Source organism: Streptomyces sp. NPDC027672 (assembly GCF_055566335.1).
The window spans coordinates 57,672-263,295 of the sequence record NZ_JBVHSO010000013.1 but is presented as its reverse complement, the minus strand read 5'-3'; the positions used below and the strand labels follow the sequence as shown (position 1 = coordinate 263,295).

155 protein-coding genes (1 of these 155 running past the window's edge) are annotated in these 205,624 nt (G+C 74.4%); 85 read left to right on the top strand and 70 right to left on the bottom strand.

Annotated elements, in window-relative coordinates:
* Positions 1–395: 395 nt before the first annotated feature.
* The gene (locus ACZ4SV_RS28900; RefSeq protein WP_468007666.1) at positions 396–1,184 is read right to left on the bottom strand and encodes an HD domain-containing protein; all 789 of its coding nucleotides are present in this window, start codon (positions 1,182–1,184) and stop codon (positions 396–398) included.
* A gap of 1,535 nt (positions 1,185–2,719) precedes the next feature.
* Between ACZ4SV_RS28900 and ACZ4SV_RS28895 the strand changes: the two genes are divergently transcribed.
* Together ACZ4SV_RS28895 and ACZ4SV_RS28890 are read left to right on the top strand one after the other, a co-directional pair.
* Positions 2,720–6,982, top strand: a complete 4,263-nt coding sequence (locus tag ACZ4SV_RS28895; RefSeq protein WP_468007664.1) for a HAMP domain-containing protein — start codon at positions 2,720–2,722, stop codon at positions 6,980–6,982.
* Positions 6,983–7,031: 49 nt separating this feature from the next.
* Positions 7,032–9,443: a SpoIIE family protein phosphatase gene (locus tag ACZ4SV_RS28890; RefSeq protein WP_468007662.1), complete on the top strand. Its 2,412-nt coding sequence runs from the start codon at positions 7,032–7,034 to the stop codon at positions 9,441–9,443.
* 39 nt (positions 9,444–9,482) lie between these two features.
* Here the strand turns inward: ACZ4SV_RS28890 and ACZ4SV_RS28885 are convergent, their stop codons facing one another.
* Both ACZ4SV_RS28885 and ACZ4SV_RS28880 read right to left on the bottom strand, forming a co-directional pair.
* Positions 9,483–9,923, bottom strand: a complete 441-nt coding sequence (locus tag ACZ4SV_RS28885) for an ATP-binding protein (RefSeq protein ID WP_468007660.1) — start codon at positions 9,921–9,923, stop codon at positions 9,483–9,485.
* Positions 9,924–10,191: 268 nt separating this feature from the next.
* A complete protein-coding gene (locus ACZ4SV_RS28880; protein WP_365883455.1) occupies positions 10,192–10,365 on the bottom strand; it encodes a CsbD family protein in 174 nt (57 codons plus the stop codon).
* Positions 10,366–10,523: 158 nt separating this feature from the next.
* On the opposite strand from ACZ4SV_RS28880, the gene ACZ4SV_RS28875 reads away from it, so the two are divergent.
* Positions 10,524–10,694 (top strand): hydrophobic protein, encoded by a 171-nt coding sequence (locus ACZ4SV_RS28875; protein ID WP_365883454.1) that lies wholly within the window; start codon positions 10,524–10,526, stop codon positions 10,692–10,694.
* 75 nt (positions 10,695–10,769) lie between these two features.
* Here the strand turns inward: ACZ4SV_RS28875 and ACZ4SV_RS28870 are convergent, their stop codons facing one another.
* From ACZ4SV_RS28870 to ACZ4SV_RS28855, 4 genes are all read right to left on the bottom strand, one after another.
* Positions 10,770–11,390 carry a DedA family protein gene (locus ACZ4SV_RS28870; RefSeq protein WP_468007659.1) on the bottom strand — a complete coding sequence of 207 codons (621 nt, stop codon included), beginning with the start codon at positions 11,388–11,390 and terminating at the stop codon, positions 10,770–10,772.
* A 34-nt stretch (positions 11,391–11,424) separates the two neighbouring features.
* Positions 11,425–12,663, bottom strand: a complete 1,239-nt coding sequence (locus ACZ4SV_RS28865; protein ID WP_365883452.1) for a cation:proton antiporter — start codon at positions 12,661–12,663, stop codon at positions 11,425–11,427.
* Positions 12,664–12,668: 5 nt separating this feature from the next.
* Positions 12,669–13,154: a cation:proton antiporter regulatory subunit gene (locus ACZ4SV_RS28860; RefSeq protein WP_365883451.1), complete on the bottom strand. Its 486-nt coding sequence runs from the start codon at positions 13,152–13,154 to the stop codon at positions 12,669–12,671.
* A gap of 103 nt (positions 13,155–13,257) precedes the next feature.
* Positions 13,258–13,440: a hypothetical protein gene (locus ACZ4SV_RS28855; protein WP_468007658.1), complete on the bottom strand. Its 183-nt coding sequence runs from the start codon at positions 13,438–13,440 to the stop codon at positions 13,258–13,260.
* A gap of 174 nt (positions 13,441–13,614) precedes the next feature.
* Here ACZ4SV_RS28855 and ACZ4SV_RS28850 point away from each other — a divergent pair, with 174 nt between their 5' ends.
* The 3 genes from ACZ4SV_RS28850 (at position 13,615) to pgm (ending at position 17,915) form a co-directional block, all read left to right on the top strand.
* The gene (locus tag ACZ4SV_RS28850) at positions 13,615–15,165 is read left to right on the top strand and encodes an MFS transporter (RefSeq protein WP_468007657.1); all 1,551 of its coding nucleotides are present in this window, start codon (positions 13,615–13,617) and stop codon (positions 15,163–15,165) included.
* Positions 15,166–15,321: 156 nt separating this feature from the next.
* Positions 15,322–16,164, top strand: coding sequence for a chitosanase (locus tag ACZ4SV_RS28845; RefSeq protein WP_468007655.1), 843 nt, complete (start codon positions 15,322–15,324; stop codon positions 16,162–16,164).
* A 110-nt stretch (positions 16,165–16,274) separates the two neighbouring features.
* On the top strand, positions 16,275–17,915 hold the full coding sequence (pgm, locus tag ACZ4SV_RS28840) for a phosphoglucomutase (alpha-D-glucose-1,6-bisphosphate-dependent) (protein ID WP_468007653.1): 1,641 nt from the start codon (positions 16,275–16,277) through the stop codon (positions 17,913–17,915).
* A 46-nt stretch (positions 17,916–17,961) separates the two neighbouring features.
* On the opposite strand, the gene ACZ4SV_RS28835 is transcribed toward pgm, so the two are convergent.
* Positions 17,962–18,867 (bottom strand): SGNH/GDSL hydrolase family protein, encoded by a 906-nt coding sequence (locus ACZ4SV_RS28835; protein ID WP_468007651.1) that lies wholly within the window; start codon positions 18,865–18,867, stop codon positions 17,962–17,964.
* A gap of 199 nt (positions 18,868–19,066) precedes the next feature.
* Positions 19,067–19,339 carry a DUF5133 domain-containing protein gene (locus ACZ4SV_RS28830; protein WP_468007649.1) on the bottom strand — a complete coding sequence of 91 codons (273 nt, stop codon included), beginning with the start codon at positions 19,337–19,339 and terminating at the stop codon, positions 19,067–19,069.
* 197 nt (positions 19,340–19,536) lie between these two features.
* Between ACZ4SV_RS28830 and ACZ4SV_RS28825 the strand changes: the two genes are divergently transcribed.
* From ACZ4SV_RS28825 to ACZ4SV_RS28775, 11 genes are all read left to right on the top strand, one after another.
* Entirely contained in the window at positions 19,537–21,138 is a 1,602-nt protein-coding gene (locus ACZ4SV_RS28825; RefSeq protein WP_468007647.1) for an adenosine deaminase family protein, read from the top strand.
* Positions 21,139–21,535: 397 nt separating this feature from the next.
* On the top strand, positions 21,536–22,060 hold the full coding sequence (locus tag ACZ4SV_RS28820; RefSeq protein WP_468007645.1) for a hypothetical protein: 525 nt from the start codon (positions 21,536–21,538) through the stop codon (positions 22,058–22,060).
* Positions 22,061–22,455: 395 nt separating this feature from the next.
* Positions 22,456–24,585, top strand: a complete 2,130-nt coding sequence (locus tag ACZ4SV_RS28815) for a hypothetical protein (RefSeq protein WP_468007643.1) — start codon at positions 22,456–22,458, stop codon at positions 24,583–24,585.
* 127 nt (positions 24,586–24,712) lie between these two features.
* Positions 24,713–26,224 (top strand): GT4 family glycosyltransferase PelF, encoded by a 1,512-nt coding sequence (gene pelF / locus ACZ4SV_RS28810; protein WP_468007641.1) that lies wholly within the window; start codon positions 24,713–24,715, stop codon positions 26,222–26,224.
* Entirely contained in the window at positions 26,221–27,615 is a 1,395-nt protein-coding gene (locus tag ACZ4SV_RS28805; protein WP_468007639.1) for a hypothetical protein, read from the top strand. Before pelF ends, ACZ4SV_RS28805 begins: the two co-directional genes overlap by 4 nt.
* A gap of 43 nt (positions 27,616–27,658) precedes the next feature.
* Positions 27,659–28,660 (top strand): GDP-mannose 4,6-dehydratase, encoded by a 1,002-nt coding sequence (locus ACZ4SV_RS28800; protein WP_468007637.1) that lies wholly within the window; start codon positions 27,659–27,661, stop codon positions 28,658–28,660.
* A gap of 55 nt (positions 28,661–28,715) precedes the next feature.
* The gene (locus ACZ4SV_RS28795) at positions 28,716–29,429 is read left to right on the top strand and encodes a sugar phosphate nucleotidyltransferase (protein WP_365878403.1); all 714 of its coding nucleotides are present in this window, start codon (positions 28,716–28,718) and stop codon (positions 29,427–29,429) included.
* A gap of 7 nt (positions 29,430–29,436) precedes the next feature.
* Positions 29,437–30,345 (top strand): NAD-dependent epimerase/dehydratase family protein, encoded by a 909-nt coding sequence (locus tag ACZ4SV_RS28790; protein WP_468007634.1) that lies wholly within the window; start codon positions 29,437–29,439, stop codon positions 30,343–30,345.
* Entirely contained in the window at positions 30,342–31,013 is a 672-nt protein-coding gene (locus ACZ4SV_RS28785) for a spherulation-specific family 4 protein (RefSeq protein ID WP_397942127.1), read from the top strand. Before ACZ4SV_RS28790 ends, ACZ4SV_RS28785 begins: the two co-directional genes overlap by 4 nt.
* Positions 31,014–31,051: 38 nt before the next feature.
* Positions 31,052–31,705 carry a maltokinase N-terminal cap-like domain-containing protein gene (locus ACZ4SV_RS28780; RefSeq protein WP_468007632.1) on the top strand — a complete coding sequence of 218 codons (654 nt, stop codon included), beginning with the start codon at positions 31,052–31,054 and terminating at the stop codon, positions 31,703–31,705.
* Between the two features lie 188 nt (positions 31,706–31,893).
* On the top strand, positions 31,894–32,721 hold the full coding sequence (locus ACZ4SV_RS28775) for a lysozyme (protein WP_468007630.1): 828 nt from the start codon (positions 31,894–31,896) through the stop codon (positions 32,719–32,721).
* Positions 32,722–32,736: 15 nt separating this feature from the next.
* Here the strand turns inward: ACZ4SV_RS28775 and ACZ4SV_RS28770 are convergent, their stop codons facing one another.
* The gene (locus ACZ4SV_RS28770; protein WP_397942122.1) at positions 32,737–33,216 is read right to left on the bottom strand and encodes a MarR family winged helix-turn-helix transcriptional regulator; all 480 of its coding nucleotides are present in this window, start codon (positions 33,214–33,216) and stop codon (positions 32,737–32,739) included.
* Positions 33,217–33,273: 57 nt separating this feature from the next.
* On the opposite strand from ACZ4SV_RS28770, the gene ACZ4SV_RS28765 reads away from it, so the two are divergent.
* On the top strand, positions 33,274–34,101 hold the full coding sequence (locus ACZ4SV_RS28765; RefSeq protein WP_468007628.1) for an alpha/beta fold hydrolase: 828 nt from the start codon (positions 33,274–33,276) through the stop codon (positions 34,099–34,101).
* 46 nt (positions 34,102–34,147) lie between these two features.
* Here the strand turns inward: ACZ4SV_RS28765 and ACZ4SV_RS28760 are convergent, their stop codons facing one another.
* Both ACZ4SV_RS28760 and ACZ4SV_RS28755 read right to left on the bottom strand, forming a co-directional pair.
* On the bottom strand, positions 34,148–35,254 hold the full coding sequence (locus tag ACZ4SV_RS28760; RefSeq protein ID WP_468007677.1) for an FUSC family protein: 1,107 nt from the start codon (positions 35,252–35,254) through the stop codon (positions 34,148–34,150).
* Between the two features lie 137 nt (positions 35,255–35,391).
* Positions 35,392–36,549, bottom strand: a complete 1,158-nt coding sequence (locus ACZ4SV_RS28755; protein ID WP_468007626.1) for an FAD-dependent monooxygenase — start codon at positions 36,547–36,549, stop codon at positions 35,392–35,394.
* Between the two features lie 102 nt (positions 36,550–36,651).
* Here ACZ4SV_RS28755 and ACZ4SV_RS28750 point away from each other — a divergent pair, with 102 nt between their 5' ends.
* Positions 36,652–37,209 (top strand): TetR/AcrR family transcriptional regulator, encoded by a 558-nt coding sequence (locus ACZ4SV_RS28750; protein ID WP_468007624.1) that lies wholly within the window; start codon positions 36,652–36,654, stop codon positions 37,207–37,209.
* Positions 37,210–37,266: 57 nt separating this feature from the next.
* Here ACZ4SV_RS28750 and ACZ4SV_RS28745 read toward each other — a convergent pair whose 3' ends face one another.
* From ACZ4SV_RS28745 to ACZ4SV_RS28735, 3 genes are all read right to left on the bottom strand, one after another.
* Positions 37,267–38,487, bottom strand: a complete 1,221-nt coding sequence (locus tag ACZ4SV_RS28745; RefSeq protein WP_468007622.1) for an AI-2E family transporter — start codon at positions 38,485–38,487, stop codon at positions 37,267–37,269.
* A gap of 205 nt (positions 38,488–38,692) precedes the next feature.
* Positions 38,693–39,097 (bottom strand): ANTAR domain-containing protein, encoded by a 405-nt coding sequence (locus tag ACZ4SV_RS28740; protein WP_365884393.1) that lies wholly within the window; start codon positions 39,095–39,097, stop codon positions 38,693–38,695.
* A 293-nt stretch (positions 39,098–39,390) separates the two neighbouring features.
* Complete coding sequence (locus ACZ4SV_RS28735; protein ID WP_468007619.1) at positions 39,391–39,825, bottom strand: DUF2267 domain-containing protein; 435 nt, start codon at positions 39,823–39,825, stop codon at positions 39,391–39,393.
* Between the two features lie 191 nt (positions 39,826–40,016).
* Between ACZ4SV_RS28735 and ACZ4SV_RS28730 the strand changes: the two genes are divergently transcribed.
* Entirely contained in the window at positions 40,017–40,754 is a 738-nt protein-coding gene (locus ACZ4SV_RS28730; RefSeq protein ID WP_365884178.1) for an MgtC/SapB family protein, read from the top strand.
* A 31-nt stretch (positions 40,755–40,785) separates the two neighbouring features.
* On the opposite strand, the gene ACZ4SV_RS28725 is transcribed toward ACZ4SV_RS28730, so the two are convergent.
* Complete coding sequence (locus ACZ4SV_RS28725) at positions 40,786–41,277, bottom strand: DUF1360 domain-containing protein (RefSeq protein WP_397942110.1); 492 nt, start codon at positions 41,275–41,277, stop codon at positions 40,786–40,788.
* Between the two features lie 181 nt (positions 41,278–41,458).
* On the opposite strand from ACZ4SV_RS28725, the gene ACZ4SV_RS28720 reads away from it, so the two are divergent.
* The 4 genes from ACZ4SV_RS28720 (at position 41,459) to ACZ4SV_RS28705 (ending at position 47,540) form a co-directional block, all read left to right on the top strand.
* A complete protein-coding gene (locus ACZ4SV_RS28720; RefSeq protein ID WP_468007617.1) occupies positions 41,459–42,742 on the top strand; it encodes an FAD-dependent oxidoreductase in 1,284 nt (427 codons plus the stop codon).
* A 287-nt stretch (positions 42,743–43,029) separates the two neighbouring features.
* Positions 43,030–45,198 (top strand): hypothetical protein, encoded by a 2,169-nt coding sequence (locus ACZ4SV_RS28715; RefSeq protein ID WP_468007615.1) that lies wholly within the window; start codon positions 43,030–43,032, stop codon positions 45,196–45,198.
* Between the two features lie 5 nt (positions 45,199–45,203).
* Positions 45,204–46,820: a type 1 periplasmic-binding domain-containing protein gene (locus tag ACZ4SV_RS28710; protein WP_468007613.1), complete on the top strand. Its 1,617-nt coding sequence runs from the start codon at positions 45,204–45,206 to the stop codon at positions 46,818–46,820.
* A 192-nt stretch (positions 46,821–47,012) separates the two neighbouring features.
* On the top strand, positions 47,013–47,540 hold the full coding sequence (locus ACZ4SV_RS28705) for a hypothetical protein (RefSeq protein ID WP_365883994.1): 528 nt from the start codon (positions 47,013–47,015) through the stop codon (positions 47,538–47,540).
* 64 nt (positions 47,541–47,604) lie between these two features.
* Here the strand turns inward: ACZ4SV_RS28705 and ACZ4SV_RS28700 are convergent, their stop codons facing one another.
* The 3 genes from ACZ4SV_RS28700 to ACZ4SV_RS28690 form a co-directional block, all read right to left on the bottom strand.
* Positions 47,605–48,183 (bottom strand): hypothetical protein, encoded by a 579-nt coding sequence (locus tag ACZ4SV_RS28700; RefSeq protein WP_468007675.1) that lies wholly within the window; start codon positions 48,181–48,183, stop codon positions 47,605–47,607.
* A 221-nt stretch (positions 48,184–48,404) separates the two neighbouring features.
* Entirely contained in the window at positions 48,405–48,818 is a 414-nt protein-coding gene (locus ACZ4SV_RS28695) for an SRPBCC family protein (RefSeq protein ID WP_365883996.1), read from the bottom strand.
* 189 nt (positions 48,819–49,007) lie between these two features.
* Positions 49,008–49,844 carry a serine hydrolase gene (locus ACZ4SV_RS28690; RefSeq protein ID WP_468007610.1) on the bottom strand — a complete coding sequence of 279 codons (837 nt, stop codon included), beginning with the start codon at positions 49,842–49,844 and terminating at the stop codon, positions 49,008–49,010.
* 269 nt (positions 49,845–50,113) lie between these two features.
* Between ACZ4SV_RS28690 and ACZ4SV_RS28685 the strand changes: the two genes are divergently transcribed.
* From ACZ4SV_RS28685 to ACZ4SV_RS28670, 4 genes are all read left to right on the top strand, one after another.
* Entirely contained in the window at positions 50,114–51,157 is a 1,044-nt protein-coding gene (locus tag ACZ4SV_RS28685) for a permease (protein WP_468007608.1), read from the top strand.
* Positions 51,154–51,972 carry a TIGR03943 family putative permease subunit gene (locus tag ACZ4SV_RS28680; RefSeq protein ID WP_468007606.1) on the top strand — a complete coding sequence of 273 codons (819 nt, stop codon included), beginning with the start codon at positions 51,154–51,156 and terminating at the stop codon, positions 51,970–51,972. The genes ACZ4SV_RS28685 and ACZ4SV_RS28680 overlap by 4 nt, the downstream gene beginning before the upstream one ends.
* Before the next feature lie 220 nt (positions 51,973–52,192).
* Positions 52,193–52,795, top strand: coding sequence for an Rv1733c family protein (locus ACZ4SV_RS28675; RefSeq protein ID WP_468007604.1), 603 nt, complete (start codon positions 52,193–52,195; stop codon positions 52,793–52,795).
* A gap of 169 nt (positions 52,796–52,964) precedes the next feature.
* Positions 52,965–54,029: a YihY/virulence factor BrkB family protein gene (locus ACZ4SV_RS28670; protein ID WP_365883842.1), complete on the top strand. Its 1,065-nt coding sequence runs from the start codon at positions 52,965–52,967 to the stop codon at positions 54,027–54,029.
* 22 nt (positions 54,030–54,051) lie between these two features.
* Here ACZ4SV_RS28670 and ACZ4SV_RS28665 read toward each other — a convergent pair whose 3' ends face one another.
* The 3 genes from ACZ4SV_RS28665 to ACZ4SV_RS28655 all read right to left on the bottom strand — a co-directional run bounded on the left by ACZ4SV_RS28665 (position 54,052) and on the right by ACZ4SV_RS28655 (position 57,901).
* Positions 54,052–54,813, bottom strand: coding sequence for an SDR family oxidoreductase (locus tag ACZ4SV_RS28665; protein ID WP_468007602.1), 762 nt, complete (start codon positions 54,811–54,813; stop codon positions 54,052–54,054).
* Between the two features lie 80 nt (positions 54,814–54,893).
* Positions 54,894–55,553, bottom strand: coding sequence for a response regulator (locus ACZ4SV_RS28660; protein WP_397971550.1), 660 nt, complete (start codon positions 55,551–55,553; stop codon positions 54,894–54,896).
* Positions 55,550–57,901, bottom strand: coding sequence for a histidine kinase (locus tag ACZ4SV_RS28655; RefSeq protein ID WP_468007600.1), 2,352 nt, complete (start codon positions 57,899–57,901; stop codon positions 55,550–55,552). The genes ACZ4SV_RS28660 and ACZ4SV_RS28655 overlap by 4 nt, the downstream gene beginning before the upstream one ends.
* 113 nt (positions 57,902–58,014) lie before the next feature.
* On the opposite strand from ACZ4SV_RS28655, the gene ACZ4SV_RS28650 reads away from it, so the two are divergent.
* Positions 58,015–59,250 (top strand): lysostaphin resistance A-like protein, encoded by a 1,236-nt coding sequence (locus tag ACZ4SV_RS28650; RefSeq protein WP_468007598.1) that lies wholly within the window; start codon positions 58,015–58,017, stop codon positions 59,248–59,250.
* 177 nt (positions 59,251–59,427) lie between these two features.
* A complete protein-coding gene (locus ACZ4SV_RS28645; RefSeq protein WP_468007596.1) occupies positions 59,428–60,321 on the top strand; it encodes an NAD(P)-dependent oxidoreductase in 894 nt (297 codons plus the stop codon).
* Between the two features lie 52 nt (positions 60,322–60,373).
* On the opposite strand, the gene ACZ4SV_RS28640 is transcribed toward ACZ4SV_RS28645, so the two are convergent.
* A complete protein-coding gene (locus tag ACZ4SV_RS28640; RefSeq protein ID WP_468007594.1) occupies positions 60,374–61,102 on the bottom strand; it encodes a hypothetical protein in 729 nt (242 codons plus the stop codon).
* A 218-nt stretch (positions 61,103–61,320) separates the two neighbouring features.
* Between ACZ4SV_RS28640 and ACZ4SV_RS28635 the strand changes: the two genes are divergently transcribed.
* Entirely contained in the window at positions 61,321–62,082 is a 762-nt protein-coding gene (locus tag ACZ4SV_RS28635; protein ID WP_468007592.1) for an FG-GAP repeat domain-containing protein, read from the top strand.
* A gap of 31 nt (positions 62,083–62,113) precedes the next feature.
* On the opposite strand, the gene ACZ4SV_RS28630 is transcribed toward ACZ4SV_RS28635, so the two are convergent.
* Positions 62,114–62,770: a maleylpyruvate isomerase N-terminal domain-containing protein gene (locus ACZ4SV_RS28630; RefSeq protein WP_468007590.1), complete on the bottom strand. Its 657-nt coding sequence runs from the start codon at positions 62,768–62,770 to the stop codon at positions 62,114–62,116.
* A 175-nt stretch (positions 62,771–62,945) separates the two neighbouring features.
* Between ACZ4SV_RS28630 and ACZ4SV_RS28625 the strand changes: the two genes are divergently transcribed.
* Positions 62,946–64,232 (top strand): glycoside hydrolase family 88 protein, encoded by a 1,287-nt coding sequence (locus ACZ4SV_RS28625; RefSeq protein WP_468007588.1) that lies wholly within the window; start codon positions 62,946–62,948, stop codon positions 64,230–64,232.
* Positions 64,233–64,386: 154 nt separating this feature from the next.
* On the opposite strand, the gene ACZ4SV_RS28620 is transcribed toward ACZ4SV_RS28625, so the two are convergent.
* Together ACZ4SV_RS28620 and ACZ4SV_RS28615 are read right to left on the bottom strand one after the other, a co-directional pair.
* The gene (locus ACZ4SV_RS28620; RefSeq protein ID WP_468007586.1) at positions 64,387–64,827 is read right to left on the bottom strand and encodes a hypothetical protein; all 441 of its coding nucleotides are present in this window, start codon (positions 64,825–64,827) and stop codon (positions 64,387–64,389) included.
* A 20-nt stretch (positions 64,828–64,847) separates the two neighbouring features.
* Positions 64,848–65,549: a hypothetical protein gene (locus ACZ4SV_RS28615; protein ID WP_468007584.1), complete on the bottom strand. Its 702-nt coding sequence runs from the start codon at positions 65,547–65,549 to the stop codon at positions 64,848–64,850.
* A gap of 351 nt (positions 65,550–65,900) precedes the next feature.
* On the opposite strand from ACZ4SV_RS28615, the gene ACZ4SV_RS28610 reads away from it, so the two are divergent.
* Entirely contained in the window at positions 65,901–66,260 is a 360-nt protein-coding gene (locus ACZ4SV_RS28610) for a 5-carboxymethyl-2-hydroxymuconate Delta-isomerase (RefSeq protein ID WP_468007582.1), read from the top strand.
* 219 nt (positions 66,261–66,479) lie between these two features.
* On the opposite strand, the gene ACZ4SV_RS28605 is transcribed toward ACZ4SV_RS28610, so the two are convergent.
* From ACZ4SV_RS28605 to ACZ4SV_RS28565, 9 genes are all read right to left on the bottom strand, one after another.
* Positions 66,480–67,208, bottom strand: a complete 729-nt coding sequence (locus ACZ4SV_RS28605) for a DsbA family oxidoreductase (protein WP_468007580.1) — start codon at positions 67,206–67,208, stop codon at positions 66,480–66,482.
* A complete protein-coding gene (locus ACZ4SV_RS28600) occupies positions 67,205–70,975 on the bottom strand; it encodes a multicopper oxidase domain-containing protein (RefSeq protein WP_468007578.1) in 3,771 nt (1,256 codons plus the stop codon). Before ACZ4SV_RS28600 ends, ACZ4SV_RS28605 begins: the two co-directional genes overlap by 4 nt.
* A gap of 30 nt (positions 70,976–71,005) precedes the next feature.
* A complete protein-coding gene (locus ACZ4SV_RS28595; RefSeq protein WP_468007576.1) occupies positions 71,006–72,316 on the bottom strand; it encodes a methyltransferase domain-containing protein in 1,311 nt (436 codons plus the stop codon).
* The gene (locus tag ACZ4SV_RS28590) at positions 72,313–73,200 is read right to left on the bottom strand and encodes an iron-containing redox enzyme family protein (RefSeq protein ID WP_468007574.1); all 888 of its coding nucleotides are present in this window, start codon (positions 73,198–73,200) and stop codon (positions 72,313–72,315) included. Before ACZ4SV_RS28590 ends, ACZ4SV_RS28595 begins: the two co-directional genes overlap by 4 nt.
* Positions 73,197–73,994 carry a dihydrodipicolinate synthase family protein gene (locus ACZ4SV_RS28585; RefSeq protein ID WP_468007572.1) on the bottom strand — a complete coding sequence of 266 codons (798 nt, stop codon included), beginning with the start codon at positions 73,992–73,994 and terminating at the stop codon, positions 73,197–73,199. Before ACZ4SV_RS28585 ends, ACZ4SV_RS28590 begins: the two co-directional genes overlap by 4 nt.
* 1 nt (position 73,995) lies before the next feature.
* The gene (locus tag ACZ4SV_RS28580; RefSeq protein WP_468007570.1) at positions 73,996–74,589 is read right to left on the bottom strand and encodes a DUF6190 family protein; all 594 of its coding nucleotides are present in this window, start codon (positions 74,587–74,589) and stop codon (positions 73,996–73,998) included.
* Positions 74,579–75,772: an aminotransferase class I/II-fold pyridoxal phosphate-dependent enzyme gene (locus ACZ4SV_RS28575; RefSeq protein WP_468007568.1), complete on the bottom strand. Its 1,194-nt coding sequence runs from the start codon at positions 75,770–75,772 to the stop codon at positions 74,579–74,581. Before ACZ4SV_RS28575 ends, ACZ4SV_RS28580 begins: the two co-directional genes overlap by 11 nt.
* Positions 75,773–76,723: 951 nt before the next feature.
* Entirely contained in the window at positions 76,724–77,293 is a 570-nt protein-coding gene (locus ACZ4SV_RS28570; RefSeq protein ID WP_365880299.1) for a YceI family protein, read from the bottom strand.
* 16 nt (positions 77,294–77,309) lie between these two features.
* Positions 77,310–77,639: a rhodanese-like domain-containing protein gene (locus ACZ4SV_RS28565; protein ID WP_365880301.1), complete on the bottom strand. Its 330-nt coding sequence runs from the start codon at positions 77,637–77,639 to the stop codon at positions 77,310–77,312.
* A gap of 94 nt (positions 77,640–77,733) precedes the next feature.
* On the opposite strand from ACZ4SV_RS28565, the gene ACZ4SV_RS28560 reads away from it, so the two are divergent.
* Positions 77,734–78,189: a MarR family winged helix-turn-helix transcriptional regulator gene (locus tag ACZ4SV_RS28560; protein WP_365880303.1), complete on the top strand. Its 456-nt coding sequence runs from the start codon at positions 77,734–77,736 to the stop codon at positions 78,187–78,189.
* A gap of 314 nt (positions 78,190–78,503) precedes the next feature.
* Here ACZ4SV_RS28560 and ACZ4SV_RS28555 read toward each other — a convergent pair whose 3' ends face one another.
* Together ACZ4SV_RS28555 and helR are read right to left on the bottom strand one after the other, a co-directional pair.
* Entirely contained in the window at positions 78,504–79,037 is a 534-nt protein-coding gene (locus ACZ4SV_RS28555; protein WP_468007565.1) for a GNAT family N-acetyltransferase, read from the bottom strand.
* Positions 79,038–79,096: 59 nt separating this feature from the next.
* Positions 79,097–81,268 (bottom strand): RNA polymerase recycling motor ATPase HelR, encoded by a 2,172-nt coding sequence (gene helR, locus ACZ4SV_RS28550; protein WP_468007563.1) that lies wholly within the window; start codon positions 81,266–81,268, stop codon positions 79,097–79,099.
* 567 nt (positions 81,269–81,835) lie between these two features.
* On the opposite strand from helR, the gene ACZ4SV_RS28545 reads away from it, so the two are divergent.
* Positions 81,836–84,274 carry an FUSC family protein gene (locus tag ACZ4SV_RS28545; protein ID WP_468007561.1) on the top strand — a complete coding sequence of 813 codons (2,439 nt, stop codon included), beginning with the start codon at positions 81,836–81,838 and terminating at the stop codon, positions 84,272–84,274.
* A gap of 54 nt (positions 84,275–84,328) precedes the next feature.
* Here ACZ4SV_RS28545 and ACZ4SV_RS28540 read toward each other — a convergent pair whose 3' ends face one another.
* On the bottom strand, positions 84,329–87,124 hold the full coding sequence (locus ACZ4SV_RS28540; RefSeq protein WP_468007559.1) for a SpoIIE family protein phosphatase: 2,796 nt from the start codon (positions 87,122–87,124) through the stop codon (positions 84,329–84,331).
* Between the two features lie 565 nt (positions 87,125–87,689).
* Here ACZ4SV_RS28540 and ACZ4SV_RS28535 point away from each other — a divergent pair.
* The 3 genes from ACZ4SV_RS28535 to ACZ4SV_RS28525 all read left to right on the top strand — a co-directional run bounded on the left by ACZ4SV_RS28535 (position 87,690) and on the right by ACZ4SV_RS28525 (position 91,025).
* Positions 87,690–88,790, top strand: a complete 1,101-nt coding sequence (locus ACZ4SV_RS28535; RefSeq protein ID WP_397942238.1) for a PP2C family protein-serine/threonine phosphatase — start codon at positions 87,690–87,692, stop codon at positions 88,788–88,790.
* A gap of 240 nt (positions 88,791–89,030) precedes the next feature.
* Complete coding sequence (locus ACZ4SV_RS28530; protein WP_468007557.1) at positions 89,031–89,831, top strand: GNAT family N-acetyltransferase; 801 nt, start codon at positions 89,031–89,033, stop codon at positions 89,829–89,831.
* A gap of 183 nt (positions 89,832–90,014) precedes the next feature.
* Complete coding sequence (locus ACZ4SV_RS28525; protein WP_468007555.1) at positions 90,015–91,025, top strand: RimK family alpha-L-glutamate ligase; 1,011 nt, start codon at positions 90,015–90,017, stop codon at positions 91,023–91,025.
* 94 nt (positions 91,026–91,119) lie between these two features.
* Here the strand turns inward: ACZ4SV_RS28525 and ACZ4SV_RS28520 are convergent, their stop codons facing one another.
* A complete protein-coding gene (locus ACZ4SV_RS28520) occupies positions 91,120–91,584 on the bottom strand; it encodes a winged helix-turn-helix transcriptional regulator (RefSeq protein WP_397942053.1) in 465 nt (154 codons plus the stop codon).
* A gap of 192 nt (positions 91,585–91,776) precedes the next feature.
* On the opposite strand from ACZ4SV_RS28520, the gene ACZ4SV_RS28515 reads away from it, so the two are divergent.
* The gene (locus ACZ4SV_RS28515) at positions 91,777–93,177 is read left to right on the top strand and encodes an MFS transporter (RefSeq protein ID WP_468007553.1); all 1,401 of its coding nucleotides are present in this window, start codon (positions 91,777–91,779) and stop codon (positions 93,175–93,177) included.
* Between the two features lie 19 nt (positions 93,178–93,196).
* On the opposite strand, the gene ACZ4SV_RS28510 is transcribed toward ACZ4SV_RS28515, so the two are convergent.
* Together ACZ4SV_RS28510 and ACZ4SV_RS28505 are read right to left on the bottom strand one after the other, a co-directional pair.
* Positions 93,197–93,613, bottom strand: a complete 417-nt coding sequence (locus ACZ4SV_RS28510; RefSeq protein WP_468007551.1) for a MerR family transcriptional regulator — start codon at positions 93,611–93,613, stop codon at positions 93,197–93,199.
* Between the two features lie 34 nt (positions 93,614–93,647).
* Positions 93,648–94,727, bottom strand: coding sequence for an MDR family NADP-dependent oxidoreductase (locus ACZ4SV_RS28505; protein WP_468007549.1), 1,080 nt, complete (start codon positions 94,725–94,727; stop codon positions 93,648–93,650).
* 902 nt (positions 94,728–95,629) lie between these two features.
* Between ACZ4SV_RS28505 and ACZ4SV_RS28500 the strand changes: the two genes are divergently transcribed.
* The 3 genes from ACZ4SV_RS28500 to ACZ4SV_RS28490 all read left to right on the top strand — a co-directional run bounded on the left by ACZ4SV_RS28500 (position 95,630) and on the right by ACZ4SV_RS28490 (position 98,771).
* Positions 95,630–96,526: a phenylalanine 4-monooxygenase gene (locus ACZ4SV_RS28500; RefSeq protein WP_468007547.1), complete on the top strand. Its 897-nt coding sequence runs from the start codon at positions 95,630–95,632 to the stop codon at positions 96,524–96,526.
* A 143-nt stretch (positions 96,527–96,669) separates the two neighbouring features.
* Positions 96,670–97,332: a TetR/AcrR family transcriptional regulator gene (locus ACZ4SV_RS28495; protein WP_468007545.1), complete on the top strand. Its 663-nt coding sequence runs from the start codon at positions 96,670–96,672 to the stop codon at positions 97,330–97,332.
* Positions 97,333–97,463: 131 nt separating this feature from the next.
* Positions 97,464–98,771, top strand: a complete 1,308-nt coding sequence (locus ACZ4SV_RS28490) for a hypothetical protein (protein WP_468007543.1) — start codon at positions 97,464–97,466, stop codon at positions 98,769–98,771.
* A 179-nt stretch (positions 98,772–98,950) separates the two neighbouring features.
* Here the strand turns inward: ACZ4SV_RS28490 and ACZ4SV_RS28485 are convergent, their stop codons facing one another.
* Positions 98,951–99,541 (bottom strand): TetR/AcrR family transcriptional regulator, encoded by a 591-nt coding sequence (locus ACZ4SV_RS28485; protein ID WP_397941074.1) that lies wholly within the window; start codon positions 99,539–99,541, stop codon positions 98,951–98,953.
* Positions 99,542–99,719: 178 nt separating this feature from the next.
* On the opposite strand from ACZ4SV_RS28485, the gene ACZ4SV_RS28480 reads away from it, so the two are divergent.
* Entirely contained in the window at positions 99,720–100,739 is a 1,020-nt protein-coding gene (locus ACZ4SV_RS28480) for an aldo/keto reductase (protein ID WP_468007541.1), read from the top strand.
* A 194-nt stretch (positions 100,740–100,933) separates the two neighbouring features.
* Entirely contained in the window at positions 100,934–101,851 is a 918-nt protein-coding gene (locus ACZ4SV_RS28475) for a LysR family transcriptional regulator (protein ID WP_365883671.1), read from the top strand.
* Between the two features lie 74 nt (positions 101,852–101,925).
* Here the strand turns inward: ACZ4SV_RS28475 and ACZ4SV_RS28470 are convergent, their stop codons facing one another.
* From ACZ4SV_RS28470 to fabD, 5 genes are all read right to left on the bottom strand, one after another.
* Positions 101,926–103,026 (bottom strand): 4Fe-4S binding protein, encoded by a 1,101-nt coding sequence (locus ACZ4SV_RS28470; RefSeq protein ID WP_468007539.1) that lies wholly within the window; start codon positions 103,024–103,026, stop codon positions 101,926–101,928.
* Positions 103,027–103,343: 317 nt separating this feature from the next.
* Positions 103,344–104,741: a hypothetical protein gene (locus ACZ4SV_RS28465; protein ID WP_468007537.1), complete on the bottom strand. Its 1,398-nt coding sequence runs from the start codon at positions 104,739–104,741 to the stop codon at positions 103,344–103,346.
* 143 nt (positions 104,742–104,884) lie between these two features.
* Positions 104,885–106,387 carry an MFS transporter gene (locus ACZ4SV_RS28460; RefSeq protein ID WP_468007535.1) on the bottom strand — a complete coding sequence of 501 codons (1,503 nt, stop codon included), beginning with the start codon at positions 106,385–106,387 and terminating at the stop codon, positions 104,885–104,887.
* A 155-nt stretch (positions 106,388–106,542) separates the two neighbouring features.
* Positions 106,543–111,966, bottom strand: a complete 5,424-nt coding sequence (locus tag ACZ4SV_RS28455; protein ID WP_468007533.1) for a beta-ketoacyl synthase N-terminal-like domain-containing protein — start codon at positions 111,964–111,966, stop codon at positions 106,543–106,545.
* Positions 111,963–121,337, bottom strand: coding sequence for an ACP S-malonyltransferase (gene fabD / locus ACZ4SV_RS28450; protein ID WP_468007531.1), 9,375 nt, complete (start codon positions 121,335–121,337; stop codon positions 111,963–111,965). The genes ACZ4SV_RS28455 and fabD overlap by 4 nt, the downstream gene beginning before the upstream one ends.
* A gap of 521 nt (positions 121,338–121,858) precedes the next feature.
* Between fabD and ACZ4SV_RS28445 the strand changes: the two genes are divergently transcribed.
* From ACZ4SV_RS28445 to ACZ4SV_RS28430, 4 genes are all read left to right on the top strand, one after another.
* Entirely contained in the window at positions 121,859–123,325 is a 1,467-nt protein-coding gene (locus tag ACZ4SV_RS28445) for a PfaD family polyunsaturated fatty acid/polyketide biosynthesis protein (RefSeq protein ID WP_468007673.1), read from the top strand.
* A gap of 36 nt (positions 123,326–123,361) precedes the next feature.
* Entirely contained in the window at positions 123,362–129,595 is a 6,234-nt protein-coding gene (locus tag ACZ4SV_RS28440) for a type I polyketide synthase (RefSeq protein ID WP_468007529.1), read from the top strand.
* A 16-nt stretch (positions 129,596–129,611) separates the two neighbouring features.
* Complete coding sequence (locus ACZ4SV_RS28435) at positions 129,612–133,088, top strand: hotdog family protein (RefSeq protein WP_468007527.1); 3,477 nt, start codon at positions 129,612–129,614, stop codon at positions 133,086–133,088.
* A 209-nt stretch (positions 133,089–133,297) separates the two neighbouring features.
* Positions 133,298–133,852, top strand: coding sequence for a DoxX family membrane protein (locus tag ACZ4SV_RS28430; RefSeq protein ID WP_468007525.1), 555 nt, complete (start codon positions 133,298–133,300; stop codon positions 133,850–133,852).
* Between the two features lie 106 nt (positions 133,853–133,958).
* Here the strand turns inward: ACZ4SV_RS28430 and ACZ4SV_RS28425 are convergent, their stop codons facing one another.
* On the bottom strand, positions 133,959–134,384 hold the full coding sequence (locus ACZ4SV_RS28425; protein ID WP_468007523.1) for a glutaredoxin domain-containing protein: 426 nt from the start codon (positions 134,382–134,384) through the stop codon (positions 133,959–133,961).
* A 384-nt stretch (positions 134,385–134,768) separates the two neighbouring features.
* Between ACZ4SV_RS28425 and ACZ4SV_RS28420 the strand changes: the two genes are divergently transcribed.
* The 3 genes from ACZ4SV_RS28420 to ACZ4SV_RS28410 all read left to right on the top strand — a co-directional run bounded on the left by ACZ4SV_RS28420 (position 134,769) and on the right by ACZ4SV_RS28410 (position 138,987).
* A complete protein-coding gene (locus tag ACZ4SV_RS28420) occupies positions 134,769–136,400 on the top strand; it encodes a phosphodiester glycosidase family protein (RefSeq protein ID WP_468007521.1) in 1,632 nt (543 codons plus the stop codon).
* 365 nt (positions 136,401–136,765) lie between these two features.
* Positions 136,766–137,398, top strand: coding sequence for a DUF1345 domain-containing protein (locus ACZ4SV_RS28415; RefSeq protein ID WP_397971470.1), 633 nt, complete (start codon positions 136,766–136,768; stop codon positions 137,396–137,398).
* A gap of 290 nt (positions 137,399–137,688) precedes the next feature.
* On the top strand, positions 137,689–138,987 hold the full coding sequence (locus tag ACZ4SV_RS28410; RefSeq protein WP_468007519.1) for a phosphatase PAP2 family protein: 1,299 nt from the start codon (positions 137,689–137,691) through the stop codon (positions 138,985–138,987).
* A 142-nt stretch (positions 138,988–139,129) separates the two neighbouring features.
* Here ACZ4SV_RS28410 and ACZ4SV_RS28405 read toward each other — a convergent pair whose 3' ends face one another.
* From ACZ4SV_RS28405 to yicI, 4 genes are all read right to left on the bottom strand, one after another.
* Complete coding sequence (locus ACZ4SV_RS28405) at positions 139,130–139,600, bottom strand: DUF3592 domain-containing protein (RefSeq protein ID WP_468007517.1); 471 nt, start codon at positions 139,598–139,600, stop codon at positions 139,130–139,132.
* Between the two features lie 80 nt (positions 139,601–139,680).
* Positions 139,681–140,559, bottom strand: coding sequence for a restriction endonuclease (locus ACZ4SV_RS28400; RefSeq protein ID WP_468007515.1), 879 nt, complete (start codon positions 140,557–140,559; stop codon positions 139,681–139,683).
* A gap of 95 nt (positions 140,560–140,654) precedes the next feature.
* Positions 140,655–141,248: a GNAT family N-acetyltransferase gene (locus ACZ4SV_RS28395; protein WP_468007513.1), complete on the bottom strand. Its 594-nt coding sequence runs from the start codon at positions 141,246–141,248 to the stop codon at positions 140,655–140,657.
* A 66-nt stretch (positions 141,249–141,314) separates the two neighbouring features.
* The gene (yicI, locus tag ACZ4SV_RS28390; protein WP_468007511.1) at positions 141,315–143,582 is read right to left on the bottom strand and encodes an alpha-xylosidase; all 2,268 of its coding nucleotides are present in this window, start codon (positions 143,580–143,582) and stop codon (positions 141,315–141,317) included.
* 281 nt (positions 143,583–143,863) lie between these two features.
* Here yicI and ACZ4SV_RS28385 point away from each other — a divergent pair, with 281 nt between their 5' ends.
* From ACZ4SV_RS28385 to ACZ4SV_RS28370, 4 genes are all read left to right on the top strand, one after another.
* Positions 143,864–145,102, top strand: a complete 1,239-nt coding sequence (locus tag ACZ4SV_RS28385; protein WP_468007509.1) for an ABC transporter substrate-binding protein — start codon at positions 143,864–143,866, stop codon at positions 145,100–145,102.
* 11 nt (positions 145,103–145,113) lie between these two features.
* A complete protein-coding gene (locus ACZ4SV_RS28380) occupies positions 145,114–146,058 on the top strand; it encodes a carbohydrate ABC transporter permease (RefSeq protein ID WP_397941019.1) in 945 nt (314 codons plus the stop codon).
* A gap of 7 nt (positions 146,059–146,065) precedes the next feature.
* On the top strand, positions 146,066–146,899 hold the full coding sequence (locus ACZ4SV_RS28375) for a carbohydrate ABC transporter permease (RefSeq protein ID WP_468007506.1): 834 nt from the start codon (positions 146,066–146,068) through the stop codon (positions 146,897–146,899).
* Positions 146,900–147,151: 252 nt separating this feature from the next.
* Positions 147,152–148,510: a hypothetical protein gene (locus ACZ4SV_RS28370; protein WP_468007504.1), complete on the top strand. Its 1,359-nt coding sequence runs from the start codon at positions 147,152–147,154 to the stop codon at positions 148,508–148,510.
* 169 nt (positions 148,511–148,679) lie between these two features.
* Here the strand turns inward: ACZ4SV_RS28370 and ACZ4SV_RS28365 are convergent, their stop codons facing one another.
* Positions 148,680–148,862 (bottom strand): hypothetical protein, encoded by a 183-nt coding sequence (locus ACZ4SV_RS28365; protein ID WP_468007502.1) that lies wholly within the window; start codon positions 148,860–148,862, stop codon positions 148,680–148,682.
* Positions 148,863–149,151: 289 nt separating this feature from the next.
* On the opposite strand from ACZ4SV_RS28365, the gene ACZ4SV_RS28360 reads away from it, so the two are divergent.
* The 6 genes from ACZ4SV_RS28360 (at position 149,152) to ACZ4SV_RS28335 (ending at position 158,323) form a co-directional block, all read left to right on the top strand.
* A complete protein-coding gene (locus ACZ4SV_RS28360) occupies positions 149,152–149,805 on the top strand; it encodes a hypothetical protein (protein WP_468007500.1) in 654 nt (217 codons plus the stop codon).
* A gap of 53 nt (positions 149,806–149,858) precedes the next feature.
* Positions 149,859–151,514, top strand: coding sequence for a glutamate--cysteine ligase (locus ACZ4SV_RS28355; protein ID WP_468007498.1), 1,656 nt, complete (start codon positions 149,859–149,861; stop codon positions 151,512–151,514).
* The gene (locus ACZ4SV_RS28350) at positions 151,511–153,247 is read left to right on the top strand and encodes a flavin monoamine oxidase family protein (protein ID WP_468007496.1); all 1,737 of its coding nucleotides are present in this window, start codon (positions 151,511–151,513) and stop codon (positions 153,245–153,247) included. The genes ACZ4SV_RS28355 and ACZ4SV_RS28350 overlap by 4 nt, the downstream gene beginning before the upstream one ends.
* Before the next feature lie 89 nt (positions 153,248–153,336).
* Positions 153,337–155,280, top strand: a complete 1,944-nt coding sequence (locus ACZ4SV_RS28345) for a metal-dependent hydrolase family protein (RefSeq protein WP_468007494.1) — start codon at positions 153,337–153,339, stop codon at positions 155,278–155,280.
* Between the two features lie 54 nt (positions 155,281–155,334).
* Positions 155,335–156,414: a threonine aldolase family protein gene (locus ACZ4SV_RS28340; RefSeq protein ID WP_468007492.1), complete on the top strand. Its 1,080-nt coding sequence runs from the start codon at positions 155,335–155,337 to the stop codon at positions 156,412–156,414.
* A 247-nt stretch (positions 156,415–156,661) separates the two neighbouring features.
* Positions 156,662–158,323, top strand: coding sequence for a cellulase family glycosylhydrolase (locus ACZ4SV_RS28335; protein ID WP_468007490.1), 1,662 nt, complete (start codon positions 156,662–156,664; stop codon positions 158,321–158,323).
* Positions 158,324–158,463: 140 nt separating this feature from the next.
* Here ACZ4SV_RS28335 and ACZ4SV_RS28330 read toward each other — a convergent pair whose 3' ends face one another.
* Positions 158,464–159,000 carry a winged helix-turn-helix transcriptional regulator gene (locus ACZ4SV_RS28330; protein WP_365880680.1) on the bottom strand — a complete coding sequence of 179 codons (537 nt, stop codon included), beginning with the start codon at positions 158,998–159,000 and terminating at the stop codon, positions 158,464–158,466.
* A 98-nt stretch (positions 159,001–159,098) separates the two neighbouring features.
* Here ACZ4SV_RS28330 and ACZ4SV_RS28325 point away from each other — a divergent pair, with 98 nt between their 5' ends.
* From ACZ4SV_RS28325 to ACZ4SV_RS28305, 5 genes are all read left to right on the top strand, one after another.
* On the top strand, positions 159,099–159,896 hold the full coding sequence (locus tag ACZ4SV_RS28325; protein ID WP_468007488.1) for a crotonase/enoyl-CoA hydratase family protein: 798 nt from the start codon (positions 159,099–159,101) through the stop codon (positions 159,894–159,896).
* 287 nt (positions 159,897–160,183) lie between these two features.
* Positions 160,184–160,426: a hypothetical protein gene (locus tag ACZ4SV_RS28320; RefSeq protein WP_365880676.1), complete on the top strand. Its 243-nt coding sequence runs from the start codon at positions 160,184–160,186 to the stop codon at positions 160,424–160,426.
* Positions 160,419–161,513, top strand: coding sequence for a response regulator (locus ACZ4SV_RS28315; RefSeq protein ID WP_365880674.1), 1,095 nt, complete (start codon positions 160,419–160,421; stop codon positions 161,511–161,513). Before ACZ4SV_RS28320 ends, ACZ4SV_RS28315 begins: the two co-directional genes overlap by 8 nt.
* A gap of 365 nt (positions 161,514–161,878) precedes the next feature.
* The gene (locus ACZ4SV_RS28310) at positions 161,879–162,877 is read left to right on the top strand and encodes a LysR family transcriptional regulator (protein ID WP_468007486.1); all 999 of its coding nucleotides are present in this window, start codon (positions 161,879–161,881) and stop codon (positions 162,875–162,877) included.
* Positions 162,878–163,295: 418 nt separating this feature from the next.
* On the top strand, positions 163,296–164,312 hold the full coding sequence (locus ACZ4SV_RS28305) for a YihY/virulence factor BrkB family protein (protein ID WP_468007484.1): 1,017 nt from the start codon (positions 163,296–163,298) through the stop codon (positions 164,310–164,312).
* Between the two features lie 116 nt (positions 164,313–164,428).
* On the opposite strand, the gene ACZ4SV_RS28300 is transcribed toward ACZ4SV_RS28305, so the two are convergent.
* Positions 164,429–164,851: an SPW repeat protein gene (locus ACZ4SV_RS28300; RefSeq protein ID WP_365883968.1), complete on the bottom strand. Its 423-nt coding sequence runs from the start codon at positions 164,849–164,851 to the stop codon at positions 164,429–164,431.
* Positions 164,852–165,096: 245 nt separating this feature from the next.
* Between ACZ4SV_RS28300 and ACZ4SV_RS28295 the strand changes: the two genes are divergently transcribed.
* From ACZ4SV_RS28295 to ACZ4SV_RS28270, 6 genes are all read left to right on the top strand, one after another.
* Entirely contained in the window at positions 165,097–165,633 is a 537-nt protein-coding gene (locus ACZ4SV_RS28295; protein WP_468007482.1) for a MarR family winged helix-turn-helix transcriptional regulator, read from the top strand.
* Between the two features lie 442 nt (positions 165,634–166,075).
* Complete coding sequence (locus tag ACZ4SV_RS28290) at positions 166,076–169,738, top strand: nitrate reductase subunit alpha (protein WP_468007480.1); 3,663 nt, start codon at positions 166,076–166,078, stop codon at positions 169,736–169,738.
* Between the two features lies 1 nt (position 169,739).
* Positions 169,740–171,341 (top strand): nitrate reductase subunit beta, encoded by a 1,602-nt coding sequence (gene narH, locus ACZ4SV_RS28285; protein ID WP_468007478.1) that lies wholly within the window; start codon positions 169,740–169,742, stop codon positions 171,339–171,341.
* Positions 171,338–171,964, top strand: coding sequence for a nitrate reductase molybdenum cofactor assembly chaperone (narJ, locus tag ACZ4SV_RS28280; RefSeq protein WP_365882681.1), 627 nt, complete (start codon positions 171,338–171,340; stop codon positions 171,962–171,964). Before narH ends, narJ begins: the two co-directional genes overlap by 4 nt.
* Positions 171,961–172,719, top strand: coding sequence for a respiratory nitrate reductase subunit gamma (gene narI, locus ACZ4SV_RS28275; RefSeq protein WP_468007476.1), 759 nt, complete (start codon positions 171,961–171,963; stop codon positions 172,717–172,719). Before narJ ends, narI begins: the two co-directional genes overlap by 4 nt.
* Entirely contained in the window at positions 172,719–173,789 is a 1,071-nt protein-coding gene (locus ACZ4SV_RS28270) for a tellurite resistance/C4-dicarboxylate transporter family protein (protein ID WP_468007474.1), read from the top strand. Before narI ends, ACZ4SV_RS28270 begins: the two co-directional genes overlap by 1 nt.
* A gap of 85 nt (positions 173,790–173,874) precedes the next feature.
* Here the strand turns inward: ACZ4SV_RS28270 and ACZ4SV_RS28265 are convergent, their stop codons facing one another.
* The 4 genes from ACZ4SV_RS28265 to ACZ4SV_RS28250 all read right to left on the bottom strand — a co-directional run bounded on the left by ACZ4SV_RS28265 (position 173,875) and on the right by ACZ4SV_RS28250 (position 178,637).
* Complete coding sequence (locus ACZ4SV_RS28265; protein WP_468007472.1) at positions 173,875–174,480, bottom strand: lytic polysaccharide monooxygenase auxiliary activity family 9 protein; 606 nt, start codon at positions 174,478–174,480, stop codon at positions 173,875–173,877.
* 108 nt (positions 174,481–174,588) lie between these two features.
* A complete protein-coding gene (locus ACZ4SV_RS28260; RefSeq protein WP_468007470.1) occupies positions 174,589–175,347 on the bottom strand; it encodes a methyltransferase domain-containing protein in 759 nt (252 codons plus the stop codon).
* Positions 175,344–177,299, bottom strand: coding sequence for a prenyltransferase/squalene oxidase repeat-containing protein (locus tag ACZ4SV_RS28255; protein ID WP_468007468.1), 1,956 nt, complete (start codon positions 177,297–177,299; stop codon positions 175,344–175,346). The genes ACZ4SV_RS28260 and ACZ4SV_RS28255 overlap by 4 nt, the downstream gene beginning before the upstream one ends.
* A gap of 195 nt (positions 177,300–177,494) precedes the next feature.
* A complete protein-coding gene (locus ACZ4SV_RS28250) occupies positions 177,495–178,637 on the bottom strand; it encodes a cytochrome P450 (RefSeq protein WP_468007466.1) in 1,143 nt (380 codons plus the stop codon).
* 426 nt (positions 178,638–179,063) lie between these two features.
* Here ACZ4SV_RS28250 and ACZ4SV_RS28245 point away from each other — a divergent pair, with 426 nt between their 5' ends.
* The 8 genes from ACZ4SV_RS28245 (at position 179,064) to ACZ4SV_RS28210 (ending at position 186,553) form a co-directional block, all read left to right on the top strand.
* On the top strand, positions 179,064–179,993 hold the full coding sequence (locus ACZ4SV_RS28245; RefSeq protein ID WP_468007464.1) for a UbiA family prenyltransferase: 930 nt from the start codon (positions 179,064–179,066) through the stop codon (positions 179,991–179,993).
* Between the two features lie 45 nt (positions 179,994–180,038).
* Positions 180,039–181,082 carry a type III polyketide synthase gene (locus tag ACZ4SV_RS28240; protein WP_365880424.1) on the top strand — a complete coding sequence of 348 codons (1,044 nt, stop codon included), beginning with the start codon at positions 180,039–180,041 and terminating at the stop codon, positions 181,080–181,082.
* Positions 181,079–181,990 (top strand): SDR family NAD(P)-dependent oxidoreductase, encoded by a 912-nt coding sequence (locus ACZ4SV_RS28235; RefSeq protein WP_468007461.1) that lies wholly within the window; start codon positions 181,079–181,081, stop codon positions 181,988–181,990. The genes ACZ4SV_RS28240 and ACZ4SV_RS28235 overlap by 4 nt, the downstream gene beginning before the upstream one ends.
* Positions 181,987–183,261 (top strand): nitroreductase/quinone reductase family protein, encoded by a 1,275-nt coding sequence (locus ACZ4SV_RS28230; RefSeq protein WP_468007460.1) that lies wholly within the window; start codon positions 181,987–181,989, stop codon positions 183,259–183,261. The genes ACZ4SV_RS28235 and ACZ4SV_RS28230 overlap by 4 nt, the downstream gene beginning before the upstream one ends.
* Before the next feature lies 1 nt (position 183,262).
* Complete coding sequence (locus ACZ4SV_RS28225) at positions 183,263–183,931, top strand: class I SAM-dependent methyltransferase (protein ID WP_468007458.1); 669 nt, start codon at positions 183,263–183,265, stop codon at positions 183,929–183,931.
* Between the two features lie 433 nt (positions 183,932–184,364).
* A complete protein-coding gene (locus ACZ4SV_RS28220) occupies positions 184,365–184,766 on the top strand; it encodes a winged helix-turn-helix transcriptional regulator (protein WP_468007456.1) in 402 nt (133 codons plus the stop codon).
* A 119-nt stretch (positions 184,767–184,885) separates the two neighbouring features.
* The gene (locus ACZ4SV_RS28215) at positions 184,886–185,962 is read left to right on the top strand and encodes a DNA polymerase III subunit beta family protein (RefSeq protein ID WP_468007454.1); all 1,077 of its coding nucleotides are present in this window, start codon (positions 184,886–184,888) and stop codon (positions 185,960–185,962) included.
* An 18-nt stretch (positions 185,963–185,980) separates the two neighbouring features.
* On the top strand, positions 185,981–186,553 hold the full coding sequence (locus ACZ4SV_RS28210; protein ID WP_468007452.1) for a hypothetical protein: 573 nt from the start codon (positions 185,981–185,983) through the stop codon (positions 186,551–186,553).
* A 23-nt stretch (positions 186,554–186,576) separates the two neighbouring features.
* Here the strand turns inward: ACZ4SV_RS28210 and ACZ4SV_RS28205 are convergent, their stop codons facing one another.
* Complete coding sequence (locus tag ACZ4SV_RS28205; RefSeq protein WP_468007450.1) at positions 186,577–187,326, bottom strand: dienelactone hydrolase family protein; 750 nt, start codon at positions 187,324–187,326, stop codon at positions 186,577–186,579.
* Positions 187,327–187,702: 376 nt separating this feature from the next.
* Here ACZ4SV_RS28205 and ACZ4SV_RS28200 point away from each other — a divergent pair, with 376 nt between their 5' ends.
* The gene (locus ACZ4SV_RS28200; RefSeq protein ID WP_397972258.1) at positions 187,703–188,941 is read left to right on the top strand and encodes a PP2C family protein-serine/threonine phosphatase; all 1,239 of its coding nucleotides are present in this window, start codon (positions 187,703–187,705) and stop codon (positions 188,939–188,941) included.
* A gap of 159 nt (positions 188,942–189,100) precedes the next feature.
* Positions 189,101–189,931, top strand: a complete 831-nt coding sequence (locus tag ACZ4SV_RS28195) for a PaaX family transcriptional regulator (protein ID WP_468007447.1) — start codon at positions 189,101–189,103, stop codon at positions 189,929–189,931.
* Here the strand turns inward: ACZ4SV_RS28195 and ACZ4SV_RS28190 are convergent.
* From ACZ4SV_RS28190 to ACZ4SV_RS28175, 4 genes are read right to left on the bottom strand one after another with little or no spacing between them, the layout of a single operon-like run.
* On the bottom strand, positions 189,922–190,377 hold the full coding sequence (locus tag ACZ4SV_RS28190; RefSeq protein WP_468007445.1) for a MaoC family dehydratase: 456 nt from the start codon (positions 190,375–190,377) through the stop codon (positions 189,922–189,924). The two genes, ACZ4SV_RS28195 and ACZ4SV_RS28190, sit on opposite strands and share 10 nt — an antisense overlap.
* On the bottom strand, positions 190,374–191,897 hold the full coding sequence (locus tag ACZ4SV_RS28185) for an acyl-CoA synthetase (protein WP_468007443.1): 1,524 nt from the start codon (positions 191,895–191,897) through the stop codon (positions 190,374–190,376). The genes ACZ4SV_RS28190 and ACZ4SV_RS28185 overlap by 4 nt, the downstream gene beginning before the upstream one ends.
* 12 nt (positions 191,898–191,909) lie before the next feature.
* Positions 191,910–192,785 (bottom strand): amidohydrolase family protein, encoded by an 876-nt coding sequence (locus ACZ4SV_RS28180; protein ID WP_365879716.1) that lies wholly within the window; start codon positions 192,783–192,785, stop codon positions 191,910–191,912.
* 11 nt (positions 192,786–192,796) lie between these two features.
* A complete protein-coding gene (locus ACZ4SV_RS28175; RefSeq protein ID WP_468007442.1) occupies positions 192,797–193,714 on the bottom strand; it encodes an SDR family NAD(P)-dependent oxidoreductase in 918 nt (305 codons plus the stop codon).
* 229 nt (positions 193,715–193,943) lie between these two features.
* On the opposite strand from ACZ4SV_RS28175, the gene ACZ4SV_RS28170 reads away from it, so the two are divergent.
* From ACZ4SV_RS28170 to ACZ4SV_RS28160, 3 genes are all read left to right on the top strand, one after another.
* Entirely contained in the window at positions 193,944–194,369 is a 426-nt protein-coding gene (locus ACZ4SV_RS28170) for a MarR family winged helix-turn-helix transcriptional regulator (RefSeq protein WP_468007670.1), read from the top strand.
* A 199-nt stretch (positions 194,370–194,568) separates the two neighbouring features.
* On the top strand, positions 194,569–195,879 hold the full coding sequence (locus ACZ4SV_RS28165) for an MFS transporter (RefSeq protein WP_468007440.1): 1,311 nt from the start codon (positions 194,569–194,571) through the stop codon (positions 195,877–195,879).
* Complete coding sequence (locus ACZ4SV_RS28160) at positions 195,876–197,264, top strand: alpha/beta hydrolase family protein (RefSeq protein ID WP_468007438.1); 1,389 nt, start codon at positions 195,876–195,878, stop codon at positions 197,262–197,264. Before ACZ4SV_RS28165 ends, ACZ4SV_RS28160 begins: the two co-directional genes overlap by 4 nt.
* Positions 197,265–197,336: 72 nt before the next feature.
* Here ACZ4SV_RS28160 and ACZ4SV_RS28155 read toward each other — a convergent pair whose 3' ends face one another.
* From ACZ4SV_RS28155 to ACZ4SV_RS28130, 6 genes are all read right to left on the bottom strand, one after another.
* Positions 197,337–197,936: a DUF1203 domain-containing protein gene (locus ACZ4SV_RS28155; protein ID WP_468007436.1), complete on the bottom strand. Its 600-nt coding sequence runs from the start codon at positions 197,934–197,936 to the stop codon at positions 197,337–197,339.
* Between the two features lie 99 nt (positions 197,937–198,035).
* Positions 198,036–199,751 carry a thiopeptide-type bacteriocin biosynthesis protein gene (locus tag ACZ4SV_RS28150; protein WP_468007434.1) on the bottom strand — a complete coding sequence of 572 codons (1,716 nt, stop codon included), beginning with the start codon at positions 199,749–199,751 and terminating at the stop codon, positions 198,036–198,038.
* Between the two features lie 7 nt (positions 199,752–199,758).
* Positions 199,759–202,197, bottom strand: coding sequence for a TOMM precursor leader peptide-binding protein (locus ACZ4SV_RS28145; RefSeq protein WP_468007432.1), 2,439 nt, complete (start codon positions 202,195–202,197; stop codon positions 199,759–199,761).
* The gene (locus ACZ4SV_RS28140) at positions 202,194–204,320 is read right to left on the bottom strand and encodes a hypothetical protein (RefSeq protein WP_468007430.1); all 2,127 of its coding nucleotides are present in this window, start codon (positions 204,318–204,320) and stop codon (positions 202,194–202,196) included. Before ACZ4SV_RS28140 ends, ACZ4SV_RS28145 begins: the two co-directional genes overlap by 4 nt.
* On the bottom strand, positions 204,317–205,504 hold the full coding sequence (locus ACZ4SV_RS28135; RefSeq protein ID WP_468007428.1) for a hypothetical protein: 1,188 nt from the start codon (positions 205,502–205,504) through the stop codon (positions 204,317–204,319). Before ACZ4SV_RS28135 ends, ACZ4SV_RS28140 begins: the two co-directional genes overlap by 4 nt.
* Positions 205,501–205,624, bottom strand: the end of a protein-coding gene (locus tag ACZ4SV_RS28130) for a lantibiotic dehydratase (RefSeq protein ID WP_468007426.1). The gene runs 2,900 nt beyond the window's last position; only the last 124 of its 3,024 coding nucleotides appear in the window; its start codon lies beyond the right edge, outside the window; the stop codon is at positions 205,501–205,503. Before ACZ4SV_RS28130 ends, ACZ4SV_RS28135 begins: the two co-directional genes overlap by 4 nt.

Here is a 205,624-nt window from a genome sequence, read left to right as displayed (position 1 = left end):
GCTACGAGAAGACCGCCACCATCTACCTGGCCGGACTTCACATCGCGGGCATCTTCCTCTGGTCCGCCCGATGATCCAAACGAGACTGCCTAGCCAGTTTCCCGGGATTTCCCGAACGTGGCCGCACGGGATGAATGGCGCGCGCAGTTCGGTCCCTTCCTGGAAGTGTCAGGCGCGCTGGAGTCGTATCTCCCACTGACCTTCACGGGTCGCACCGTCCCGGATGAGTACGCCGCAACCCTGACCGCCCATTCTGGACCTTCGAGCGGTAGACGTGGCGGCCACGCTTAACGGTACCGTTGCCGATCGCGGTCACCGCGACGCGCTCGCCTGATCCGGGAATCGAGAGGGGCGCGAGGCGCGGGCATCAGATGCGGTTGCGGACCTGGGTCCGCTCACTCCGTGAAGGGTGCGGTCAGCAGCAGGTCCTCCACGGTGGGTACCGGGAAGCCGGGGAGGTGACGGCGGCCGACCTCGGCGAAGGGATGCATGAGTTCCCCCATGGGCTTGGTGCGGCACAGCGACAGCATCGTGTCCACCGCCACCTGCTTGAACTGCCGCCGCGGGAACGCGTCGAGCACCTCGGTCACGGCGTCGGACGGGATCCGCTCCAGGCCGTGTCCGGTGAAGTCGACTCCGGAACCGGCGCAGACCAGGGCGATCTCCGGCCTCTTGCGGGCCGCGATCCCGGCGCTGGTGTGCAGCGCGATCGCGTCCCACACCACCTCCACCCGCTCGGCCGGCACCCGCAGCCGCTCCAGGAAACGGCGTGCGGCATCGGCGCCGTCGGCCTCGAACCGTTCGGACGGCGTCCGGAACGCCTCCACCAGACCGAGGTCGTGCAGGACGGCGGCCACGAAGCCCAGTTCCCGGTCGTAGCGCACCTCCGGGCGGTCGACCAGCAGCGCGCCGAAGACATAGCTGCGCAGCACATGGTTGAAGAGCGTCTCCGAGCTGACCCGGCGCGCGAACGCCACGGCCCGCCGGGCCACCTCGCCGTCGGGCAGCGGGACCCCGGCCACCTCCGTGGGCAGTCCGGCCGGGCGCCGGCCCGGCCGGGTGCGGGCGGCGGCGGGCGGAGCGGACAGCGCGGTCGTCGCGCCGGCCGCGGCGACCCCGGCTCCGCTGCGGAGCACCGCGCGCCGGGTGACCTCCTGCTGTCCGTCGGTCGTCCTGTCGGTCATCTGCACGTTCCTCTCGCCTGCGGCTTGACACCGCGAGCCTAGGAACGGCGGCACCGCGCCGACAGCGGCGAAAATGACAGACAGTCACCGATTCCCGCCAGCGGGCCCGGCCTGGTCCAGACGGGAGGGCTCACCGGCCCTGTGCCGTCAGGAGTTCCCGGCACGCGGGTTACCCGGCGGACGCCAGCCCGGCGTGGAACACACCGAAGCACGGGACCACAGAGCGGCGAGCAGCGCGGCCCCGGCCGCCACGCCCAGCCGCCGGTCCCGTCCCGCGTAGACGGCGAGGCCCGCGCCGCCCGCCCTCGGCAAGAGCGCCGGGCCGCTGTCGGCGCTCTGCTCATACCGCCCTCCGCCGGGGCGCCGCGCTGCCGCACGCCGAGTGCGCGCGGCCCCGCCGGGCTGCCCGTGGGCCGCAGGGGCCGGCTCCGGTACGCCAATCCCCGCCCGGACCGGTGCGTCCGCCGGGCCGCCCACCTCCCGCCGCGACCGGCCCCGGTACGGCGTCTCCACCCAGGCCGGTGCGCTGGCCGGGCTGCCCAGCCGGTCGCCGCATCTGGCCCCGCCCTGCCGTACGCCGAATGGTCACACCCCGCCGGGCCGCTCGCCGGTCGCCGCGACCGGGCCGCCCTGCCGTACGCCGAGTGGGCACGGCCCGCCGGGCCGTCCGCCGACCGCCGGGACCGGGCCTGGTACGACCTCTCCGCCCTGGCCGGTACACCCGTCTCCACCCGAGCAGGTGCGCTCGCCGGCCGCCGCGACCGGCCCCGGTAAGTCCGTCTCCGCCCGGACCGGTGTGCTGACCGGGCTGCCCGGCCGGTTGCCGCAGTCGGCCCCGCTCTGTCGAATATCGAATGGGCGCTGCCCGCCGCGCCGCCCGCCAACCGCCACGACCGGCCCCGGTACGCCCCGTCTCCGCCCGGACCGGTGTGCTGACCGGGCTGCCCGCCGGTCACCGCAGCCGGCCCCGCGCTGCCGGACGTCGAGTGAGCCCGGCCAGCCGCACCGCCCGCCAGCCGCCGCGACCGGCCCCGGTACGGCGCCTCCTCCCCAGGCCGGTGCCCCGCCAGCCGCCACAGCCAGCCCCGATACGCCCGTCTCCGCCCGAGCCGATGCGCCCGCCGAGCCCGAGCCGGTCCGCCGGACCCGGACCGGTGCACCCGCCGCCGCAACCCGCTGCCGCCGCAGTTCCCGGTGGACCTCGACGCACCCTCGGACCCGGTGGCCGCCGGGCGGTCGCGGGCGTGGGGACTATCGGCGCCGCCCCGCTGCCCGGGATACTGGCAAAACTCCATCGGCTACCCCGGTAGGGCTGTCTCACACCTGTCATCCGGCAATAATTGTCATGCTCGTACGGGTTGGCCGACGGCTTTGTCCGAGCCTGCGGAGGTGGGTTAACCTGCGGCGTATTTTCTCATCATGCAAATCCGTGAACTGCGGAAATGCACACACCAACGGCTGGGCGGCGGCCCGCTCCCGGCCGCGGTTCCGAGTCCTCGCTGGGAGGGCTCCTGGGGAGTGGATCGAGGGTGCGCATGGCCGGCAAGGCGACCGGGACGACCGAGGCTGTCCCGGGTGACCACGAACTCAGAAGACTGCTCGCGGGCCTGACCGCGGTGCGGGACGGTGATTTCGGCACGCGGTTGCCGGACGACTCCACCGGGCTCATGGGCGACATCGCCACCGTCTTCAACGGCATGGTCGACCAGTTGTCCGTCTTCACCAGCGAGGTCACCCGGGTGGCCCGCGAGGTGGGCACGGAGGGCACCCTCGGCGGGCAGGCGCAGGTGCCGGGCGTCTCCGGGACCTGGGCCGACCTGACCGACTCCGTCAACGCGATGGCGGGCAACCTCACCACGCAGGTCCGGGACATCGCGCAGGTCGCCACCGCCGTGGCCAAGGGCGACCTGTCCCAGAAGATCGACGTGCCCGCGCGCGGCGAGATCCTCCAGCTGAAGGAAACCGTCAACACGATGGTGGACCAGCTCTCGGCCTTCGCCGACGAGGTGACGCGCGTAGCGCGGGAGGTGGGCACCGAGGGCCGGCTGGGGGGTCAGGCGCAGGTGCCCGGGGTCGCCGGGGTCTGGCGGGACCTGACGGACTCGGTCAATTTCATGGCCGGGAATCTGACGGCGCAGGTGCGCAACGTGGCGCAGGTGACGACCGCGGTGGCGCAGGGTGATCTGTCGCAGAAGATCACGGTGGACGCGCGGGGCGAGATCCTGGAGCTGAAGAGCACCATCAACACGATGGTGGACCAGCTCTCCGCGTTCGCCGACGAGGTGACCCGGGTGGCCCGGGAGGTGGGCACCGAGGGCCGGCTCGGCGGGCAGGCGGACGTCAAGGGGGTCAAGGGCACCTGGCGGGACCTGACGGACTCGGTCAATTTCATGGGCGGGAACCTGACGGCGCAGGTGCGCAACGTGGCGCAGGTGGCCACCGCGGTGGCGCAGGGTGATCTGTCGCAGAAGATCACGGTGGACGCGCGGGGCGAGATCCTGGAGCTGAAGAACACCATCAACACGATGGTCGACCAGCTCTCCGCGTTCGCCGACGAGGTGACGCGCGTGGCCCGCGAGGTCGGCACCGAGGGCCGGCTCGGCGGCCAGGCCCAGGTCCGCGGCGTCGCGGGCACCTGGAAGGACCTCACCGACAACGTCAACGTGATGGCCTCCAACCTCACCGGCCAGGTCCGCTCCATCGCCCAGGTCGCGACCGCCGTCGCCAAGGGCGACCTCTCGCAGAAGATCACCGTGGAGGCCAAGGGCGAGGTCGCGGCCCTCGCCGACGTCATCAACACCATGGTCGACACCCTGTCGGCGTTCGCCGACGAGGTGACCCGGGTGGCCCGCGAGGTGGGCACCGAGGGCCGGCTCGGCGGCCAGGCGCACGTGCCCAACGTGGCCGGCACCTGGAAGGACCTCACCGACAACGTCAACTCCATGGCCAACAACCTCACCGGCCAGGTCCGCAACATCGCGCTGGTGACCACCGCCGTGGCCAAGGGCGACCTGTCGAAGAAGATCGACGTGGACGCCCGCGGCGAGATCCTGGAGCTGAAGACGACCATCAACACGATGGTCGACCAGCTCTCCGCGTTCGCCGACGAGGTGACCCGGGTGGCCCGGGAGGTGGGCACCGAGGGCCGGCTCGGCGGGCAGGCCGAGGTCGAGGGCGTCTCCGGCACCTGGAAGCGGCTCACCGAGAACGTCAACGAACTCGCCGGCAACCTCACCCGGCAGGTCCGCGCCATCGCCGACGTCGCCAGCGCGGTCGCCGAGGGCGACCTCACCCGGTCCATCACCGTCGACGCCTCCGGCGAGGTCGCCGACCTCAAGGACAACATCAACTCCATGGTGGAGTCGCTGCGCGAGACCACCCGGGCCAACCAGGAACAGGACTGGCTCAAGACCAACCTGGCCCGGATCTCCGGCCTGATGCAGGGCCACCGCGACCTGCCCGTGGTCGCCGAACTCATCATGGACGAGCTGGCGCCGCAGGTCTCCGCCCAGTACGGCGCCTTCTACCTCGCCGAGGAGGGCGAGGCCGGGCCCGAACTGCGGCTCGTCGGCTCCTACGGCCGGCCCGAGGCGGACACCCGGCCCGTCCGCATCCCGTTCGGCCGCTCCCTGGTCGGCCAGGCCGCCCGCAGCCGCCGTACCATCGCCGTGGACAAGCTGCCGCCCGGGTACGTCACCATCTCCTCCGGTCTCGGACAGATCGAGCCCACCGCGCTGCTGCTGCTCCCCATCGTCTTCGAGGAGCAGGTCCTCGGCGTGATCGAGCTGGCCTCCGTCACCCAGTTCAACCCGGTGCAGCGGGACTTCCTCCAGCAGCTGGTGGACACCATCGGTGTGAACGTCAACACCATCGTCGCCAACGCGCGCACCGACGAACTGCTGGAGGAGTCGCAGCGGCTGACCAGCGAACTCCAGTCGCGCTCCGCCGAGTTGCAGGCCCGGCAGGAAGAACTCCAGAGCTCCAACGCCGAACTGGAGGAGAAGGCCTCGCTGCTGGCCGACCAGAACCGGGACATCGAGGCGAAGAACCTCCAGATCGAGCAGGCCCGGCAGGAACTGGAGGCGCGCGCCCAGCAGTTGTCGCTCGCCTCCAAGTACAAGTCCGAGTTCCTCGCCAACATGAGCCACGAGCTGCGCACCCCGCTCAACAGCCTGCTCATCCTCGCCCAGCTGCTGGCCCAGAACCCCTCGCGCAACCTCACCCCGAAGCAGGTCGAGTACGCGGGCATCATCCACTCGGCCGGCTCCGACCTGCTCCAGCTCATCAACGACATCCTGGACCTGTCCAAGGTCGAGGCCGGCAAGATGGACGTGACACCCGAACGCGTCCCGCTGCGCCAGCTGATCGAGTACGTCGAAGCCACCTTCCGGCCCATGACCTCGCAGAAGAGCCTGGACTTCACCGTCACCACGGCCCCCGGCGCCCCCGCCGACCTGCTCACCGACGACTCCCGGCTCCGCCAGATCCTGCGCAACCTGCTGTCCAACGCGGTGAAGTTCACCGAGCAGGGCGGCGTCGAACTGCGCGTCGAACCCGCCCCGGACGACCAGGTGCCCCGTGGCCTGGTGCGCGGCGGCACCGTCGTCGCCTTCCGGGTCAAGGACACCGGCATCGGCATCCCCGAGCAGCAGCTGGAGACCATCTTCGGCGCGTTCCAGCAGGCCGACGGCACCACCAGCCGCAAGTACGGCGGCACCGGACTCGGCCTGTCCATCACCCGGGAGATCGCCCATCTGCTCGGCGGCGCCGTCACCGTGGACAGCACGCCCGGCAAGGGCAGCACCTTCACCCTCTTCCTGCCGGTGGCCCGGCGGGACTTCGAGGAGGCCCTGAGCGCGCGTCCGGTGCCGAAGCCGGCCGAGCAGGAGCGCCCGGACGGCGCAGCCGGGACCATCGTCGTCCAGGACGGGCCGGCGGCCGTCGCGCGGCGGGAGCGTCCGCGCCGCCTCCTCGTCGTGGAGGAACGCCCGCGCGGGCTGCTGACGCTGGTCGCCGAGAGCGTGGTCCGGGACCTGGAGCACAGCCGCCCGGACGGCGGCGGCACGCCCGTGGACATCATCACCGCGGTCGGCGCCCAGGAGGCGGCCGGTGCCCTGGCCGCCGAGCCCTGCCACTGCGTCGTGGTCGAACTCGGCATGCCCGACGGCGAGTCGGCCCGCTTCCTCGAAGCCCTGCGCGGCGACTCGGCGCTCATCAGCGTGCCGGTGCTGGTGCACGGCTCGCACCGCACCGAGCCCCTCGCCGAGGACGCCCCGGGCGGTTCGCCGGAGTACCTGTACAGCCTGGACGAGCTGCGCGAGCGGATCGCGCTGCACCTGTCGGCCGAGGAGCCCGGCGAGGTGCTCACCCTGGTCCGCGGCGAGGAGCCCCAGCGCACCGCGCCCCATCTGGTCGACGAGCACACCCACGGCCGTACCGTCCTCGTGGTCGACGACGACGCCCGGAACCTGTTCGCGCTCAGCGGCATCCTCGAACTGCACGGCTTCCGGGTCCTGCACGCCGAGAACGGCCGCAAGGGCATCGAGACGCTGCTGAACAACCCGGACGTCGAACTCGTCCTGATGGACGTGATGATGCCCGAGATGGACGGCTACACGGCCACGGCCGAGATCCGCAGGATGCCGCAGTACGCCGACCTGCCGGTGATCGCCGTGACCGCCAAGGCCATGCAGGGCGACCGGGAGAAGAGCCTCGCCTCCGGAGCCAGCGACTACGTCACGAAACCGGTGGACACCCATGACCTCATCGCCTGTGTCCGGCGCTGGCTCCCCGCATGAGCACGGCACAGCCCGTCCGCCCGTCGTCAGGCCGAGGAGCACGGATCCGGTGAACAATCATGAACCGGGCACGCCGGCCGGTGTGCCCGCCCGGCTTCCCGCCGCCGACCAGGTGCCGGCCGACACGTCCGCCGCCACCTCGGTGGGCCGGCTCGCCGCCACCGTGGAACGGCTGCGCCGGGAGGTACGGGCGGCGCAGGCCGAGGCGGAGGGCCGGGCGCTGATCGAAGTCGCCAAGGGCATCCTGGTCGAACGCCTGGGCTGCGGTCCCGCCCAGGCGGCCCGGCAGCTCGCCGAACTCGCCGAGCAGGCGCAGGTGACGCCGCTGGAGTTCGCGGTGGACGTCATCAACCAGGCGGCCCGGGACCGCGTCGCGGAGGTCACCGAGGCGTTCCTGTCCGTCGCCGCGGACCCGTCCGGGCCGGTCGAGGAGTCCGCCGCCGTCCGGCTGCGCGCCGCCGAGAGCAGTGTGCTGGCCGCGCCCGACACCCAGGCGATGGCGGACTCGCTGCTGGAACACGCCCTGCGCCCGCTGGGCGCGGTCGCCGTGGCCATCTGGTCGGCCGGCCCCGACGGCTCGCTGACCCTCGCGGGCAGCGGCGGCTTCCCGCCGGGCGAGGCCGCCCGCTGGCGCTATGTCCCGCCGGACGTGGTGACCGTGGCCCGGCGCGGCCTGACCGAACCCGACGGCCAGTGGCTGACCTCGCTCGCGGACTCCGGGCTGCCCACGATCGGCCGGCGCGAGTACGGCGACGGCGCGCGGATCGCCGTACCCGCCGGGACGGGCGGCCGTATCCACGGCGTCCTGGAGATCGCCTGGCCCAAGCCGGAGGCCCCGCTGCCCCGCCCGGTCCTGCGGCAGGTGGAGGCCCTCGCCGAGCTGTGCGCGCACACGCTGGAGACCCTGGCGCCACCGCCCGGCACCGGCCCCGAACCGGCGCTCCTGCCCGACGTGGTGGAGCTGATGGACCTGGCCGACGGGCTGCACGATCCGGCCCTGGTGCTCGTGCCGCACCTGGACGACGACGGTCGGCTGGTCGACTTCCGCATCGAGCACGTCAACAGCCGCTTCCTGGACCCGGCGGGCCGGCCGCGGGCCGTCGTGGGCGGCGCGCTGCTGCTGGAGGCCTACCCCATGGCCGCGGGCACCGGCGAACTGTTCCAGCGGGTGGAGCGGGTCTACGCCACCGGCGAGCCGTTCCGCGCCCGCCGGATGCGGCTGACCGCGCTGGTCGACGAGGTGCCGCTGTCCGCCGTGGCCGACATCAGCGTCAGCCGGCACGGCTCCGCCGTCCTGCTGATCTGGCGGATCGAGGACGAGACGGCACGCCTGGCCAGTCTGCTCCAGCACGCCCAGCGGCTCGGCCGGATCGGCGGCTTCGAGGAGAACCTGCTCACCGGCGAGATCACCTGGAACGGCCAGCTCTTCAGTCTCTACGGCCACGCGCCCACCAGCCCTCCGGTGGCGCTCCAGGACCTGCCGGCCCACGCCCACCCGGACGACGCCGTCACCCTGCGCCGCTTCCTGCGCACCGTGCTGCACCAGCGCCGGCCCGGCTCCGCCGCGTTCCGGCTCCAGCGCCCGGACGGGGTGACCCGGCACATCCGGGTGGTCGCCGAACCCGTCCTCGACACCGACGGCCAGCTCCTGGGCGTCCGCGGCGCCTACCAGGACATCTCCGCCCAGCACTGGACCGAGGTCGCGCTCGCCGCCACCCGCGACCAGCTCGCGCACACCGAGCAGCAGGCCCTGGAGCGCAACCGGCTGACCCTCCAGCTCCAGCACGCGATCATGCCTCCGGCGCAGGCTCCGCTGCGGATGCCCGGTCTCCAGGTGGCGGTGCGCTACCGGCCCGCCGAGACCGAGCACCTGGTCGGCGGCGACTGGTACGACGCCGTCGTGCTGCCGTCCGGGCTGGTGCTGCTGTGCGTCGGGGATGTCGCCGGGCACGGCATCGAGGCGGCGACCAGCATGGTCGTCCTGCGTAACGCGCTGCGCGGCCTCGCCGTGACCGGAGCCGGGCCGGCCCAACTGCTGTCCTGGCTGAACATCGTCGCCCACCATCTGACGGGCGCCGTCACCGCCACCGCCGTGTGCGGCCTGTACGACAGCGAGCGGCGGACCCTGCGCTGGGCGCGGGCGGGCCATCTGCCGCCGGTGCTGGTGCGGGAGGCGGACGCCACCGCGCTGCCCACGGTGCGGGGACTGCTGCTGGGCGCCGTGCCGGAGGCGGGCTACGAGGAGACCGAGATGCAGCTCGCCGAAGGCGACACGCTGCTGATGTACACGGACGGTCTGATCGAGCGCCGGGACCGTTCCGTGGAGGAGTCGCTGACCCATCTGCTGGACACGGCGAGCGTGGCGCCGAGCACGCTGGACCAGCAACTGGACCGGCTGCTCACCTACAGCAGGTCGGACACCGACGACGACACCTGCATCGTCGGCATCAGGGTCGTCTGAGCGGCCGGTCCCGGCTTGCCGGGGCCGGCGGTGCGGGGGTCAGCCGGCGGTGAGCGGCACGGTCGCCGTGACCCGCTTGCCGCCGGACAGCCAGGTCACCTCCAGGTCACCGGCCAGCATCGCCACGAGATGCAGGCCGTGACCGCCGACCCGCCGGGGATCGGGAGGACGCCGGTGCGGCGGCTGCCGCGAGGTGTCCGTGACGGTGACGCGCAGCGCCCTCGCGTCCGGCAGCAGCTCCAGCCGCAGCGCGCACGGCCCGGGGGCGTGCTTGGCCGCGTTGGTGACGAGTTCGCTGACGACGAGCTGGGCATCCTGCACCGCGCGCCGTCCGGGCGCCGGCCGCGCCCGCGCCAGCAGGGCGGCGACGGCGTCTCTCGCCTCGCCGATACTGGTGACGCCGGTGTCCCAGGTGCGGCTGTAGCGCAGGTCCGCAGGGCGGTCCTGCGTCGTCGCGTGGGTCCTGAGCGGGATGTCCATACCTCGTTGCCCTTTTCCTCTGGGGTCAGGGGCCCTTCCTGTGCACAGGGGGGTGCCGTCCCTGCCCGGTTACCCACTGGCGGCCGGGTCAAGGGGAGCCGGGCCGGGAATCCTCCGGATGCGCGCGAAATGCCTGCCGGGGAAGGGCGCGGTCCGGGCCGGGGGAGGGGGCCGACGGCGCCGGGACGGCCGGGCGGACATGCCGGCGGGCCCGGGAAATCCGGTGTACCGGATTTCCCGGGCCCGCCGCAGGGCCGAATCGGCGCGCTCAGTGCTTGAACGCGTCCTTCGCCTTCTCCTTGCTCTGCCGCGCGTCTCCCTCGGCGCCCTTCATGCGGCCTTCGGCCTCCAGGCGCTCGTTTCCGACGGCACGGCCCGCGGCTTCCTTGACCTTGCCCTTGACCTGCTCCGTCTTGGCCTTTGCCTTCTGGTTGCCGGCCATCGCGCGTCACTTCCCCACATGTACGGGATCTTCGGTCCCCTTCCGGATTGCCGTTCGTCCGCCATCCAAACCCGAACGACCCGTTCCGCTATCGACCGGGAATTCGGAGGGGTGATCGCGGAATTGGCGGGCACACGCCGCTGCGGAGGTAGATAAACATGGTTCCTTTGCTTCTGGTTCTTCTGCTGGCCCTGGTTCTTTTCGGCGCGGGCTTCGCCCTGAAGGCGCTGTGGTGGCTCGCGGTGATCGTGCTCGTGGTGTGGGTGATCGGCTTCGTCGTCCGTCCGGCCGGGTCCGGGGGGCGGCGCGGACGCTGGTACCGCTGGTAGGCCGCCGGCCCTGACAGTGGCGGCACTCCCAGGGCGAGCGGGCCCCGGCTTCGGCCGGGGCCCGCTCGGCGTGTGTCAGCGTTCGCGGCGCCGGCGCGCGAGGTGCCGTACGACGCATCCCGCGACCACCACGGCGGCGGCCGCGAGGACGTAGGGCTGGTAGCGCCGGATGTCGGCGTAGACCGTGGTGATGTGGCTGCCGGCGAGGTAGGCCAGCGTCGTCCACAGGCCGACCCACAGGGCCGCGCCCAGGGCGTTGAAGACGAGGAAGCGGCGCCAGCGCATGCCGGTGGTGCCCGCGATGATGCCGTTGGCCTGGCGCAGGCCCTCCACGAACCGGGCCACCGTCACGATCTTGCCGCCGTGCCGGGCGAAGAATCCCTCGGCGGCCTCGAAGCGCTTCGGGGTCAGCAGGACGTACCGGCCCCAGCGGTGCACGAGGGCGCGCCCGCCGGCCCGGCCGATCAGATAGCCGAGGTTGTCCCCGGCGACGGCCGCGGCGAACGCGATCAGCGCCACGGCGGCGATGTCCAGCCGTCCCGCGCCCGCGTACACGCCGGCGGCGAGCAGGATCGTCTCGCCGGGCGCCGGGACCCCGAAGTCCTCCACGAAGACCACGGCACCCACGGCCCAGTAGCCGTAGTGCCCGAGCAGCGGCTCCAGAGGGGCCAGCGGTCCCGGCAGCGGAGGCGACATGCCTCCACGGTACGACGGCGCTGCCGCGGCCCGGTCAGGAGCGGGTGGCCGGGGCCTGCCGGTCCGGTGCGACGGCGTCCGGACCGCTCTCGGGCGCCGCCGGGGCGGGCCGGCCCGGGCGGCCGGTCAGCAGCCGGGCGAGCGGCTCGGTGTACCGGGCGGTGAGCGGGCCGGCCACGACCAGGATCAGGACGTAGGCGGTGGCCAGCGGGCCGAGGTCGGAGTCGATGCCGGAGGTGACGGCCAGCCCCGCGATGACGATGGAGAACTCGCCGCGGGCCACCAGGGTGCCGCCGGCCCGCCACCGGCCGCCCGCGGAGATGCCCGCGCGGCGGGCCGCCCACCAGCCGGTGGCGATCTTCGTGAGGGTGGTGACGGCGGCCAGGGCGAGCGCGGGCAGCAGCACGGGCGGGATGCTCGCGGGATCGGTGTGCAGGCCGAAGAAGACGAAGAACACCGCCGCGAACAGGTCCCGCAGCGGCGCCAGCAGGTTGTGGGCGCCCTCGGCGACCTCCCCGGACAGGGCGATGCCCACCAGGAACGCGCCGACCGCCGCCGAGACCTGGAGCTGCTGGGCGACCCCGGCCACCACCAGCGTCAGGCCGAGCACCACGAGCAGCAGCTTCTCCGGGTCGTCGGTGGAGACGAAACGGGAGATGTGCCGGCCGTAGCGCACCGCCACCACCAGCACCAGGCCCGCCACCCCGAGCGCGATGGCCAGCGTGACGCTGCCGGCGGCGAACCCGGTGCCGGCCAGCAGGGCCGTGACGACGGGCAGGTAGACCGCCATCGACAGGTCCTCCAGCACCAGGATGCTGAGGATCACCGGTGTCTCCCGGTTGCCGATCCGGCCCAGGTCGCCGAGGACCTTGGCGATGACGCCGGAGGAGGAGATCCAGGTGATGCCGGCCAGCGCGACGGCGGCGATCGGGCCCCAGCCCAGCAGCAGGGCCATGGCGGCGCCGGGCAGGGCGTTGAGGGTGGCGTCGACGATCCCGGCCCGGTACTGGGTCTTGAGGTTGGAGACCAGATCGCCGGCCGTGTACTCGAGGCCCAGCATGAGCAGCAGCAGGACCACGCCTATCTCGGCGCCGATGGCCACGAACTCCTCGCTGGTGCCGAGCGGCAGCAGCCCGCCCTCGCCGAAGGCCAGCCCGGCCAGCAGGTACAGCGGGATGGGCGAGAACCGCAGGCGGGCGGCGAGCCTGCCGAGCAGCCCGAGGCCCAGGATGATCGCGCCGAACTCGATCAGGAAGACCGCGGAGGAGTGCATCCGCCTCACTCCCGCCCGAGGACGGCGGCGGCGGCGTCCACGCCCTCGCGGGTGCCGATGACGATGAGCGTGTCCCCGCCGGCCAGCCGGAAGCCGGGACCGGGGGAGGGGATCGCCTCGGCGCGGCGCAGGACGGCCACGATCGACACGCCGGTCTCGGTGCGCATCCGGGTCTCGCCGAGCAGCCGTCCGTTCCAGTACGAGGTCCCGGACAGCGCGATGCGCTCGGCCACCAGGCCCAGCTCCGTCGTGGACAGCAGGGTGGGGCTGTGGTGGGTCGGCTTCAGGGCGTCCACCAGCGCCTCCGCCTCCTGCCCGGTGAGGCGGACCGACAGCCCGCAGGCGTCGGGATCGTCCTGCCGGTAGGCGCTGAGCGTGCGGGAGCCGTCCCGGTGGGCGACCACCGACAGCCGGCCCTGCTCGCGGGTCGTCAGGTCGTACCGGACACCGATGCCCGGCAACGGCGTCCTGCTGGTGCGTGCGCTGCTCATGTCTGCCCCCCTGCCCGGCTTGAACAATCCTTGGTGAAAGCGTTACCAGCAGCTTACCCGAGGTCTGATCACGTCCGGGGAGGGGTCCGTGCGGGCGGGTGGGCTAGGAGGCGGCGTCCTCGCTCTCCGTGGTGCCGCGGGATTCCGGCTGGCACGCGGGGCACAGCTCGTGGTGGCCGTCGTGGGTGACGACCGTGCCCCAGCCGAGGCACTGCTCACAGTCGCGGGCGGGATCCAGATCGGGGCGGGGCGGCAGCCGAGGGCTGCGGTGGGCTCCGTACACCATGCGGTGAGCGGCTCCTTGACGTCGCGGGCTCGCAAGGGAAGAGGTGACAACGCTGTCCCCACGGCCTCCATTATGTCCTACTTTTCGCTTATGTCTGTGATGCAAGTCACATTCGTTTCCTTCCGGGTCACCCGGGCACGCGGTGATCAACGGAGCGAGAGGAAGGAGCGCCCGGTGAGTGGTGCGACGTCGGACGGACAGCAGCGGGCGCCGGGCGGGCCGCGGGTGTCGGCGGCCGTGGCGCGGCTGCCGCGCCAGGTCCGCGAGGAGCTGACCCGCAGGCTCCGCCGCAACCGGGGGGCCTTCCAGGCGGAGGACGTCCAGGTCGTCGAGCCCCCGCTGCTGCGCCGCGCCGTCGGCGCCTCGGCGCTCGGCAACTGCATGGAGTGGTTCGACTTCGGTGTCTACAGCTACCTCGCCGCCACCATCGGCAAGGTGTTCTTCCCGGGCGCCTCGCCGGCCGCCCAGGTCATCTCCTCGTTCGCGACCTTCGCCGCCGCCTTCGTCGTACGGCCCCTGGGCGGGCTTGTCTTCGGGCCGCTGGGCGACCGGATCGGCCGGCAGAAGGTGCTCGCCACCACCATGATCATGATGGCCGCCGGCACCTTCGCCATCGGGCTCATCCCCGGCTACGCCACCCTCGGCATCGCCGCGCCCGTGCTGCTCCTGCTGGCCCGCATGGTCCAGGGCTTCTCCACCGGCGGCGAGTACGGCGGCGCCACCACCTTCGTCGCCGAGTACTCCCCGGACCGCCGGCGCGGCTTCCTGTCCAGCTGGCTCGACTTCGGCACCTTCACCGGCTACGCCCTCGGCTCGGCCCTGGTCACCGCGCTGAACCTGGCGCTGACGGACGAGCAGATGCTCTCCTGGGGCTGGCGCGTGCCGTTCCTGATCGCCGGGCCGCTCGGCGTGATCGGCCTCTACATGCGGATGAAGCTGGAGGAGTCCCCGGCCTTCCAGCAGCAGCTGGACGACCACGAGAAGGCCCTGGCGCAGGAGTCGGCGGGCAGCGAGTTCAAGGACATCGTGCTCGGCCACTGGCGGGGCCTGCTCGTCTGCATGGGCCTGGTGCTGCTCTACAACGTCACCAATTACATGGTCACCGGCTACCTGCCGACCTACCAGACCGAGACCCTGCACCGCTCCAGCGGCTCCGCCGACCTCCTGGTGCTCGTCGGCATGGTGTGGATCGTCCTCCTGATCACCTTCCTCGGCCGGCTCAGCGACCGGGTGGGCCGGCGGCCGCTCTACGCCGTCGGGGCCACCGCGATGATCGTGCTCGCCGTGCCGGCCTTCCTGCTGATCAAGGCGGACGGCACCTGGCCGCCGATCCTCGGGGTGCTGCTCCTGTCCACGCTGCTGGCCTGCTTCGCCGCGCCCAGCGCGGCCACCCTGCCCGCGCTCTTCCCGACCGCCGTGCGCTACGCGGCGATGGGCATCGGCTTCAACATCGCGGTCGCCGCGTTCGGCGGCACCACCCCGCTGGTCACCGCCGCCCTGGTCGGCCTGAGCGGCGACGACCTCATGCCCGCCTATTACCTGATGCTGGCCGGCGCCATCGGCCTGCTCACCGTGCGGTTCCTGCCCGAGAGCGCCCAGGTGCCGCTCAAGGGCTCGCAGCCCATGGTCGGCTCGCGCGAGGAGCGCCGCGAACTCATCGTCGCGTCGAAGGAGCTGTACGCCTTCGACCGGGAGCGGGAGCACGACGGCGCGCGGCACGGCTGAGGCACCGGGAAGCGGGGCGGGAAGCGCGAGGTTGTCCGATCGTACGAACTTCTCGCGGGCCGGGTTACCGGGCCGCCCTGGGCTTGATAGGAAACTTTCCTACCAGTGCCGGTCCCGGACCGGCACCCCGCCCCCCACACCCCTCTTGGAGCCACCGTGGCGCATCCGTCCCGCGCAGCAGCATCCGCCGCCCGTCTCTCCCGCCGCGCCGTCGTCACCGGGCTCGGCGCCGCCGCCCTCGGCGGCGCCCTGCTCGCGGTCACCCGGCCCGGCACCGCCTCGGCCGCGGCGCCGGGCCTGGACGACCCGGCGAAGAAGGAGATCGCCATGAAGCTGGTGTCCAGCGCGGAGAACTCCTCCCTCGACTGGAAGGCGCAGTACCGGTACATCGAGGACATCGGCGACGGCCGCGGCTACACCGCCGGCATCATCGGCTTCTGCTCCGGCACCGGCGACATGCTCGACCTCGTCCGTCTCTACACCGACCGCAAGCCTGGCAACGTGCTCGCGCCGTACCTGCCCGCCCTGCGGAAGGTGAACGGCACCGACTCGCACGCCGGTCTCGACCCCGACTACCCGCGCACCTGGCGCAAGGCCGCCCAGGACACCGCCTTCCAGCGGGCCCAGGACGACGAACGCGACCGCGTCTACTTCAACCCGGCCGTCGCCCGGGGCAAGGCCGACGGACTGCGCGCCCTCGGCCAGTTCGTCTACTACGACGCCCTCGTCATGCACGGCGACGGCGACGACCCGACCGGCTTCCGCGCCCTGCGGACCCGCGCCCTGCGCACCGCCAAGCCGCCGGCCCAGGGCGGTGACGAGACGGCGTACCTCGACGCCTTCCTGGACGCCCGGGTGTGGGCGATGCGGCAGGAGGAGGCGCACAGCGACACCAGCCGGGTCGACACCGCGCAGCGGGTCTTCCTGCGCGCGGGCAACCTCGACCTGGACACCCCGCTGGACTGGAAGGTGTACGGGGACGGCTACCACATCGGCTGAACCGCGGCGGGCGGCGTCCCACCAGGTGGGGCGCACTCGCATGGTATGCCCCTGACGAGGAAAGATGGGCGGTGAGCGATCGACCCCACCGATGCGGAGGAATGGAACTCATGCCGCACGAGCGCGCCGGCCGGCCGGCCGGTCCCGAGGACCTCGTCGACGTGGCCCGACTGGTCACGGCGTACTACACGCTGCACCCCGACCCGGCTGACCCGGGACAGCGGGTGGCGTTCGGCACCTCGGGACACCGCGGTTCGTCCCTGGCGAGCGCCTTCAACGAGGACCACATCGCCGCCACCAGCCAGGCCATCTGCGAATACCGTGCCGCCCAGGGCACGGACGGCCCGCTCTTCCTGGGCGTCGACACCCACGCCCTGTCGGAACCGGCGAAGGCCACCGCGCTGGAGGTCTTCGCCGCCAACGAGGTGACCGTGCTCATCGACAGCGCGGACGGCTACACGCCCACTCCCGCCGTCTCGCACGCGATCCTGACGTACAACCGGGGCCGTGCCTCCGGACTCGCCGACGGCGTGGTGGTCACGCCCTCGCACAACCCGCCCGCCGACGGCGGCTTCAAGTACAACCCGCCGAGCGGCGGCCCGGCCGCCTCCGGCGCCACCTCCTGGATCCAGGACCGCGCCAACCAGCTCATCGCGGGCGGCCTGAAGGACGTACGCCGGCTGCCCTACGCCCGCGCGCTCGCCGCGGACACCACGCGGCGTTACGACTTCCTCGGCGCCTACGCCGGCGATCTGCCCAGCGTGCTCGACCTGGACGCGATCCGCGTGGCCGGCGTGCGCATCGGCGCCGACCCGCTCGGCGGCGCCTCCGTCGCCTACTGGGGCCGGATCGCCGAGCAGCACGGCCTCGACCTGACGGTGGTCAACCCGCACACCGACCCCACCTGGCGGTTCATGACGCTGGACTGGGACGGCCAGATCCGCATGGACTGCTCCTCGCCGTACGCGATGGCCTCCCTCATCGAGCAGCGCGACCGCTTCGACATCGCCACCGGCAACGACGCCGACGCCGACCGGCACGGCATCGTCACCCCGGACGCCGGCCTGATGAACCCCAACCACTACCTCGCGGTCGCCATCTCCTACCTCTACCGGCACCGCGAGCAGTGGCCGGCCGCCGCCGGCATCGGCAAGACCCTGGTCTCCTCCACCATGATCGACCGGGTCGCCGCCGACCTCGGCCGCCGGCTGGTCGAAGTGCCGGTCGGGTTCAAGTGGTTCGTGGACGGACTGGTCGGCGGCGACCTCGGGTTCGGCGGCGAGGAGTCGGCCGGCGCCTCCTTCCTGCGCCGGGACGGCTCGGTGTGGACCACCGACAAGGACGGCATCATCCTGGCCCTGCTCGCCTCGGAGATCACCGCCGTCACCGGCAAGACGCCCTCGCAGCACTACGCCGAACTGACCGACCGCTTCGGCGCGCCCGCCTACGCCCGCATCGACGCGCCCGCCACCCGCGAACAGAAGGCGCTGCTCGGCAAGTTGTCCCCGGCCCAGGTCACCGCGGACACGTTGGCCGGGGAGGCGGTCACGGCCGTCCTCACCGAGGCGCCCGGCAACGGCGCGGCGATCGGCGGCATCAAGGTGACCACCGAGAACGCCTGGTTCGCCGCCCGGCCCTCGGGCACCGAGGACGTCTACAAGGTGTACGCCGAGTCCTTCCTCGGCGCCGACCACCTCGCCCGGGTGCAGGAGGAGGCCCAGGCGGTGGTGCTGGGCGCGCTCGGCGGCTGACGCGCAGCGCGCGGGCGGTCCTCCGCGCGGAGGACCGCCCGCGGGTTCAGCGGCCGTGGGGCAGCCGGTCGAGGACGGCCCGGGCCATGGCCGCCTCGCCCAGGGCGTTGGGGTGCGCGGGCGCCGCGGGCGAGTCGGGCCGCAGCGGCTCGATCCAGCGGACCTCGGGGGACCGGCACATGTCGTGGCCGGCCGTGGGCCGGTAGGTGTCGACGTACTCGGCCCGGTTCACGGCCGCGACCAGCCGCAGCATCAGGTTCAGCCGCTTCTCGGTGTCCCGCAGATAGGCGAAGTCCCGCTGGGCGAAGGGGACCTGGGGGAAGCAGCCGCTGCCGTCCTCGGGCAGCAGATCGGGGTAGCCGACGACGAGGACCCGGGCGTGCGGCGCGCGGGCGCGGACGGCGCGCAGCACCCGGTCGACCTTCGGCGCGGTCTGTGCGACGGCGAGGGCCAGCCGGTCCCGGCCGCCGGCCGTGTAGGAGCGTTGACAGGGGTTGCCCGCGGGGTCCTGGGCGGCGAGCCGGGCGCAGGTGACGATGATGGGACCGAACCCGACGTCGTTGCCGCCGATCTGCACCGTCACCAGTCCGGTGCGCCGGCCGAGCGCGTCGAGCTGGGGCGGGTTGGCGCCCTGGGCCCGCCACATCTCGGCGGTGGTGGCGCCGCCGCAGCTCACGTCCGTGAACGCGGCCGGCTTCAGCCGGGCCGCCACGAGCGAGGGGTAGTTGTGGTCCGAGCGGGCGCAGCCGGGGTCCACCTGCGCCGGGATGCCGGGTCCGGAGGTGTAGGAGTCGCCGAGCGCGGCGTAGCCGGTGCCGCCGGGCCCGGCGGGGTGCGCCGCGGCCGGCGGGGTGGCGGCGGCGACGAGCGCGCAGCCGCCCAGCACCGTGCCGAGCACCGCGCGCCGGCGCCGGACCCTCGTCCCGCCCGCCGTCCGCGTGCCGTAGCCCATGCGTCCTCCCGGAAGACCGCCACCGCGCGCGGTGGCGGCACCTCGCGGCGACCCTCGCGCGTTCGTCCGCCTTGTATACCGTCCGGTCCGTCCCGTCGGCCAGAAGCGGGAGACGGCGAGTTGCGGGGCGGAGGCGGGAGGTTCGCGCGGTCGCGGCGGCGGGTCCCGGGGCGGAGGCGGTGCGGCGGGCGGGCCGGGCTCACACGGCGGAGGCCTGCTCCACCGGTACGGCCTGGTGCGGCACGGCCGCCTGGAGCAGGGAGTCGTCCTCCGGACGGGCCCCCGAGAGACGGTGGCGGGCGGCGATCAGGGCCATGTCGACATCCCGGGTGCCGGTGGCCACGCAGAGCGTGTAGGAGATGTCCGCGAGCCGCTGCCGGGCCTCGGGAGTGCTCTCCTCGGCCCCGAGCAGGGTGAGGGCCTCGTACTGGGCGATGAGGTCCTGCAGTACGGCGGGGTGGGCCATGAGCATGGGGTCTGCCTCCGTGGGTGATCGCCGATGTGCGAATTCGCAGCGCGAATACCCCCGTGACGGCCGCGCATGCCCGCCCGGCCCGGACCGGTGCGTCACCCGGTCGGGTGCTTCCCGGGCGGTATCCGCCGGATCGGAGCGTGTCGCCGTGGTCCTTCCCCGATCATGCCTCTGTGACTGTGCAACGTCGAAGTGCCGTGAGCCGCCGGGTCGTTCCGGCCGTGCTCGGTGCCCTCAGTGTCCTCAGCGTCCTCAGCGTCGTGTCCGTGCTCCCCGCCCCGCCCGCCGCCGCGCGGCCGGCCCGCCTGGACGGCCGTCCCGCGGCGCCCCCGCCCCGCGAGGTCACGGCGGCGGAGGCGCGCACGGACGCCCACCTCCGCGGCCTGCGGAACCGGCCCGCCGCCCTGCGCGACTTCTTCCGGGACCTGCCCAAGGGCGGCGACCTGCACAACCACCTCTCCGGGGCGGTCTCCACGGAGTACCTGATCGAGCTGGCCGCCGAGGACGGGCTGTGCATCGACACCGCGACGCTGACCGCCGTCGTCCCGCCCTGCGGACCCGGCACCCGCCCCGCCGCCGACGCCCGCACCGACCGGGCCTTCCGGAACGCGGTGATCCGGGCCTGGTCCATGCAGGACTTCCCGTCCGGCGGGAACGGACACGACCACTTCTTCGACGCCTTCGGCAAGTTCGGCGAGGTGACCTGGCGGCACCGGGGCAAGCTGCTCGCCGACGTCGCCGACACGGCCGTGCGCGCCAACCAGTTCTACCTGGAGACGATGGTCACACCCGCCTCCGAGGGCGCGAGGAAGCTGGCCGCCGAGGTCGGCTGGGACGACGACCTGGCCGTCCTGCACCGCCGGCTCACCGCCGGCGGCGGGCTGGACAAGCTGGTCGCCGAGGCCCGCGCGGAAGCCGACGACGGGGACGCCGAGTTCCGCGCCGCCGAACACTGCGACACTCCGCGGGCCCGGCCCGCCTGCGCCCTCACCGTCCGCTGGATCTCGCAGGCGTCCCGGGGCGGCGCGCCGGAGCGGGTCTTCACCCAGCTCGCCCTCGGCATGCGGCTGGCCGAGGCGGACCTGCGGTTCGTCGCCGTCAACCTCGTCCAGCCCGAGGACGGCGAGCGCTCCCTGCGGGACTACGCCCTGCAGATGCGCATGGTCGGCTATCTGCGCACCCGGTACCCGAAGGCCCATGTCACCCTGCACGCGGGCGAGCTGTGGCCCGGACTGGTCAAGCCGGAGGACTTGAGGTCCCACATCCGCCAGGCCGTGGACGTGGCCCGCGCCGAGCGGATCGGACACGGCGTCGACCTCGTCCACGAGGACGACTGGCGGCGCACCGCCCGCACGATGGCGGACCGCGAAGTGGCCGTGGAGGTGCCCTTCACCAGCAACGCCCAGATCCTCGGCGTCAAGGGCGCGGACCATCCCTTCGCCACCTACCGCCGCTACGGCGTCCCGGTCGTCCTCGCCACCGACGACCCCGGCGTGTCCCGGACCGGCATCAGCCACGAGTACCAGTACGCCGCCGCCACCTACGGCCTGGGCTATCCCGAGCTGAAGGACCTGGCCCGCGCCTCCCTGGAGTACGGCTTCCTGCCCGGCGCGAGCCTGTGGCAGGACAGGCCCGCCGCCGGCGGCTACCACCCGGTCCGGGCGTGCCGCGCCGAACACCCCGGTCTGCCGGTGCGCGGTGCCACGTGCCGGCACCTGCTCGCGCAGAGCGCCAAGGCCCGTCTGGAGTGGCGCCAGGAGGCGGCCTTCGCCGCCTTCGAACGGACCCACAGGGGCTGACGCCCTCCGGCCGGCGCCCCGCCCCGCCGGGGCGCCGGCTCCGTCCCGGCCCGCGCACACCGGTGCCCCGGCGGGGCGGTGCCGTGGCCCCGGACGGCCGGCCCGGGCCGGAAAGCGTTTTTTGGCCGGGAACAGCCCTGCCACACAAGCGGCGTTCCGCGTTCCGCCGTGGCGCGTACGTCGTGTCCACGCCAATACCGTCCCGTGCGCCACGGTTCTGCCGCACCCGGCGGCCCTCCGCCGTCCACCCCGCCCGGCGTGCGCGTATACGACGCGTGACCCTTCGTCACGACATCCCCGCGGGTTCTTCACACGGCGACCACTTCAAGCCGATCCGGATACGGCCCCGTGCACGGGTGCAGACGCCGCACCCGGCGCGTACCTAGCCTCCCGGGCCATGCGATCACCTCTGCCGAGACGCCTCGGTCTCACCGCCGTCCTCGCCCTCCTCCTCGCCCTCTTCGGCCTGGCCCCGAGCGCGAGCGCCGACCCCGCGCCCGCCACCCTCACCTTCGCCACCAGCGCCGCCACCGCCAAGCCCGGCGACACCGTGAACCTGTCGATGACGATCACCAACAACAAGACCTACGACATCTGGTTCGTGTACCAGACCATCGACCCGACCTGGCTGACCACCCAGCGCCCGGACCTGAAGTACAGCTTCAGCGGGTGCAGCCTGGCCACGGCGAGCGGCAGCACGCCCTGTTCCGGGACCGGCCCGAGCAACCTCGGCGGCAACTACGGCGCCACCATCCCGCCCGGCCAGAGCCGCACCGTCACGCTGACCCTCCAGGTCGCCGCCGACTCCGGCTGCAACGGCAACATCGGCTTCTACTCGTACTTCTACGCCGAGTTCAGCGACAGCACCAACGTCAACGGCGGACCCGTCTACACGCCCGAGACCCGGGTGCTCTGCGCCTGAGGGACGCCTCGCTCCCGGTGGCCCCGATGACCGGAAACGGCCTGCGGACGCGGGCCCGCACCGCAGGGGCCACGACACCTCGCCGGCGGGCCGCCACGGCCCGCCGGCGCGTCACGGAACCGCCGGACCAGCCAGCCGGACCCCGCCCCGCACCGGACCCTCACGCGGCGGCGACGGGAAAACAGTCCGACAGGTTGTCTCCACAAGTCGATCAGTAACCGCACTTTTCCGTCAGGTTTCGTAACTCGACCACAAAAACTCCACAGAGACATCACCATGTGACGCGACGGATGCGTCGACGACCGGCTTCTGAGGGGGCGCCGGGGTCACGCGAGGGGGTGCGTCCGCTCCATGGGAGCCGTGCTCGCCCCTGCCCGGGGAGGGAACAACACCGCATGAAGCGGACCATACGCACCACCGCGCTGACGGTGGGCGCGCTCATCGCCGCGCTCGGCCTGCCGGCCGGTCCGGCCCAAGCCGGCACCACCGCGCCACGCGTCGACCTCAGAGTCCTGGTGGTGAGCGACGGTGGTCCGGCCACCGACGCCATCGCCGCCGAACTCGACGCCGCCGGAACGCCCTACACGAAGGTCGACCTCACCCGCACCGGCCGGCCCGTCATCGACGCGGGATTCCTCGCCGACACGGTCGACGGCCGGCCGCGCGCCAAGTTCCAGGCCGTCGTCCTGCCCAACGACAACCCGTTCCCGGCCGGCAGCACCGAGATGAGCGCGCTCGCCTCCTACGAACAGACCTACGCCGTCCCGCAGGTCGACGCCTACACCTACGCCCGGCCCCAGGTCGGCCTCCAGGTTCCCACCCCCGGCGGCTACTCGGGCAGCGTCGACGGCATCCGCGCCCAGGTCACCGCCGCCGGGAAGGCCGGCCCCTTCGGCTACCTCGACGGCACGGTGCCCTTCGAGGACAACGCCCCGGACGTCGGCGAGAGTTACGCCTACCTCTCCGCGCCCGCCGCCGGCGCCGACTTCACCCCGTACGTCCAGGCGCCCGTGCCCGGCACCACCCGACAGGGCTCCCTGGTCGGCGAGTACCGGCACGACGGCCGGCGCGAACTGGTCGTCACCTTCGTCTACAACCAGTACCAGCAGCAGTTCCGGCTGCTCGCCCGCGGGATCGTGGAGTGGATGACCGGCGGCGTGCACCTGGGCGCCTCCCGCAACTACTTCGCGGTGCACGTGGACGACGTCTTCGCCGCCGACGACCGCTGGGACACCCAGCTCAACTGCACCCCCGGCGACGTCGACTGCGCGAACGGCGCGGGCACCCCCCACCCGATCCGCATGGAGCCGGCCGACGTCGACTACGCCGCCGCCTGGCAGAACAGCCACCACATCACCCTCGACATGGTCTACAACGGCGCCGGCAGCGTCGACCAGCGCGAGGACAACGACGGCGTCGACCAGCTCGCCGACAAGCTGATCGCCGACCGCGGCACGTTCCGCTGGGTCAACCACACCTACACGCACGCCTTCCTCGGCTGCGAGCAGAACGTCACCGTCGTGCCGTGGACCTGCGCCACCAACTTCGACGGCAGCACCAAGTGGGTCGGCCTCACCACGATCGACTCCGAGATCGCCACCAACCGCGTCTGGGGCCAGACCGCCGGACTCCCGCTGGAGAACGACGAACTCGTCACCGGCGAGCACTCCGGACTGCGGATCCTGCCGCAGCAGCCCCAGGACAACCCCAACCTGGCTCTCGCGCTCACCGTCGAGGGCGTCAAGTGGCTCGCCTCCGACAACTCCCGCGACCCCGAACAGCGCCAGGTCGGACCGGCCACCACCGTCTCCCGCTACCCGATGAACGTCTTCTACAACGCGGGCCGGGCCGCCGAGCAGGTCGACGAGTACAACTGGCTCTACACCAGCCGCGCCCAGGGCGGCAGCGGCATCTGCGAGGACAACCCGGCCACCACCACCTGCCTGCCGGCCCCGCTGGACACCACCACCGGCTACACCGGGTACATCGTCCCGCTGGAGACCCGGATCGCCCTCGGACACGTGCTGTCCAACGACCCCAAGCCGCACTTCATCCACCAGTCCAACCTCGCCGAGGACCGCATCGCCTACCCCGTCCTGAACGGCGTACTCGACGGCTACGACGCGCTGTTCGCGGACAACACCCCGGTGGTCAACCTGCGGATGAAGGCCATCGGAAGCGAACTCCAGCGCCGCGCCGCCTGGAAGAGCGCCGTCCAGGCCGGCCGCGTCACCGCCTACCGCATCGGCACCGCCGTCACCGTGCAGGCGCCCGGCGGCACCGCCGTCCCGGCCACCCTCCCCACCGGCACCACCGTGAACGGCGCCGCCTTCGGCACCGCCTACGCGGGCGCGGTCTCCGGCTGGACGAACTCGTCCGGCACCGCGCTCGGTTACACCCTGCCGTCCACCCCCGCGGCGCCCGCCGCGCGCCCGGACGGCACCACCGCCGCCACCGCCCCGGCCCCGCGCACCAGGGTCCCGGCAGGCGTGCGCGAACAGGTCGCGTCCCACCCGGACAGCTAAACGGCGCACCGGTCCGCGGGCCCGTCCGGCGCTCCCCACCGGGGCGGGACGGGCCCCGGTCCCGGCCGTCCACCGACGCCCCGGGACCCGCACGTCCACCCCACACCTCGGCCGTGGAGCGCCATCGATGCACGTTCAGCACGGCGCGCGCCGCCCCGGCGCGGCGCACGTCACCCTGCTCACCGAAGGCACCTACCCGCACAGTCACGGCGGCGTCAGTGTCTGGTGCGACCAACTCGTCCAGGGCATGCCCGACCTGGACTTCGACGTCATCGCCGTCACCGGCACCGGACGCGAGCCCGTCGTGTGGGACCTGCCCGCGCACGTCCGCAGCGTGCTGTCGGTGCCCATGTGGGGAGCGCCGCCCGAGGGCCGCCCGCCCCGGGGCCGGGCCCTGGCCCGGCTCGCCGACGCCTACGAACGCCTCCTGACCGCACTGCTCGACCCGCACGCCGAGGACCGGTTCCCGGCCGCCCTGTACAGCCTGGCGCGGGCCGCCGCCGAGGGCACGCTCAGCCCGTTCCTGCGCGGCGACCGGGCCGTCGCGGTCCTGGCCGCGGTGTGGAACCGCCCGGGACTGGCCGTCCGGGAGGCCCGGCCCACCCTGCACGACGCGGTCACCGCCACCGCCCTGCTGGAGCACGCCCTCCGCCCGCTCGCCGCGCCCCCGCCCCGGCACGGCGTGGCCCACGCGGTCAGCGGCGGCGTCGCCGTGCTGCCCGGCCTGGCCGGCCTGGAGCGGTACGAGGTGCCGCTGCTGCTCACCGAACACGGTGTCTACCTGCGCGAGCGCTACCTCGGCTACCGGACCGCCCCCTACCGCTGGCCGGTGAAGGCCGTCGTCCTCGGCTTCTTCCGGCTGCTGGCCGAGGAGAGCTACCGCCGGGCCGCCCTGATCACCCCCGGCAACCGCTACAACCGGCTGTGGGAGGAAGAGGGCGGCGCCGACCCGCGGTCCATCCGCACCGTCTACAACGGCGTGGACCCGGAGGCCTTCCCGCCCGCCGGCCCCGAACCCGCCGTCCCCACGCTCAGCTGGGCCGGCCGCGTCGACCCCATCAAGGACCTGGAGACCCTGATCCGCGCCTTCGCCCTGGTCCGCGACGAGATACCCGGCGCCCGGCTGCGGCTCTTCGGCGGGACACCCCGCGGCGGAGAGGCGTACCGGGAACGCTGCGAGGCGCTGGCCGCCACCCTGGGGCACGCGGACGCCGTCACCTTCGAGGGCCGGGTCGACGACATCAAGGACGCCTACGCGGCCGGGAACATCGTGATGCTCTCCAGCATCAGCGAGGGCTTCCCGTTCACCCTCATCGAGGCCATGTCCTGCGGCCGGGCCACCGTCTCCACCGACGTCGGCGGCGTCCGCGAGGCCGTCGGCGACACCGGCCTCGTGGTGCCGCCCCGCGACCCGGCCCGGATGGCGGCGGCCGCCCTCGAACTGCTCGCCGACGCCGAACGGCGCCGGACGATGGGGGAGGCCGCCCGGCTCCGCGTGATCGAACAGTTCACGCTGCGCCAGACCATCGACACCTTCCGCTCCGTCTACCTCGAACTTCCCGCCCCCGAGCGGGAGTTCGCCGCCCCGGCCGCGCCCGGGCGGGACCTGCGCGTCGCCGCGGGGAGCCTGGCCGGATGAGCGGGCCCATGGCGCTCGAACCGGGCGGCGCCGAACAGGACACCCTCGCCCTGCGGCTCGCCGGCACACCCGCACGGGGCGACGACCACACCCTCACCCTGCGGCTGCCCGGCCACGGACCCGACCCGGAGGCGGTGAGCCGGCTCGCCGCCGCCCTCGCCGACCGCGTCGGCCCCGCCGTCCACCCCTACGAGGTGGCGGCCCTGCTGGAGGCCGAGGGCCTGACCGCCGAGCAGATCAAGCAGCGGTACGGCCACCCGAACCTCTTCTCCCTCGCCACCGCGCTCTACGAACAGGTGCCCCGCACCTACCCGGAACCCGCGCCGGCGGCCGACCCCTGGCGCCCGGACACCGTCCGCTGCCTGCTGCGCGGCGTGCTGTTCGCCCTGCCCGGCCTCGCCTATCCGCTGACCGCGCCCCTGTGGCACCCGGGCCGGCACGCCGCCGCGCCGATCGTCGCCGGACTGGTCTCCTGGGCCTGGGGCCAGGCCCTCGGCCACCGCGCCCACCTGCGGATGGTCACCGGCCGCCGCGAGGCCGCCCGCACCCTGCTGGCCGGCGCCCCGGCCGGCGCGGCCCTCGCCACGGCCGCCGCCGCCCCGCTCGCCGGCGGCGGCCCGGTCCTGGCCGCGGCGGCGGCCCAGTCGCTGTACCTGGCCGCGGCCGGCGTCCTGCTCGTCCTGGCCCGCGAGCGGCTGCTGCTGGCCGCGCTCACCCCGCTGATCGCGGGCGCCGCCGTACTGCCCTGGTGGGAGCCCGGCCCGGCGGTGCGCGCCGCGCTGCCGCTGCTCGCCCTGCTGGCCACCCTCGCCGGCACCGGCCACGTCCTGCGCGGCGCCCTCGCCGCGCCGGCCGCCCCCGCCGGCAGCAGCCCCCGCCCGCTGTGGTCCCTGCCGTACGGGCTGTTCGGGCTGGCCGCCGGGATGCTGGTGCTCCTGGAAGGGCGGCACGAGCCGTACGCGGTGATCGTGCTGACGGTCAGCATGGGCCCCGCCGAGTGGCTGCTGTACCGCTACCGGGGACTGTCCGTGGCCGCGCTGCGCGCCACCGCCACACCCGCCGGCTTCCTGCTGCGCTCCGCCGCCGTCCTCGCCGGCTGCCTCGGCGTCTACCTGCTGCCGCTGCTGCCCGCCGCCTACCTCACCGGCGCCGCGCCGGCCACCCTGCTGCTCCTGGCCGCCACCTTGTGGACCGCGCTGCTCCTCCAGGCGTTCGGCGCCGCCTGGCCGCCGGCGGTCATCTGTCTGGCCGCCGCCGCGGTGGCCGGCGCGCTGCCCCGGCTCGGCCTGCCGGCCGGTCCCGCCGCCCTGCCGCTGTGCTGCGGCGCCGCCGTCCTCGGCCTGGTGGCGTACGCGCTGCTGCTGCTCGGCCGGCCCGCCCGGCACGCCTGACCGCTCGTCCCCGCCCCAGCAGACCCACCGGAAGGACACTGAGTTGACCGCAGCACCGCTCGCCGCCGTCACCGGAGCCGAGGGCTTCATCGGCTCCCACCTCACCGAGGCACTGGTCGCCTCCGGACACCGGGTCAGAGCCATGGCCCAGTACAACTCCTTCTCCTCCTACGGCTGGCTGGAGACCCTCGCCCCGGACGTCCTGGACGAGGTGGAGATCGTCCTCGGCGACGTCCGCGACCCCGGCTCCGTGCGCGCCCTGCTCGACGGCGCCGACACCGCCTACCACCTGGCCGCCCTCATCGCGATCCCGTACTCCTACCAGGCGCCGCACAGTTACGTGGAGACCAACGTCACCGGCACCCTCAACGTGCTGGAGGCGGTGCGCGCCCTCGGCACGCCCCGGCTGGTGCACACCTCCACCAGCGAGACCTACGGCACCGCGCAGACCGTGCCCATCACCGAGGACCACCCCATCAACACCCAGTCCCCGTACGCCGCTTCGAAGGCCGGCGGGGACCGGCTCGCCGAGAGCTACCACGCCAGCTTCGGCACGCCCGTCGTCACCCTGCGGCCGTTCAACACCTTCGGTCCGCGCCAGTCCATGCGCGCGGTCATCCCCACCGTCATCGGCCAGGTCGCGGCGGGGGAGCGGACCATCACCCTCGGCGATCTGCGGCCCACCCGGGACTTCACCTTCGCCAAGGACACCGCGCGGGCGTTCCTCGCCGTCGGCACCGCGCCCGCCGAGAACATCGTCGGGCGCACCTTCAACGCCGGCACCGGCGGCGAGATCTCGGTCGGCGACCTGGTCGCGCTGATCGGCAAGGTCATGGACACCGCCCTCGACGTGCGCGCCGACCCGGCCCGCGTCCGGCCCGCCAACTCCGAGGTCATGCGGCTCGTCGCCGACGCCGGCCGGCTCACCGCGGCCACCGGCTGGAGCCCCGCCCACAGCCTGGAGCAGGGCCTCGTCCAGACCGTGGAGTTCTTCCGCGACCCGGCCAACCTGGCCCGCTACAAGACCGGCATCTACAACATCTGACCCGGCCCGCCACACCCCGGGCCCATACGGCACGACTCAACGAAGGAGGAGCCCCATGCACGCAGTGATCCTGGCGGGAGGCAAGGGCGTAAGGCTGCGGCCCTACACCACCGCACTGCCCAAGCCGCTCGTCCCGATCGGCGACCAGCACGCGATCCTGGAGATCGTGCTGCGTCAGCTGTCGGCCGCGGGCTTCACCCGCTGCACCCTCGCGATCGGCCACCTCGGCGAGATCATCCGCGCCTATGTCGGCGACGGCTCCCAGTGGGGCATGACCGTCGACTACGCCACCGAGGAGAGCCCCCTCGGCACCATGGGCCCGCTGCTGGGCTTCAAGGACCGGCTGCCGGAGACGTTCCTGGTGATGAACGGGGACATCCTCACCGACCTCGACTACGCCGACGTGCTGTGCCGCCACCGGGAGTCGGGGGCGCCGCTCACCATCGCCACCTACGCCCGGAAGGTGCACATCGACTTCGGCGTGCTCACCACCGACGCGAGCAGGGTCGTCGCCTTCACCGAGAAACCCAGCATGGACTACCGCGTCTCCATGGGCGTCTACGGCCTCAGCCGTGCCACCCTGGACGGCTACACCCCGGGCCTGCCGCTGGGCTTCGACGAACTCGTCCTCGACCTGCTGAAGACCGGGAACCCGCCGCACGCCTACGCGTTCGACGGCTACTGGCTGGACATCGGCCGCCCGGACGACTACGACCGGGCCAACGCCGAGTTCACCAGCCGCAAGTCCCTGCTGCTCAAGGGAGCCTGAGGAGCACATGCGCATTCTCGTCCTGGGCGGCACCGGATATCTGGGCCGCCATGTGGCGGAGCGGCTGCGCGCCCTGCCGGGCGCGCACCTGCTCGCCGCCGGCCGCGACGGCGCCGCGGAGTTCGGCGCCGACCTCGCCCGCGACCGGCCGGAGCGGCTCGCCGAGACCCTGGCGGCGGCGGCTCCGGACGCCGTGGTGAACTGCGCGGGCGCCACCGGCGGCGACGCCGTGACGCTGGCCGAGACCAACGCCCGCGGGCCCGCGGCGCTCTGCGCGGCACTGCGCGCGGCGGCGCCCACGGCCCGGCTGGTGCACCTCGGTTCGGCCGCCGAGTACGGGCCGGGCACGCCGGGCGAGCCGGTCGCCGAGTCCTCGCCCGCCTGCCCGGTCACGCCGTACGGCGCGACCAAGCTGGCGGGCACGCTCGCGGTGACAGCCGCCGCGCTGGACGCGGTGGTGCTGCGGGTCGGCAACCCGGTCGGCCCGGGCGCGCCACCGGCCAGCCTGCCGGGCCGGCTGGCCGCCCTGCTGGGCCCGGCCGCCCGGGATCCGGACGCGGTGCTGCGGCTGGGGGACCTGTCCGCCCACCGCGACTTCGTCGACGTACGCGATGTGGCCCGGGCCGTCGAGTCCGCCGTCACGGCGCCCGCCCCGCTGCCGCCGGTGCTCAACATCGGCGGCGGTCAGGCCCTGCCGGTACGGCGGGTGGCGCACGGTCTGGCCCGGCTCGCGGGGTTCCGGGGCAGACTGGAGGAGGGCGCCGGGGGCGCGGCAGGCTCGGCCCGGTCGGCCGCGGTGTCCTGGCAGTGCTCGGACATCTCCGCCGCGGCGGACGCCCTCGGCTGGCGGCCGGTGCACAGTCTCGACGACTCCCTCGCCGCGCTGTGGGCGGCCACCCTGGAGCGGGTGCCGTGAGCCTGCTGGTGCCGCTGTACGTGCATCCCGCCGACGATCCCGCCGCCTGGCACCGGCTCATCGCCTCGGCGGACCGCACCTGGGCGGTGATCCTCAACCCGGCGAGCGGGCCCGGCGCCGCTCCCGACCCGGCGTTCCTGGCGGCCGCCCGGGCCCTGCGCGCGGCCGGGGCCCGTCTGCTCGGCTACGTCGACACCGACTACGGCGTCCGCGACCCGGCCCGGATCACCGAGGAGGCACGCCGGCACCGGGACTGGTACGGGGCCGACGGCTGCTTCCTGGACCGGGTGACCGCCGGCCCGGACGGCGTCCCGGCCTGCCGCCGGCTGGTGCGGGACCTGCGGCGGTCCGGCACCGGGACCGTCGTCCTCAACCCGGGCGTCCATCCGGCTCCGGGCTACGTCCGGCTCGCCGATCTGACCGTCACCTTCGAGGGGCACTGGAGCACCTACGTCTCCGCGTTCACCCGGCCCGCCTGGACCGTCCGGCAGCCGCCCGGCCGGCTGTGCCACCTCGTCTACGGCGTGCCCGAGGTCCTGGTGCCGCTCGCGGTCCGCACCGCGCACGAGCGGGGCGCGGCGGTGTGCGGGCCGGTGACGGGCGAACCGCCCAATCCCTGGGCCGTGTTGACCCCGGCGCTGACCGGTGGCGAGGGTGTGGCAGGCTGACCGGACCAGCATCCGCACCAGGGGAGGCAGCGACCGTCATGGCCGTCATCCACCACACCACCCTCCGGCCGGCCAAGACCGAACTGCTCGCCGGCTGGCTGCCCACCCGCCCGTGGTACCGCGGCGGCCCGGCCCCGGTGCTGGAGCGGTCCGGCGGCTTCCGGCTGGACGACCCGGAGGGCGAGGTCGGCATCGAGTTCATCGTGGCCACCGACACCACGAGCCCCGGCCGGACGGCGTACCTGGTGCCGCTCACCTACCGCGGGGCGCCCCTGGACGGCGCCGGACACGCCCTCGTCGGCACCATGGAGCACGGCGTGCTCGGCACCCGCTGGGCCTACGACGGCTGCCACGACCCGGTGCTGGTCGGCGAACTGCTCGCCCTGATCGAGGGCCGGGCCCCGGCGATGGCCCAGAGCATCAGCGACACACCGGACCACGAGGTGACCCGCTCCTACACCGGTGCCCCTCTCGGCCGGGCCGGGTCCACGCCCGAGCCGGCCGACGACGAGGACGGCACCCGGCTGCCCGCGCCGCACGGCACGGTCCTGCACGTCCACCGGGTCCTCGCACCGGTCGAGGAGAACCCGCCGCTGCCGCCGCGGGGCGCGCTCGGCCATGTGGCCACCGGCTGGGCGGGCCCGGACGACAGCCGGCTGCGGGCCGTCCTCATGACCCTGCGCCCCGCCTGACCCCGCCACCGTCCCGCGCCCGGTGTGCGCCGACCGCCGCCGCGGTGCCGGACGGGACCGGTCTCCTTCCGGCCCGGCACCGCGGCGGCGGACGATGGCCACCCGCATGGGCTAGACACCGGCCGCGGACGGCTTCGTTGGGCGGAACCCGGGGTGCGCGCGGAGCCGGCCCCGGGTCAGATGGACTCGTGCGAACCCCCATACACCGCTTCCGCGGCCGGTCCCGCCTGTGCCTCACCGGCGCCCTCACCGGCCTGGCCCTGTTCCTCTCCAGCACCCCGGCCCTGCCCGGGCCGGCCGACCCGCTCGCGCGCGGCAGCGCCTACATGGGCATCGGCGTCCCCGCCCACGACGGCGTCACCGGCACTCCTCCCCCGGACTCCCGCGCCTCCCAGACCGAGGGCGTGGACGTCTCCAGCCACCAGGGCGACGTCGCCTGGCAGTCGCTGTGGGACAGCGGCGTCCGGTGGGCGTACACCAAGGCCACGGAGGGGACGTACTACACGAACCCCTACTTCACCCAGCAGTACGACGGCTCCTACGGCGTCGGCATGGTACGCGGCGCCTACCACTTCGCCACCCCGGACACCGCCGGCGGCGCGACCCAGGCCGACTACTTCGTGGACCACGGCGGCGGCTGGTCGAAGGACGGCAAGACCCTCCCGGGCGTCCTCGACATCGAGTGGAACCCGTACGGCGACGCCTGCTACGGCAAGTCCGCCTCCGGCATGGTGAGCTGGATCCGCGACTTCCTCGACCGCTACAAAGCCCGCACCGGCCGCGCCGCGGTCCTCTACACGGCCACCAGTTGGTGGTCGGAGTGCACCGGCGGCTACGCCGGCTTCGGCGCGGTCAACCCGCTGTGGGTCGCGCGCTACGCCTCCACGGTGGGCTCGCTGCCGGCCGGCTGGTCGTCGTACACCATGTGGCAGTACACCTCCACGGGGCCGACGGTCGGCGACCACGACCGGTTCAACGGTTCCCAGGACGCGCTGCGGGAGTTCGCCACCGGCTGAGCGCCGCGCCCGGGCTCAGTCCACGTCCACGTCGTCGAACAGGGCGTGCATCGCGCCGAGCACCCGCAGGCAGGCGTCCACGTCCGCCGTGGTCAGCTCGCCGTCCACCCGGCGCAGCAGTGCGTGCTCGCGGGCCCGGACGGCACCGATCGCCGCCCGGCCCGGCCCGGTCAGCCGGATCAGCGGCGAACGGCGGTGCGCGGGGTTCGGCACGCTCTCCACCAGTTCCTGGCGTGCCGCGTCGTTCACCATGCGCTGCACGAACTGCCGGCTGAGCGCCTGGGCCCGGCCCATCTGCGGCACCGTCATGGGCCCCCGGGCGCGCAGCAGATCGAGTACCGCGCGGACGCCGACCGACAGGCCTTCGACCGGTGCCGCCTCCTCCACCTTGCGGTGCACCCGCCGGTAGAGCGGGCCGACCAGGTCGAACACTTCCGTGAGGCGTTCCGCCAACCGGTCCTGCGCGGCGGAAGAGGGGATGCGGTCGTCGTTCATACGACCAGGATGACACCTTGGTTGCCAACCCGCGAGAAGAATGACACCTTGGTTGTCATGACTGTGGAGCTGACATCTCTGCCCGTCCACTTCCTGCCGACCGCCGACGGCCGTCTCGCCTACCGCGAGGCCGGCTCCGGCACCCCTCTCGTCCTCCTGCACGGCGGTTTCGTCGACCACCGCATGTGGCAGGAGCAGATCCGGGCCTTCGCGCCGAGCCACCGGGTCATCGCCTGGGACACCCGCGGGCACGGCGCCTCCGACAACGCGACCGGCCCGTTCCGGCAGGTCGACGATCTCGCCGCGCTGCTCCGGGGGCTCGACGCCGCCCCCGCCGTCCTGGTCGGACTGTCGATGGGCGGAGGCATTGCGGTGGACTGCGCACTGGAGTACCCCGGGCTGGTGCGTGCCGTCGTCGTCAGCGGGTCCGGCACCAGCGAGGCCGCCTTCGCGCATCCCTGGGTGCTGGAGACCCTCGCCGCGCAGAACGGGTGCCTGGCCGCCGGCGACCTGGAGGGCTGGGCCGACGCGTTCGCGCTGTGGGCGGTCGGCCCCTACCGCGAGCCGGCCGACACCGATCCCGAGCTGCTGCGCCGGATACGGCGGATGGGCCTGGACACACTCGGCAAGCACACGCCCGGCGAACCCGACCACCGCGTTCCCGTCACCCGCACCTGGGAGCGTGTGCCGGACATCAAGGTGCCCTTGATCGCGATCAACGGCGCCCTGGAATCCCCGGACCACCAGGCCCTGGCCGCCCGTCTCACGGACCTCGTCCCGGGCGGTCGTACCGTCACCGTCCCGGGCGCCGCCCACTACCCGAACATGGAGAACCCGGCCGGCTTCAACGCCGAACTGGCCGCCTTCCTGGAGCGGTTGCCGTGACCGGGGCCCGCTCGGCCCTCCCCGGGCGGGCGTACCGGGACCGCGGTCAGGTGCCCGAGGCGAGCAACTGGCCGGCCAGCCGCTGGGCCTGGGCGAGCAGCGCGCCGTAGGTGGCGACCTCGTCGGGATCGTCCGTCGCGGAGCGGGCCAGGTCCCGGCGCAGGTCAGCGAGCGTGCCGCGCAGGCCGGCCACGGACTCGCGCAGCTCCTCCTCGCACGCGTCGCCGAACCGGCTGTGGCTGTAGAGCCGCAGCGCGCGGGCGGTCCGGCACAGGAACTCCGCGTACCGCCGGGCGGCCCCGGGACGCGGCCGGGCCGCCGGGCGGTCCCCGGCGGCGGCCTCCAGCACCGTGCGGGTCACCTCCGCGGTGTGCACGGCCGCGTAGTCCAGCACCACCACCGCGTCGTCGTACCCCTTGCCCGGCGACGCCGGCACACCGCCGCGGCGGCGGCGCAGATTGACCCGCAGGCTCTCCCGGCTCCACTCGGCCGTCGACCGGGCCTGCTCCACCTGCCGGTGCAGCCGCAGCGCCCGCTGGTGCCAGCCGTCGGCCTCCTCCGGGTCCCAGCGTCCCGCGGCCAGCCCGTCCGCCACGTCCCGGAGGATGTCGTGCGCCTCCTCGGTCGCGTCCCGCAGCACCGCCTGGGTGTCGCGCAGATACAGCGGCGGCCGGACCAGCGCGTTGACCGTGATCCCGACCACCGCGCCGAACAGGGCCTCGGTGAGCCGGGCCGTCGAGGTGGCGACGCTGACCGAGCCGTTGGTCAGCACGAACAGGGCGCCGGTGGCCGCGTAGATGCCCTGGCTGCCCAGGCGCCGCCACTGGCCCAGCAGCATCGCGAGGGGCAGCACCACCGCCATCGCGCCCACCGTGCTGTGCAGCAGCAGCCCGACGGCGGTGGCGGCGACCGTGCCGGCCGCGATCGCCCCGAGCTGCTGGAGGCCGCGGGTGATCGACCGGTACACGGTCGACTCGACCAGCACCACCGCCACCCACGGCGCGACGAACGCCACCGGCGCCTTCAGCCACCAGCCCGCCACCGCCCAGGCCAGCCACGCGGCCAGCGCCGCCTTCCCGGCCTGGACGGCCAGGTCCCGTTCCCGGCCGGGTCCGGCCAGGGCCCGCCGCGCCGCGTCCACCGCGGCGGACAGATCACGCCGTACGGCCTGCCAGGTCACTCGTAGTCCACGCACACCTCCCCGGGTGCCACCTTGGGCACCGGTCATGCCCGTGCCCGTGGGTGTTCCGGGTGCTCCCGGGTGTGTCGTGCCGCGTCCCGCCGCCCGGCTCAGCCCAGGCTCGGCGGTGTCCAGTCGGCGTGCCGCAGGATGGCGCGGATCGACGTCCGGGACGGGGCGAGCCGCAGGCCGGTGTCGCGCAGGGCGACGGCCAGGGGGTGGGACAGCCGCTGGCCCAGCCGGCCCGCCTGCCGGGCGGCGCGGGCGACCGACTGGGCCCGGGGGCGGCGCTCGGCGTCGTACCGGGCCAGCGCCGCGCCGACCGAGGGCTCCGCGGCGAGCGCGGCGGCCAGCGTCGCCGCGTCCTCCAGGGCCTGGCAGGCGCCCTGGCCGAGATGCGGGCTCATGGCGTGCGCCGCGTCGCCCAGCAGCGCCACCCGTCCCGCCGTGAAGGACGGCAGCGGGGTGACGAGTTCGTCTAGGTCGTGGTGCAGCACGGCCTCGGGCCGGGTCGCGGCCAGCAGCGCCGGGACCGGCTGGTGCCAGTCGCGGAAGCGGTCGCGCAGCATGCCGAGCGGGTCGGTGTGGCGCACCCCGGCCGGCGCGGTGAGCACCGCGTGCCACTCGGCGCGGCCGTCGGCGAAGGCGATGTGCCCGAACTCCGCGCCCCGGCCCCAGGTCAGCTCGAAGTCGGTCGCGAGGTCCACCGGGCCCTCGGTGACGGCGCGCAGCACCGTGGAGCCGGCGTAGACCGGGCCGGGATGGTCCGGGAAGAGCAGTCCGCGCAGCCTGCTGTGCACCCCGTCCGCCGCGACAACCAGGTCCGCGTCCAGGAAGTCGTTCCCGGCGGGCACCCGCACCCGGCCGGGAGCCGACAGGTCGAGCGTCCGCGCGGTGACGCCGGTGAGCAGGCACTCGGCGGGCAGCGCCGCGCGCAGCAGCCGGTGCAGGGCGGCGCGCGGGATGCCGACGATGGGCGCGCCGAGCTCGCGTTCCAGCACGGTGCCGTCCATGCGGGCCAGCCACCGGCCGGTGGGCGTGCGGGTGCCGCCGGTGTACTGCGGCCGGGCCGCCGCCCGGACCGCCGCGCCGGCGCCCACCGCGTCCAGCGCGCGCAGCCCGTTGGCGTGCAGGGAGATGCCCGCGCCGGCGTCGGCGAGGACCGCGGCCCGCTCCACCACCCGGACGTCCCAGCCGACGCGCCGCAGCCCGAGGGCCGCCGCCAGTCCGCCGATGCCGCCGCCGACCACCACCGCCGTACCGCCCATGCCGACCCCTCCGTACCTGAAACTTCTACACCTGTAGAAGCACCTTAACGCGGCCTTCTACAGATGTAGAAGCGGGTTCGGAAACCGGTGTAGAAAGGGGAGGTGGCCTCAGACCGACGAACCCTGCTCGCCGACACGGCGATCACCGTGCTCGCCGACACCGGCATGCGCGGGCTGACGCACCGTGCCGTGGACCGGACGGCCGGCCTGCCGCCCGGCACCACGTCCGCCTACTTCCGCACCCGGCAGGCCCTGCTCACCGCCCTGGTCCGCCGGCTGGTCGCGCTCGACCAGGCGGAGCTGGAGGAGACCGGCGCCCGCACACCCGTGCCGCGCACGGTGGGTGACCTGACGGCGGGCATCGCCGCGCTCGTCGAGGCACGGCTCACCGGGGACGGCCGGCGCCGGTCGCTCGCCCGCTACGCCTGCGCCGTCGAGAGCGCGCACCATCCCGAGCTGCGCGAGATCCTCGTGCCGCGCGAGAACCTGGGCCGGCGGATCGTGCGCGACTTCCTCGCCGCGCACGGGGTGACGGACCCCGAGGACCGCACGGTGACCCTGCTGACCTGCGTGGACGGTCTCGTCTTCGACCGCCTGGTGCACGGCGGGAGCGTCCGGGCGCAGGAGATCCACGGACTCGTCACCGCCGCGCTGCGCTGAGCCGCCACGACGCCTGCCGGAGCGGCGGGACCGGTCCACCATGGGCCGGGGCGTGGGTCATGGGGGTACGGCGCGGAGCGCGGTCAGAACCGCCCAGACGACCGAGACCAGCGGCACCGCCACGACCGCGCCGATCACCCCGGCGACGATGCTGCCCGCGATCACCGACACGGCCACGACCAGCGGGTGCAGCCGCACCGCCCAGCTCATCACCAGCGGATGCAGCACATGTCCCTCCAACTGGCCGATCACCACGATCAGCACCAGCACGGCCAGCGCCGTCAGCGGACCCCGCCCGGCCAGCGCGACGACGGTGGCCACGCCCAGCGCCACCGGCGAGCCCACCAGCGGCACGAACGCGGCGAAGAACTCCAGCAGGGTCAGCGGCAGCGCGAGCGGCACCCGCAGCACGAACAGGGCCACGCCCACGAGCACCGCGTTGGTGGCCGCGATGATGATGATGCCGCGGGTGTACCCGGAGAACGTCCGCCAGGCCGCCCGCCCCGCCCGGTCCCACGCCGGGCGGGCCCCGCCCGGCACCAGCCGGTCCCGCGCCCAGCCCCACAGGCGCTCGCCGGAATGCAGGAAGAACACCGAGGCGAACAGCGCCAGCGCCCCGCCCGTGATCAGCTCCACCACCCGGCCCAGCTCGTCCACCGCGCTGCTGAGCAGCGCCGACCGGTGCGCGGTGACGTACTGGGTCACCTGCCGTTGCAGCGTGGACAGCGCGCCGGGACCGAGCCGGAACGGCGGCCGGCGCAGCCAGCCCTCGATACGGTCGACCCCGCCGCGGAACTCGTCCGTCAGCCGGCCCGACTCGCCCGCCACCGAGCTGCCCACCAGCGCGAACAGCCCGAGCACCAGCACCACACTGCCCATCAGCGCCACGGCCACGCCCAGCGGCCTCGGCAGGAACCGGCTGAGCAGATCGGTCGGCGGGCGCAGCACGGACGTCACGACCAGGGCGAGGAACAGCGCGACGGCCACGAGCTGGAAGCTGCCGAGGAGGCTGAACACGCCGTAGACGACCGCACCGACGAGGATCAGCCGCCAGGCGTAGGAGGCGGCCACCCACAGCCAGGGCACCGTCCGGCCGTCCGCCGCCGGGGCGGACTCCGGGCGGGGTGGGGCGGGCAGCCGCACGGAGTACGCGGGCCGGCTGCCCAGCACCGCGCCCCGGGCCCGGCGCCGCCCGGCCCGTCCGGCCGTCCGCCGGCGCGCATCGCCCACCACCGCTCCCGTCCGCTCGCCCCGCCGGCCCGGCTGACGGCCGGTCACCTGCACGACACGGTAAGCGCGTCCCGGGCCGGCGGCGCGCGGAGAACACCCGGGTGGCGGTGGGGCCCCGGGGCGGCCCGGGGGAGACGACGGTCCGTGCGGCGGCGGGGAGCGCGGCGGCCACGGCGGGGGGAGGCGTCGCTCCACCGGCCGGGACCGAAGGGGTGACGGCCGGCGGGGGAGGGCTGCCGCGCGGCCGGGTCCGCTACGGCTCCGTGGTGCCCGTGTCACCGGCGGGCGCGGGCAGGCCCTCGGTGAGCCCCGTGGGCCGCTCGTCGCACCGGCGGTAGCGGGCGACCGCCCGGCCGAGTTCGCGCCGCTCGGACTCGGGCAGGCTGCCGCCCTGGACGTAGGCCAGCACGTGCTCGGCGACCGTGCGCAACTTGACGTTGGTGCGCTGGGAGACGTCCCGCAGGGCCCGCCAGGCCTCTTCCGGAGCGAGCTGCCCGAGGACGACGACGGCGCCGATGGCCTGGTCGATCACGGCGTGCGAGGTCACGGCGCGGCGCAGTTGCCGGTTCTCCTCCTGCAACCGGTCGTACTCCGACGCCAGGTCGGTGGCCGAGAGCAGGGTGAGGGGCTGGTTCCGGGAGAGGGCGAAGAAGGCCATCGAGCACCTTTTCGGGGTGGAGGGGGCGTCCACGCTACGCCTGCCCTCAGCGGGCGCATGCACACGAATCGAACCGGACCGCGACCGCCCACGGACCCCCGCCCGTCTCCCGCCCCGACCACCCGTCTCCGCCTGGCACCCCGTCTCCCGAGCACGGCCGGGCGGATCACCCCTGTCCCGGCTATGACCATCGCATCGCCCGTCTCCCGGCCACGACCGCCGGATCGCCCGCCTCCCGGCTACGACCGTCAGGTCACCGTCTCCCGTCGTCGGCCCCGGCTTACGGCCGGCCGTCAGCCGGACAGCCCGGTGTCCTGGACCGCGCGCTCCACCGGCAGCAGCTCCCGGATGTCCGCGGGCAGCGCCCCGGCCATCCGCTCGGTCAGCTCCGGCGCGAGAGCGGCGTCCAGCACCTCCAGCACGGCGGCGGCGTCCCGCAGCGCCTTGTTCTCGTCGGTGCCGGCCCGGGCGGCGACCCGCCCGGCGAAGGCGGTCAGCCCGAACCGTTCGCCCGCGGAGCCGGAGTCCCGCCCGGCCGAGGCGTCGGCCGCCTCCCGCATGGCCGCCGCCAGGTCCGGCGGGAGCTGCGCGGCCACATGCCGGGCGAGCCCGGACGGCAACCGTTCCGCCAGTGTGCTGACGACCGCGTGCGCGGCCCGCTCGGCCGTTCCCCGGTCGGGCAACTGGGCCAGCGCCTGCACTTTCCCGATCATCTCGTCGTGCCGCATGAGACCGGTCCCTTCCGCGCGATGCGCCCCCGGCGCGCCCGCCCGGCGGACGTGGCGCCGCCCGCCGGGTACCCCGGCCGGCCCCGGATCACCGGCGCCGGGGCCGCCGTCCGGGTTGCGTCGGTCCCCGGTGGCGGGGTACGTGTCGGCAGCGGGACACCGGCGGAGCGACGTGCGAGTGCGAGGTGCGCATGGCAGGCACGATGCTGACGGCCCCGTTGTGGGACCTCCACAACGGGCAGGGACCACGGCAGCTGGCCGAACTCGGGCTCGCGCTGCTGCTGTCGAGCCTGATCGGCTGGGAGCGCGCGGCCCAGCAGAAGAGCGCGGGCATGCGCACCCACAGCCTGGTCGGCATCGCGAGCGCCCTGATGATGGAGGTCTCCCAGCACGGGTTCAGCGCGGTGCTCGGCCTGGACCACGTGTCCTTCGACCCCTCCCGGGTCGCGGCGCAGATCGTCTCCGGCATCGGCTTCATCGGCGGCGGGCTGATCTTCGTACGACGGGACGCCGTGCGCGGTCTGACCACGGCCGCCACCATATGGCTGACCTGCGCGGTCGGCATGGCCTGCGGCGGCGGGCTGCCCGTGCTCGCGCTGGTGGTGACGGCGCTGCACTTCCTGGTGGTCCGGGGGTACCCACGGCTGTCGTCCCGGCTGGTCTCCGGCACGGCCGCCACCACGTTCGAGGCGCGCCTGACCTACCGGACCGGGACCGCGCTGCTGCCGCGCCTGATGCAGATCTGCACCGGGCGCGGCTTCCGGATCGTGCAGGTCAAGGTGGAACGGCTGCCCGGCCGCACCGACGAGGCGGCACGGGTGCTGCTGCATCTGGAGGGCACCGCGGACCCCTCCGCGCTGGCCTCGGAACTGTTCGTGGACGAGGGTGTATTGGACGTCGAACTGTCCACCACGGCGGACGAGGAATAGCCCCGGCGGCCGGACCGGGGCCGTCGCCGGGTCAGCCCTCGGCCTTCGCCTGCGTCGCCGTCCAGGCGTACTGGAGCCAGTCCGACACGGTCACCGCGCCGAGGCCGCCGCAGACCAGCCGGGTGAGCCGGGGCGCCGCCGCGTAGGAGCACACCAGGGCACCGGCCGTCCAGGCCGCGGTGCAGAACGGGCAGGACACCAGGTCGCCGACGGCCCGCCGCAGCCCGGTGCCGCGCGGTTCGTCCAGCACCTCGGCGGCCTCGCCGTCGTCCCCGCGCCGGGTGAACGGCGCCCGGACGAAACTGGTGATCTTGTCCCTGGTCAGCAGCCGCGAGGTCTTGTAGGTCGCCACGCCCAGCAGCGCCACGTCCCAGGGCGGCACCTCCTGCGGCAGCCGTACTCCCCGGCGCCGGGCCACCAGCGCGAAGGTGCCGACGCTCGCCGCGAACACGGAGGCGAGGACGGCGTACCCGCCCAGTGGCGTCTCGCCCCGCTCGTCGTAGCGTGCGGCGTCCGTCGTCATGAGACCTCCCAGAAGTCCACCGGTGTGCACCGTTTCCCCTGTGCCGGGCGCCGGACGAGTGCCCTCCCGGCCGGACGCGACACGTGACCTTGTGGGCCCGGGCCGGGCGGAGTAAATTATTCATCGTCCGATGAATTACATCGTGCGGTGCGTCACTGCTCCCGGGAAGGGCGGAACGGTCATGGAGAAGACCACCTGCTGTGTCGTGGGCGGCGGACCCGCGGGCATGGTGCTCGGCCTGCTGCTGGCACGCGCCGGGGTTGCGGTGACGGTGCTGGAGAAGCACGCCGACTTCCTGCGCGACTTCCGCGGCGACACGGTCCACCCGTCCACCCTGGCGCTCCTGGACGAACTGGGCCTGGCCGAGCGCTTCGCCCGGCTCCCGCAGCGCCGGGTCCGCACCGTCCAACTGCCGGTCGGCGCCGGCCGCGCGCCGGTCACCGTCGCCGACCTCTCGGTCCTGCGCGGTCCCTACGACTACGTGGCGATGGTGCCCCAGTGGGACCTGCTGGACCTGCTCGCCGCGGAGGCCCGCCGCGAACCCTGCTTCGACCTGCGGATGAACACCGAGGCGACCTCCTTCCTGACCGAGTCCGGACGGATCACCGGAGTGCGCTACCGCACCGCCGACGGCCGCACCGGAGAACTGCGCGCCGTGCTCACCGTCGCCTGCGACGGCCGGGGCTCGCTCGCCCGCTCCCGGCCGGAGCTGCGGCTGCGCCGCTTCGCCTGCCCGATGGACGCCTGGTGGTTCCGGCTGCCCCGGCGGGAGGGCGATCCGTCCGGGCTCGTCGGCGCCGCCGGCGACGGCCTGCTGACCGCGATGATCGACCGCGGTGACTACTGGCAGTGCGCCGCGCTCATCGCCAAGGGCACCGACCCCGAGCGCCGCGCCGCCGGCCTGGACCGCTTCCTGGCCGGCTACGCCGCCGCCGTCCCCTGGATCGCCGACCGCACACACACCCTGCGGTCGTGGGACGACGTCAAACTCCTCGACGTGCGGCTGGACCGGCTGCGCCGCTGGCACCGGCCCGGTCTGCTGTGCATCGGCGACGCGGCGCACGCCATGTCCCCGGTCTTCGGCATCGGCATCAACCTCGCCGTGCAGGACGCCGTGGCGACCGCGCGCCACCTGGCCGGACCCCTGCGCCGTGGCAGGGTGCGCCTGCGTGACGTACGGGCCGTGCAGCGCCGCCGCCATCCCACCACGGTCGTCACCCAGACGCTCCAGCGGGCGGCCCACGCCCGTGTCGTCGCCCCGGTGCTCAGCGGCCGGCCGCCGCTGGGCGGCGCGCGGCGGGCCCGGCGCGTCGCGGGCCTGGTCGCGGGCTCGCCCTGGCTGCGCCGGCTGCCCGCGTACTTCGTCGCCTACGGCGCCCGCCGGGAACGGCCCCCCGCGGCGGCGGTCCGCCCGCCGGCACCGGACACGGAAAGCCCCGCCCCCACCCCCGCACCCGGCCCGTGACCGGGAGCCGCCGCAGCCGATGACCGGGGCTTCCTCAGCCCGTGAACCGGGCCGTCCGGCCCAGCGCCTGGCCGCCCTGCCAGAACGCCGGCGTCCGGCCCGGCGCTGGTGAGACCCCGGACGAGGACTGCGGGGAACTGCCTTTGGCCATAAGCATTCTGATACGGCATCAGTCCGCATTCTTTCGCGTAACCACCGTTGTCCGAACAGAAGGCTCTATGTTCCACTGATCTCCTCCGCCACATCGATCACCCGCTCCCGGGCGGGGAGAGCAGCCAGAGGGATCCGTGTGTGATGACCTGGGGTTCGAAAGACTCCTCAGCGAGGACGGTTTCTTCGCCCGTATGCTCGGGCGGTCGCCGTCGGGGGCCACTCGTGAACCCCTGTATGGTCCGGACCTGCCCGTCGTACTGCTCACCGGCGGCCCGGGCATGGGCAAGGGCCGGCTGCTGCGCGCCGCCCGGGACCGGTTCGCCACCAAGGTGCCGGTGATCTACCTGGACTGCGGCTCACCGGTCCACGCGGAACGGGCCGAGCCGGAGCCGGGCGCCCGCTCGGCCGCCACCGAGGTGCTGGTCGAGGCCGCCCGGCGGCTGTGCACCTGGCAGGGAACAGGCGGTTCGTTCACCTTCCCGCGGCTCTTCGCGGGCCTCGCGGTGATCGCGACCGGAGTGGCGGAGGGCACGCCCGACGCAGTCGCGGCGGAGGTCGAACGGTACGCGGAGTTACCCCAGCGCCAGCGTTTCCGCGGCGTCGCGGCAGGCGACTTCTGGCGCGGCGCGCTCCTCGGCGCCATCCGGAACCTGCTGAACACCCTGTCCGCGCAGGCGCTCGGCCCCTACTCGGCCGCGGTCAGCGGCGCACTGGTGGACGCCCTCATCTCCAGCCTGGCGCCCCGCGGCCGGACGGAGATGGCCCGGCTCTACGGCGCGTACCCCGGCGCGGCCGGCCAGCCCGAGCACGGACTGCGCGACCTCGCCGCCGACTTCCGGGCCGGCGGCGAGGGGCGCGAGGTGGCGGAGCGCTTCCTCTTCCGGGCCCTGCGCGAGGACTTGGAGGCGGCCTACGGGGGAGCGGTGGGCTGGCTGCGCCGGGTCGGCCGCCCGGCGATGCTGCTGGACCACGCCGAGACACCGCTCGGAGAACAACTGCTGCGCGCCGTGCTCACCGACCGCCGCGGCGGCCAGCGCGACCGCGTGGTGATCGTGGGCACCGCGCGCCGGGCGGACGGCGGCGCCTTCCTGTACGAGGGACTGCCCGCGCGGGAGGTGCCGTCCCCGGCGGAGTTCCGGCCGGCCGACGGCGCACCGCCCGCCTGGACCCGGCGCACCGCCTCGGGCGAGGGCCGGGCACCACTGGCCGACGGGGTGCTCCTGCTGCGGATGCCGCTGCTGACCGGCGACCAGCTCCGCGAGGAGACGGTCCGCAGACAGCGGCGCGCCGGACAACTGGGCGGCACCAACCGCCGCCGTATCGACGCCGCCGTGGCCCGGCTGAGCGGCGGACGGCCGCACACGGTGATCCGGCTGGCCGCCGCCGCCGCGACCTACCACATGCCGGAGGACGCCAACGACCGGGACATCCTCGCCGCCACGCTGCCGCTCCCGGCCGACGGCACCACCACCGAGCGGCCCGTGGCGGACGTCCTGCTGGAGGAACTGGTCCTGGCCCAACTGCCGGTACGGCTGCCGGCCGAACACCACGACCAGTGGCTCGACCTGCTCACCCATCTGTCGGTGGCCCACGACACGGAGTGCGCGGACGTCCTGCTCCGCCACCACCAGCGCCGTCGCGTCCACCGGCTGACGGCCCATCACGTCTCCCAGTTCCTCGCCGACACCGGATGGCCCGGCTGCGAACGGCACTTCATCGGGGACTTCGGTCTGCGCCAGCTACTGGTGCACCGGCTGTACGGGCTGGAGCCCGACGGCGCCGCCTGGTACGCCGACCACCACCTGCTGCGCGACCACTACACCGGACGCGTGGCGGAGGACGCGGCGCCGGGCGGCGCGTTCCGGTCGGTCATGACGCACCGGATGAACCACCACCTGGTCTCCGGCGGGGTCGACGACGTCGTCCGCCATCTGGCCGCCACGCTGCCGGGCCGGCCAGAGGAGTGGTGCGCCGAGCTGCTGGAGATCGCGCAGGCGCCGTATCCGGGCGGCGCGGACACCCGCCGGCGGCGCGCCCAGGGCCTGGTCGCGGTGGACGGACCGGCGCTGCGCCGCACCGTCGACCAACTGCTGCACGCGGTGTGGCTGTGCGAGGAGCGGACCAGGCCGACCGGACCGGAGACGGCCCGCACACTGGCCAAGCTGCTGGACCTGCTCTCGATCATGGAGTTCGAAGGGGCCGGGCAGCTCGGCAGGACGGCCACCGAATGGAGCGGCCTCGCGGAGAACGACCAGCCGCTGCTGCGCTGCGCGTGCACCGATCAGCTCGGGCGAAGGAGATAACCGCGATGCCCAGGTGGAAGAAGATCCTCTACACGCTGCTGGCCACGGTGGTGGTCGTGGCGGGCGGCGTGTTCGGCTGGTCCTTCCTGCACCGGCCGGACACCTGCGCCGAGGGTGTCGAGCGGATCGGCGGCGAGTGCGTCGGCGTCAACGGCTCGGGCTACGACTTCGGCACCGAGGAGATCAGCGCCGTGGCCAAGGCCATCGCCCGGGAGAACGACCGGATCGACAAGGAGCCCCATGTCACGGTGGCCATGATGCTGCCGCTGCACTCCGACAAGCCGGCGCTGCGACGGCAGATCCGCAGCGACCTCCAGGGCGCGTACCTGGGACAGCTCGCGGCCAACGCGGGCACGGGCGAACCGCCGAAGATCCGGCTGGTGCTGGCCGACCCCGGACGGGACTACAGGCACCAGTCGACGGTCGTGGACACCCTGCTGCGCATGGCCGACTCCTCCGCGGACCGGCTGCGCGCCGTCACCGGGTTCAACCTGAGCCTCGGTGCCACCGAGGCGGCCGTCCGGCGGCTGACCGCCCACCACGTCCCGGTGCTCGCCTCCCGGATCACCGGAAACGGGATAGCCAACAAGGAGGGCCTCGCGGCGGTGGCCAAGCCGGACTTCCCCGGCCTGGCCCGGATCATCCCCACCAACGACGACGTGGCCCGGGCCCTGGCCGGCTTCAACGGTGACTGGAACCGGGAGAACAGCAGGACGGTGCTGGTCCACGACACGCGCCCGGACAGCTACAACGAGTCGCTGGCGAAGGCGTTCGACGGGATCGAGGAGAAGGGCCCGGCCGGCCCCGCCGCGATGTCCTTCACGTCCCCGGAGATCGACGAGGCGGGCTCCACCGGCAACCAGTTCACCTCGATAGCCAACAACATCTGCGGCTCGCAGGCCGACACCGTCTACTTCGCCGGCCGCACGCTGCACCTGCGGCTCTTCGCACTGAAACTGGCCGAGGTGGGCTGCGCCAACCGGCACTACACGATCATCAGCGGCTCCGACGCCGCCTCGCTGCGGCAGAACATGAGCGCGCAGGACTGGGAGCGGCTGCGCGGCACGGCCGGCCGGCCCAAGGTGACCGTGCAGTACGCCGCCCCCGCCCATCCCGAGGCCTGGAGCACCGAGCTGGCCGCGTGGAAGAAGGACTGGGCCAGGACCCACGGCCGCGAGCCCGCCGAGCGGGACCTGCCCCAGTACCTCACCGAGCCCCAGGCGGCCCTGGCCGGCCTGGAGAAGCTCATCGAGACCACCCCCGCGACGGACTTCGGCGCCCCACCGGACCTGGAGGACTCCCGGACGATGCTCGTGTACGACGGCCTGGTGACCATCGGCACGGCACTGCACCAGGCGCAGAGCGGCGCCGCCGAGAACACGCCCGGCCTGGAGGACGTCGGCAGGGAGTGGGCGCAGCTCCAGTCCCAGCACCGGGTGCGCGGCACCAGCGGTCTGATCTGCCTGACCGGCGGCGGCAACCCGTACGACAAACCGGTCGCGGTGGTCGAACTCGATCCGGGCCGGAAGGGCGGGGGCAAGCTGAAGTTCGTCGGCCTCGGCTGGCCCGCCGACGGCCGGCCGCAGCCGCACAACTGCGTCATCCCCGACCACACCTCGTGACGGCCGTCCCGGGCCGGCGCCCCGGACGGCCCGCCCGCCCGGCCCGGGAGTCCCGGGCCACGGGAGCGTCCTCGTGCGGCGGGCGTGGGTCAGGTCACATATGAGCTGGTTCGCACTCCCTCCCGGGTGCGCCGGGCGCCGGGCTACCGTGGCGTGGAGCCCTCACCCCCTCGCCCCTCGGACGGTCCGGCCGTGCCCACTGATCTGTCTCCCCTGATAGCCGCGACGGCGCGCTGGCTGACGGTCGCCTACCCGCCCTGCGGCGGCGCGCTCGCCGCCGCGCTGTGCGAGGCGCAGGCCCGGCAGGCGGTCACGGTGGCCGCCCGGCTGCGGTATCCCACCGAGATCGACGCGGGCCTGGTCACCCTGGCGGGCCCGGGCGGCGCGGCCCGCCTGGACTGGATCGCCGGCGCCGACGGCTCCGGCGAGCAGCCGGCCGAGGAGTGGGCGTGGCGCACCTGGGTGGACGAGGTCGTGGCCAGCTGGGCCGCCGCGCTGCTCACCGATCCCGCACTGGCCGGCCTCGCCGTCGCCGCGCTGGCCGGTGCCGAGCACGCCGCGGACGCGCCGGCCGCCTTCCGCCGGCTGCTGGACCCCGACGACGTCGACCGCCGCGCCGCCGCCCTGCTCCGCCACCCCGACCTGCTGGCCCCCGTGACCGGCCTCCACCACGCCCAGCTCCGCGACCGCCTCACCCCGGGCCCCACCCTGGCGGCCTGAGCGATCTGACGGACGCGGAGGGCCCGACCCGGACGCCGGGGTGCGGCCCTGGGACGGGACGGGGTCAGCGCAGCAGCAGGTAGCGGGTGACGAGCGAGTGGGCGCGGTCCGCGCCGATGCCCAGCGCGCGCCCCAGGTCCTCCCAGCGTCCGTCGCCGTCCTCGTCGAACGCGCGGGCCGCCTCCCGGCCGGCCTGGCCGGTCAGCCGGTCCAGCGCGGCGACGGCCCGCAGCGCGGCGGCCGGCGCGTCCTCGGCCAGCGCGGCCAGCCTGTCCTCCAGGACGGTGAGCAACTGGGCCAGGTCGTCCGGCAGCGGCACGGTCCGCCGCTCCACCGCGCGGATGTGCTCGCTCCAGTCCCGGCGCGGCCCGGAGACGTCCATGTCCTCCAGACCCTCCTCGTCCAGCTCGCCCCACGGCACGGGACTGCTCGGCCCGCGCCAGCCGCAACTGCACGCGGCCCGCACGGCGGCGGCCCTCGGTCTGCTCGCCCCGCCGTCGTACGCCCACCACTCGCTGGTCCGGTACATCGTCGCGCCGCTGCCGATGTCGAAGTACGCGGGCTTCGGCTCACTGCCGTCGTCCAGGACGGCTCCCACGATGCCCTCATGGGAGTCCCCGAACTCCTCCGTCGTCCAGCCCACGTCCGCCTCCCGCCCCGTGCCGGCCACGTCCCGCCCATCATCGGCGACGGCGGGCCCGGCCGGGCCGCGGAGCTGGAAATGCGTCCGAAAGCGGGCCGGTGCCGGACCGACAGCCCCACCGGCCACGGTGACACCGGCCGCTCGGACACCAGGGGCGCGGCCCGGGAACGTACCGGCGGCGCGGTCGTGAACCGCTTCCTGAGCAGCAGCGCGCCGGGGCGTCAGCCGGCCGCGTTCTCCGTCCGCATGCGCACCTGTTCCTCCAGCCGCCGCAGACTGCCGTCCAGCGCGTCGTACACCGCCTGCTCGCCCGGGTCGTGGCCGGCTTCGAAGAAGGACAGGTGCACGGTCACCTCGCTGGCGCCGCTGCCGATGCCCGCCACCTGGAGCCAGCCGGTGTAGCTGCCCTGCTCGCGGGTGCCCCACTCCAGGCGCATCTGGTCCGGCTCGGACCGCAGCAGGGCGGGCAGGTCCTGACCGGAGTGGTCCTCGTGCACGGTCACGGCCGGCGGGTCCTGGACCGCCACGTGCAGGGCGTCCGGGAGCCACGCGTCGAGCTGCGCGACATTGGCGGCCTGGTCGAAGACGTGCTCGGGCTGCGCGGGCATCGTGCGGGAACGTTCGTACTCGGCCATCGTGGTAGCGCTCCTTCCGGTCGGACGACGTACCCCGACCGCGTGCCCTTTCCACGGCGGCCGAAAAGCCCCCGCCCCGGCTTCCTCACGGCCGACCGGCACGGGACGCCGACCGGCACGGGACGCCGACCGCGCCGGCCCGCCGATCGGCACCTGGGCGCCGCAGACACCTTCACGCAGCGGAGACCGTCACGCAGCCGCAGGCTGTGCCGTCATCGCCGCGCGTGCCGTCCGTTCCACCAGGGACACACCGTCGCTCATGGAGGCGTTCCCGTCGGACAGCACCGCGACGAGGTACCGGTGTCCCCGCACGGTGACCTCGCCGACGCTGTTGACGTCCCACAGGCCCGTGGTGCTCCGCTGGAGCCAGCCGTTCTTCAGCGCCCGCGGGGAGTCCGGATCGCCGGCCGCCGGGACACCCCACGCCTGCTCCGGTACGACCTGGCCCATCAGCGTGCGGACATAGGCGCGGGACCGCCCGTCGAGCCCGCCGGAGCCCCGGCGTGCGGAGCCCCCGGGACCGAACACCTCCCGCAGCAGCCGCACCTGGTCGCCCGCGGTCGTCCGGGTCAGCCCCCACTTGCCGCCGGGGCCGCCCGTGGTCGCGGTCAGCCCCAGCCGCTCGTTGGCCGCCGCCAGCCCGGGGGCGCGGCCGATCCGCCGCCACAGGGCGTTGGCGGCCGCGTTGTCGCTGCGCCGGATCATCGGCTCGGCGAGGCCGCGCTCGGCGGCGGTCAGCTCCCGTCCCGCGTCCTGCGCGCGGAGCAGCAGCGCGGCGAGGATGTCGACCTTGACGATGCTGGCGGTGTCGTACGCCCGGTCCCCGCCGCTCACCACGGCGGTGCCGCCGGTGCCGCCGGTGCCGTCCAGGTCGAGGACGGCCGCCGTGGCGTGCGCCGAGGCCTTCGCGGGCGGCGCGGCCACCGCGGGCGACGGGTGCAGGAGGCCGGCGGAGAACAGGGCGGCGGCCGAGGCCGCGAGCGCGGCGGTCTTGGTCCGAGCGGTGCGGGAGAGGCGGGAGGACATGAGGAACGAACGTAGACAAGATGCGCCCGCGCTGACATGGCGGCCGTCACGTTCCGCCCGTCTTCACCCCGATTGTGAGAAGAGCCACCGAAGGGGAGCGCCACCGAAGGGGAGCGGAGCCGTCGATGGGGGAGTGGGGCCGACGAGGGGGAGCGGGTCCGCCGACGGGGCGCATCGTGCCGTCCGGCCGTCCCAGGCGGCGGCGTGTACGCGCGGTCCGGCCGGCCTCCTCGCCTATCGTCGCCGGGACACCGACATCCGGAGCGACGATGGAAAAAACGGATGAACTGGTCGGTACGGCGCCGCGCGCGGTCGCGGTGCCTCCCGGGCGCCCGCGCCCCGCGCGCCGCCCCGGGCCGTGGCTGCTCGGCATCGCCCTCGCGCTCGGCGCCGGTGCCGCCGCCGTGCTCCTGCCGGCCGGCGTCCCGTGGCCGCGACCGCCGGCCGTCCAGGCCTGGCGGACCGTCTGCCTGGCCATCACCGTGCAGGCGCTGCCCTTCCTGCTCCTGGGCACCGCCCTGTCCGGCGCCATCAACGCCTTCGTGCCGGCCGACCTGTTCACCCGGGTGCTGCCGAAGCGGCCCGCCCTCGCCGTCCCGGTCGCCGGCGCGGCCGGCGCGGTCCTGCCGGGCTGCGAGTGCGCCTCCGTCCCCGTCGCGAGCAGCCTGATCCGCCGGGGCGTGCCGCCGGCCGCCGCCTTCGCCTTCCTGCTCTCCGCGCCGGCGATCAACCCGGTGGTCCTCGTGGCCACCGCCGTCGCCTTCCCCGGCAGCCCCGCGATGGTCGCCGCCCGGCTGCTCGCCTCCCTCGCCACGGCGGCCGTGATGGGCTGGCTGTGGCTCTGGCGCGGCAAGGAGGAGTGGCTGCGCCCTCTGCTGCGCCAGAGGCACACCGGCCACCGGCCCGGCCACGGCCGCTGGCGGGAGTTCCGGCTCGGCTTCCAGCACGACTTCCTGCACGCCGGCGGCTTCCTCGTGTTCGGTGCCATGGCCGCCGCCACCTTCAACGTCGGCGTGCCGGGCTCCGTCCTGGACGCCTTCTCCGGCTCACCGTGGCTGTCGGTGCTCTTCCTGGCGGGCCTCGCCGTGCTGCTGGCCGTCTGCTCGGAGGCCGACGCGTTCGTCGCGGCCTCCCTCACCGGCTTCTCGCCGACCGCCCGGCTCGCCTTCCTGGTGGTCGGTCCGATGGTCGACCTCAAGCTGATCGCGCTCCAGGCCGGCACCTTCGGCCGGGCCTTCGCCTGGCGGTTCTGCACGGCGACCACGGTCGTCGCGGTCGCCGCCAGCGTCCTGACCGCGGGGGCGCTGCTGTGAGACGGCACGTCCAGACCCTGCTGCTGGCCCTGACCGGGGCCGGCCTGCTGCACGCGGCCCTCTTCACCGACCTCTACCTGCGCTACGTCAAGGCCGGACTGCGCCCGCCGCTGATCGCGTCCGGGGCGGTCCTGCTGCTGCTCGCGCTGGCGTCGGCGGCCACCCGCGCCGACCGGCGCCCCGCGCCCCGCACAGACACCGCCGCCACTCACGCGCCCGGCCCCGCAGACACGCACGGGCACGACCCCGCCCACACTCACGGGCACGACCCCGCCGAGGCCCACGGGCACGGGCACGACCACGCCGGCACCCCGCGCGCCGCCTGGCTGCTGTTCCTGCCCGCGCTCAGCCTGCTCTTCCACGCGCCGCCCGCGCTCGGCGCGTACACCGCGGCCCGGGCGAACGACAAGCCGGTCACCGTGCAGCGGGGCTTTCCCGCCCTGCCCGCGACCTCGCCTCTGCCGCTCACCCTCACCGACTTCACCCGGCGGGTCCAGCAGGACCGCAGCGGGGCGGTGCGGGGCCGCGCCGTACGGCTGACCGGCTTCGTCACCCCGGCCGGGCAGGGCGGCGGCTGGTACCTGACCCGCATCGTCTTCTCCTGCTGCGCGGCGGACTCCCAGACGGTCCGGGTGCGCGTGTACGGCGGGCAGGCGCCACCGGCCGACACCTGGCTCGCGGTGACCGGCACCTGGCACCCGCGGGGCACCCTGGGCACGCGGACCGCCGAGGCGGCGCTCGACGTCAGGGACGCCAGGCCCGTCGCACCGCCGGTGAACGCCTACACCGACGACCTGCCGCTGACCCCTTCCTGACACCCCTTCCCGACTTCTCTCCGACCTCTTCCCGAGCCCTTGACGAGGGCTCCCCGGCGCCCTTCCCCGGGTCTTCCCGAGGTCTTTCCCCGGCCCGCGCGGACGACCGGCGAGGAGAGGTGCACGATGGTGTGGTGACGCTCTTCCGGGACCGGGTCCGGGCCACCGTGCCGGGCGGTCCCGGTCGCGGGCCGCCGGCGTGCGGAAGGAGGCGGTGGCGATGACGCGGACACCTGCCACGACGGTCACCCGGGTGTGGTGGTGGCGCTGGCGGCGCAATCCGCTCAGGCGGCACAGCGATGTCGTGGAGGCGTGGATCGTGCTCGCCGGCTGGCTGCTGGCCCTCCTCGCCGGGGTCGTCGCGGGCCTGGCGGCGGCCCGGACCTCCGAGTCGGCGTTCGCGGCACGGCTGGTCCGGACGCACTCCGTCTCCGCCGTGGTCACCGACGGCGCCGCGCGCAGACCGTCCGCGGGCAGCGGCTACGACGACGGGCGGGTGTGGGCGACCGTGCGGTGGACCGGCCCGGACGGAGCGGTGCGCACGGACCGGGCCAAGGTCGTCCCGGGCGTCCCCGCCGGAAGCCGGGTGACCGTGTGGACGAACCCGGCCGGCCGGGTCGTGCCCGCTCCCGTCGTCGGCGCGGCGGCCGACCTCCAGGCGGCCCTCACCGGCGCCCTCGTCGCCCCGACCGCCGGCGCGCTGGTCTGGGGCGGGGTGTGGCTGGTCCGCGACCGGCTCATCCGGCGCCGTATGGCCGAATGGGACGAGGAGTGGAAGCGGATAGGGCCCCGGTGGGGCAACCTCAGCGGCGGCAGGGGCTGACCGGGCCCCGCCCGGCGCACCTCGGCGGCCGGTCTCCCGCCGCGCGACCGGTCCCGGCCGCGGGGGCGCGAGGGACGCGTGACCGGTCCCGGCCATGGGGACGTGAGGGACGCGAGACCGGTCCCGGCCGCGGGGGCGTGAGGACGCCGGGCCGGGTTACCCGGCGGGTATGGCGAAGCTGCACCTTTCACGACGGCACCACCGGCAGGCCGCCGACGAGTCACCGGAGCCGCGCATCCCGGCGCCGGAGGAAGCCGGACCCGGCCCGGAGGTCGAGCGACGGGCCCCGGACACGCCGGTCCGGCTGCCCCGGCGGGCCTGGCGCGCGGTCTTCCGGGGCGCCCTGCGCGAGTTCCGGGACGACGAGCTGACCGACCGGGCCGCGGCGCTCACGTACTACAGCGTCCTGTCCCTGTTCCCGGCGCTGCTGGTGCTGGTCTCCCTGCTGGCCGTCGCCGGCCGGTCGGCCACCGACCGGGTGCTGGCCAACCTGCGGAATTTGGCCCCGGGTCCCGCCCGCGACATCATCACCCGGGCCGTGCAGCAACTCCGCGACGGCGCCGGCATCGGCTCGGTCGTGGCCCTGGTCGGCATCGTGCTGGCCGTGTGGTCGGCGTCCGGCTATGTGGCGGCCTTCATCCGCGCCGCCAACGCCGTCTACGACATGCCCGAGGGCCGGCCGGTGTGGAAGATCCTCCCGGTGCGGATCGGCGTCACGGTGGCGCTGATGGTGCTCGCCGTGGCCGGCTCGCTCATCGTGGTGTTCACCGGCAGCCTGGCCCGGCGAGCCGGACAGGCGATCGGCATCGGCGACACCGCGCTGACGGTCTGGTCGATCGCCAAGTGGCCGGTGCTCGTCGTCCTCGTCACCCTCATGATCGCGCTGCTGTACTGGGCGACCCCGAACGCCAAGGTCAAGGGCTTCCGCTGGATCACACCCGGCAGCCTCCTCGCCCTGCTGATCTGGATGGCCGCCTCCGCCGGGTTCGCGTTCTACGTCGCCAACTTCGGCTCGTACAACAAGACCTACGGCACCATGGCCGGCGTCATCGTCTTCCTGGTCTGGCTGTGGATCACCAATCTGGCGATCCTGCTGGGCCTGGAGTTCGACGCGGAGACCGTACGGCAGCGGGCCATCGCCGGCGGCCATCCGCCGCAGGCCGAGCCCTACACCCAGCCCCGCGACACCAGGAAGTGGGACGAGGAGGACGTGCGCCGCCTGGACGAGACCTGACGCGTACGCCCTCCCCGCCGCCTCACGCCGCGTGTCCGCCGTCCACCGAGAACTCCGCGCCCGTCACATAGGCCGCGTCCGGTCCGGCGAGGAACGCCACCATGGACGCCACCTCGTCGGCCGTGCCGTAGCGGCCCAGGGCGGTCATGGCGGCCTGGCCGGAGGCGTACGGGCCGTCCGCGGGGTTCATGTCGGTGTCGGTCGGGCCCGGGTGCACGACGTTCGCGGTGATGCCGCGTCCGGCCAGCTCCCGGGCCAGCGCCTTGGTCAGCCCGACCACGGCCGACTTGCTCATCGCGTACAGCGTGGCCCCGGGTCCCGGCACGCGTGCGGCGACGCAGCTTCCCACGGTGATGATCCGTCCGCCGGGCCGCAGGAGTCCGGCGGCGGACTGGGCGGCCAGGAACACGCCGCGCACGTTCACCGCGAGCAGGCGGTCGACGTCGGCGAGCGACAGGTCCGCCAGCGGCCCCATCACCCCGACGCCCGCGTTGCCCACCAGGATGTCCAGCCCGTCCAGCGCCCCGGCCGCCTGCCGCACGGCGTCCGCCGCCTCGGCCGCGTCCGCCGCGTCGGCGCGCAGGGCCACGGCCCGTCGCCCCAGCGCCTCGATGTCCCGTACGACGGCCTCCGCCGCGTCCTTGCCGTGCACATAGGTGACGGCCACGTCCGCGCCCTCCCGGGCCAGCCGCCGTGCCGTCGCCGCGCCGATGCCCCGGCTGCCGCCGGTGACCAGTGCCGTCTTGCCGTCGAGTCGTGTGGTCGATGTCGATGTCGATGTCATGGCTCCATCCCACCGGAGCGGCGCGGGCCGCACCGGCGGCCGGCGGACATCGACCTCACCCGGGCCCGGCCCCCGGGCGGTCAGCCCCGCAGGGTGCCGCGCGGGCTGATCAGACCACTCTCGTAGGCGAGGATCGTGGCCTGGACCCGGTCGCGCAGTCCCAGCTTGGACAGCAGGGCGTTCACATGGCTCTTGACCGTGCCGGTGGTGACGCCGAGTTCGGCGCCGATCTCCGCGTTGGTCAGACCGGAGGCGATCTTCAGCAGGACTTCCCGTTCCCGCTGGGTGAGCCGGCCCAGCGGCCCGTCGGCCGGGGGCAGGGCGGGGCCGCCGCGGGCGAAGGTGTCGATCAGCCGGCGGGTCACGGCGGGCGCCAGGATGCCGTCGCCGGCCGCGACCACCCGGATCGCGGACAGCAGTTCCTCGGGCTGGGCGTCCTTCAGCAGGAACCCGGACGCCCCGGCACGCAGCGCCTCGTACACGTACTCGTCCAGGTCGAACGTGGTGAGCACGAGCACCCGTGGCGCACCGGCCGGCGCGGTGATCAGCCGGGTGGCGGTGAGCCCGTCCATGCCCGGCATCCGGATGTCCATCAGGACGACGTCGGCGTCCCCGGCCGTGGCGAGCGACACCGCCGTCGCCCCGTCACCGGCCTCGGCCACCACCGTCAGACCGGGTTCCGCGTCCACGATGGCGGCGAATCCGGCACGGACCACGGCCTGGTCGTCGACGACGATCACGCGTATGTCGACGGGGACACCTCCTGGGCGGGGGCCGGAACGGCTCCGGCCGGCAACGACACCCGTAGCGTACCGGCCGGTTCGCACACGATCCGTCCCTCACCCGCGGCGACCTGCACCCGCAGCCGCTCCGCGACCGGGCCCGCGACGGCGAGCCGGACACCGGTCACCGTGATCCGCAGGGTGCCGCGGCGCCGCCGCAGCGTCACCCGGGCCGGGCCCGGATCGCCGGCGCCGAGCGCGGCCTCCACGATCCGGTACACCGACACCTGCACGGACGGCGGCAGTTCCCGGGCCGCCTCCGGCAGCCCCCGCAGCCGTACGCCACGGCCGGCGGCGCGCAGCGCGCCGCACAGCGTGTCGAGGTCGGCGGCGGACGGCGACGGCGCGAGCGGACCGCCGGGCCCCTCGTCCGCGGCGTCGCCCAGGCCGCGCAGCATCTCCCGCATCGCGGCCAGCGCCGCCCGGGCCGTGCCCGCCACCTCCTCCAGGTCGCCGCGCCGGGCCGCGCCGACCAGCGCCCGGGTGTGGGTCAGCACGGCGTCGCTGAGCGTGGCCGCCAGCCGCCGCCGCTCCGCCTCCGCGGCCCGGTCCGCCTGCCACAGGGAGCTGGCGAACGCGAAGTCGTCGAACGCCAGGGCCCGCAGCCGGCGCCGCCGTACGAGCAGACCGGCGCCCCACACGGCGGCGAACAGCGGGGCCAGCAGGACGGTCAGCGCGAACGGCAGCAGGACCAGGTCGGCCGCGCCCACCGGCTCGCCCGCCGCCACCCCGTCGGCGCACGACACCGCCGCCACGGCACAGGCCGCGCCGAACGACCCGGCGGCCGGCGCGGGCCAAGTGCGCGAGGGCCCCCGGCCGTACGCGGCGACCGCGTACACGGCGAGCACCTCCACCAGCGTCCCGCACGCGAGGAACTGCGCGACCTGCGACGGCAGCGGCACCACGACGACCGCCGCCGGGCCCAGCCAGGCCGTCGCCAGCACCGTGAGGAAGACGGCCCACGGCGCACGCCTGCGCCAGAGCAGCGGCAGCGCGTGCAGCACCAGCAGCCCGCACACGACCAGCAGGCCCGGCAGCGCGGCCCGCCGCGCGGCGGCCGGCCAGTCCTCGCTGAGCGCCAGCGTGCAGGCCACGGGCAGGATCATCGCCGCCAGTGCCAGGGCCGGGTCGGCGAGCCGCTGCTCCCGCAGGACGTCACGCCGCCAGCCGGGAGTATCCGACCGCCGCGGCGCGGCCTCGTCGGGCAGTGTCGCGCGCACCAGCCAGCCGCCCTCCGGCGTGTGCCCCGCGGTCAGTTCGCCGCCGGCCGAGGCCGCCCGCTCCCGCATCCCGGCCACCCCGCGTCCCGCGCCGAGCCCGCCGGTGCCCTGCGGCGCGGTGCGCGGCGGCGCGTTCTCCACGGTCAGTTCCAGCAGGCCGTCCGCCCGCCGGACCACGACCCGGGCGGCGGCGCCGGGCGCGTACCGCAGGGCGTTGGTGAGCGCCTCGCGGACGATGCCGTGGACCGCCTCGGCCGCCGGTCCGGCCAGGTCGTCCGGGATCCGCGCGGTCACCGGACGGCCCAGCCGCCCGAATCCCGCGACGAGTTCCTCGATCCGTCCGCTCATCGGCCGGTGTTCCCGGTGGTCGGTGTCCCGCAACAGGCCCACCAGCCGTTGCAGCGCCGTCAGGGTCTCGGTGCCGGTGCGCTCCGCGAACGACAGTGCCTCGGCGGCCAGGTGGGGCCTGCCGTCCCGGAGCCTGCGCGCCGCGTCCACGGTCACCACGACCGAGGTGAGGTGATGGGCGCTCACGTCGTGCAGCTCGCGGGCCAGCCGCCGGCGCTCCCGGTCGCCCGCCAGCCGGCGGGCCTGCTCGGCCCCGGCCAGCCGCCGGGCCGCCGTCAGCCGGCCGGCGAGCCACTGGCGCCGGCCCTCGCCGAGACCCGCGCACAGCACGTACCCGCCCAGCGAGAGCGCCATGTCGGACAGCAGCGCCGGCCGCGCGCCCTCCTGCACGGCCGCCCCCGCCCACTCCACGCCCACCACGGCGGCCACCGCCCGCACCGTCACCGGCACCGGACAGCGGACGGCGACGGAGTACAGGGCGATCAGGGTGCCGCAGCCCGGATAGCCGTCGGGCCACGCCAGCCCGCCGACCACCAGGGCGGCCAGGGTGCCCGCCAGCGCCCGCACCGGCGCGGCACGGCGCCGGCCCAGCGCGACTGTCTCGACGGCCAGCGCGCACAGCACGGCGAGCAGCGCCGGCGGCCCGGGCGGGTCGCCGGGGCCCACCCCGGGCCACAGCAGGACACCCTGCCCGGCCGCCAGCAGCAGGGGCAGAAGCCAGTTGCGTATCGTCTCCATGTCGCCGACGAGCGTAGACACCCGCCGGGGACGGCGAACACCAACCAGAGATAGAGAACCCGCTCATGCCGGCGGCCGATGGCACGCCCGGTTCTCCTTGGCAGGCTGGCCCTATGACACACCCGCAGTCACCGCCGCGGCCCGCCGGGCAGCCGCTCGCGTACCACCGCCTGGCCCGCCTCTCACCACACCACCGATGGTGGCGACCCCTGCTCGGGACCCTGGTCGCGGCCGTGACCTATGTGGTCGCCGTGATGGTCGTCATGGGTGTCGCCGCGGCGGCGGGCGCGGGCCTCGGCTACCCGGAAGACGCCGACGGCTGGCCCGAGTTCGGTCCCGTCCCGGAGACCGCCGTGGACCTGCTCACGCTCGCGGCGGCCATCCCCGTCCTGCTGCTGACGGTGCGCTGGATCGGCAGGCGCCCGGCCGGCACGCTCTCCTCCGTCACCGGGCGGATGAGATGGCGCTGGCTGCTGCTGTGCGTCCTGACCGCCGTGCCGGTCCTCGCCCTGTCGATGGGCGGCATGTTCCTGCTGCCCGCGGACACCGGTGAGGCGCCGGATCAGTGGGTGGGATGGGCGGCCTTCGGCCGGGCCCTCGCCATGCTGCTGGTCCTGGTGCCGTTGCAGTCGGCCGCCGAGGAGTACGCCTTCCGCGGCTGGCTGACGCAGAGCGCGGGGGCGTTCCTGCGCTCGCCCTGGGCCGCGCTGCTGCCCCAGACCGTCCTGTTCGCCGCCGCCCACGGCTTGGGCACCCCCTGGGGCTTCGCCGACCTGATGGTGTTCGGCGCGTGCGCGGGCTGGCTGACCTGGCGGACGGGCGGGCTGGAGGCGTCCATCGCGCTGCACGCCGTGAACAACCTGTTCGCCTTCGGTGTCTCGGCGGCCGTCGTGGACGGGCTCGCCACCGACGAGACCGCGGCCGACGCCAACTGGCAGACGGTCGTGCTCGACGTGCTGGGCATCGTCCTGTACACGGCGGCCGTGGCCTGGTGGCTGCGCCGCCGCCGGCTGGAGCGCACCGCCCCGCCCCCGCCTCCCGCCGCGCCACCGGTGCCCGTCGTGCCGTACCCGTACGCCGGGGCGCCGGTCCCCGGGCACTGGACGGGCCATGCGGCCTCCGGTGCCCCGCTACCGCCGCCGTGGACCGGGCATCCGCCTTCGGGTGTCCCGGCACCTCCGCCGTGGACGGGTCACCCGGCCTCCGGCGCGCCGGCACCATGGACGGCCGCTCCGGGGCAGGAGCATGTGCAAGGTCAGGGGCATGGGGGTGGGCATGGGTCTGTGCAGGGGCCGGCCGGTGCACCGCCGTGGGCGGGAGAGCCGGGCCGGCCCGGACCGGCCGGGTAGGCGCCGCCCGCCGCGCTTCGGTTGTGTGTCGGCGGGGCGGCGCGCCCGGGGAGCGGTTCGCCGTGCCGGGCGGCCGGCTGGTGGAAGATCGGTCCGGCGGCCGGAACCGTGTCCCCACCCGGGACACGGGATCCACTCCGACCGTCAACTACCGTTCTCATCAAGGAAGTTGAAGTCATGACCGACCAACTCACCGTGAGCGTCCTGGGCACCGGCATCATGGGTGCCGCGATGGCCCGCAACCTCGTGCGCGCCGGACACACCGTCCGCGCCTGGAACCGCACCCGCGTCAAGGCCGAACCGCTCGCCGCCGACGGGGCGCACGTCGCCGGCACGCCCGCCGAGGCCGTGGAAGGCGCCGACGTCGTCCTGACCATGCTCTACGACGGTCCCGCCGCCCTGGAGGTCATGCGCGAGGCCGCGCCCGCGCTGCGGTCCGGCGCCGCCTGGGTGCAGTCCACCACCGCCGGTGTCGAGGCCGTCGGCGACCTCGCCGCCTTCGCCCGCGACCAGGGCCTGGTCTTCTTCGACGCGCCGGTGCTGGGCACCCGCCAGCCGGCCGAGGCCGGTCAGCTCCTCGTGCTCGCGGCGGGCCCGGCCGGGCACCGCGCCGCCGTGACACCGGTCTTCGACGCCGTCGGGGCCCGTACCGTGTGGACCGGCGAGGACGGCGCGGCCGGCAGCGCGACCCGGCTGAAACTCGTCGCCAACAGCTGGGTCATCGCGGCCACCGCCGCGACCGGCGAGGTGCTGGCGCTCGCCAAGGCACTCGACGTGGACCCGCACGACTTCTTCGACGCCATCGCCGGCGGCCCGCTGGACATGGGATACCTGCGGGCCAAGGCGAAGCTCCTCCTCGACGGCCCGCTGACCCCCGCCCAGTTCGCGGTGGCCACGGCCGCCAAGGACGCCCGGCTCATCGTCCGGGCGGGCGAGGAACACGGGGTACGGCTCGACGTGGCCGCCGCGAGCGCGGAGCGCCTGGAGCGCGCCGCCGCGCAGGGCCACGCCGAGGAGGACATGGTCGCCGCCTACTTCGCCAGCTTCGACCCCGGCCGGCCGGCCGGCTGAGAAGCCCCGGCCGGCTGGGAAGCCCCGGCCGTCTGAGGAGTCCCGACAGGGATCACTCGGCGGTGCCGGTGGCCTCCGCCGGCTGCGGCGCCGGCTCCTCGGGAACCGTGTAGAAGACGGACGTGCCCTGCTTGCTGCGGTGCGCGCCGTTGCGGGCCACGAGGTGTTCCAGAGTGGTGCGTACGACCTTGGTCTGGACGCCGCGGTCCGGGTGGGCCCGGCCCAGCGCCTCGGCGACCTCCGCCGCGGACCGGGGTTCGTTCTGCTCGGCCAGGTACCGGCGGACGAGTTCGACCAGCGTGGGCTGGGCCGGCTGCGAAGTCGCCTTCGCGGGTGCCGCCTTCGCGGGTGCCGCCTTGACGGCCGCCGGCTGGTCGGCAACCGCCTTGCCGGCCGCCGGCTTGGCGGCTTCCGGCTTGGTGGCCGCCGTCTTCCCGGCCGCCGGCTTCTTGGCGGCCGTCTTGCCGGTCGCCGTCTTCCTGGCAGCCGTCTTCTCGGTCGCCGGCTTGGCGGCACTCGTCTGCCCGGCAGCGGTCTTGGCGGTCCGCGGCTTCTTCGCGGTCTTAGCGGTCTTGGCGTCGGACCGTCGCGCGCCACCACTCCTGGTCCGTGGGGCGGGTACGACCGCGCCGCCGGCCGATGCGGCGATGCCGAGCGCCTGCTGCATGTTCAGCAGCGTGGCGTGGTCGTGTTGGAGAGTGGCCAACTGCTCTTGCAGAGCGGCGATTTCGTCGGTGATGCGGTCCTGTTCCCTGAGATTCTGTTCGAGATCCTTGGTCACTTGGCTGACATACTGAGAAGCCAGTTCGGTGACGGACCCAGTGCTTTCCGGCATTCTTACCTCCGCGCTCCGGACGGTGCGTCACCTGGATGATACGGGTGGGTTAACCCGTTTCACCGCTGCCTGCCCCAGGCGCGGCGGCCTCCGGCCACCGGGAAGGCCCGGCACCCGGTCCCGACTCCCGCGCCCCGCGCGCCCGATGACTACCCTCCCTCACTATGGCAGCACGTGCGCACGGCGGTCGTCCGCGGCCGGGACACCTAGCCCGGACCGCCCTGGTCCTGGCCGGGCTGCTGCTCTTCGCCGGCTGCGAGGACTCCCTGGGCGCGCCTCCGCCGCGCCCGGCCGCGCCGCCCGCCGTGGCCGCGTGCCGCACGGACTCCGGTGACCTGATCGCCGACGTGGACAACGACGGCCGCCCGGACCGGATCACCGATCCCTCCGGGCGTGGCGCCCGGTTGACCGTCACCTTCGGCACCGGCTCCCGCCATGGAAGGGCCGTTGCGGCGCGGGGACTGGCCGACCGCACCGGAAGCCGGCAGCGGTATGTGCGCGCCGCCGTGGCGGACTTCGACCGTGACGGCTGGAGCGACCTGGCTGTGGTCGCGGGCGCGGAACAGGGCGGCGACGACCCGGTGCCGCCCCGCGTCGCCGAGTTGCGGTTCGGGCCCTTCTCGAACACCGGCCGGGCCCGGCGCACCGCCCGGCTCGACCTGGGCGCCACGCGGGACGTCGCCGTGGCCGACTACAACCACGACCGGTACCCGGACCTGGTGGCGTACACCTACGCCGGCGACGGTTCCTACGAGTTCCAGGTCCGTCTCGGCGACGCGCGCACGGGACTGGCGGCCGGCACGGGTGCGTACACCACGGACGCGGGGGCCGCCGGCTATCACCCTCCGGTTCGCCTTCCCCACGCCGGGCTGGGCCCCTTCTACCCGGTCTGCGGCACGACCGGCCGGGCCGGGACCGGCCGTTGATCCGCGCCGCCTGCCCGCGCGGCAGCGGACCTCACCCGAGCACGAGTGGCAACCTGCCGGTACGCACGCCGAGTTGGGCGGACTCCGCGGCGGTCGGGGTGCGGCGGCCCGTGCCGATGCGCAGCGCCTCCTGGTCGGACCAGGAGGCGGGGAAGGCGGCCCCGGCGATCTCCTCCAGCAGGGCGCGCGCCCGGGTGAGGCTCTCGGCGGGCGGTCCCGGTGTGTGCGGCAGGTGTGCGATCAGGTCCAGGTGGTGCAAGGTCCACTCCAGGACGTACGCGGTGAGGTAGTCGGCCACGGTCAGGACCATGTCCTGGGTGCGCACACACTGCCCGGGACCGGCCAACCCGGCCGCGCGTCCCGCGGCGGAACCGACGTCGTCCAGGTGGAACTTCAGCAGCCCCGGGTCCTCGTACGCGGCGGCCAGCCGCACGGTCAGCGCGTCCAGCGGGTCGTCGCAGGCCGGTGGTGTGTCCGTGACGTTCCAGTAGGTCACCGCGTCGTGTGTCGGCTTCCCGGTGGCGGGCGTCGCCAGGGTGATCAGCACGTCCTGGGCGTCGATGACCAGATGGCACACCAGGTCCCGGACGAGCCAGCCGGAACAGCCGGAGGGCCGCGCGAAGTCCTCGTCGGCGAGACCGGCGACCGCCGCGCGCAGCGCCGCCCACGAACGCGAGAAGAGTTCCACGCCCGCAAGTTAGCAGCGGCCGGGAGGAGCCGCCGGACGCCGTCCGCCGCCGTACCGCCCGCTACAAGCAATCGGTTCACCCACATGAACTTCGCATACATGGGTGTACTTGTCCGGGAGCGGTGTGCGAAGCTCGGTCGACTTCTCCCGCGGACTTCGGAGTCGGAGGGCGAACATGAGTGTTTCCCGGCGCGCGCTGCTGGCCACGGCGGCCGGTGCGACGGTCACGGGCGCGACCGCGGTCCCGGCCGCGAGCGCGTCCACGGCACCTTCCGCGGCAGCCGCCGCCCGGCCGGCCGCGGTCCCTCCCGGGGCGCCCGGACGGCAGGACCCGGCGGCGACCCTGCGGACGCTCGCCGCGGCGGCGGACTACGCCGTCGCGAAGGTCCGCGACGTCGCGCCCCGCGTCACCGGCTTCCCGGTCGGCACCAGGTCCGAGAAATGGACGTACTCGCACACCGGCGACTGGGTGGGGGGCTTCTGGCCCGGCACGCTGTGGATGGCCTGGCTGCACAGCGGGGACGACTATTTCCGCGCCCGGGCGGTCGAGTGGGCCCGGAAACTGGCGCCCCGGCAGGACGACACCAGCACACACGACCTCGGTTTCCTGTTCTCCCCGTCCTGGGTCACCGCCTGGCGCCTGACCGGCGACGAGGAGTGGCGCACGGGTGCGCTACGCGCGGCGGACTCCCTCAGCCGGCGGTACAACCCGCGCGGCGGGTTCATCCGGGCCTGGGGCGCGCTCACGGACACCGCCAACGCGGGCCGGGTCATCATGGACACGATGATGAACCTCGACCTGCTGGTGTTCGCGAGCCGGCAGACCGGCGACGACAGGTACCTGGACATCGCCGTGACCCACGCCCGGACCGCCCAGCGCGTCTTCCCCCGCGCCGACGGATCGACGCCGCACGTGTACGACTTCGACCCGGACACCGGCGCACCCCTCGGCCCCGGTACGGTGCAGGGCTACAGCCCCGCCTCCTGCTGGTCGCGCGGACAGGCGTGGGGCATCTACGGGTTCACCACCATGTACCGCAGGACCGGCGACACCCGGTTCCGGGACACCGCGCGCAGACTCGCCGACTTCGCCATCGGCGCGCTGACCCCGGACCACGTCCCGGTCTGGGACTACCGCGCGCCGCAGCAGCCGTACGACGTCAAGGACGCGTCCGCCGGGGCCGTCATGGCGTGCGGACTGCTGGACCTGCACGCGGCCACCGGCCGGCCCGGCTACCGCGACGTGGCGCTGCGCATGCTCACCGCGCTGGCGGAGACCTGCCTGACCCGCGACTCCGCGCGCGCCGAGGCGGTCGTGGCCCGCTGCACCCGCAACCGCCCGGCGGAGGACGGCATCGAGATCTCGCTGCCCTACGCCGACTACTACCTGCTCGAAGGCATCCTGCGCGTACTCAGCCCCGACCGGATCGACCGCGCGATAGACCTCTCCCAGCCCGGGTGAGGCGCGCGGACCCGGCGGCCGGCCGGGTCGGTGTGTGACCGGGTGGGGTGGTTCCAGCGAAGGCCGGGCAGTCGCCGCAGTTCCTCGACACCCAGCAGACGGGCCGTCCCGGCGGTCAGGGTCATTGTGCCCGCGGTCAGGGCGGCCGCCGTCGTCATTGTCTTGGCACGCCTGTCTGGTCGGCCCTGTCGGCGGCAGGACTCGGGTGATCGCCGAGCCACTGCTGAAGTTCGCGGTGGCGGAACTGGTAGGCGGTTCCCGACAGACGCATCATCCCGGCGGCACAGCACCAGTCGAGGAACGCGCCAAGACGCCACGGCAGCTTGCCGCGGGCGCACATCAGGAAGACCAGGTACCGGCGGATGAGGCCGATCCTGATCAACCCGGCAGCGAGCGCGGCGGTCAGCCCCAGCACCAAGCCGCTGGTGAATTGGAGGCCCTCGTTCACGTACAGTCCGTTGATCTTCGGGTGCGCCCCGCCCAGTGCCGTCGCGACATCAGCCCATTCACCGGTCAGAAAGAGCCTGAGGGCTGACCCCAACGGGAGGTCAGTGCCTGCTCCGTCACCGCTTGCGTCGGCGTCGACCGACATCATGAGGCTCGCCAGGAGAAAACCTACGAGTCCGCCGGTGAAGCCACTTGCCAGGCCGGCCGTCCGGCCAGCGGCCAGAGTTGGTGGAGTACCAGGTCGGTGCCCGGGCGTGAGCCGGCAGGCGAGTTCAGCCCCGGCCCGGGAGACGGGGCGTCGAGGTGAGCGGCGAGGCGCGCGAGCCACCGGTGTGTCCTGGCGGCGTCGTATCGGCCGGGGTACAGGGCGGTGGCGGCGGGGATGGACCGGGCCAGCAAGTGCTCGTCGAGCTCGTCGGGTGTGCTGTGCCGGAGGAGGTCGGCGGGGTCGCCGTCGCGGGCGTACACGGTCGCCGCGAGGCACAACCGCCAGGGAGTCGACAGCGTGGCCGCCAGCGGACCGGAAGGGTCCTCGCCCAGTGCCTCCAGGACGAGCTGCCAGCGCGTGGGGTCGTTGGCGCGTTGCAGCAGGTAGGTACGGGCGTCCTGGGCGGGAACAGGGTCGATGTCGATGCGCGCGGCGTCCAGCAGTCGCGTACGCGAGGCAAGGGCGTCGTAGTGGGTGGTGCGGCAAGTCAGGATGAGGGGTCCGGGGCTGCGGCCTTCCTGGTAGGCGTTGAGTGCGCGCAGTGCTGCCAGGGCGCGTGCGGCGCCCGCTGAGGGCATGCCGTCCGGTGGGGTGGGATCCATCTCGTCAAGGCCGTCCAGCACGGGAAGCACGCGGTGGTGGCGGACGAGTTCCGCGGCCATGGCGGCGGGCCAGTCGTAGACGTCGACGAGCTACCTCCAGGGCCAGCACGGTCTTGCCGGCCCCCGCGGCACCGGTGACTACGAGGCGACGCGGGTGCGTCCGGCGGTAGTAGGTGACCACGTCCGGGATGGCCGGGGTGCCATCGAACAGGCGCCCCGCCTCGGCGGGCACCGTCGTCTCCCGGGCGTGGGCCGTGTCCCCGTCTTCGCTTTCTCGATCAGGCGCCCGACCTATGGGGAGGGCCTGCGCCGCCCGTGCGGGGACAGGGGTCCGGGGGTGTGCGCCGGGTTCGGGAGGCCATGAGGGAAAATAGTTGCCTAGAGAAACCAGAGTCGTGTGAAAGGTCCCGCATGCCGCACCTCACCCTCGACTACTCCTCCCGTCTGGCCGGAGTCTTCGACGCGAGCGTCCTTGTGAAGGAGTTGCATCCGCTGGTCCTCGAGGAGTCCGGTTCGGCGGGCGTCTGCAAGACACTGGTCCGTCCGGTGGACACCTATGTCGGGGACATGTCGTCCGAGGAGTCCGGTTTCGTGCACGTGGAGGTGGGCCTCCTGCCCGGCCGGCCCGAGGAACAGCGGGCGCGGCTGGCGGAGAGCGTGCTGGCCCTGCTCGGCGCGCACCTGCGGGCGGCCGGTGCGGAGGCGGTCTGCTCGGTGGAGGTGAGAGAGCTGTCCGGCACCTACCGGCTGTCCTCCTCGTCCGCCCCATAGGGCTCCGCCGCGGATCACGCCGGGCTCTGCGCGCCGGCTCCGGTCCTTTTCGCGGGCGCCGGACCGGGTCACCGCACCGCCGCCCGCTTCACCGCCGCCCCGCCTGGCCGAACGGTATACCGGCCTGCGCGGTCCGAGCCCCGGTCACCTCACGCCGCCGACCGCCTCCCGCCGCCGACCGCCCTCCCGGCGGCCGGCGACGTCCGCGGCGCCCAGGCGCTACAGCAATGCCGCCGCCCGCCTGAGGAGCTGCTCGTAGACCTCCGGGCGGTCCTCGTCGATCACCGGGTAGCCGACGCCGAAACCGCCGTTCACCCAGCGGGCCTTGATGCCCGGGTTGGCGCTGTCCGTGCCGTCGTACAGGAACAGGTGCGGACTGCAGTTGACCCGGCCGTCGCGGGCCGACTCGTACTGGGCCATGATCGCGGGGCGGGCAGTGCCGCTGTCGAGGGCCTCGGCCAGCGCCGCCACGTCCACCACCCCGGTCTCCTCGGCGACGTCGAGGATGACATGGCGCTGGGAGATGCACCGGCTCTCGGCCCAGAAGGCGCGGCGCAGGGCCCGGTCGAGCCGCTCGCTGGCGGCCAGGCCCTGGGACTTGGCCGCGTGCACCGCCTCCAGCGCGGGCAGCGTGGTCACCGGGTAGGTCCAGTCCGGGCCCTGCCACAGCCGCCAGCCGGCCTCGGGCTCCAGCGCGCCGAGGACGGAGATCTCCGAGTCCACCCCAGGGCGTGCGTTGACCTCCCGGTTGAACAGCTCCAGCGGGAAGGCCCGCAGGTCGAACCAGATGCGCCCGTCCAGGCCCAGGCGCCGCCGGGTCTCGTGCAGCCGGTGCACGGCGACGTGGGCGAAGGAGCAGTTCAGGTCGGTGTAGACGGCGATGGTGTCGGGCGCGGCGGGCAGCCGGGGATCGGTGCTGCGGACCGTGCCGGTGGTCGTGTGGGTCATGGTGTCTCCTCGATGCGGATCAGCCCCCACCAACCCTCGCTGAGGCCCCAGTGGAGATTGCCGGTGCGGTACACGTGATCTCCAGGATGCTGGGCGCGGAAACGCACCGTCCGGGTACTGCCGGAGCCCAGCGCGCCGATGGTGGACACATACCAGCCGAGACCGGTCTCGGAGGCGTCCCACACCTGTCCGTGCACGGTGAAGCACTGGTTGCGCATCCGGTGCGAGGCGACGGCCAGATGGACGGCCACCTGGTCGCCGGGCCGGCAGACGAGCAGCGGGGTCGGCGGCGCGGGGTCGGAGAGGACCGGGTCCAGCGGATGCAGGGCCGCGGTGCGGTAGTTGTACGCTTTCTGGCCGGCGTCGTCGGGGCTGTCCGAGAACAGGTCGGTGACCGGCTGGGTGAGGTCGCCGTCGTGGTAGAGCCGCAGGCCGTCCTGGGACAGCAGGACCAGTTCCCGTACCGGTTCGGCGTCCGGACGGCGGACCACGGCCCGCTCGCCGGTCCACCGCTCGCGTCCGGTGTCCGGGTCGTACGGCGTGGCGTCGGCCTCCTCCACCACCAGGACCCCGGCCAGACCGCGCCGCGGGTGCGAGACGGCGTCCGCGTGGGAGCGCAGCAGCACCACGCCGGGCTCGGCGGCGTACCAGCGGTACGTCCGGGAGGCCCCGGGCTTGACCGTGGAGTCCGGGTTGCGGCCCACGTGGGCGCCGTCGTCGGTGCGGACGTCGAAGTCGAGCAGCGTGGGGTGCAGCGAGACCCGGCCGGAGACGGTCCGGGCCCCGGCGTCCGCCTCGCCCATCAGAAGCGGGTCCAGCGGGCTGGCCGGCGGCGGTCCGTCCAGCTCGTTGATCAGGGTGACCTCCACCCACTCGCCGGCCCGGCAGCGCAGCACCAGCGGCCCTTCCTGCGGGCCGCCGTCCCCCTCGGCGGTGAAGACGAGACCGTACGGGTCGACGCGCAGCGGGCTGTACGCGATGACCTCGGCCCGGGCGCGCACGGTGTACCGGCGCACCTGGTGGCGGGCGGGCGGCCGGGGGACACCCGGGGTCCGGCCGGGCAGCGGCGGCAGGTCGTGCTGCGGGCGGTCGTGCAGGCGCAGCAGGCCCCAGCAGCCCAGCCACAGGTCGTTGCCCGCGCTGAAGGACCACAGGTGGTCGCCGGCGCCCAGGGTCGGGGCGAGGGCCAGCTCGGCGACGTTCGAGATGCCCAGCGTCTGCTGGTTGCGCCAGGCGGTGTCGGCGCGGCCCGGCCACTGGCGCCAGCGGGCGCCGGAGACGGTGAAGCTGTGCTGGAGGTCCTGGGAGCCCTGTACGACGTGCAGGCGCACGTCCTCGCCGGGGTAGCCGCGCAGCAACGGGGTGCCGGGGTCGCCGTGGACGGCGCTGGAGAACCAGTGGGCCGGGTCCCCGCCGCGCTCGGACAGCGGCTCGCTGCGGTAGTTCACGCCCATCGCACCCTGGTCGTCCGGGGCGCCGGCGACCGGCGGCGGGTTGACCGGGCCGCCGTGGTCGCCGTGGCCGTGCCTGACCAGCGGCACGAAGTCACCGATCACCAGGACCGATTCGCGGTGTGCCGTGCCGTCGGCCTTCCTGATCACGGCCTGGGAGCCGCGCCGCAGCTCCGTGCCGTGGTCGTGCGGCGAGACCCAGACGGCACCTTCCGGTTCGGCCATGAGGGCACCGAACAGGCCGTGCCGCTGGCGGTAGTTGGCGAGCAGGTGGTCGTGGAAGAGGACGGTGCCGAACTCCTCGTCCACGTACCAGCGGTAGGTCCAGGAGCCGTACTGGCCGTGGGCCTCGGGACCCTGGTCGGCGGTGGTGGTGGCGGACAGGTAGTTCCAGCCCACGGCGGAGCCGTCGGAGATCAGCGGGTCGTACTTGACCAGGTGGGTGTGGAGTCCGCACTCCGGCTGGAACGGCAGCATCGGGTCGAACGCCGACTCCGTCTGCGGGCCGGCCGGCAGGCAGTTGGTCAGGGTGAGTTCCAGCACCTCGCCCTTGTGGGCGCGGATGACCAGCGGCTCCAGGGTCCGTTCGCCCTGGGCGAGCTGCCGCTTGAACTCCTCCAGACCGCCGGCCTCGTCGATCTCCTCGGCCAGGACGTAGAAGTGGGCGTTGTGGTCGTGCCAGGTCGTGGCGTGCTCGTCGGTGGGGTCGCCGTGGTAGTACAGGGTGCCGTTGGTGACCACCAGGTGGTAGCGGCGGACCGGGGCGTCCGGCGGGCCGATCCTGGTGAAGGCCTCGCCGGGCTGCGGGTCGGCCACGAACGCGGCGGCCTCCAGCGCGGTGGGCTCGCGGCCCATGCCGGGCGGCTGCAGCGGGGTCCGCGGCGGCCGCGGGTTCTTCTGCGGAAAGGTGGCCGACTGGGCGAGGAAGCCGGGGAAACCGGGCCGCTCGGGCGTCGGCGCCGGCGGGGCCGGGCGGTGCGGCAGCGGGACGAGGGGCTGGACGGTCCGCCCGTCGGGATAGCTGCCGGTGCCGTCCTGGAGGGTGTCGAAGATCCGGAACAGCCCCCACATGCCCATGTGGAAGTGGACGTACATGTGGCAGTGCCAGATCGAGTCGCCGACCGCGCCCTGCCGGGAGCCCAGGCCGCCGATCAGCTCCAGGGTCATGGCCTCCTGCGGGCCGATGCTGACGGAGTCGACGACCGGCGCGTTCTCGTCCTCCGGCCGCAGCCGCCACTGGTGCAGGTGCGTGTGGAAGACATGGGTGTCCCGCATGCCGCCGTGGACCAGCCGGATGACGGTGGGGTCACCGGAGTAGCCGCGCAGGACCGGGGTGGCGGGGTCGCCGAACAGCCAGGAGCTGTGGTGCACCTCCTCGCCGATGACCGCGTCGCGCACCGGGTCGATCCGGCCCTCCGCGAGGAGCTGCTGGTAGCGGTACATCCGCCATTCCATGGGCTCGATACGGTGGTTGACCGGCAGCATCGCGTTGTTGACCGGGGTGAGGTCGTCCACCGTGTCCCAGCCGTCCGGACCCGGGGCGGGGGAGCCGGCGGCCGGGGTCCGGTGGAGCGCGCCGGCCACGCCGTGTCCGCCGTGGTCCCCGCCGCCCCCGCCGTGGCCGTGGCCCGGCATCGGCGGCGGCACCGCCGGGTTGTCGTTGCTCGGGTACTCCATCATGAAGACCACGAACTCGCGGAAGCTGCGGTCGGGCAGATGGACGTCCGCGTACAGCCCGCCGGCCAGCGGCGCTCCGGTTTCCGGGTCGGTCCAGGTCGCCCCCGGCGGCTCGACCACCACCGCGCCGACCATGCCGTGGCTCTGCGTGCCCTCGCCCCGGGCGTCCGACAGATCCCCGAAGTGGAACACCCCCTCGTGCTCGCAGACCCACTCGTAGACGCGGGTGCCGCCCGGCGGCACGCTGCTGTCCGGGTTGGCGCCGGCGGCGAGACCGTCCATGGCGCGCACGTCGTACCGCACGCCCTGGAGGGTGATGCCGGCGGGGCGCGGCAGCTCGTTGGCCAGCCGGACCCGCAGCCGCTCGCCGCGCCGCACCCGCAGGACCAGCGGGCGGGCGAGCGGGTGCGGGCCGGGCACCAGCTCCGGCTGGTCCAGGTAGCTGGGGAACGGCTGCGGCCAGGACGCCGCCAGCTCCCGCAGCTCCGGGGCGTCGGAGGCGAGCGTGTACAGCGCGCCCTTGCGGTCGTGGTCGCCGAACTCGTTGTACGCGATGGGCACATGGAGCGCGACGACGTCGTACGTCCGCACGGGACGCCCGTCGCCGTGCCGCTCGGCCGGTGACACTGTGCTGCTCATGTTCGCTGTGGACTCCCCCGTGTGATGTGGTTATACGGCCGGGCCGGTGGCGGGACCGGTGCTGTGGGCGAACCGGTCCAGCACCCGCGCACCGGAGAGGACCCGCCCCTCCCAGGCGTAGGTCTGGCCGAAGGGGCTGCCGGCCCGGCCGCCGCGCCGGCTGAAGGTCATCGCGATCCGGTCGCCGCGCCGCACCCGCACCGGCCGTTCGACGGGCAGGTAGCAGTGCTTCCAACTGTCGGACGTGGTGCGCCCCCCGATATCGTCACCGGAGATGTCGAGCGCCACCGTCTCGGACAGCAGGGCGGTGAAGTAGCCCTTGAACCCGGTGAACACGCCGTCCCGCTGCACGGTGAACACCAGCGGCACGTCGTACGAGTCCGGGGTGCGGCCCGGTCCGGCCGGCGCGGTGCCCGGTTCGTAGCGCCGCACCAGGCCCGGTGCGGCCAGGTGACCGGAGACCGGCAGGATCACGTCGTAGTACAGCGAGAACGCGTCCCGGGCGCCGCGGGCGGCCAGCAGGGCGGCGAACCGCCGCGGACCGCCCGCGTCCTCGGGCGCCGAGCCGGTGAGCTGCGCGTGCGCGTCCTCGGCGGCCACCGGCACCAGGAAGCTGTCCACCAGGCGGGGCAGCATGGCGCCGCCGGGGCGCAGGAAGCGGTCCCGGGCGTCGTCGAGGATCACGGACAGGTTCTCGTTGTCGGCGAGGTTGCCGATGATCTCGGAGACGACGACGTCGACCCGCTCGGGCAGCTCCACGTCGAAGGAGAGACCCGCGAGCGGGACGAAGCGGTCGGCGAACCCGGCCCCGGCCAGCCGTTCCGCGGCGATGGCCAGCACCCGTTCGTTGAGGTCGATGCCGTACACCCGGGCCGCCCCGGCCTCCAGCGCCCAGCGGGCCAGGATGCCGGTGCCGGTGCCCAGGTCGAGGACGGTGTCCCCGGGCCGCACCGCCTCGGCGACGGCGGCCTGGTAAGCCGTCATGCGCAGCTCGTCGCCGAGCATCAGCTCGTGGAACTCCTCGCCCCAGTCGAGCAGTTGCTCCGACGCGGGCAGCCACACCTGCTCGGTGCGGTAGTAGCCGGGCCAGACACCGGCCCGGTGCACGGTCAGCGGGTCCCCGGCGGGGCCGCCGGCCGGGCAGCCGGTGGCCAGGTCGAAGGCGCTGTGGTGCAGCGGGCAACTGATGCGCAGCGTACGGGCGTTGACATAGCCGTGCACCAGCCTGCCCTTGCGGTGCGGACAGGCGGCGTCGGTCACGAACTCCCGGCCGGCCACACGGACCCGCAGCCGGTCGCCGGGCAGCTCCGTCAGCGACGGCTCCCCGGCGCCGCCCGTCATGCCGCCACCCCGCCGGCCGACTCCCGCGCGCGGGCCACGGCCGCGTCGAAGGCGCCGCCGATCAGCCGCGACAGCAGCCGGGCACCGGTCCACAACCGGGCCGGATCGAGGCCGCACGCCGCCTCGTACTCCTTGATGGCCACCTGCATCTCCTGCATGTGGAAGGTGTCGATGTGCAGGTGCTCGGTGTAGTAGCGGCCGTGCCGGATGCCGAGCCGCTCACAGGCCCGCGCCTGGTAGGTGAAGGCGTCCGGTATGGAGGCCTCCAGATAGGCCAGCGCGCCGAGGAAGTACTCGACGTGCCCGGCGCGCTGGGTGAGCCAGTAGAAGACGTTGAGGAACTGGAACGTCTCGTCCCCGGTGGTGTCCACGAAGTCCTCGGGCTCCTGCGGGAGTCCGAGTTCGGCGAGGAGCAGCCGGTAGAGCTGGGAGTGCGCCTGCTGGAGGTTGCCGCAGCCGAACTCGTCGATGAGCACCCGCATCACGGCCATCTGCGCCCTGATCGGCAGCCGGGGCACGGCGGGGAAGAAGTTCTGCGCCTCGGTCAGCCCGTCGAGCGCGAACTCCCGGACGACCAGCGTGAATTCCTCCCGACTCGCCCGCTCGGCCAGGTACGCGCCGGCCGGGTTGCCCGCGCGCTCCTCGGCCAGCAGCCCGGCCAGCAGACGCTGCCAGTCGGCCCGGCCGGTCACCGGGACGCCGTCGGAGTCCAGGGACTCGACGAGCGGGACGATCCAGTCGCGTTCGATCTCCTCGACCCGGGCCAGCAGCCGGGAGTCCAGCCGCGCCCGGTTGAGCCGGAACAGTTCGCGGTGGACCGACCCGGCACCGGAACCCGGCGCGGCCGCGGAGGTTGCCGGTGCGCTGTGCGCCGTGGTGTTCACCCCTCCACCTCCGCCATCCGCACGGCCTTGTCCGTCTCCAGCACGCCGCGGTGGTACAGCGCGGTCTTGAGCCGGCGGTACCAGTCGTCCTCCGCCAGGCCGTAACGGGCGCAGGCTTCGGCGAGGCGGGCGGCCGGATCCTCGAGCCGTCCGGCGAACAGGTCGGCGCAGAGCTCCGGTTCGGTGTTGGCGAGCGCCACCACGTACCCGTCGACGGGCCCGGACTCCAGCAACAGGTGTTCGAGCCCGGCCAGGACACGGGCCCCGGGCCGGGCCCCGACCAGCCGTCGGGTGAAGGCCGCGCTGCCCGAGGAGTCCTTGACGGCCACCACCGAGGGCAGCTCGCAGATCCGCAGCAGCGTGTCGAACTCGGCCGCGTTCCCGGCGACTTCGGTGCCGTGGTAGACGACCACCGGCAGGCCGCCGCGCTCGCTCAGCTCGGTGAAGTGCCGGAGGATCTCGTCCTGGGTGACCCCCGTGCCGTACGGCGTGGTGGCGACCAGCGCCTGGGCGCCGAGGTCCGCCGCGACCCGGGCCCGCTCCAGGACCCGGCCGGTGGTGGGCCGCAGGACGCCGGCGAGGACGGGCAGACCGCCGGCGTGCTTGACGGTGGCCGTGAGCATGTCCTCCCACTGCCGGTCGCTGAGCCGGCGCCCCTCGCCGGTGCTGAGGTTGGGCAGCAGGGCGTCGACATGGGGGCGGACGGTGTCCAGCAGCCGGGCGACCCCGCTCTCGGAGACCCCGTCGGTCTCCGAGAGCGGCGTCACCAGGGCCGCGATCACTCCCTGGAACATCTCAGACTCCCTCGGGTACGGCCCCGCGCCCGGCCCGGCCCGCCGCCGGTGTGCCCAGCCGGTCGGCGGGCAGGCGCAGGGCGAGCGACGCGCGGTACAGCCGCTCCAGCGGTTCGGGGAAGGAGGGCTCCGGCACGCCGGCGGGCCGGGCGGTCTCGGCATGCACGGGAAGACCCGCGAAGGCCGCCGACCGGGGGCCGGTGGTGTGCAGCAGCCCCCTGCGGTTGACGACCATCGCCAGCAGCAGCCGGTCGGTGAACGGAAGCCGGCGCGGGACGGCCGAGCCGGACAGGGCCAGGCGGACGTCCGCCGCGTCATAGGCCACGCGGCTGATGTCCATGACCGTGTGGAGCTGGTCCATGAACGGGTAGTACAGGTCCTGGAGTTCCCGCGAGTGGCTCCAGATCACGTCGTCGCAGTGGCCCACCTGCTCCAGGTTCATGACCACGCGCCCGGCGAGCCGTTCCACGAAGAACGCCTTGCAGGCCACGCGCAGGCCGTCGTCCGCGCTGTGCATGCCGAGGAACAGCGCCGCGTCGATGAACACCTGGCGGCCCGGCACGTCGGTTCCCGTCAGGGAGGTGTCAGCGGGCATAGCGGTCCAGCACCTTCCGCAGCCGCGTCATCGCGCCGGCGAACATCTCCGGCTCACGGGCCAGGGCCAGGCGCACATACGGCTCGCCGCGGCCGGGCTGGCTCCAGTAGAAGTACCGCCCCGGCAGCACGTACACGCCCTCCGTCCGCAGGTCCCGCTGGAGTTCGGTCGCGGTCAGCTCGGGGTGGGCGATCCGCGCCCAGGCCACGCTGGTCCTGGCGACCGGCTCCTGGTACTCCAGGACCGTCCCCCGCAGCGCCTCCCGCACGGCGGCCCGGTTGGTCTCCAGCACCTCGCGGACCGAGGCCAGGCCGTCCGCCCGGGCGTTCTCCACGTACTGGGTCAGCATGTTCAGGACGAACGGCGAGACGTTGAGCAGCACGCTGGTGTGGAGGTTGTAGATGTCCTCCTTGATGTCGTCACTGGCCGTGAGCATGGCGGCCTTGGCGTCCTGCACGGGCCAGGTCTTGCCGGTGTCCTCGATGGCCAGATAGCGCACCCCGGACTCCTCCAGCAGCTCGTACACGTCGAACCGGGCCAGCTCGGGGTCGTAGAGGGTGAACGAGGCGAAGCAGAAGTCGATGATCAGCAGCTTGTCGTGGTCCTTGCAGAACCGGACGACCTCTTCCAGGCCCTTGCGGCCGTGCTGCATCAGGGTGAACCCGGTGGGGTTGTTGGGGTCGACCAGGAAGAGCGCGTCGGTGCGGACCCGGCGCTTGAGTTCGGCGTAGATCCGGTCGGGGTCGTGCAGCGCCGACTCCTCGACGGGGTACAGCGGCACGCCCATGTTCGACAGGACGTCGTGCAGGTTGTCGAAGCACGGCTCGACCAGGGTGACGGCGGACCGCTGCTGCTTGAGGTACATCGCCACGACCATGGTGGATATGGAGGCGGCGTACGACAGCAGCGTCTTGCGCCTGGCCAGGGCGGTGGGCTGCCGGTGGAGACGGAAGAACGCCTCGACGAAGCGCTCCTCGTAGGTGGCCTGGAGACCCTCCTCCGCCTCGTACCACAACTGGGGCAGCCGGCCGACGATCTCGTGCTGGGCGGCGGACTGGCGCTGGTGGGTGTGGGCGTCGGCGAGGTTGAACTCGGTGCGCAGCGCCTGGATCTCATGCTGGGTCAGGTCCAGCAGACGCTTGTCGTGCGCGGTGTGCAAAGTGGTGCCGGCGTGCAAGGTCATGGCTCCTCCAGCCGTACGACGTACGAGTTGGGCACGAGCGGGCCCGTCACGGTGCGCGGGACGGCACGGCTCGTGTGCAGAGGATTTCTTGCGGTGGACCGCGGCCCGGGGCACGCGGAAAACCGTCACTTGAGGACGGTGGGAGAAGTGTGCCTACGGAAGGAGGCGGAAATGCCCGTCGCCGGCTTCGACGCGATCTCGGAAACGAGTTCCAGACATGTATACCCCCGTATACGGACTTCTGTCCGAGTGGTGAGACTGTGCCACACGCTGCGGCGGCGGGACAAGCGGCTCACCGTCATAACCACGCCATGTTCTGGCAATGCGGAGCGGGCTTCGCGCGGCCCTCCGCAGGGGTGCCCGCGGCCGCCGAAACCCAGCGGAAAAACACGCGCGGGTCCCCGTGCGCGGAGCGTCGCATTCCCCTGTCCACCAGGCGAGACGCACCAGGGCAGCGGCGGCGCCGCGCGCGGCCGGCCGCAGGGGCCGGGCGCCCCGGCGCGCGCGCCGGCCGGCTCCCGGAGCGCGTCCCGCACGGCCGGCCGCCGCACGGACCGGCGCTCCGGTGTCCTACGGCGCCTACCCCTGCCAACTGGCCCTGCCGCACAGCGTGGGATGGCTGTAATTCGACCCCGATCGCGGGACTCATCCGCGTCGGGCGTCTCCGGGTTCACAACGACAACACGCCTTCCAACGTGAGGAGTTGGGAGGCGGGTGTGCGCGGGGCGCGCCGCTCGCGCCGCTGTGGCGGCCGAGTGGGCGCGTGGCCGAACAAAAGCGTCGGTGGGCGGGCATGCGGGTGTGCGGGCGGGAGGCGTGAAAGTGCGGTGGGGTGTGTGGACGTGTGGTAGGGCGCGTGGTGGTGCACGGGCGCGCTGTGGGGCGCGTGACGGCATGAGGGACGGGCCCCGGTGCGCAGGCCGGCGCACCGGGGCCCCCTCACCGTGGAGGTCAGGCCTCCTTGATCGCCTCGAGGTCCAGCGACAGCTCGATCTCCTTGGACACGAGGATGCCGCCGGAGTCCAGGACCATGTTCCAGGTCAGGCCCCAGTCCTCGCGGTTGACCTTGCCGTGGGCGGAGAAGACCGTACGGTCGTTGCCCCACGGGTCGCGCGCGTAGCCGAGGTAGTCCACCTCCAGGGTCACCGGGCGGGTGATGTCCTTGATGGTCAGCTCGCCGGCGAGCGTGCCGCGCTTGCCGTCCCAGGTCACCGAGGTGGAGACGAAGGTGGCCTTCGGGTGCTTCTCCGCGTCGAAGAAGTCCGCGGAGCGCAGGTGGTCGTCGCGCGTCTGGTCGCCGCTGTCCACGCTGGCCATGTCGATGACGGCGCTGACCTTGCTGTCCTCGGGCCGCTCGCCGATGACGACGGTGGCGTCCACGCCGGTGAACCGGCCGCGGACCTTGGTGAGCATGAAGTGCCGTCCCACGAAGCCGACTTCGGCGTGGCCGGGGTCGATCTTCCAGGTGCCGGCGGCGGGCAGCTCCACGCCGTCGACGGTACGGGTCGGGGAAGTGGTCATGGGGTCCGTCCTCCGCTCAGGCGCCGGACTCGGTCGGCAGGCCGGCCCCGACCCAGTCGTCCTTGCCGTCGTTGTACTCCCTGACGTTGACGTAGCCCAGCTCGGCCAGCCGCTCGGCCGCGATGCCCGAGTTGGCGCAGGGGCCGTTGGCGCAGTAGACGACGACCTCCGCCTCCTTGTCGGGGAGCAGGCTCGGGGCGAGCTGGTCCACCTGGTCGTGCGGCAGGTTGAGCGCACCCGGCAGGTGCTTGTCGTTGTAGTACTCGGGGGGCAGGGCCTCGACGACCGTCACCAGGCCCTCGTCGATCTTCTTCTTCAGCTCGTCGCGCGTGATCACCTGGACCATGTGCGTGCCTTCCGTTCGAAGCGGCAAATCCGTGCGTCCGCACACATCCTATTCGGTGCGTGCGCACGCACGCAAGTCCCGTTACACTCGTGGTGTGAATGAAGGTGAGCACCGAGTCGAGGCGTGGCGAGCGCTGCTGCTGGCCCACAACGCCGCCGTGCGCGCGATCGAAAGCGACGTGCAGCGCGACGGCCGCATCCCCCTGACCTGGTACGACGTGCTGCTGGAACTGCGCGCCGGGGGCGAGCGCGGCCTGCGCATGCAAGAGGTCGCCGAGCGGGTGGTCCTCAGTCGCACCAGGGTCAGCCGGCTGGTCGACGAGATGGCGCGGCTGGGCCTGGTGAGCAAGCGGCCCGATCCCATGGACAAGCGGGTGACCTGGGCCGTGCTGACCGACGAGGGCCTGGCCGCGCTGCGCGAGACGGCGCCGGTCTATCTGCGCGGCATCTGGGAGCACTTCGCCCGGCACCTGACCGACGACGAGGCCGGCGTGCTCACGGACGCGCTGCTGCGGGTGGCCCACGCGCACACCGACATCAGCCTGTCCTGAAGCCGGGCCCGTCGCTCACGCCCGCCGGCTCCGGTGCCGGCCTTCATTAGAGGCCGGGGCACACCCGACGCCCCTACGCGGCCGGCCTGGTGGCCGCCGCCGTAGGGGTCGGGGTCGTGGACGGGTCGTCGGGGCAGTCCGGCCCGGCTGCCGCCTCCCAGGCCCGGACCGGACCCGACGCCGGACCCGGTGCCGGTGCCGGTGTCGGGGCGTCGCAGGGCGCGTCGCCGGGCGTCGTCACATGGGCACAGGAGTCCACAGCGGAGACCGTCGCCGGCCGCCGCCCGTCGGCGTGCGCGCCGTCCGTGCCGCCGTCACGCCGCCGGGTCCCGCGGTGCCGCCGTCAGCTCCGTGCGCGGGTCGATGGTCCAGTGGTCGGACCGGATCGTCCGGCCCGCGAAGGTTACGTCGAGCCGCTCGCGGAACCGGAAGCCCACGGACCGGCAGATGCCGTTCGACGCCGCGTTGTCCGTCGCCGGAAAGGCGTGCACGAGCCCCCAGCGGTCCGCGTCCCGGGCCTGTTCCAGGACCGCGCGGACGGCGCGCTTGCCCAGACCGCGCCCCTGGAATTCCGGCAGGACCATCCACCCGATCTCGGAGAACGGCCCGTCGTCGGCGTCATGGGACCAGAGGGCCACCGTGCCCGCCACCACCCCGGGGCTGCCCGGGTCCGGGACGATCATCTTGTACCAGGCGAGGCCGGCCGCCGCCTGCTCGGCGTCCCGCGCGACCTTGTCCGCCATCCCCTCGGGCGGCAGCGGCCCGCCGAGCCCGGCCATCATGTCCGGGTCGCACCGCATCCGGACGTAGGCGTCGACATCGTCCGGTGTGACATCACGCAACCGCATCGGCTCCTCCTCGTTCCTCCCCGGATCGTCCCATGTCCCGGCTGTCCGTCCGGCCGGCGTCAGGAGCTGGTGAGCACGACGAGCTGCCGGGTCGCCCGGGTCATCGCGACATAGCGGTCCACCGCTCCCTGGACGCCGTCACCGAACCGCTCCGGGTCCACGAGGACGACCAGGTCGAACTCGAGTCCCTTCGTCAGCTCCGGCGGCAGCGACCGGACGCGGGAGGTGTCCGGGACCTCGGGAGCGCCGATGACGCAGGCGATGCCCTCGGCGTGCGCGGCGAGCCAGCCGTCGAGGAGCGGGCGCAGCTCCGAGACGGAGCCGTGGCGGACGGGGTCGTCACCGTGCCGGATGGAGGTCGGCACGTTGGCGTCCGGGAGCACGGCCCGGATGACCGGCTCGGCCTCCGCCATAATCTCCTGCGGGGTGCGGTAGTTGACGGTCAGCGACGCCATGCCGATCCGGTCGAACCCGACCCGTTCGAGCCGTTCCCGCCACGACTCCGCGAACCCGTGCCGGGCCTGCGCGCGGTCCCCGACGATGGTGAAGCTCCGCGACGGACAGCGCAGCAGCAGCATCTGCCACTCCGCGTCCGTCAGTTCCTGCGCCTCGTCCACGACGACGTGCGCGAACGGCCCGGCGAGCAGATCCGGGTCCGCGGTCGGCAGTTCGGCCTCGTCCACCAGGCTCACCTTGGCGTCCTCGCCGCGCAGCATCGCCACCAGGCCCTCACCGTCGTCACCGTCGGCACCGGAGACGGCCACCGCCTCGACCAGGGTGTCGACGACCCGCGCCATGCGGTCACGCTGCGCGGCGAGGACGGCCTGCTGCCGGCGCCGCAGCAGCGCCGTCCGCGGGTCGCCGAGCCGCTGCCGGGCCGCGTCCAGGAGCGGCAAATCGGACACCGTCCACGCCTGGGCGTCCGCGCGCTGCAACAGCCGGACCTCGTCCCGGCCGAGCCAGGGAGCGCACATCCGCAGATAGGCGGGCACCGACCACAGGTCACCGACGAGGTCGGCCGCTTCCAGCAGCGGCCACGCCCGGTCGAAGGTGTCGATCAGCTCCCTGTTGCCCCGCAGCCACCTGCGCAGCAGCTCGGGCGGCGCGTCACCGTCGTGCTTGTCGACCAGGATGGTGAGCAGTTCCTCCAGGACGTGGTCACGGGCCTCGTTGTGCGGAACGCCGGGTTCCGCCGCCTCGAAGGCCACCGCCCAGTCCTCGGCGCTCAGCCGGACGCCGGACCAGGGCGTGGTGATGGTCATGCCCTCGGTGGGCGGCTCCTCGTAGAACCGGACGGCCGGCTCGATCGCCTCCACCATCCGCGCGGACGACTTCAGCCGGGCCACCTCCGGGTCGGCCTCGGCCACCGCCGCGGCCCCCTCCGTGACGAGGTCCCGCAGCGTGCAGGTCTGCACGCCCTCCTCCCCGAGACTGGGCAGGACGTCCGCGACGTAGGACAGGTACGGCCGGTGCGGACCGACGAACAGCACCCGGCCCCGGCGGTGGCCGAGCCGGGGATCGGCGTGCAGGAGGTAGGCGGTGCGGTGCAGGGCGACGACGGTCTTCCCGGTGCCCGGGCCGCCGTCCACGACGAGGGCGCCGCGCGAGCCCGCCCGGATGATGGCGTCCTGGTCGGCCTGGATGGTGCCGAGCACGTCCCGCATCCGTGCCGAGCGGTTGCCGCCGAGGCCGGCGATGAAGGCGGACTGGTCGTCCAGCGCGGCGTGCCCGACCAGCCCGTCCGGGGTGAACACCTCGTCCCAGTAGTCGGTGATCCGGCCGTCCGTCCAGCGGTACCTGCGACGGCTCGCCAGCCCCATCGGGTTCGCGTGGGTCGCTCCGAAGAAGGGCTCGGCCGCGGGGGAGCGCCAGTCGACCAGCAGCCGCCGGCCCGCGCTGTCCGTGAGGCCGAGCCGGCCGACGTACACCGGCCCGGAGCCGTCCGCGGCGACCATGCGGCCGAGGCACAGGTCCAGCCCGAACCGGCGCAGCGCCCGCAGCCGGGCGGTCAGCCGGTGGATCTCCGCGTCCCGGTCCATCGCCTGCCGGCCGGTGCCGCCGGGCGCCTTGCGCTCGACGGCGAGCCGGCCCGACAACTCCGCGATCGTCTCCTCAAGGCACTCCGCGATGGCCGCGAAGTGCCGCTCGTCGTCCGCGATCAGCGTCGGGTCGGCCTTCGCGGCCAGCCGCTCGGGGAGGTGGAAGGCGCTGGTGGCCAGGGGTGATGACACGTGATCGCTCCGAAGTGATGAGACCGCTGGTGGCTGCGCGGTGTGCGCTGTGGACGCCGGGCCGGGGCGCCCGGAAGGAAGGGCGGCCCTGGTCAAGCGGCCGTACCGGACAGCGGCCACGCGGCCGACGACGTCCGTCGCCGGGCGCCGGCACCCCACCGGTGTGCGCGGGACCCGGGGCGGACCGGGGCCGCGCGGTGCGGCGCCGCGCCCGCCCGCACCCGAGCGGCGCGCCCGCGCGCCCGCGCGACGAGCCCCGACGACGGTACGCCATCTCCGGGCGACCTCTTCACAGACAACAGCACACGCACTCCGCACAACCCCTGTTTCCCTCGGTTCCTGGCCGAGGCCGACGATTCTGCGGTACGACGGGGGCCTTGCCGCAAGCCCCCCGGTGCGCTATAAGTTGAAAGTGGCAAGGAGCGCGTGACCTCCTTGCCTTTGTCGTTTCTCCTCCACCGCGCGGTGCCAGCCTGGCCTGGCGCCCGCCGTGGTGTCTCCGCCGCCCCGCCCGCCGGATGCCGCCCGGAAGGTGCCGGAAGCCCCCGGGTGCGTGATGCTGAAGGGGTGCGGGGTGTTCCGGATGCTCGGCTGCCGGCGGCCTACGCCGCCTCGGGCCGCCGCGCGCTGCGGGTGACCCTGGTCGCGGCCGCCGGCTTCTACGCCTTCCGCTACGGCCTCGGCCGCCCCGTGGCCGGGACCTACGCCCTGTTCGCCGTGGTCGCGCTGGGCGGGCTCGCCAGGATCCCGGGCACCGGAAGACAGCGCGCGGCCGTGGTGGCACGGCTGCTGCCGGTGTGCTGGGTACTGGTGGCCGCGGGCACCTTCCTGTCGGTGCGGACCTGGACCGCGGTCGTCGGCATGCTGGTGGTCGGCTTCGCGCTGGCCTTCGCCGCCGTGGGCGGCCCGCGGCCGGCGGGAGCGGCACCGGGCCTCCAACTCCTCTACATCCTCCCGTCGTTCCCGCCGTACGACCCCGGCTCCCTCGGCGAGCGCCTGACCGGTACGACCCTGGGGACGGTGCTGTTCGCGGTGGCCGAGGCGCTGCTCCTGCGCGAGCCCCGGCCGCTGTCCTACCGGGAGCGGTCCGCCCGGGCGGCCGAGGCCGCCGCGCGGTGCGCGGCGCTCCTCGCCGCGTCCGCGCGCGCCCTGCCGGAACCGCAGGCGCGGGCGGCCCGGCAGGCGGGCCAGGCGCTGCGCCCGCTCAACGTGCCGGAAGCGGAACGTCCGGCGGGACCCGGTGTGCGCGAGCGCGCCCTCGCCCACACCGGGCTGGCCATCCGCACCCTGCTCGGCAGGCTGGTCGGGCTGTCCGCCGGACCGGCCCCCGGTGTGACCGCGGTCCTGCGGGCGGTGGCGGAACTGGCCGGGGCGACCGCCGCCTGCCTGCGCACCGGGACACCGCCCACACCCCAGCAACACGCCCTCACCGCCGCCCGGGCCCACCTCTCCGCACTGTCCGCAGGACCCCGCGCCGGCCCCCCGGCGCCGCCTGGCGGCAGCGGGTCGGCGTCCGGCGGGGACACGCGGGGGGCGGACGGCGCGGGGCCCACGCGGGGTGGGGCCGGGCCCGGGCCCGGTGGGAACGCGTCCGTTCCCGGTAAGGGTGGGCCCGCGCCCGGCGCGCATGTGTCCGTGCCCGGTGGGCCCGCGTCCGATGGGACCGAGTCAGGCGCTCATGTGTCCGTGCCCGATGGGATCGGGTCGGTGTCCGGCGGGGGCGCCTTCGTGACCGGGTTCTCGCCTGCCGTTCTGCGGTGTCACGCCGCCGTGCTGGAAATCGCCGACGCGGCGCTGGCGATGGGTGCGGCGGCCGGGCTGGCGGTGCGCGGGCGGCACGCGGCGGCGGAGGTGGCCGCGCTGTCGTCGCCGGTGGGTCGCTTCTGGTACGCCACGAGCCCGGCACCCTCGCTGTGGTGGCACCGGCTGCGCGGACACGCCGGGCGCCGGTCGGTGTTCTTCCAGAACGCGACGCGGATGGCCCTGGCCCTGACTGCGGTCCGGTTCGTGGCCGGCGTGGACACCCTGCCGCACGGCTTCTGGGCCATGCTGGCGACGCTCACCCTCACCCGTACCACGCTGGGCGAGACCTGGAGCACCGTCCGCCTGGCGCTCGCGGGCACGCTGGCCGGGGCGCTCCTCAGCGCCGGAGTGCTGATCCTGGTGGGCGCCGACACCGCCGTCTACGCCGTCCTGCTGCCGGTGTGGATGCTGTTCGCCTTCACCGTGGGACCGGTCCGGGGCGTGGGCTGGGCGCAGGGACTGTTCACCGTGCTCGTGGCGCTGGTCTTCGCGCAGCTGGCGCTGCCGACGTGGCGGCTGGCGGAGGTCAGGATGCTCGACGTGCTGGTCGGCAGCGCGATCGGTGCTGTCTTCGGTGTGCTGGCCTGGCCCCGGGGCGCCCATGACGAGATGCGGCGCGCGGGCGGCGAACTGCTGCGCCGGGCGGCGGAGATCGTGGTCGCGACCAGTGCCTCGGTGGCGGGCGGCGCGGCGGCCACCGAGGCGGGGAGGACCGGGCACCGGTCACTGCAACGTGCCGTCGTCCTCGCGGAGTCCGCGTACGCGCAGTTGCAGAGCGAGCCGCCGCCGCTCGGCGGCCGGCGGCGCGGAGCCGCGTCGCCGGTGGTGGACTGGCAGGCGACGCTGATCGCCGGGCACCACACCCTGTGGGGCTCGGCCCGGCTGCTCGAACCGCCGCCCACCGCGCTGGGACCGGACGCCGCCGAGTCGGCCGGCACGCTGGGGGAGCGGGTGGCGGGACGGATGCTGCTGGTCTCGGCGGCGCTGGACCCGGGAGAGGACACCCCCGCGGCCGTACCGCTGATCGACCCGGCCCGGACCGGTTTCACCGCCGAGCCGCCCGGCGCCCCGCGCCGCTACTACGCGACCGTGGCCTGGCTCGACTCGCTCATGTCCGACCTCACCCGGCTCGCGCACCCCGGCCCTCCGCTGGGAACCGGCACGGCCGCCGACCGGACGGCCGCCCGGACACCGCCGCCCTGAGCGGCGACGGGAGGCACCGCGGCGACGGCACCGCCCCATGACGTCGAGGCCGCCTCACAGACCCATGACGTCGAGGTCGAAGAGGACGGAAGGGTCCGGTTCCGGGGTGCGGTCCAGGGTCTGTTCGGCCCAGATGACCTTGCCCCGCGGCGCGTAACGGGTCCCCCACAGGTCCGCGAACCGGGAGACGAGGAACAGGCCGCGGCCTCCCTCGTCCGTGCTGGCCGCGTGGCGCAGCCGGGGCGAGGTGTTGCTGCCGTCCGACACCTCGCACACCAGCGTGCGGCCCAGCAGCAGCCGGACCCGTACGGGCGGGGCGCCGTAGCGCAGCGCGTTGGTGAGGAGTTCGCTGAGGATCAGCTCCGTGGCGAACGCCGTCTCCTCCAGTTGCCAGTCGGCGAGCCGCCGGCTCACCTCGCCCCGTACGCGGGGCACCGCCGTCACGTCGAACGGCACGTCCCAGGTCGCCACGCACGACGGTTTCAGCAGCCGGGTCCGGGCCACCAGCAGGGCCACGTCGTCGCTGGGATGCTCCGGCAGCATCCGCTCCACGAGGGCCCGGCAGGTCTCCTCCGGTGACCGGTCCGCCTGGGCGACGGTCGAGGAGAGCAGCGTCAGGCCCTCGTCGACGTCCCGGCCGCGGCTCTCGATCAGGCCGTCGGTGAACAGGACGAGACGGCTGCCCTCGGGCAGCACCAGCTCACCCGACTCGAACGGGTGCCCGCCCACGCCCAGCGGCGGGGACAACGGCAGCTCCGGGAAGGTCACCCGGCCCTCGGGGTCCGCCACGGCGGGCGCGAGATGCCCGGCGCGGGACAGGGTGCAGCGCCCGCCGACCGGGTCGTACACGGCGTACAGGCAGGTGGCGCCGGTGAGCGGGACGTGGTCGTCGTCCTCGGCGGTCGCGGTCTGCGTGTCCAGCCAGGTCACCATCTCGTCCAGGTGCCCCAGCAGCTCGTCGGGGGCGAGGTCCAGGGAGGAGAAGTTCAGCACCGCCGTGCGCAACCGGCCCATGGTCACCGCGGCCTGCATCCCGTGCCCGACGATGTCGCCGACGACCAGGGCCACCCGGAACCCGGGCAGCGGGATGACGTCGAACCAGTCCCCGCCCACCCCGGAGCGCGCCGGCAGATAGCGCGAGGCGATCTCCAGGACGTCCTGTTCCGGCAGGCCCACGGGCAGCAGGCTGCGTTGCAGCGTCACCGCCATGGCGTGCTCGCGGGAGAACCGGCGGGCGTTGTCGATCGCCACGGCGGCCCGGGCCACCAGCTCCTCGGCCACCGCGACGTCCTCCTCGTCGAACCGGGGGGAGCCCGCGCCCCGCCAGAAGTCCGCCATGCCGAGGACCACCCCGCGCGCCCGCAGCGGCACCGTGATCAGCGAGTGGATGCCGTAGTCCAGGGTCCGCCGGCCCCCGCCGGGGTCCTGGGCCCGCCAGTCCCGGGCGGTGCGCAGGTCCGGCACGAGGACGGCCTTGCCGCGGCGCAGGGCTGCCGCCATCGGGGTGTCGGCCATCACGAACCGGATCACCTCGCCCACCGGCTGCAAGGGATGCCCCGGGCGCGAGGCGCGCAGCGCGGTGCGCCGCATCTCGTGCACCGCGCCCGTGGGCTCCTCGCCGCGCAGCACGGCGTCGAGCAGTTCCACGGTGACGAAGTCGGCCATGCGCGGCACCGCCACCTCGGACAGCTCCTCGGCGGTGCGCCGCACATCGAGCGTGGTGCCGATCCGTACACCCGCCTCGTACAGGAACGACAGCCGGCCCCGCGCCACCTCGGCCTGCCCGGACAGCGCCCGCAGCTCCGTGCTGTCCCGGAGGGTGACCACGAACCCCTGCTCGCCGCCGTAGGGGGCGGTGGGCCGGATGTTCACCGCCAGCAGCCGGTCCCCGGCCCGGACGACCTCGTCGGACGCGCTCTCGCCCGCCGCCAGCAACCGGGTCAGGTCCGGTCCGAGCGCCAGCTCCCGCACCTGCCGCCGGTCGGCGTCCGCCGGCAGGTCCAGCAGCCGTCGTGCCTCGTCGTTGGCGAGCAGGACGCGCCCGTCGCCGCCGACGATCAGCACGCCCTCGCGCACCGCGTGCAGCACGGCGTCGTGGTGTTCGTACATCCGGGTCATCTCGGCCGGGCCCAGCCCGTGGGTCTGCCGCAGCAGCCGGCGGCTGACCAGGGCCGCGCCGCCCGTCGCCAGGACGAGGGTGCCCGCCGCGGCGCCGAGCAGCAGGGGCAGCTGCCGTCTCAGCACGTCACCCACATTGGCGTACTCGATCCCCGCGCTGACCATGCCGACCACGCGTCTGCTCGCGTCCAGCACGGGGACCACCGCGCGCACGGCGTCGGCCGGCCGGCCGTGGTAGGTCTCGGTGAACGTCTCTCCCATGGCGGCCCGGCCCACCCCCTGGGCCTTGGTGCCGATCAGGGTGGGGTCGGAGTCGGTGAGCCGGACGCCGTGCCGGTCCAGGACGGTCACGAAGTCGACGCCGGAACCCTTGCGCACCTGCTCCGCCTGGTCTTGCAGCCGGGCCGTCGGATCCGGCGAGCGCAGCGCCGACGTGGTCCCGGGAGCGTGCGCGAAGGACTCGGCCACGGCCAGCGACCGGTCCGCGGCGTCGCGCTCGGCGTCGTACAGCCCTTGCACCGCCAGGGCGGTGGCCCCCACCGCCACCAGCAACAGCATGATCAGCGCCTGGAGCACGAAGACCTGCGCGGCGAGCGTGCGGACGCTCAGGGACGACGGCAGACGGCGCCGGCGGCGCGGCCACGGCCCCCGGCCGCGGGACGGACCGGAGGGCCACCGGGTGCCGGACGGCGGCGCCGATCTCGCCCATGGGCGGCGGAAACGTCCGCTCATCTCCCTTTTCTAGCACTGGAACTCCGTGCCCGGCGACCGCTGCGAGCCCGCCCGCGGCGACCGGGCTCACCCCACGCCCGGCCCGCCCGCGGGAAACCGGGCACGGCTGCCCGGGTGCCGGGCGCCGGGCGCCGGGCACGGTCGCGTCCGGCGGCTGCGCCGTCCGCGCCGGTCACTGCTCACGTCCGGTGGCCTCGCCGTCCGCGCCGGCCACGGTCGGCGTCCGGCACCCGGCACCCGGTCGGACAGCGGCCCGCCCCGCCCTCGCGACGGCCCCGCCCCGCCCCGTGCTCGTTTGACGGCTCTGGACGGCGCTCGGCGAGCGCTGCGGAACGCGGTCCGGCGTCGCCGCCCCGCCCGTCACGCTCCGTCACGGAACATGCCGTGGAGTGGAGCAATGACCGGAGTGCCGGGGCCCGGCGGACCAGGCTGGGGACCTTGTCGAGTTCCCGTGACAGGAGTCCGTGTGCGAGGACCACGTAGGCCGAGGAGGGCTGGACATACCGGTCGGGAGCCGGAGGACGGCGCCGGCGCGCGGACACGGCTGCCGGCGCCTCCCGCGTGGCTGCGGTGGCTGCCGGTCCTGTACGTCGCCGCCGTCCTGCTGTTGGAGCCGCTGACGCCCGTCCAGTGGCCGGTGAGCTTCGTGCTGGTGGTCCTGCCGCTGGTGACCGCGTTCGCCCACGGGCCCGCCGTCGTCGCCGGCGCCACGGTGTTCGCCGTCGCCCTGGAGGGCGTCCTGGCCGGCACCCCGTGCTGCGCGGGCCGGGCCGTCGGCTATCTGTGGGACCGCCACTACGTCGCCGACTACGTCTGCACCACCCTGGTGGGCGCCCTCGGCACCGTCCTGGCCGCGCACCGCGTCCACCGCGAGCGCACGCTGGCCGACGTGCGCTTCGTCGCCGACATCGCCCAGCGGGTCCTGCTGCGGCCCGTGCCGCACCGGATCGGTGATCTCCTCCTGCACAGCCTGTACCTGTCGGCCGCGGCGGAGGCCCGTATCGGCGGCGATCTGTACGAGGCCGTCCCCACCCGGTACGGCGTCCGGCTGGTCATCGGTGATGTCCGGGGCAAGGGCCTGCTCGCGGTGGAGACCGCCGCGGCGCTGCTCGGCGCGTTCCGCGAGGCGGCGCACGACGAACCCGCGCTGCCCGCGCTGGCCGACCGGGTGGAGACGAGCATGAACCGCAGGGCCGCCCTGCTGGGCGGGAGCGAGGTGGGCGAACGGTTCGTCACCGCCGTCTTCGTCGAGATCTCCGCCGGGCGTCCGCTGCTCCGCGTGGTCAACTGCGGCCACCCGCCGCCCGTCCTCATCCGCTCGGGCGAGGTGCGCGAACTGGACAGCGGACGGCCGGCCCCGCCGCTCAACCTGGGGATGCTGGACGGGGAGCCGTACCACATGGACCAGTACTCCTTCCTCCCGGGCGACCAACTGCTGCTGTACACGGACGGCATCACGGAGACCCGCGCCCCGGACGGCGCCTTCTATCCCCTCCTGGAGCGCCTCGGCGCGTGGAGCCGCCTGCCGCCCCGGCGGCTCCTCGAACAGCTCCACCACGACCTGCTGGACTACAGCGGCGACCGCCTCCAGGACGACATCGCGGCGCTCGCCGTCTGCCTGGCCACCGAAGAGCGTCCCGTGCCGTCGGCGGCTGCGGGGCACTGAGCGGCCCGTGTCACCGGCGGATTCAGGGCATCGACGGCCGGTGTGTGGGCAGGGAAAGCCGGGGCACGGCCGCCGGCACCGGAGCGGCACGTGTCCTCGCGGCCTGACCGCCCGTCGGAACGGGCCGGGCACAGGCCGCGGAAACGGCGCCCGCACAGTGTGCCGATCCGGGACATCACCCGGGCCGGTGCCGTATGACTGGGTGGGCCCACCAGACCTCGCCGCCCCCAGGGGGAGCAGATGACGGATCGTACGGAGTCGGTCGAATCGATGGAGCAACTCGCCCTGGTCTGGCGGGCCATGGTGCTCGACCGCGATCCGGACGCCGATGTGCGGGACCTGCCGGGCATCGCCGTCCGCTGGGCCGACTGCCGGTTCGCGTTCTGGAACTGCGTCACCCTGACGGACGTGGACGCGGATCCCGCGCTCCTCCAGGAACGCCTGTGCCAGGCGGCGGACCTCATGCGCGCGAAACGCCACCCCGGGTTCCTGTGGCTCTTCGAAGACCTCCTCGGTGCCGAGGCACGCGCACAGGTGGAGACGGCGGCGGAGAAGGCGGGGCTCGCCTACGCCTTCCCCGGCACCGGCATGGCCGGCGACTTCCTCCCGCTGCCCGAACCGGCCCACCCCGAGCTGACGTTCGTACGCGTCACCACCGACGAACACCTCCGGGCGTACGCGGACCTGAACGCGCGCGCCTACGGGTTCCCACTGGCAGACGGCCGCGACGGACTCCTCGGGTCCCGGCTGTGGAAGGACGGCGTGCACGCCTACCTCGGCCTGCGCGACGGTGTCCCGGTGACCTGCGCCGCGACGGTGGAGGCGGACGGCAGGCTCTTCGTCGCCCTCGTCGCCACGGCGCCGGAAGGGCAGCGCAGGGGCTACGGCGAGGCGGTGACGCGCAAGGCCCTGTACGAGGGCGCCCGGGCGACCGGCCTGACCCGCGCCACACTCCACGCGACGGCGGCCGGGGCCCCGGTGTACCCGCGGATCGGCTTCCGGCCGAACTCGCCGATGCGCTTCTACGGCCTGAAACGCTGAGGCCGCCCACGGCCGGTACCAAGGGCTCCCGCTCCCGAGCGGCACGCCGGTCCCCGCTCCGCCGGACCGGCCCCGGCGCGGAGGTCGGCCGCTCCACACGCCTGACACCGTGACCACCCAACTGCGAGACTGACCCGTCGACGGCCCGCCGGTGGTGGGCGGCGAGGCGGCGGAGGAGCCGGAGTGGTCGATCAGCACCATGCCGTACCAGGTGCGCGGCGCCAGGCCGGGCCGACGCCCGCCGACGTGTGGCTGCTGGTACGGCACCGGCCGACCGCACTGCGCCGGTCCACACGCGAACTGGCGGCCGCGCTCGCCGGCGCCCACGGCTCCCGCTTCGCGGTCTGGCACACCGACGAGCTGCTGTTCGGCGTGCACGGCGGCCGGTTGATTCTGCGCACCCTGGGCGGCATGGAGGTGCCCGCGCCCAGGGTGGTGTGCGTACGGCAGGTGGCGGGCCCCATGCGCGACGACCGCGAGGTGACCCTGTTACGGCACCTCGCACGCATGGGCAGCACCCTCGTCAACCCGCTCGACGCCCAGCTCACCTCCCGCAACAAGGTCTGGCAGCTCCAGGAACTCGCCCTGGCCGGGCTGCCGGTGCCCGACACCCTCTCCTACGCCACGGCCCCCTTGGAAGGCGTCGTCCGCAGCCCGGACCTGGACGCCCCGTGCGTGGTGAAGTCGGTCGGCGGCGCCAAGGGCGGACAGGTCTTCCTCGCCCGGGACCCGCGTCTGCTGCGCGAACTGGCCGGCAGCCTCAGCCAGGAGACGCCGTTCCTGTTCCAGGAGCACGTGGCCGCCTCCCACGGCCGTACCCTGCGCGTGCTCGTGGTCGACGGCGCACCGGTGGGCACGGTCCTGCACACCTCCCACGACGGCGCCCTCACCGCCAACGTCGCCCGGGGCGGCTCCGCCACCGTGTGCACGGGCCGCCATCCGCGGGCGGAGGAACTGGCGGTGCGGGCGGCGCGCGTCCTCGGCCTGGACATCGCCGGGGTGGACCTGCTCTTCACCTCCCCGGACGGCTACACCCTCTGCGAGGTGAACGCCGTACCGGGCTGGCGCCCGGAGATGACCGGGGTCGTCCCGGCTATTACGGCCTGTATCGCCCGCCGGCTGGCCGAGGGCGGCCCGGGCTGCCTGGACGGCCCGGAGCCTCGGGCGGCCGGGTCCAGCCACATCGTCGCGTAGGGCTGGCGCCGGCGCCGGCAACGGCCTGCCCTGGGCAGGCCCCGAGACAGGTCGCGACCACTGTGACGCGCGGCGGTGGCACGGCCGCTCCGGTTCAGTCCGTGTCGTCGGCGAGGGTGATTTTTTCGACCACCGTCTCGTCCGGGCCGACCGGACGCCCGTCACCGGAGCGGATCTCCAGCGGGCTCAGCGGGCGCCCGTCGCGGCGGTCGAGGAGCCGCGAGTGCGCCTCCCCGGGAGCGAAGCAGTGGGCCTCGCCCCACTGGCGCAGCGCGACGACGACGGGGAAGAGGGCGCGGCCCTTCTCGGTGAGGACGTACTCCCGGTAGGGACTGTCGTCGGCGGCGGGCACGGTCTCGATCACACCGGCCTGCTCCAGCGTGCGCAGCCGCGCGGTGAGGATGTTCTTGGCGATCCCCAGGCTGCGCTGGAACTGCCCGAACCGGCGGCTGCCGTCGAAGGCGTCGCGCACGATCAGCAGGGACCACCAGTCGCCGATGGCGTCGATCGAGCGGGCGACGGGGCAGGGGTCGGCGTCGAACCGGGTGCGGGCGACCATCGGGCTCTCCTCCTGCGCGAGACACGCGGAACAGCGGGGCGGGACGTGCGGGACGTGCGGGACAGCGGTGCGGGACATCCGTAGGGGACTTCTGCGGCGGACATCCACGCGAAACGTTCGGTTGCAACATGCTACCAGTGCGCCCTAGAGTCCACCGGTAGCAACTTGCAACCACCGAAAGGAAGGTGCCGTATGCCGAGCCACCGCTCCACGGCCGGCGGCCGGACGGCCGGGACCGCCGCGCCCGCACCGACCGGGCCGCCGCCCGCCCGACTGGTCCTGCTCTTCGCCGTCGCCTGCGGCAGCGCGGTGGCCACCGTCTACTTCGCCCAGCCCCTGCTGGTCACGCTCGGCGAGCGCTTCTCGCTCGGCTCCGGCCTGCTCGGCGCCATCGTCACCGTCACCCAGCTCGGCTACGCGGCGGGCCTGTTCCTGCTCGTGCCGCTCGGCGACCTGGTCGACCGGCGGCGGCTGATCACGCTCCAGCTCGGTCTGCTCGCCGTCGCGCTGCTGGCGGTCGGGCTGGCACCCGCGACCGCCGCGCTGCTCGCCGCGCTCGTCGCGGTCGGCGCGCTGGCCGTCGTGGCCCAGACGATGGTCGCCGCGGCGGCCTCCCTCACCGCCCCGGCCTTCCGGGGGCGGGTCGTCGGATCGGTCACCAGCGGAGTGATCACCGGCATCCTGCTGGCGCGCACGGTGGCGGGCGTCCTGGCCGACCTGGCCGGATGGCGGGCCGTGTACTTCTTCTCGGCCGCGCTGACCGCCACGCTCACCGTGCTCCTGCGCCGGTCCCTGCCGGCCGGGCGGCCACCTACCGCCCCGCTGCCGTACCGGCGGCTGCTGGCGTCGACCGTCCTGCTGTTCGCCCGCCAGCCGCTGCTCCGGGTCCGCGGCGGGCTGGCGTTCTTCGTCTTCGCGGCCTTCAGCACGCTGTGGAGCAGCGTCGTCCAGCCGCTCAGCAGCCCGCCGTGGTCGCTGTCGCACACCGCGATCGGCGCGTTCGGGCTCGCCGGAGCGGCCGGCGCGCTGGCCGCGGGCATCGCCGGCCGCTGGAACGACCGCGGTCTCGCGCAGCGCACCACCGGCATCGCGCTGGTCCTGCTCGCGCTGTCGTGGCTGCCGCTGGCGTTCACCCGGCAGTCACTGTGGGCGCTCGCCGTGGGCGCGGTCCTGCTGGACTTCGCCGTGCAGGCCGTGCACGTCACCAACCAGACCCTCATCCACGCGGTCCGCCCGGACGCAGGAAGCAGGATCATCGGCGGCTACATGATCTTCTACTCGGCCGGCAGCGCCCTCGGCGCCACCGGCTCCTCCTTGGTGTACGCGGCGGCGGGCTGGTCCGGCGTGTCCGTGCTGGGCGCGTCCTTCAGCGGCGCCGCCCTGCTGTTGTGGGCGGTGACCCGGCGCCTCCAGCACCGGGCCGCGGTGCCACCGGCCTCGTCGGACGACCGTCGGGCGGTGGTGTCATCGGCCTCGCCGGACGGCCATCGGGCCGCGGTGCCACCGGCCACACCGGATGATCACCGGGCTGTGGCACCGGCCACGGTGGACGACCACCGGGCGGTGGTGCCGCCGGCCACGCCGGAGGACTGAGTCGCGGCGCGGTCCCGGGCTACGGGATCGGTCCGCAGGGCGGGGCCGTCAGGCCGGCCTTCAGGGCGTCCCGCAGCCGCGTCAGCCGCTCGATGTCCGCGTCCAGGGCGGCGATCCGCCGCTCCACCACCGCCGCGCCGACGCCCTCCGCTTCGCCGTCCGGCGCTGCGGACCCTTCGCGGGCAGGCGACCCGGCGCTGCCCGGCGGGGCCACGGCGAGGAGCGGGAGCCGGTCGGCGACGGCCCGCAGGTCCTCGACCGTGAGTCCGAGCGCGAGCAGCGCCCGGATGACGCGCAGCACGGCGAGTTCCCCGGGCCCGTAATCCCGCTGCCCCGATCCCGTACGGGCCGGCGGGGGCAGAAGTCCGCGCTGCTCGTAGAAACGCAACGCCCGGGGCGTCGCCCCCACGGCCGCCGCCGCGTCACCGATCCGCACGCTGTCCGCCTCCCGCCGTCCGTGGCAGCGGCCGTCACCCATCGCCGGCCACGTCCACGACGACCGCCCCGACATGCTGCCCCTCCATCACTTCCCGCAACGCCTGCGGAGCCCGCCCGATGCCCGCGACCCGCGTCAGCGGGAACCGGATCCGGCCGGACCGCAGCCATGCGGCGAACCGCGCGGTCCACTCCGCCTCCACACCGGGATGGGCGGTGCCGATGTAGCCCGCCAGCGACGCTCCCATCAGGACCAGCCGGTACGCGTCGATCTCCACCGGTGCGGCGGCGCCGGCCCCCTCGGCCGCGAGCTGCCCGGACAACGCCCCGACCAGCGCGAACCGGGCGCCGGGCCGGGCGGCGTCCACCGCGGCGGTGAGCTGCGCGCCGCCCACGGTGTCGAGGAGCACATCGATGCCGTCCGGCGCGGCCTCGGCGAGCTGCCCGGCGAACGCGCGATACGCAGCCCGGGAGTCCCCGGCGTCCCCCGCCGCACGCCAGGAACCCGCCGTCAGGACCGCGTCGTAGCCCAGCTCGGCGACGAGACGCCCGGCCTTCCCGGCGGTACCGGTGGTCCCGATGACCCGGGCGGCACCCAGCAGCCGGGCGATCTGCCCGGCCAGCGAGCCCACGCCGCCGGCGGCGCCGGTGACCAGGACGACATCTCCCTCGCGCACTCCGGTGAGCCGGGTCAGCGCGCCGTAGGCGGCGGAGCCGAAGGAGAGCTGGGCGACCGGGTCGGGCAGCGCCGGGTCGACCCGGCCGCACCACGCCACGGGTACGACGGCGTACTCGCGCCAGCCGAGCGGATGCGTCACCAGATCGCCGGGGTGCAGCCCGCTGCCGTGCGGCGCGCGGACCACCTCGCCGACCGCCGGTCCCATGAGCGTGTCGCCCGGGCGCAGGCCGGGCACCGGAGTGCCCCGCGCGGCTCCGCCGAGCAGGGTGCGCAGGCCCGCGGAGACCAGGAAGTGCCGGTTGCGCACGAGGACATGGTCCGGGCCCGGCCGGCCCACCGGGGCCTCGGCCACGGTGAGGTCCGCGGGCACCGGCAGTCCCACGGGGACGGCGGCGAGCCGTACTTCACGGCCGACCTGATGCGCGACCGATGTCATGAGCGACCTCCTCAGGGGGGCGGGGGAGGCGCCACGCTAAACCCTGACCCGCGCGTCAGGGGCAACCCCGCGCGGCGGCCAGAAGACCGCGGGCCGGGGCTGGGTTCCCCGTCTCCCGCTCCCTCCCTGGGTGCCTCCCACCCGTTAGCCCCACGCTCCCGGGCTGCGCCGCGCCGCGCTCCGCCGGTCGACGGGAACTGCTCCGGCGCCCGGCCGCGCGGGCCACCCGGTCTGTCGGTCTGTCGGTCTCCTGGCTTCCCGGCCTCCCGATCTCCTGGCCTGTCGGCTTCCCGGCGCCCGGCGCCCGGCTTCCCGGTCTGCCGGCGTCCGGCCTGCCGACGCCCGACTTCCCGGCCGCCCGGTCCGCCGACCTCCCAGTCTCCCGGCCGCTCGGTCTGCCAGCCTCTCGGTCTCCCGGCCCCTCGTCGCCCCGGCCCCTCGTCGCCCCGGCGCCCGGCGCCCGGCGTCCCGCCCCCGCACCCCTGTGCCCGCCCCCGCCCCCCGCCCCCGGGCTCACAGGTACCGAACGTGACCGCCCCGTCGGCGCCGCGTACCGCTTCGCGGCGCCGGTGGCCGAACGTCGCTGCCGAGGGGAAACTGGCGTCGGAGGGCGTGTGGCACTTCCGGCGCGCTCCGTACGAGTCAGCAAGCCGAACAACAAGTCAGCAAGCCGAACAGTCGGACCCGGACCCGGCGCCGCGACGCGGCCACGGTGATCCGGGACCCCGCAGGTGGTGCTCGGGGCGACCGCGGAGGCGGACACCCCGGACCGCTGGTTCCGGCGCCACCGCCGCCGGCCCGGCCGTCGTGCCGGCCGCCGGGGCGGCGCCGGCCGGCACCACGGCGTCCGCCCGGGCCGCGTACCACCTGACCGACCAGGACCGGGAAGGAACGATCGGTTCATGAGCGGTACACAGGCGCGAACCCCCGTCACGGCCGGCGGCCGGCTGGGCGAGGCCGGCCGGCACCCGGGACTCAGCGATCCGGACTACCTGTTCCGGCGTCAGGCGATCGCCGCGCGCGCCCGCGGCCACCGGGTCGGCGACCCCTCTCCGCCGGTCAGCTACAGCCCGAGCGAGGAGAGGACCTGGCGCACCGTCCACCAGGCCCTGTGGAAGGCCCAGGACGAGCACGCGTGCCGCGCCGTCCAGGAGGCCAGGGAACACGCCCCGATCCCCGCGGACCACATCCCGCAGCACGCCGAGGTCGGCGCCCGGCTGCGGCGGCTGACCGGCTTCGACTTCACGCTCGCCGGGGGAGTGGTCGAGAACAAGCGGTTCCTGGGCTCGATGGCCGGCGGCTACTTCCACGCCGTGCAGTTCGTCCGTCACCCGGCCGTACCGCTGTTCACCCCGGAACCCGACGTCATCCACGACGTCTTCGGCCACGGCATCCACCTCTCCTCGCCCGGCTTCGCCCGGATCTACCGTCTGATCGGCGAGGCGGCGCGACGGGTCGACCGCGCGGACCTCCTGCAGATGATCAGCGACGTGTACTGGTTCACACTGGAGTACGGCGTCCTGGACGAAGGCGGGACACCCAAGGCGTACGGCGCGGCCCTGCTGTCCTCCTACGGCGAGCTGAGCCGGCTGTCCGCGGCCCGCGTCGTCCCGCTGGACATCGACACCATGCTCGCCACCGCCTACGACATCCGCGGCTACCAGCCGGTCCTCTTCAGCGCCCGCAGTCTGGACGAGGTCGCCGACACCCTGGGCGGCTTCCTGGAGGACCTCCGCGACGACAGCGAGCCGCGCCGCCGGCCGGCCCCGCACGAGACCCGCACCACCGCCGGCCGCTGAGCCCGCGTACGCCGGGCGGACCGTCCGCCGGTGTGGGCTCCCCGCTGCGCACCGAAGTGGCGCCGCGAGGACCGATAGCTCCCGTGATATGCCCTAACGAACCCCAGCGAACTGACGATCACTCAGAAACGGGAAACGGGAACGTGCAGACGGTGGCCGGCGGGTCCGGTACGGGAACGCCCCGGGAGCGGTACCGCGCCCAGGTGCGGGAGGAGATCAAGAAACACGCCTGGGAGCAGATCGCCACCGCCGGCGCCTCCGCCCTCTCCCTCAACGCGATCGCCAAGCGGATGGGCCTGAGCGGACCGGCGCTGTACCGGTACTTCGCCGGCCGGGACGACCTGATCGCCGAGCTGGTCAGGGACGCCTACCGCGGCCTGGCCGAGACCCTCCGCGCCCGCGCCGAGGCCGGTGCCGACCTGCGCGGCCTGGCGCACGCCCTGCGCGCCTGGGCCCTGGCCGACCCGCAGCGCTACTTCCTCGTCTACGGCGCCCCGCTGCCCGGCCGCCATGCGCCCGAGGACACCACCCGGATCACCTCCGAGATCATGGCCGTCGTCCTCGACGCCTGCACCGCCGGACCACTCGCCGCCGGGCCGCCGGCACCGCCGGAGGCGCATCGCGACGGCCGCCGGGCCTGGGCCCGCGCACACCCGGCCCCGCCGCGGGCCCGGCGCCGTGCCCTGGCCTTCTGGACCCGGCTGCACGGCGTCCTCTCCCTCGAACTCGCGGGCCACTACGCGGAGATGGGCTTCGATCCGGCCCGGCTGTACGAAGCGGAGACGGAGACCGTCACAGAGCACTGACGACGGACGGCACCGTTCGCCGGGGCGGGCGGGCATGGCGGCCCGGACGGTAGTGTTCGGTCATGATCACGCCATCGGGGGAGGCGGTTCGGGTCGTGGGCTGTCCTCCGCCGGAACGGAAGGGACAGTGCATGAGATCGGTACTCGTCAGGGCGTCCGTCGCCGTCGTGGCCCTGGGGTCGCTCGCGGCCTGCGGGGACGGGCCGGCGGGGACGAAGCCCACCGGTCACGGCGACAAGCCTCCCACGCACACCTCGGCACCGGCGCCCTCGCTCAAGCTGGACGTGCCCGCCGCTTACGACACCGCACAGGGCTGGCAGCTCTCGGGCAAGCAGCTCGGCACGTACGCCGTGCTGCCGAAGGCCGGCGCGATCGCCACGATGACCGGCGCGGGCTCCGCGTACCGGGTGACCGTCCGGGACGCGGTGACCGGCCGCGTCCGCTGGACGGGAAAGCCGTTCGCGGACCTGTCCGAGGGCGCCACGCCCGGCCTGTTCGTCGTCCCGGCCGGCGACGCCGAGTACCTGGTGACCTGGTCCCTGGGCAAGAAGGGCGGCGACGCCCTGGCCAAGGCGAAGCAGGTGTACGCCGTGGACGTCTACGCCGCCGACGGCTCGGGCGACGCGGTGGCGCCCGCCCGCCATGCCGAGGTTCCGGCGACCGACTACGGCACGGGCCGTGTCACCGAAGCGGGGGAGAGGCTGCTGATACCCGTGACGGACAAGCGCAAGGTCGCCCTCGACGTGGTGACGGGCCGCACCACCACCTATGACACCGATTCCCTCAAGGCGCCCGGCTGTTCCTCGTGTTCCTACGGCAACGACATCGCCGCCCTGACGGACCGGGACCCGGTGGTGCTGAACGAGGGCGCGGGCGCGTTCGGCATCCCCGGCTCCTGGGACGACGACCGGATCGCGCCGGCCGGGGCCGACCCCGCGACCGGAGCGGTATGGCCGGCCGCCGGCGGGCACCTCCTCGCCCGCTGGGAGCAGAAGAACGAAGACGACCAGAACGTGTGGGCCGTGCTCGACGGCCGGACCGGCCGGGTCCAGGCGTCCGTGCTGTGCGCCAAGCCGTTCGTCGCGTCCGCGGAGGCCCCCGGCTCCGCGCTCTCCCCGAACGGCCGCTATCTGGTCTCCGAGCACCTCGCCTTCGACCTCGGGGCGAAGAAGGGCTACTGCTTCGAGGAGACCGACGACAGCAAGCCCCTCAGCTTCCGCTCCGTCACGGACGACGGCATCGCCTACGGCACCTCGCTGACGAAGGACGGGAGTCTGACCGGGAGCACGGCCCCCGTCCAGCTCGCGCTGGCCACGGGCACCCCGAAGGCGCTCCCCGAAGGACAGGAGGCGCCGGTGGCCGACTTCGGCGGGGTCGGTGTCTTCACCCATGATGTGGGCAACGTGTCGTATCTGGTCGTGTACCGCCGCAAGGGCTAGGAACGCGCCGCGAGGGTTGGCAACTCGCCTACGACGCCTCGGAGTCGGGGAGCCCGTCCGGCCACCCCGGCCCGTCGGCCGCCCCGGTCCGCCGGCCGCCCCGGTCCGCCGGCCGCCCCGGTCCGCCGGCCGCGCCGTCCGGGGGCCCGGGCGGTGCGGCCGGTGCGGCCGGGTGGTGGTCAGCCGGAGCGGCTCAGTCCCGCGACGAGGAGGTCGACCAGGCGGCGCGCGTCGTAGTGCGGGTCGCTCTCCGCGCCGGCGCACAGGTTCCCGACGCCGCGCATCAGCGCGTACGCCTCGACGTCGGAGCGGATCTCACCGGCCGCGGCCGCGGCCCGGAGCAGCTCGGTGCAGACGGGCACCAGGCGGTCCAGGAAGTAGGCGTGCAGCGCCTCGAAGCCGGCGTTGTCGGACCGCAGTACGGCCGCCAGCCCGTGCTTGGTGACCAGGAAGTCGACGAAGCGGCCGATCCACTGCCGCAGCGCGGCATACGGCGTCGCGCTCTGGGCCAGCAAGGCGGGACCGGCTTCCGCACAGGCCTCGACCTGGTGCCGGTAGACCGCGATGACGAGGTCCGCCCGCGTCGGGAAGTGGCGGTAGATCGTGCCCACCCCGACGCCCGCCTTGGCCGCGATGTCCCGTACCGGCGCTTCCACGCCCGAGGCGACGAAGACCGCGGCGGCCGCCTCCAGCAGCGTCTCCTTGTTGCGCCGGGCGTCCCTGCGCTGGGCCGGGGCCGCGCGCCCGGTGCCCTCGCCGCTGTCCTTCACCACGCGCTCCCTTCGCCAACGCCATGTCCGGCACCTCTTGCGGAAACGGAACACTGTTCCGTATCGTCGTTCCGGAACGAGGTTCCGCTTGCTCATCATGGCAGAGCGGGCCCCGGCAGCCAAGCGCGCCCCCAGTGGAGCCGCTTCCTCCGCTCCGCTCGCATAAGGAGTCACAGGCATGCAGTACCGCACCTTGGGCCGTACCGGTGTACAGGTCGGCACCCTCGCGCTCGGCGCGATGAACTTCGGCGCCATCGGGCGCACCACCCAGGACGAGGCCACCGCCATCGTCGACGCCGCCCTGGAGGCGGGGATCAACCTCATCGACACCGCCGACATGTACGGCGACGGCGAGTCGGAGGAGATGGTCGGCAAGGCCATCGCCGGCCGCCGCGACGACATCGTGCTGGCCACGAAGGCGACCCTGCCCATGGGCGACGACCCCAACCGGCGGGGCGGTTCGCGGCGCTGGCTGGTCACCGCGCTGGACGACAGCCTGCGCCGCCTCGGTGTCGACCACGTCGATCTCTACCAGATCCACCGCTGGGACCCGGCCACCGCCGACGAGGAGACGCTGTCGGCCCTCACCGACCTGCAACGCGCCGGAAAGATCCGGTACTTCGGCTCCTCGACCTTCCCCGCCTACCGCATCGTCCAGGCCCAATGGGCGGCCCGCGCCCATCACTTGGGCCGCTACGTCACCGAGCAGCCCAGTTACTCGATCCTCCAGCGGGGCATCGAGGCCGACGTCCTGCCCGTCACCGAGGAGTACGGACTCGGTGTGCTGGCCTGGAGCCCCCTGGCCTCGGGCTGGCTGTCGGGCGCGGTGCGCAGGGGGCAGGAGGCCGCCGGCCACCGTGCGACGATCCTGCCGGAGCGCTTCGACCTGAGCGTCCCGGCCAACCGGGCCCGGCTCGACGCCGTCGAGCGGCTGGCCGAGGTCGCCGAGGAGGCCGGTCTGACGATGATCCAGCTCGCCCTCGGCTTCGTCACCGCGCACCCGGCCGTGACCGCCGCCCTCATCGGCCCCCGCACCCTCGGTCATCTGCGCGACCAGCTCGCCGCCGCCGACACCCGGCTCCCGGCCGGCGTGCTCGACGCGATCGACACCATCGTCGCCCCCGGCACCGACCTCGCCGCACACGAGAAGTTCGACACCCCGCCCGCGCTGCTCGACCCTTCCCTGCGGCGCCGCTGACCCCCGGCCCACCGTCGGCCGCCCGAGAAGCTCCTTGTGACGGGTTCCCCGAGGTGTGTTCCTCGGCGTGCGGTGACTAGTCTGGACCCCCGGCCCGCGATCGAGTCGGGAGATTCCGCGGGCGGCCGGCATCCACGGCGTCTATCCGCCGGGGGTGCCGGCCGTGTCGGCGCCGTACCGCAAGAGGACCTTCCGTGAACCTGGCCAGTCTGGACCTCAACCTCGTCGTCGCCCTGCGTGCCCTGCTGGAGGAACGCAACGTCACCCGCGCCGGGCAGCGCGTCGGCCTCAGCCAGCCGGCGATGAGCGCGGCCCTCTCCCGGCTGCGCCGGCACTTCGACGACGACCTGCTCGCCCGGGTCGGCGGCCACTACGAGCTGACCGCGCTCGGCCAGGTCCTGCTGGATCGCACCGCCACCGCCTACGACGTACTGGAACGCCTTTTCGCCAGCCAGGCCGACTTCGACCCGGCCAAGGAGAACCGCGAGTTCAAGCTGGTCGCGTCCGACTACGCGGTCGCCGTCTTCGGCACCGTGCTGGCCCGCGCGGTGCACGAGGAGGCGCCCGGCATCCGGCTGCGGTTCACCCACACCCCGCCCACCGTGGTGGACGACACCGCGACGCTGCTGAGCGCCACCGACGGCCTGCTCATGCCGCACGGCGTGATCAGCGACTTCCCGGCCACCGACCTCTACGACGACCGCTGGGTGTTCCTCGTCGCGGACGACCACCCGGCCGTCGGCGACCGGCTCACCCGGCGGGACCTGGCCCGGCTGCCCTGGGTGACCTACCAGCGCACCTATGACGCGCCGGCGGTGCGCCAGCTCGGCATGCTCGGCATCGAACCGCGGGTCGAGGTGTCCGTCGACAGTTTCCAGCTGCTGCCGCTGCTGGTCGCCGGCACGCGGCGGATCGCCCTGGTGCAGGAGCGCCTCGCCCGCCTGCTGGCACCGATCGCCGCCGTCCGCGTGGTGGAGCCGCCGTACGAGACGGTGCCGCTGCGCGAGGCCCTGTGGTGGCACCCGGTCCACACCCACGACGCGGCCCACATCTGGCTGCGCGAGACGGCCGCGCGGGTCGGCGCGGCCATACGCCCCGACGGTCACCCGTGACGGCGGCGGCCGGGCCGGTCGCCAGGTCACCGGTTCCGGCCGGCCGGTGACCCCGGGCCGCCAGGTCCGCGCCGTCAGGCCGGGTCCTCCCGCGGCTGCGGCTGCGGCCGCCAGCCGCCGGTGACCTCCTTGGCGGGCTTGTGCGGGAAGCGGCGCTCCGCGTACCGCTGCGCTTCGGAGCCCGGCAGGACGTAGAGCGTCTCGACCTTGTCCTGAAGCGGGCGCAGCACCCTGTCCATGAACTCCTTGCGGTCGTCGAGGTACGGGCCGAGCACATCCTCCCCGCCGGGGCAGACGGCCACGCAGTAACCGGACTTGTAGCTCGGCTTGAAGGCCAGGCTCTGCCACATCGACGCGTTCTCGGAGTCGGTGACGCGGGAGCGGAAGTCGGCGGCGTCCTCGCTGTCGGCCACCGTCTGCACCCAGTCGGTGAACCCGCTCATGAACTCCCGGTAGTTGTGCGTCGCGCAGGCGAGGAAGTCGAAGCCACCGTCCTTCTTGATGGCGCCGATGGGACAGGCGGCGACGCACAACTTGCAGTCGACGCACGGGTTGTAGTCCAGCGGCCGGCCGTACCCGCTCACCTCCGCGTCCACCAGGACGGTGGCCAGCAGCACGAAGTTGCCGAACTTCGGGTGGATGACGTTGCGGTGCAGACCCATCACGCCGAGGCCCGCCGCCACGGCGACCGTCTTGTGCGCCACCACCCAGATGCGGCCCGGGAACCGCTCCATCTCCTGCGGGAAACCGGCCGACGGGTTGAGCGCGCGGTGGCCGGCGTCCTGCAGCGCCCGGGTGACCGTACGGGCGGCGTGGTTGACCTGTTCGTCGGTCTGGTGGAACTCCTGGTTCGCCACACTGCGGGCCGGCGTGCGGTAGTTGTCGCGGTTCATCCGGACGACGAGCGAGACGAGGGTGCGGGCGCCCGGCAACGCGGCGAGGACGTGCTCGCGTTCCCCGGCGAGATCGGGGTGGTCGAGGCTCACCGCGGCCGCGTCGTCGGCGCCCGCGTCCAGGCACAGCCGGCGCAGCCACTCCGCGTCGATCACCGGCGAGGGCTGGTCCGCCGTACCGCTCTCCCGGCGGGCGAGGACGGCCTGTACGGACGGATGGCCGGCCAGCTTGGCGGGCAGCCTCGGCTGCCGGGCTCGCTTCGCGGTGTCTCGCTCGGGCATGTCGGCGCCCTTCCCCGTGAGGTGGAGTGAGTTGGAATTCCAAACTCACTATGCCGGTACGGCGGGTCCGGTGGCAAGGCCGCCACCGGCCGGCGGTCCTGCGGGTCGATGGATCGACGGGTCGACGGGTCGACGGGTCGACAGGTCGACGGGCCGACGGTCGACGGGCCGGTGACGGCCCCGCCGGACGTTCCTCGCGACGGCCAGCCGGCCGCGCCGGGCATTCCTCGCGACGGCCCCCGGCTCCGCCGTCCCGGGCTGTGTGTTGCCTCAGCCACGGCCAACCGGCCCCGCCGTCCTGGGGGTTGCGCGTTGCCTCAGTCACCGCCTCCCGGGACCCGCCGTCCCGGATCACGCAGCAGCAGCACCGTGTTGGAGACCGCCCCCGTCGCGGTGTTCACGGGCGCGGCCGGGCGGTCCGCGTCGGGACTCGCGTGCCGGACGTAGGCGCCCGCGACCCGGCCGCCCGGCAGGAACGGGGACAGGACGAAGGGCACCCGGGCCACGGCACGGTTCCCGTCGGAGCCCCGGAAGTGCATCCAGGTGCTGTCCGGCACGAGCCGGCGCTGGACGACGAGGGTGTCCTCCCGTGACCGCCGCGTCAGCAGGCCGAGCCAGTCCCGCGCGGTCACCTCGTGTCCGGCGACGAAACCCGCGCCTCCGTGACCGCACGACGGCTTGACGATCAGACCGGCCCGTTCCCGCACGGCCCGGTCCAGGACGCGCCGGCGGTGCCCGGGACTCTGCCCGGGGCCCAGCCACGCCGTCCACGGCACATGCCCCGCGATCAGCGCGCGGTCCGCGGGCTCGTACAGGTCCAGGTCCTCGTGCATCCAGGCCAGCACCTGCTTGGCACTGAGCAGGCACGACGCCTCGGGGACGAACAGTCGCACGCCGCCGGCCAGGACCGCGTCGCGCAGCACGCCCAGCGCCGGGCCGTCGGCCACCACCGCACCGACGAACTGGTTGAAGACCACGTCGACGCGGTCCTCACCCGCCCACAGCCCCGCGGCGCCGCCGCGCACCTCGGACAGGTCCGCCACCGACACCGCCAGCCCCGCGGCCCCGGCGGCCTCCGCGGCCGGCCGCAGATAGCGGCGCAGCGCGCGGGCACCGCCCAGCTTCACCGCGATGCCCGAGTCCGCCCGCCAGGTGGGGACGAGCACCCGGCGGTGCCCGTCCCCGGACACCGGTACGGTCCCGGCCAGCGCGGCGGCCCGCGCCCGCAGGGTCGAGGGTGGTTCGGCCAGGGTGCCGTCGGGCCAGCCACCGGCGAACACCGCGCCGCGCTCCTCCAGGCCCGGGACGCCGTAGAGGTTCGGGCCGACGTTCAGCTCGACGAACCAGGGCCGGCCGCCGGCCAGGAGCGCGTCGGGCCGGGCCATGCGCAGCAGCACATCGGCGGACAGCCGCTGCGCCGGGTCCATCAGCCGCAGGTCACGGCGGTCACGCAGCGCCTCGTACAGTTCGCCGGCGGTACCGGCCCGGCGCGCGCAGGCGAGCAGGGCGCACCGCAGCACGCCCGCCGCCAGTCCCGCGAACCGGTAATACTCCGCTTCGCCGAAGACCAGCGGGCGCAACGCCTCCCAGCGGCCCGGCAGCGCGTCGAGCACCCACCGGTCGGCCTCGGCGCCACGGCGCAGCAACGCCGAGCGGGCCGCGCCCGGCAGCCGGTGCCACAGGTCACGCAGGACCACGCCCGAGCCGTACTCCACGCCTGCCTCCCGCGGACACCGGCGGACCGGCGCCGTACGGCAGGCCGCCGCACGGCCGCCCCGAATCCTCCCGGACTCCATCCTGCGGTCCGCGCACCGGCCGCGCCCGGCCACGACGCCCCGTGCACACGCTGGCACCCGTGCTATCCCGCCGGCTGCACCAGGCCGTTCGGTTCGTCCGCCGGCTCTGCCGTCGCCGTGCGGAGCATCAGGCAGGCGCACACCGCCACCACGGCGGTGCCCACGGCCCCCGTGTACAGGGCTCCGTGCAGTCCGTCGATGAACGCGGCCCGGAACCAGTGGCGCACCTCACCGCCGCCGGAACCCGTGAGGGCCGCCGCCGGGCCGCGCGCGAGGGTCCGGTCGGTCAGCGCGGCCGCCCGGTCCGCCGGCAGGACCGCCTCCGCCTGACGCAGCAGGGAGTCCCGCATGCGGGAGTTGAGCACCGCGCCGAGCGCCGCCACACCGGTCACGCCGCCCAGTTCGCGCAGCATCTCGGCGATCGCCGTGGCCATACCGGCCCGGGGACCGCGCACCCGCTCCACGACGATGACGTTGACCGGCACGAAGGTGAGGCTCACGCACACCCCGATGACCGGCAGCACCCAGCAGTACTCGGCATAGCGCGCGCCCTCCCCGTACAGGCCGAGCCCCGCCAGCGCGAGCGGGCACAGCGCGACGCCGATCATCAGCGGCCGGAAGGCGTTCCAGCGCGCCGACAGCCGGCCCGCGACCGGCCCGGTGACCACGATGAACGCGGAGGCCAGCAGGAAGACGAGACCCGCGCCGGCCGCCGACCAGCCGAGGACGTACTGGAGGTACAGCGACAGGAAGAAGATCGCTCCGAACAGGGCCAGACTCGTGGAGAAACAGGCCAGCGCCGCCACCGCGCAGGGCCGGTCCCGGAAGAAGGACAGGTCGAGCATCGGGTCGGATGAGCGCCGTTCCACGGCCGTCAGCGCCGGCAGCGCCAGCACGGCGGCGGCTAAACCGGTCAGGACGGCCGGGTCGGCCCAGCCCTCGGAGGGCCCCTGGATCAGCGCGAAGATCAGCCCGCCGACGCCCGCGGCCGCCAGCGCCTGTCCCGGCAGGTCCCAGGAACGGGTACGGGACGCCGGCGCGTGCGGCAGCGACAGCGCGCCGAACACCAGCAGGCCCGCACCGATCGGCACGTTGATGAGCAGCACGCTGTGCCAGCCGAACCGCTCCACGAGCGGACCGCCGATCACCGGGCCGAGGGCGAGCCCCAGCCCGGACGCGGCCCCGCGCAGCCCGAGCGCCTTCGCCCGGGCACCGTCCTCCGGGAACACCTGCCGCAGCAGCGCCGCACTGGACGGCAGCAGCACCGCGCCCCCCGCGCCCTGGACGACCCGCCCCGCGACGAGCACCGCCCAGCTGTCCGCCGTGGCGCCCAGCGCCGACCCGACGGTGAACGCCGCCAGACCCGCGAGGAACACCCGGCGCCGCCCCAGCCGCTCGCCGACGATGCTGCCCGGCAACAGGAAGGCCGCCAGCACCAGCGTGTAAGAGGCCACCACCCACTCCAGGCCGCCGACCCCCACCGTCAGGTCACTGCCGATGTCCGGCAGCGCGTTGTTCATCGCGAGGTTGTCGAGCATGACCATGAAGACGGCCACGGACTCCACGACGAGGACGGCTCCGGGCCGGTCGCGCCGCGGTCTGCACGCGGACGCAGCGGGCGAGGACGGTCGGGTACGCGGCAGGGGCATGGCGTCGTCCAGGGGAGGAGAGGGAAAGAGAGGGCGGAGAGGGGCGGAGAGGGAGGAGAGGGCCGGAGGGATCAGCGGAGGTGTTCGGTGATGAGCCGCAGTACCCGGTCGAGGGACTGGTCGGGATGGCAGAAGTAGTGGTCGCCGGGCAGCACGTCCAGGCGGAAGCGCCCGTCCGTCACGCGCCCCCAGGCCCGCATGTCCGCTTCCGCCACCACCGGATCGCCGGCGCCGTGCAGCGCGGTGACCGGGACCCGCAGCCGGGGCTCGGCCGGATCGTGGCGGTAGCCGTGGACGAGACGCAGATCCGCGAAGAGCGCCGGTTCCGCCGCGCCGAACAGCCGCTCGGCGGTGTCCTTCCCGAGCCGGCCGGCCAGCGCGTCGTGGAACGCGGCGGGCCGGGCACGCCGTACGCGCAGCGCCTCCCCGGCGGTGGGCAGGTCCGGCAGACCGAGGTCCCGGCAGGCGTCCGTGACCCGGCCGAGCAGCGGATCGGCGCCGGCCGCCGGACAGCCGAAGGCGGCGACGAACAGATGCCGCAACCGGTCGCCGTGGGTGGGGGCCAGCCGGTGGGCAAGACGGTAGGCCAGCAGCGCGCCGACGCTGTGCCCGTAGAACGCGAACGGCCGGTCGGCGTGGGCGCGCACCACCGGCTCCAACGCGTCGAGCAGGGCGTCGGGGTCCTCCAGGCACTTCTCGTCCGCGCGGTCCTCCCGGCCCGGCAACTGCACCGGGCACACGTCGATGTCGTCCGGCAGCGCGTCGGGCCAGGTCCGGAAGAGGGAGGCGCCGCGTCCGCCGTACGGCAGGCAGAACAGCCGTAGCCGCGCGGTGCCCGTCAGCCTGGCGTGCCGCAGCCACCGGGCCGGCTCCCGGGACACCGGCCGGCCCGGTCCGGCCGGGGCGTCCGCGAGCAGCAGCCCGCCGAGGGCGGCGGCCAGCCCGCCGGCCGTACCGTGCAGCAGGGCGTCGAGCGGCGGCTCCACGCCCAGGTCGCCACGGAGCCGGCCCCGCAGTTCCAGCGCACGCAGGGAGTCCACGCCGAGGTCCGCGAGCGGGCGGTCCGGCGGTGCGCCGGCCGGGCCCGGGTCGTCGGAGGGGTCCAGCACGGTGCGGAGGTAGTCACCGAGGACGCGGGGCCGCAGCCCGTCGGGCGCCGCGCGGTAACGCTCGACGACGTCCGCGCGTCGCGGACCTGCCTCCTCGGCGGCGGACCGGCGTGGGCCGGGTTCCTCGGTGGTGGCGGACGGGAATAGGCCGGACTGCTTCGCGGTGGCGGGCTGCCATGGGCCGGTGAGGCCCGCGCCGACCCGTCGTACGGTGGCTCCGTCGCAGGCGGCCACCAGGTGTCCGGCGTCGTCCCACAGGCGGTAGTCGGCGGTCAGGGCCGCGTCGGAGGGCTCGCCGCCGAGGACGAAGCGCACCCACAGCGGCCCCCGGCCCGGCCGGCCGGACAGCGCGAACCGGCCGATGCGGCGGGTGAGGAACACCTCGTCGTCGGCGAGCCGGGAGCCGGCGGCCGGCACGTACAACTGCGCGCACGCGTCGAACACCCCGGCCGGCACCGGCAGCACACCGTCCTCCTCGCCGCCCGTCCCGGCCCTCTCCGGGGCCCGTAGCCGGGCGACGACCTCACCGTCGCCGAACCACGCCTCCTCGATCCACTCCACCGACGGGCCGAGCGCCAGGCCGCGGGCCCGCAGGGCGGCATACAGCGAGGCGCCGTCGACCCGGCCGGGCAGCCGGGCCAGGATCTCGGCGCGGTCCTCGGGCCCGCACGAGCGGGCGGCCGGGTCCGGGGCGGGCAGGCGGACGCCGAGGCGGCCGGTCAAGTGCAGCGTCCACGCCGTTTCGCCCTCGGCCAGGCTGTGCACGGTGCAGAGGCGGCCGCCCCCGGCCGCCTCCGGAGAGACCGTCAGCTGAACGGTCCGTGCCCGCGCGCCCAGATACAGCGGGTGGACGAACTCGGCGTCGCGCAGTTCGTGGCCGGACGTGCCGTCGAGTTCCGCCACGGCCGCGGCGACCATCTCCTGGTAGTAGCCCACGTGCAGGACACCGCTGGTGTCCGCGGCCTGCGGCAGCACCTCACGGCTGAGGGTGGTCCGGAACTGGGCGTGCTCCAGGGGCGAGGACAGCACGCGCAGGGCGGTCGCGCCGCCCAGCGGGCGCGCCGCCGCGCCGGCCGGGCCGTCCGTGCGGTGCGCCTCGGCGCGCGGCACCGGGGGTGCGTGCCGCCGCCGCTGGAACGGGTAGGCCGGCAGCGGCAGGCACACGGCCGCCCGGTCGTCGTGGACGCGGGCCCAGTCGGGGTCCACGACACCGGCCCGGTAGGCCGCCGCCAGCCCCGCCAGCAACTCGCTCCACGCGCCGTCACCGTGGTCGTCGCCCGCGACCCGCCACCACGAGCGCCCCGGCACCGGTACGGGGGTCGGCCCGCCCACGGAGACGAAGAGGCCGTACCCTCGCTCGGCCAGCGGCGCGGCGGTGGCCGACGCCGCCCGCGCGGGCCCTGCGGCCGGGCCGCACCAGAACCCCGGGTCGGCCAGGAGGTCCGGCGGCACCGGTTCGTCGCCGTGGTCGTCCCCGCGCAGCAGTCGTACGGCGGGCGGCCGGGCGGACACCTCGCGGGGCACCGGCCCGCCGTGCCGGGCGGTCAGCAGCGCGCCGGCCGCGGCGAGGTCCAGGGTCCCGGCGACGACGGCCGCCGCCAGGTCACCGCAGCCGGAACCGCCCACCGCGGCGACCGGGACGCCCCAGTCCGCGAGCAGACGGCCCAGCGCGGCCTGGAACACCAGGGCCACCGCGTCGGCGGCGAGCGGGGTGAGGGCGTCCACGGAGTCCGGCAGGCGGGCGGGGACAGTACCGGCGGGCAGCCCCAGCCGGCCGGCGCAGGAGTCCCACAGCGCCGCGAAGCCGCCATGGGCCCGGCGCAGCGCCCGGGCCGCCGCCAGCGCCTGCCGGGGCGTGGCATCCAGAAAGAGCCCGATGTGCGGCGCGTACGGCGATGAGTTGCCGCCCCGCACAGGTGACCCGTACGGGCCGGCGTGGTGAGCGGGGTCGGCTGGGTGGGCCAGGTCTGGTTGGTCGGTCTCTTGGGTTCGGTCCGCTGGGCGGGACCGGTCGGTCTGCTCGGCCCGGTCGGCGCGGTCCGCCCGATCGGACCCGTCCGCTCGGTTGGCCAGGTCGGCAGGGTCGCTCCGGCCCGTTCGGACGGTTCGGTGGGGCAGGTCGGCGCGGTGCGGTCGGTCGGGCGCATCGGGGAGGTCGGTCCGGTTTGCTCGGTCGGCCGGGCTGGTGAGATTAGACCGGCCCGGTCGGTCGGTCCCCTCGGTCCCGGTGGTCCCACTGGGCAGCGCGGTCTCTCGGGTCACGTAGGCCCCGTCCGCTCGGTCCGCCAGGTCGGTGCGGTTGGTGTGGCCGGTGCGCTCCGCTAGGTCGGCCAGATCGGCGTGGTCGGGCTGGTCGACCCGGTCCAGTCGGTCGGTCTCGCTGGCCCCAGTGGTCCCGTAGGTCCGGTCAGTCCGGTCGACCAGGCCGGCGCGGTCGGCCCCGATCGCATGGTTGGCCCTGCCCGCGCGGTCGGCCCCGTCGGCCCGCTCCGCCTGGTCGGCTAGGTCCGCCCGCTTGGTCCGGTCGGCCCGGTCGGCCACCTCGGTCAGGAGCGCTGCGAGCTCCGGGCCCTCCCGGTCGGTGACCAGGGCCGCCCGGTGGCGGAAGTGGCGGCGGTGGGCGCCGAGGGTGTGGGCGATGTCCGCGAGCCGGGCGTCCGGGTGGTCACGCACCCAGCCGGCTGTACGGCGGGCCAGCGCGGCCAGCGCGGCCGGGGAGGCGGCCGACAGCGGCACGACCCGGGCCGCGGCCGGCATGGCGTCCGTGCGCACCGGCGGCGGAATCGGACCGGATACGGCCGCCGCGGCCGGCATGGCGTCGGCGCGCACCGGCGGCGGAACCGAACCGGATACGGCCGCCCCGGCCGGCATGGCGTCGGTGCGCACCGGCGGCGGAACCGGAGCGGATACGGTCGCCGTGGCCGTGTCGGCGCCCTCGACGATCATGTGCGCGTTGGTGCCGCTGAAACCGAACGAGCTGACGCCCGCGATCCTCGGCGTGCCGTCGGCCGGCCATGGCTCGGTGCGGCGGGGCAGGACCACGGGCAGCCGCTCCACACCCAGCCGCGGATTGGGCTCCCGCAGATGCAGGTTGGGCGGGATCAGGCCGTGCCGCAGCACCAGGACGGTCTTGATCAGACCGGCGATGCCGGCCGCCGCCTCCAGATGACCGAGGTTGCTCTTCAGCGCGCCGAGCCGCAGCGGCCGGTCCGCGGACCGTCGCGCGCACAGCACGTCCACCGCCGCGCCGACCTCGATCGGATCGCCCAGCGGGGTGCCGGTGCCGTGCGTCTCCAGATAGCCGACGGCCTCGCCCGGCACACCCGCGCCGGTCAGCGCGGCGCGCAGCAGCGCGCGCTGGGCACGGCCGTTGGGCACGGTGAGGCCGCCCGAGCCGCCGTCGTGGTTGACGGCGGACGCCCGGATGACCGCGTGCACCGGGAGCCGGGCCGCGACCGCGTCCGACAGCCGCGTCAGCGCGACCGCGCCGCACCCCTCCGCCCGCGCGTACCCGTCGGCCGACGCGTCGAAGACCTTGCAGCGCCCGTCCGGGGACAGCGCGCCCATCTCGTCCAGCACCAGGAAGACATCAGGGGACAGCAGCACGTTCACCCCGCCGGCGACCGCCGCGTCGCACTCGCCGCGCCGCAGGCTCTCCACGGCCAGGTGCACCGCCACCAGGGAGGAGGAGCAGGCGGTGTCCACGGCGAGCGCCGGGCCGTCCAGCCCGAGGGCGTGCGCCACCCGGCCCGCGGCCATGCTGGGCGCGGCCCCGACCGCGGTGAACGCGCCGACCTGCTCCGCGCGCACCGGCAGCCGCGCGTGGTCCGAACCGGAGACGCCCACGAACACACCGACCCGGCCGGCACCGGGACGACCGGTGAGCAGCCCCGCCCGCTCCAGGGCCTCCCACACGGTCTCCAGCAGCAGCTTGTGCTGCGGATCCATCGCGGCGGCCTCACCCGCGGACACGCCGAAGAAGGAGGCGTCGAACGCGTCGATGTCCTCGGCGAGGAACCCGCCCTGCAACGCCGCCCAGCCGGCGCCTGGCCGACGGGCGCCTGCCCGGCCAGCGCTCACCGAGCCGGGCCCCGTCGAGCCGGAACCCGCCGAGCCGGATCCTGTCGGCCATCGGTCGGTGGGCGCCGGTCCCACCGCGTCCCGGCCCTCGGCCAGCAACTCCCAGAAGCGTTCCGGGGAGTCCGCGCCGCCGGGAAAACGGCAGGCCAGTCCCGTGACGGCGATCGGCTCGGCGGCTCGGGCGCGTTCCTGCGCCAGCTCACCGCGCAGCGAACGGATCGCGTCCAGCGACCGGCTGAGCAGATCATCCCGGTCCGGGACGCGCGGGTGCGCGTCCGGACGCAGCGCGTCGGCGGTGCCGCTCACAGGCCGAGTTCCTCCAGTACCGAACGCAGTTCGCGGTGTACGTCCTCGACGGCCCCGCCGTCACGCGGCGGCAGGACATCCAGCACCCGGCGCAGCAGCCTCGGGTCGGCGTGCGCGACGCCGAACTCGCTCTCGCCGCCCGACAGGGCCCGCTCGAAGGCGTCGACGCCCACGGGCGTCTCCAGCAGGGTCAGACCCACCCGGCTCAGCAGCGCCTCCTCCGTCCGGGCGTCGGCCCGCATGCCGCCGTGCCGCCAGGACGGCCAGACCAGGGCGATGCTGCGGCCCCTGCGTTCACCGGCCAGCCGTAGCCTCTCCCGGTGGCGGGCGAACGCGCACAGGAAGCGGTTGGCGTACGCGTAGTCGGTCTGCCCGGGGTTGCCGATCAAGGCGGTCAGCGAGGAGAAGGCCAGGAAGAAGTCCAGGTCGTCGTCGCGGGTGAGCGCGTCGAGGTGGAAGGCGCCGAGCACCTTGCCGGCCAGCACCTCGTCCAGGTCCCGGCCCGTCTTGTCCGCCAGCAGGGCGTCCCGTACGCAGCCCGCCGAATGGATCAGGCCGTCGATACGGCCGTGCCGGTCACGGGCGCGCTCGACCAGCCGGCGGGCGCCGTCCTCCTCGGCGACGTCCGCCCGTACGTACTCCACGTCCGCGCCCAGTGCGGCGATCCGCCGGACGGCCGCAGCCCGTTCCGGACCCGGTTCGGCGCGTCCCCCGAGGACCAGCCGGGCGCCCGGGGCCCGGCGGGCGAGGTGTTCGGCGAAGAGCAGACCGAGCCCGCCCGCGCCGCCGGTCACGACGTACACCCCGCCGGGCACCACGGATCCCGGCGTCACCGCCAGTGTCCGGGGCGGCAGTTCGCGCACCCGGCGCACCAGGCGCCGGCCGTCCTGGTAGCGGACCTCCGCCTCCCGCCCGGAGCCGCGCAGTTCGGCCGTACAGACCCGGACCACCTCCTGCGGGTCCGGCCGCGCACCGCCGCGGGCGGCGTCGACCGCGACCGCCTGGACCAGCAGACGGGGGTTCTCGTGGCGCAGGGACCGGGCGAAGCCGGACAGGGCCTCGGCCAGCGGATCCGGCCGGCCCGCCGGATGGGCGTCCACCTGGAGTACCCGGACCGTCCTGTCCCGCGCCGCCGGCAGCAGCCGGCGGGCCAGCCGGAACAGGGAGCGGACCCCGAGATCGAGGCGGCGCCGTACGTCCTGGCCGGCCGCGGCGGCCGTCCACAGGTGGACGAACACGCCGGGCCGTTCCGTGCCGCCGGCGTCCGCGTCGGCGTCGAGGCTGTCCACCAGCCGGTCCCAGTCACCGGTGTCACCGGGCCGGACCCGGTACTCCCCGGCGTGCACACGGGCGTACTCCGTGCCCGGCCTGACCAGCACGACGGGCGCGGGACAGCCGTGCGCGCGCAGCCGGTCCCGGAGCAGCCGGGCGACCGCGTCGTCGGCGTCCAGGACGACCGCGCCCGACGTCCACGGACCGGCGCCGTCGTCCGGTGCCGCCGGTGCCGATGGGTCCGGCTCCCAGTCGGCCGTGAAATGCACCGTCCGGTAGCGCGGCGGGCGTTGGCCGTCACCGGGCGCGGGCACGGTGGCGGTGCCGGGCGTGCCGAGGTCCGGCAGCGGAAGCAGGTACGAGGCCAGCGCGCCGACCGACGGATGGTCGAAGGCCACGGTGGCGTACAGCTCGACCCCCAGCTCCTGTTCGATCCGGGTGCCGAGCCGGACGGCGAGGACCGAGTCCAGGCCGAGGTCGAAGAAGCCGGTGTCCGGGTCGGGCGGCTCTTCGGGGTCGTACTGGAGCAGGTGGCCCAGCTCCGCGCGCAGCCACCCGGTCAGCAGGGCGAGCCGTTCGCTCGGCGGCGCGGCCCGCAGGACACCGAGCAGCCCTCCGCCCGCCCGGTCCGCAGACTCCGCGTCCGGCACGGGTACGCCGCCGCGGGCCGGCGGACTCGCCGGTACGGCGCTCTCCGCGGGCGCCTCGCCGTCGGACACGTGTGCCATGTTCCCCGCGGGCGCTTCGCCGCCGGACGCAGGTGCCTTGCTGTCGGACACGGGCGCCTCGGGGCCGGACGCGGGTGTCTCGGGGCCGGGCGCGGTGAGTGCGGGTGCTGCCTTCTCCGCGAGTGACCCGGCACCGGACGCGCCGGCCTGCCCCGCGTTCTCCGTGGACGTCCCCGCGTCGGATGTGCCGGTCGGGTCGTGCAGCCAGTAGCGGTGCCGGCTGAAGGGATACGTCGGCAGGGAGATCCGGCGCGGCCGGTCCCGTCCGTCGTGGAGGGCCGTCCAGTTCCAGTCCGTGCCGGCGGCCCAGGCTCGGGCCAGTTCGTCCGGGTCGCGCCCGGCGGACGGCCGGTGCCGGTCGCCGGACGCCGGGTGCGCGACGACACCGGTGTGGACCCGCGGCCCGCCCGCCCCGGCCAGATGGGCGTCGAGCAGCGCGACCGCCTCGGCGGGACGGGAGGCGGTGAGGGCCAGGCGGTGCGCCAGGTGCGCGCGTCCGGTCTGCAGCGTGAAGGCGGTGTCCGGCAGCAGCGTCCGGGCGCCACTGCCCGTTGTCGCCCCCGGCTCCGGGTCCGCCACGGCGTCGGCCAGGAAGCGGCGCAGCCGTACGGCGTACTCGCGCAGGTTGGCGGCCCCGGCAGCGGACAGCACCAGGACGTGCCGTCGCTCGGCCGGCGCGGGGCGGGACACCTCGGGTGCCTCCTCCACGATCAGGTGGACGTTCACGCCGCCGGCCCCGAAGGAGCTGATGCCGGCCCGGCGGGGACGGCCGCCCGGCGGAGGCTCCCAGGGCGCGGCTTCGAGTTGCACCCGGAACGGCGTCTCCTCGAAGGCGATGTCCGGGTTGGTCCGCGCCGAGTGCAGCAGGGTGGGGACCAGCCGGCGGTGCTTCAACTGGAGTACCGTCTTGGTGAGCTGGGCGATTCCCGCGGCCGCCTCGGCGTGCCCGATCAGGGACTTCACCGACCCGACGGCGCACGACTGCCGGGCGGTGACGTCGGCGAACGCGTCGCACAGCCCGCGCACCTCGACCGGGTCGCCGAGCGCGGTGCCCGTGCCGTGCGCCTCCAGACAGCCGATGGTCGCGGCCTCGACGTCCGCCGACCGCAGGGCCGCCCGGATCACCTCGGCCTGGGCCACCGGGTTGGGCACGGTGTAACCGAACGTCCGGCCGTCGCTGTTGACCGCGGAGCCCTTGACCACCGCGTGGACCGTGTCGCCGTCGCGCAGCGCCTGCCCGAGCGGTTTGAGCAGGACGGCACCGACCGCCTCGGCGGGCACATAGCCGTCCCCGCCCTCGCCGAACGCCCGGCACCTGCCGTCGGAGGACAGGAAGCCCGTTTCGGCGAGTGTCATGTACTTCACCGGGTGCAGGCTGAGGTTGACCCCGCCGGCGATCGCGGCCCGGCACTCCCCGCGCCGGATGCTCTCGCAAGCCAGGTGCACCGCGTACAGGGAGGAGGAGCAGGCGGTGTCCACGGTGAGACTGGGACCGCCGAGGTTCATCAGATACGAGACGCGGTTGGCGACCGAGAACGTCTGGGTCTCCACCGCCAGCCATTCACCGCGCTCCAGCGCCGCCGACCCGAAGAGCTGGTAGGAGTTGTACGTCACGCCCGCGAAGACCCCCACCGCTCCGCGCCGGTCGCCCGCAGCCGGGTCCGCCAGGGTGTCCGGTGTGTACCCGGCGTCCTCCACGCACTCCCAGGCAGTTTCGAGGAACAGCCGCTGCTGCGGGTCGAGATAGCGGGCCTGCACCGGAGAGAGGCGGAAGAACGGGGCGTCGAAGGCGTCGACGTCGTCCAGCCAGCCGCCCCAGCGGTGCCAGGCGTCGCCGTAGCGCCGCCGGGCCGCCTGCGCGTACCGCCGGAAGCCGGGCCGGTCCAGCGGCATCTCGTCCACGCAGTCCCGGCCGTCGACGAGGTTGCGCCAGAACTCGGCGACGGACCTGGCGTGCGGGTAGCGGCCGCTCATCCCGACGATCGCGATGTCGTCGTCGCGGACGGACGCGGAGGAGCCGCTGCCGGGGGTGGAGGGGTGGGTAAAGGAAGCGGAGGAGTGGGGGACGGGCGCGGGCGGACCGGTGGTGGGCGTGGGCTCGGCGGGGAGTGTGGTGGCGCCTGCCGTGGGGTGGCGGCTGGCGAGGTAGGCGGAGAGGCTCCGGATGTTCTTGTGGGTGAAGACGAGCGTGGCCGGCAACTCGCCGTAGGTCCGCTCCAGTCGCGCGCGGACCTGCTGGGTGGCGAGGGAGTCCAGGCCGAGCCGGTCGAAGCCGGTGTCCTGGTCGAGTCCGGCAGGCCGCCGGCCGAGCGTCTCGGTCAGGACCTGGACCAGGTGCTCGGCGATCCGCTCACGCCGGTGCCCGGCCAGGGCGCCGGGCGGCGCCGCGTCAGCCAGGGGGCCGGGAGAGCCGGGCGGCGCCGCGTCGGCCGGGGCGGGGGCGCTCGGCGCGGCCACGGGCCACAGGACGCGTTCCGTGAACGGGTAGGTGGGCAGGGGCAGCCGCCGGTGCGGCCGTTGCGTGCCCAGCAAGCTCCAGTCCAGTTCCGCGCCGGCGGTCCAGAGCCGGGCCAGTCCGGCCAGGTCCGCGCGCTCCGCCAGCGCGCGGACGCGGTCCTCGTCGGCACGGTCGTGGGACGGGCCCGCGGGCGCGGCGGTGGCGTCCGTGGTCCAGACGCCGTCCGCGTGTCCGTCGCGCAGGAAGTGTTCGAGGCGCGCGCGCAGCCCGGCGGCGTCGGCCGCCACCACGGCGAGCCGGTGCTCCATGGGCCGGCGGCCCGTGCGCAGGGTGGCCACGAGATCGTCGAAGGCGTACTCCTCGGCCGGGTGGCAGGCCAACCACTCCGTCAACTGCTCGGCCCTGGCCCGCAGTCGGTCCGCGCTCCGCGCCGACAGCGGCACGAGCCGGTCCCCGGTGACGGACGCGGTCTTCGCGGTCGGCGGGTCCGCGCAGGTCCGCGGGGTGTCCGACGACGGGGCGTACGGGGTCTTCGGGGTGAGCGGAGCCGGCCCGTCTCCGACGTACTCCTCTACGACCACGTGTGCGTTGGCGCCGCCGAAACCGAACGAGCTGATGCCGGCCCGGCGGGGCAGTGCACGGCCCTGTGCGTCCCGGGGCCGTTCCCACGGTTCGGCACGGGTCAGCAGGCGCAGCGGGCCGTCGCCGAGGCGCAGGAGCGGGTTCGGCGCCCGGAACTGGGCCAGACCGGGCAGCGTGCCGTGGCGCATGGCCAGCAGGACCGTCACGAGCCCGGCCATCCCGGCGGCGGCCTCCAGGTGACCGATGTGACTCTTCACCGCGCCGACCGCCAGGTGCCGGCGCCGGGGCCGCGGCAGGCCCCAGTCGGCGTACAGGCCCTCGAACGCCCTGCGCAGCCCCTCGATCTCGATCGGGTCGCCCAGCGCCGTGCCGGTGCCGTGCGCCTCGATCAGGCCCGCGGTCGACGGGTCGAGCCCCGAGGCGCGCCAGGCGGTGGCGACGACCTCGGCCTGGGCGTCGGGGTCCGGCGCGGTGAGGGTGACCGTACGCCCGCTGTGGTTGACGGCGCTGCCGCGCAGTACGGCATGGACGTGGTCGCCGTCCCGGCGCGCGTCGGACAGGGGCCTGACGAGAAGGGCGACCACGCCTTCGCCGCGCACATAGCCGTCGGCCCGCTCGTCGAAGCTCTTGCACCGGCCGTCCGGCGCCAGCATGCCGGCCTTCGTCAGCGAGATGTACGTCCCCGGTCCAGCGAGCACGTTGACGCCGCCGACCAGAGCCTGGTCGCAGTCGCCCTGCCGGATGCTGGACATCGCCCGGTGCAGCGCCGCCAGGGAGGAGGAGCAGGCGGTGTCGACGGCCTCGCTCGGCCCGTTCAGGCCCAGCCAGTAGGAGATCCGGTTGGCGAGCAGCGCGTGGGCGAGTCCCGTCACCAGGTACGGCTCCATGGGGAGGCCGGCGGTGGTGAGCACCTCGAAGTAGTCCATCGCGCTGACCCCGACGAAGACACCGGTACGGCGGGCGGCCGGCCCCTCCAACTGGTGCCCGGCGTCCTCCATGGCCCGCCAGGCGGTCTGGAGGAGCAGCCGCTGCTGCGGGTCCATCAGCTCCGCCTCCCGGGGCGGGATCCCGAAGAACGCGCAGTCGAAGGAGGCGGGAGCACGCAGGAACGCGCCCCAGGGCACGTGCCGGGCATCGACGTCGCCGGGACGCCCGTACGGGGCCCGCCAGTCCCAGCGGTCCTCCGGTACACGCCGGATGACGTCCTGTCCGGCCATCAGGTTTCGCCAGAACCCGTCCAGGTCGTCCGCGCCGGGCAGCAGCCCGCTCATCCCGACGACGGCGATCGGCTCAGCGGGATCCCGCCGCCCGGCACACCGCCACGCCGCGCCACCGAACTCCGCAGCCGCCCCGGTGACGGCGCCGACCGGCGGACCCGAGGCTGGAGTGCCGGGCAGCCCCGGTCCCGACTCGGCCGGCGAGGCCGGGTCTGCGAGGGAGGGCAGGCCCGGCGGGGGAGTCGCGGGCCCGGCCGGGGCAGTGCTGGCTGGGTGGTCGCCGGCCGGAACAGCGGGCGGGTGCAGGGCGAAGCCGGTCGGCAGGCCCATGACGGTGTCGGTCGGCGGAGCCGTGGCGCTGTCGGTCGGCGGAGCCGGGTCTGTGTCAGAGGGCGAGGCAGCGGCGGGCGCGGCCGGGGCGCCGCTGGCTGGGCGGACGGGGGCCGGGGCAGTGGGCGGGTGCAGGGCGGAGCCGGTCGGCAGGCCCGTGACGGTGTCCACCGGCGGGACCGGGGCGGGCGGGGCAGGGAAGGCAGTGGTCGGCGCAACCGGCAGGGGAGCGACGAGCGCGGCCGGGACGACGGAGCCGGCCGGAACCGGGACTGTCGCGGAGGGCGGTCCGGGGACGGCAGCAGCCGATGGGACCGGCGGGTGAGTGGCCGGCGCAGCCGGTGGTGAGGCCGAAGCCGGTACGGCGTCGGCAGGCAGGCCGGGGACTGGAGTGGCGGGCAGGCCCGCTCCCGAGACGGCCGGCGAGGCCGGGGTTGCGAGGGAGGGCAGGCCCGGCGGGGGAGTCGCGGGCGCGGCCGGGGTGCCGCTGGCTGGGCGGACGGGGGCCGGAACAGCGGGCGGGTGCAGGGCGGAGTCGGCTGGCAGACCCGTGACGGTGTCAGTCGGCGGAGCCGTGGCGTTGTCGGTCGGCGGAGCCGGGTTTGTGCCAGAGGCCGGGACCGGGAGGGCAGCGGCGGGCAGGGCTGGCGGGGCAGCGGCGGGCCCCGCCGGGGTGCCGCTGGCTGGGCGGACGGGGGCCGGAACAGCGGGCGGGTGCAGGGCGGAGCCAGCCGGCGAGGCCGGATCTGTGCCGGAGGACAGGACCAGGAGGGCAGCGGCGGGCGGGCCCGGTGGGGGAGTCGCGGGCCCGGCCGGTGCAACGACGGCTGGGCGGACCGGGGCCGGAACGGCGGGCGGGTACAGGGCGCAGCCGGACGGGCCACCCGTGACGGAGTCGGCCGGCGGAGCCGGGTCTGAGCCAGAGGGCGGGACCGGGAGGGCAGTGGCGGGCGCGGCCGGGGTGCCGCTGGCCAGGCGGACCGGGGCCGGACCAGCGGGCGGGTGGAGGGCGGAGCCGACCGGCAGACCCGTGACGGTGTCGGCCGGCAGGCCCATGGCGGTGCCAGTTGGCAGACCAGTGACAGTGTCGGTCGGCGGAGCCGTGGCGCTGTCGGTCGGCGGAGCCGGGTTTGTGTCAGAGGCCGGGACCGGGAGGGCAGCGGCGGGCGGGACTGGCGGGGAAGCCGCGGGCGCCGCAGGGACAACGGTGGCCGGCCGGACCGGGACGGAGTCGCCTGGGTGGATCGGGACGGAACCGGCTGCCCGCACCGGCACGGAGTCGCCCGGCCGAACCGGGGCGGAGTCGGCAGCCCGTACCGGCACGGAGTCGGCAGCCTGGGTCGGGGCGGAACCGGCAGCCCGCACCGGCACCGAGTCGCCCGGCCGGACCGGCACGGAGTCGGCGCCCCGAATCGGGACGGAGTCGGCCCGCACCGGCACGGAGTCGCCCGGCCGGACCGGCACGGAACCGGCAGCCCGCACCGGCACCGAGTCGCCCGGCCGTACCGGCACGGAGTCGGCACCCCACACCGGCGCGGGCGTACCAGGCCGCTGCGCGGCAAGTGCGGCGGGCCCGGCGCCAGAGGGAGTGGGGGCCGGGGCCGGGCCCGGTGTGTGGCGGAGGGGATGGTTCTCCGGGCGCCGGCGTGCCTCGTCGTACCGTTCGGCCAGCCGTTCCGGGTACGCGCCGGCGAGGTGTCCGGCGAGCCCCCGTACCGTGCGGTGCCGGTAGAGCACCGCGGGCGGCACGTCGAGTCCCAGTGCCGCGCACAGTTCGGCGGAGAGGCCGACCAGGGTGGCCAGGTCGATGCCGTAGGCGCCGAGGTCCGTGTCCGGGGCGGGCGCCGGGCCGGGGACGCGGGCGACCTCCCGCAGTCGCCGCAGCAGATCCCGCTCCACGTGGGCGACCAGCGGTGCGACGGTGTCCGCAGGCTCCGCGGAGCCGGCGGACCGGATGTCGCGGACCATCGCGTCGAGGGCGTTGCCGGGTCCCACCTGACGGAAGACCGTCACGCCCGCCGCCAGCAGGTACCGCACGGACTGCGTCCACCGCACCGGCGCCGAGAGCTGCCGCAGGAGGCACGCGGACGGGTCGGGGCCGTGCGGCAGCGCCGTGACGTTCGAGACGACCGGGAACCGGGGCGCGGACAGTGCGGCCGCCCGGACGTGCGCGGCCAACTCGCGTTCCGCCTGCCGCATATAGCGGGAGTGGAACGGCCCGCTGACGTTGAGCCTGGAGTACAGCCGGGCGCCGGCGCGGCCGAACCAGGTCTCGGCGCGGGCCAGACTCCGCGCGGGGCCCGAAATGACGTACTGGGTGGGCGTGTTGTGGTTCGCGATGTCCACGTCGTCCAGCCCGGCGTCCCCGAGGACCCCGGCCACCCGGTCCGCCGCCAGTCCCACCACCACGGCCATGCCGCCTGCGGGCGCCCGGGACATCAGCTCCGCCCGCCGGGCCACCAGCCGCAGCCCGGTGGCGAAGCCGAAGGCGCCCGCCGCCTCCAGCGCGTTGTACTCGCCGAGGCTGTGGCCGGCGGCGAAGTCCGGTGGCCCCTCGTGCTCTTCGCACCAGGCGCGGTACGCGAGCGCGCTCACCACATAGAGGGCGGGCTGCGTCCAGCGGGTTCTGCCGAGCAGTCCGTCGGGATCGTCGAGACAGAGACGGTCGACCGCGTAGCCCAGGATGTCCCGGGCCTCGGCCACGAGATCCGGATACCGCCCGAGCAATTCCGCGCCCATACCGGGACGCTGGGCTCCTTGCCCGGGGAAAAGGACTGCGATCACTTGTCAAAAGGTACGCCTTCCGCGCGGGAAGACAGGCCCATAACGGTGAAGATCACTGACAGAGGTGAGAGATCTGCTTATGGCGGACGGCAGTTGGATAATCGTAAAAACTGAGGAATCGGCCAGTGTGTGGGTCACCGGTCATCCGGTCGGGTGTCGGGGCGGACGAAACCCGATCATGGCTGTGACGAGGCTTTATCCTCTCAGAGTTGCCTCTTTCCACGCCGTTTCTCCTACTGTTCTCCGTACCTCTTGTTTCCCGTAACCCTCGTTCTCTGAAACCCTTGTTCTCCGCATCTCTTCCGATGCCTTCCGATCTCTTCCGACGACCAGCCTGGGGTGGTGGGCGTTCTCCCATGAGTACCGTGTCAGCGGATGGCCCGGCCTGCACCCGAGACCGCCGCAGCGGCGGGGAAACGGTGACCGGCGATCCCTTCGACCCCGGATTCCTGGCGGACTTGACCGGGACACCCCGGACCCCCGTCACCCTGCTCCGCGGACCCGGCGACGGACGGCGCGGCATGCTGCCCTCGGCGGACGTGGCCCGGGGCCGCGCGGCGGGCCTCGACGTCATCGGCGAACTGCCGGGAACGTACCCCGAGTGGCTCGGCGACCAGGGTTTCACCGCCGCCCACGGACTGCGCTACCCGTACGTCGCCGGGGAGATGGCCCATGGCATCGCCACCACCGGGATGGTGACGGAGCTGGCCCGGGCCGGCATGCTCGGCTTCTTCGGCGCGGCCGGCCTGCCCCTGCCGCGCGTCGAGGCCGCGGTCACCGCCCTGGCCGGCGCCCTGACCCCCGACCGGGCGTGGGGCGTCAACCTCATCCACACGCCGCGCGAACCGGAGTGGGAGGAGCGCACGGCGGACCTGCTGCTCGCCCGGGACGTCCGCCGGATCAGCGCCTCCGCCTTCCTCGAACTGACGCCCGCTGTCGTGCGCTGCTCCGCCGCCGGACTGCGCACCGACCCGGCCGGACGCGTCGTCCGCCGTACCCACCTCTTCGCCAAGGTCTCCCGCCCCGAGACCGCCGCCGCGTTCATGTCGCCCGCGCCGCCCGCCCTGCTTAACGCGCTGGTCGAGCGGGGCAGGCTCAGCCGCGAGGAGGCGGACCTCGCGGCCCGCGTGCCCGTGGCCCAGGACATCACCGTCGAAGGCGACAGCGGCGGCCACACCGACAACCGGCCGCTGGTCACCCTGCTGCCGCGCATCCTCGCGCTGCGCGACCGGATCCAGCGGCGGCACCGCTACCCGGAGGCGATCCGGGTGGGCGCGGCGGGCGGACTGGGCACCCCCCAGTCGGTCGCCGCCGCCTTCGCCCTGGGAGCCGCCTACGTCGTCACCGGCTCGGTCAACCAGACCGCGGCGGAGGCCGGGATCTCCGCCGAGGCCAAGCGCATGCTCGCCGCGGCGGACCTCACGGACGTGATCATGGCACCCGCCGCCGACATGTTCGAACTCGGCGTCAAGGTACAGGTGTTGCGCCGGGGCACCCTGTTCGGTGTCCGCGCGCGGAAGCTGTACGACCTGTACCGTGGCCACGACAGCCTGGAGGCCGTCCCCGCCGCCGAGCGGACCGCGCTCGAACGGGACATCCTGCGGGCCAGCGTGACCGAGGTCTGGGCCGAGGCGGAACGGTTCTGGAACGACCGCGACCCCGCGCAACTACGGCGTGCGGCCACCGATCCCAAGCACCGGATGGCCTTGGTCTTCCGCTGGTACCTCGGCCGCTCCTCGGTCTGGGCCGTCACCGGAGATCCCGGGCGCGTCCTCGACTACCAGCTGTGGTGCGGCCCCGCGCTCGGCGCCTTCAACCAGTGGACGGCGGGCAGTTGGCTCGCCGACCCGGCCCGGCGGACCGTCGCGCAGATCGCCCGTAACCTCCTGGAGGGCGCCACCGTTCTGACCCGGGCGCACCAACTGCGCAGCCTCGGCGTGCCCTTGCCCCACCGCGCCTTCTCCTTCACACCCAGGCCACTGGCCTGAGCCGACCTCGTCCGCACCTCACGCAAGGCTCCCTTCATGCCCTCCTCAGGCACGACGCCTGAACCCCTCGACATCGCGATCATCGGACTGTCCGCTCTGCTGCCCGGGTCGACCGGCCCCGACACGTTCTGGCGCAACGTCGTCTCCGGCCGTGACCTGCTGCGGGACGTCCCGCCCACGCACTGGCACCTCGACGACTACTACGACCCCGACCCCACCGCACAGGACAAGACCTACGCCCGGCGCGGCGCCTTCCTCGACCCGGTCGACTTCGACCCGCTGGCGTTCGGCATCCCGCCCCGGCAGATCGAGGCCACCGACACCACCCAGCTGCTGTCCCTGGTGCTGGCCCGCCGGCTGCTGGAGGACATCACCGACGGCGACCCCGCGCGGCTGGCCGGCGACCGGACCGGCGTGGTGCTCGGCACGACGGCCCTGCCCCTGCTGTACCAGATGAGCCTGCGCCTCGGCCGGCCCTCCTGGCTGCGCGGCATGCGCGAGGCGGGCATCGACGAGGACACCGCCGTGCGCGCCGCCGACCTGATCTCCAGCCGGTTCACGCCCTGGCAGGAAGCCACCTTCCCCGGCCTGCTGAGCAATGTCGTCGCCGGCCGCATCGCCAACCGCTTCGACCTGCACGGCCCCAACTACACCGTGGACGCGGCCTGCGCTTCGTCCCTCGCGGCCCTGTCGGCCGCCGCCGGCGAACTCGCCCTCGGCCGCTGCGACATGGTGATCACCGGCGGCGTCGACACCTTCAACGACCCGCCGATGTACGTCTGTTTCAGCAAGACGCCCGCGCTGTCCCGCACCGGTGACTGCCGGCCGTTCGCCGCCTCCGCCGACGGCACCCTGCTCGGCGAGGGCCTGGTGCTGTTCGCGCTGAAACGGCTGGCGCGCGCCGAGGCGGACGGCGACCGCATCCACGCCGTGCTCCGCGGGATCGGCTCCTCCTCGGACGGCAGGGGAGCGGCCGTCTACGCACCGGTCTCCTCCGGACAGGCCCGCGCCCTGCGCCAGGCCTACGAGCAGGCCGGCTACGGACCGGACACCGTGGAACTGGTCGAGGCCCACGGCACCGGGACCCTCGCCGGCGACGTGGCGGAACTCGGCGGTCTCACCCAGGTCTTCGAGGAGAGCGGCCGCACGGACCCCGGATGGTGCGCCCTCGGGTCCGTCAAGTCCCAGATCGGGCACACCAAGGCGGCCGCCGGAGCCGTCGGCCTGCTGAAGGCCGTCCTGGCGCTGCGGCACCGGACGTATCCGCCCACCATCAAGGTCGACCGCCCCAACCCGCGCCTGCCCCTGACCGGCGGCCCCTTCTACCTCAACACCGAGGTACGGCCCTGGGTGCGCGCCCCGGGCACGCCCCGCCGCGCCGCCGTCTCCAGTTTCGGCTTCGGCGGCAGCGACTTCCACGCCACCGTCGAGGAGTACGCCCCCGAAGGCGGCCCCCGCCACCCCGCGCCACGGGTGCGCACCGCAGCGGAGGAACTGGTCCTGTGCTCCGGCCGCAGCGCCGCGGAGGTCGCCGGCCGGCTGCGGGCCGCGGCAGCCGACGCCGGCCCCCTGGACGCCGTCGCGCACCGGTCCCAGCGGACGTTCCGGCCGGACGACCCCCACCGCCTCATGGTGACCGCCCCGGACGGCGCCGAGCTGCGCCGCCGGCTGCTGGCCGCCGCCGACCGCGTGTGCCGCGCCCCCCAGGAGCCGTTCCACCTGCCCGACGGCACCCGCTATGCCTGCGCCCCCGCGTCGGCCGCCCCGCTGGCGTTCCTCTTCACCGGCCAGGACAGCCCGTACCCGGGCATGGGCACCGGTCTGGCGCTCAACTGCCCCGCCGCGATGGACACCTGGGACTCCCTGGCCGACTGGCACCCCGAGGGAGAGGAGCCCCTGCACCGCGTCGTCTTCCCGCCGCCCGGGTTCGGCGCGCGGGACCGGGCGGCACGGCACGACCGGCTCACCGCCCCGGAATGGGCCCAGCCCGCGCTCGCCGCCCAGTGCCTCGCCCAGCTCGCGGTGTTCACCGAAGCGGGCGTACGGCCCGACTGCGCGGCCGGACACGGCTTCGGCGAACTCGTCGCCCTGCACACCGCCGGCGTCCTGTCCGCGCGCGAGCTGCTGTCCCTCGCCCGCGCCCGCGGCGAACTGCTCCGCGACACCGCCGCGTCCGGCGGCATGACGGCCGTGCGCTGCGGCTCCGCCCGGGCCCGGGCCCTGCTGGAACGGCACCGGGTGCCCGAGGTGTGGATCGCCCACAGCGACACGCCCGACGAGGCAGTCCTCGCCGGCGCGCTCGACGGCCTCGGCCGGGCGGAGACCGCGTTCCGCGCCGCCGGGATCACCGTGCGCCGGCTGACCGCACCCGGGGCCCCGCACACCCCGCTGCTGGCGCCCGCCGTACCGCGCTTCCGCGCGCTTCTGGCACAGACCCGCCTGGCCGCGCCGCGCCTCGACGTGTACGGCCACGCGCGCGCCGACGTCTACCCGGCGGACCCCGAGGCCGTCGCGGACCGGCTGGCCGGACACCTGGTGGCGCCGGTGCGCTTCGCCGACCAGATCGACGCCCTGTACGCCCGCGGGGTGCGCACCTTCGTGGAGATCGGGGCAGGCGACGCGCTGACCGGTCTGGTCGGCCGGATCCTCGGCGACCGCCCGCACCTCGCCGTCTGTGCCGACCGGCGCGGCGAGGACGGCTTCAGCACCCTCCAGACGGCACTGGGAGCACTCGCCGTCCACGGCGTGCCGGTCGATTTCGACCCGCTGTGGCGCGACGTCCCGCCACCCCCCGACTCCCACGACGACCGTGAACAGCGACCGGATAGGAAGAAGAAGGGCATGACCGTGCAGATCATGGGGGCCAATCCGCCGGGGCAGAACACCCCCGCCCCGGCGGCCCAGACCCCGGCGCCGCCCATGGCGTGGCTCGACCAGATGAGGGAGGCCCAGCGGCGGCTGACGGAGTCGGCCGCCGCGCTCCAGCAGGCGGTCGCCGGCTGCCTCCAGGCGCTGGAGGCGGCAGCGGCCGTCCAGTACGCCGTCCAGCAGGCGCAGCCCGGCACGGCCGCCTGGCCCTCCCCGCCTCCCGCCCCCGGCCCGTGGACGCCGCCCGGTGCCACGGCGGGCCAGCCGCCGGTCCCCGCCGCGTGGCAGCCGCCCGCAACGGCCGGGTGGCAGCCGCCCGCCCCCGCCGCGTGGCAGCCGCCCGGACCGGCCGGGTGGCAGCCGCCCGGGGCCGCCACCTGGCAGTCGTCCGGGCCGGCCGCGTGGCAGCAGTGGGCGTACGCCCAGGGCTGGCAGCCGCCCGTCCACGCCCCGCACACCTGGGGACCGGTCCCGGCCCACGCGTCCCAGCCGTGGCACCCCGAGCCCGCGCCCGCCGGGCCACCCCCGGCCGCCCCGGCCCCGCCGCCCCAGGCTCCCGCTCCCGCCCCGGCCCAGGTCATGACCCCCGCCGCCCAGATCCCCGCCTCCCCGGTCACGGCGCCCGCACCCCAGGTCATGGCGCCCGCGCCTCAAGTCATGGCCCCCGCGCCCCCGTTCACGGCGCCGTACCCCGGAACCGCGGACACCCCGCCGATCCCCGCCCCGGCCCAGCCGCCCAACCCGGCCGGCGCACCCGCCGCCCCGGCCGCACCGGTCGACACCCGCGCCGTCCTGCTCAACACCGTCGCGGAACTGACCGGCTATCCCGTGGACGTCCTCGCCGACGACATGGACATGGAGACGGACCTGGGCATCGACTCGATCAAACGGGTCCAGATCCTCGCCGCGATCCGCACGGCGATCCCCTCCCTGTCGCCGCTCGACCCGGGCGAGGTGCTGAAGCTGCGCACGCTCGGCGAGGTCAGGGAGGCCCTGGACCAGGCCACCGGAGCCGGGCAACTGCCGTCGTTACAGGGCCCGGTCGACGGCTGCGCGCCGTCGGCCTCCAGCGGTCTGGCACGGCTCGTGGTGCGCGCCGTCCCCGCCCCCGAGCCGGGGCTGGCGCTGCCCGGCCTGACCGACGGCCCGGTGCTCATCACGGACGACGGCAAAGGCGTCGCCCGTGAACTCGCCGCGGAACTCAGACGCCGTGGACTGACGGCCGACCCGGTGTCCGGCGAACTGCCGCCGGACGCCAGGGCGGTGGTCAGCCTGGAAGGCCTGTGGCCCGCGCCGTCGGCCCGGACGGCGGCCCGCGCCGCGTTCCGCACCGCCCGGACCGTCGCGACCCGGCCGGCGGCGCACGGCGGCGTCTTCGTGACCGTGCAGGACACCGGGGGCGACTTCGGACTGCGCGGCGCCAGCGGCGACCGGGCCGACCTGGGCGGCATCGCCGGCCTCGCCCGTACCGCCGCCCGCGAGTGGCCGTACGCGACGGTCAAGGCGATCGACGTGGAACGCGCCGGCCGCCCGGCGGCCGAGATCGCCCGGACGATCGCCGCCGAACTGCTGCACGGCGGCACCCAGACGGACGTCGGGCTGCGCGCCGACGGCAGCCGGGTGCGGCTCGCCCGCTGCCCGGCCGCTCTTCCGGCCGTCACGCGCGGCACCCGGCACCCGGCCGGCCCGGGCGCACACCGGCCCGAGCACCTCGTGGTGACCGGCGGGGCGCGGGGCATCACCGCCGCGTGCCTGACCGGACTGGCGCGGGCCCGGCGCCCCCGTCTGCTGCTGCTCGGCCGCACCCCGCCGGCGGACGAGCCCGGCTGGCTGCGCGACGCGGCCGACGAGGCGGCGGTCAAACGCGCCCTGCTGGCACACGACGGACCCGCTCCCGGCCACCCGCCGGCCCTCGCGGCGGTGCACGCCCGCTCCCGGCAGGTGCTCGCGGCCCGCGAAGTGCGCGCCACGCTGCGCCGGCTGGCGGAGGCGGGCGCCCAGGTCCGCTACGAGACCGTGGACGGCCGGGACGACGCCGCCGTGCGCGCCGCGCTCGACCGGGCCCGGGCGGAATGGGGCCCGGTGACCGGGGTCGTGCACGGCGCCGGCGTGCTGGCGGACCGCCCGATCGCGGCCAAGACGGACGAGGAGTTCGCCACCGTGTACGACACCAAGGTGGAGACGCTGCGGGTCCTGCTGGACGCCCTCGCCGACGATCCGCTCCGCCTGCTGTGCGTGTTCTCCTCCGTCGTCGCCCACACCGGGAACCCCGGCCAGTGCGACTACACCATGGCGAACGAGACACTCCACCACCTGGTCTCCGCCGCCCGCGCGCACCGGCCCGGACTGCGGGCCAGGGCACTCGGCTGGGGCCCGTGGCGGGGCGGCATGGTCACCCCGTCGCTCTCCCGGCACTTCGCGGAGGCGGGCGTCACGCTGATCGACCCGGCCGCCGGGACCGACGCGTTCACCGCCGAGCTGGCCGCCGCCCTGGACGGCCCGGCGGACGACGCGGACCGGCTCCTCCTGGTCCCGGACGCCGGCGAAGCCGCACCCCCGGCGCCCGGCACGCCGGACTCCGGCCGCACGCGCCGCCTCGCGGACGTGGTGGTGCCGCGCGGCGGATTCCCCTACACCGAGGATCACATCGTCCGGGGCGTCCCGGTCCTGCCGCTGGCCTGCGCCGTGGAATACCTCGCCAGGGCCGCCGCCGCCGAGCGGGCCGGCAGCGAGCCTGCGGCCACGGACCGGACCGCCGCCGGGCGGCCCCGCCCGTCCGCCGGACTGCTGCTGCGCGGGCTGTCCGTGCTGAAGGGCGTCGTACTCGACCCGGCCGGCCGCGACCCGTACGTCCTGCGGGTGTGCGGCGGCCCGCACGCGGACGGACTGCGGCTGACGCTGGAGGCGGCGAACGGAACCCCGCACTACCGGGCCGTGGCCTCGGACCGCCTCCCGGCCCCCGCCCCCGCCGCCCCGCCCCCCGCCGCCGTGGCACCGGCCGGCGTGTACGACGGCGCACTGCTCTTCCACGGCCCCCGCTACCGCGCCCTGCGCGCCGTCCGGTCCCTCGACCCCGCCGGCGCCACGGCCGTCCTGGACGGACTCGAAGCGCTCGGCTGGGACACCCGCCGGCCCTGGGCCACCGACCCGGCGGCCCTGGACGGCGCGCTCCAGCTCGCGGTCCTGTGGGCCCGGCACGCGCTCGGCCGGGCCACCCTGCCCCTGGGCGTCGCCGAGCTGCGCCTGTACCGCCCCGGCGCCCTCGGCCGGAACCTGCTGGCCGTCGTCACCCCGGGCGCGGCGGCGGACCAGCAGGCGGAGTGCGACGTACGGCTGTCCGACGACCGGGGCGCGACCGTGGCCGAGTTGTCCGGTGTGCGGCTGGTGGCACGCCCAGGCTGAGAGAGAAACCGATCTGATGTCAGTACGAGCCCTGCCGCCGATCCCGGCCGACCGGGTGGCACGGAGCGCCGGCCGGGCGGGCGGAGCGCCGCCCGCCGCCCCGCGCGGCACGCCGGACCCCGCCCGTGACCGCTGGTACCTCGACCCGGCCGGACGCCTGTGCGCCGGTGCCCTGCTGGCGGCCGCCCAGGGCGAGCGGCTGCCGCCGGCCGGCCGGACCGGCGCCCAGCCGCGGACGCCGGCCGACCGGTCGTACCGCCTGCTCGGCGGTGACCTCACCTTCCACGGACCCCTGCCCGAACCCGGGCAGGCGCTGCGCTGCGAGACCCGGCTGGAGGACAGCACCGAGTACGCGGGTGTCCCGCTGCTCTCCTTCCGCTCCGATGTCCGCGTCGACGGCGAACTCCGGCTCAGCGTCCGCCACGGACAGGCCGGCCTGTTCACCGAGCGGGAGCGCGCCACGGCCCGGGGCACGCTGTGGACACCGCGGCCCGGCCCGGCCCGCCCGGCCGGACCCTTCGCGCTCCCGCCCACCGCCTGCCGGGCGTCCTCCTTCAGCCCCGCCCAGGTCCGCGCCTACGCGGACGGCCGCCTCGCCGAGTGCTTCGGCGTGGGCTGGGAGCGCGCCGCCGCCCACGTCCGCAGCCCGCGCCTGAGCACCCGGCACGGGCTGCTCTTCGAGGAGGTGACCGACTTCGACCCCCGGGGCGGACCGCTGGGCCGCGGATACCTCCGGGCCACGCTGCGCCTCGTACCCGGCCGGTGGTACTTCACGGGCGACGACCCCGGCGACCCGTACCTGCCCCCGGCCCTGCTGCTGGAGGGCTGTCTCCAGGCCGCCGCCTTCCACCTGAGCGCCCTCGGCGTGACCACCGAGCGGGACGGCTGGCGCTTCCAGCCGGCGTGCTGCGAGCGGCAGTCCGTGTCCTTCCGCGCCCAGGCCACCCCACGCCACCGGGAACTCGTCTACGAGGTCTTCGTCACCGGTGTGCGCGCCGGACCCGTGCCGAGGATCCGGGCGGACGTGCTGTGCTCGGTGGACGGCGTGCGGGTCTGCCACGCGGTGGGACTGACCCTCGACTTGGTGCGGGACCGCCTCCTCGGCGACCGCGGGCACACCGTCCCCGCGCTGCGGCCCGCCGCCCTCGACCCGCGCGCCGCCGTGGCCGACGGGCCGGCCCCGGACCGGCAGGGCAGGCTCGTCCGGTCCCCGGGACGGCACCGGGTCACCGGCGGACCCGACTGCGCCCGCCCGGACCCGCCGACCCGGCCGGCGCGGGCGCCCGCACCGCCGTTCCCGGTCCTGCCCCGCGTCCGCGCGCTCGGTGCCACGAAGGCACAGCCGCGCAAGGGGAGCTGGGTCGAGATGGAGTACGACGTCACGGGCGGCCCCGGCGCGCACGACGGCGCCCCGCCCCCGTCCATGGCGGTGCTGACGGAGATCGCCCTCCAGCCGTGCGGCTGGCTGGCCCGGTACACCGGCTGCTTCCCCGGCCGCGCGCAGGACCTCCTGCTGCGCAACCTCGAGGGGCGGGCGGCCCTGCTGCGCACCGGGGGCCCGGCGCCGCGCCACGTCCGCGCCAAGGCCACGCTCACCGACTGGGCGGACGACGGCACCACGTTCCTGCTCCGCTACGACATCGAGTGCCGGGCCGACGACGAGGAAGAACCGTTCCTGACGCTCTCCGGCACCTTCGGCTGCCTCCCGCCGGCCGCCGCCGACGGGCCGGCCGGACTGTCACCGTCGCGGGCGGAGCGCCGCCACCGGGACGCACCGCGCACCCGCACGGTGGACCTCGCCTCCCGGCCGCAACGGTTCTTCACCGGGCCGCTGCGGCTGCCCGTCCCCGGCCTGCTGCTCGACCGCCTCACCGGCTACCGGCCGCCGGACGACACCGGGCCCGGCCGGATCCGCGGGGAGGCCGAGGTCCGGGCCGGCGTCTGGTTCCGCCCGGCCCGCCCCGCGCAGGACCCGGTGCCCCCGGGTCCCCTCGGCGTCGAGGCCATGTACCAGTTGCTGCGGGCCTACGCCGTCGAGCGGGACCTGGCCGCCGGGCTGCGGGCCGCGCGCTGCGCACCCGCCGCCGCGGGCACCCCGCTGACCTGGACGTCCCCGGGCCGGATCGGGCCGGACAGCCGCCTGATCACCGCCGAGGTGGAGATCACCGCCGAGGGGGAGGACCTGCGGGGCCGCTATCTGGAGGCCCGGGGCGTGCTGTGGGCGGACGACACCCTCGTCCTGCGCGTGGACGGCCTGGCCCTGCGGATCAGCCCCCGCCCGCCGCGCCCGGGCGGCGCCCCCGGCGCCCACCTCACGGGCGGGGTCCTCGACCCGGCCCGCGACACCTGGCTCGCGGACCACCGCCCGGCCCTGACCACCCCGAGCGTGCCGCTGATGCACGTGGTCCGCATCGTCGCCGAGACCGCGGAACGCGTCACCGGCCGACGGCCCGGACGCATCCGCGACCTGACCGTCCGCCGGTGGATCGTGGCCGACACCCCGGTGCGGTACGTCACCGAAACCCGCCGCGAGCGGCACGGCACCCGGATCGACCTCCTGACCCTCCCCACCGGCGACGACACCGCCGAGCCCACCCTCGTGGCGACCGGCACCGCGCTGCCGTCCGGCCCGGACCGGCCCGCACCGCTGCCCCCGCTCACCGGGGCCCGCCCCGTCGACCGCCTGCCCTACGACGGAACGACGCCCGCCCTGTTCCACGGGGCCGCCTTCCACTACCTGCGCGGCATGCGCACCGGTGCCCGGGGCGCCGACGGCGTGCTCGACCCCCGGCGCGGCTCCGTGCCCCCGGCACCCCACCACTCCGGACTGCTCGACGCGGCGCTCCACGTGATCCCCCACCACGCCCTGTGGACCTGGGACGAGAACCTGCCGCGTGCCGTCCTCGCCTACCCCTACCGGCTGGACGCCCTGGACCTGTACGAGCCGCTGCCCGGTCCCGCCCCGCTGCGCGTCGCGGCCCGGCTCGCCGACAGCGACGACCTGCCCGCCGGCAGTTTCGTCCGGGTCACCGTGCAGCTCTACCGGCGGCGGACGCTGGTGGCCGACCTCCGGCTCACCGTCGCCCTGGTGCCGGCGGGCTTCCTCGGGCGCGCCGGCCACCCGGCGCGGATGGCGTTCCTGCGCGACCGTGCCTACGCCGCGGGGCTCGGGGTGAGCCGGACCAGCCGGGACGGCGTGACCCACCTGACCGCGGCCGACCTGAGCCGCGCCGACTGGTACCCCGGCCTGGTCGGCGACCTGTACGGGCTCACCGGGCCGGTGACCGGCCTGCCGGAGCGGCTGGCGCGGATCGCCGTACGCGACCACGCGGCCCGTCTGCTGCGCACCCATCCCTCGCGCATCGAGACGGCCCCCGACCTGACGCGGGCCTGGGCGGCGGGCCGCCCCCGGGAGGCCGTCAAGGTGTGGGTACGGCCCGAGGGCACCTCGGTCGCGGTGGGCACCCTGGCGGCCCCGGGAGGCACGGCCTGAGCCACCGGCCGGCGGGAAGCGCCGGCCCCGCGCGGTGGGCGTGCGCGGGCACCTCGGTTGCGGAAGCATGGGCAGGGGCGGCACGCGCACCGCGGCCCAGGCATGGGTCCCGAACCCGCCGGCCGGTGGCCGGTGCCGGTCCGGCACCGGCCACCCGGTCCGGCGTCCGTACCGGAGCATCCGGATGGCGTCCGTACCGGAGTACTCAGATGACCAAGCGCACCACGGACCCGCGTTCGCCCGCCGCACGGCCGGCGGCACGGCGGGGCCTCACAGACGGGCTGACCGCCGGAGACTGGGGACTGCTGCTCCTCAGACTGACCTTCGGACTGCTCATGGCCGGGCACGGCGCCCAGAAGCTGTTCGGTCTGTTCGGCGGGCCGGGACTGACGGCCACCGGCAAGGGGTTCGCCGCCCTCGGCTATCACCCGGGGAAGCTGTTCGCCGTGATCGGCTGCCTCTCCGAACTCCTCGGCGGTCTCGGCCTGGCCGTCGGACTGCTCACCCCGCTCGCCGCCGCCGCGCTGATCGGAGTCATGATCAACGCGATGGTCACGGTGACCGGGGCCCACGGCCTGTGGGAGACCAAAGGCGGCGTCGAGTACAACGTGAGCATCGCCGTCGTCGCCCTGGCCGTGGCCGCGCTCGGCCCCGGCCGGCTGGCCCTCGACCGGTTCTTCCCCTGGGGCGCCGGCGGCTGGCCCGAGGCGGCCGTCGCCCTGGGACTGGGCGGCGTCGCCGCCGCGATCACCCTGAGCCTGTGACGCGATCACCCTGAGCCTGTGACGCGGTCCCCCTGAGCCTGTGACGCGATCACCCTGAGCCTGTGACGCGGTCCCCCTGAGCCTGTGAGCGGGCGGACGCGGCGGCTCACAGCAGGGCGCGCACCCAGCGCGGATCGGGGTTGACGTACGGCCGGCCCGCCACCACCACGGTCGGCACGGTCTCGTCGCCGTCGTTGACCGCGCGCACCACCGCGGCGCCGGCCGGGTCACGCCAGATGTCGACCCAGTGCAGCCGGCGGGCGTCGCGGCCCAGCCGGAACCGCAGGCGCAGGCAGTACGCGCACCCCGGCCGCCAGTAGACCACCGGCCGGCCGTCGGCCGCGCTACGGCGCCGGGCCTCCGCCGCGCCGACCGGCCGGGGGAACGCCAGCGGCGAGTGCAGGACCGCGACCACCACGAACACCGGCGGCAGCGCGACGGCCGGCCAGGCGGACCCGCCGGCGGCCGGCGCGAGGGCGACGAGTGAGCCGCAGCCCAGGAACAGCAGGGGCAGGAGCCAGGCGCGCGTCATGACAGCGCACCCTACGCGGCCCGACGGCGCCAGAGCACCGCCTGCGGGCACTCCGCCCCCGCTTTCCGGGCGCGCCCTCGCTTTCCGGGGCCGCCCTCGCGGGTGGGGCCCGATCGCGGGCGGCCGGGCACGCCGTGTCACGTTCCGGCGGCAGGTGAACGTCGGCGTCTCCGGCGGCGCGGAAGACGCCGGGCGACCGGCGGGCCGGCTCACCGACGTGCCGGTTCTGTACTCCAGTTCACACGTCTGTCGTCAGTACGTTGGTTCGCGAGGCGACGGCCGTCACCTCCGGCTGGTGCAGTGGGCCACCGTTGCCAAGGTGCGGTCCGGACGGTTGGCAGAGTGCCGGCCGGCCGCTCCCGAATCCTTCGTGAGGTGCATGTGATGCGTCATCTCCGCACCCGGGGCGCGGCGCGGCGCCCCGCACGGGCCCGTGCGAGACTCGCGACGGCCGTCGTGGCCGCCCTGGCGGCCCCGGCCTTCCTGGCCGGCGCCGCGGAGGCGGACTCCCGGCGCAGCGAGCCGGCCGAGCAGTGGACGACACGGATCCTCGCCCCCGGCGTCACGGTCCGCGCCGGTGTCCTGCGCCATCCCGGCGCCGAGCACGCGTGGACGGTCACCGTACAGGCGCCGACCAGTTCCCGGTGGTCCACCAACGACCCCGACGCGCCCGTGACCTGGGCCGAGGTCTCCACCCGTGCCTGGGCCGCCGGCACGGCGCGCGAGCTGGCCGACGCCGGTCTGCGGCCCCGCGTGGAGAGCGTGCAGTGGCCCCGGTACGCCGACACCCCGCACGGAGTGATGGGTTACCGGGTCCGTGTCGGCCGTTTCGCCACCCAGCAGGAGGCGCGCACGGCCGCGTCGGCGGTCACCGCGGCCGGGTTCCGCACGACCCTGTCCTGGACCGGGTACGACATCCAGGAGCCGGCCGATCTGGAGAACGTCCATGTGGCGGTGATCGACCCGGACACCTTCGACGGCACGGTGCAGGCCACGCACGACGGCAACGTGGCACAGCGCGAGGCCACTTCGGCGGTGGCCCGCAAACTGGACTCGCTGGTCGCGGTCAACGGCGGCTTCTTCGTGCTGGCGACGGGCGACGGCGTGCCGGGCACCATGTCCGGGATCGGCGCCTACGAGGGCGAGCTGGAGTCGATGGCGGCCGGCTCGCGCTCCGCGCTGCTCATGGAGGACGGCGGCCGCCGGGCCCGGGTCGCGGACCTGACGAGCACCGTCACCGCCCGCGCCGGCAAGGCCGCTTACCAGGTCCAGGGCATCAACCGGGTGCCCGGCACGGTCCGGGACTGCGGTCGTCCCGGCAGCACGCCCAGCGAGCTGCCCTGGCAGGACGTGACCTGCCGGCTCGCCGACGACCTGGTCGAGTTCACGCCCGCCTTCCGGGCCGGGCTGCCGACCGGTCCCGGCGTGCAGGCCGTGCTGGACGCGTCCGGCCGCGTCGTCTCCGTCGGCGCGCGCGGCGGCCGCGTCCCCGAGGACGGGCGCGTGCTCCAGGGCATCGGCCGGGCGGCCGACTGGCTGACGGCGCACGCCAGGCCGCACAGCCGCGTCACGCTCGGCGAGGTCGTCCGCACGACCGACGGCCGGCGGGTCCGGCTCGACGGCGACGACTCCCTCGTCAGCGCGGCCCCCACGCTGGTGAAGGACGGCCGTATCGACATCGACGCCGCCGCCGAGGGCGTGGTCGACCCCGAGTACACCTCCTTCGGCTACGCGTGGGCCAACGTCCGTCAGCCGCGCACCATGGCGGGCGTCGACCAGCGCGGCCGGCTGATCCTCGCGACGGTGGACGGCCGGCTGAAGAACGGCAGCGAGGGGTTCACCCTCTACGAGGCCGCCCGGTTCATGCAGTCGCTCGGCGCGGTGGACGCGCTGAACCTCGACGGCGGCGGCTCCACCGCGATGGCCGTCGACGGCACGCTGGTCAACCACCCGTCCGACGCCGCCGGCGAGCGCCCGGTCGGAGACACCGTGCAGGTCCTGCCGGCGCAGGACTGACGGGGCACGGCCCGGCGGAGAAACCGACCGCATCCTTTCGGCCAGCCGCATCAGGCACCACAGGCACCACCCGCCGCACGTCGTCCGGAGGCCACGTAGCCCCGGACTCCGTCCGGACGGATCGAGGGCCCCGGAGACGGGGCCCTCAGTGGCGTGTGACCGCGCCCGGCCGTCCGGACACCGCTTCCCGGTGAGCCGGCGGCAGGCCGCCGACGACGACGGCTCCGCGCTGCGGTGGCGCCCGGGGCACGGGGTGTCACGGGCATCCTCCGGGGACATCGCCGGCTCGCCGGGCAGCGAAACCGCCGTGTCCCCGGCGGCGGCTTGCCGGGCGCGCGGCGACGCGGCCTCTACCGTTGTGCCGTATGAGCACGTGGCTGCCGCTGTCCGCGGTCCCCAGGCTGACCGGCGCGGTGGCCGTCGGTGCGGCGGTCGGCGCGGCCGTCGGCACGACCACGCGCGCGCCGCTGGGCATCCTCGCCGGGATCGCCGCGACGGGAGCGGCCTTCGTCGTCGCGGGCTGGGCCGTGCTGTGGCCGATGGACGCCGCCGCCACCCGGCACAACGCCCGGCGCGAGGACCTGCGGCCCGTCCTGGAGGAACTGGTGGTGGTGGCCGCGGCCCTGTGCGGGCTGGTCGGCATCGTGCTGCTGCTCCTCGTGCACGACTCCGGGACCGGCCACGCCGTGGCCCTGGCCGCGCTCGCCGGCGTCTTCCTGGCCTGGGCGGCCCTGCATCTGATGTACGCCGCCCGCTATGCCCACCTGTACTACGGCGAGGCCGCCGGCGGCATCGACTTCAACGCGGACCGGCCACCCGCGTACCGGGACTTTCTGTACTTCAGTTACAACCTGGGCATGACCTATCAGGTCTCCGACACCGGTGTCTCCAGCCCGCTGATCCGCGCGATGGTGCTACGGCACACATTGCTGTCCTATCTCTTCGGCACCGGCATCCTGGCCACCACCCTCAATCTCGTCGCCGGCAAGGTGGGTTGATCCCCTCCCTTTTCCGCCGTCCTTTCCGCCACCCTGTGCCGTACGCGCGGCCCGTCGACAGGGGCCGAAAGGGGCGGACCCCAAGCCGCACCATTCAGCTAGCATGATCGAACTTGTGACGAGCGCCCCATCGCCCGTCATGTGCCGCAAAACCGTGCCAACCGGCACAAGATTCACCGAAACCGTCAATAACGAGCAAATCGGCCGAACAATTGATACCTAAAAAATCAGGGGTGCTTCCCCGAATAGAGTGGAGAACCGGCTTTGCCGCGTGGCGTCAGCCACGGCCGATGTTCTGGACCGCGGCGACCGTGGCGGCCCTGGGGTTCCTCGTCGCGCTGGAGATGACCGCGCGCCACTACGACCTGCCGGGACCGCTCACCAACCAGGTGCGGGAGGTGATATATCCACCGAAGTCCGGCTTTCTGCTGTACGGCGGTCTGGCGCTGATGATGGTGGTGCTCACCTGGCGGCAACGGCTCACGGCGGCCGCCGTCGCGATCGGCATCGACGCCGTGATCCTGCTGGTGCGCTGGGTGCTCGGTATCAGGATCACCGAGGGGCACCCCTTCGGCAACGGCGCGCTGTGGGTGCTGCTGGGCTACGCGGTCCTCGCCGTCACGCGCCGCACCGGCCAGGAACGCCTCCTGCTGCTGAAGGGCGTGGCGCTGGGGCTGCTGCTGGTGGCCGGCCGCAAGACCGGCGACATCTGGCTGCTGATCACGTCCAAGAGCCGTCCCCTGGTGCTCGACCCGTACGTGGCCACCGCCGACCACGCGCTGGGCAACCCGTCCTGGGTGATGGGCCGGATCGTCCACGCCACCGGCCCGGTCGGCATCCACCTCCTCGACTACGTCTACGCCCAGCTCGCCATGGCCGCGGTCTTCGTCGCGCTCTACCAACTGCGCAACGTCGCGGCCGACCGCCGCTTCCCGCGCCATCACCTGGTCCGCACCTTCCTGGTGATCGGTCTCCTCGGGCCGGGCATCTACATGCTCTTCCCCGTGGTCGGGCCGGTCTTCGCCTACGGCCCGGGCGCCTCGGGCACCGGCGGACTGCAATGGGCGGTGGCCAACCTGTGGCCGCACACGCCGACGCCGCTCATCGCCCCGCACCCGGTGCCGTACGACGGGATCACCCCCCGCAACTGCATGCCCAGCCTGCACACGGCCTGGGCCACCGCCATTTTCATCCACTCCCGCAAGGGGCCCAGGTTCCTGCGCTACGCGGGCACGTTCTGGCTGATCGCCACGCTCGCCGCCACCCTGGGATTCGGCTACCACTACGGCGCCGACCTCGTGGCCGGTGTGGTGTTCACGCTCACCATCGAGACCGCGCTGCGCTCGATCGCACGCGGCTGGGACCGGTCCGGAATCCAGCTCGTCGCCTACGGCACGGCAGTCTTCGCCGCGCTCTTGGTGTCGTACCGCTATCTGCCCATGGAGATGGCCGCCCGGCCGTGGCTGTTCGGGCCGCTCCTCCTGCTGGCGATGGGTTCGGTGATCTACGGCTACGTACGGATCACCACGCAGTGGGAACCGAAGGCCGTGCCGGCGCGGCGGCCGGAACCGCAGCCGGAGCCGGCTTGAGCCGGAGAGCAGCGGGGCGGGGAGGCGCCCGGGACCGGCACCGGGCGGCCCGCCGGCCGGGAGGGTGCCCGGGCGCCGCACCCTCCTCGGCGCCGCCGGGACGGACCGGATCGCCGCGCGGCAACGCACCCGGCGATCCGGCTCACCGGACCCGCGGGCGCCGCCGTCGCGCCACCACCGCGACGACCGCCCCGGCGGTCATGATCAGCAGTCCCGCTCCGCCGAAGATCAGCGGCAGCAGCCACAGGGAGAAGAACCCGTTGATCCGCGCGTCCTCGGGGGAGTCCGCGCGGTAGAGGACCTCCACCTGTTCGCCCTTCTCGTACGCGGGCGGGTTCGAACCGCCCGAGTCCTCGAACGTCCTCCGCGTGCCGTCCGCGGACGTGAACGCGACCACCGCGTACGCCACGGGATCGTCGTCGTCCCGCCGCCTGCCCGCGCTGTGACCGTGGTCGGTCCGCCACTCCAGGTCCACCACCGTGCCCCGGGCGCGCTCGGCGTCCGTCAGGTACGAGACCGACACCCCGGCGAAGACCAGCCCGAGGACGAGGAACAGCCCCCCGAACGCGGTCAGCCCGAAAACGATCCACCGATGGGCGGCCTGCCCACGCACCCGAACCCGCACGACATCCCTCTCGCTCGCCGGAAAACAGAGGGACGCTATCCCAGGCCGGCCGTCGGCTGTCGACCGCCTCAGACCCCGGGGTCCACACGGTGCCAGGGAGCGGGGCCCGAACCGCCGCACCACGCCTGGAGGTCGTCGCCGTCGACGCAGACGATCCCGCACTGGCGCGCGTACTCCAGGGCGGGTTCCGTGAAGCCGCTCGTGGTGACGACCGCTGCCACCTCGGCCTCGTGGATGGCGAAGCAGGTCCCGCCGAAGCGCTGCATGTCCTGCGAGCCGACCTTGTTGGTGTCGCCGTACTGCTTGCACTGCACGACCACGCGCCGCCCGTCCGGGGCGATCGCCACGACGTCCGCGCCCAAGTCCCCGGCGCCTCCCACCACTTCCACGTCCCGGCAGCCGTCCCGGGCACACAGCTCCGCTATGGCCTGCTCGAAGCCGTCCGGGTCCAGCGCCGCGTAGTCGACCACGGGATCGAGCACAGCGGTCCGCTCCTCGCCGCCCGGGTCCAGCGGCACGGTCGCGGTCCGCGCCGGTCCCGGGAGCACGCCGTCCGCACCCCAGCCGGGGCCCGCCGGTGCCGTGTCCGCGAACGGACCGGCCGGCGCGGCGGCTTGCGGGACGGGGGCGGGGCCCGGCGCCGGGGCGGCGAGGCTGTCGGACGCCTTCTCGGCCGCTTCCTCCAGCGTCCGGGCGGCCTGGCGGGCCCAGATGCCGGCGGATATGCGCCGCCTCCGGGAGCGGTACACCAGTACGGCGGCCAGGCCGAGCACCGCCAGCACCCCGGCCCACAGCGGGCGGCGTTCCACGACGCCCGCCGCCATCCGCGCCAGGAACGACAGCAGGCACAGGATGATCGCGAGCAGCAGGAAGAACATCGCGGTGGCGCGCAGATCGAAGCGCCGGCCACGCCGCACACGTCGGACCGGGCGCATGGGTACGGTCATACCGGCTTCCTCCTGACTACGGCACCGAAGATCTCTGTCTACGGATGCCCAAGATCGGCCGTCTGCCCCACACCGAGCTGCGGCGGACGTCCGCTTCAGGGACGCGCGCGGGAAGCCCGGGTTCCGTCCCGCCACTCGCGGGCGAGCATCGCGTAGACGTACTCGCTGCCCCAGCGGTCCCCGTCGAGGTCGTTGTCGACGAAGTGCGCCTCGCGGCGCATGCCGAGACGTTCGCACAGCCGCGCCGACGCGGTGTTGAGGACGTCGAGCCGGGCGGAGACCCGGTGGGCCTGCAACTCGCCGAACGCCAGGGCGAGTACGGCGCCCGCCGCCTCGGTGGCGTAACCCCGGCCGGCGTACGCGGGGTGGAACACCCAGCCGATCTCGGCCTGCCGCGCGTGCGCGTGCGTGAGGGTGAGGACCACCTCGCCGACGACCCCGGGCTCCTCCGCCCGGCACACCGCCAGCAGCAGCACATCGCCGTCGGCCGCCCAGTCGGTCCCGCCGGCCCGGGCCGCGAGGGACTCGGCGCAGCCCTCGCGGGTGAGCGGCGGGCGGTAGAGGTACCGGGCGATCTCCGGCAGGCACTGGTAGGCGTACCGGTCCTCGGCGTCACCGGGCCGGAACAGCCGCAGCACCAGCCTCTCGGTCCTGATGCCTGCCGGCCGGTGCTTCGCGACGGTGGTCATGGCGAAATCCCCCGTGTCATGGTGTCGACGCGCCCGGCAACCCTACTGGGTCGGCGCCCCCGTCGCTCAGTCCAGGGCCACGGTCACCTCGGCCGTGCCGGTCGCGCTCGCGCCGCCGGCGACGCGGACGGTGAACGGGCGATCGGTGCCGCGCGCGGTGACCCGCAGCCGTGCGCCGTCACGCCGGACGGTGAACGTGGCCGCCGGGGTGCCCGCCAGGTCGGGCACCGTGATCTCGGCGGAGTAGTCCGCGGCGGCCGTGGGGTGGACGAGCAGGACCGGGGTGTCCAGCCAGTCGCCGTCCGGCCGGCTGTCGTCCGAGGCCAGCGGCAGCACCGCGCCCTCCCGCACGTACAGGGGCAGGCTGTCGAAGGCGTGCCGCTCGGTGCGCCACACCGGGCCGGTGACCCGCTCGCCGGTCAGGAGGTGGGTCCAGGTCCCCTCCGGGAGGTAGACCTCGACCTCGCCGTCCTCCGTGAACACCGGCGCGACCAGCAGGTCGGGGCCGAGCATGTACTGACGGTCCAGCGGACGGCACGCCGGGTCGTGCGGGAACTCCAGGAGCATCGGGCGCATCACCGGTACGCCGGTGCGGTGGGCCTCGGCCGCGGCACCGTAGAGGTAGGGCATGAGGCGGTGCTTGAGCAGAGTGAACCGCCGGGCGACCGTCACGGCCTCCTCGCCGAAGTGCCACGGCACCCGGTACGACGTGGAGCCGTGCAGCCGGCTGTGCGAGGAGAGCAGGCCGAAGGCGAGCCAGCGCTTGAAGACCGCCGGGTCGGGCGTGCCCTCGAAGCCGCCGATGTCGTGGCTCCAGAAGCCGAAGCCGCTCAGCGACAGGGACAGCCCGCCGCGCAGCGACTCGGCCATGGCCTCGAAGGACGCCCAGCAGTCGCCGCCCCAGTGCACGGGGTACTGCTGGCCGCCCGCGGTCGCGGAGCGGGCGAACAGGACGGCCTCGCCGGGGCCGCGCTCCTGCACCAGAAGGTCGAAGACGGTCCGGTTGTACAGGTGGGTGTAGTAGTTGTGCATCCGCTCCGGGTCGGAGCCGTCGTGCCAGACGACGTCGGTGGGGACGCGCTCGCCGAAGTCGGTCTTGAAGCAGTCCACGCCCTGGTCGAGCAGCGTCTTCAGCTTGCCCTGGAACCAGGCGCGGGCGTCGGGGCTGGTGAAGTCGACCAGGCCCATGCCGGCCTGCCACAGGTCCCACTGCCAGACGTCGCCGTTCGGGCGGCGCACGAGATGGCCGAGGCCGGCCGCCTCCTCGAAGAGCGGGGACTTCTGGGCGATGTAGGGATTGATCCACGCGCTGACGCGCAGGCCCTTGTCCTTGAGCCGGGCCAGCATGCCGTCCGGATCGGGGAAGACGGCGGGGTCCCACTCGAAGTCGCACCACTGGTACTCGCGCATCCAGAAGCAGTCGAAGTGGAAGACCGACAGCGGGATGCCGCGCTCCGCCATGCCGTCCACGAAGGACATCACCGTCGCCTCGTCGTAGTCGGTGGTGAAGGAGGTGGTCAGCCACAGGCCGAACGACCAGGCGGGCGGCAGGGCCGGGCGGCCGGTCAGCGCGGTGTAGCGGGCCAGGACCTCCTTCGGGGTGGGACCGGCGATCACGTAGTACTCGATGCTCTGGTCCTCGACGCTGAACTGCACCTGGCCGACGGACTCGGAGCCGACCTCGAAGCAGACCTTGCCGGGGTGGTTGACGAAGACGCCGTAGCCGCGTGAGGAGAGGTAGAAGGGGATGTTCTTGTAGGCCTGTTCGCTGCTGGTGCCGCCGTCGGCCTGCCAGATGTCGACGACCTGGCCGTTCTTGACGAACGGGGTGAAGCGCTCGCCGAGGCCGTAGACCTGCTCGCCCACCCCGAGGGCGAGCTGGGCCAGGACGTGGTGGGCGCCGTCGTCGGTGGTGGCGAAGGCGGTGCCCTTGGCGCCGGCCCGGGTCAGCTCGCGGCCGTCCGCGTCACGGAAGGCCAGGGTCCAGGCCGCCTCGTCCAGGCGGAGGGTCAGCGCCCCGCTGGTCAGTTCCGTGACGGTGCCCTCGCGGCGGACGGCGCCCGCGCCGTCCGCCTCCGCGCCGAGCGCGAAGTCCGGGCCCGCACGGTGCTTGCCGGCGTGGTGGGTGACCCGGACGCCGATGACGCCCTCGGCGGGGGAGAAGCAGTCGACCGTGAGGAGCGGCGCGTTGAGCGTGTCCCCTCTGCGGGCCACGTTCTTCACGGCGGCATAGGCGGTGAAGCGCTTCGATGATGCTCGGATGTCACGGGCCTCGGTGGCGTACGCGATCTGCACGCCGTCGCGGACGCGCCAGAAGCCGTTGGTGAACTTCATGTTCTTCCTCGGGGGAGCGGGAGCGGTTCGGGTGGGGCGCGGAGGCGTCGCCCGGCGGGTTGATCGTACATGCGACATGCCGTCCCGGGACAGGTCCGCGTACGGACAAACCCCGCGTGAGCAGCGCGGATTATGGATTTCTCGACGGCCGTGCACTGTCTGCGGAAAGGAACGAACAGGTGCTCGGGTCTGGCGCCGGAGCCGTGCATGGCGTATTAGTCATCTGCATGAACAAAGGCGTCCGGCAGCGCTGCCGGACGGTACGACAGCAAGGGCCAACTATGTCGAAGCGCTTCAACAGACGCTCCCGCAGGGCCGTGATACCCCTCGCCGTCGTCTCCGCCCTGGTCGCCGGGGCGGGACTGACCGGCTGTGACCGGCAGCAGGACGGCTCCGTCTACACCGTGCTGAACTCCTCGACCGACGAGACGTATCACCGCTGGGACGCGCAGGCGATGGCCCGCTGTGGCAGGCGGCTGGGCGTCACCGTCGAACAGCTCAGCGTCCCGGCGGCGCAGGTGATGACCAAGGCGCTGCGCATGGCGTCCTCGAAGTCGCTGCCCGACGTCGTGCAGTTCGACGCCTCGGAGATGCCGACGTTCGCCGGTGCCGGCGGGCTGACCGACCTCAGGAAGCTGGGGCTCGGCACCCGCGACATCCCGCGGGGCATCGTGGACTTCGGCTCGTACCGGGGGACGTACTACGGCGCCGCCCGGTCCGTGAACACCCTCGCGCTGTTCTACAACAAGGACTTCCTCGGCCGGGCGGGTCTGAAGGTCCCCGCCACCTGGGCCGAGCTGCGCGAGACCGCGAGGAAGCTGACGCGCGGCAACCGGTACGGCCTGGCGCTCAGCGCGGGAGGCGCCGAGGACGGCGTCTTCCAGTTCACGCCGTTCATGTGGTCCAACGGCGGGGACGAGACCCGGCTCGACGGGCCGAGGGTCGTCGAGGCGCTGGACTACTGGAAGAGCCTGCTGCGGGACGGCTCGCTGTCGAAGGCCACGGTGGGCTGGACGCAGGCCGACGTCAACGACCAGTTCATGGCCGGCAACGCCGCCATGATGATCAACGGCCCCTGGCAGGTCGAGACCCTGAACACCAAGAAGTCGCTGCACTGGGGCATCGCGCGGATCCCCGTGCCCAGGCCGGGCGCGAAGTCCGTGGCCCCGCTGGGCGGCACCGTGCTCACCGTGCCGAACACCGGTGACGAGCGGCGCGAGCGGATGGCGGGGAAGATCGTCGCCTGCCTGTCCGGTGAGCGGGAGCAGCTGACGTACGCCCGCAACAGCTGGACGGTCCCGGCCAACGCCAAGGCCGCCGCCGTCTGGCGCGCGCAGGTGCCGGAACTGGACGCGCTGGCCGGGCAGGTGGCCGCGGCCCGGTCCCGCACGGCCGAGCTGGGGGCCGGCTGGCCGAGCGTGTCGCTCGCGCTGCAGAGCGCCTTCCAGGCCGCCCTGACCGGCCAGTCCAGCAAGGCCGCCCTCCAGCGCGCCCAGCAGCGGGCCACGAGCGGGAACTGAGGTACGCGCAGATGACCACGTCCACCGTCACCGCGCCCGGCACGGTGTCCGAAGCCGGCACGCCGGCCCCCGCCCGGCCCCGGCGCGGGAACCGGGCGGCCCGGTGGGGCTTCGTCGCCCCCGCCGTCCTCTTCATGCTGCTGTTCTTCGGCTACCCGCTCGTCCGCAACGTCGTGATGAGCTTCCAGCACTACACACCGAGGACGTTCTTCACCGGCGAGGCGCCCCTGAACGGCTTCGACAACTGGTCGGCGGTCTTCCGGGACGCCCTGTTCGGCAAGGCGCTGTGGCACACGTTCGTCTTCACCGCGGGCTCGCTGCTCGGCCAGTTCTGCGCCGGCCTCGCCCTCGCCGTCTTCTTCAGCCGCAGGTTCCCGCTCAACGGTGTCCTGCGGTCGTTGATCCTGCTGCCCTGGCTGGTGCCCATGGTGGTGTCCGGCATCGTGTGGCGGCGCATCCTCGACCAGGACACGGGTGTACTGAACTCCTTCCTGGACACCCTCGGTCTGGACGGTCACACTCCATGGTTGACCAGTCCGCACATGGCCCTACTGTCGGTCATCCTGGTCAATGTCTGGATCGGGATCCCGTTCAACATGGTCATCCTGTACGGCGGTCTCCAGGAGCTGCCCCGCGAGCTGTACGAGGCGGCCGCCCTGGACGGCGCCTCCGCCTGGCGGACGTTCCGCTCCGTCACCCTGCCGATGCTCCGCCCCGTCATCACCGTCGTCCTCGTCCTGGGCTTCATGTCGACGGTCAAGCTCCTGGACCTGATCCTGGCCCTCACCGACGGCGGCCCCGCCGACGCCACCCAGACCCTGGGCACGCTCACCTACCAGAACTCCTTCGTCCGCCTGGACTTCGGAGCGGGCGCCGTCGTCGGCAACGTACTGATCCTGATCTCCGCGGTGTTCGCGGTGTTCTATCTGCGGGCCAACCGCACCGAGGGGAAGTGACCGGCCCATGGCCACCCACACCGCCAAACCCCGCACCGGCAGGCGCCGCCTGGGCTCCACGGTCGCCGGTGTGCTCGTCCTGTGCGTGATGCTGTTCCCGCTGTACTGGATGCTCAACACCGCGCTCCAGCCCGAGGCCGGGCTGCTGGAGGTCGATCCGGTCCCGCACCGGCTGGACCTCTCCGGCTTCTCCAAGGCGCTCGGCGACCAGGGCGGACACCTGCTGACCTCGCTCGTGGTCTCGCTCGGCGCGGTCGTCGTCTGCCTGGCGATCGCCGCGCCGGCGGCCTACGGGCTGGCCCGGTTCCGGCTGCGCGGCACCCGCGCCATCGTCTTCGGCACCCTTCTCACCCAGATGGTGCCGGGCATCGTCATCGCCAACGCGCTGTACACCTCGTACGTCGATCTGGGCCTGGTCAACTCCTACGTCGGCCTGATGCTGGCGGACGCCTCGCTGGGCATCCCGTTCTCGATCGTGCTGATGCGGGCGTTCATGGTGTCCATACCCGGCGAGGTGATCGAGGCCGCGCAGATGGACGGGGCCGGGCGGCTGCGCACCTTCGTGCGGGTGGTGCTGCCGATGAGCCGCAACTCCCTGATCACCTCGGGCCTGTTCGCGTTCCTGTTCTCCTGGAGCGACTTCATGTTCGCCCTCACCCTCAACACCACCGACGACGTCAAGCCGATCACGCTGGGCATCTACCAGTACATCGGCGCGCACGTGGGCGACTGGGGCTCGGTGATGGCGGCGGCCGTGCTCTCCGCGATCCCCGCGGCGGTCCTGCTCGTCCTCGCGCAGAAGTACATCGCCGCGGGCATCACCGGCGGCTCCGTCAAGTGACCTCCGGCAACGGCGAAGACGCCGCCCTGCAACAGCGAAGACGCCCGCCGCGGAGGCGGCTCTTGTGACCGGACCGGCCGGCGCACCGGACGGACCGGCCGGCGCACCGGCCCACCGCGGCCGTGCAGGCCGCGCATGGCTGAAAACGGCGATTTCCGATCGGAGAAGGACTGGTAGAAAAGAGAGACAGTCGATTTCTTTCATGCCGCGTCCGGGCCGGGTGGTGCCTCAGCGGGTGAAGGAGGGGCCGTCGTGCCACGCCGCCATGGCCAGAACACCTCGCTACGGGACCTGCTGAGCGAGGCGGGCATGAGCGCCGCGGAACTGGCCAGGAACGTCAACCGCCTGGCAGCCGACGAGGGACTGGCACTGCGCTACGACCGCACCACCGTCGCTCACTGGCTCTCGGGCTCCCGTCCCCGTGCTCCCGTGCCCCAGCTCGTGGCCGAGGTACTGACCCGCAGCATCGGCCGGCTGGTCGGCGCGGCGGAGACCGGCCTGGCCGACGCCCGTGCCCAGCCGGCCGACGACGGACCGGACGAGAACCGCACCGACCCCCTGCTGCGCCTCCTGGCCCTGGCCAGGACGGACGCCGATCCGGTACGCCGTGTGCAGCTCCTGCACCTGGTCTTCCGCCAGCGCGGTGTCCCGGACCCGGACGCCCGGGACACGCTCGAAGTCCCGGGCCCCGCCCGGCTGCGGACGGGGATCGGCGGCGCCGACGTGCAGCGGGTCCGGTTCGTGACGTCCCAGTTCGCCGTCGGCTGGCCGCGCTACGGAGGCGGTCACGCCCGCTCGGCCCTGGCCTCCTACCTCGGCGACGACATCGGCCGCCTGCTGGCGCAGCCGGCGTCTTCGGCCGTGCGCCGGGCACTGCTGTCGGAGGCGGCGCAACTCGTGCACGTGCTGGGGGACATGTCGGCGGACGCCGGCCATCAGGGACTCGCCCAGCGCTACTACCTGATCGCCCTCGACGTGGCCGCCGGGGCCGGGGACAGCCGGACGCGCGCCATCACGCTGAGGGCGATGAGCGTCCAGGCGGTCCGCCTGACAGCGCTGCGGTACGCGACCGGTCTCGCCGACGCCGCGGTCACCACGACCATGGGGCAGTCCGGTGACCTACAGGCGTTCGTCCTCGCCCAACGGGCCTACGTGCGGGCCCTGGCAGGCGAACGCCGCGGCGCCTACCGGGACCTCGACGATGCCGAACGGGAGCTGGGCTCCTCCACCGTGCGGGACGACCCCTTCCTCCGGTACCCCAGGGCCGGCTTCGCCTACCGCAAGGGACGCGCCCTGCACCTCCTCGGCGACGCGGAGCCCGCGCTGGACGCCCTGCGGTACGCGGCCGGACGGCGTCCCCTCCACCAGCACCGCACCAGGGCGCTCAGCCAGGCCCGGCTGACCCTGGTGCTGCTGGAGCAGGGCCGGGTGGACGAGGCGTGCGACACGGGCCGGCTCTTCACCGAGGAACATCGTTTCCTGCGTTCCCATCGCTCCTCGCTCATGCTGCGGGAGATACGGGCGCGGCTCATGCCGTACCGGCGGGTGCCGGAGGCAGCGGATTTGCTGCAGCGGCTCGCGGCGCTCGCCCGTACGACGCCCGGCCCCTGACCCCCGCCCGACAAGGCTCCGCCGTGACAGGCGCCTTCCCGCCGTCACCGGACGAGGGGACCGGCGGGGCCGCGGACGCGCCAGCCGCCGGGACCGGACGCCGCCGGGAGTCGACGCCACCGGACCGTGTCCGACGCCGTGTCGTCCGCGGGCGAGGGTCCGAGGCGGGTCACGCGGACCCGCCGGAGCCGGCCCCCGTTCCGCCTTCCGCGCCGGACGCCGCCTCCGCCCCGCACGGCTGCCCGGTCCGGCCGGCCTCGGACGGGCCGGTGTGCGTGCGGCGGCCCGCCCGCTCGGTCGCGGCGGCGCGCAGGGCGAGGCCGGCGACGCGGTCGAAGAGCGGATCGTCCATGGGGCCACCCTGGGCTGCCGGACCGGTGACCGCACGGTGCGGGATGCCGACCGAGTGAGAGGGACGCGCGGGGATCGCTCCGGTCCGGGCGTTCAACACGTTCACGCTTCGCCGACGCCGGGCGCGTGTGCGCCGCGCACGCCCGGGGAGCCGGTACAGGGTCCGACGGGAGCACCAGTCCCGGCCATGGAGCCACACGTGAGCGGCACGGGACCTACGGGACCGGGCCCCCGCGGTGCGACCCACGCCCGCCACGAAGAGCCGTGTCCCGATCCAAGGAGTCCTCTCCATGCCTGCCACTGAGTTCATCGACACCGTGGGAATCAACCTGCCCGAGCATCTCAGTGCCAACGAGTTCCTCTCCCTCGCCCGTGAGGGAATGATCGGGGAGAAGCACCTGCGGAGCTTCGCCCTCGCCGAATTCCAGTCCCAGGAAGCCGAGTTCACGGCGTACGGCCTGTTGCTGTCCCGGTACCCGCACGAGGTGCCCGGCGGGTTCTTCTCCTTCGTCGCACACGAGCTGATGCGGGCCCGGCACCGGATGGTGAGCGGTCTCGCGCCCGCGCTGGGCCTCTCGCCCGACGAGATGCGCCGTGCTCCGCGCCTGGAACCGGTGCGGCGCTTCACCGAGTTCATCTCGTGGGTCGCTCTGCACGCCGGAGCGGCGGAGGCCGCGCTCGTGGCACGCACCGACTTCACCCTGTGGTGCAACACCTGTGCCGTGCTGGCCGACGTGCTGAGCGAGGCGGAGCAGATTCCCGAGGCCGCGATCGAGTACATCGGCGCCTACCGCGAGAACCCTCCGGAGGTGGCGGACGGCGTGCTGGAGGTCATCGAGTACGGCAGGGCGCGCGACGAACCGGGCGAGTGGATCACGCGCAGTGCGGTGCGCATGGAGCCGGCGCTGCGGTCCTGGTGGCGGGCGGTCGCCACGGCCGGGTGAGCACCGTGGTGATAGGCGCGGTCAGGTGAGGTCACGTACGGGAGGAAGCGGATATGGGCCGCGAGGTCGGACGGGTGGCGTTCACGGAAGAGGAGTACGCGCGGTTCCGCGTCCGCCTGGCGGACTGCCTCGCCGAGCTGGGGAAGGTGGTGGCCCGGCCCGGGTTCGGACAGGTGCCGAGCACGCTGGGCGCGGAACTGGAGTTGTCGCTGGCCGGGCCGGACGGCCGTCCCGTCCCGGTGAACGCGGCCGTCCGCGAGGGACTGGGCGACGACGGTCTCGCCCTGGAAGTGGCCCGCTTCAACCTCGAGGCCAACCTGGAGCCGGTTCCGCTGCGGGGCCGTCCGTTCACGGAGCTGGCCGCCCAGGCGTCCGGGACACTGGCGCGGATCACCGCCTGGTCGCTGCCGCGCCACGGCGCCCGGGCGGTGCCGATCGGGACGCTGCCCACGCTGACCCCGGCCGACCTGACGGCACGGGCGCTGACCGACCTGCCGCGCTACCACGCGCTGGAGCGCGCCTGGGCCCGGCGGCGTCCCGCGCCGTTCCCGCTGCGCGTGGGGGAGGGCGAGCAGGGACTGCTGCGGGCCGGGTCCGTGGCGGTCCAGGGCGCGGCCTGTTCCTGGCAGGTGCACCTGACCGTGGCCCCGGACCTCTTCCGCCCCACCTACAACGCCGCCCAGCTCGCTACCGCACCGGCGCTGGCCGCCGCCGGCAACTCACCCTTCCCGCTGGGCCGGCGCGGCGGGCAGGAATCCCGTATCGCGGTGTACGAACAGGGCTTCGGGGAGTGTGCCGCGAACGGTCGCGGGACCTCACGACCGAGGGTCGGTTTCGGGCACGCCTGGCTGCACGGCGGTCCGCTCGCCGCGTTCGAGGAGACCGTGCGCGGTTACGACGTCCTGCTCCCGGCGGTCTCCTCGGCCGGGGACGACGACGTCTCGCCGAACGGCTGCCCCTCGCTGGAGGAACTGCGCCTGCACGTGAGCACCGTGTGGCCGTGGAACCGGCCGGTGTACGACCCGCTCGGGCACTTGCGGATCGAGTTCCGGGCGCTCCCCTCCGGGCCGACCCCGCTGGACATGGCGGCGAACACGGCGTTCCTGGTCGGTCTCACCCTGTCCCTGGCGGCCGAGGGCCGCGACGTGGCGCGTGAGCTGCCGTTTGCCTACGCCAGGGAGAACTTCTACCGGGCCGCGCGGGACGGCCTGCGGGCCACCCTGTGGTGGCCCTCACCCCGCTCCGCGCCCCGCAGACACGACGCGGGCGCCCTGGTGGCGGAGCTGCTCCCGCAGGCACGGGAAGGACTGGTCACGGCCGGAGTGGACGCCGCCGAGGCGGACACCGTGCTGCACCTGCTGGACCGCCGGACAGGGTCGGGCCGCACCGGAGCGTGGTGGCAGCAGCGGGCCCTGCAGGCGCTGCGCCGGCGGGAGGAGCACGCGCGGCACGCGGACCGGGAGACGACCGGCCGCACCGCGACGGGACCGGAACGAGACGCGGTCCCGCCCGGACCGGAAAGCGTCACCGGAACACGGACGCCCCGTCGAGCCGAGCGGACCGGGGACGGGCACACACGCGTCGCCGGTGCCGGCCGACCGGACCCTCTCCTGGGGGAGTTGACGGTGCGCTACGCACAACTCGCCGAGGGAGCAAGCCCCGTGCACACCTGGAACCTTCCCGCCTTTCCCCGACGGAGTGAGCGATGAGCCCCAGCACACCCCCGCCCGCCAGCGACTTGCAGGTCGACTTCCCCTTCGACTACGCCGCGCACGTCGGCGGCGGCCGGCGCATGGGGCGGCTGCCCGAGAGGACCGCGGGCGCGCGCGTCGCCGTGATCGGAGCGGGCGGCAGTGGACTGGCGGCCGCCTACGAGCTGCTGCGAGCGGGCTGCCGGCCCGTCGTGTACGAGGCCGAACGGAGCCAGGACGGGCCGGGGGGCCGGCGTCTGGGCGGCCGCATGTACAGCCGGCGGCTCGACGAGACGGACAGTGCCGTCGTGGAACTGGGCTGCCTGCGGTTCCCCGAATCCGCACGGCTGCTGCGCCAGTACGCCCACACGTTCGGAGTCCGGCTGGAGCCCTTCCGGGACAACTACGCGGCTCCCACGCCGTTGACCGTGCTGGACGTCGACGGCCGGCAGTACCCGGCCGGGAGCCTGGAAGACCTGTACGGCCTCCACGAGGAGTTCCGCGAGGCGCACACCCGCTGGCAGCAGGCGCTTGCCCGCATCGGTTTCCTCCAGATCCAGCGAGACGTCGCCGCCCGTGACCTCACCGCGGTGCGCCGCCGCTGGCGCACGGTGCTGTCCCGGTGGGAGATGTGCTCCTTCTACCGCTTCCTGCGCGACCCGGAAGGCGCGGGCCTGAGCCACGACCAGGCACGGCTGCTGGGCACCGCCGGGATAGGACCCGCGGTCTGGGACTCCTTCTTCGAACTCAGCATGGCCGAGATCCTGCGCCTGCTGCTGTGCACCGAGGGAAGCGGCCTGCTGTACGCACCGGACGGCATCAGCCGGCTGGCCGAGGGCTTCTGGACCTGCCCCACCACCGGCCCCGACGGGCGCACTTGCAGCCTGGAGACCGTCAACGACGGTGTGTTACGGCCCGCGGTGCGCGCCATCGACGTCGAACCGGACGCCGCCCGCGGGGTCGTGGTGCACAGCGAGGACGGGCGCAGCGAACGGTACGCGGCCGCCGTGTTCACCCCGCAGCTACGGTTGCTGGAGACCGGTGTGGAGGTGCGTTCCACCGCCGCTCACCTCCCCGCGCTCGGCCCGCGCCTGTGGCGGGCCGTCCGCCGGCTGCACTACTGGCAGTCCTCCAAGACCGCGCTCGTGGTGGACCGCCCCTTCTGGGAGGGAACGTCCATGGACGGCGTCACCCTCACCGACCGGCTGCCGAGGGCCGTCTACACCATGGACTACGGCCCCCCGCGCGGGCCCGGGGGCCGGCGCGGGGTGGTGGACCTCAGCTTCACCTGGGCGCAGGACGCCATGAAGGTCGCGCCCTCCGCCCCGGAGGAACGCCTCGCCCTCTTCCTCCGCGATGTCGCCGCCATCCACCCCGAGGTGGCGGACGAGCTGCGCGCCCGCACCGACACGGCGGCGACGGTGACCGTGTCGTGGGAGAACGAACGGAACTTCCGCGGTCTGAGCCGCTTCTCGTGTCCGGGCGACCATCCCTACCAACGCGACCTGTTCGCGCACTTCATGAAGGACTTCAGCGGCACGGCGGCCGTACCGGGAGAACCGCCGAACGCCCTCTTCCTGGCCGGTGACGACACCTCGTGGTCTCCCGGCTGGCTCGACCACGCGCTCGCCTCCGGCCTGAACGCGGCGTGGGGAGTCCTGCGCCAGCTCGGCGCCCGGCCCGAACCGGGCAACCCCGGACCCGGCGACCTGTGGGACGACCCCCGGTACACACCGCTCGTCATCTCCTGACCCAAGGACACCTCAGGCCCTGGGGACGCCCCCGCCCGCAATGGCCCCTCCCCGTCCGCCCGCCCCGCACCACCCCTCCGGAGGTACCTGTGCACGCACCCCCTGGCAGAGATCTGCTGCTGCGACCCGACCGCGTGTGGGACGCGGTCGCGGACACACCGGTGGACGGCCTGTCCGTCCTCGTACACGACGGCCGGATCGCCGAGATCGGACACGACCTCCCGGCCGGCCCGGAGACGGACATCGTCGAGATGCCCGGCTGCACCCTGCTGCCCGGGTTCATCGACTGCCACGTCCACCTCCTGGACGAAGCCGCCGAGACGGCACCCGCCGCCTACCAGACCCTCACCGCGGTGCCCGTCCTGCGCGCCCTGCTGCACAGCGGATTCACCACCGTCCGGGACCTGGGCAGTGCCCACCTGCCGCTGAACGTGTCCTTGCGCCAGGCGGTCGAGGACGGCCTCGTCGAGGGACCCCGCATCCTCGCGGCCCCCAACATCCTGTCCCCCCAAGGAGGGCACGGGGACAAAGAGCCCGACCTCGCCCTGCGGTACGGACACCGGATCGGCACCCTGGCCGAAGGCATCGAGGGGCTGCGCCGCGCGGTGCGCGCGCAGTCCCGCGCCGGCGCCGACTGGATCAAGTTCGCGGGCAGCGGCGGGTTCTCCTCACCCGTGGACAGCCCCACCAGCACCGCGTACTCGAGCACGGAGATGCACGCCATCGTCTCCACCGCCGACGATCTGGGACTTCCCTGCGCGGCGCACCTGTTCACCGACCGTGCCATCCTGCGCGCCGTCGAGGCCGGAGTGCGCAGCGTGGAGCACGGCTGCTTCGCCACCCCGCCGACCTACCAGGTCATGGAGGAGGCCGGCGTGTTCCTGGTACCGACCCAGTACGCCCAGACCTACTTCCTCGACCGGCTCGACGACGACGGCTTCTGGGACAGCTCCACGGCGACCCTCCGCGCGAACTACCGGGAACACGCCGAGGCCCTGCGCGAAGGTCTGCTGCGTCCCGCCCGGACGCACGTGAAGACGGCCTTCGGCACCGACGCCGGGATGTTCCCGCACGCCGAGAACTGGCGCGAGTTCCCCACCATGCTCGCCCACGGTTACACCGCCCTGCGTGCCCTGCGGGCGGCCACCTGTGTCGCCGCGGACCTGCTCGGCCGCCCCGACCTGGGCACCATCACCCCCGGCGCCACAGCGGACCTCGTCGCCCTCGAAGGCGACCCCTTCCACGACATCACCGCCACCGGCCGCAGCCGGTACGTCTTCCAGCGGGGCCGGATGGTCACCGGATCACCCGCCACCGTCCCGGCGGCTCCCCGCCCGGCGGCGCCCCGCCCCTCACCCCTCCAACCGGTCACGGGAGATCACATGAAGGCCGAAGAACTCGTCGAAGCGATGAAACCGGACGTCGAACGGTTCGTCAGCGGCAACCGGCTCGTCGAACTCGCCCGGACCGGGGAGATCGACACCGACCACTTCAAGCGGATCGTGCTCGCCGAGTACCAGTGCCAGGAAGCCGAACTGTCCACGTACGCGCTGCTGGTGTCCCGGCACCGCCACGAGATCCCGGCCACCCTGTTCTCCTTCGTCCTGCACACCATCGCCACCGCTCGCGGACTGCTGCGCGACGCCACCTCGTCCGTCGGCCTCACCGGCGGCGACATCCCGCCGGTACCGGTCGACCAGGGTCTCTTCCGGGTCGTGCGCGACCTCACCTGGCTGGGCACCCAGGCCGGGCCCGCCGAAGCCGCCCTCTACCTCCACACGGACCTCTCCACCTGGTGCACCCTCTTCTCCCGCCTCGTCTCCGCCTCGAGCCGGCTGCCGGACGTCCCCGGCCCCGTGCTCGCCTACATGGAGTCCTGGGGCGACCGGCCGCCGCCCGAGGTCGCCGAGGGAACCCTCCGGGTACTCGAGTACGGCCTCGCCCGGGGAGAGGAACCGGACCGCGTCCTCCATACGGCCCGGCAACTGGGAGTGATCGTCGATCCGTACTGGTCCTATGTCGCCGGGGGTTGAAGGGAGAGGACACCGCCGCCGGCACGGCCGCCAGCGACCCCGGCGGCGCGTGGGGTGCCGTCCGCGCTGTCCGTCGGCGCCGCCGTCCGGCGCCACGACCCCGGGCGGCGGGATTTCACCAGCGACAACTGCTCAGGCGCCCACCCGGAGATCCTCTCCGCGCTCCAGGTGGCCAACGGCGGCCACCAGCCGGCCTACGGTCTGGACCGCTACACGGCTCACCTGGAGGACACCTTCCGCCGTCATTTCGGGCTCGACGCCCAGGCGTTCGCCGTCTTCAACGGAACCGGGGCCAACATCGTCGCGTTGCAGGCCGTCACCAGCCGCTGGGGAGCGGTGATCTGCGCCGGGCAGGCCCATCTGAACGAGGACGAGGGAGGCGGTCCGGAGCACATGGCCGGGCTGAAGCTGCTCGGAGTGCCCTCCGTGGACGGCAAACTGAGCCCCGGACTGATCGACAGCGCGGTGGCGGAGGCGAACGACGTGCACTCCGCTCCGCCCCGGACCCTGTCCTTGACCCAGGCCACGGAACTGGGTACCTGCTACACGCCCGCGGAGATCCGTGACCTGACCGCCCGTGCGCACGCGCACGGCCTGGCCGTCCACATGGACGGCGCGCGCCTCGCGAACGCCGCCGTGTCCCTGGGAGTCCCGCTGTCCGCCTGCACGACGGACGCGGGGGTCGACATCCTGTCCTTCGGCGGCACGAAGAACGGCCTGCTGTTCGGGGAATGCGTGGTGGTTCTGGACCCGTCCCGGGTCTCGGGCCTGCCGTATCTGCGCAAGCGCTCCGCGCAGCTCGCCTCCAAGATGCGCTTCCTCTCCGTCCAGTTCGAGGCGCTCCTCGACGGGGACCTGTGGCAGCGCAACGCGCGGCGCGCGAACGCCATGGCCGCACGGCTGAGCGTCCTCCTCTCCCGCATGGAGGGAGTGGCGGTCAGCCGTCCCGTCGAGGCCAACTCGGTGTTCGCGACGCTGCCGTGTACGGCCCGCGCCCGTCTTGCGGACCGGTACACGCTCTACCTCCATGACGAAAGCCGCGGAGAAGTAAGGCTGATGTGCTCCTACGACACCACGGAAGAGGACGTCGACGAGTTCGCCGCCGCTGCCGAGGCGGCGATCAGGCCGGCGTGAGCGGGGCCGCCGACGGTACCGATGGTGACCTGGCCCCGCCCACTCGCGCGTAGGGCCCGACCGGAGACGGCCGGGCCCTACGCGCGGTGAATCGAGCCGCCTCGGGGGGTCGGTCCCGGGTCCGCCGGGGTGGTTCCTCCGACGCATCCCGTCCCGCACCTTGACGTGCACCTGGCATACCTGGCTCTATGGGAGCGCTCCCACACTCATTCGGACCGGCTTCCTCGCCTCACGCCCTGGAGTCGCAGTGAGAACCACGAGAAGTACGCCCCTGAAGAACCCCGTCGCCGCCCTGCTGGCCGCCCTGGTCACCGTGCTGGGCCTGCTCGCCCTGTCCCCGGCCCCGGCCCGCGCCGCCGCGCGGCCGGCCGCCGCCGCTACGGGACTGCACATCAGCGACGGCCGCCTCCTCGAAGGCAACGGCAACGACTTCGTGATGCGCGGCGTCAACCACGCCCACACCTGGTACCCGGACCGGACCCGGTCGCTGGCCGACATCAAGGCGCTCGGCGCCAACACCGTGCGCGTGGTCCTCTCCGACGGCTACCGCTGGTCCCGCAACAGCGCGGAGGACGTGGCGGCCGTCGTCCACGACTGCAAGGCCAACCGGCTGATCTGCGTACTGGAGGTGCACGACACCACCGGCTACGGCGAGGACACCGCCGCCGGCACGCTCGACCACGCCGCCGACTACTGGATCAGCCTCAAGGACGTCCTGGCCGGCGAAGAGGACTACGTCATCGTCAACATCGGCAACGAGCCCTGGGGCAACACCGATCCGGCCGGCTGGACCGCGCCCACCATCGCCGCGGTCAAGAAGCTGCGCGCGGCCGGCCTCCGGCACACGATCATGGTGGACGCGCCCAACTGGGGCCAGGACTCGCAGGGCGTCATGCGGGCCAACGCCCGGACGGTCTACGACGCCGACACCACCGGCAACCTCCTGTTCTCCATCCACATGTACAGCGTCTTCGACACCGCGAAGGAGATCACCGACTACCTCGACGCCTTCGTCGGCGCCGGACTGCCGCTCGTCATAGGCGAGTTCGGCGGTCCCGCCGACCAGTGGGGCGACCCCGACGAGGACACCATGATGGCCGCCGCCGAGCGGCTCCGCCTCGGCTACCTGGCCTGGTCCTGGAGCGGCAACACCGACCCGGCCCTCGACCTCGCCATCGACTTCGACCCGGCGCGGCTCAGCTCCTGGGGGCAGCGGATCTTCCACGGCGCCAACGGCATCGCCCAGACCGCGCGCGAGGCGACCGTCTTCGGCGGCGCCGCCCCCGACACCCGGGCTCCGACCGCACCGGGCACTCCCACCGCCTCGGGCGTCTCACCCACCTCCGTCACGCTGACCTGGCCCGCCGCCACCGACGACGTCGGTGTCACCGGCTACGAGGCGGTCCGTGTCGACGGCACCACGGAGACCACGGTCGCCTCCTCCACGACCACCACGGTCACCGTCCCGGCCCTGACCGCGGACACCTCGTACACCTTCGCCGTCTACGCCAAGGACGCGGCCGGCAACCGCTCGCCGCGGTCGGCGACGGTCACCGTCAGGACCGGGAAGGGCGGCGGCGGTCCCGGAGCCGGCTGCTCCGTGGGCTACCGCGTCGTCGGCGAATGGCCCGGCGGTTTCCAGGGTGAGATCACCCTCCGCAACACCGGCACCACCGCCCTCAGCGGCTGGACCCTGGGCTTCGCCTTCCCGGCCGGACAGACCATCAGCAACATGTGGGGCGGCACCCCGGCCCAGAACGGCTCCGCGGTGACGGTCGCCGCCGCTTCGTACACCTCGTCGGTCCCGGTCAACGGCTCGGTCACGCTCGGTTTCACCGGCACCAAGCTCACGGCCAACCCCGCCCCGACGGCGTTCACCCTCAACGGCACTGCTTGCACGATCAGTTGACCGGTCACCGGCAGCCGGGGCCGGCGGGCACCGCTCCCGCCGGCCCCGACGCACGCGTCACGCGTTCCGCGGGCGGCAGGGTTCGGCCGGAACGATCCGACTCCGGCCGCCCCGTCCGCTGACCGGCTCGCCGAGGCACGTCAGGACGCGCTGCCACCGGATGTGGCGTCCACCGGCCGGCCGGCTCCGAAGCGGGTCCGTACGGCCGGGTCGGCGAGGAGCCGGGCGGGGTAGCCGGGGCCGGTGCGCAGGGTCACGTCCTCGGAGTGCAGGGGCTTGCCGCAGGCGGCGCAGACGACCTCGGCCCGGGTGTCGTGTCCGCAGGAGGTGTGGTGCACGGTGACCGGCACGCCGTCGTCGTCGGCGAGCCAGCGGTCGCCCCAGGCGTTGATGGCGGCCAGGACGCCGAAGAAGTCGCGGCCCTTGTCGGTGAGCAGATACTCGTGGCGTACCGGATCGCTCTGGTAGGCGCTGCGGCGCAGGATGCCGGCGTCCTCCAGGCGGCGCAGCCGGTCGGCGAGGGTGTTGCGGGCGATGCCGAGCGTGCTGATGAAGCCGTCGAAGCGGGACTCGCCGTAGAAGACCTCGCGCAGGACGAGCAGGGTCCAGCCGTCGCCGAGGACGTCCACCGTGCGGGCTATCGAACACGGCCAGCCGTCGAACGAGATCCGTCTCATGGCCTCTACCGTATCAGTCTCATCATGAGACGTACTTGCCGTGCGAGGCCGCCGACGCTAGCGTCCCGTGGGTCTCATCATGCAACTCAGGAGGAGTGATGGGTATGCCAGCGGACGCGCCCACCGTCACGGTCGAACGGGACGGACATGTGCTGCTCATGGGGCTGAACCGGCCCGCCAAGCGCAACGCCTTCACCAAGGAGATGCTCACGGAGCTGTCGCAGGCCTACGGGTTGCTGGAGCGCGACGACGAGCTGTGGTGCGGGGTGCTGTTCGCCCACGGCGACCACTTCACCGGCGGACTCGACCTGGCCGACGTCGGTGGCGACCTGGCGGCCGGCGGGGAACTGTTCGCCGAGGGCGGGCGCGATCCGTGGCGGCTGGACGGGCCATGGACGAAGCCGGTCGTGGCCGCCGCCCAGGGCTGGGTGATGACCCTGGGCATCGAACTGCTGCTGGCCGCCGACATCCGGGTCGCGGCCCGGGACGCGCGGTTCGCGCAGTTCGAGATCCGGCGCGGCATCTACCCCTTCGGCGGGGCCACCTTCCGGTTCCCCCGGCAGGCCGGCTGGGGCAACGCGATGCGCTGGCTCCTCACCGGCGAGGAGTTCGACGCCGCCGAGGCCCACCGCATCGGGCTGGTGCAGGAACTCCTCGACGACGGCGCAGCGGCCCTGGGGCGGGCCAAGGAGATCGCGCACGTCGTCGCCGACCGCTGCGCGCCGCTCGGTGTGCGTGCCACGCTCGCCTCCGCGCACCGGGCCCGCGAGCACGGTGACGCGGCGGCCATCGCCGAAATGCGTCCCGCCATCGCCCGTCTCCTCGCCACGGCCGACGGCGCGGAAGGCGTGGCGTCCTTCGTGGAGCGCCGCGACGCCGTCTTCACCGGCCGCTGAACTCCGCCCCGCGTTGCCGCACCCCTCGTCCCGCACCGTTGCGGCTTCCGTCGTGACGGACGCGGGCGCCGGCGGCAACAGGTGCCGGCCGCGAGGTCCCCACCTGCGGTCCGGGCGCGTTGCCAAGGCCCCGCGTGGGTGGCAACAGCCCTGATCCGTTGCCGATTTGGAGGTTGCCCGGCGCAACGGATTCCTCTGGCGTCATTGTGTGCCTTGTCGCGAGGCGGGCCCACCGGGGGCGCGCTGTCCCGGCCGGTGTCCGGCGGGGCGAGGAAGGACAGGGTGTGATGGATCGTTCGCTGGTCTCGGTGCGGGCGGCATTGGTGCTGTTGCTGGCGGCGCTGGCCGGTGCGTGCGCCGGCCTGCTGTCGGTGCTGGCCGGGAGCGGAACGGCGGGCGGCCTGCTCGCCGGACTCACCGCCGCGGGCGGCGCCGTGCCGGTGTTCAACCAGGCGGTCGCGCCGGAGCCGGGCCACGGCGGCGCCTCCGTGCGCGGGGCCGGTGCGAAGGGCGGGAGCGTCCGTGGGTGAACTGCGTCCCCTCGCCGAGGACTTGAGACCGGAATCCCGTGCGCTGGCCATGGCCCTGCGGGAGCTGTTCGCGGGACTGAACGTGTCGGTCCGCCGCTACGCGGCCCGCCGGATGCGCGACGCCGGCACGCTCTCCCGCTATCTGAACGGCACCCGGGTGCCGCCCTGGGAAGTGGTGATGGACCTGTTCACCGATGTGGCCGAAGACCGCGGCATGGCCGCCACCCCGGACGCCATCGAACTCGTGCACCGGCTGCACCGGGCGGCCGTCGAGACCAGCGCCGCGCCCCGGCACGCGGTGGAAGTGCTGGAGCAGCAGCTCGCCGAGGCCGACCGGGTCTCCCGCCGCTCCACCGCCCGCGGCGACGCGCTGAGCGACGCGCTGCTGGACCGCAAGCACCGCATCGCCGACCTGGAGGTGCGGCTCAGCCAACTCGAAGCGGCATGGAACGCGGAGCGCGAACGGGCCGAACGCCTGGCCGCGGCCAGCCCCGACGTCACCGACCTGCTGCACGAACGGGACCGGCTGCTGGACGACGTGACCCGTCTGTCCGCCCAGTTACAGGAGGCGTGCAAACAGCGCGACGACGCCGAGCAGCGCTGCACCCTGCTGGAACGGCAGTTGGAGGTGGTCGAGCAGGTGAAGCCCGTCGCCGCGGTGGCACCGGTGGTCCCGCAGGCCATGCCCAGGATCCTCGTCGTGGACGACCAGCCGGACAACCTGCTGGCGATGACCGCCGTCCTGTCCACCCTCGACCAGGACCTGGTCGCCGTCTCCTCCGGCCGCGAAGCCCTCAAAGCCCTGCTGGACCACGACGACTTCGCCGTGATCATCATGGACATCCAGATGCCGGACATGGACGGCTACGAGACCGCGGCCCACATCAAGCGCCGCCCGCGCACCCGTGATGTGCCCATCATCTTCCTCACCGCCATGGGCACCGACCCGGAACACTCCGCCCGTGGCTACGCCGCCGGTGCGGTCGACTACATCAGCAAGCCGTTCGACCCCTGGGTCCTGCGCGCCAAGGTCGCGGTCTTCACCGGCATCTACCTCGAACAGCGCCGCCTCGCCGGAAACCAGTGACCGGGCAGGGTCATCGCCGTTCCGCCGGGAGCCGACCGGGCGGAACGGCCGTACAGCATACCGGCGGCGGCCAGGCCGTGCGTGTCGAGCGGCGAGGTCTCCCTCCGGGGCGCCCACCGCGATCCGTGCGTCCGCACGTCGCGGAGGCGCCGGAGGAGACCCGCCTCGTCGTCGCCGATGCTGCTGCCCGCGTCGGCACGGTCGACCGCGACCCGGGCCGCGACCCTGCCTCCCGGACCGCGCCCCTGCCTCCCGGACCGCCCAGGCCGGGCCACGGCGCCCACATCCGTACCCCGCACAGCACCCGTATGCGACGAGAACGGTTCTTTCCTCGCTCTTCCCGCCCGATCGATACGCTTCGTTCCATGCAAGGCGTTCCGGACGGAGACCCGTCGGCGGCGGAGGCGAAAGCGGACGGCCCCGGGGACCGCGATCCCAGCACCCGCCAACTGCGCCTGTTCCTCACCCTGGCGCAGGAACTGCACTTCGGGCGGGCGGCGGCGCGGATATTCATGACACAGCCCGCCCTCAGCAGACAGATCCGCCTGCTGGAACACCGCCTGGGTGTGCCCCTGCTCGACCGGACCAGCCGGTCGGTGTCCCTGACCGAGGCGGGGCGGGCGCTCGTCCCCGAGGTCCGCGACGTGCTGGCGGCCATGGCCCGGCTGCGGGGCAGTGCCACCGAGCACTCCCGGCAGGTGCGCGGCCGGCTCGTCCTCGGCTTCATCGCCGGTGAGGCGGCGATGCCCTACACCCACGCCATCCTCGTCGAACTGCACCGGCGCCGGCCCCGCATCACGGTCGAACTGCGCGCACTGTCCTTCGGCAACCAGGTCGAGGCACTGGCCAACGGCGAGGTGCACGCGGCGCTGCTCAGGCTCCCGCTGCCGTCCGCGCTGCGGACGATCCCGCTGGCCACCGAACCCCGGGTCGCCTGCCTGCCCGCGACGGACCGGCTGGCCGCCCTCGCCGCCGAGCGGCCGGTCACCCTCCTGGATCTCGCGGACCACCTGGTGGTGGACATGCCGGCGCAGGCACCGCGCGACTGGTGGGACGACTGGGCCGTCAATCCGCGTCCGGACGGTTCACCCGTGCGGTTCGGCCCCGTGGCCGCGGACATCGAGGGCCTGCTGCACATCGTCGCGCGCGGGCAGGCCATCAGCTTCCTGCCGGCCGCCGCCCGCCGCCTGTACCCGCGTCCGGGAGTCGCCTACCTAGACGTGGCCGACGCGCCGCGGTCCACGGCCGTACTCGCCTGGATGCCCACCGGCCGGGACCGCCCGGTCCTCTTCGCCCTGCTGGAGACGGTCCGCACCCTGATGGCGGGAGCCGAGCAGGACCGGTGGACGGCCTGTGGCTGGTGAAGCACCGGCCTGCCGAAGCCTCCCGCCACCCCGGTAGCTCCTGACGCCGACGCGAGCCCCCGAAGCCCTCCAAGCTCCGGAAGCACCCGAGGCCGTCCAAGCTCCGGAAGCACCCGAGGCCCTCGATACCCGCGATGCCTCCGAGACCGGTCCGCCCCCCGTTTCGGAACGAGGCGGACGGTGACTCTTGATGGCGTACAGCGCGCCGGTTCGTCACCGACCGGGTCCATGGCCGGATGACGGCTCCCGGGCCGGCAGGCCCGGACCCGGCCGGACCTTCCCGAGCAGTGCGGTGGCGAGATGCGATGAGGACGAGGAACGCGACACGGCGGAAGCCGGACCGGACGCGCACCGGCCCGCGCGCTGTGCCCCCCGCGCGGGCCGGTGCAGCACGTGGCCGGCCGCCAAGGCGGGCCGCATGACCTTTCTCGCCCGCCTGGACGCCTACCAGCGACGCCACCGCTGGGTGGGCCTGCCGCTCGCCGTCGTCTACAAGTTCTACGACGACCAGGCGCTGTACCTCGCCGCCCTCCTCACCTACTACGGCTTCATCTCGCTGTTCCCGCTGCTGCTCATCCTGGTCGCCGTGCTGAGCGCCTTCCTCAGCGACGATCCCGCGCTGCGGCACCGCGTCCTGGACTCCGCCCTGAGCGAGTTCCCGGTCATCGGCGACCAGATCGGCGAGAACATCCACTCCTTCCACAGCAACGGAGCCGCACTGGCCATCGGCATCGCCGGCAGCCTCTACGGCTCCCTGGGAGTGGCGCAGGCCGCGCAGTACGCCCTGAACAAGATCTGGGCCGTCCCGCGGCACGCCCGCCCCGACCCGCTCCAGTCCCGGCTGAAGGGCCTGCTCTTCCTGCTGCTGCTGGCCCTCGGCCTGTGCGCGTTGACCATGCTGTCCGTGGCGGCCTCGGCGACGTACGTCTTCGGCGTGCGGCTGCGGGGCGGAACGTGGATCGCCGCCACCGCGGGCTCCGTGCTCCTGAACACCGGTCTGCTGCTGCTCAGCTACCGGCTGCTCACCCACCGGGTCCTGCCGCTGCGCCGGCTGGCGGGCGCCGGGCTGGGTGCCGCCTGCGCGTGGCAGGCGCTGCAGTGGGGCGGCTCCTATTACGTGAGCCACGTCCTGCGCGGCGCCACGGCCACCTACGGCATGTTCGGCATCGTCCTGGGCCTGCTCGCCTGGCTCTACGCGGGTGCGCTGATCTTCGTCATGGCGGCCGAGGTGGGGGCCGTACGGGTGATGCGGCTGTGGCCGCGCAGTCTGCTGACCCCGTTCACGGACCGGGTGCGGCTCAGCCCGGCGGACCGCCGTGCCTACCAGTCGTACGCGGCCACCGAGGCGTTCAAAGGCTTCCAGAAGGTCCAGGTCCACTTCGAACCGCCGCCGGAACCCCCGCAGGAGAAGCCCTCCGGCGACGACGACCACTGACGGGTTCCGGGGCCGCGCAGACGGAGCGGCCGGCCGACGTCACCGGAGCACGAGCACCCGCACGCGGTACAGGCGCACGCGGCCCTTGCGGCGCGTCGGCCGGCCGGTCGCCGGTGTCAGGTACGGCGGTGGCGGCGCCGCGAGGCCATTGCGATGGTCGCCAGCCCCAGGAGCAGCGCGATGACGCCCGTGATGATGTTGCTCACGATCGTGCCGGTCGTCGGCGCCGCGTTCCGTACGGCCCACGGGCTGACGATGGTCCACGCGCCGATGGCCGCCGCGACCCAGCCCATACCGAAGGTGCGCTCGTACACCGAGCCGAACGCCAGCGCGAGTATCGCCAGGGTGATGCCGGTGACCAGGTTGCTGACCGCGAGGCGACTGCCGTTGAAACCGACCACCCAGGGCGAGATCGCCATGTACAGGCCGGTCAGCAGGGTCAGGCCCTCCGCCGCTTGCAGCTGGGGCCGCGCGGACACCTCCGCGTAGTGGGCCCGCATTGCCATGAGGTCGGGGTGTTCCTCGATGCGAGAGTGCATGGCCACGAGGGGCCACCTCCCTTCCGTCCGGGTGTTTCGTCCCCTTTTGCGTATCCCGGTACGCGCATCCGATTCATTGGCACAGTGCAAAATCTCGGATTTCTCGGCGCCGCCGGGGTGCCTCGCGGCCGGGCCCCGGGGCCACCGGCCCGAGGGCCCGAGCGCCTGCCGGAGGCGGGATCCTTGCCTACGCTGAAGAAGGGGGTGCGGAGGAGCGCACGGGCCCGACGCGCTGGGAGGAGGCCATGGCGGAGATCGAGCCCCCTGCCGGGGACCTGGACGATGTCGACGCGGTCACCCGGGCCGTGCTGACGGCCTCGCGGCTGCTGGTGACGGTCTCCGCCAGATCGCTCGCCGAGGTCGAGGAGCGGGTCACGCTGCCGCAGTTCCGCATGCTGGCCGTCCTGTCCAGCCGGGGTGCCACCAAGCTGGTGTCGCTGGCCGAGCTGCTCCAGGTCGCCCCCTCGACGGCGATGCGCATGGTGGACCGGCTGATCACCGCCGGGCTGGCGGACCGCCGGCCCCATCCCGGCAACCGCCGCGAGACCCTGTTGCGGCTCACGGCGGAGGGGCGGCGCATGGTGGAGACCGTGACGGCCCGGCGGCGCGCCGAGATCGCGGCCATCGTGGAACGGCTCCGACCGGCTCAGCGCCTGGCCCTGGTCGAGGCCCTCAACGCGTTCAACGAGGCGGGTGAGGAACCGTCCGCCTCGCTGGGCGACGACGTGGAACCGAACCCGCTGGGCTGGCCGGTGAACGCGCCGAACAGGCGCGACACCTGACATCCCAGGGCCGCACCGGAATCGCGCCAGCACTTGAGGGACCCGGCAATCGGGCACCAGTTCACCGATAGGGCATGCCATTGACGAAATTCGCTTTCGGCCGGGGAACTGTTGGGAAACCGTTGGGAAACCGCCGAGAACTCCCCGGCCGCACCCTCTGCGGACCGCAGGGGCTTCCGTCACGGGAAACGCCGCCCTGACTGCGCCGGACGCGGTGAAAGAGATACGCGGCGGAGCCGCCGGACATGCCTCCTTGATATCGGAGCGGCATGTGCGGACCGGCCATTGCAAAGCGCAAGAAAAACAAGTTCTGAGTACAACCAAATGGCGAAAAAGAGGTGCGCGGCACGGACGGGACAAGAGCAGTCTGGCCACGTTCATCGACAGGGCCCGTGCCGGTACGCCGGCTCCGGCAGCCCGATCCCGAGGGGAGTCCGAGGGCGTGGGACGTGGCAAGGCGAAGGCGGCGCGGGTCGCCGCGGAGGCGGCCGAACGGCTTTTCGAGGCCGGGCAGTTATTGCGGCGGGCGCCGACCACGCCCGAGCGGAGGGCCGTCTTCCGCACCGACCAACAGGTCAATGACCAGCCCTATCGCGAGCGCTGGGCGCACGACAAAGTGGTCCGCTCCACCCACGGGGTGAACTGCACGGGATCGTGCTCCTGGCAGGTGTACGTGAAGGACGGTCTGATCACCTGGGAGACACAGGCGACGGACTATCCCTCGGCGGGCCCCGACCGGCCCGACTACGAGCCGCGGGGCTGCCCGCGCGGGGCGTCGTTCTCCTGGTACACGTACTCGCCGACCCGGGTGAAGTATCCGCACGCCCGCGGTGTGCTGGTGGAAATGTTCCGGGACGCAAAGCGGCGCCTCGGCGGCGACCCGGTGGCGGCCTGGGCGGAGATCACCGGCGACCCCGCCAAGCGGCGCCGCTACCAGTCCGCGCGCGGCAAGGGCGGCCTGGTCCGCATCGGCTGGGAAGAGGCCCTGGAGATCGCCGCCGCCGCCCATGTGCACACCCTTCAGGAGTACGGTCCGGACCGGATCGCGGGCTTCTCCCCGATCCCGGCCATGTCGATGGCCTCGCACGCGGTCGGGGCGCGGTTCCACGCGCTGCTCGGCGCGCCGATGCTGTCGTTCTACGACTGGTACGCGGATCTGCCGATCGCCTCGCCGCAGGTCTTCGGCGACCAGACGGACGTACCGGAGTCGGGCGACTGGTGGGACGCGGCCTATCTGATGCTGTGGGGCTCCAACGTGCCGGTCACCCGGACCCCGGACGCCCACTGGATGGCCGAGGCGCGCTACCGCGGCCAGAAGGTCGTCGTGGTCTCGCCGGACTACGCGGACGCCACCAAGTTCGCCGACGAGTGGCTGCACCCCCACCCGGGCACGGACGGCGCACTGGCCATGGCGATGGGGCACGTGATCCTGCGCGAGTGCTTCGTGGAACGCCAGGTGCCGTACTTCACGGACTACGCGCAGCGGTTCACCGACCTGCCCTTCCTCATCGCCCTCGACGGTGACGGGACACAGGGCCGCACGCCGGGCGCCTTCGTGACCGCCCGCGACCTGGACCTCGCCCCGGGCGCCGAGGCGGCGGCGCGGCGCTGGATGCCCGTCGTGTACGACACGGTGACCGGGCGGCCGGCGGTGCCCCACGGCACGCTGGGCGACCGCTGGGGCAAGGCGGGCGAGGGTCGCTGGAACCTCGACCTCGGCGGCATCAAGCCCCTGCTGAGCTGCTACGGGCGGGCGGACTCCACCACCGCGCGCGTGCTGCTGCCCCGCTTCGACGAGCCGGGCGCCTCCCTCACCCGGTCGGTGCCGGCCCTGCGCGTCGGCGGCCGCCTGGTGACCACCGTCTTCGACCTGATGCTCGCCCAGTACGGGGTGGGACGCGACGGTCTCGACGGACAGTGGCCCGCCTCGTACGAGGACGCGTCCGTGCCGTGCACACCGGCCTGGCAGGAGGCGATCACCTCCGTGTCCGCCGGCGCCGTGGTGCGCGCGGCGCGGGAGTTCGCCCGCACCGCGGAGCAGACCCGGGGCCGCTGCATGATCGTGATGGGAGCGGGCACCAACCACTGGTTCCACTCGGACACCATCTACCGGTCGTTCCTGTCGCTGCTGCTGCTCACCGGCTGCCAGGGCGTCAACGGCGGCGGCTGGGCGCACTACGTGGGCCAGGAGAAGGTACGGCCGTACGCGGGCTGGCAGCAGCTGGCCACCGCCTCCGACTGGGCGCGCCCGTCACGGCAGATGGCCGGCACGCCGTACTGGTACCTGCACACCGGCCAATGGCGGTACGAGAAGTTCACCGCCGACGCCCTGGCCGCGCCGGCCGGGCCCGGAGCCCTCACGGGCCTGCACACCGCGGACCTCGTGGCCCGCTCCGCACGCCAGGGCTGGATGCCGTCGTACCCCACCTTCGGCGCCAATCCGCTCGCCCTGGGACGGCGCGTCCGGGAAGCGGGCGCCGACCCGGAGGCGTGGGTGGCCGCCGAACGGGACGCCGGCCGGCTCTCGTACGCCTGCGAGGACCCCGACGACCCGGCCAACTGGCCGCGGGTGCTCACCGTGTGGCGGGCCAACCTGATCGGCTCCTCCGCCAAGGGCAACGAGTTCTTCCTGCGGCACCTGCTGGGCGCCTCCGACAACGCGAGCGCCGAGGAGGCGCCGCCCGGGTGCCGGCCCCGGGACGTGACCTGGCGGGAGGAGGCGCCGCGCGGCAAGCTGGACCTGCTGCTCGCCCTCGACTTCCGTATGACCTCGACCACGCTGTTCGCCGATCTGGTCCTGCCCGCGGCGACCTGGTACGAGAAGCACGACCTGTCCAGCACGGACATGCACCCGTTCGTGCACGCCTTCTCCCCGGCGATCGACCCGCCCTGGCAGGCCCGCACCGACTTCGAGATCTTCCACGGCCTGGCCGCCGAGGTCAGCCGCCTGGCCAGGGGACGCCTGGACATCGGCTACGACCTGGTGGCCACCGCCCTCCAGCACGACACGCCCGGCGAGACCCCGCCCGACGGGCCCACCGCCCCGCGCCTGACCCTCGTCAAGCGGGACTACACCGCCCTCGGCGACCAGCTCGCCGCCCTGGGACCGCTGGCCGAGCAAGAAGGAATGACGGTCAAGGGGGTGACCGTACGTCCCGGGCCCGAGGCCCGCTGGCTCGCCGCCCGGTGCTGCACCGCCACCTCCGCACCGGTGCGCGGGCGGCCGCTGCTCGACACCGACGTCAAGCTCTGCGAGGCGATCCTCGCCCTGTCCGGCACCACCAACGGCCGCCTCGCCGCCGAGGGTTTCGAGCGGCTCGCCGAACGGTGCGGGCAGCAGAGCGGCTTCGGGGAACTGGCCGCGTCGGTGGCCGAGCGGCGCATCACCTTCTCCGACACCCAGACCCGCCCGGTCCAGGTCGGGGCCAGCTTCGAGTGGTCGGGCAAGGAGGGAGCGGACCGCCGCTACGCGCCCTTCACCGTCAACACCGAGCACGCCAAACCCTGGCACACCCTCACCGGCCGGCAGCAGTTCTACCTCGACCACCCGTGGATCGCCGAGTACGGCGAACAACTGCCCGTCTACCGGCCCCCGTTGGACCTCGCCGCCCTCGGCGAACAGCCCCGAGCGGACGACGGCGGCACCCGGTCGGTGACGGTCCGCTATCTGACGCCGCACTCGAAGTGGTCGATCCACTCCGAGTACCAGGAGAACCTGCTGATGCAGACCCTCGCCCGCGGCGGCCCCGTCATCTGGATCAGCGTCCAGGACGCCGAGGCGATCGGCGTCGCGGACAACGACTGGATCGAGGCCCAGAACCCCAACGGCGTCGTCGTGGCCCGGGCGGTCGTCTCCCACCGCATGCCGGCCGGCACCGTGTTCATGTACCACGTCCAGGAACGCCTGGTGAACGTCCCCCTGTCCGAGGCCACCGGGCGCCGCGGCGGAGTCCACAACGCCCTCACCCGGCTGCTGATCAAGCCCACCCACCTCATCGGCGGCCACGCCCAGCTCTCCTTCGCCCCCAACTACTACGGCCCCACCGGCAACCAGCGCGACGCGGTCACCGTGATCCGGCGGCGCACGCAGAACGTGGAGTACTGACATGCGCGTCATGGCACAGGTCGCGATGGTGATGAACCTCGACAAGTGCATCGGCTGCCACACCTGCTCGGTCACCTGCAAACAGACCTGGACCAACCGGTCGGGCACCGAATACGTGTGGTTCAACAACGTCGAGACCCGCCCCGGGCAGGGCTACCCGCGCGGCTACGAGGACCAGGACACGTGGAAGGGCGGCTGGCGGCTCAGGCACGGACGCCTGGTGCCGCGCGGCGGCGGCCGGGCCCGCCGCCTGGCCCGCCTGTTCGCCAACCCCGAACTGCCGTCCCTGACCGACTACTACGAACCGTGGACCTACGACTACGAGAACCTCATCTCCGCGCCGCTCGGCGACGACGTGCCCACCGCACCGCCCCGCTCCCTGATCGACGGCCGCCCCACCCGGATCAGCTGGGGCCCGAACTGGGACGACGACCTCGGCGGCGGCCCCGCGCACCTCGCCGGCGACCCGGTGCTGCAGAAGATGAACGAGCAGGTCCGCCTGGAGTACGAGCAGGCGTTCATGTTCTACCTGCCCCGCATCTGCGAGCACTGCCTCAACCCGTCCTGCGTGGCCGTGTGCCCCTCCGGCGCCCTGTACAAGCGGGTCGAGGACGGCATCGTCCTGGTGGACCAGGACCGCTGCCGCGGCTGGCGCATGTGCGTGTCCGGCTGCCCCTACAAGAAGGTCTACTTCAACCACTCCACCGGCAAGGCCGAGAAGTGCACCCTGTGCTACCCGCGCATCGAGGCGGGCCAGCCCACCGTCTGCTCCGAGACCTGCGTGGGCCGCCTGCGCTATCTCGGCGTGATCCTCTACGACGCCGACAAGGTCGGCGAGGCCGCCGCCACGGAAAACGAACAGGACCTGTACGAAGCCCAGTTGGGCTGCTTCCTCGATCCGCACGACCCCGGGGTCGCGCGCGCCGCCGAGGCGGCCGGCATCCCGCACGACTGGATCACCGCCGCCCGCCGCTCACCCGTGCACGCCCTGATCAACACCTACAAGGTGGCCCTGCCCCTGCACCCGGAGTACCGCACCATGCCCATGGTCTGGTACATCCCGCCGCTGTCCCCGGTCGTGGAGTCGCTCACCGCAACCGGGCACGACGGCGAGGACCCGGCCAAGCTGTTCGCCGCGATCGACGCGCTGCGCATCCCCGTCGCCTACCTCGCCGAACTGTTCACCGCCGGCGACCCGGCCCCGGTGGAGGCGGCGCTGTGCCGGCTCGCCGCGATGCGCTCCCACATGCGCCGGATCAACCTCGGCGAGGAGCAGGACCCGGCCATCGCCCGCGCCGTCGGCCTGGACGCCGACGGCATCGAGGCCATGTACCGGCTGCTCGCGCTCGCCAAGTACGACGAACGCTACGTCATCCCCACCAGCTACACCGGCACCGTACCCGCCGACGACCTCGACGCCGGCTGCGGTCTGGACGGCCCCGGGGGCGCCGGCATGTACGACGCGGACGCCTTCCACGCCCCGCCCGCCGCCGAGCCCGAACACGCCGGGACCTCCCTGCGCGGCAGGGTCAACCTGCTGAACTGGAACGGCAAGGGCCGCCCCGACGGCCTCTTCCCGCGCGGCGCGGACGGCACCCGGTGAGCCGCCCCGTCGTCCTCCAGGCCGCCTCCCTGCTGCTCGGCTACCCCGACCAGGACTGGGTCCGGCGACTGCCCACCGTACGCACGGCGCTCGAAGCCGTACCCGGCGCGGAGACCGGACTCCTGCTGGGCTTCTGCGCCCACGCCCGGGAGACCGAGCCGCTGACGCTGGCCGCCCGGTACGTCGCCACCTTCGACCGCAGCCGCCGGCGCTGCCTCTATATGACGTACTACACCGACGGCGACACCCGCCGGCGCGGCACCGCACTGGCCGGCCTCAAGGCGCTGTACCGCGAGCACGGCTGGCAGCCGGCCGAGGACGAACTGCCCGACTTCCTGCCGCTGATGCTGGAGTTCGCCGCCCGCACCCCGGACGCCGGGACCGCGCTGCTGACCGAGCACCGGCCCGCCCTGGAACTGCTGCGCTTCGCCCTCACCGCGCACCACAGCCCGTACGCCGACGTCCTGGAGGCGGTCTGCCGCTCCCTGCCCGGCCCCCGCCCGCCGAGCCGCGAGGCGGCCCTCCGGCTCGCCCGCACCGGCCCGCCCGTCGAAACGGTCGGCCTCCTGCCGTACCCGCAACGCGCCCCCCACAGCCCGCACGTGGAGGAGACCTCCCGGTGAACCACCTGCACATCGCCCTCTGGGGCGTCCTGCCCTATCTGGTGCTCGCCGTCCTGGTCACGGGCACCGCCTGGCGTTACCGCTACGACCGGTTCGGGTTCACCAGCCGCTCCAGCCAGCTCCACGAACACCGGCTGCTCGCGATCGGCGGGCCGCTGTTCCACTACGGACTGGTCTTCGTCGTGGCCGGCCACGCCATCGGCCTGCTCGTTCCCGAGCCGCTCACCGAACGTGTCCGCGTCCACGAGTGGCTCTACCACGCCAACGCCCTGCTGGTCGGCGGCACCGCGGGCCTGGCCACCCTCGCCGGGCTGGCCGTCCTGCTGTACCGGCGGCTGCGTGTGCCCGCCGTCCGGGCCGCGACCAGCCGCAGCGACCGCGCCGTCTACCCGCTCCTCGGCTGCGTCCTGCTGGCCGGACTCGCCGCCACGGCCACCACCCTCCAGCCCCACCCCTACGACTACCGCCGCGGTGTCTCGGTGTGGTTCCGCTCGGTGTTCACCCTCGACCCCGACGTGCCCGCCATGGCCCACGCGCCGCTCGCCTACCAGGTGCACGCCCTGCTGGGGATGGCCCTGTTCGCGCTGTGGCCGTTCAGCCGTCTCGTCCACGCCTTCACCGCGCCGCTGGGCTATCTGACCCGCCCCTACATCGTCTACCGCTCCCGCGGCACCGGGCAGGCACCGGCCGCGCCCGGCTCCGGCCCGGACCACACCCGCCGCCGGCCGGCCCGGGGCACGCTCACGCGCCGCTGATGCGCACCCGGCTGCACGAGCGGCACGCGCCGCTGACGCGGATACGACTGGACGACCGGTGCCGGGGCCTGCCTCCCGCGTGCTTCGCGCCCGTCATGGCCACCGGCATCGTCTCCCGGGCCCTGGACCGGACCGGCGCCCCCACCGCGTCCGGAGTCCTGTTCTGCGTCGCGGCGGCCCTGTACCTGCCGCTGCTGACCGCGACCGCCGTGAAAGCCGCCCGCCACCGGGACGTGCTGCGCGCCGAACTCCGCGACCCCGCGCAGTTGTTCGGCCACTACACCCTGGTCGCCGCCAGCGGTGTCCTGGCCGCCCGGCTCGGCGCGGGCCCGGCCCGGATCGCGGGCTGCGCGCTGCTCACCGTCGCCGTGACCGTATGGGCGGCGCTCGCCCGCGCGACGGTGCGGCTGTGGCGGGCCCGGACACCGGCCACGCTCCACCTGGCCGACGGCACGTGGTTCCTGGCGACCGTCGGCCTCCAGTCCGTCGTCATCGCCCTGACCAGCCTGCGCCCGGCACGCCTCGTGCTCGCCGGGGCCCTCGTGCTGTGGGGCGTCGGCGTCCTGCTGTACGCGGGCACGCTCACCGTCGTACTGCGGCGGCTGCGCCGGAACCCGCCGCCGCCCGCCCGGCTCGCTCCCAGCTACTGGATCACCATGGGCGCCGCGGCTATCAGCACCCTCGCCGGCGGCCAACTCCTCGCCCGCGCAGAGCTGCTGCCACAACCGGCCCGCGGCCCCCTCGGCGGCACGGTCGTCACCCTCTGGACCTGGGCGACCCTCCTGATCCCGCCGCTGCTCGCCGCCGGTCTCTGGCGCCATCGGCACCACCGCGTGCCGCTCGCCTACGAACCGGCCCTGTGGTGCATCGTCTTCCCCGCGGGCATGTACGCCGCCGCGACCGCCCAACTCGCCACGGAACACCGGCTCGACGCCGCGCTGCTCCCTCTCGGGCCGCTCGCGTGGGCGGCGTCGGCGGCGTGGCTCATGGTCACCGCCCTGCGCCTCGCCGGCCGGCCCCGCCCGCGTCCCCGGCCGTTGGAGGCCGGCGGCCGGGCCCGCGGTCGCTAGGACCCGGCGCGTGACTCCCGGCGGAGGCCGGGCGGGCGGGTGCCGCCGGCCTCCGCCGGGAGTCAGGGACAGGTGCGGGCCGGGATCAGAACGTGACGTCCGAGCAGGCGTAGAACGCGTTGTCGGTGTCCGCGATGGTCCACACGCCGAGGATGACGTGGTGGCCGCTCAGCCCGCTCGGCAGGGTGCCGCTGTGGCTGAGGGTGGCCGGCGGCTGCTTGCCGCCGTAGGGGACCGTCAGGAACGGCGTCGTGTTCAGGTCGGAGCGGCTCAGGGCGTGGTCCTCGTTCCAGCCCTGCTTGGTGACGTAGTACCGGAAGTCGGTCGTCGCGTGCCGCGCCTCGAACTGCCAGCGGAAGGTGTAGCTCTGGCCGCCGGTGACCTTCGTGGTGGGCCAGGCGGTGCCCTTCGGGGTGCGGGCGCCGTCGAGCTGGCCGAACCGGGTCTCGCCGCCGGAGCAGAGCTGCCCGTCCGCCGGGCCCGCCGCCGGGAAGCCCTTGGGGCCCTCGACGCTCTGCGGCTCCCACTGGATCTCGCCGCAGCCCCGCACCGTGCCGTTGGCGCACAGCAGTTGCCTGCTGATGGGCAGGTCGGTGTAGCCGTGGCTGCTGGCGCCGCCGGTGGACAGGACGAAGGCGCCGGCGGTGGTGAGGCCCAGTACGGCCGCGTACAACTTGGCCTTGGTGCGCATGTAGCCGCTCCTCGGAACGTGTGGGGAGTGTTCGGTGAGCCGTGCTTGGTCTAGACCAAGCCCAGGCTATGGCGGCTACTTGAACATGTCCATACCAATGCCGGCGCTTTACGGGGCGGCCCCCTCGGGCGGCTTCACACCGGCCACCCCGTAGAGGATCTTCGTGAAGGTCCCGCTGCGCATCCGCACGTCGTACCCGCGGCCCAGGGACCAGGCGACGAGATCGCGGACGTGGGGCACGACGCCGAACACGTCGACGGGGACACCGTGCGCCGCGCACGCCTCGGCCAGCCGGTGCGGCGCGATGAAGAAGCGGTGATCGTGGGTGCCCTTGGGCGCGGCCCAGGTCAGCGGAAGCCCCTCGCCCAGCGTGATCACGGACAGCCGCGCGAGGAAGGTGTCCGAGATGGTGTCCATTACCAGGGTGCCGCCCGGCTTGAGCAGGCGGCAGCACTCGGCCACCACGTCGAAGGGACGCGCGACGTGCTCCAGGCAGTACCCGGCCACCACCACGTCCGCGCAGCCGTCCGGCAGCGGGATGGCGTGGATGTCGTGGATCAGCACCTCGTCGACGCCGTGCCGCAGGGCCACCTCCGCACTCTTGGTGGACACGTCCACGCCGACGTGGCGGTAGCCCTTGTCCCTGATGTGCGGGTGGAGCAGCCCGCCGCCGCAGGCCACGTCGAGGAGCAGGGCGCCGGGACGGCTCGCCGGGGGCACGTGCTCGGCGCGGGCCCGCGCGCCCCAGTGCAGGATCGCGAGCGGGCCCCGGCGCTGCCACCACAGCGACGACCAGGTGTCGTACTCGGCGGGCTCGGGCCTCTCGGGAGCCGCCGTGGTCGCGCGGGTCTCGGGGGTGCTGGTCACCGTCGTCCCTCCTGTCGCGTCGGTGCGGCGGTGGGCTGCCCGGGCCCGCCGGTGTCCGTCGGTGCGTCCTCGCGTACGGACTTCGTACGCTGTGCGGACGCGGTGTGGCGGGCGTGCAGGGCGAGCGCCCAGAGTGCGTACGCGGTCGTGCGGACGTCGGCCGGCGGGTGGGTCCCGCCCGGCGGGCGCCCGGCCGGCGTGGCCCAGCCGCCGTCCTCGCCCTGGCGGCGCAGCAGGAAGTCCACGGCCGCGTCGACGCGCGGCGTGTCCAGGACGCCCGTGGTGTGCGCGGCGACGACACACCGGGCGGTCTGCGCCACCGTGCCCCGCCCGTCCGCCCGTCCGGCGGTGCCCGGGGCTTCCTCGGCCCAGCCGCCGTCCAGGTGCTGCCGCTGGTAGAGCCACTCCATGGCGCCCTCCACGGTGAGATGCCCGGCACGCACGCCCGCCGCGTCCAGGGCGAGCAGCACCTGTGTGGTGGCGTACGGTCGACCGTGGCGGTGGTCCTCCCAGAATCCCTCGACCGCCTGGTCCGCCAGCAGCAGCCGCACGGCACGGCGTACGACCGGATGCCACGCGTACCCCTCGGCGCACAGCGCCTCCACGACGTGCGCCGTGACCACCGGCCAGGCAGGTGTGAGGAAGCCCGCCCCGGCCAGGGCCCGCCCGCCCGGCGGGAAGCGGCGGCGCACGCCGTGTCCCGACCGGCCGCCGTGCGCGGCCTGCCGCGCCAGCAGCCGCCGGACGCCCGCGGCGACGACGGTGTCCGTCTCGCGCGAACGCGGCGCACCGACCCGGTCCAGCGCGGTGAGGACCAGCGCGGTGCCGTCCAGGTCCGGAGTGCCGTTCAGGTCCGGGGCGTACGCCGGGCTGTCCGGGCCGGTGCCGGTTCCGGTGGTGCGGTCGGTCCGGTGGGGCAGCAGCCGGTCGACCGCGCGCTCCACCACGGGATCGGACCCGGCCCGGTCACCCGCCGCGGCCAGGGCGCGCAGAACGAGGGCGGTGTCCTCGGCGGTGGAGGACCGCGCGGGGACGCGGTGGACGCCGTTCCCGTCGGCCGGACGCAGCGCGGCGCCGACGGCGGGGTGCCGGGTGCCGTGGCCCAGGGCCCACAGGGCCAGCGCGCGGACCGCCGTGGCGACCGGGTCGCCGCCCCCTGTCTCCTCGCCGTGCTGCCCGTCGAGCAGCAGGTGCTCCGCCTCGCGCAGCGCCGTGCGGCGCAGCGGGCCGGGGGAGCGGCGGGCCAGGACATGGGTGGTGCGCAGCGCGGCGGTGGCCGCGACCGCGCGGAGGGCGGGACGGGTGCTGTCCGTGACGGTCAACGGCGCTGTGTCGACGCGGAGTTCGCGTACGGGACGGACGGAGCCCAGGACACCGACGGCGGCGGCGACCGCGCGGGCCGTGGGACCGGGGCCGGCATCGGAGGTCCACGCGGGCAGGAGCAGCAGTTCTGGAGGCAGCGGCACGGTCCTGTCCCAGGGCACCGCTCCGGTGAACGCCAGCCAGAAGCGGGCGGGTTCCGCGTCGGCGGCGTCGATGCCCCCGTGCCGCCGGACGAACCGCGCGGCCCGGTCGAGGAGTTCACCGTCCTCGGTGTGGCCCACGAGCTGCAACGCGGCGTGGGCGAGCACGGTGCAGGAAAGGTCGGACGGCCCGTCCGCGTGGCGGGCGAAACCTCCGTCGTCGTTCTGCCGTACGGCGATCCAGGCGCGCTGCCCGGCGGTCCGCACCGGATCGACGGCGTCCAGGAGGTGGTGCACGAGGATGTCGACGGCCGCGTACCAGGTGCTGTCGGCCGTGGTGGACGCCGTCCAGCCGCCCTCCTTGTCCTGCTGGTCGGCGAGTGCGGCGCGGGCGGCGGCGAGAGCGGCGTCCAGGCGCGCCCGGGCCGCGTCCGGCTCGTGGGCGGGCGGAGGAGTGTCGGTGCTGGCGCGGTGGGTGGCGGCGTCCACAGGCGGGCGGCCTTCCTGTCGTCGGGCGCGGGAGGGTGTCGTGGGGCGCGGTGGTGTCGTGGAGCGCGGTGCCGCGTGCGGTCTCACGTGCCCGAGTGCGGGCCGCGGGGACGGTTTCGGAGGTTGGTGGGGCCCGGCTAGCGGCGAGTGGGCGGGGGCGGGCTGCGCAGGCCCGTCGGAGGCCGCCACGGAGCCTCACCAGGCGACGGGCAGGCGCTCCGGTCCGCGGAAGAGCAGTTCGGTCTTCCACTCCACGGCGTCGGGAGCGCAGGCGAGCCGCATGCCGGGCAGCCGCTCCAGCAACCGGCCGAGCGCGACCTGGAGTTCCATACGGGCCAGGGGTGCGCCCGCGCAGTGGTGCGGACCGTGGCCGAAGGCCAGGTGGCGGGGAGCGGGGCGGGTGAGGTCGAGACGGTCGGGCTCGGGGAACACGCCGGGGTCGCGGTTGGCCGCGTTGGTCGAGGTCAGTACGGGCGAGCCGGCGGGTATGGTGCCGCCGCCGAGCCGCACCTCGGCCGTGGCGTAGCGCGGGTAGGCGGCCGAGACGGTCAGCGGGGTGAACCTGAGCAGTTCCTCGACGGCGCCGGGCAGCAGCGCGGGCCGCTCCTTGAGCAGCGCGAGCTGGTCGGGGTGGGTGAACAGGACGTAGGCGAAGTCGGCGATCTCGTTGGCGGTCGTCTCGTAACCGGCGATGAGCAGCACCATGCACAGGAAGACCAGTTCGTCCTCGGAGAGCCGGTCGCCCTCGTCGCGGGCCATGACCAGCTCGCCGATGAGGTCGTCGGTGGGCTCGGCGCGTCTGCGCTGGACCAAGTGGGCCATGTAGGCGAGGAGTTCGGCCATGCTGTCGGTCCGTGCCTGTCCGCCGTCGCCGCCGGCGAGCCGGTTGACCTCCGTGATCCAGTGGTGGAACCGGTGGCGGTCCTCGTAGGGGACGCCGAGCAGGTCGCAGATGACGCCGATGGGCAGGGGCACGGCGAAGTCACGGACGAGGTCGGCGGGCGGGCCGGCGGCGGTCATCGCGTCGAGCAGCGAATCGGCCAGCCGCCGCGTCGCCGGGCGCAGCCGCTCGGCGCGCGGCGCGGTGAACGAGGCGGCGATCAGACGGCGGATGCGGGTGTGGTCGGGCGGGTCCATGTCCATCAGGCCGAGCGGCACGAGGTCGGGGGTGACCCGGGGCTGGTCGAGGCCGTCCGGCACGGAGCGGCGGAAACGCGGGTCGGCGAACACCGACTTGACGTCCTCGTAGCGGGTGACGAGCAGGGCGGGGTCGCCGTAGGGCATGCGCACCGGGCACACGGGCTCGTTCTTCCGCACGTGCGCGTAGAGCGGGTGCATGCCGAGCGCCTCGCACGGCGTGAACGGATAGGCCCTTTCCCGTCCCGTGTTTTCCGGTGCGGAATTGTCCCGGCCCGGCGTTTCCCGCGCACGGACCGCGTCGCGCTTTTCGCCGCTCATGCCGTATCCCCCTGGTCCGTAAGCCCACTTCGCGTGTCCATGAACCCGCTTTCCCCAGCCTGCTTTCCGGTTTCTCCGGGACGATAGCGGCGGATATTAGCAGCCCCGTGCGGGGCGTTCCCAGGGACACCGGTGTCCCCACCGGACACGGGTGTCTCTGGACGTGGGCACGGCGCGCAACTTGAATCGGCACGGGCGTCCGGAAGTCGGCAGGGTCGCCGCCGTCACCGCTTTTCCCGCGCTCGCCGACATGTCGCACGGATGCGTTTTCCAGGGGCCGTCCGCCGTACAGGGGGAGAATCTGGCATGCCGGAATTCCGGTCGGAGAAATCCGCGTTCCCGTCCGTCGCGCCCGTGCCGGCGCGCCGGCCCGCACCCGTGCGGGCCTGGATATCGGCGATGGGCCTGCAGATGACCGTGGTGGTGCTGCTCCAGGTGGCGTTCGCGCTCGCCGTGGCCCGCGAGACGGGCCCGCTCTCGACGGGACGGGCGCTGCTGACGCTGGCCCTGTTCGTACCGGAGTCCATCGCCCGGCGGCTGCTCAACGACTACGACGACTACAAACGCGGCGTGGACGTGCCGGAAACGGCCCGCAGGGGCGGTGCCCTGGCGCTGGGACTGTCCATGGAGCGGGTGCGCGCGGTCGGCCTGGTGTGCTTCGTGACGGGGATCGTGGCGCTGGGCTGGCTCCTCTTCACCACGAACCCGTGGTCGCTGCTGGTCCTTCCGCTCTCCTTCGGCATGCTGGTGTATTCCGGCGGCCCCGTCCCGCTCGGGCACCGCGGACTCGGCGAGGTCATGGATTTCGTCATCAACGGTTTCTACGTGGTGGCGGTCGTGATCTGGGTCAACGTGCACGCGCTGCCCGCCGAGGGCGTGCTGGCGGCCGCGGCGGCCGGATTCCTCTTCACCGCGACGATGTTCCACAACGACCTGCGCGACAGCGCCGAGGATCTGCGAGCGGGGAAGCGGACCCTCGCCCACGCGCTGTCGGCGCGCGCCGCCAAGGCGTGGTACGCGGTGTTCGTGCTCGCGCCCTATCCCTGCGTCGCCCTCATCGCGTACCTGTCCGGCTCGCCGCGTTTCGCGGCGCCCCTGCTCACCCTTCCCCACGCGGTCTGGCTGGTGGCCGGGGTGACGCGGTCCCGGCTGGGCGGCACGATGCCGTCGTGGATGCACCTGCCGCGGCTCCTGGCCTCGTTCTTCGCCCTCCTCGCGCTGGCCGCGTGGATCTGACGCCGTCCGTCACATCGCTCTGACCGAGGTCGAGGTGGTTACCGCATGTCCGTCCTGTGCCGTCCCGCGGTGCGGTTCCCGGAGCACGAGATCACCCTGAAGGACACGCTGGAGGCGGCACGCCGGCTGCATCCGGAGCATCCACGGCTGGACACGGCGCTGCGCCTCATCGAGAACACCGGAGTGCGCACCCGTCGCGTCCTCCAGCCCCTGGAGCTGACGCTCCGCCACCCCGGGGTGGCCGCGCGCACCGGCCTGTACTGGGAGGCGGTCCACACCCATCTGCCGGGGCTGGTCACCGAGGCACTGGAGCACGCGGAGGTCTCCCGGGACCGGATCGACGCCGTCACCTTCGTCTCGTGCACCGGCTTCACCATGCCGTCCCCGATCGTCTGGATGATCAACGAGCTGGGGTTCTCCACCCACCTCGACCAGATCCCGCTGGCCCAGCTCGGCTGCGCGGCCGGCAGCGGCGCGATCAGCGCGGCCGCCCGCTACTGCCGGGCCCACCCGGACCGCAACGTCCTGATCGTCGCGTTCGAGCTGTGCTCCCTGTGCTACCAGCCCACCGACACCGACGTGGGCGCGCTGCTCTCGGCGGGCCTCTTCGGCGACGGCTTCGCCGCGGCGGTCGTGCGCGGCACGGCCGACTCCGGCCTGCGGATCGAGCGGTCCGCCTCCGAGACCCTCTCGCACACCGCCGAGTGGATCTCGTACGACGTCCGGGACACCGGCTTCCACTTCCGGCTCGACAGCCGGGTGCGGCACACCATGCGCCACGTCACCCCGGCGATCACGAAACTCGTCGAGGAGGCGGGCTGGAGCACCGGGGAACTGGACTTCGTGCTCGCCCACGCGGGCGGCCCCCGCATCCTGGACGACCTCACCCGGTTCCTGAACACCGACCCGGCGCTGCACCGCTTCAGCCGGGCGGCGCTCGCGGAGCACGGCAACACCGCGAGCGTCCTCATCTTCGACGCGCTGGCGCGGTTCTGGGACGACGCGGCGGCCCGGCCGGGTGCGCGCGGCGTCGTCGCCGGGTTCGGTCCCGGAGTCAGCGCCGACTTCTCCCTGGGGGTGGTCCTGTGAAGGACACACGAGGTCCGTCCGAGTCCACGCGCGCGTGGGGCGTGCCGCCGGTGGTGCTGATCACCGGCTGCTCCTCCGGCATCGGCCGGGCCGTCGCCCGGCGGGCGGCCGGCGCGGGCTTCACCACCGTCGCGACGGCCCGCGACCCGCGGACCCTGCGGGAACTGGAGGACGCGGGCTGCGTGGTGCACGCCCTGGACGTCACGGACGACGCGGCGCGCCGCCGGGTCGTCGCGGAACTCGACGAGACGTACGGCGGTGTCGACGCGCTCGTCAACAACGCCGGCTACGGCGAACTGGGCCCCTTCGAGGAGGTCCCGCCGGAGCGCTGGGAACGGCAGTTCCGGACCAACGTCTTCGGCCCGGTGGCGCTCGCCCAGCTCGTCCTGCCCGGGATGCGGGCGCGCGGGCACGGCCGCATCGTGAACATCAGCTCCATGGCCGGCGAACTCGTGCTCCCGGTCGGCGCCGCCTACCACGGCAGCAAGTTCGCCCTGGAGGCCGCGATGGAGGGGCTCGCGCTGGAGGTGCGCCGGTTCGGCATCGACGTCAGCCTGGTGCAGCCGGGCGCGGTGAACTCCCGCTGGGGCGACAACGTCCCGGCGCTGAAGGAGTACACCTCCGGTCCCTACGGCGACCTGGTGACCGAGATGGCCGCGCAGATGGCCAGACGGCTGCCGCGCGGCGCCTCCGTGGAGGACGCGGCCGCCGCGGTGCTGCGCGCGCTCACCGACCGCCGGCCGCGTCTGCGCTACCGGGTCGGCGTCGACGCGCAGGTCCTGCTGCCGCTGAGCCGGGTCCTGCCCGCCCGGGTGTGGAACGCGTGGGTGCGCAAGCAGTTCCCGTCGATGCGTGCTCCCGCGCCCCGGCCCGCGCACACCCCGGTGCCCGGAAGGACCGGCCCGTGACGGCGGTACCGGGCCCGGGACGCGGGACGCCGCGGGCCGGGGTTGCGCGGCTCGCCGCCCTGCTACGGCGCGGGGACGCGGCCTCCCGGGTGGCGGTGGCCGGGGTGCCGCTGTGCGCCGCGGGGCTGGCCCTGGCGTTCCGGGGGCCCGGGCAGGCGCACTGGCGCACCCTCGCGCTGACGCACGGCGTGCTGGGACTGGCCGCGTCCGTCGTGGAACCGGCCGCCCGGCACCGGCCGATGGGCAAGGACGACCTCGCGACGGCCTTCCGCATCGGCACGGGCATGTTCCTGGCCGGCGCCCTCGTCGACGCGCCGGCACGGCGCGCCGTGCCCCGGCTCGCGGCCGACGCCACGGCCCTGCGCGCGCTGACCGCCACCACCGGCCCGGTCCGGATGTGCGCCCACCTGCTGCTGGTGGTCGCCCCGGCCGAGGAACTCTTCTGGCGGGGCCTGGTGCAGGGCCGCCTCACCCGACGGCTCGGCGCCGGCCGGGCCGCCGCCGTCACCACCGTGCTGTACGGGCTCGCCCACCTGCCGACCGGCAACGCGGCGGTGACGGGAGCCGCCACCGGTTTGGGCGGCGGCCTGTCCCTGCTGCGCGCCCGGGGCGCGGGCCTCGAACGCCTCGCCCTCGTCCACGCGTTCTGGGTCGTACCGACACTGCTGACGGAACGCCTGCGAGGCTCCGGGGCGCCCGCACCCGAGCGGGACACGGGCGCCCCCGGCGGCTTTGCCGCGCCACCGGGCCCGTACGCCCCCGCCCCCGCCGCCGACCAGAGGAACCCCGGCATGACGACGACGCCGCGCCAGAGCGGGACCGGACGGGCCGTGACCCGGTGGAGCCGGTTCGTGCAGCGGGCGAACAACGCCGCGCACACCGCCCTGTACGAACGGACCGGCGGCCGGCTGGGCACGCGCATGCTCGGCAACCAGGTCGGCATCCTCACCACCCGGCGGCCCCGCGACGGACAGCCGTACTCCGTGCCCCTGTTCACCTTCCCCGACGGACCCGACGTCCTCGTCGTCGCCTCCTACCGCGGCTCGGCCGGCCACCCCAGGTGGTACCGGAACCTGCTGGCAGACCCGGACGCGGTGCTGCGCCTCGGCGACCGGGTGCGGCCGGTACGGGCGCGCGTGCTGGACGCGGACGAACGGGCCGCGGCGTGGCGGCACGTCGTCCGCCGCTTCCCGGGCTACGAGGAGTACCAGCGCCGCACCACACGGCAGATCCCCCTGGTACGGCTGTCCCCGCGACCGGAGCACGGCTGAGGTGCCCGCCCCGGCGGAACCCCGCGATCCCTCCGTCCACGCGGGCCAGGCGCTGTACACGCGCTCCTTCCTGCGCGCCTACGACACCCTCGTGTACGGCGTGAACTCCCCGCTCACCTGGCGCTGTCCCAAGGACCGGCTCGTCGCGCTGTACGACCGGCACGTCTCACGGCGCCACCTGGACATCGGCGTCGCCACCGGAGTGCTGCTCGACGAATGCCGCTTCCCCGTGCCCGTGCCGGACCTCACCCTGATGGACCTCAACCCCCATGCGCTCGCCGCCGCCTCGCACCGCCTGCGCCGCTACGCCCCGCGGGTCCACCGGGCCGACGTCCTGCGGCCGTGGGGCCTGCCCGACCGCCTCGTGGACTCCATCGGCATGCTCCACCTGCTGCACTGCCTGCCGGGAACGCTTCCGGACAAGGCCGTGGTGTTCGAGCACGCCCGGCGGGTGCTGTGTCCGGGCGGCACGCTGTTCGGGGCGACGATCCCCGGGGCGGGCGTCCGGCACAACCGGTCGGCGCGGTGGCAGCTCGCCGTGGCCAACCGGCGCGGCATCATGAGCAACCGGCGGGACCGGCCGGAAGACCTCCGGGAGGCCCTGGACAAGGTCTTCACCGAGCACGAGGTGACGGTCGTGGGGTCGGTCGCGCTGTTCTGGGCACGATGAGCAATTCCCGGAATGGACGGCGGGGCGGCGGAACACGCGCCCACCGTCCGATTCCGGTCGATCCCAGCCGCCACACTGGACCGTCGACCCACGGTTGTCTACCGTGATCGGACCGGAAGCACCGATGTCCCATGCTCCACGGCAATTCCCGATCTTCCCGTCGCAGCGTGCTGCACGAACGCTGCGGGCCTGCTGTCACCGCCCGAGGAAGGGGAACTCTGTGTCTTGGCTGAGCAGGACGGACGGGACGAGCGCGCTGCCGGCACCGAAGGCCGGCCCGCGGCCGGCCGGCCCGCGCCCCGCACCACCGTTCCCGCGGAATCCGGCGCCCGGAATACGCCCGCCCGCATTACGGAATACCGCAACGGCACCGGATTCCGCGAGCGCGCCCCGCCCCGCGCGATTACCCGATTCCGCCGCCGAAGCGGATTCCATGAACCGGAAACACGCGGAACACACAGCGCCGGACGAAAGAAAAACCGCCTCGCTCGCGGGCCCGCACACCCGGCCCGGGGAACAGGGCCACTTCGAGGACGCCTACGAGGCCGCGCGGATCCTGTCGGGCAAGTGGGTGTCGGCCATCCTGGTCCAGCTCGCCGAGGGCCCGCGCTACCACAACGACCTGGCCCGCTCGGCGGGCATGGCGGAGAACAAGCCCCTGGACCGCGCCCTGCAACGCCTGCTCCACCTGCGCATGGTCGACCGCACGGTCCACGACGTCGGCGGTTCAGCACCCCGGGTGCGCTACCGCCTGACGCCGCGCGGCTACTCCGCACTGCCGGTCATCGACGAACTGGCGGGCTGGTGGCGGGCAGCCGAAACCCCCGAACACTGACCGCCACGCCCGACCCAGCCGCCCGCCCCCCACCCGGCGAGCCGCCCCGACCGGGACAGGGGCGGCACCGCACCGAACCGCTTTGACCTTCGAGCCGGTCGAAGCCCCATGATGCCGGGATGCCGAACTCCGAGCTGATGCCGATCGGGCTCTTCGCCCGCCATACCGGTCTGACCTCCAGCGCGCTGCGCTTCTACGCCGACTGCGGGCTGCTGCCCCCGACCGAGGTCGACCCCGTCACGGGCTACCGCCACTACAGTGCCGCCCAGGTGGCACGCGCGACCGAGCTGCGCCGGCTCCGTGAGCTCGCCATGCCGCTCAGCACCGTGGAGACGGTCCTCGACGCCGGTCCCGTCGAGGCGGCCCGGCTGATCGACGAGCACGTCGCGAAGGTCGTCGGGGACGCGGCGGCGGTGCGGCGGAGAGCGGCCTCGCTCACGTCCTCGCTCGGCGGCCTGCCCAGGGTGCCGGTCGCCGCGCTGAAGGGGCCCGTGCTGGCCGACGCCATCGAACAGGTCATGACCGCGACCGCACGTGAGCCGGGGATGCCGGTCCTCGGGGGTCTGCGCGTCGAGGCGGCCCTGGAAGCGGTGACCCTGACCGCGACCAACCGCTACCGGCTCGCGACACGCACCCTGGTCCCGACCGAACCGGCGGCCACCGCGTGGGCCGCCACGGTCGACGGTGACGAACTGCGGGCCGCGATGCCCGAGATCCGCCGTAGCGCGCTGGTGCGCGTCGAAGCGGGGCCGCACGGGCTGTGGCTGCGCACCGCGGGCGGGGAAGACCACCACTGCCGGCTGCTGCCGCAGGAGTTTCCCGACCACCGGCTGATGCTCGCGTCGCTGCCCGAGGCCGACACCCGGGTGTCGGTCTCGAAAGACCTGTTCCTGCGCGCGCTCGAAGAACACGCCGGGGAACGGATCACCCTGCGCGTGACCCGCGACGGCATTGAGCTCCCGTCACCGGGCGACGCGGCTCCCACCGCCCTCGTGCCGGCCACCGTCACGGGCCGTACCCGCGCCCTGTGCGTCTCCTTCGAGCTGACCACGCTCTATCCGGCCGTCAGCACCGCGATCGGCCCCGACGTACTGCTCGATCTGCGGGGCGCCGACCGGCCCGTGACGATCCGCTCCGCCGACCGCGGCGACCTCACCACGGTGGCCATGCCCGTCCGCCCCGCCCCCTCCGCCTGAGCGACAAGGACCACCGCCATGACCACCGCACCCGCCGGCTCCGACCCGATCATGGACGCCATCGGCCGGGCCCTCGCCGAAGGACGGACCGGCGACACCGCCGCCGCCCGCCGCACCCTGCTGGACCTGTGGTCCGCGATCGGAGTCACCGGCGACCCGCTGCACCGCTGCACCCTCGCCCATCACCTGGCCGACCTCTACGACGACCTCGCCCAGGCCCTGGCCTGGGACATCCGCGCCCTGGACGCCGCCGACGCCCTGACCGAGCAGCGCCTCCGGGAACACCACACCGGCCTGCGACTCGCCGGCTTCTACCCGTCCCTGCACCTCAACCTCGCCGACACCTACCGCAGGCTCGGGTCGTTCACCGCCGCCACCGAGCACATAGCAGCGGCCGGAGCGGGCGTCCGCCACCTCCCCGAGGACACGTACGGCGCCCTTCTGCGCACCGCGATCGAGGAGGTGGCCGAGGCCGTCACCCGGCGGGACACCACCAAACGTGCCTCCGCGCCGGGCCCCGCCGCGAAGGGTGCCGGCCCGTCCGCCGGCACCGGCGCCCAATCGGGGCCGCCGTCACACCGCGCAGGGTGATGTCCGGTGGCGGTCTCGTCGGGTCAGGCGTGGGGCAGGGCTCGGTCGAGGAGGCCGAGGAGGCGGTTCCAGTGGCGCTCGAAACCGGCAGCGCTGAACGCGTCGGTGTCGGACATCGTGAAACCGTGGACGGTGCCCGGGTAGATCTCGGTGGTGTGGCCGGCGCCGGCGGCGTCCAGGGCCTGGTACAGCTCGCTGACGACCTCGGGTGACAAGTCGCCCTCGGCGAGGCCGAGATGGACCTCTGCGGTGAGCTGTGGGATGAGCCGGTGCATGCTGTCGGGTGTGTCGGTGACCACGAAGCCGGGGTGGAACCCGGCGACGGCGGCCACCCGGCCGGGGTGGGCCGCCGCCGTGCGCATCGCGAAGAGGGCGCCGATGCAATAGCCGGTCACGGCGACCGGTCCCGCGCCGACCTCGGGCTGCGCGGTGAGGAACCCGAGGTAGGCGTCGGCGTCGCGCAGCATCTGTCCGGTGGTGTGCGTCTCCAGCAGGGGCATCAGCCGGGCGACGACTTCGGGCCGGACGTCTTCCCCGATGTGTTCGGGAAGCGCGACGACCGGTGCCGGGCCGTGCCGGTAGTAGAAGTTGGGGACCAGTACGTAGTAGCCGTGCGCGGCCAGTTGCCGGGCCATTGCCTCCAGCACGGGCCGCACACCGAAGGCGTCGGTGTACAGCAGCACCCCCGGGTGCCGTCCGCCTCCGTCGGGGAAGGCGGCGAAAGCGTCGGCGTGGCCGTCGGGGGTGGGAATCCGCAGGGTCTTGGCGGGCATGTCTCTCCTGTCGTGTCGTGATCGAGGTGTTCGGCCTGTGATCGACACGACGGAGGCGGAGCCCGTGCGGCGGCGCGGGACCCGGGCGTGGGAAGCGGGCCCGCCCCGGTCCGCTTCCCGTCCCCGGGGCGCGGGCCTGTCCCGGCCCGTGCGGTGCTCAGCGGAGCACCGGGTCACCGATCCGTGTGTGGCGCGACGCCGTCCCGGTAGTCATGGCCACGAATCTAGACCATGATCCAAGGCCGCACCAGGGGAAACCCGGGCCCGGCACGACCACGCGCGGTGACCGTCTTCACTCCTCGTGACCACGCACCGATTGACGCCCGACTCGGAGGTTCCCAAGCTGTAGAGGGGGCCGCTGAAAGGGGCCGTGCTCGTGAGCGGTGGGCAGAGTGGACTGACCCGGCTGCTGACCGCAGCGGAGCGGGCGGCGCCCGTGGACGCCATCGACGTGATCGCGGACGACCTCGGGCGGTGTTTCGGGGCCCGCCAGGTGTCGTTCCTCATCGTGGACCTCACGGGAAAGGCGGTGGCGCGGCTCTCCACCGCGCCGGGTGTGGAGGGCGGCCGGGAAGCGGAGCGGATCGGACTGTTCGGCAGCGTCTACGAGGAGGTGATCCGCACCCAGCGGATGTACCAGGAGGCGACCGGCCGGGGATGGCGGGTGATCGTGCCGATCACCAACCGTGGCGACGCCATCGGGCTGCTGGAGATGTTCCTGCCCGCAGGCCCCGGCGAGGACGTCCTCCGGGCGATCGGGGACGTCGCCCACGTCTTCTCCTACGTCGTGATCGCCAACGGCCGCTTCACCGACCTCTACACCTGGGGCAAACGCTCCCGGCCCCCCACCCTGGCAGCCGAGATCCAGTACCAGCTGCTGCCCCCGTCCCTGTCCTGCGAGGCCGCGCAGTTCACCCTGTGCGGGCACCTGGAACCCTCCGAAGACCTCAGCGGGGACACCTTCGACTACGCGGTGGAGCGCGACACCCTGCACCTGTCGGTGACCGACCCCATGGGCCACGACATCGACGCCGCCCTGGCCGCCACGGTGCTGGTAGGGGCCCTGCGCGGCGCCCGCCGCGCGGGCGCCGGCCTGGCCGAGCAGGCCGAGCGCGCCGACCGGGCCCTGGCCGGCCACGGCGGCGGTCACGCCACCGGGCAACTGCTCCGCGTCGACCTGCACACCGGCCGGGCCCGGCTCGTCAACGCCGGCCACCCCTGGCCCCTGCGCATGCGCGCGGGACGGGCGGAGGCGATCACCTGCGAGGTGGACCACCCCTTCGGGCTGCCCGTGTCCGTGCCCCACCCCTACCGGGTGCAGGACCTCGACCTGCGCCCCGGTGACCGTCTGCTGATGATGACCGACGGCATGCTCGAACGGCACGGGGAGAAGGTCGACCTGCTCGCCCTGCTGGAGCGCACCCGCGACCTGCACCCGCGGGAGGCGGCGCTGACGCTGACCTCCGCGGTCCGGGACGCGGCCGAGGGCCGGCTCGAAGACGATGCCACCGTGATGTGCCTGGACTGGCACGGCCCCCGGGACACCCGGCGGCACGTCAGCTCCGGCGCGGACACCCACCAGGCCTCGGCGGGGCGCCCGCGAGAGCAGCCGTGACCGGGGCACGCCCCCGGACGGCGGGGGAGCGACACCGGCGCGCTGCCGGGTCCGCCGGAGGTCGGGCGGCGCGGCGGCGGTCCCGCCCGGTGCCCGCGGGCGCCCGTTCCCTCGTACCACCAGGTCACGGAAGTGATCGACGGGAGTACGGTGGGCCGCGTGACCTCGGAAGACTCGCTGCGGCCCCAGTCCCTCATGCTCACCTTCCTGGGCGATCAGGTGCTCGGCCGGGACGTCTGTGTGTACTCGGGCAGTGTCATCGACGTCTTCGCCCGCGCGGGCATCGGGGAACAGGCGACGCGCTCCACGCTGACCCGCATGGTCCACCGTGACCTGCTGCGGCGTCAGCGCGAGGGCCGCCGCATGTACTTCGGTCTCACCGAGCACTCGGCGGCCGTCCTGCGCGACGGCGAGCACCGCATCTGGCGGACCGGCGCCGTCAACCGCGACTGGGACGGCACCTGGACCCTGCTCGGCTTCTCGCTGCCCGACTCCTGGCAGCGCCAGCGTCACGACCTGCGCTCCCGGTTGACCTGGAGCGGTTTCGGCCCACTGTTCAACGGCCTGTGGATCGCGCCCGGCGCGGTGGACGTGACGTCACTGGTGGCCGAGCTGGGCCTGTCCGCCCATGTGAAGGTGTTCCGCGCGCACGCCGACACCGGCACGGACATCGCCGCGATGATCGAGGAGACCTGGGAACTGTCCGACCTGGCCGCCCGCTACACGGCGTACCTGCGGCGCTGGGAGCCGTGGGAGACCCGCCTGCCGGACGCCGACGACGCGCTCGTCCTGCGGCTGCGGCTCCAGGCCGAGTGGCTGCGGCTCGTCCGCCGCGACCCCCGGCTGCCGGTCGGGCACCTGCCGCACGACTGGCCGGCGCAGCGGGCCGAGAAGACGTTCCGGGCGGTGCACGACCGGCTCACACCGCTCGCGGACGCCGCCGCGGAGCGCCTCCTCGACCTGGTGCCCGTGCGCGCGGCTCAGACGTAGAAGCGGGACAGGCTCCGCAGCACGGCCGCCGGCTTGCCGCCGCCCTCGATCTCGAGGGTGCCGTCGACGGCGATCTGCACCCCGCCCGGCACGTCCTCGACCTCGGCCAGCCTCGCGGCGAGCCGGATCCGCGACCCGGCCCGCACCGGCGCGGGGAAACGGACCCGGTCCAGGCCGTAGTTGACCTTCGTCGTGACGCCCCGGACGTCCAGCAGCTCGGTGAAGAGCGGGATGAAGAGGGACAGGGTGAGGTGGCCGTGCGCGACGGGAGCGCCGAAGGGGCCGTCCTTGGCCCGCTCGGGGTCCACGTGGATCCACTGGTGGTCGCCGGTGGCGTCGGCGAACAGGGTGATGCGCTCCTGGGTGACGTCGATCCACCCGCTGGTGCCGAGGTCGCCGCCGGCCAGCTCCTTGAGTGCGTCGATGCCGTGGACGGTGATGCTCATGGGGCTTTCCTTACCTGGGAGGCGGAGCCGTACCGCTCGCGCAGACGGGACTTCAGGAGCTTTCCGGAGGCGGTGCGCGGGAGTTCGTCCGCGACCACCAGCGACTTCGGGATCTTGTACTTGGCGAGGCGGCCGGCCAGGGACGCGAGGATGCCGGCGGGGTCGGGCGAGGCGCCCTCGCGGGGCACGACGACCGCGCGCGGCACCTCGCCCCACTTGTCGTCCGGTACGCCGATGACCGCGCACTCGACGATGTCCGGGTGGGCCAGGAGCAGTTCCTCGATCTCGGCCGGGTAGACGTTCTCCCCACCGGAGATGATCATGTCCTTGATGCGGTCGACGATGTAGACGTAGCCGTCCTCGTCGACGCGCGCCGCGTCCCCGCTGCGGAACCAGCCGTCGGCGAAGGCGGCGGCCGTCTCCTCGGGCAGCCCCCAGTAGCCGGGCATGACGTGCGGCCCGCGCACGACGACCTCGCCGGTCTCGCCGACGCCGACCGGGGTGAGGTCCGGGCGCACCACCCGGGCGTCGCTGAAGAAGTGCGGCACCCCGGCCGAGCCCGCCTTGCCGACCGCGTGCTCGGCGTCCAGGAACAGCGTGCCGGGCGCGGCCTCGGTCATGCCGTAGCCCTGGAGGAAGGTGAGCCCGCGCTCCTGGTACGCCGCGATCAGCGGGGCCGGCACCGGCGAACCGCCGCACGTCAGGATCCGCAGCGAGGACAGGTCCGCCTCCGCCCAGCGCGGGTGCCGGGCCATCAGGTCGAACATCGTCGGCACCCCGAACATGAAGGTGATCCGGTGCCGTTCGACCAGGCCGAGGACGGCGGCCGGGTCGAAGGACTCGACCAGGACGCAGGTGCCGCCCTTGAGCAGGACCGGCAGGGTGAGCATGTTCAGGGCGGCGGTGTGGAACAGCGGCGCGCAGACCAGGGCGCGTTCCGCGGCGATCAGATCGTGGTCGACGAGGACGTTGACCGCGTTCCAGGTGAGGTTGCCGTGGGTGAGCACGGCGCCCTTGGGACGGCCGGTCGTCCCGGAGGTGTACATGATGAGGCAGATGTCGTCGGGACCGACCGGTTCGTCGATCGGGTCCTCGGGGGCCTCGGCGAGCGCCGCCTCGTACGCGGTGCCGACCTCGACGCGGGTCCGCAGGCCGGTGCCGGCCGGCAGCCCGTCCACGAGTTCCGCGTACCCGGGCCCGTGGACCAGGACCGCGGCCCCGCAGTCCGTGAGCTGGTAGGCGATCTCGGGCCCGGCGAGACGGGTGTTGAGCGGCACGAAGACCGCGCCGAGCATGCCCGCCGCGAACAGGGTCTCCAGGTAGGAGGGGTGGTTCGGGCCGAGGTAGGCGATGCGGTCACCGCGCCGTACGCCCCGGGTGCGCAGGGCGTGGGCGAGGCGGGTGGTGCGGGCGTACAGGGTGAGGTAGTCGGTCGGCCGCCCGTCGTGGAGCAGGGCGGTGCGGTGGGGGGTCTTGCGGGCCCGGCGCACGGGCCACGACCCCAGTCCCTCGTTGCGCATCGTCGCGCCCCTTCACGGTGTCGTCAGGCCGAGCAGCCGGGCGGCGTTCTCCTTGAGGATCTTCGGCCGCACCTCGTCCTTGACCGGCAGCTCTCGGAAGTCGGCGAGCCAGCGGTCGGGGGTGAGGACGGGGAAGTCCGAACCGAACAGCACCTTGTCCTGCAGCAGCGAGTTGGCGTACCGCACGAGCTGCGGCGGGAAGTACTTCGGCGACCAGCCGGACAGGTCGATGTGCACGCCCGGCTTGTGCGTGGCGACGGCGAGGGCCTCGTCCTGCCAGGGGAACGACGGGTGCGCCAGGATGATCTTCAGGTGCGGGAAGTCGGCGGCGACGTCGTCGACGTACAGGGGGTTGGAGTACTTCAGCCGGATGCCGCCCCCGCCGGGGACGCCGGCGCCGATGCCGGTCTGCCCGGTGTGGAACAGCGCGATGGTGCCCGTCTCCTCGATCACCTCGTACAGGCCGTACGCCAGCGCGCGGTCGTTGGGGAAGAAGCCCTGGATGCTGGGGTGGAACTTGAAGCCCTTCACGCCGTACTCCGCGACCAGGCGCCGGGCCTGCCGTACCCCCGCCCGGCCCCGGTAGGGATCGATCGAGGCGAAGGGAATGAGCACGTCGGCGTGGGCGGCGGCCGCTTCGGCGACCTCCTCGTTGGGCACCGGCTCGGTGCCGGTCGCGGACTCGGCGTCCACCGTGAAGATCACGGCGGCCATGTTCCGCTCGCGGTAGTAGGCGGCCGTCTGCGTGAGGGTCGGCTTCCGCTCGCCCTCGACCTTGAAGTAGGCGGAGGAGGCGGCGTGCAGGCCGTCGTCCAGCGAGGAGTGGCCGCGCGAGGAGACCTCCGCGTGGGTGTGGACGTCGATCGCGACGAGTCCGTCGAGGTTCATGGCGGGGGCCATCACGCCTCCGGCAGCTTCGGCGCCGGGATGCCGGCCGTCTCGGGCTCGGCGCCGACGGAGGTGTGCCAGACGCCGGCCAGGGCCTCGGCGGTCCAGCCGCCGTCGGCGTAGGCGGCCCGGATCTCCCGCGGGTGCGACCACAGCGTCACCTTGTCGCCGCCGATGCCGATGGCCTGGCCGGTGATGCCGCGGGCGGCGTCCGAGGCGAGGAAGGGCACGAGGGCCGCGCAGTCCTCGGGGGTGCCGAAGCCCTCGCCCTTGCGCAGGAAGTCCGGCAGCGGCTCGCCGTTCCTCATCGCCTCGACGTACGGGGCGAAGGCGGGGATGGTCTCGGTCATCGCGGTGGCGGCGACCGGCACGATCGCGTTGACGGTGATGCCGGCGCGGGCCAGTTCCAGCGACCAGGTGCGGGCCATGGCGACGATCCCGGCCTTGGCGGCGGCGTAGTTGGTCTGTCCGAAGTTGCCGCGCTGACCGGCCGGGGAGCCGACCAGGACCAGGGTGCCGCCCTCGCCCTGCTCGCGCATCCGCACGGCGGCGGCGCGGGCGCAGGTGAAGGTGCCCCTCAGATGTGTGGTGACCACGGCGTCGAAGTCGTCGTCGGTCATCTTCCACAGGACCTTGTCGCGCAGGATGCCGGCGTTGGTGACGAGCACGTCCAGTCGCCCGAACGCCTCGACCGCGCGGGCGACCAGCCGGTCCGCGGCCTGCGCGGTGCCGACGGCGGCCGCCTCGGCGACGGCGGTCCCGCCGGCCTCGGTGAGGGACTTCGCGGCCGCCTCGGCCACGGCCCCGTCGATGTCGTTGACGACCACGGAGGCGCCGTGGGCGGCCAGGACGCGGGCGTAGGCGAGGCCGAGTCCCCGGCCGCCGCCGGTGACCACGGCGACCTTGCCGGTCAGATCAATGCTGGGCACGAGCGAGTCCCTTCGGGAGGGGGTGCGCCTGCGAGACGCACTGGGTGCGGTTCGCAATCGAAGCTAAGAGCAATAGTTGTTGAGGTCAATAGTTGTGGCCGACCGGTCGATGCGACAATCTGGGGCCGTACGCAGAACGCCCCCGCGCGGGGCCTTGACCAGGGAGTCCGCCATCGCCCGCGAGCAGCACGCCACGAACCCCGCTCCGATCGACGCGCACGAGCCGTGGATGCGCGCACTGCGCGCCGATACGGGCTACCTCCTGTACCGCCTGGGCCTGCGCTCCGGGCAACTGTTCAACGCCTCCCTCCAGGAGTCGGGGCTGCGCCTGCGCCACTACGCCGTGCTGCGCTTCCTCGCCACCTCCGGCGGCGCCCTCCAGCGCGAGCTGAGCGCGCGGCTCGGCTACGACCCGAGCGCGATCGTCGGCCTGGTCGACGACCTGGAGAAACCGGGCTTCGTCGAGCGCCGCCCCGCCCCCGACGACCGGCGCAGCCGGATCGTCGTCCTGGCCGAGGCCGGCCGCGCCTTCCTGCGCGACACCGACGAGGCGGCCCAGCGCGTGACGAACGAGCTGCTGGGGCCGCTCACGCCGGCCGAACGGGAGGCGCTGCACGCGCTGCTGCTGCGGCTGGCGGAGGGCGGCCTCGGCTGACCGGATCCAGGCGGCGGGGGAGAGGTCGATGTCGTGCAGATGATTGACGGCCGTCGCGTTAGTGCCTAACTTCACCGGGGTGCCGGCGCGGTCCCCCGCCGGCACCCCGAGCCACGGCATCAGGGAGCGCCTCGTGCAGCCATCCCCCTCCTCCGCCGGACAACCCTCCCCTCCCCAACCACCGCCGGACCCACGGCAGTTGCGTCGCGTCGCACTGTCCGGACTGCTCGGCACGGCCGTCGAGTTCTACGACTTCCTCGCCTACGGCACCGTCGCCGCGCTCGTCTTCGGCGACCTGTTCTTCCCCGCCGCCGACCCCGCGGCCGGCACCCTCGCGGCCTTCGGCACCTTCGCCGCGGGCTATGTCGCCCGCCCGCTGGGCGGCATCGTCTTCGGCCACTTCGGCGACCGGCTCGGCCGCAAGTCGATGATGCTGCTGACCATGACCGTGATGGGCTGCGGCAGCTTCCTCATCGGCGTCCTGCCGACGTACGGCACGATCGGCGTGTGGGCGCCCACGCTGCTGATCGCCCTGCGCGTCGTCCAGGGCATCGCGATCGGCGGCGAGTGGGGCGGCGCCACCCTGATGGTCGTCGAACACGCCGAACACGCCCGCAGTCCGCGCCGCGGACTGTGGTCCGGCCTCACCCAGCTCGGCGCCCCGCTCGGCTCCGTGCTCTCCGCCGGCACCGTCACCCTGGTCTCCGCGCTGCCCGACGACCAGTTCCGTGCCTGGGGCTGGCGCGTGCCCTTCCTGCTGAGCATCGTCCTGCCGGCCACCGGCCTGTTCGTGCGCCGCAAGATCGCGGAGAGCCCGCTGTTCGCACGGGCGCGCCGGGAACCGGCGGCACGGCCGCCGCTCGTGGAGGTGCTGCGCCGGCCGGGACCCGTGCTGCTCGCCGCCTGCGCCGGCATCGGGGCCTTCACGGCCCAGTCGCTGCTGACCGGCTTCATGATCTCCTACGCGGTCGACCACGGCTACGCCCGGCCGCAGGTGCTCGGCGCCGTGACCGTCGCCTCCTGCGTGGCGCTGCTCGTGCTGCCCGCCGCCTCCGCGCTGTCCGACCGGGTGGGCCGCCGCCCCGTGATCCTCGCCGGCGCCGTCGCCTCGGCCGCCCTCGCCTTCCCCGTGCTCGCCCTGGTGGACTCCGGCTCCCCGGGCCTGCTGATCCTCGCCCTCGTCCTCGGCCACGGCCTCGCCCAGTCCACGATGTACGGACCGCTCGGCGCCCTGCTCACCGAGCTGTTCGGCACCCGCGTCCGCTACACCGGCGCCTCCCTCGGCTACCAGGCCGCGACCCTGGCCGGCGCCGGGTTCTCACCGCTGATCGCCGGCAGCCTCGTCGCCTCCTCCGGCGGCAGCGGCACGCCCGTCGCCCTGCTGCTGTGCGGCGGCGCCGCGGTCACCGCACTGGCCGTATGGCGCCTGCGCGAGACACGCACCGCCGCCCTGGACCCCACCGCCCACCGCACCGCCGCCCCCACCACCCCTGAAGGGACACCCCGTTGAGGACCCGCACCCGCACCGCCGTACTGACCCTGATCCTGAGCGCGGCCGCCGCCCTGCCCGCCCTGCCCGCGCGGGCCGCCACCGACAGCCACCTCACGGGCCGGCTCCCCTCCGGCGCCGCGTACCTGATGGACGTGCCCGCCGCCTGGAACGGCACCGTCCTCCTCTACAGCCACGGCTACCGCGCCGTCGGCTGGTCCAACCCCGCCGAGAACGCGCCCGCCCCGGACACCCGCGACAAGCTGCTCGGCGAGGGCTACGCGCTCATCGGCTCCTCGTACGCGACGAACGGCTGGGCCGTGACGGACGCCGTACCCGACCAGCTCGCCACGCTCGACCTGTTCACGGAGAAGTTCGGCCCGGCACGGCGGACCCTGGCCTGGGGCACCTCCTACGGCGGACTGGTCACGACGACGCTCGCCGAGCGGCACGCCGGCCGCTTCGACGGCTCGCTGTCGATGTGCGGGCTCGTCCAGGGCGGCGTCGCCAACTGGAACAGCACACTCGACCCGGTGTTCGCGCTGAAGACACTGCTGGCGCCCGGCTCCGGCATCCCGCTCACCGGCTTCGCCGACCAGCCGGCCGCGCGGAACGCCGCCGACGCGCTCACCGCGCATACCGACGCCGCCCAGCGGACTCCCGAAGGCCGGGCCCGCATCGCGCTCGCCGCCGCCCTGCACGACATCCCCGTCCACAACGACGCCGCGCAGACCAAGCCGCGGCCGGCCGACTGGGACGCCCAGCAGGCCAACCAGTACCAAGCCGTACGAGGTCTCCTCCAGGTCCCCGCCTTCGGCTGGCGGCAGGAGGCCGAGAGCCGGGCCGGCGGCAACCCCTCCTGGAACACGGGCGTCGACTACACGGCCATGCTCCGCCGCTCGCCCCTGTACAAGGAGGTCACCGAGCTGTACAAGGAGGCGGACCTGTCCCTGCGCGGCGACCTCGCGCGTCTCCACCGGGCACCGCGGATCTCCGCCGACGTCCCGGCCGTACGGTGGATGCGGCGCACCAGCGTCTTCACCGGCCGGCTGACCCACCCCCAACTCGACATCCACACCACCGGCGACGCGCTCATCCCGGTGCCGTCCGAGAGCGCCTACCGGCGGGCCGCCACCGCAGCGGGCGCGGGCCCGCTGCTCAGTCAGGCCTACGTCGACGGCCCCGGACACTGCGCCTTCACCACGGGCGAGACGCTCGCCGCCCTGCACACCCTGGAGCACCGCCTGGACACGGGCCACTGGGACACCGCGCCCGGCACCCTCAACTCCCGCGCCCACCAGGCCGATCCCACGACCGAGGCCCGTTACGCGCCCTACCGCCCGGCGCCCTACCCGAGGCCCTACGACCTCGCCCACCCCGGGGACAGCGAACCCACGAAGGCGTGACGCGACGGTGCGGACCGGCCGGGTGGCTCAGGGGTCTCCCGGGCGGAGGACCCGCGGGCGGCGGCGAGACCGCTACGAGGCGACCGTGCGCCCGGCGGACGCCGGAGCGTGGCCGCGGCCGGCGGACCGAGGCGCCGCGGACCGGGACCGGGCCGACGGGCCGGGCCTGCGCACCTCGTACTGGAAGCAGCCGAACTCCACCGCCCGCACGTGCACGAGCGCGACCGCGGGGTCGGCGAAGGCCGCGTCCAGCGCCTGGTCCACGGTGAGCTGGGCCTGCCGCAGGTCCTTGGGCAACCGCACGACCGCGCCCCCCAGGATCCGGCCGCCACCGCTGTAGCGGCGGAAGACGCGCAGCGCCCCCGTCTCCGCGAACGGATAGCCGCCCGCCGGATCCGGGCCCTGGCAGCGGCCGATGTGGATGAAGACCGGACCCACCTCGTCGTAGGCCCCCGGGTCGGCGCCCGTCTGTGCGGCCCACCGGCGCAGCGGGGCGTACGACACCAGCGAGATGCGCTCACCGGCACGGCTGCGGCGCAGGCAGCAGCGCAAGGGCGCTCCGTCCATGTCGTACACGTAAGGACGGGGGACCACACCGGCGTCGTCGCCCTGCCGCAGCTCCTCCAGAACGTGCGGAGGGATGGCGGCCGGCTGATACGTCACTGTCGTCATGCACCCAGACTGCGCGGCGCCCGGCACCGGTGCTGGCGGGAATCAGACATCAGGTTCCGGACAGGGCCCTTACGGACAGTCTGTGGCCGGTGCTCGTCGTCAGGGTGCTGGGCGGCCCAGGGGGAGGAGGTACTGGACCGGCTCGTCCAGGCCGTCGAGGCCGAGGAGTTCGTGGGCCAGGTCGTCGTGGAGGCCGCCCAGCGGGACGGTGGACAGGCCGAACGCCGCCGAGGTGAGCAGCAGGTTCTGCGCGAGGTGGCCGGCCTCCAGCAGACCCAGCCGCAGCGCCCGCAGGCCGTAGCGACCGCGCAGCAGACGGAGATCCAGATGGACCGCGAGCACCGCCGGGGCCTCGTCGATGCCCACCGCGTCCGGGTCGTCCGCCGGCCGCGAGAGGTACGACGACAGCGCCTTCAAGTCGGCGACGGCCGGCGCCGGGCCGATCGGGAGCAGGGCGCGGCGCTCCGGCACACAGTGGTACGTGCCCGCGGCCAGCCCCGCGACGTCCAGCGCCACCAGGCGCACCCGCACGCTGTAGAGGGCGCCGGCGCTGGGGTACGGGCGGTGCCGCAGGGTGCGTACGGTGCCGTCGGCGAGGGGCTGGTGGGTCGTGTGGCTCTCGGCGTACGCGGACCACAGCACCCCGCCCAGGGTCTCCGCGTCCAGCGGTCCGTGCAGCGGCCCGCGCGCGGAGACGCGCCGGCGCAGCGTCTCGGCGAACGACAGCTCCGGCAACGCGGCGGCGGGCAAAAGGCGTTCGGCCGCCAGCCGGGCCGCCGAGGGAGCCGGCGGCGGCGACAGGTCGCGCAGCGCGGTGTCCTCGGCCCGCCCGATGCGGAACTTGCTGCGCTCCAGGTACTGGTAGTCGGCCGCGCGGTGCCCGGCGGGGAAGAACCCCGGGGCGTCCTCGGTCTCCAGCAGGGTGCGGGCCGCGAGGTGGCACACGGCCCGTTCCTCGTCGGGCGTCACACCGAGCCGGTTGAACAGCATGTGCAGTTGGGAGGCCCACACCCAGGGCAACCGGGCGTCCTGCCCGGCGGGCACGGCGTCCCGCAACCGGGCGTCCGCGGCACCGACCCGGCGCACCCACTCCGCGAGCCACGGCGCGGCCGTGCCCGTGTCCAGAGCGGTGCGCAGGGCCCCGGCCCGCCGCACCAGGCCCGGCCGCTGGGCGGCGAACACCGAGTTCACCCGGGAGTGGACGGCGGCCCCGGGCAGCGGTTCCACCTCGGTGATCCAGCGCCAGGAGGCGGCGTGCCGGCGCAGCCAGCCCGCGGCCCGCAGTTCGTCCAGGCCGAGCGCGTGGGCGGTGGCATGCGCGAGGTCGAGGGCGAGCGGGAGCCGGGCGGCACGGTCCGGGGTCGCGCGCAGGGCCTCGACGGCCGCCCGGGTGGAGTGGGCGAACAGCTCCTCGGCGAGGGGCAGCGCGGCGGGGCCGCCGTACCGCTCGGTCTCCGGGACGTAGGGCACCTCGCGCACCTCGCCGTGCCGCAGCGGCCAGGGGCCGGTGAACTCCGCCGGCCGGGCCGCCGCCGACTCCGCGAGCCTTGACGGCAGTCCGGCCGCCGCAGCCGCGGGCAGCGGGCCCCGGAAGCGGATGCGCAGATGGGGGCCGCCCTCGCCGTAGCGGATGAAGAACCAGGCGGCGCCCGGGCCGGCGGTCAGTGCGTCCATCAGCGGGGCGAGGTCCTCGGTGACGAACGCGTCCGTCCCCGCGCCGCCGGTGTGCAGCGCGAGGTGGAGGCTGTGCCAGGGGAGCGCGGAGTCCTCGGGCGCGGCCCCGGCGGCGGCCGGGCGGGGGCGGGCGGTCGTCATCGCGTCCTCACGGGAAGGGGTGGGGGTGCAGGGGCAGTTCGTCGCGGCGCGGCGGCCGGCCGGTGCGGCCCAGCCGGTGGGGCACCTCCAGCAGCCGGTCGAGTCCGGCGGTACGGCGGTTGACGTGCCCGAAGGTCATCGGCAGCGTGCCGGGGACGATCACCTTGGCGCAGTGCAGGCCCAGCCGGTCGCGTACGCCGGGCTCGTCCTGGGTGACCGCGACGACCTCCAGGCCCTCGGCGGCCAGCCGTGCGACGGTGCGGTCCAGCAGCCGGGTCAGGTCGGTCACCGGCTCGGGCGCCCCCGGCCACCTCTCGTGCCACGGCACCTCCGCGGGACCGGCGGACAGGAAGTCCAGCCGGGGTTGCGCCTCGGGCAGCGTGTTGAGCCCGACGTGGTCGTCCAGGTCCAGCACCAGCTCGGGGCGGTCCAGCATCGGCCGCAGCCGCTCCGGGTCCCGGGGGCCTCCCGAGGCCGAACGGCGGGCGGCCTCCTGGACGTTGGTGACCACCTCCGCCACCGCCGACCGGATCGCCACCCGGGGATCGTGGTGGGCCCCGGCGGCCAGGAACGCGCGGGGCGCGCCGGGATGCGTGCCCTCGTAACGGCAGAGCGAGATCACCGCCGGGACGCCCAGGTCGTTGGTCGCGTCCAGCAGGGTCAGGCGGTAGCGCAGCAGTGCGGCGCGGTCGGCGAGGGCGGTGACCTCGGGGTCGTCGGCGGGGACCGTGACGCGGGGCAGCGGGGTGCGCGCGTACCAGGCCATCAGGAAGGCGTCGCGTTCGGCGACCTCGAACAGCCCGTACAACGCGGCCTCTTGGGGACTGTTGCCCAGTCCGCAGCCGTTGGAGGACTCGTACACCACCCGGGGCCGGTCCGGGCCCGGCACGTCCCAGTACGCCACGTGCTCCGGCACCGCCAGCGCGCGGCGCTCGGTGAGCGACCAGCCGTACACCCAGTCGAGCGCGAGATCCGGCGCGTACGGCACGGTCCGCCGCGCGGGGTGGCCGGCGAACTCGGGGTCCGGCAGGCCGAGCCGGACGGGGTCGAGCACGGCGTGCCCGCCCGCGGCGACGAGATCGGCGTACGAGGCGCGCAGCACGGTACGGCGGCCGAGGGGCCGCATCCCGGCGAACCGCTCCACGCTCTCGAACAGGGCGATCCGTTCGCTGGACTCGAAGTCGCCCGACCGGCCGTACCCTCCGTCGTCCACCGAGCGGCCGTCCGTCACCCAGGCCGTGGTCAGCGCGAACGCGGAGTCCTCGGACCGGAAGAGCCGGCGCACCGGTCCGAACCGCTCGTCGTGCAACGCGTCCCGCAACTGGGCGTGCGTGGTGCGGGTGTTGGGGCCGCGCAGCACCGACGGGTCGGGCAGCGGCCGGGGTTCGGCCGGCAACCGGGCGCCCTCGGGTGAGTCGTCCGGCAGCGGCCGGCACACCGGGCAGCCCCCGACCGGCCGGACACGGTGGCTGGACCAGGTGTACCGGTCACCGTGGAGAACGTGGACGACGGCCCGGTCCTCGACCCCGGACGGGCCGGCCGTGCCGGAACCGGACGCGCCGGGACCGGACGCCAGGGGGGCGGCCCCGGACGGGTCGGTTGCGAGCGGGTCGGTTCTGGGCGGGCCGGTTGGCGGGCCGGGACTGGGTGGCTCCGGTGTGAGCGGGCCGGTCGCGTGTCCGTCGTGGCGGTCGGTGGCGGGGGGCTCTGGTCCGAGCCGGCCGGCTGCGCCTCGGTCCTGCCGGTCGGCGGCGGGCGGTTCGGGTCTGAGCGGGTCGGCCCCGGACGGGTCGGCTGCGAGCAGGCCGGTCCGGGGCGGGTCGGTTGCGCGCGGTCCGGGACCGGGCGGGTCGGTTGGCAGGCCGGGACTGGGTGGTTCCGGTGGGAGCGGGCCGGTCGCGTGTCCGTCGTGGCGGTCGGTGGCGGGAGGCTCCGGTCCGAGCGGGTCGGCCGCGTCTCGGTCCTGCCGGTCGGCGGCGGGCGGTTCGGGTTTGAGCGGGTCGGCCCCGGACGGGTCGGCTGCGAGCGGGCCCGTTGCGGGTGGGTCGGTTGCGCGCGGGCCGGTCCCGGGTGGGCCGGCCGTCAGCAGGTCCGCCGCGAGCCGCAGTGCCGCTTCGGCCAGCGGCGGGGTCCCGGTGCCGCCGAGTGCCAGCCGCGGGCTGTGCCACGGCACCCGGCCGCCCGCCGTGGCCAGCCGCTGGTGCTCCGCACAGGCGACGCAGGCCCGCGCCCCGGGGTGCAGCACGGGCCCGATCACGGTCAGCGCCCCGTCCTCGCGCACCGGCACGAACCGCACCGGGTGCGCCAGGGCGTGCCGGCTGAGCCGCTCGGCCAGCGCGAGGTCCCACTCCGTCAGCCGCACCACGGCGGACCCGTGGACGGTCGCGAGCGCAGCCGCCGGATCGAGAACCGGGACGGGGAGGCCATACGCGTCCGGGGCGTTCATCGAGTACCTCCGGTTCCAGTGAGGACCGTGAACCCGGACGCGCGCAGCGCCTCGGCGAGAGGCGAGCGGCCGGTGTCCCGCCACGGTGGGGGCCACGCGCCCGTCAAGCGGCGCAGCGCGGCACGCAGGGCCGGCTCCCGTTCGGCGATCCCGGCCAGCCAGACATCGGCCCAGCCCTCGTCCGCCCAGCCGGCCGGTTCGGCACCGGCCGCGGCGAGCGGGGCCGCGGCGCCGCTGAGCGCAGTGTGCCGCGCGGCGCCCGGCGCGTGCTCCGCCGCCATCACGCGGGTGACCGCGTCCAGCGCGGCGAGGGCCACGGCGTCGGCCGCGGTCGCCTCGACGGCCCGGCTCACCGTGCCGTGGCCGGCGCCGGTACCTCCGCCGGTCGGCCGGACCCGGACGACGGCCGCATAAACGTCTTCGGCACCGAGTCGCCGGACCGACAACTCGGCGGCGTGGCCCATGCGTTCGGTCAGCACGGTCCACCAGTGGCGGGCCTGCGGGTGCGTGCGCCAGGCGTCGTCCGCGACGCCGTCCGCGGCGGCCGGTCCCGCCTCCGGCGCGGGCTGTACGGCTTCCCGGTCCATGCCGGCCAGGACGGCGCGGCGCAGCGCCCGGCCGTGGGCGTGGTCGGGGTCCGCTCCGACGACCGGTGCCGAGGAGCCGTCGCCCAGGGCGAGTTCGGCGGCCCGGCAGGCCGCTTCCAGCCGGGCGAGGTCCGCCCGTACCGCCCCGGCGACCAGCAACCCCGCCGGGGTCCGGCACGCCACGAGCGACGCGGGGAGCTGCGGCAGGTCCGCGGGCAGCGGTGCGTCGAGCACGCCGAGACGCGGGTCGCCCAGCTCCGTGACCCGGCGCAGGGCCTCCGCGAGGTCCGGCGCGGGCGGGGCGTCCGGCCGGCGGCGGGCGGCGCGCGGGGCCCCGGCCCACGGGTGGTACGTCGCTTCCGGCGGGTCGGTCCGGGCGATCAGGACGGCCGGATGCCGGGCCGCCGCCGTGCGGGAGGTGTCCTCGGGCCCGGCGGGATCGGGCAGGCCGGCGACGGCCGCGAGCAGCCGTCCGGCCGCCGCGCCGGCGAGCAGCGCGGCCTGCGTGCGCGACGGCCCGCCCGCCCCCGCGACCGCCCGCCGGGGCGCCCCCGCACCGGCGGACGTCCGGGACGGCGTGGTGCCGGTTCCGGTGCCGACGTCGGTGGCCGTGCCGGCTCCGGCCGTGTCGTCGGTGCCGAGGCGGGCGGCGATGGCGGCGGCGTCGCGGCGGGCACGTCGCGCGGGCCCGGGCTCGGTGACGAAGCCGCCGTCGGCGGCGCAGGACACGGCCAGGGCCACGGCTCCGGACGGCGCGTCGGCGGTGACCACGGCCTGGTCCGGGGGCAGTCGGCGGTCGATGGTGACCCGAGGCGCCGCCCCGGAGCGGCGCAGCGCCTGGACAAGGCTCACGGCGAGCGGGCCCCGCGGGTCCGGTGCGGCGACGACCGGCCGCGCGGTCCGGATCGCGTCGACCGCCTGCGCCGGGTGGGCGGCCGACGCACCGGGCCAGGGCGGGAGTTCGGCGCCGTCCGGGTACTCGACCAGCAGGTCGTGCTCGCGCAGCCGGGCCGTCAGCGTGGCGAGCGCGGCCTCCACCCGGGGGTCGACCGGCTCACCCACGGCGTCCTCGGCCAGGGTGCCGACGCCGTCCGCCGGGTGCTCCACGACGAGCGGGTCCGCACCGGGTGACTCCGTGGTGACCCGGTCGGTTCCGGGCGACTCCGTGGTGAGCGGGTCCGCACCGGGCGTCTCCATGGTGAGCCGGTCGGTTCGGGGCGACTCCATGGTGAGCCGCTCGGAACCGGTCGGCTCCGTGGCGAGCCGGTCGGCGAGCAGCCGCCACAGGGCCGGCAGCGCGCGGCTGCCCTCCAGCGTGACGCCGACGCCACGGCCGCGCAGGTGCAGGCCCGCGAGCAGCGGGGTGACGGTCACGCCGGGCCGCAGCCGCAGCCGCAGCCGTCGTACCGGCCCCGACTCCGGCAAGGGCCCGGCGGCAGGGGCTGCTTGGGGTGCCGGCTGGGCGGGCTCCGGGCCCGGGACGGGGTGGTCCGGCGGGCTGTCCGGCGGGCCCGCCGCGGCGGGAGCGGTCGTCATGCCGGACCCTCCACCGCTGCGATCACCTCGTCGACGCGGGCCTGCCAGGTGTGCCCGGTGAGCTCCGGCACCGCGCGCACGAGCAGGTGCGCGGCGAGGTAACGCTCCACGGGCCGTACGTCGCAGATCGCGAACAGCCGGTAGAGCGCGTTCGTACAGGCCCGGTAGATCAGGTAGTCGGGCCGGCTCCACATCGTGCCCCGCGGGTCCGCGCGGCGCAGCCGACGGTGGAACTCGCTGTACCGGGTGCGTGCCTCCCGGTCCCAGCGTTCGGCCACCGCCGGGTCGCCGAGCGCCGCCGCCCGGTCGCGGTACTCGCGCGGGTCCCCGGCGAGGTCCGCGCCCGCGGCCAGCCGTCCCTCCGTGATGCGCCACGCCTCGGCGGACCAGTCGGCCCAGGCGCGCTCCCAGCCGGCCGCCCCGCCGTCCGCGATCCGCCCGACCAGGGCGGTGACGGCCGGCCCCGTGGCCTCCCACCGGCGTTCGAAGGCCGCCCGCAGCCGCCCGCCCTCGTCCTCGTACGTCAGGAAGTCCTCCAGGTGCGAGACGAACGAATAGTGGCCGCCGATCAGCCCTTCCGGATGCGCCGCGGCGTGCGCGGCCAGCGCAGCGACCGCGAGCTGCACCCGGGCGGCGGGCGCGTCGCCGTGCCCGCCGAGGAACGCACACCCGCTCTCCAGCGCCGGCAGGCCCAGCGCCAGCAGGTCGTCGCGGAGCCGGACCCCGTCGGGCCCGATCAGGGCGCGCAGGGACGACTGGTCGACCGGTTCGACGCGGACCGTGCCGTCAGGTACCAGCGGACCGTACGGCGGGGCGATCAGCTCGGCGCGGCCGGCCACCGCGGCCCGGGCGAGGAGTTCGGCCTCGGTGACGCGGGCGCCCGGGGGACGGCCGGCGGTCCGGCTCCGCAGGGTGGCCGCGGTGCGCTCGGCGACGGCGGCGACCGGGCCGGGCGTCCCGCGCAGCCGGAGCCGCACGTGCGGGCCGTACAGCCAGTGGCGCTCGACGTGCGCGGTCAGCCCGTCGGCGGTGGCCCCGCGGGCCAGCGGCAGCACCACCTCGCGCAGCAGCGGGGCCTTGTCCTCGCGGTAGTCGTACAGCACCACGTCGAGGGCCCCGGTGGAGCCGGGCACCGCCGGGTCGGCGGGGGCGGCGGCGCGGTCGGGGCCGGCCGGGGCGTTCATCGGGTGCCTCCTGTGCGGGGTACGGGCTCGGTGGCGGCGCGGCCCGCGGTACGGCGGCGGGCCGGGCGGTATGTCTCGACGACGGACTCGACGGCGTGGGCGGGCCGGTCCCGGCCGCCG

What these genes read in the sequence shown, in the direction of transcription:
- ACZ4SV_RS28900 (WP_468007666.1), bottom strand. Translation starts at nt 1,184, where the DNA reads ATGACCGACAGGACGACCGACGGACAGCAGGAGGTCACCCGGCGCGCG.
- ACZ4SV_RS28895 (WP_468007664.1), top strand. Translation starts at nt 2,720, where the DNA reads ATGGCCGGCAAGGCGACCGGGACGACCGAGGCTGTCCCGGGTGACCAC.
- ACZ4SV_RS28885 (WP_468007660.1), bottom strand. Translation starts at nt 9,923, where the DNA reads ATGGACATCCCGCTCAGGACCCACGCGACGACGCAGGACCGCCCTGCG.
- ACZ4SV_RS28880 (WP_365883455.1), bottom strand. Translation starts at nt 10,365, where the DNA reads ATGGCCGGCAACCAGAAGGCAAAGGCCAAGACGGAGCAGGTCAAGGGC.
- ACZ4SV_RS28875 (WP_365883454.1), top strand. Translation starts at nt 10,524, where the DNA reads ATGGTTCCTTTGCTTCTGGTTCTTCTGCTGGCCCTGGTTCTTTTCGGC.
- ACZ4SV_RS28870 (WP_468007659.1), bottom strand. Translation starts at nt 11,390, where the DNA reads ATGTCGCCTCCGCTGCCGGGACCGCTGGCCCCTCTGGAGCCGCTGCTC.
- ACZ4SV_RS28865 (WP_365883452.1), bottom strand. Translation starts at nt 12,663, where the DNA reads ATGCACTCCTCCGCGGTCTTCCTGATCGAGTTCGGCGCGATCATCCTG.
- ACZ4SV_RS28860 (WP_365883451.1), bottom strand. Translation starts at nt 13,154, where the DNA reads ATGAGCAGCGCACGCACCAGCAGGACGCCGTTGCCGGGCATCGGTGTC.
- ACZ4SV_RS28855 (WP_468007658.1), bottom strand. Translation starts at nt 13,440, where the DNA reads ATGGTGTACGGAGCCCACCGCAGCCCTCGGCTGCCGCCCCGCCCCGAT.
- pgm (WP_468007653.1), top strand. Translation starts at nt 16,275, where the DNA reads ATGCCGCACGAGCGCGCCGGCCGGCCGGCCGGTCCCGAGGACCTCGTC.
- ACZ4SV_RS28835 (WP_468007651.1), bottom strand. Translation starts at nt 18,867, where the DNA reads ATGGGCTACGGCACGCGGACGGCGGGCGGGACGAGGGTCCGGCGCCGG.
- ACZ4SV_RS28830 (WP_468007649.1), bottom strand. Translation starts at nt 19,339, where the DNA reads ATGCTCATGGCCCACCCCGCCGTACTGCAGGACCTCATCGCCCAGTAC.
- ACZ4SV_RS28820 (WP_468007645.1), top strand. Translation starts at nt 21,536, where the DNA reads ATGCGATCACCTCTGCCGAGACGCCTCGGTCTCACCGCCGTCCTCGCC.
- ACZ4SV_RS28815 (WP_468007643.1), top strand. Translation starts at nt 22,456, where the DNA reads ATGAAGCGGACCATACGCACCACCGCGCTGACGGTGGGCGCGCTCATC.
- pelF (WP_468007641.1), top strand. Translation starts at nt 24,713, where the DNA reads ATGCACGTTCAGCACGGCGCGCGCCGCCCCGGCGCGGCGCACGTCACC.
- ACZ4SV_RS28805 (WP_468007639.1), top strand. Translation starts at nt 26,221, where the DNA reads ATGAGCGGGCCCATGGCGCTCGAACCGGGCGGCGCCGAACAGGACACC.
- ACZ4SV_RS28795 (WP_365878403.1), top strand. Translation starts at nt 28,716, where the DNA reads ATGCACGCAGTGATCCTGGCGGGAGGCAAGGGCGTAAGGCTGCGGCCC.
- ACZ4SV_RS28790 (WP_468007634.1), top strand. Translation starts at nt 29,437, where the DNA reads ATGCGCATTCTCGTCCTGGGCGGCACCGGATATCTGGGCCGCCATGTG.
- ACZ4SV_RS28780 (WP_468007632.1), top strand. Translation starts at nt 31,052, where the DNA reads ATGGCCGTCATCCACCACACCACCCTCCGGCCGGCCAAGACCGAACTG.
- ACZ4SV_RS28770 (WP_397942122.1), bottom strand. Translation starts at nt 33,216, where the DNA reads ATGAACGACGACCGCATCCCCTCTTCCGCCGCGCAGGACCGGTTGGCG.
- ACZ4SV_RS28765 (WP_468007628.1), top strand. Translation starts at nt 33,274, where the DNA reads ATGACTGTGGAGCTGACATCTCTGCCCGTCCACTTCCTGCCGACCGCC.
- ACZ4SV_RS28755 (WP_468007626.1), bottom strand. Translation starts at nt 36,549, where the DNA reads ATGGGCGGTACGGCGGTGGTGGTCGGCGGCGGCATCGGCGGACTGGCG.
- ACZ4SV_RS28740 (WP_365884393.1), bottom strand. Translation starts at nt 39,097, where the DNA reads ATGGCCTTCTTCGCCCTCTCCCGGAACCAGCCCCTCACCCTGCTCTCG.
- ACZ4SV_RS28735 (WP_468007619.1), bottom strand. Translation starts at nt 39,825, where the DNA reads ATGCGGCACGACGAGATGATCGGGAAAGTGCAGGCGCTGGCCCAGTTG.
- ACZ4SV_RS28730 (WP_365884178.1), top strand. Translation starts at nt 40,017, where the DNA reads ATGGCAGGCACGATGCTGACGGCCCCGTTGTGGGACCTCCACAACGGG.
- ACZ4SV_RS28725 (WP_397942110.1), bottom strand. Translation starts at nt 41,277, where the DNA reads ATGACGACGGACGCCGCACGCTACGACGAGCGGGGCGAGACGCCACTG.
- ACZ4SV_RS28720 (WP_468007617.1), top strand. Translation starts at nt 41,459, where the DNA reads ATGGAGAAGACCACCTGCTGTGTCGTGGGCGGCGGACCCGCGGGCATG.
- ACZ4SV_RS28710 (WP_468007613.1), top strand. Translation starts at nt 45,204, where the DNA reads ATGCCCAGGTGGAAGAAGATCCTCTACACGCTGCTGGCCACGGTGGTG.
- ACZ4SV_RS28695 (WP_365883996.1), bottom strand. Translation starts at nt 48,818, where the DNA reads ATGGCCGAGTACGAACGTTCCCGCACGATGCCCGCGCAGCCCGAGCAC.
- ACZ4SV_RS28690 (WP_468007610.1), bottom strand. Translation starts at nt 49,844, where the DNA reads ATGTCCTCCCGCCTCTCCCGCACCGCTCGGACCAAGACCGCCGCGCTC.
- ACZ4SV_RS28685 (WP_468007608.1), top strand. Translation starts at nt 50,114, where the DNA reads ATGGAAAAAACGGATGAACTGGTCGGTACGGCGCCGCGCGCGGTCGCG.
- ACZ4SV_RS28675 (WP_468007604.1), top strand. Translation starts at nt 52,193, where the DNA reads ATGACGCGGACACCTGCCACGACGGTCACCCGGGTGTGGTGGTGGCGC.
- ACZ4SV_RS28670 (WP_365883842.1), top strand. Translation starts at nt 52,965, where the DNA reads ATGGCGAAGCTGCACCTTTCACGACGGCACCACCGGCAGGCCGCCGAC.
- ACZ4SV_RS28665 (WP_468007602.1), bottom strand. Translation starts at nt 54,813, where the DNA reads ATGACATCGACATCGACATCGACCACACGACTCGACGGCAAGACGGCA.
- ACZ4SV_RS28655 (WP_468007600.1), bottom strand. Translation starts at nt 57,901, where the DNA reads ATGGAGACGATACGCAACTGGCTTCTGCCCCTGCTGCTGGCGGCCGGG.
- ACZ4SV_RS28650 (WP_468007598.1), top strand. Translation starts at nt 58,015, where the DNA reads ATGACACACCCGCAGTCACCGCCGCGGCCCGCCGGGCAGCCGCTCGCG.
- ACZ4SV_RS28645 (WP_468007596.1), top strand. Translation starts at nt 59,428, where the DNA reads ATGACCGACCAACTCACCGTGAGCGTCCTGGGCACCGGCATCATGGGT.
- ACZ4SV_RS28635 (WP_468007592.1), top strand. Translation starts at nt 61,321, where the DNA reads ATGGCAGCACGTGCGCACGGCGGTCGTCCGCGGCCGGGACACCTAGCC.
- ACZ4SV_RS28625 (WP_468007588.1), top strand. Translation starts at nt 62,946, where the DNA reads ATGAGTGTTTCCCGGCGCGCGCTGCTGGCCACGGCGGCCGGTGCGACG.
- ACZ4SV_RS28620 (WP_468007586.1), bottom strand. Translation starts at nt 64,827, where the DNA reads ATGATGTCGGTCGACGCCGACGCAAGCGGTGACGGAGCAGGCACTGAC.
- ACZ4SV_RS28615 (WP_468007584.1), bottom strand. Translation starts at nt 65,549, where the DNA reads ATGGCCGCGGAACTCGTCCGCCACCACCGCGTGCTTCCCGTGCTGGAC.
- ACZ4SV_RS28610 (WP_468007582.1), top strand. Translation starts at nt 65,901, where the DNA reads ATGCCGCACCTCACCCTCGACTACTCCTCCCGTCTGGCCGGAGTCTTC.
- ACZ4SV_RS28605 (WP_468007580.1), bottom strand. Translation starts at nt 67,208, where the DNA reads ATGACCCACACGACCACCGGCACGGTCCGCAGCACCGATCCCCGGCTG.
- ACZ4SV_RS28600 (WP_468007578.1), bottom strand. Translation starts at nt 70,975, where the DNA reads ATGAGCAGCACAGTGTCACCGGCCGAGCGGCACGGCGACGGGCGTCCC.
- ACZ4SV_RS28595 (WP_468007576.1), bottom strand. Translation starts at nt 72,316, where the DNA reads ATGACGGGCGGCGCCGGGGAGCCGTCGCTGACGGAGCTGCCCGGCGAC.
- ACZ4SV_RS28585 (WP_468007572.1), bottom strand. Translation starts at nt 73,994, where the DNA reads ATGTTCCAGGGAGTGATCGCGGCCCTGGTGACGCCGCTCTCGGAGACC.
- ACZ4SV_RS28580 (WP_468007570.1), bottom strand. Translation starts at nt 74,589, where the DNA reads ATGCCCGCTGACACCTCCCTGACGGGAACCGACGTGCCGGGCCGCCAG.
- ACZ4SV_RS28575 (WP_468007568.1), bottom strand. Translation starts at nt 75,772, where the DNA reads ATGACCTTGCACGCCGGCACCACTTTGCACACCGCGCACGACAAGCGT.
- ACZ4SV_RS28570 (WP_365880299.1), bottom strand. Translation starts at nt 77,293, where the DNA reads ATGACCACTTCCCCGACCCGTACCGTCGACGGCGTGGAGCTGCCCGCC.
- ACZ4SV_RS28565 (WP_365880301.1), bottom strand. Translation starts at nt 77,639, where the DNA reads ATGGTCCAGGTGATCACGCGCGACGAGCTGAAGAAGAAGATCGACGAG.
- ACZ4SV_RS28555 (WP_468007565.1), bottom strand. Translation starts at nt 79,037, where the DNA reads ATGCGGTTGCGTGATGTCACACCGGACGATGTCGACGCCTACGTCCGG.
- ACZ4SV_RS28540 (WP_468007559.1), bottom strand. Translation starts at nt 87,124, where the DNA reads ATGAGCGGACGTTTCCGCCGCCCATGGGCGAGATCGGCGCCGCCGTCC.
- ACZ4SV_RS28530 (WP_468007557.1), top strand. Translation starts at nt 89,031, where the DNA reads ATGACGGATCGTACGGAGTCGGTCGAATCGATGGAGCAACTCGCCCTG.
- ACZ4SV_RS28520 (WP_397942053.1), bottom strand. Translation starts at nt 91,584, where the DNA reads ATGGTCGCCCGCACCCGGTTCGACGCCGACCCCTGCCCCGTCGCCCGC.
- ACZ4SV_RS28515 (WP_468007553.1), top strand. Translation starts at nt 91,777, where the DNA reads ATGCCGAGCCACCGCTCCACGGCCGGCGGCCGGACGGCCGGGACCGCC.
- ACZ4SV_RS28505 (WP_468007549.1), bottom strand. Translation starts at nt 94,727, where the DNA reads ATGACATCGGTCGCGCATCAGGTCGGCCGTGAAGTACGGCTCGCCGCC.
- ACZ4SV_RS28500 (WP_468007547.1), top strand. Translation starts at nt 95,630, where the DNA reads ATGAGCGGTACACAGGCGCGAACCCCCGTCACGGCCGGCGGCCGGCTG.
- ACZ4SV_RS28490 (WP_468007543.1), top strand. Translation starts at nt 97,464, where the DNA reads ATGAGATCGGTACTCGTCAGGGCGTCCGTCGCCGTCGTGGCCCTGGGG.
- ACZ4SV_RS28480 (WP_468007541.1), top strand. Translation starts at nt 99,720, where the DNA reads ATGCAGTACCGCACCTTGGGCCGTACCGGTGTACAGGTCGGCACCCTC.
- ACZ4SV_RS28470 (WP_468007539.1), bottom strand. Translation starts at nt 103,026, where the DNA reads ATGCCCGAGCGAGACACCGCGAAGCGAGCCCGGCAGCCGAGGCTGCCC.
- ACZ4SV_RS28445 (WP_468007673.1), top strand. Translation starts at nt 121,859, where the DNA reads ATGCTGCCCTCGGCGGACGTGGCCCGGGGCCGCGCGGCGGGCCTCGAC.
- ACZ4SV_RS28440 (WP_468007529.1), top strand. Translation starts at nt 123,362, where the DNA reads ATGCCCTCCTCAGGCACGACGCCTGAACCCCTCGACATCGCGATCATC.
- ACZ4SV_RS28435 (WP_468007527.1), top strand. Translation starts at nt 129,612, where the DNA reads ATGTCAGTACGAGCCCTGCCGCCGATCCCGGCCGACCGGGTGGCACGG.
- ACZ4SV_RS28430 (WP_468007525.1), top strand. Translation starts at nt 133,298, where the DNA reads ATGACCAAGCGCACCACGGACCCGCGTTCGCCCGCCGCACGGCCGGCG.
- ACZ4SV_RS28425 (WP_468007523.1), bottom strand. Translation starts at nt 134,384, where the DNA reads ATGACGCGCGCCTGGCTCCTGCCCCTGCTGTTCCTGGGCTGCGGCTCA.
- ACZ4SV_RS28420 (WP_468007521.1), top strand. Translation starts at nt 134,769, where the DNA reads ATGCGTCATCTCCGCACCCGGGGCGCGGCGCGGCGCCCCGCACGGGCC.
- ACZ4SV_RS28415 (WP_397971470.1), top strand. Translation starts at nt 136,766, where the DNA reads ATGAGCACGTGGCTGCCGCTGTCCGCGGTCCCCAGGCTGACCGGCGCG.
- ACZ4SV_RS28410 (WP_468007519.1), top strand. Translation starts at nt 137,689, where the DNA reads ATGTTCTGGACCGCGGCGACCGTGGCGGCCCTGGGGTTCCTCGTCGCG.
- ACZ4SV_RS28400 (WP_468007515.1), bottom strand. Translation starts at nt 140,559, where the DNA reads ATGACCGTACCCATGCGCCCGGTCCGACGTGTGCGGCGTGGCCGGCGC.
- ACZ4SV_RS28395 (WP_468007513.1), bottom strand. Translation starts at nt 141,248, where the DNA reads ATGACCACCGTCGCGAAGCACCGGCCGGCAGGCATCAGGACCGAGAGG.
- yicI (WP_468007511.1), bottom strand. Translation starts at nt 143,582, where the DNA reads ATGAAGTTCACCAACGGCTTCTGGCGCGTCCGCGACGGCGTGCAGATC.
- ACZ4SV_RS28385 (WP_468007509.1), top strand. Translation starts at nt 143,864, where the DNA reads ATGTCGAAGCGCTTCAACAGACGCTCCCGCAGGGCCGTGATACCCCTC.
- ACZ4SV_RS28380 (WP_397941019.1), top strand. Translation starts at nt 145,114, where the DNA reads ATGACCACGTCCACCGTCACCGCGCCCGGCACGGTGTCCGAAGCCGGC.
- ACZ4SV_RS28375 (WP_468007506.1), top strand. Translation starts at nt 146,066, where the DNA reads ATGGCCACCCACACCGCCAAACCCCGCACCGGCAGGCGCCGCCTGGGC.
- ACZ4SV_RS28365 (WP_468007502.1), bottom strand. Translation starts at nt 148,862, where the DNA reads ATGGACGATCCGCTCTTCGACCGCGTCGCCGGCCTCGCCCTGCGCGCC.
- ACZ4SV_RS28360 (WP_468007500.1), top strand. Translation starts at nt 149,152, where the DNA reads ATGCCTGCCACTGAGTTCATCGACACCGTGGGAATCAACCTGCCCGAG.
- ACZ4SV_RS28355 (WP_468007498.1), top strand. Translation starts at nt 149,859, where the DNA reads ATGGGCCGCGAGGTCGGACGGGTGGCGTTCACGGAAGAGGAGTACGCG.
- ACZ4SV_RS28350 (WP_468007496.1), top strand. Translation starts at nt 151,511, where the DNA reads ATGAGCCCCAGCACACCCCCGCCCGCCAGCGACTTGCAGGTCGACTTC.
- ACZ4SV_RS28330 (WP_365880680.1), bottom strand. Translation starts at nt 159,000, where the DNA reads ATGAGACGGATCTCGTTCGACGGCTGGCCGTGTTCGATAGCCCGCACG.
- ACZ4SV_RS28325 (WP_468007488.1), top strand. Translation starts at nt 159,099, where the DNA reads ATGGGTATGCCAGCGGACGCGCCCACCGTCACGGTCGAACGGGACGGA.
- ACZ4SV_RS28320 (WP_365880676.1), top strand. Translation starts at nt 160,184, where the DNA reads ATGGATCGTTCGCTGGTCTCGGTGCGGGCGGCATTGGTGCTGTTGCTG.
- ACZ4SV_RS28310 (WP_468007486.1), top strand. Translation starts at nt 161,879, where the DNA reads ATGCAAGGCGTTCCGGACGGAGACCCGTCGGCGGCGGAGGCGAAAGCG.
- ACZ4SV_RS28305 (WP_468007484.1), top strand. Translation starts at nt 163,296, where the DNA reads ATGACCTTTCTCGCCCGCCTGGACGCCTACCAGCGACGCCACCGCTGG.
- ACZ4SV_RS28300 (WP_365883968.1), bottom strand. Translation starts at nt 164,851, where the DNA reads ATGCACTCTCGCATCGAGGAACACCCCGACCTCATGGCAATGCGGGCC.
- ACZ4SV_RS28295 (WP_468007482.1), top strand. Translation starts at nt 165,097, where the DNA reads ATGGCGGAGATCGAGCCCCCTGCCGGGGACCTGGACGATGTCGACGCG.
- narH (WP_468007478.1), top strand. Translation starts at nt 169,740, where the DNA reads ATGCGCGTCATGGCACAGGTCGCGATGGTGATGAACCTCGACAAGTGC.
- ACZ4SV_RS28270 (WP_468007474.1), top strand. Translation starts at nt 172,719, where the DNA reads ATGCGCACCCGGCTGCACGAGCGGCACGCGCCGCTGACGCGGATACGA.
- ACZ4SV_RS28265 (WP_468007472.1), bottom strand. Translation starts at nt 174,480, where the DNA reads ATGCGCACCAAGGCCAAGTTGTACGCGGCCGTACTGGGCCTCACCACC.
- ACZ4SV_RS28250 (WP_468007466.1), bottom strand. Translation starts at nt 178,637, where the DNA reads ATGCACCCGCTCTACGCGCACGTGCGGAAGAACGAGCCCGTGTGCCCG.
- ACZ4SV_RS28245 (WP_468007464.1), top strand. Translation starts at nt 179,064, where the DNA reads ATGCCGGAATTCCGGTCGGAGAAATCCGCGTTCCCGTCCGTCGCGCCC.
- ACZ4SV_RS28240 (WP_365880424.1), top strand. Translation starts at nt 180,039, where the DNA reads ATGTCCGTCCTGTGCCGTCCCGCGGTGCGGTTCCCGGAGCACGAGATC.
- ACZ4SV_RS28220 (WP_468007456.1), top strand. Translation starts at nt 184,365, where the DNA reads ATGAACCGGAAACACGCGGAACACACAGCGCCGGACGAAAGAAAAACC.
- ACZ4SV_RS28215 (WP_468007454.1), top strand. Translation starts at nt 184,886, where the DNA reads ATGCCGAACTCCGAGCTGATGCCGATCGGGCTCTTCGCCCGCCATACC.
- ACZ4SV_RS28210 (WP_468007452.1), top strand. Translation starts at nt 185,981, where the DNA reads ATGACCACCGCACCCGCCGGCTCCGACCCGATCATGGACGCCATCGGC.
- ACZ4SV_RS28205 (WP_468007450.1), bottom strand. Translation starts at nt 187,326, where the DNA reads ATGCCCGCCAAGACCCTGCGGATTCCCACCCCCGACGGCCACGCCGAC.
- ACZ4SV_RS28190 (WP_468007445.1), bottom strand. Translation starts at nt 190,377, where the DNA reads ATGAGCATCACCGTCCACGGCATCGACGCACTCAAGGAGCTGGCCGGC.
- ACZ4SV_RS28185 (WP_468007443.1), bottom strand. Translation starts at nt 191,897, where the DNA reads ATGCGCAACGAGGGACTGGGGTCGTGGCCCGTGCGCCGGGCCCGCAAG.
- ACZ4SV_RS28180 (WP_365879716.1), bottom strand. Translation starts at nt 192,785, where the DNA reads ATGAACCTCGACGGACTCGTCGCGATCGACGTCCACACCCACGCGGAG.
- ACZ4SV_RS28170 (WP_468007670.1), top strand. Translation starts at nt 193,944, where the DNA reads ATGCGCGCACTGCGCGCCGATACGGGCTACCTCCTGTACCGCCTGGGC.
- ACZ4SV_RS28155 (WP_468007436.1), bottom strand. Translation starts at nt 197,936, where the DNA reads ATGACGACAGTGACGTATCAGCCGGCCGCCATCCCTCCGCACGTTCTG.
- ACZ4SV_RS28150 (WP_468007434.1), bottom strand. Translation starts at nt 199,751, where the DNA reads ATGACGACCGCCCGCCCCCGCCCGGCCGCCGCCGGGGCCGCGCCCGAG.
- ACZ4SV_RS28145 (WP_468007432.1), bottom strand. Translation starts at nt 202,197, where the DNA reads ATGAACGCCCCGGACGCGTATGGCCTCCCCGTCCCGGTTCTCGATCCG.
- ACZ4SV_RS28140 (WP_468007430.1), bottom strand. Translation starts at nt 204,320, where the DNA reads ATGACGACCGCTCCCGCCGCGGCGGGCCCGCCGGACAGCCCGCCGGAC.
- ACZ4SV_RS28135 (WP_468007428.1), bottom strand. Translation starts at nt 205,504, where the DNA reads ATGAACGCCCCGGCCGGCCCCGACCGCGCCGCCGCCCCCGCCGACCCG.